This window comes from Pasteurella sp. P03HT, from assembly GCF_054052285.1.
This window is the reverse complement of the sequence record NZ_JBSIUM010000001.1, coordinates 57,672-288,357: the sequence shown is the minus strand read 5'-3', so window position 1 is coordinate 288,357 and position 230,686 is coordinate 57,672. Positions and strand designations below refer to the sequence as shown.

The following is a 230,686-nucleotide window of genomic DNA, read 5'->3' as shown; positions in this document are numbered from 1 at the left end:
TTGTTCTAATAAGTCAGGATATTGGTGAGAAAAACCGTAAAATTCAGAATAAAATGCCGTATTATTAACACGAAATGCCCCAGATAGATCAAACACGTTGCAACCCTGTTGTAAAAAAATCGGTGCAAGCGTATGGCTGACCTCATGTGCCGTGGCTAAAAATACCAGCTCTACTTGTTGAGCAAGAGGGACTAAATTATCTGGTAAGGGCTGCAAGGGTAAATCCACGACTTGTTTAAGTTGAGGATAAAGGGCAGAAATAGGACGATGGGCATCTTGGCTTTGACTAGACACATATAATCCTGTTAAATCAAACTTGGGGTGCATGGTTAAAATACGTGCTAACTCCGCCCCAGTATAACCACTTGCACCAATGATAATGGCTTTTTGCATATTGTATTGTACCTGATCGTGTAATTGAGTATGATTTAATGATTAATTATGCTATTATTGTGCATAAATATTTAAAAGGCAATCTTTATTTCTCTTGAATAGGCTTATCTCATGAAAAAAATGCCCTCTTTTTTACAGATGTATCAACAATTGATTGCATCCCCTTCCATTAGTAGCGTTGATCCAAACTTTGATCAATCTAATCGTACTCTTATTGAATTATTAGCAAGTTGGCTGACGACTTTGGGTTTTCGTACTGAGATCATTGCGATTGAGGATAGTCGAGATAAGTTTAATCTCTTGGCAACTTATGGTGAAGGAGAGGGGGGGCTGTTACTCGCTGGGCACACTGACACGGTTCCGTTCGATGAAGGACGTTGGACATTTGACCCATTTAAATTGACTGAGCAAGCGGGCAAGCTTTATGGTTTAGGTAGCGCAGATATGAAAGGATTTTTTGCCTTTGTGATTGAGGCAATCAGTCAGTTAGAGTTATCGGAATTAAAGAAACCATTGCGTATTTTAGCGACAGCGGATGAAGAAACCACAATGTTGGGTGCTAGAACGTTTATTCAACATGCACATATTCGCCCAGACTGTGCCATCATTGGTGAACCGACATCTTTAAAACCGATCCGAGCACACAAAGGACATATTGGTGAAGCTTTACGTATCATAGGAAAAAGTGGTCATTCTAGCGATCCAAGTAAAGGAATTAATGCGATTGAATTGATGCATGAAGCAACAGGATATTTAATGCAAATGCGTAATGAATTACGAGAAAAATATCATCATACAGCATTTGAAATTCCGTATCCTACAATGAACCTCGGTGCGATTTCTGGCGGGGATGCCGTGAACAGAATTTGTGCTTGTTGTGAATTGCATTTTGATATTCGTCCTTTGCCTAATTTACGTTTGCAAGATTTAAATGAGATGTTGCAAGAAAAATTAACGCCGATGTTTGAGAAATGGGGGGATCGTATTTCATTACAGGCATTACATGAGCCAATACCAGGTTATGAATGTGAACACTCCGCACAAGTGGTGCAAGTGGTGGAAAAATTACTGGGTGAAAAATGTGATGTTGTGAATTATTGTACCGAGGCGCCATTTATTCAACAGCTTTGCCCAACGTTAGTTTTAGGGCCTGGATCCATTGAACAGGCTCATCAGCCAGATGAGTTTTTAGCGACGGAGTTTATTGAGCCAACTCAGGTGCTATTGCGTAAAATGATTTGGCATTTTTGTGCTTAAAAGAAAAAGTGCGGTCTTTTGGAGGCTATTTTTAGCAAAGAGACTGCACTTTCTCGCGTATTTACTTCAATAAGTCTTCATTTTTGGCGTGGATCCATTTCCCACGTTTTTTATCAATATATTGGAAGTATTCGTTTGTGAACGTTCCTTGGGAACAGGTCAGTTTATCTAGTCGCGAATTGACATCTTTGTTTTCTAAGGCTTTAATTAACGTTTTTGGACCCGTTAAGCTAAAGACGCCACCGCTTATACGTTCTTGTTCAATATTATCAATAATAATCTCTAATGTTTCTTTGAGGAACGCATTGCCTTTTTTGCTGGCTAAAAAGAAGTTGGTATATTGTCCACGGCGTGCAATGACAACTTCGTCATCTTCTTCATCAATAATACTGTCTAAACACCAAACGAGATGCCCATCAATATCCATATAAACGCCACCTTCATTATATAACGTGAAGATGCGCCAAAAATCTGCTTGTGCCGCACCATCCGTTAATTTGCTATAAGCATTGAATGTGCGCTCATCCGCATTGGCTTTAATATATTCTGCGCGCTCTTCTGTACTGACATAGCGATAGTCATAGCTCCTAGATAGCAAGCGATTGAATAAGTAGTTACAATAAATCGGTAGGGTAACGTTATTGCTGTAATTCGTTTGCCAAATGACACGGTTAATTTTTGTTTTTTTAGGTGATTGGCAACGAGCGGGATCAAATTTAGGGATCGTAAAGCGCTTTTTCGGTAAGACAAAATGGAAAGGGTAGCTTAACGTTTTCACAATATTGCCAAGTAAACGGGTCAAACCATTAGCGGCTAAAATAAGATTTTTATATTTAACAGGTTTATACATTGGGAAATTGCCATGTTGAATGAAGTCATGGCGTTACTTTATCATTTTATACAAAAAAGAACAAAATGCTTATTAAGTATCATCCATTTTATTTATAAACAAGGGATAAACTAGTATCAGAAAGTGAAAAATGAAGTGGTGGGCGATACCGGTCTCGAACCAGTGACCCCCTCCTTGTAAGGGAGGTGCTCTCCCAACTGAGCTAATCGCCCTTCAAACTTTCATATTGACGACAGGAAAAATAGATTTGTGCGAGAATGATATTTTTCCGCTTTTTATTTTGTCGACAATTGAAATTAATGAAGATTATTTTAAGTCTAAGTGGTGGGCGATACCGGTCTCGAACCAGTGACCCCCTCCTTGTAAGGGAGGTGCTCTCCCAACTGAGCTAATCGCCCACTTGAGACTTAAAATCTTGGGTCATATAACGATGTAGTGCACTTAAAAGTGGTGGGCGATACCGGTCTCGAACCAGTGACCCCCTCCTTGTAAGGGAGGTGCTCTCCCAACTGAGCTAATCGCCCTCGTTATATGTACAACATTGGACTCACATTCTCAATGGTATTGAAAAGTGGTGGGCGATACCGGTCTCGAACCAGTGACCCCCTCCTTGTAAGGGAGGTGCTCTCCCAACTGAGCTAATCGCCCAAATGTTGTGAGGTGGCATTATAATTATTAGTTCTATTCAGTCAACAAGTTTTTGCAAAAAAATAATCAATTGTTTTAAAAGTAGGCATAAAATCACATTTTTTATTCGGAATTATTTAAACTCATAGTACAATATCGCACAAATTTTTCTTGATAAAATGAAAGTCAGATAAAGGTTATAACATGAAATTAGAAGCATTATTTAATTTAGATCCCAATGTAAAAGTGCGTACTCGTTTTGCGCCAAGTCCAACAGGCTATTTACATGTGGGAGGGGCAAGAACGGCATTGTATTCTTGGTTATATGCCAAACATCACAAAGGCGAATTTGTATTACGTATTGAAGATACTGACTTAGAGCGTTCAACGCCAGAAGCGACAGCGGCTATTTTAGAAGGAATGGAGTGGTTAAATTTAGGTTGGGAGCACGGACCATATTTCCAAACCAAACGTTTCGATCGTTATAACCAAGTCATTGATCAAATGATCGAACAGGGGTTAGCTTACCGTTGTTATTGTTCAAAAGAACGGTTAGAAGATTTACGCCATACGCAAGAACAAAATAAACAAAAACCACGTTATGACCGTCACTGCTTACATGATCATCATAATACACCAGACCAACCACACGTCGTGCGTTTCAAAAATCCAACAGAGGGCTCGGTCGTCTTTGAAGATGCAGTGCGTGGTCGTATTGAAATCAGTAATAGCGAATTAGATGATTTAATTATTCGTCGTACTGATGGTTCACCGACTTATAACTTCTGTGTAGTAGTAGATGACTGGGATATGGGCATTACACACGTTGTGCGTGGTGAAGACCATATCAATAATACTCCTCGTCAAATTAATATTTTGAAAGCATTAGGTGCGCCGATTCCAACTTATGCGCACGTTTCCATGATTTTAGGTGATGATGGTCAAAAATTATCAAAACGTCATGGTGCAGTAAGCGTCATGCAATATCGTGATGATGGTTATTTACCAGAAGCGTTACTAAACTATTTGGTACGTTTAGGTTGGGGACACGGTGACCAAGAAATTTTCTCTATTGAAGAAATGATTAACTTATTTGAGCTTGAAAGCGTAAGTAAATCAGCAAGTGCGTTCAATACAGAAAAATTACTTTGGTTAAACCACCATTATATGCGTGAATTGCCAGCAGAATATGTGGCGAAGCATTTAACATGGCATTATCAACATCAAGGTATTGATACTTCAAATGGTCCAGCATTAGAAGACATCGTGAAAATGTTGGCAGAACGTTGCAAAACGTTAAAAGAAATGGCAGCTGCAAGCCGTTATTTCTTTGAAGAGTTCGATAGCTTTGACGAAGCAGCAGTGAAAAAACATTTCAAAGCGGCAGCCGTTGAACCTCTTGAAAAAGTGAAAGAAAAATTGACCGCACTTGAGAGCTGGGATCTACACAGCACGCATCAAGCGATTGAAGAAACTGCTGCAGAGTTAGCACTCGGTATGGGGAAAGTGGGGATGCCATTGCGTGTTGCAGTGACAGGTTCAGGTCAATCTCCGTCAATGGATGTCACATTGGTCGGTATCGGCAGAGAACGCACACTTGCACGTATTCAAAAAGCGATTGATTTTATTAACAATCAAACTGCTTAATATTTAAGCTGGCATCGCAATATCATGAATTTGATATTGACAGCTTGCGTGGCGGAATTTATTATTACCGCCACGACATTTCTAAATATGGGGTTATAGCTCAGTTGGGAGAGCGCTTGAATGGCATTCAAGAGGTCGTCGGTTCGATCCCGATTAACTCCACCATCTTTTAGGCCCTAAGTGGCATTCTGTGTGTAGTCTTTGTTATCTCTGAAAATAAATTACCATTCACTTAGAAAAGCCTGTATAATAAGCAAGTTTTATTTTCTGTATTAGCGTGCGGCTATCAAAAGTAATTTTCCTTTTGGGGACAAGGCGTGTAAAAGAAAAAAGATTATTTTTGCTAGTCGCAATTTGGAAAATAAAACAACGTTTTAATTCTTATGTTAATGAATTATTTAGGATTTATTAACGCGGTTCATTTAAAAGGAAAACATTGTGAATCCAATTGTAAAACAATTTAAATACGGTCAACATACTGTCACGTTAGAAACAGGTGCTATTGCACGTCAAGCAACAGCTGCCGTTATGGCGAGTATGGATGACACGACAGTTTTTGTCACCGTTGTTGCAAAAAAAGATGTGAAAGAAGGTCAAGACTTCTTCCCATTAACCGTTAACTATCAAGAGCGTACTTACGCAGCGGGTCGTATCCCAGGTGGTTTCTTCAAACGTGAAGGTCGTCCATCTGAAGGTGAGACTTTAATCGCACGTTTAATCGACCGTCCAATTCGTCCACTTTTCCCAGAAGGTTTCTATAACGAAATCCAAATCGTTGCAACAGTAGTTTCTGTTAACCCACAAATCTGCCCTGACTTAGTGGCTATGATTGGTGCATCTGCTGCACTTTCATTATCAGGCGTGCCATTTAATGGTCCAATCGGTGCTGCACGTGTCGGTTTCATTGATAACCAATTCGTACTTAACCCAACAATGAACGAGCAAAAACAAAGCCGTTTAGATTTAGTAGTTGCAGGTACAGATAAAGCAGTATTAATGGTTGAATCTGAAGCTGACGTGTTAACTGAAGAACAAATGTTAGCCGCAGTGGTATTTGGTCACGAACAACAACAAGTTGTGATTGAAGCAATCAAAGAGTTTACAGCTGAAGCGGGCAAACCACGTTGGGATTGGGTTGCTCCAGAGCCAAATACTGTATTAATTGAAAAAGTGAAAGCCATCGCGGAAGCGCGTTTAGGCGAAGCATATCGCATTACTGAAAAACAATCTCGCTACGAGCAAATTGATGCAATCAAAGCCGATGTGATCGCACAAATCACTGCTGAAGTGGCAGAAGGCGAAGAAGTTAGCGAAGGTAAAATTATTGATATTTTCACCGCACTTGAAAGCCAAATCGTGCGTGGTCGTATCTTAAATGGCGAACCTCGTATTGATGGTCGTACAGTGGATACCGTACGTGCATTAGATATTTGCACAGGCGTATTACCACGTACTCACGGTTCTGCAATTTTCACTCGTGGTGAAACACAAGCATTAGCAGTCGCAACGTTAGGGACTGAGCGTGATGCACAAATTATTGATGAATTAACAGGCGAGCGTTCAGATCACTTCTTATTCCACTACAACTTCCCTCCATATTCTGTAGGTGAAACAGGGATGATCGGTTCACCAAAACGTCGTGAAATCGGTCACGGTCGTTTAGCAAAACGTGGTGTGGCAGCGGTAATGCCAACATTGGCTGAGTTCCCATACGTTGTACGTGTTGTATCTGAAATCACTGAATCAAACGGTTCATCTTCTATGGCATCAGTTTGTGGTGCATCATTAGCATTAATGGATGCGGGTGTACCAATTAAAGCAGCCGTTGCAGGTATTGCAATGGGCTTAGTGAAAGAAGATGAAAAATTCGTAGTACTTTCAGACATCTTAGGTGATGAAGACCACTTAGGTGATATGGACTTTAAAGTCGCAGGTACACGTCAGGGTGTGACCGCACTTCAAATGGACATCAAAATTGAAGGTATCACTGCAGAAATTATGCAAATTGCCTTGAATCAGGCGAAAAGCGCGCGTTTACACATTTTAGGTGTAATGGAACAAGCCATTCCTGCACCACGTGCGGATATTTCTGACTTTGCTCCACGTATTTACACAATGAAGATCGATCCGAAGAAAATCAAAGATGTGATCGGTAAAGGTGGTGCAACAATTCGTGCATTAACGGAAGAAACTGGCACTTCAATCGATATCGATGATGACGGTACAGTGAAAATTGCCGCAGTAGACGGTAATTCAGCGAAAGACGTCATGGCACGTATTGAAGATATTACTGCTGAAGTTGAAGCAGGATTAGTGTATAAAGGCAAAGTGACTCGTTTAGCGGATTTTGGTGCATTTGTTTCCATTGTTGGTAACAAGGAAGGGCTTGTTCACATTTCTCAAATTGCAGAAGAACGCGTTGAAAAAGTGAGTGATTACCTTGCCGTTGGTCAAGAAGTTACTGTGAAAGTCGTTGAAATTGACCGTCAAGGGCGTATTCGTTTAACAATGAAAGACATTGCGCCGAAGCAAGAAGCACAAGCCGATGTGCTTGAAGACGTGTCAACAGAAGAACACGTATAACAATAGATAAAATTGCAGCTCTTATTTTGAGAGCTGTAATTTTGTTTTAGCAAGTACAATTTGTACTTTAAGGCTTTCGAGATGAAGCAACTTCATAAGTTGTCAAATTTCATACTGTTTATTCCCTTTTGGATACTGTTCTTGGCGGCTTGTACTAGCCCTCAAGATGTTTTTATTTCAAAGGAAAAAATCTTATTAGCAGAGCAGGGGCCAAATAGTCACATCGAGCATGAAATTATGGTTGCTCGAATTAGCCAATTGTTACTTGTCAAAGGTTTGAAAAAAGAGGAACGGGCGATTTTACATTTTGAACGTGGCGTACTGTATGACAGTTTAGGCATGTGGGCATTAGCACGTTATGATTTTGATCAAGCACTTGCGTTGTATCCGAAACTGGTTGCAGCGTTGAATTATTTAGGATTGTACTTTTTATTAGAGCAAGAATATAGCGCATCGTTGGATGTTTTTAATGCTCTATTTGAATTAGATCCTAATTACGAATATGCATTTCTCAATAGAGGGCTAAACTTTCATTACGTTGCACGTTATGAATTAGCGCAGCGGGATTTTCTTCAATTTTATCAGGCAGATAAATCAGATCCTTACCGCACTTTATGGTTATATTTAAATGAATTAAAGCTGAATCCACAGGAAGCGAAACAACGTCTTGCTGAGCGTGCTCAGGGGCTTTCTGATGAATATTGGGGAACATATCTTGTCCAATACTATTTGGGACATGTGTCAGTTAACACATTATTTGCAAAAGCAGAACAGTTTGCTGGAGCAAATAAGGCAAAATATGCTGAAATTTTAACTGAAACCTATTTTTATTTAGCAAAACTACAACTCAATTCAGAGCAGATTAATGAAGCGGAAACGCTATTTAAATTGGCTACTGCAAACCAAGTATATAACTTCGTTGAGTATCGTTTTGCGATGTTTGAACTCTTGAAATTGAAGCAACGTTCAAACCAATAATGACATAAGCATGTCATGGGCTGTTGTAAAACGTGAAAACGAACAACATTTATTACACTACTTCACAGTAGAGTGAAGTTTCTTTTTTATATTCGAGTATTTTAATGACTGAAGCGAAAATGACTTTCAAAGATTTAGGCTTGCCTGAATTCCTTCTTAATGCGGTATCTGATTTAGGTTTTGAAACCCCTTCTCCTATCCAACAAACTTGTATTCCTTATCTTTTAGATGGCAATGATGTGCTCGGGATGGCACAAACAGGGAGCGGTAAAACTGCAGCGTTCTCTTTGCCTTTATTAGCACAATTAGATATGGATAAGAAATATCCTCAAATGTTAGTCATGGCGCCAACGCGTGAGCTTGCGATTCAAGTGGCTGATGCTTGTGAGCAATTTTGCCAATATGCGAAGAATGTGAGTATTGTGACACTTTATGGTGGACAACGTTATGACATTCAATTACGCGCATTACGTCAAGGCGCACAAGTTGTTGTGGGTACGCCTGGACGTATTTTAGACCATATCCGTCGTGGCACATTAGATTTATCCAATTTACGTTTTATGGTGTTAGATGAAGCTGACGAAATGTTACGTATGGGCTTTATTGATGATGTTGAAACGGTGATGGCGGAATTACCCGAAGCGCATCAAACCGCACTTTTCTCTGCAACAATGCCAGAGCCAATTCGTCGTATCACAAAACGTTTTATGAAAGATCCAAAAGAGATCAAAATTAAATCAACACAAACAACGAATCCAGATATCACACAAAGCTGTTGGTATGTGCACGGTTTCCGTAAAAATGACGCCTTATTACGTTTCTTAGAAGTAGAAAACTTTGATGCGGCAATTATTTTTACTCGTACTAAAACAGGTACACTTGATGTCACAGAATTGCTTGAAAAACACGGTTTCCGTGCTGCAGCATTAAACGGTGATATGACACAGCAATTACGTGAGCAAACATTAGATCGTTTAAGAAATGGTAGCTTGGATATCCTTGTTGCAACAGATGTTGCCGCACGTGGTTTAGACGTAGAGCGTATCAGTCTGGTTGTGAACTATGATATTCCATTAGATGCAGAGTCTTATGTTCACCGTATCGGTCGTACAGGTCGTGCCGGTCGTACAGGTCGTGCATTATTATTCGTTGAGCCAAGAGAACGTCGTTTATTACGTAACATTGAGCATTTAACTAAGAAGCCAATTACTGAAGTTGAAGTGCCAAATCATGAAGTGCTACAAGCCTGTCGTCGTGAGAAATTTAAAGCAAAAATTACGGTACAACTTGAGCATCACGATTTAGAACGTTATCGTAGCTTGTTAGAAGATATGTTTACCGCAGATCAAGATCAAGAAGATATTGCAGCTGCGATGTTGATGCTTTTACAAGGCAAACAAAAATTAATTCTTCCACCAGATCCTGTTATCGACCGCAAAGCTTCACGTGGTGAACGTGGCGAGCGCGGTGATCGTCGTGAGCGTGGTAGTCGTGAAAACCCTCGTTCAGCAGAACGTCGTGGCTATGGCAATCCACAACCAATGGATTTATACCGTATTGAAGTAGGTCGTTTAGATGGCGTGGAAGTGCGTCATATCGTGGGTGCAATTGCGAACGAAGGTGATATCAACAGTCGTTATATTGGTCACATCAAACTTTATGATGATCACTCAACGATTGAGTTGCCACAAGGTATGCCAAAAGAATTATTACATGTCTTTGGTAAAACACGTGTAATGAATAAACCAATGCAAATGTCATTTGTGAGCGCTGTAAATGGTGGTGGAAATCGCGATCGTGATGACTTCGGTGGTGACCGTCGTGGCGGCAAACGTAAAGGTCGTGGGGATGAGCCGCGCTTTAGCCGTGAAGATCGTAAATTCAAAGAAAAAGGTGGTCGTTCATTTAATGAACGTCCTCGTAGAGAGCGCCGAGAACGCAGTAAATAATAAAAATATATGACGATAATCGTCTTGAGCGCGGAGAATCCCGCGCTCAATTTTTTGCTAGACGAGAAAGTATAGACCGAATCGCTTATTGTTTTTCAATCACCACTTTTATGTCTGCAGGAGCAGCATAATAAGGGGCGGAAGTAATGAATAAATTGATCCCTAATTTAGCATAGTCTGCCACATTGTTTTTATTTACTCCGCCTGCAACCGATAAGGTGGTTGCTTTGCGCGATAGTTTGAGTAAATGCAGTGCTCGTTGTACTTCTTCTGGTGAAAATTTGTCTAGTTGGATGATGTCGGGTTCTGCACTGAGCATCTGTTCAAACTGGACCAAGTTATCTGCTTCGAGTGTGATTTTATTTTCAGGTGCTTCACGTCTTAGGGTCGTTACGATAGATTGCCAATCCTCAGGTTTATCTAATAAACGACGGTGATTAGTAAAAACTAACAATGTTTCACTCAGCCCTTGTCGATGGATGTGCCCCCCTGCTGCGAGTACTGCATTCGTGGCTAATTTTCTGGTGCTAGGAATACTTTTGCGTGTACAGGCAACGACGGCATTAGGATTTATCGCTTTCGCATTGTTTATCATTTCTGCTGTATATTGTGCTACGCCACAAGACCATTCTAATACTAACTGTACGACTTTCCAGGCTTGGTGCAACTTGTCTGCACTCGCTTCCGCACGAATCAATACAGCTCCTGCCTCAACATATTGCCCTTCCTGGACATTGAGAATGGGCACGATATCAAGTTTTTTCAATAATTTTTCGGCAACTGAAATACCCGCTACAATTCCTGCATTTTTACGTTTAAATTGAATGGTTGCAGGGATCTTTTCAAGTCCTAAAGCGTGGGTAGTCAGATCGCCACGATAGATATCTTCGAGTAAGAAATCATCTAGTTCGTTGTCTGAAAAATAGATCATAGTGGTGTTCCTCGTAGTTTAGACAAGTTGTCCTTGATGTAACTGGATTTGACGATGTGCTAAATAGGCAGCTTCTTTGGGTTCATGTGTCACGAATAATGTTGTCATTTCATATTCTTGAATTAACTGTTTGAGCATGCTCCAAATATGTATTCTGGTTTCCCAATCCAGTGATGAAAAGGGCTCATCCAACAACAGTAAATGTGGTGGATGGATCAATGCTCGTGCTAATGCTGCACGTTGTTGTTCACCCCCTGAAAGTTGGTGGGGATAGCGGTCAATTAAATGTGCTATTTTTAATTTATGTAACAGCGCCAGTTGTTCGGTACGGCATGTCGTTGGGCTGGCGAGTGATAAATTTCCTGCAATTGTTTGATGGGGAAATAAATAGAGGCGTTGGTTTAAATAACGGCAATTTCGTTGCCAAGGCGGTACAGTTTGCATAGAGTGCTGTGCGAGTGTTATGTCACCTTGATAATCAATATAACCTGCGATGGCATTCAATAGTGTTGTTTTTCCGCTGCCAGATTGTCCAACAATCGCCACACACTCGCCTTTGCTAATCTGTAAATTCACCTGATTTAAGATGCCTGCACAGAGATGAGAAATGCTCAACATATTAAATATTCCGATTGAGTGTTCGCAATACAAATAACAAACAGGCAGAGATACACAATAACCATAGTGATGCTCCAACAGCAATTTCGAAGTCACCACTAGCAATATTCAGATAGACTGCCATCGGTAAGGTTTCCGTTTTAAAGCGCGTTGCCCCCGCTAGCATTAACGTCGCGCCAAATTCCCCAATTGCCCTTGACCAAGCCAGAATTGCACCGCAAAGAAGCGGTTTCCAGCACATAGGTAATTCAATTTTGAGTAGTGTCTTGAAAGGAGAAAGCCCGAGGTTGTACGCTGCTAGTCGATAACCAGGGTCTAACGCTGCAAAAGTACCACGTGCGTTACGTAACATAATTGAGCTAGCAATATAGGTTTGCGCAATGATGATCCCTATGGGACTAAAAATCCATTGACTTATAAAAGGAACAAGTTGGTTCATGATACCTTGTGAGTTAAACAACAATAATAAACTTAACCCAGTAACCAGAGGTGGTAGAACCATCGGTAAGTCAAGTATTGTATCAATCCATTTTTGAAAAGGTAACCGCACTTGGCTCATGATCCATGCTGCAGGAATGGCAATACATAGTGCGAGAAATAATGATAGTAATGAAGTGCCTAATGACATCATGAGCGCAAAATGTAATTCGGGATCCGTAAGCACGATCCCGAAAAAATGGCTGTCTAACTGGGCAATTAAAGACAGCACTGAGCCGACCACGACAAATAATAGGAGTGTCAATGGAAATAGTGCGAGCTTTACGCTTGTACTTTTACTTAGCAGGTAAGAAGCCTTCATCGACAAAATATTTTATACCTTGTTCTGATTTAAAAAGATTAAGTAACTGTTTCGCTTCAGTCGGGTGTTTTGTTGTTGCAAGTAGAGCAATTGTGACTTTTTCTTCTGGTGTGCCAGCTGGATTAGGCAATAAATCGACTTTATCACGTACTTTCCAAGCACCAGAGCGCCCCACGATCGCGGCATCGACATCGCCGTTTAATAAGTACAACATGAGTTGTTTGACTGTGGCGGCTTTGACGACAACTTTGTCATTTAATTGTTGTTGATAGCCTGATAATTCGATCATTTTTTCTGCCCCTTTACCGAGAGCCATTGCTTTGCTATCACCAATTCCTAAACGTAAATGACTTTCTGCCAATGCTTTAAACGAATCAATGCCAGCACTTTTATCTTTACGGATAGCCATAACAGGAATATGTAATACTAATGGTGCTGACATTTTTACATCGCCTGTTTTCTCCAATTTCTCAACGTAATCACTCGAGCCTGGTAAATATAAATCCCCAGTTTTAACAGTATGATAACGCGCAAGTAATTGTCCTGACCCCCCATATTCAACGGTAACTTTGTTGCCTGTTTCTTGTTCGAATTGGTTAATAATTTTTTCTACGGGCTCTTTGAGACCCGCACCAGCATAAAGATGTAACTCTGCAGCTTGTGCAGACGTTGCTGCTAGTATTAATGTAGAAAGTGCGAGTAATTTTTTCATTGTAATCTCCTTGGTAGAATAGAGCATTACTATATCACATCATTATATACTTTTTAATATATCGAAATTGATTGAAGACAAATTACAATGTATTCATTTTAAATAAAAAAAGGATTGAGCCGAAACTCAATCCTTTTTATTTGTTTGGGAAGGGTTACATCATACCGCCCATTCCACCCATACCGCCCATGCCTGCGCCTAGGTCAGCTTTGTCGTCTTTTGGTAAGTCGGTCACCATACATTCTGTGGTGATCATTAAACCTGCAACAGAGGCTGCGAATTGTAATGCGCTACGAGTTACTTTAGTTGGATCTAAGATACCCATTTCGATCATATCGCCGTATTGTTCTGTACCAGCGTTATAACCGAAGTTACCTTCACCATTTTTCACCGCACTTGCTACTACTGACGCTTCTTCACCTGCGTTAGTTACGATTTGACGTAATGGCGCTTCCATTGCACGTAATGCAAGTTTGATACCTACGTTTTGTTCTTCGTTATCACCTTGAAGACCTGCAACTTTGCTTGCTGCACGAATTAATGCAACGCCACCGCCCGCAACGACACCTTCTTCAACTGCTGCACGAGTTGCGTGTAATGCGTCTTCTACGCGTGCTTTTTTCTCTTTCATTTCAACTTCAGTTGCGGCACCCACTTTAATTACAGCCACGCCGCCTGCTAATTTAGCAACACGTTCTTGTAATTTTTCTTTGTCGTAGTCAGAAGTGGATTCTTCGATTTGTTGACGAATTTGCGCAACACGACCTTGGATTTGAACTTCATCACCGATACCATCGATAATCGTGGTGTTGTCTTTGTTGATGACAACACGTTTTGCTTGACCAAGATCTTCCAAAGTTGCTTTTTCTAATTCCATACCGATTTCTTCAGAAATCACAGTACCCGCAGTTAAGATTGCGATATCTTGTAACATGGCTTTACGACGGTCACCGAAGCCAGGTGCTTTCACTGCTGCCACTTTCACGATACCACGCATTGTGTTCACCACTAACGTTGCAAGTGCTTCGCCTTCAACATCTTCTGCGATGATTAATAATGGTTTGCCAGCTTTTGCAACGCCCTCTAACACTGGTAATAATTCACGAATGTTAGACACTTTTTTATCGACTAATAAGATAAATGGGTTGTCTAATTCAACAGTTGCAGTTTCTGGTTTGTTAATGAAGTATGGCGATAAGTAACCACGATCGAATTGCATACCTTCAACAACAGCTAACTCATCTTCTAAACCCGTACCGTCTTCAACAGTGATAACACCTTCTTTACCCACTTTATCCATTGCTTGAGCAATGATTTGACCCACGATGTGATCTGAGTTCGCAGAAATAGTACCGACTTGTTCGATTTCTTTTGACGTTTCGCAAGGTTTAGACAGAGCTTTTAATTCAGTCACAACGGCTGCAACGGCTTTGTCAATACCACGTTTTAAATCCATTGGGTTCATACCCGCAGCAACGGCTTTTAAGCCTTCGTTTACGATAGCTTGCGCTAATACCGTCGCCGTTGTTGTACCATCACCCGCTGCATCATTTGCTTTTGACGCCACTTCTTTCACCATTTGTGCGCCCATATTTTCGAATTTATCTTCTAATTCGATTTCACGTGCTACTGACACACCGTCTTTAGTGATGGTTGGTGCGCCAAATGATTTATCTAAAACAACGTTACGACCTTTAGGACCTAAAGTCACTTTTACTGCATCTGCAAGAATATTCACACCCGCTAACATTTTTACGCGAGCGTCATTACCAAATTTAACGTCTTTTGCTGCCATTTTTTATCTTCCTTCTCTTATTCTACAATCGCTAAAATGTCGTTTTCAGAAATAATTAATACTTCTTCGCCATCAATTTTCTCAGCTTTCACACCGTAGCCGTCATTGAAAATCACAGTATCGCCTACTTTTACATCTAATGGTTGAACTGTGCCATTTTCTAAAATACGACCTTTACCTACCGCTAATACCTTAGCGCGAGTTGATTTTGTTGCTGCTGAACCAGTTAAAACGATACCGCCAGCTGATCTTGTTTCAACTTCTTCACGTTTGATGATCACGCGGTCGTGTAATGGACGAATATTCATTGAATTACTCCTTCATAAAAAATGTGTTATTAAAATTAAACGTTTCCCTAATATGTGGGAGTTTTTTTTTGTTTCAAGGGCAAAAGTAAAATTATTTTATTCTTTTATCATCATCCACTTGTTTTTCGTATTCTGCTTCAAAGACCTCTCCTTCCGTGTGAAAAGTGCGGTCTGTTTTGGAAAAGAATCGTGCACGGAAAAATTGAATTTTGTCCACAATCAGCTTTTCAATCCACAGACTTGTGATAGGGGCTAATAGTAACAGTCCAAGGAGATCAGTTAAAAAACCTGGGATAAAGAAGAGGACGCCTGCCACAATCCAAATGCCTGATTTTAACAATGAGCGTGCAGGAATTTCACCACGTGAAAGCTGTTTTTGTACATTTAATAAAGTATACCAGCCTCGTGCTCGAATCATCAGCAAACCCAAGACAGAGGATAAAATCAGCAAGGCAATTAGCCCGAAGATACCGATTGCGGAGCCTATCCAAACGAGGAGCGATAGCTCAATATAAATAAAGAGAAATGCAATCAGCATAAAGAGTAGAAAAGGCATGAATACGCTCCTTATTACGTAGAGTGAGAAATCTTTGGGTTATAGATGGTACCCATTTTGTTAAATTTCAAGCGTACTGTCTGAGAAAGTTTAACACAATAAAGCTCACAGAAACGCTGTGAGCTTTAATGTTGTAATGAAAGGAATTATTTTGCTGGGTAGAACATCGGTGCATTTGGACCGACAGGGAAGCCTAATACAAATACCCAAATAAAGAATAATGCCGACCAAGCGACTAAGAACGCGACGGAGTAAGGTAACATCATGGACACTAAAGTGCCAACACCCGCATCTTTTTTATATTTCAATACCGTCGCCATAATTAAGCCAAAATAGCTCATCATTGGGGTAATAATGTTAGTCACAGAGTCACCGATACGGTAAGCGGCTTGGATAATTTCAGGTGAGTAACCTGTTAACATCAACATTGGCACGAAAATTGGTGCTGTCACTGCCCATTGTGCTGAAGCTGAACCAATCATTAAGTTAATGAATGCACAAATGATGATAAAGCCCATGAACAGTACGCCACCATGTAGTCCGACTTCATTTAAGAAGTTTGCGCCTTTCACGGCAATATATTGACCAATATTGGTCCAGTTGAAGAATGCGACGAATTGCGAAGCAAAGAAGATAATAACAAGATATAAACCTAATGTGCTCATTGCTTCAGCCATCGCGTTTACCACATCTTTTTCACTGCGAATACTTTTTGTAACAATACCATACACGGCACCAGGAATCGCGAATAAGATAAAGATAAATGCCACGATAGATTTTAAGAAAGGTGAACCTGTGACCAAGCCGGTTTTCGGATCACGTAGAATACCGTCGGCTGGCACAATTGTCCAAGCCAGTAACGCACACATAATCAAAAAGACGAAGCCTGCGTATTTTAAGCCTTTGCGTTCTAATGGCGTCACTTCATTGGAATGTTGTAAATCGAGCTCTTCTTGTGAAAGATGGCTGTTATAAGGGCCTAATTGTGGCTCGACAATTTTCTCTGTGATGAAATAACCAATGAAAGCGATGACGAAAGTACTGGCTGACATAAAGAACCAGTTTGCTTCTGGTCCAACGGTATAAGTCGGGTCAATAATTTGTGCGGCTTGTTGTGTGATACCCGCTAAAAGTGGATCGATAGTACCTAATAGTAAGTTAGCCGAATACCCACCAGAAACCCCTGCAAATGCGGCGGCTAATCCAGCTAATGGATGACGACCTAATGAGTGGAAGATAATAGCAGCTAATGGAATTAAGACCACATAACCTAATTCAGAGGCGGTATTGGACAGAATCCCAGCAAATACAATCGTGAATGTCGTTAATTTACGTGGTGATTTTGTCACTAATAAACGCATTACGGCTGAGAGTAAACCTGCTTTTTCAGCGATCCCAACCCCGAGTAATGCAACCAATACGGTACCTAGTGGGGCGAAGTTAGTGAAGTTTTTAACTAAATTAGTTAGGATTTTACTTAAACCTTCAGCATCGAGTAGGCTGACAACATAAATCATGCCATCTGCGGCACGACCTTTTGTTCCTTCTGGGCGAGGGTCGGGAACGGCCAAGCCAAAATATTCACCTAATGCAGAAGTGATTAATAACAAAACGATAAAAATCATAAAAAGTGTAACTGGGTGTGGAAGCATGTTACCCAGCCACTCAACGGTATGAAGAAATTTACTGCCTTTCTTTTGTTGTGTTGTATTCATATTTAGTCCTTCTATTTTACTCATGATACAAGGGCTATGATGAGTTTGCCCTGCGGCAATCTATCATGGAGTGTATAGGATTCAAACAAAAATTTTAACAAAGTGTTAACAAGATCAAATTATTTTGTTTTGATTTCTGTTATTCTTGTCAAATTTATAGGGAAAATACGATATTTATTACACATTTGAGATTAGAAAAAGTAATCTGAAAGATAAAAATATGTCGTGGGGATACATCGTTAAAATGTGATTGCGATCAAATTCTTAGCATATTCCTTTCCCTATAATATGTGAGTAACTTGTTCAGCACTCGAAATGGAGGATTAAAATGACAGCAACAAGAAAAGAAGTGGATTTACTTGGTGAACGTGATGTCCCTGCAGAAGCATATTGGGGAATTCATACCTTAAGAGCGGTAGAAAATTTTAATATTTCAAATGCGGTGATTTCAGATATTCCTGAATTTGTTCGTGGAATGGTCATGGTTAAAAAAGCGACTGCATTAGCGAATGGTGAACTCGGTGCGATCCCAGACAACATTGCGAAAGCCATTGTTGCCGCTTGTGATGAAATTTTAACAACGGGTAAATGTTTAGATCAATTTCCGTCAGACGTCTATCAAGGTGGTGCAGGCACGTCTGTGAATATGAATACAAATGAAGTGGTTGCTAATCTTGCATTAGAGATTTTGGGACATAAAAAAGGAGAATATCAATACCTTGATCCAATGGATCATGTCAACGCGAGCCAATCAACCAATGATGCTTATCCAACAGGATTCCGTATTGCTGTGTATAACAGCATCATGAAATTGATTGCTAAAGTATTATATTTACAACAAGGGTTTGAAAACAAAGCAAAAGAGTTTTCCAACATCTTAAAAATGGGACGGACGCAATTACAAGATGCGGTTCCAATGACTGTGGGTCAAGAATTCAAGGCGTTCTCTGTATTATTAGATGAGGAAGTACGCAATTTGACACGTACTGCAGAATTGTTATTAGAAGTGAACTTAGGTGCGACGGCAATTGGCACAGGATTAAATACCCCACAAGGTTATGCACCATTAGCAGTGAAATACTTGTCCGAAGTCACAGGATTACCTTGTTCTTTAGCGGAAAACTTAATTGAAGCAACATCCGACTGTGGCGCTTATGTCATGGTACACGGGGCATTAAAACGTACTGCGGTGAAATTATCGAAAGTATGTAACGACTTGCGTTTATTATCTTCGGGACCTCGAGCTGGATTGAATGAAATTAATTTACCTGAACTACAAGCAGGCTCCTCTATTATGCCAGCAAAAGTGAACCCTGTTATACCAGAGGTGGTAAACCAAGTCTGTTTCAAAGTGATTGGTAATGATACAACAGTGACTTTTGCCGCAGAAGCAGGACAATTACAATTAAACGTAATGGAACCTGTGATTGGACAGGCAATGTTTGAGTCTATTGATATCTTAACAAATGCTTGTGTGAACTTACGTGATAAATGTATCGACGGTATCACTGTGAATAAAGAAATCTGTGAAAACTATGTCTTTAACTCAATTGGTATCGTGACGTATTTGAATCCATTTATTGGTCACCACAATGGCGATTTAGTGGGTAAAATCTGTGCAAAAACGGGTCGCGGTGTCAAAGAAGTTGTGTTAGAGAAAGGGTTACTGACAGAAGAACAACTTGATGACATTTTATCAGTTGAAAACCTAATGAACCCGACCTACAAAGCGAAGTTGAATAAATAATTCAACGGGTTTTGGAGTTAACCGCACTATTGTGAAGATGATGGTGCGGTTTTTTATGATATAGAAAAAATAGCGCATTGAATGCGCTATTTTTGTACTTTTTATACTTATTGTAATAAGGAAATATCAGCAACTTGTAAGAATAAATTACGTAGATTGTTTAGGATTGCTAGACGGTTTTGACGTAATTTTTGATCTTCGGCGTTCACCATGACATTATCGAAGAACGTATCCACAGGCTCACGTAATGCAGCTAAGCGGTCTAATGCTGCTTGATATTCCCCGTTAGCAAATAATGGTGCTAATTCAGCTTGTAATGCGATCACTTGTTCTGCTAACACTTTCTCTGCTGCTTCAACACATACTGCAACATCAATAGTTGCCGGTAGTTCACCTTCTACTTTCGCTAAAATATTGCTTACACGTTTATTTGCAGCTGCTAATGCTTCTGCGGCATCTAAAGTACGGAAGTGAGAAACCGCACGCACACGCGCATCAAAATCAGCAGGGCGAGTAGGGCGACGTGCAAGTACTGCTTGAATCACATCAACAGCAATGCCTTCATCTTGATACCATGCGCGGAAACGACCAAGCATAAAGTCCACAACTTCTTCTACGACGTTTGCATTTGTGAGTCTGTCTCCGAAAAGTGCGGCTGATTTTTTCACAATTTCTTCAAGATCAAGTGGTAAGTTTTTCTCAACGATAATACGTAACACCCCTAATGCCGCACGACGTAAAGCAAATGGGTCAGCGCTACCTTTTGGCTGTTGACCAATACCGAAAATCCCCGTCAATGTGTCAAATTTATCTGCTAAGGCAACTGCACTTGCTACTGGTGATTTTGGTAATTCATCGCCTGCGAAACGTGGCATATATTGCTCGTTTAATGCAACCGCGACTTCTTCATCTTCACCATCGTGACGCGCATAGTGCATACCCATTACACCTTGCGTATCAGTAAACTCAAATACCATATTGGTCATTAAGTCACATTTAGAGAGCAATCCCGCACGTTTTGCTTTTGCTTCGTCTGCACCGATTTGTTTCGCAATTTCGCCAGCAAGTTGCTCAATGCGAGCGGTTTTATCACGTAATGTACCAAGTTGTTGTTGGAATAATACGGTTTCTAAACGTGGCAATTGATCTTCTAAACGTTGTTTTAAGTCGGTTTTGAAGAAGAATTCGGCATCGGTTAAACGTGGGCGAACCACTTTTTCATTTCCTTCGATAATCTTGCTTGGATCTTCTGGATTGATGTTCGACACGAAAATAAAGTGCGGTAATAATTTTCCGTCTTTGTCATAAATTGGGAAATATTTTTGGTCGCCTTTCATGGTGTAAACCAACGCTTCCGCAGGTACAGCAAGGAAACGTTCTTCAAATTTCGCCGCCAAGACATTTGGATATTCCACAAGTGAAGTCACTTCATCAAGTAAGTCTTCTTCAATATCAGCCACGCCACCAAGTGCGGTCGCTTTTTCTTGTGATTTCGCTAAAATTAATGCTTTACGCTCATTGAAATCAGCCACAACTGAGCCTTTTTCTTTTAATAGCGCAGGGTATTGATCCGCGTGTGAAATTTGGAATTCACGCTCACCAAGGAAACGGTGACCACGAATCGTTGTACCACTTGCAACACCTAAAATTTCGCCTTCGATTAATTCATCACCAAGTAACATCGTTACAGTGTGAACAGGACGAATAAATTGAACTGTTTTGTCCGCCCAACGCATTGGTTTTGGAATAGGTAATTTCGCCAACGCATTTGCAACGATATCTTTGAGTAAGTTTTTGGTGGGTTGACCCTCGATAGTAGCACGATGAACTAACCATTCGCCTTTATCAGTCGCGATACGTTCAGCTTGTTCAACGCTGATCCCACAACCACGCGCCCAACCTTCTGCAGCCTTAGTCGGCTTGCCTTCCGCATCAAACGCCGCAGACACCGCTGGACCACGTTTTTCAATTTCTTTGCTTGGTTGTGCAGTCGCTAAAGCTAACACTTTCACAGCTAAACGACGTGGCGCCGCAAACCATTCTACTTTGTCAAAGGTTAAACCCGCTTGGTTTAACTCCAATTCTACGTTCTCTGCAAATGCAGTTGCTAATTTCTTGAGCGCCTTCGGTGGCAGCTCTTCAGTGCCGATCTCGGCGAGGAAGTTTTGTGTTGTCATTGTTTTCTCTTATTGATTTTTAAAATCTAAGCTGTAGATTTAATTTAAAGTAAAGTTCTCTATTTTCTGCAATCAATGAACCATATCTGTGGCGAGTTGTAGAAGGTGTATCAAAGCGAATATTTTCATACAGATAATTTTCTAAACTTTCCAAATCAGTTATATGATAAGCAAGTTGCGAACCATCGTTTTTTACTACGATTGTGCCATTCGCAAGATATTGTCCATTCCATTTTGTGCCTGCAAAAAATCCCAGTAAAATCGCTACTAGTAGTTTTTTGACTTTAATTCTTAAGCCGTCTAAATCTGTGATAAACAAGGTTGGGCTTCGTTTAAAAATAGAATTTAAGTTTTCATCAAGAGTATTTGTTCTATTTTTGTGAAATTCAAGCAACATCTCTGCTACTAGTCTAGGCATAATGCTGTCAACTAAATCAAGATTATAACCCATAGTTGTTTGTTCAACTCGTTCAAATTCTAAATAACCACCTTTTTGATATATAGTAGATATACGGTCTTTTAGTTTAGTTCTGGTATCAATAGCATTGATTTCATCTAATAAATCACTAGATAAATTCTTTACTTTATAAATAAAATTAGTATTTCCAGAAGCATTTAGTAGAGTTGGGGAGTTACCTAAATAAGATTTAATACCAAATCCGTGCTCTTTATATTGCTCAGTTTCATTCTCTATATCTAATACAATATCCGCTTTTTGATTAGAGGTTCCCCCCTTAATGAGAGTAACTCCTAACTGACTACTAATAATATGAAATTCAGGAATATCAAAGGTTTTATGTCCATTTCTTATATATTCTGCAAGCGTATTTAATACAGTTTGATTTAAGAATGAAGATGTTTTTATTCGATGCACTTCACCAGTTTTTTTATTTTCTACTTTAACAACATCATTTTCTGACAAATAACAGTCCTGCTGAATATTAAGAGTTGTTACTTTATTTATTTTGAAGAAATCTTGTTTTGAATTAAGATCTTTATCCGCTAAATGTATTCTTTGATCTGTTAATAACTTTAAGAAAGTATAAAGTTCCGTCCATTCACCTTTATTTTTAGTTTGTTTCATTTCATCTTCTCTGTTGATATGATCCAAAAAGTTCATATACTCAATCATTCTTTCTCCACAAGCTCTTACTGCATCGACTGCGACACTATTACCTAGCTGTTTCATTGCCTGTGATTTGGGTACTGGAAATTCGAAACTATCAGGGAAGCCTTGCATTTTTCTAGCCTGTTCTGGCATTATTTGGCGAATTTTCCCATCAACTAAATATTGATCCCAATTTCTTCTATCACCAATTTTAGATCCTCGACCACCTACTCTTAATGTATACCCAATATCTCGATCACACTTTCCCCCCCAGACATCAGACATTGTGAATTTTAATGGTATAGGTTGAGGAAAAGAAAAACTACTCAATAATTGTTCATTTCTGAAACCAATCATAAAAACTCTAGGTCTTAGTTGGGGTAAACCAAAATCAGAAGCTTTGATAATCTGAAAATAAAAACTATAACCCAATTCATTTCTTAAAATATCTTGAATAATTTTAAAGGTTTTTCCATTATCATGATTAATAATTCCCCGCACATTTTCCAGAAAAAATGCTTTGGGTTGTTTTGCTTCTAAAATCTCAACGATATTGAAAAACAAATTTCCTCTTTCAGAACGATGGGTATCTTCGAAGCCTCTCTTATATCCCGCTTGACTAAATGGTTGACAAGGAAATCCAGCACATAATACATCAAAATCAGGTAGTTCAGATGGAGTTATTTTTCGGATATCATCATTAAATAAATCATTACTGAATAATTCAGGATTTATTTTTTTAAAATTATGTTCATAAGTAAGACGAGCATAAGCATCAATTTCTGATGCGAAAACACATTTTCCTCCTAAACTTTCCATAGCTATATGAAAACCACCTATACCTGCGAATAAATCTATAAATGTAAAACCTTTCATTTTTTTAATCTAATTTGCTATTTCGTCTAAGTTAATTTAACTTTGCTTCTATATTTCAGATATTGCTCGTTTTTCTACAAATATTTTTGCTTTACCCTCATTCGTTAAGAGCACAACACTATATCAGGCCAGCTATAACTAATTTTCCCAAGCGTGGCAGATGATATCGCTATCTCGGCAATTCCCTGTTTTACATTCACGTAAGCGGTCACGTAAATATTCGGTACGTTCTTTATTCACTTCGTAATTGCAATCTACATTAATTGTGCCATCTTGCTCACAAGCTGAATTACGGTACTTCAACCAATCACGTTGAGTATACACTAGCGACTTCGCAGTATTCGGTTTCAGCTGTTTTTTTAGCTCTTTGTAGACATCATTTAATTCTTTATCTGATTCTATAAATAACTTAGATGCACAGTAGGTGCGGTCATAAGATGTCATAAAATGACTACAAGCATCACTTGCCATGGTTCCCATTGGGATTAAGCATATTGTAGAGAATAAAAAATGACGTAGTTTCATATTATGTTCCTCTTTGTTAATGTGGCTGAGTCGTTTTTAATTCAGGATATTTTTCGTTCATCTTTACTGCCCATTGTACTAAGTGCGGTACGATGTCGTGAAGATTGAGACCGAGTTTTTCTCTACGCACGGCATACCAATCAATTAAACAAACCGCAGAAATGGTACCAAGATTTAACTCATCGCCGAATTGAGCAAGATAGCGTTCTAATTCTTTGAAACTGCGAATATTACGTTCGATTAATTGTTGGTGGCGAGTTATCCACCATTCATTTTCAGGACGATGCATACGTTCGACAAGAATGGGGATTGAGTTTTCCATAATGCCATCCGTTAAGGCATGAAGTTGTAATACGCACCAACGTCGGCTGTCGCGAGGCAATAAATGACGTTCTGGTTGATTTTGGGCACCGAGATGATCGAGGTATTCACAAATCACATGACTGTTATATAGCCATTCACCGTTATCCATTTGTAACGCAGGGATACGACCCAGTGGATTATCTTGGTTATGCGGTGAGTTGGGATCAAAAGACGATTGAATGGTTTGTAATTCAACTTGATCCTCGAGCTGATGATGTTTAATTACAGTCATCACTTTGCGTACATAAGGACTGGTGTTGGAATGCCAGAGTTTCATGTTGTTGCTCCTAATGTTTAGCCGAAAATGTCCTTGAGTTGATCACGTTCTAATATCACCTGCTCATCTGCTAATAACAATGCAGGGATACCTATATCACCATTGGCTTTCGCAGATTCAAATGCAGAGTGGTGATCACGTAATCGTAAGAAGTGTTTGAAATTCACCATAGACGACATAATTTCCACTGCTTCATATTCCACATTTAAACGTTCTAACTCTGCGACAAACGGCGTTGTATCTGGGCAGAGTTCTGCGAAAAAGAGTACAGGTTTTATCATGATTTTTTACAACCTGGAAAACCTAACGCTTCTCGGCTTGCGTAGTAAGCTTCAGCAACACCTTTGGTTAAGGCACGAATGCGTAAGATGTAGCGTTGGCGTTCTGTTACCGAGATGGCTTTGCGTGCATCTAATAAGTTAAAGCTGTGCGCGGCTTTTAAAATGCGTTCGTATGCAGGCAATGGTAACGGTTTTTCTAACGCTAATAATTCACCAGCTTCTTTTTCGTATTGGTCGAAGCAGTAGAATAAGAAATCCGTATTCGCGTATTCAAAGTTGTAGGTAGATTGTTCTACTTCGTTTTGGTGGAACACGTCGCCGTAAGTGGTTTTGCCAAGTGGACCGTCAGACCAAACAAGATCGTACACGCTGTCTACGCCTTGAATGTACATTGCTAAACGTTCTAAACCGTATGTGATTTCGCCTGTCACTGGTTTACATTCTAAGCCACCGACTTGTTGGAAATAGGTAAATTGGGTCACTTCCATACCGTTTAACCACACTTCCCAGCCTAAGCCCCACGCGCCTAACGTTGGGTTTTCCCAGTTATCTTCCACAAAACGAATGTCGTTTTGGGTTGGGTCGAAACCGAGCATTTTTAAGCTGTCTAAATACAATTCTTGAATGTTATCTGGTGAGGGTTTGATGACCACTTGGAATTGATAGTAGTGTTGTAAACGGTTTGGGTTTTCACCGTAACGACCGTCAGTTGGGCGGCGTGATGGTTGCACATAAGCAAATGCCATTGGTTCAGGGCCTAACGCACGAAGTGCGGTCATTGGGTGTGAAGTCCCCGCACCAACTTCCATGTCGAATGGTTGGACGATGGTTGCTCCTTGTTTTGCCCAATAATCTTGTAGGGCAAGAATCATACCTTGGAAAGTTTTTACATTGAATGTTGTCATAATATTTTCTTTATCAAAATGAGATTAAAAATAGTTCGAAAAATACGCTTTATTATAGGGGAAAGTGAGGAGCGGATAAAGAGTATTCTCTGGATTACGCGAGGTTTGCGTGCACATGGAGAAAAAAGCGTTCACATGTGCTCAGCTCGAGTAAGATTTTTTATCATTTTTTGTGCTGAGGGTATGTGGATTCTGTTCTTTTAATGTACACTGCATAGTGTATTGTTTTGTATTAAAGGAAGGTCAGATGAATTATAAATGGTTACTTGCATTAAAGAAGCCGAGTAATAAATTGTGGGTTACTGCGGCAACATGGGCGTTAGTGACAGCGATTTTTGTGTTCTCATTACGGCTTGGCGCACGAACAATTGAAGTTGGTTCGTTACCGAATATTGAGCAGGAAACCGTGGAGAGTTTACTGGATGTGATTGCTTCCAGTATGTTAGCGGTTACCACCTTTTCTTTATCTATCATGGTTTCAGCTTTTGCCTCTGCATCAAGTGGTGCTACACCACGCGCGACGGATTTGGTGATGGCTGACAGCACCACACGTACTGCGATTACCAGTTTTATTTGTGCTTTTATTTACGCGATTATTGCTAAAACCGCGTTAGGAATGGCGTTTTATGAGCAAAATGGTCGTTTTATACTGTTTATTAGTACGATTGCGGTACTCTTGTATCTGATCATTACCTTAATCCGCTGGGTTTATACCCTGTCGCAATTAGGTCGATTAGGCAATACGTTGGAAAAAATTGAACAAGTCACAGAAAAATCCTTGCGGCAGTATCGTCTTTCACCCATGATGAATGCGTCGTCAACCCATCAATTAAGCGCACAAGCAAAACAAGTGGAAGCGTTATCAAGTGGGTATTTAACACATATTGATATGCAACGTTTGCAGCAAATTGCAGAAGCTGCAAACGGTTACATTCATATTCATGTTCGCCCAGGTGAATTAGTTTCGCCAGACACAGTATTATGTAGTATTGATGTACAGGAGGACATGGAAATTGAGGCGTTGCGCCAGTGTTTTATTTTGGCAAAAAGTCGTACGTTTGAACAAGATCCAAGTTGGGGCTTTGTGGTATTGAGTGAGGCGGCTCAACGGGCGTTATCGCCTGCGGTGAATGATCCTGGTACTGCGATGAATATTATGGCGATGATGATGGGGTTGTTGGTGAAAAAAGAAATGAAAAAAGAATCTGTACCACAAGTGCAATATGATCGTTTATCGATAATTGCATTGGATTGTAATGAATGGATTCGTGATGCATTTTCACCTATTTCTCGTGATGGGGCCGCGATTCTAGAAGTGAATTTAGTGATGCAAAAAGTGTTAGCCAGTATTTGGCGCAATGCAGAAGAAAAAGCGGTGTCGCAGGCTGCCTTTACAATGGCAACACAAGCACTTGAACGAGCGTCGAATGCGTTGACATTACCTGCGGATATTGCAAGGTTAAGGCAAAAACATCAGGACCTATTCAAGTCAGTGAGCAAATCATCGCTGAGTTGAATCGGGATAAAGAATTTATGACGGAGTACAAAAAGTTCCGTTATAATGACCGCACTTTTTAACTCAATTAAATCAATTTAAAGGAAGTTACGATGCAAAATCCAAAAGATGATGTACTTTATGCACCCATTGAATGGCAAGATTGTAGCGAAGGCTATACTGACATTCTATATCATAAATCGATAGATGGAATCGCGAAAATTACCATCAACCGCCCAGAAGTACGTAATGCCTTTCGCCCTCAAACAGTAAAAGAGATGATTCAAGCGTTTTCAGATGCACGTTTTGATGAAAATGTGGGGGTGATTGTATTAACGGGTCAAGGCGAAAAAGCCTTCTGTTCAGGTGGCGATCAGAAAGTGCGTGGCGACTACGGCGGATATAAAGACGAGAGCGGCGTTCATCATTTAAATGTATTGGATTTTCAGCGTGATATTCGTACTTGTCCAAAACCTGTTGTTGCAATGGTAGCAGGCTATGCTATTGGTGGGGGACATGTCCTGCATATGATTTGTGATTTAACAATTGCGGCAGAAAATGCGATTTTTGGTCAAACAGGACCAAAAGTAGGCTCTTTTGATGGTGGCTGGGGTGCAAGCTATATGGCACGCATCGTTGGGCAGAAAAAAGCACGTGAAATTTGGTTCTTATGTCGTCAATATGATGCCAAAGAAGCATTAGAAATGGGGTTAGTGAATACGGTTGTACCTTATGCTGATTTAGAAAAAGAAACTGTACGTTGGTGTCGCGAAATGTTACGTAATAGCCCGATTGCACTACGTTGTTTAAAAGCTGCACTAAATGCGGACTGTGACGGACAAGCTGGTTTACAAGAGCTGGCAGGTAATGCCACAATGTTGTTTTATATGACCGAAGAAGGTCAAGAAGGACGTAACGCATTTAATGAAAAGCGTGCGCCAGATTTTAGTAAATTTAAACGTAATCCATAAACGTGATAGTGAACTAATCTTGAATCAGTTCATCATGCGTTTTACTACATAAGGAATGATGTCTATGTTTTCTTGGAAAAAAGTGTGTTTTTATAGCTTAATGATGGTTTTAACTGTGGTCACCGTCTTCACAGTTGGGATGTTTTTTTTAAGTAATGATGCCAAAGATAGATGCCTCGATTATGGTGGTCACTATAACGATGTGACGCAAACTTGTGAAAAATAAGAATGATTAGAACATTTCAGTTATATAAATATACGATTCCCGTTGATAGCCAACTGATTTTACGTCATCGTTTTTTAAAAAAACGTGAGGGATTGCTGGTTCAAGTGTGTTGTGATGATGCTCAAGGATGGGGCGAAATTGCCCCTTTGCCTGAGTTTAGTGAAGAAACGTTAGAACAGGCGCTTGAACAAACAGTTGCGTGGCTAAAAGCATGGACAGTGGCAACAGGTAAATTACCGTTGGAGCAACTTTATCCCTCTGTTGCATTTGGTTTAAGTTGTGCATTGGCAGAAATGAAAGGGCAGTTGAACCAAGAAGGCAATTATCAAGTCGCTCCTCTTTGCTATGGGGATCCAGACGAACTGTACGAACCATTAAATCACATGCAAGGCGAAAAAGTCGCCAAAATTAAAGTGGGCATGTATGAAGCGAATCGTGATGGATTGATTGCAGATATGCTACTTGAAGCCATTCCAGATTTGCACTTACGCTTAGATGCGAACCGTAGCTGGACACCCGCAAAAGCCCAGATGTTTGCCAAATATGTTAAGCCAGAACACCGTACTCGTATTCAGTTTTTAGAAGAACCTTGCAAAACACCAGCAGAAAGCTTGCAGTTTGCCGAAGAAACTGGGATTGCTATTGCATGGGATGAAACGGTGCGTGACCCCGATTTTTGTGTTGAAAAACAACCGCACTTGGCGGCGATTGTGATTAAACCTACTTTGGTGGGGTCATTGCAACGTTGTGTCCAACTCATTGAACAGGCACACCAGTGTGGGTTAAAAGCAGTGATCAGTTCTTCAATCGAAAGTAGTTTTGGATTAACCCAGTTAGCGCGTATTGCTCAACAATATACACCTGATACGGTACCTGGTTTAGATACGCTAGATTTGATGGACTATCAAGTAGTGAGAACCTGGCCAGGCTCGTCATTGCCTGTTGTCAAGTTAGATTCTCCATTAGTTGAAAAAGTCAACATTGACTGATAAGACCACAAAACTGCTGTTATTTCAGAAAAAATAGTTATAATTTTTACTCGAATTAGGAACACATTATGCCGCATACATCACGTATTTTGCTGTTAAATGGACCAAACTTAAATATGCTAGGGGCAAGAGAACCAAAGCATTATGGTAAGTTGTCTTTGTCTGCAATTGAGCAACGTTTACAACAGCAGGCTGCAGAATACCAACTACAGTTAGAATGTTTTCAAGCGAATAGTGAAGAAAAACTGATTGATAAGATTCACCAAAGCTTTCAGCAAGTGGATTTTATTGTGATTAATCCTGCAGCCTTCACGCATACTAGCGTGGCATTACGTGATGCGTTATTAGCGGTGTCAATTCCTTTTGTTGAGGTGCACTTGTCTAATGTTCATAAGCGAGAACCTTTTCGTCATCATTCTTATTTTAGTGATGTGGCTGAAGGAGTGATTTGTGGCTTAGGCGCACAAGGATATGAGTTTGCCTTACAGTTTGCGCGAGATTTTTTGCGAGAGTGCACAACAGATTAAAGAAAATGGCATAAAATTGTAGAATTTTATCGCAAACTTGCTGATTTTCAGGTAATCTCTCGCACGAGATGTAGAATTAACCAATTTGTACTCCACTATCCGAATACTGTGATAGAAAGTGCGGTCAAAAAATAATAATTTAGGACATGATTATGGACATTCGTAAAATTAAAAAGCTTATCGAATTAGTAGAAGAATCAGGCATTATGGAACTGGAAATCTCTGAAGGGGAAGAGTCAGTTCGTATTAATCGCGGTTCGGTTGCTCCTGCAGCTGTGCAATATAGCATGCCTGTTCAAGCACCAGCACCAGCACCTGTTGCAGCCGCTCCAGTCGCAGCACCCGCAGCGGCGCCAGCTGCAAGCGCAGAAGAAATGCCAGGTCATGCAATTCGTTCACCAATGGTAGGTACTTTCTACCGTAGCCCAAGTCCAGAAGCGAAGCCATTCATTGAAGTTGGACAGACAGTAAAAGTAGGTGATGCGCTTTGTATCGTTGAAGCGATGAAAATGATGAACCGTATTGAAGCTGATAAAGCAGGTGTCGTGAAAGCGATTTTAATCAATGATGGTGAACCAGTTGAATTTGATCAAAAACTTATCATTATTGAATAATAAAAGACGACTCTAAATAAGCGATGCCACATCGCTTATTTTTCATATTAATTTATTCTTAAATAGTCGCGAACTATTTAACTCACAAGTGGAATTTTCTTATGTTAGAGAAAGTTGTTATTGCCAACCGTGGTGAAATTGCATTACGTATTTTACGCGCTTGCAAAGAACTAGGCATTAAAACCGTTGCAGTGCATTCCACGGCAGACCGAGAACTCAAACACGTTTTACTCGCTGATGAAACCGTTTGCATTGGTCCAGCGCCCTCAACGAAAAGTTATCTCAATATTCCCGCGATTATTGCGGCTGCGGAAGTTACAGGCGCTGATGCAATTCACCCAGGATATGGCTTCTTGTCTGAAAATGCTGATTTTGCTGAACAAGTAGAGCGTTCAGGCTTTACTTTTATTGGCCCAACTGCAGAAGTGATTCGCTTAATGGGTGATAAAGTGTCTGCAATCAACGCCATGAAAAAATCGGGTGTACCTTGTGTACCTGGTTCTAATGGCCCTGTTGGCACAGATATGGCGAAAAATAAAGAAATCGCAAAACGCATTGGTTACCCTGTTATCATCAAAGCTTCAGGTGGCGGCGGTGGTCGTGGGATGCGTGTAGTGCGTGAAGAAAGCGCATTAGAAGAATCGATTGCGATGACCAAAGCAGAAGCAAAAGCGGCATTTAATAATGATATGGTGTATATGGAAAAATATTTAGAAAATCCACGCCATATTGAAATTCAAGTGCTTGCGGATACGCATGGTAATGCGATTTATCTTGCAGAACGCGATTGCTCAATGCAACGTCGCCATCAAAAAGTGGTTGAAGAGGCGCCTGCTCCAGGAATTTCGGAAGAGGTACGTCGTGATATTGGCTCGCGTTGTGCAAAAGCCTGTGTTGAAATTGGCTATCGCGGTGCAGGTACATTCGAGTTTTTATATGAAAATGGCGAGTTCTATTTCATTGAAATGAACACACGTATTCAAGTTGAGCATCCAGTGACAGAAATGATCACTGGGGTGGATTTGGTGAAAGAGCAATTACGTATTGCAGCAGGTTTCCCTCTCTCCATTAAACAAGAAGATGTAAAAGTACGTGGTCATGCAATGGAATGTCGGATCAATGCGGAAGATCCTAAAACATTCTTACCTTCGCCAGGTAAAGTCGAACATTTACATTCACCAGGTGGTTTAGGAGTACGCTGGGATTCACATGTCTATGGTGGCTATACAGTTCCTCCGCATTATGATTCGATGATCGCAAAATTGATTACGTATGGAGATAATCGTGATGTTGCTATTCGCCGTATGCAAAATGCATTAGGTGAAACCATTATTAGCGGGATCAAAACGAATATTCCGTTACATGAATTAATTTTAGCCGATGAAAATTTCCAAAAAGGTGGGACAAACATTCACTACCTTGAGAAAAAACTAGGTATGCGTGATTAATAATCATGCTTGTGTCAAACAAAAAGTGGAGCAATCCACTTTTTTTATATGGAAGATGTTATGAGCAAACAGTCTCGTTATAAGCAGTCCGCGAAGGAAGCTCGTTGGGCATTAGGCTTAACAATTTTATATGTTATTGGTTGGTGCTTATGTGCGTATTTACCAAAAGGTACGACAGGTCCTATTGGTTTTCCTCTTTGGTTTGAGCTCGCCTGCATTTATTTACCTGTCTTATTTATCGTCTTAGCTTACTGGGTGATCAAGATCGTTTACCAAGATATTAGCTTAGAAGATGATAACCAAGAGGAGAACATACAATGAATTTAGGTATTGTTCTCCCTCTAGTGATTTATTTAACTTTTGTGTTTGGTGCGGCAGTTTATGCTTATGTGAAACGTCAAAAAGGCGATTTCTTAACTGAATATTATGTAGGCAGCCGCTCAATGACTGGTTTTGTCTTAGCGATGACAACGGCGGCAACCTATGCCAGTGCCAGTTCATTTATTGGTGGACCAGGTGCTGCGTATAAATTCGGTTTAGGTTGGGTATTGTTGGCGATGATTCAAGTGCCTGCCGTTTGGCTTGCATTAGGCGCATTAGGTAAAAAATTCGCCTTACTTTCTCGTGAAAGTAAAGCATTAACAATCAATGACCTGTTATTACATCGCTATAAAAATAAATATTTGGTTTGGGTGGCGAGTATTGCATTGTTAATTGCTTTTTTTGCTGCGATGACTGTACAGTTCATTGGTGGTGCGCGCTTATTAGAGAGTACAATCGGCATTGATTATCGCTCAGCATTATTGATTTTTGCTTTAACGGTAGGGATTTATACTTTTATTGGTGGTTTCCGAGCTGTTGTTTTAACTGATGCGATTCAAGGTACAGTGATGATTTTAGGAACGTTCATTCTACTCGGCGGAGTCATTTATGCCGCTGGGGGTGTGGAAAGTGCGGTACAAAAATTAACAGAAATTAATCCTGACTTAGTTAGCCCTTATGGACCGAATGAAATGTTAGACTTTCAATTCATGGCATCATTCTGGATCCTGGTTTGTTTTGGCGTCGTTGGATTACCTCATACGGCAGTACGCTGTATGGCATTTAAAGATAGCAAAGCATTACATAATGGTATGCTAATTGGTACCGTGGTATTGAGTATTGTCATGCTAGGGATGCATTTATCGGGGGCATTAGGGCGTGTTATTTTACCTGATTTAACCATTCCTGATCAGGTGATCCCAAGTTTAATGTTACAAGTGCTGCCTCCTATTGTCGCGGGGATTTTTTTAGCGGCTCCAATGTCTGCGATTATGTCAACAATTGATGCACAACTAATTCAGTCGTCCTCTATTTTTGTCAAAGACTTATATTTATCCGCTAAACCTGAAATGGCAAATAATCAGCGTAAAATTAGTTGGTTCTCATCTATGATTACCTTGATGTTAACTGCCCTTTTAATTCTTGCAGCCTTAAATCCTCCTGATATGATCATTTGGCTAAATTTATTTGCATTTGGTGGGCTTGAAGCCGCATTTTTATGGGTCATAATCCTCGGATTATATTGGGATAAAGCCAATGCTTATGGTGCAATCAGCTCGATGGTCGTGGGATTAGGGAGTTATATTTTATTGACTTCTTTATCAATTAAACTTTTTAGTTTCCATGCGATTGTGCCATCATTAGTCTTTGGTCTTGTGGCATTTTTAATTGGTAATAAATTAGGTGAGAAACGCGCGCAAGCATAACAGATTTTTCATCTAGCGGTATGGATAATTTAGTGCGTTTAACAAACATTGTACCGTACACTTTATATCATTGAGCACAGATGTTATTTACATAATATGTCAGTAACCGAAGTGTAACATCACCCCGAATAAGTTTCTTTGGAAGCGTTTTTATAAGAATGGGTTAACTCCTTATGAAAAGCCTTTTCGCTTAAGTGACTTACTCGGGGGATTATTTTTTATATCAAAAGGAAAACAAGATGGCTTGGATTCAAATCAGAATTAACAGTACTAATACACAAGCAGAGCGCATGAGTGATTATTTAGAAGAAATAGGCGCTGTATCTGTGACATTCATGGATAGTCAAGATACACCTATTTTTGAACCTTTACCGGGAGAAACGCGTTTATGGGGAAATACTGATGTCATGGCGTTGTTTGATGCTGAAACGGATATGCAGCAGATTGTGGATTTATTAAAAACCGAGAAATATTTAGACAATACTACGGCATATAAAATTGAACAGATTGAAGACAAAGATTGGGAACGTGCGTGGATGGATAATTTTCATCCTATGCAATTTGGTAAACGTTTATGGATTTGTCCAAGTTGGCGTGAGGTACCTGACCAAAATGCAGTCAATGTAATGCTTGATCCAGGTTTAGCTTTTGGCACAGGGACTCATCCGACCACTGCACTGTGTTTAGAGTGGTTGGATAGCCTCGATCTTAAAGATAAAACCGTGATTGATTTTGGTTGTGGCTCGGGCATTTTGGCGATTGCCGCGTTGAAATTAGGAGCGAAAAGTGCGGTCGGGATTGATATTGATCCCCAAGCAATTTTAGCCAGTCGTAACAATGCGGAACAAAATGGGGTTGCGGATAAACTCCAGTTATTTTTGTCAGAAGAGAAACCCAAAGATTTAAAAGCCGATGTAGTTGTCGCCAATATTCTCGCGGGTCCGCTGAAAGAATTGTATCCGATTATTCATCAACTGGTTAACCCAAATGGCGTGTTAGGTCTTTCTGGTATTTTAGCTACGCAAGCTCAATCAGTTTGTGACACTTATGCTCAAAAGTTCGATTTACTGCCAGTCGAAGAGCGTGAAGAGTGGTGTCGAATTACTGGGCAAATTAAAGAATAATTGCATTTTAGGGCATAAAAATTGACCTGAATAATAAATTATCAAGTTTTATTGAAATTTTGAGCAAAGAAACACGATTATTCTTAATAAAAATCAAAAAATATAAAAAAAATGCGTTTTGTCTAAAAAATATGCTTTGCAAATTGGTCAAAAGTGCGTATTATAGCGACCCTTGTCGATTAGGGTGGATGCCAAACCGATATATTGGGATTTAATTTGAGAGGTAGTTAAATGCGAATAGGTTCTTATCAACTTAAAAATCGCATTCTTTTAGCCCCAATGGCAGGTATTACCGATCAACCATTTCGGCGAATCTGTGCAAATTATGGCGCAGGTTTGACATTTTCCGAAATGATGTCAACAAATCCGCGAGTTTGGCATACAGAAAAATCGAAACTGCGATTGGCTCATCACCATGAGGCAGGGATAAATGCTGTGCAAATAGCTGGGTGTGATCCTGAAGAAATGGCGAAAGCCGCTCAAGTCAACGTCAACTATGGGGCAGAAATTATTGATATCAATATGGGCTGCCCAGCCAAAAAAGTAAATCGTAAAATGGCAGGCTCTGCGCTTTTACAATATCCCGATTTGGTTAAGCGTATTCTTGATGCGGTTGTCAATGCTGTTAATGTACCAGTGACCTTAAAAATTCGTACTGGTTGGGATCAAGAACATCGAAATTGTGTAGAAATCGCAAAGATTGCAGAGCAGTGTGGTATTCAAGCGTTAACCATTCATGGACGCACAAGGACTTGTATGTTTGAAGGTGAGGCAGAATACGACCATATCAAAGCGGTGAAACAACAAATTTCTATTCCTGTCATAGCAAATGGCGATATTACTTCTGCCGAAAAAGCAAAGTATGTGCTTAGCTATACCAACGCAGATGCAATAATGATCGGACGTGGTTCATTAGGCAATCCGTGGCTTTTCCAAGTGATGGAAAGCTTAATTGAAAAAGACTCGATTGTTTTAGAGCCAAGTTTAAACGAGAAATGTAATGTGATTTTACAGCATATCCAAGACTTGCATCATTTTTATGGCGCAGAAAAAGGATGTCGTATTGCACGTAAACACGTTGCTTGGTATTTAAAGGGACTTCAAGCTAATCCCGTTTTTAGACAGGCTTTTAACGCAATTACTGATCCCAAAGAACAATTGATTGCTTTAGAAGGTTTTTTTAATTTGATTCTGATGGATGAAGAGAACAATGTTAGAACAACAACGTAATCCGGCTGATGCATTAACCGTATCAGTATTAAATTCACAATCTCAAGTCACAAATAAACCATTGCGTGATTCAGTGAAACAAGCATTGAGAAACTATTTGTCACAATTAGATGGTCAAGATGTTAACGAACTGTATGAATTAGTACTGGCGGAAGTTGAACACCCTATGTTAGATATGGTTATGCAATATACGCGTGGCAATCAAACTCGTGCAGCAACAATGCTCGGTATTAACCGTGGTACTTTACGTAAGAAACTCAAAAAATACGGGATGGGTTAATTGACCATGAAATTGAACATGGTTTTTTAGTTAGATGAGGCGAACAGAAGTTCGCCTTTTTCTTTTCCTTAATTCGAGCAACGATCTTCCTTTTCTTATTTCACCTTACTTAAAATTACGTACACATGCGATGGAAATTTTTCCACGTAAATATCTACGCAAACGTTTTCGTTTCGTATAGATTTCCTTTATAATAGCCGCAAATTTTTTTACTTATTTAACTCAACAGGGCTAATCCTTATGTTACAAATTTTTCGTGGTTCTCCAGCACTTTCTGAATTTCGCTTAAACCAACTCGCAACGGCTTTTCAAAAGTCAGCGTTACCAGTTAAATCCTGTTATGCAGAATACTTACATTTTGCTAAGTTAACAGAAGCATTAACGGAAGAAGAAAACGCTAAATTAGATCAGTTGTTACATTATGGTCCAACCCTTGCAGAACATGAACCTGTTGGTGAATGTTTTATCGTGATTCCACGTGTTGGCACGATTTCTTCTTGGTCATCAAAAGCGACTGATATTGCACATAATTGTGGTTTAAATAAAGTAGAACGTTTGGAACGTGGATTAGCCTTTTATTTTGAATTTGACCGCACTTTATCGAGTGAGGAACAACAAAAATTGGTTTCACACATTCACGACAGAATGTTAGAAGGCATTATTCGCAACGCAGAAGATGCGAAAGTGTTATTTGACCAACAAGAACCAAAACCATTTACGACAGTCGATGTTTTAACTGGCGGTCGCAAAGCATTAGAAACGGCGAACGTTGAATTAGGGCTTGCGCTTGCAGAAGATGAAATTGATTATTTAGTTGAAAATTTCACCGCACTTGGTCGCAACCCAAATGACATCGAACTTTATATGTTCGCACAAGCAAACTCGGAACACTGCCGTCACAAAATTTTTAACGCAGATTGGATTATCGACGGCGAGAAACAAGAAAAATCCTTGTTTAAAATGATCAAAAATACGTTTGAGAAAACTCCTGATTATGTGTTGTCAGCTTATAAAGACAACGCCGCAGTAATGGAAGGCTCAAAAGTCGGTCGCTTCTTCCCAGATCAAGACGGTCAATACCGTTATCACAATGAAGATGCGCACATCTTAATGAAAGTCGAAACTCACAACCACCCAACTGCAATCTCTCCATTCCCAGGTGCAGCAACAGGTTCAGGTGGTGAAATCCGCGATGAAGGTGCAACGGGTCGTGGTGCAAAACCAAAAGCAGGTTTAGTCGGCTTCTCTGTATCAAACTTAGTGATTCCAGGTTTTGAACAACCTTGGGAAAATCCAGTATCTAAACCAAGCCGTATTGCTTCCGCATTAGATATTATGATTGAAGGTCCTTTAGGTGGTGCGGCATTTAACAACGAATTTGGTCGCCCTGCGTTATTAGGTTACTTCCGTACTTATGAAGAAAAAGTAAACAGCTTTGCTGGTGAAGAAGTGCGTGGTTACCACAAACCCATTATGCTAGCGGGTGGTATTGGTAATATCCGTGCTGAACACGTTCAAAAAGGTGAAATCCCAGTCGGTGCAAAATTAATCGTATTGGGTGGCCCTGCGATGAATATCGGCTTAGGTGGCGGTGCGGCATCTTCAATGGCATCAGGTAAATCAAAAGAAGATTTAGATTTTGCTTCTGTGCAACGTGATAACCCAGAAATGGAGCGCCGTTGCCAAGAGGTGATTGACCGTTGCTGGCAGCTAGGTGATGAAAACCCAATTTTATTTATTCACGACGTGGGTGCGGGTGGTTTATCAAACGCAATGCCAGAGCTTGTACACGATGGTGGTCGTGGCGGTAAATTTGAGCTACGCAACATTTTAAGTGATGAACGTGGAATGAGTCCGCTTGAAATTTGGTGTAATGAATCGCAAGAACGTTATGTATTAGCCGTAGCACCAGAAAAATTAGCATTATTTACCGCACTTTGTGAGCGTGAACGTGCGCCATTTGCGGTCATCGGTGAAGCAACAGAACAAGAACATCTCACTTTACACGATGAGCATTTCGACAATAACCCAATTGATTTACCAATGAATGTGTTATTGGGTAAAACACCGAAAATGACACGTAATGTTGAATCAAAAACGGTTGAAGGTAGCGCAGTTGATCAATCTGAGATTGATTTAAAAGAGGCGTTCCATCGTGTATTACGTTTGCCTGTTGTCGCAGAAAAAACCTTCTTAATTACTATCGGCGACCGTTCAGTAACAGGTATGGTGGCACGTGATCAAATGGTTGGTCCTTGGCAAATCCCTGTGGCAGACTGCGCAGTTACCACTGCAAGTTTAGACAGCTATCACGGTGAAGCAATGTCAATGGGCGAACGTGCGCCAGTGGCTTTATTAGATTTCGCCGCTTCAGCACGTTTAGCAGTGGCAGAATCGATCACCAATATTGCAGCAACAAACATCGGCGATCTAAAACGTATTAAATTATCAGCAAACTGGATGTCCGCAGCAGGTCACGCAGGTGAAGATGCAGGCTTATACGAAGCAGTAAAAGCGGTGGGCGAAGAATTGTGTCCGCAACTTGGTTTAACTATTCCAGTGGGCAAAGACTCCATGTCAATGAAAACCACTTGGAACGAAAACGGCGAACAAAAAACGGTTACTGCACCATTATCTTTAGTCATCAGTGCCTTTGCGCGTGTTGAAGATGTCCGTAAAACAGTCACACCACAATTACGCACAGACAAAGGTCATAGCCGCTTATTATTAATCGACTTAGGTGAAGGCAAAAATCGCTTAGGTGCGACCGCACTTGCGCAAGTTTATAAACAACTTGGTGACAAACCAGCAGACGTGGTTAACGTTGAAAACTTGAAAAACTTCTTCAATGCAATGCAAGCACTTGTGTCAGAGCAAAAATTATTGGCTTACCACGACCGCTCAGACGGTGGTTTAATCTCAACCCTTGCGGAAATGGCGTTTGCGGGTAACTGCGGTTTATCTATTCATATCAGTGCACTGGGGGATAACGATCTTGAGGTGTTATTCAACGAAGAATTAGGTGCGGTCATTCAAGTACGCGAAAGCGATTTAAGCTATGTTCGTGATGTGCTATCGCAACATGGTTTAATTCATTTAACCAAAGAATTAGGTGAAGTGACCACTGAAGACTGTATTGAAATCTCCCGTGGCACGAAATTATTATTCAGCGAAAAACGCTCTGAATTACGTGGTATTTGGGCAGAATTAACGCATCAAATGCAACGTTTACGTGATAACCCAGAATGTGCAGATCAAGAATTTGAAGCGAAGAAAGATCCTGAAAACAAAGGTTTCTCAGCGCATTTAACTTACGATATTAATGAAGATATTGCAGCACCTTACATTGCAACTGGCAAGAAACCACGCATTGCGATTTTACGTGAGCAAGGTGTAAACAGCCACTATGAAATGGCAGCTGCGTTTGACCGCTCAGGCTTTGATGCTATCGACGTGCATATGAGCGATTTACATAATGCTCGTTACAACTTAAAAGACTTCAATGCATTAGTGGCTTGTGGTGGTTTCTCTTATGGTGACGTACTTGGCGCGGGTGGCGGTTGGGCGAAATCAATCCTATTTAACCCAATGTTACGCGACCAATTCAGTGAATTTTTTGCTAACCCAAATACTTTAGCATTAGGGGTATGTAACGGTTGTCAAATGCTCTCTAACCTAGCAAAAATCATTCCAGGTACAGAAGCGTGGCCACGTTTTGTACGTAACAAATCTGAGCGTTTTGAAGCTCGCGCGGCACTTGTACGTATCAATGACACTCACTCTGTTTGGTTCCAAGGTATGGCAGGCTCACATATGCCAATCGCTGTTTCACATGGCGAAGGTCGCGTTGAATTTAAGCGCGATCAACAGTTACAGATGTTAAAAGAGCAAAACTTAATCGTTGCACAATACATCGACAACAACCTCAACCCAACGGAAATCTACCCAGCTAACCCGAACGGCTCAGTAGAGGGTATTACAGCACTTTCAAACCAAGATGGACGTGTCGCAATTATGATGCCACATCCAGAACGTGTATTCCGCACAGTATCTAACTCTTGGCACCCAGAAGACTGGAGCGAAGATGGGGCGTGGATGCGATTGTTTAGGAATGCTAGGGTGAGTTTTAAGTAATCATCATTTTATATAAAGACAAACATATTAATATGTTTGTCTTTATAATATTTTCACTATGAAAAATATTGCATTTATGAAAACAGAATTAGAACTTCAAAATAATAATTTCACAAAAGAGGGGATTATTAGATATAAGAACACGATTAAGGACTATTCCCAAACTCTTTTTGAAACATCAATTGCATTAGGGAAAAGAGAGAATCCCGATACTCTAGAAGTTACACAAACACATGTAAGAGATGCTGCAATTAGTTTACAGAAAAAGCCTAGAGCTAATAGTCTAATGTCTATTTTAGGGCAATCACTAGAATATATTTGTGCAATATCTGCTGGTTTAGGTAGTGGCAAATTAGATCATTCTTGGGGAATTCTTCTATTTGGTGGAAGCCTTGCTTTGGGAGTCATACTCTTTGTAGTTCGTCAGGTTAATGAGGGAAAGTCATGAAAGTTATTTATACAGAGACAGCTAATATTGAACTAGATAAGTTTTACAAAAAACAAAAAGAATTAATAGAAAAAAATATTATTGAGGAAAAATCTATTTTTGGTGATGAAATCATAGAGGTTACATCATCTGATATAAAAAAAGCATCAGAAGGTATAATATATATTAATAAAAGAAATAATAAGATAAGAATTCTTGAGCAATTATCTAAAATATATTTAATAATAGGAGCGTTAATTACGTTGCTAGGTGGTTTTTATCCTTATTTTGATTTTTTTATTAAGAGTGAACCTCAAAAAGTTGCTGTTGTTGTGGGGCTTTCTATGACTTTATTCTCTATTATAATAAGTATTTTTCTTTTTGATAAAAGAAAGTTAGAAATGGATAGAATGAAAAAGTATGAGAATGATATGGTATTAAAAGAATATTTTGAACAAATAAAAAAATATAATGATGAACAAATAAAAAAATATAATAATGAGCTGGAAAATATGTATATTTTAAAATTAAATGACTTGGAATATAAAAACAATTTGCATAAAACAAAGAATCCTAATGTCCCTTAATTAGAGATGATGCTCATGTTCTTAGTAGTGCTATTCAGAGATACGAATTATGCTTGTTTATTTTAGAGTAGTTTCAGTTTTATGTCTTTCATTACATATTCTCATAATAGAGCTTGTATTCTCTAGAACGATGTTTAATAAAATTAAAGTATTTTTCATAGATAGAAGGTGCTTTTTCATAAAAAAACAATAAGCTATTCTGAACTTATGACTAAGTTACTGATAGTCAAAATACAATTTTAATAACATTCTGAGCTACTTATTCAAATGGATTTTTAACTATAAAACTACGACCTCTTTCAAAAAGATTCCTAATTCTCTAAATTCGATATAAAATGACCGCAGATGGTGTACGTTTCGCGGTCATTTGTACTTTTTGATAACCATACAAGCAATAAAACGTACCTATAAGGCGTGCAGCACTCGTGCGTATCAGTGATCCCAACTCTGTTTGATTCAAAGGAATGGCTGGCTTACATATGCCAATCGCAGTTGGACGTGTAGCTATTATAATGCCACCCCCATAACGTGTATTCCGCACCATATTTAATGCTTAGCTCCAGAAACCTGAAATGTGTCTGGGGCTTGGCTGTATGTTTTTTGGAATACGCGCATTTATTAACTTTTTAAATTTATATATCTATTTATGAGAAAAATTTCGTATTTATCGTTGTGTGTGATTTCAGGACTTTATAGCCAAATATCAGTTGCACAAAATAGTTTAGCTGATGCAGACAATCATATTGAACTTGAAGCTATTCATGTTGATGTGCAGGTGGAGAGCAAACAAAGTGCACCGTTTGCTGGGCGTTTAATGGTGGGTGAAAAACAATTTCATCCTATAGTTTTAAATTGCGTGTGTAAGGTATTTTGCGACATATTTGTTTTTTGAATATTTAAGAAATAAAAAAATAGCCAAACAGGATGTTTGGCTATTTTCTTTTAAAAACATGAAATTGAATTATTTTTGTTCATATTTTTGTTTTAAGCGCGTTTTCTCTTTTTCCATTTCTTGTTGGTTTTTTTCAAATTCGCTGAATGTCGCCTCTGCCTTTGATAATTCTTGCGTTGCTTTAGCTGGGTCAAGAGACAATTTCATGATAAGTGGAAGCGTTTCAAATGTACCTTGATACGCTTTTTTCACGAGTGCAGCATAGTTTAGCATTTCAGGATCTTTTAAGTTAAGGGCATCTAATTTTTGTAGTTCTTTATTCATTACTTCTTGGAATGGCGCAAATAATGTATCGACATCTTCTGGTGTCGCGGTGATATTGCCACTTTGTATTGCTGCCATTTTTTCTTCGATAGGTTTGAAGTGTTTACCGATTTCTTGTTCAGACTCGCTGTTCCATTTTTCGAATTTTTCATAATCATGGCGGAACTGCTCTTGTGGACTGAGTTGAGCTGCTGCTTGCTTCGCGGTGGTATTTGGAGTTGAATTTGTTTTGCTTGCATTATCACAAGCGACAAGACTTAAAGCGAACATCGTAGCTAAACTGAATTGAGTGATTATTTTCATGTTGTCTCCTTAATTGAAATGCGGAATGTTGTATAATTTACAGACTTTCTGTTCATTATAGAATATCGAATTTCGTTTTAATAGCGAATTGTTGTTCGAACTTTGTCGTGTAATTTTGCTATTGTACTTTTTGTGCTTATCTATGGAACGCTTACTCTCGCGTTATTGGCGGGTGGGAGTGGTCGATGATTTTCATTTATTAGGAGATGCCCTATGAAATTTTTTCAATATTTCAAATTTTTTGCATTAGCTTGTTTTGCAATCAGTATTGGTTTAGACACTTACGCACAAGCTCTTGCAGACAATCCTTCATCTCAGCAAGTAGTCCCTTTGACGAAGAAACAAATTGAAGCAATTGAGAAAAAAATGATTGGCAATCATAAATTGTCTTTGCAATGGGTAAGTTGGGAAAAGTTTGGTTTAGCCGAAATTTATGAAGGTCCCGCGGGCTTAATGATAGAAGGGGAGCAGTATGTTAATGACAATTACGTGATATTGAAAGGATTGATAGAGGTGATTGATGAGCGAGCATTTAAGTTTTCAGGGATGATTATTACGCGAGTGGATCACATTCATCATGGTAATGAGTGTGAGCGAGTGGGGGAATTTGAGTTTAGAGCCACAGGGAAACGTAAATATTGGCGTTTACAGCAAATGGCTAACCCTTGTGATCAGGCAACAGATTATGTTGATGTTTTCTTTTAAAGGCAGAATGTGCGGTCATATGAGGTCATATTGAATTCCGTTTGACCGCCGGGTGTTTTGATTTGCTATTTTGCACCTTGATTAAATAATGCTACTATTGCTCAACGTTTAATAGATGATTTACGTTTACTCGAACAATGGATTGGTTATTTTTTGTCTTTTTAAGCATTCCGATTATTGCCACGCTTTTACCGTTCTTACCGTTTAATCATTGGACGGTACGGATCTTTGATTTTCCACGTTTGCAGATTGCAGGTCTGAATTTATTTTGTTTCGTGCTGGGTTGGGTCGTGCAGCCTGAGCCGATGTGGTTGTGGATTGTGTTGCAGTGTTTCAACTTGCTCTGTATGGGTTATCAGATTTGGGAGATTCTTGCCTATACACGTTTGTCACGCCCACAAGTCTTGCAATATCATGGTGAAAAAGATGAACGCAGTATCGCATTGCTTACGACCAATGTACTCACACCCAATCGTCAAGTGGATAAATTATTGCAATTGATCGAGAATTGGCAACCAGATGTGGTGCTGACATTAGAAACGGATTTGTGGTGGGAAGAAAAGTTAGCCTCACTAGAAGAAAGCTATGCTTATACAGTCAAAATTCCACTCGATAATTTGTATGGAATGCATTTGTATAGCCGTTTGCCGCTACGAAACACTGAGGTTCGCCATTGGGTACAAGAAGATATTCCATCCATTTATACCGAAGCTTGCCTGCCTTCAGGGGATTGGATTCATTTATATTGTTTACACCCTATGCCACCGACACCAACGGAAAGTGCTACGTCGACACATCGTGATGCAGAACTTTTATTAGTAGGACAAGAAATCAGCGAAAATAACCAATCAGTATTAGTATTCGGGGATATGAATGATGTGGCGTGGTCATCGACCTCACGTTTATTCCAAAAAACGAGCGGGTTACTGGATCCTCGTGTTGGACGTGGTTTATATAGCACCTTCCACGCAAAATATCCTTTTTTACGTTGGCCTTTAGATCATATTTATCATAGTAATGATTTTATGATGCGTGATATTCGTGTGTTATCTGATATTGGTTCAGACCATTTCCCTGTTTATGGCTGTTTCCAATTCCACCCTTGTGTTGAAGTGGCACAGCCTGAACCCGAAGTGGATGAAGCCGATCACGAATTAGCTCAAGAAAAAATTGATCAGGCAGAGCCAGGGAAGAAAGTCGTTAGAGAACAATATTAAGTTTAGAATTGTATTTTCTATCGTTAATCAAGTCAGTGATAGCAAGTATCTAAATAAAATGGCACAGATAAATCTCTGTGCCATTTTTGTATTTCTAATCAAGGATTAGCAAGCTTGTTTACCAAATTCGTCTTTACGTAAAATTTGGCGAACGCTTTCATCAAATTGTGCTAATACGTTATCTGCGTCTTGTGGATCTTTACCTTTCGCATCTAAGTAGAATTTGATTTTTGGTTCTGTACCTGATGGACGAGCGATTAAACGGCTGCCGTTTTCCAGTACGAAAACTAAAATATCACTTTGGCGATCAGTTTTGGTGTGGTCTAAGAATTGAGCCACTTTGAAGCCACCGATTTCGCTTGGCGGGTTGTTACGAAGTGCGGTCATTAATTTACCGATTTCAGATAAATCATCCACACGAATTGAGATTTGTCCACTCACATAAGCACCGAATTCTTTTGTAAATTCATCCGCATAATCGGCTAATGTTTTGCCTTGTTTTTTCAAGTTGCGTACTAAATCTAAGAATACAATTGTTGCAGAGATACCGTCTTTATCGCGTACTTTATCTGGGTCAACGAGGTAGCCTAATGCTTCTTCAAAACCGAATAATAAGCCATTGACTTTACCGATGTATTTAAAGCCAGTTAAGGTTTCTTCTGATTGGAACCCGTATTTTTTCGCAATTTCAGCTAAGGCTGGCGATGAAACTAAAGAACAGGCGAGAATACCTTTTTGACCTTGTGCATGATATTGTTTTGCAAGGTACCAACCTAAGAAACACCCCACTACGTTGCCATGTAATGCTTTCCAGTTTCCTTCCGCATCAGGTACAGCCACAGCCAAACGGTCAGCATCTGGGTCGTTAGCAATGATAAATTCCGCATTTTTTTCTTTTGCCACTTTAATCGCGAGATCTAACGCCCCTTTTTCTTCTGGATTCGGGAAGTTCACCGTTGGGAATGTGCCATCTGGCCATACTTGTTCAGCCACTACGCTTGGTTGTGGTAAGCCTGCTTTCGCTAAAGTTTTGCTTAACACTTCATAGCCTACACCGTGCATTGCGGTATAAACGTAGTTAATGTCTGTTTGTGGTTCTTTTGCAAGTGATGCTGTTTTTGCGATGTATGCGTCAACCACTTCATCATTTAACACAATGAAATCTTGGCTGCGTGGTAAATCGTTGATTGAACCTGCGGCAACTTTATCAATTAATTTCGCGATATCTTGGTCTGCTGGTGAAACAATTTGACCGCCACCATTTGCTTTACCTAAGTAAACTTTATAACCGTTATCTTCTGGTGGGTTGTGGCTTGCGGTCACCATTACGCCAGCGGTGGTGTCAAAATATTTGATGGCGTATGCAAGAACTGGGGTTGGTAATTTGCGTGGTAATAAATAGGCTTTGATACCTGCTCCCGCCATAATTTCTGCCGTATCACGCGCAAAGACATCTGAATTTTTACGGCCATCATAACCAATTACGATAGATGGTTGTTTGTCGTAGCCTTTTAAATACTCGGCTAACCCACCTGCTGCTTGAGCAACTAACACGCGGTTCATCCCCATAGAACCTGCTTGCAAACGACCGCGTAAACCCGCTGTACCAAACTGTAAACGACCATCGAAACGGCTTGTTAATTCTGCTTTTGCTTTTTCATCTCCAGATTGAGCCGCTGAAATTAATTGCTCTAATTCTGCGCGGGTTTCTGCGTCAGGATCTTGTGCTAGCCAATTTTGAGCAAGGGTAAAAATTGTCATAAATTCTCCTTAATTTTTATTAAAAATTATGTGATATAGATTATGGTTAGACTAGCTGAAAAAGAGAAGAATTAAAATGACTAAACTCAAATTATTTGAGCTTAGTCACTTTGTAATCGATTGCGTTTTGATTTTAATGAAAACCAGATGGTCAGGACTAAGCAGGCAGTTAAGCTTACTTAACGCTTAGAGTAGTAGGGCGGTTCCCCATTTGATAATATCGAAGAAAAATTTGTTTTGACCAGTAGCGACACCTTCGGTATTGGTTTTTTCTTTGTTTGGCTTATCTTCCGCCATCCCACTTTTATATTGCCCTTTCACGACAGCTAAATCGTCTTTGGCTTGTTGTCTAAGAAGGAGACATTTTTCTTCATCTAACGGTGTCGTTTCAGATTGCTTAAATTTTTTATATTGGTATGTCGCATATCCCATCGATTTTTCATCGGCTTGGATCATTTTGACATAAGATTCACCAATGATGTCTTCTAATGGGTAAAAGAAGACATATTGGGAATGAATATAGGCATCTTCTTTAGCAAAATGCTCACGTTGAATACGAGTGAGGTGAGGGTAAATACATTGTTCGACTTGTAAACTAGCACGCACCCATTTCTGCGCATCCTCATCCGATAATTCATAGTCTAAATTCGCAAATTCAGCAGGAAAGGGTTCAGGTTTGGTTGAAAGACAACCTGCCATGAGACTGATTGCAAGGAATAATAAAATGTTTTTTAGCATATAGATAGTTTGAAGATAAGTACAAAAATTGGGCGCGATTTTAGCAGTAATCGTTTGGTTTAGAAAGTTTTTCTTATTAAGCACCAGGGATTTTTAAGTGTTTTTTAAAGGCTTTGCTAAAAAGCAAAGCCTAGTTGGAAATTAGCCAAGTTTAAGGTGCTGTTGATGATGTGCAATTAATGTAGAACGGTGCCCAATACTGATGATGGTTGTGTGAGGCAAGGCGTGTTTCAATAAACGATACATCGCGTCTTCTAACCCTTCATCCATACTTGCTGTTGCTTCATCTAAGAAGACCACAATAGGTTTACATAATAACACACGAGCAAATGATAAGCGCTGTTGTTCACCAAGTGACAGTACGCGTGTCCATTCATCGCGTTGTTCTAATTTATCAGCTAAATGACCTAATTGAACTTGTTGTAAAATGCTCATTGCATGCTCTCGATCAACATTGTCTGGTGCAACATCGGGATAATACAGTGCATCAATCAAGCGACCTTGTGGTAAATAAGGTTTTTGTGATAAGAACAACGTATTATGTTGTGGGCAGTGAATTGTGCCGTTTGCATAAGACCATAATCCAGCAATGGTTCTTAATAATGTAGTTTTACCTACACCCGATTCCCCTTGAATTAATAATGACGTTCCCATAGGTAATTCAAGATTGAGATCCTGAATCAATGTTTTACCATTTGGGGTATGCACATTGAGGTGTTCAAAACGAATCACATTTTCGCTGTCTTGAATCTTTAAATCTGATGGTTGATTGACCTGTTGAATGGCAGTATGGAATCCCGTCAAACGATCGAGAACGGCACGGTAGGCAGCAAAATCATCGTATGAATTACGGAAAAAAGACAATGCGGATTGTACACGTCCGAAGGCGCTTGAGGTTTGCATTAAATCGCCGAGTGTAATTTGGTTACTAAAATAGCGGGTGACTTGGATAACCAGTGGAAAAACAACAGAAATTTGCGTGACAATTAAGTTAAAACCTGACAGTTTTAACGTACGATGGACAACTTTCCAAACATTGTCAATGACTTGATCAAATTGTGAGGTTAATTGGCGTTTTTCCATTTTCTCGCCGCGATAGAACGCGATACTTTCAGCGTATTCTTTTAAACGGATGAGCGAATAACGGTAGTTCGCATTTAAACGTTCGTTCGCAAAATTCAGTTGAATCAGCGGGCGTCCAATTTTAAAGGCAAAAATACTGGTGACTAATACATAAATAAAGACCAGAAAGACCATCGCATGTGGCACTTCGATACTGCCAATATTCATGGTGCCAGATAAGTTCCACAAGATGATCGTGAACGCGACAATGGAGACAATCGACGAAATCAAGCCTGTTGCAAAATCTAACGTATTAGAAACGAACGCATTAATATCTTGTTGAATACGTTGATCGGGGTTATCCAGTTGATTTTCAAGATATTGAGTTTTGTAATAGGCTTGGTTCTCCGTCCATTTATTCAACATTCTGTTATTGAACCAAAGACGCCAATGAATTAAAAAGCGTTTGCTCAGATAGTAGCTTAGGAGCGCATTACCAATACTTGATGTCGCAATGACAGCAAACACGACCATTTGCTGCCAAAACACACTTTCGTTCATATCCTGTAAAGACTTATACAGTGCGTTGTACCAATTAGACACTAAGATATCGATGCGTACGGATAATAAATCAAAAAAAACGATAATAATAAAATAAAGTAATGGGCGAATACTATTACGTGGATTGAAATAAGCTTCTGCGAGAAGCCAAAGTTGGTGTCCCCATCGAGTTGTTTTTGACACGATATAGACAGCTAAAGGAAATAAAATCGCGGTTAAAGACAGACTTTTCAATAACCAAAAAAATGAGTCTAACAGTTCTTGCGACCAATTCATAATGATTCCAAATATAAATGTATTGTTAAAAAAATGGTGTTGTATTCTTAAAAATTTTCGTTAGTTAAGCAAGAAAAATGTGATTAAGATTAAATTTTCATTATTTCTTTAAGTTTTTAAAAACGGAGCTTGATATAATTATTTATAGTTATTTTTGTTAAATTTAAAATTGATGTAGAGGTAAATTATGAGTGACATTGCGATCACTATTAGCCTCCTTGCACTTGTTGCTGTCATTGGGTTGTGGATAGGACATTGGAAGATTAGAGGCGTGGGGTTAGGTATTGGTGGCGTTCTATTCGGCGGTATTATTGTTGCCCATTTTATAAAGCAATATACCGATCTAGAATTAGATCAGCATACCTTACATTTTATTCAAGAATTTGGATTAATCTTATTTGTTTATACCATTGGTATTCAAGTTGGACCGGGTTTTTTTGCGTCTTTGCGTGAATCAGGATTGAAATTAAATGGCTTTGCAGCACTGATTGTGTTGTTGGGTTCTTTATCAGTTGTGATGATTTATTTGTTAGCGGATGTGCCGTTAGATATTATTCTCGGGATTTATTCGGGAGCCGTCACAAACACGCCTTCTCTCGGGGCAGGGCAACAGATTTTAACTGAGCTTCACTATACACAGACTTCCTCTACCATGGGGATGGCGTACGCGATGGCGTATCCTTTTGGGATTTGTGGTATTTTGCTTTCTATGTGGTTAATTCGTTTATTCTTTCGTGTCAAAGTGGATGATGAAGCGAAGAACTTCTTAAAAGAAAGTGGACAAGATAAAGAAACCCTGAGCTCGATGAATATTAAAGTCACAAATCCAAATTTAGATGGTTTGCGTTTAATTGATATTCCAGGTTTTGATGAAAAGAAAGATGTCGTGTGTACTCGTTTAAAACGAGAACAAAGTATTAGTGTCCCGCAGGCTAACACGATTATAAAACAAGGTGATTTATTGCATTTAGTGGGGGAATTACCGCTGTTACGCAAAATTAAATTAGTGTTAGGTGAGGAAGTCGATGTGCCTTTATCTAGCTTTGCGGGGGATTTACGCTCAGAACGGATTGTGGTCACTAATGAGAAAGTATTAGGAAAACGTATCCGTTCGTTAGGCATTCACCAAAAATATGGGGTCGTGATCGCTCGTTTAAACCGTGCAGGTGTGGAGTTGGTTCCTTCGGCAAATACGACATTACAATTTGGTGACGTGTTACATGTGGTGGGGCGGAGTGAAGTGCTAGACCAAGCGGTCTCAGTCATCGGTAATGCTCAGCAAAAATTACAACAAGTACAAATGCTCCCCGTATTTATTGGGATTGGGCTTGGTGTGTTGTTAGGTTCGATCCCCTTCCATATTCCAGGGTTCCCTGTGGCACTAAAATTAGGCTTAGCGGGCGGACCATTGGTTGTTGCGTTGATTTTAGCGCGTATCGGGAGTATCGGAAAACTGTACTGGTTTATGCCACCAAGTGCTAACTTAGCATTACGTGAAATTGGTATCGTGTTGTTCTTGTCTGTCGTTGGATTAAAATCGGGTGGAAATTTTGTCGACACGCTAGTCAATGGTAGTGGGTTGGAATGGATGGCATACGGGATTATTATTACTTTTGTGCCACTAATGATTACCGCGGTCATTGCACGTTTATATGCTAATATGAATTATTTAACCCTCTGTGGATTATTAGCAGGTTCGATGACCGATCCCCCTGCATTAGCCTTTGCCAATGCCATTAAAGAAGAGAGTGGTGCTTCGGCGTTATCTTATGCCACAGTCTACCCGATGGTGATGTTTTTAAGGATTATTTCTCCGCAGATTCTCGCTATCTTGATTACGACATTGATGTAAATGGATCAGAAAAAAAGACGGTATCTTAGGATACCGTCTTTTTTCTATTGCAATTAGCGAGTAGAGAGTTGGAAAATCATCGCTTCTGCTTGGCAACTGAAGTCAAATTGTGCTCTTAAGCGTGCCCCTTGGTCAGTAAGCGTGATTTCACTTTTGATTTGGCAAGGATCGCTTTCCGCCGCTTTGGCTTTTTGCGTTAAATAGGCGAGCGCTTCTTGAGCAAGCGCTTCAGTGGCGTAAAGTTGTTCAAAATCAACGTGGCAGTCTGAACCGTCGATAATGGTTCCTACATCTACACAACAGCAGGCTTTTGCTTCTTCAGGATGACATTTTAATTTACTCATTATTTTTATCCTCTTTAAATGGAATTGACATTGGCAAACATTTTATCACTGTTCCAATTCTTCGTAAAATTTAACCGCACTTTATTGATGGCTATTATGTGTCTTGTATTTTACTGGTCTGAACTCTTATAAAAATATGGAAATAAATTTGCACCACTTCTTAGAGTTCTTTAGAATCCAAACCCTTATTAACATAATTTGAACAATAAAAAGGGCTGAAAATGGCAAAAACGAGCAAATTTACTCAAACTCTTCTCTCTTCAATTCTTATGGTTGCGGCAGGGAGTGCATCTGCAGCGGCGTTCCAATTAGCAGAAGTGTCGACTTCTGGTTTAGGTCGTGCATATGCTGGTGAAGCAGCGATCGCAGACAATGCGTCAGTTGTAGCAACTAACCCAGCTTTAATGAGCTTGTTAAAACAAGCTGAAATGTCTGTGGGAGCCATTTATGTTGATCCTAATATTGATTTAGAATCAAAATTACCAGGTTTTTCCTATAAAAATATTGCACCAAATGCCTTAGTGCCAACACTTTATGCGGTTTACCCAATTAATGATAAGTTTGCTGTAGGTGGCGGAGTTAACGTGAACTACGGTTTAGCAACAGAATTTAATGATAGTTATGATGGTGGGTTTTTAGGTGGTAAAACAGATCTTACTGCAATTAATTTTAACTTAAGCGGATCTTATCGTATTACTGATAAATTAAGCTTTGGTTTAGGTTTAAATGCCGTTCATGCTAAAGCAAAACTTGAACGTTATTTAGGTAGCTTAATAAAACATACTCGATTTTCTAAATTAACAGCATTAGGTATGAAGCCATCTAGTATCCTTCATAAATTAGAAGGCGATAAATGGGGCTTCGGTTGGAATGCGGGCTTAGTTTATGAGTTTAATGAGCGTAACCGCGTGGGTGTCGCTTATCATTCACAAGTGGATATCGACTTTAAAGGCGATTATTCTAATGATTTCCCAGTGGAAATTGCTCCAGTATTAGAGAGCTCAAATATTACCCCAACTAGTAGTAAGAATATCCCAGGTACCTTACATTTACCATTGCCAGCATATTGGGAAATCTCTGGTTATCATAAGATGACAGATCGCTTTGCGATTCATTATAGTTACAAATATACACAATGGAGCAAATTTAAAGAATTACGCGCGAAAGGTGTAGATGGAAAAACGTTATTCAGTAAAGAAGAAGAGTTTAGAGATGCATCACGTATTGCATTCGGTGCGAGCTATGATGTCAATGACGCTTTAACGCTTCGTGCTGGTATTGCACATGATGAAAGTGCGGCACAAGATCACCATACGATCTCTATCCCTGATACGAATCGTACATGGTACAGTGTCGGAGCAACTTACCGCTTCACGCCAAATCTTTCTGTTGATGCAGGTTTTGCGCACTTAAAAGGTAAGAAAAATACCTTTACAGAAGAAAAAGTTCCTTTTACCAGTAAAGCAAAAGCGAATATTTATGGTTTAAACGTAAACTATCGTTTCTAATTCGGGAAAAATTACGGATAATAAAGCGTACTTCGGTACGCTTTTTCTTTTAAGGGAACATGATGTCAGCTATTTATTATTGCTATTTTCATTCGCCTGTAGGGCGTCTGTTACTGCTTTGTCAGAATGAAAAATTAACTAATCTTGATTTTGAAGTCGAGTCAATTCCGCCGAATCCCCACTGGATTCTTGATGAAAATAGACCGCTCTTTATGCAAGTCAAGCAAGCATTAGCGGATTATTTTGCGGGTAAAAAAGACACATTTGTGGGGATTCCTCTGGCGCCACAAGGTACTGCATTCCAACAACGTATTTGGCAAGCCTTACAAGGTATTCCTTACGGGCAAACCTCGACATATAGTGAGCTTGCACAGTTAATTGATCACCCTAACGCTGTACGTGCTGTTGGGGGAGCGGTAGGGCGAAACCCGATTAGCATTATTATTCCTTGTCATCGTGTTTTAGGAAAAGATCGTACGTTAACGGGATTCGGTGGGGGATTGCCTACGAAACGTCATTTATTGCAGCTAGAAAATGTGGCGTATGTGGATAAAGGGATCGAGTTTGTTAAGCCAAAACTTCTGAAAAAATATCGTTCACAGTGATGACACCAAAAACAGAACAAGAGTTGCTTGATCGAGCACAATCAATTGCTGGCCTAACGTTTGGTGAATTAGCGATGACGTTATCAATTCCTGTTCCTCCCAATTTAAAACGTGATAAGGGCTGGGTGGGGATGTTAATTGAAAGTGCATTAGGCGCAACGGCGGGGAGTAAAGCAGAACGCGACTTTGCACATTTGGGAATCGAGCTGAAAACGATCCCGATTAATGCAAGCGGAATGCCGTTAGAAACCACGTTTGTCAGTCTAGCACCGCTGACTCAAAATATGGGAGTGGCTTGGCAAGACTCACATGTTAAACATAAATTGAGTAAAGTGTTATGGATGCCTGTTGAAGGTGAACGACATATTCCGTTAGCAGAGCGTCATATTGGACAGCCGATTTTATGGCAACCATCCCCTAAACAAGAGCAATGCTTACAGCGTGATTGGGAAGAGTTAATGGACTATATTACGTTAGGAAAACTTGACCAAATTAATGCAACATTAGGTGAGGTCTTGCAGTTACGTCCTAAAGGTGCGAACAGTAAAGCGTTAACCAGAGGGGTGGGTAAACAAGGAGAGCATATTTCAACTTTACCGCTTGGATTTTATTTACGCAAAGAATTTACTCAGGCTATTTTGCAACAGTTTTTGGATGGGCATGATTAATTTCTTGGCATTTTTTAAACAACACTATATTATTCATACGATTTTTTAACAGTTAAGGAAACCATATTATGTTTGAATGGCTAGCGAGTCCAGAAGCTTGGGTAGCACTTTTTACATTAGCCGCACTTGAGATTGTGTTGGGGATTGATAACATCATTTTTATCAGTATTTTAGTGGGGCGTTTACCTGAACATCAACGTCAATCAGGACGTTTAATTGGTTTAGGTTTAGCAATGGGGATGCGTATTGCGCTGTTGTTGTCACTTTCTTGGGTGATGTCTTTAACTGCACCGCTCTTTACTGTCTTGGGAGAGGAAATCTCGGGACGCGATTTGATTTTATTAATCGGGGGGTTATTCTTAGTGGCGAAGAGTACGCACGAAATTCACCATGCAATGACGCCAGAAGAAGCGAGTGAAGCTGATAAACCAAAAGCGGCAAGCTTTATTGGAATTTTGGCACAAATTGCGGTTTTGGATATCGTATTCTCTTTAGACTCCGTGATTACTGCAGTGGGTATGGTGGATCAAATTGGTGTTATGATTGTTGCGATTGTTCTTGCTGTAGGGGTAATGATGTTTGCAGCAAAACCAATTGGCGATTTTGTTGAAACACATCCAACCTTAAAAGTGTTAGCCTTATCGTTCTTAATCCTGATCGGTGTGGCGTTAATTGCAGAAAGTTTAGATTTCCATATTCCGAAAGGTTACATCTACTTCGCAATGGGCTTCTCTGTGGTCGTTGAGATGATCAACATTAAGATTCGTAAAAAATTCCTTAAAAAACCTGCGGCATAATGTTATGGCTTGGTTGGTATAGCATAGAAAAAGGCGGAAATCATATTCCGCCTTTTGTTTTTCTGCTGATTAGTGAGCTTCGTCCCAGTTTTTACCCACGCCGACATCCACAATTAGCGGTACAACAAGCTGAGCTGCTTGTTCCATTGTTTGTTTAATCAACTTACTAAATGCTTCCACTTTTTCTGACCGCACTTCAAATACCAATTCATCATGTACTTGCATAATCATTTGAATATCAGGATTACCACTAATTTGTGTATCTAAAGCAATCATTGCACGTTTAATAATATCTGCGGCAGTGCCTTGCATTGGCGCGTTGATGGCGACACGTTCAGCTGCTTTGCGACGGATTGCATTCGATGAGCTGATATCGGGCAAATATAAACGGCGATCAAATAGTGTTGCCACATAGCCTTGTGCTTTTGCGGTTTCACGAATATCAGTCATAAAGGCTTGCACACCTGGATAACGTTGGAAATACAAATCCATATATTTTTGTGCATCATTACGCGGAATCCCTAATTGACGAGATAAACCGAACGCACTCATGCCGTAAATTAAGCCGAAGTTAATCGCTTTTGCGCTACGACGCTGTTCACTAGTCACTTGTTCTAATGGCAAACCAAAAATTTCTGCCGCAGTTGAACGGTGAATATCTTTGCCCTCGCTAAAGGCTTTGATTAGTCCCTGGTCTTTTGACAAGTGCGCCATAATACGTAATTCAATTTGTGAATAGTCGGCTGCAACGATCTTGAATCCGTTACGCGCGATAAACGCTTGGCGAATACGGCGTCCTTCTTCATTACGAATAGGAATATTCTGTAAGTTTGGATCACTTGAGGATAACCGCCCCGTTGCTGTCACTGCTTGATGATAGGAAGTATGCACTCGACCTGTGTACTGATTAATCATTTGCGGTAATTTATCAGTATAGGTTGATTTTAATTTGCTTAAACCACGGTGTTCGACTAACAGTTTGGGTAATTCGTGATCATAAGCAAGTTCTTCCAACACTTCTTCATTAGTGGATGGCGCCCCCTTCGGTGTTTTTTTCAATACAGGTAACCCGAGCTTATCAAACAAAATTTCTTGTAGCTGTTTTGTTGATGCTAAATTAAATGTTTGTCCAGCAAGTTCACAGGCTTGTTGTTCAAGTGCGGTTAATCTTGTGGCAATTTCATTGGATTGTGTAAATAGTGCATCGCTATCAATCAGCACACCATTGCGTTCCATTCGTGAAAGTACAGACACCAATGGTAATTCCATTGTGCGATATAACTCAACTAATGCGGGCTGTTCTGACACTTTCGCCCACAGCACTTGCTGCAATTTCATTGTGATGTCTGCATCTTCTGCAGCATATTCAGCTGCGTGTTCAAGGGGGATTTGGTTAAAGGTGAGTTGCCCTTTGCCTTTGCCAGCAATATCTTCAAAGCGAATTGTTTGGTGTCCTAAATAGCGTTTTGCTAAGTCATCCATATTATGACGACCTGTGCTGTCTAGTACGTAAGAAAGTAACATGGTGTCATAAGCGACGCCTTGAACATGAATGGCGTTACGCGCAAAAATACTTAAATCGTATTTAATATTTTGACCCACTTTTTCAATTGCTGGATTTTCTAAAATCGGTTTTAAGCGTAAAAGTGCGGTATCAAAATCCATTTGTTGTGGTGCGCCAAGGTAATTGTGGCGTAATGGTAAATAAGCGGCTTCGCCATTTTCTAGAGCAAAGGAAATACCGACTAAATTCGCACTCATATAATCTAAATTATCAGTTTCCGTATCAACGGCGATAAGTTTTGCTTGAGCGAGTTTATCCAACCATTTTTCAAAATCAGCAACAGATAAAATACATTCATATTTGCTGCGATCAATCTCAATTTTGACCGTACTTTCAGGCTCTGTTGCGGGTGGCGTGGCTTGATAATTATTGATTTTGACAGGTTGTTCAGAGCCATTAGTCACCGAATTTGTGCCGTTATTCATTACCTCCGTTAACCAACGTTTAAATTCATAACGACCAAAATATTCTATTAATTCATCATTATTAGCGGTGCCAAAGGTCAGTTGTTCTGGCGTGATTTCCAATTCAACATCCGTTTTAATGGTCGCTAGCGCATAGGAAAGATCTGCCATTTCTTTGGCATCAAGTAATTTATCACCTAATTTTTTCGCTCCACGAATTGGTAGCTCGGCGACTTTGTCTAAATTGGCATAGATTTCTGCCATACTGCCGATGCCTTGTAACAGCCCCAACGCGGTTTTTTCACCTACACCAGGTACGCCAGGAATGTTATCCGAGCTATCGCCCATTAACGCGAGGTAGTCGATAATTAATTCAGGCGGTAAGCCGTATTTTTCGATGACGCCTTCACGATCTAATAGCGTGTTATTCATGGTGTTGATCAGCATAATGTTGTCATCAACAAGCTGTGCCATATCTTTATCGCCAGTACTGATCAGCACTTTTTTACCTGCTTTTGAGGCTTGCACCGCTAAAGTACCGATAACATCATCGGCTTCCACACCTTCAACCACTAATAATGGAATCCCTAACGCACGAATGATGTTGTGTAGCGGTAAAATTTGACTACGTAATTCATCAGGCATGGGCGGGCGATGTGATTTGTATTGTTCAAACATTTCATCACGGAAGGTTTTACCTTTGGCATCAAACACCACGGCAATATGGCTCGGTTGCACTTGTGAAATTAAACTTTTCAGCATATTTAATACACCATACATCGCCCCAGTTGGTTCATTGAGCGAGTTAGTTAAGGGTGGAAAAGCGTGAAAAGCACGGTATAAGTAAGAGGAACCATCAACAAGAACAAGAGGATTTTCTGCAATTTTTGCCATAAGATATCCGTTTGAGTAAGTGAAACTTTATGGGGCATTATAACTTAAAAATACAGTGAACGTGCGCGGAAAAATACAGAAGTTTGGCTAATATGTGTTTCATTGAGTATGTTGATGAATGTCATAATAATCACATAAAAGAAAAATTATGTGATCTTAGTCACATTCAACGTGGCGCTAGCTATAAGTTTGCTTGCTAATTTGTTACATTAGCTCCACCCAGCATATTAATTGGGCATTCAAGGAGAAGAAAATGAAAAAATTTAAGTTATCAGTCGTAGCACTTAGCTCATTAGTATTATTAGCAGCTTGTTCAAATCAACAAGCTGTAGAGCAAGCAAATCAAGCAAAATTACAGCAACAAGCGGCATTAGGCCTAGTTTGGACACAACAATCTGGCGAATACGCTGCGTTAGCTCACCAAGCGTTTAACTCTGCAAAAGTAGCGTTTGATCATGCAAAAGCAAAAAAAGGTAAGAAAAAAGCAGTAGTGGTCGATTTAGATGAAACTATGATCGATAACAGTGCTTATGCTGGTTGGCAAGTACAAAACGGTCAAGGTTTCTCACCAAAAACTTGGACAAAATGGGTTGACGCAAGACAATCAGCGGCAATTCCAGGTGCGGTTGAGTTCTCTAACTATGTCAATGCAAACGGCGGTACCATGTTCTTCGTTTCAAACCGTCGTGATGACGTTGAAAAAGCGGGCACAGTGGATGACATGAAACGCCTTGGATTTACTGGTGTAAATGACAAAACATTATTATTGAAAAAAGACAAATCCAACAAATCGATTCGCTTTAAACAAGTTGAAGATATGGGTTATGACATCGTGTTATTCGTGGGTGATAACTTAAACGATTTCGGTGATGAAACTTATAAAAAATCAAATGAAGAACGTCGTTCATTTGTGATGAAAAATAGCAAAGCCTTTGGTAAAAAATTCATCGTATTACCAAACAATAACTACGGTGACTGGGAAGGTGGTTTAGATAAAAACTACTTCAAAGGTAATGCACAAAGCAAATTAGATATTCGTGCTAAAGCAATTCATGCTTGGGATGGAAAATAATTCCATTCTTCATTAAACAAAAGTGCGGTTAGTCATTTAACCGCATTTTTATTTTCTACTATTTTAGTATCGCATTTTTGACCTATTACTTATATCATTAGCCCATCTTTTTTATGGGTGAACGATGTATAAGTACTTTCTTGTATTTACCGCACTTTTGAGCACAACGGGTTGTGGAACGGTCGTTAAACTGATTGATCCAACAGAGCCTTATGTTTCTTACGCGGGAATCAAATATGATCTGGAAATGGCACAAGTCTGGGGGCTGCCTGTTTTAGATTTGCCAATGTCATTTTTATTGGATACCGCATTATTACCTTACGCATGGTCACAACAAACAGAATAAAAAATATTACGTTATGAAATTAAACCCACAACAACAAAAAGCCGTTGAATATGTTACTGGTCCTTGTTTAGTGTTAGCAGGAGCAGGATCGGGTAAAACTCGCGTTATTATTAATAAAATTGCACATTTAGTCGCACATTGTGGTTATTCGCCTCGGCATATTGCTGCCGTAACCTTTACTAACAAAGCTGCACGAGAAATGAAAGAACGCGTTGCGCACTCCATTGGCAAACAAACCAGTCGAGGTTTAATCGTATCCACGTTTCATACATTGGGGTTTAACATTATTAAACAAGAATACGCGCATCTTGGTTTTAAAGAGAGAATGACGTTGTTTGATGAACAGGATCAACTTGCGTTATTAAAAGCATTAACGGCAGATGTATTGTCTGAAGACAAAGACGTATTACGAGAATTGATATCGACGATTTCTAATTGGAAAAATGATTTGATTGCTCCACAACATGCGAAGGCCTTAGCAAATGATCAAAAAAGCCAGACGTTTGCGGAATGTTATGCGCGATATAGCAAACAACTTCGAGCGTACAATGCGTTAGATTTTGATGACTTAATCATGTTGCCTACTTTGTTGTTTAAGCAGAATGAAGAAGTGCGGTTAAAATGGCAGCAGAAAATTCGTTACTTATTAGTCGATGAATATCAAGATACGAATACCAGCCAATATGAACTCATTAAATTATTAGTGGGAGAGCGAGCGTGTTTTACCGTAGTTGGCGATGATGATCAGTCTATTTATTCATGGCGTGGTGCACGTCCACAAAATATGATGCGTCTCAAATTGGATTATCCTGATCTCACTGTGATTAAACTTGAACAAAACTATCGTTCGACCCAGCGTATCTTACATTGTGCCAACATTCTGATTGCGAATAATGAACACGTTTTTGACAAGCAGCTTTTTTCTGCATTGGATTTAGGTGAAAAATTGCAAATTATTGAAGCAAAAAACGAGGACGAAGAAGCCGAACGTGTGGTTAGTGAATTAATTGCCCATCGTTTTATGCGTAAAACCAAGTACAAAGACTATGCGATTTTGTACCGTGGTAATCATCAGGCTCGCGTGTTAGAAAAAGTCCTCGTACAAAATCGCATTCCATATAAGATTTCAGGTGGCACTTCATTTTTCTCCAGAACTGAAATCAAAGACATGATGGCGTATTTGCGTTTATTAGTAAACCAAGATGATGATGCTGCATTTTTGCGCATTATCAATACACCTAAACGAGAAATTGGTCCCGTCACGTTAGAAAAATTGGGCACATTAGCCCAAGAGAAGCATATAAGCTTGTTTGAGGCGGTGTTTGATTTCGAATTGATTCATCGGATGTCCCCCAAAGCATACAATGCGTTGCAGCATTTTGCGCAGTGGATCGTCCAATTAAGCGATGAGGTATTACGTTCTGAACCAGAGCGTGCGATTCGTACGATGCTAGCGCAATTACAGTATGAAGAATATTTGTATGAGTCTGCCCCTAGCCCTAAAGTTGCTGAGATGCAAAGTAAAAATGTAGCGACTTTGTTTGATTGGGTGGCAGAGATGTTGAAAGGCAATGATGTTGATCCACCAATGAGCTTAAATCACGTTGTGGCACAGCTAACGTTGCGCGATATGCTGGAGCGAGGAGAAGACGATGATGAGAGTGATCAAGTTCAATTGATGACATTACATGCGTCAAAAGGTCTCGAGTTTCCGCATGTGTTTTTGATTGGTATGGAAGAAGGCATTTTACCGCATCAAACCAGTATTGATGAAGAAAATGTAGAGGAAGAACGCCGTTTAGCATATGTCGGAATTACCCGAGCGCAACAAAGTTTAATTTTTTCATTATGCAAAGAGCGACGTCAGTTTGGTGAAATATTGAGCCCAGAGCCAAGTCGATTTTTAGCAGAATTACCGAGAGATGATGTGCAGTGGGAACGTGATAAGCCACCAATGACGAAAGCGCAACAACAAGAGCATACTGCCAACCAATTGGCAAATTTACGTGCAATTTTACGTGGGAAATAGTTTTTTTGTTGTAATTTGATGAAATTGTAGAGAAATCAGTCAACTGAATAATTTTTTGTAAAAAATGATTTGACTTATTTTCAGAAAAACGTATTATACCGCCCACAAACCGATTGCGGTGAGATGGCCGAGAGGCTGAAGGCGCTCCCCTGCTAAGGGAGTATGGGGTCAAAAACTCCATCGAGGGTTCGAATCCCTCTCTCACCGCCATTTACTCTGGTTTGCTAGCCACTTTATTTAATATGTTATTTTATAAAGTGGCAGTGAACACGTGCTGCACCCGTAGCTCAGCTGGATAGAGTACTCGGCTACGAACCGAGCGGTCAGAGGTTCGAATCCTCTCGGGTGCGCCATTTTAATTTCATGTAAATGGTTAGAATGGTAAAAGCAAGTAAATAAATTGGCCTTGATTATACGACTATACGCACCCGTAGCTCAGCTGGATAGAGTACTCGGCTACGAACCGAGCGGTCAGAGGTTCGAATCCTCTCGGGTGCGCCATTTAATCTTTCCTTTGTTAGTTTTTCATAAAAACATTCAAGTATTTAATGAGATTTTTCTATTTTTATAGAAAATCTTCTTATCTATTTCTATCTTAAGACGCTGTCGTTCTATTTAAATTTTGATGTGTTAATTGATAGCTTGATAGTGGGCAGAATGCGCTTTATCTAAGATATCAGGTTGATCAAGTAATAATGAGTAATAGTTCGCTAAAAAGTAACTTTGTTCATTTTCTGGAATAGGGAAAGGAATCAATTTCAAGATGTCTTCATGGATCGCTAACACAGTGGGAAAACAGGCTGCACTTTGAATTTTCGCTTGAAAATCTTTGTGTAAAGGCGAGGCACAATGCTGCCGTTTGATTCTACCCAATGAGTTAGCTAAGTGCACAAGTAAGGTTGTAGCCTGCGCTCTATTCACATCAACATGCCAATATTGCACTAAATAATGTTGAGCATGATAGACAATGTCGACGATTTCCTCATCAATTAACTTACGCACTTGTAATCTTTTTAAGTGGGATTGAATATTCATACCGCCCTCATTGTGAACTATTGGTCAGTCTAGCCCAATTTGATGTAATTAAACAGTGCAGAGATCACAAATTTATAGCACAATAATATTTATTTTTTGTTCTGTCAGATAGTGAAGAAAGTATGTTAGATACTCAACTTTTTAATACGTACAATGGATTAATTTTTGATATGGATGGCACTTTAATTGATACGATGCCTTGTCACGCGCAAGCATGGTTGATGGTAGGTGAGCATTATGGCTATGCATTACAACCAGAGGTGATGTATCAAATGGCTGGGGCGCCTTTGCGCACGATTGCTCAAGCTATGATGGAAAAAGCGGAGATGCCGTTAAGTTTATTACCTGATGTGATGCACCTAAAACGCCAATTTGGCAAGGCGCTGTTGTTAAAACAAGCTTCGTTATTGCCAGCAGCCAAAGTAGCCAAGCATTTTTATCAACATAAACCTATGGCATTAGGTACGGGCTCACATCGTGAAATGACCCATTTACTATTAGAAAAATTTGCTATGACTGATTACTTTGATGCGATTGTGACATCCGAGGATGTGACTAAACATAAGCCAGAGCCCGATACCTTTTTACGCTGTGCTGAGTTAATTCACGTTAACCCTCAAACCTGTTTGGTATTTGAAGACGCAGATTTAGGTGTACAAGCTGGATTAGCGGCAGGAATGGATGTATTTGATGTTAGGACGAATACGTTAATTAAGGGATGATTGATTTTTTTACAGGAGAGTTTTGGCAGCAACACAGTTTATGGTTGATGTTTGCCAGTGCATTGTTAAGTGCAACCGTCTTACCAGGTAACTCAGAAATCATTTTTGTTGCTTTATTGACACCGCTCGTATTTGGTCAGAGTAGTATTTGGTCGTATGAGGTTATCGTGTTAGTGGCAGTTGCAGTCAGTGGAAATAGCCTAGGAAGTTTGACTACGTATTGGCTTGGTCGCATGTTGCCTAACGTGCAGTATAAAACGCAACAGCATCCTTATTTTCAATGGGCTCATCGACAGTTTCAAGGTTATGGAATATGGAGTTTATTACTCAGTTGGTTGCCAGTCGTAGGAGATCTATTTTGTGTATTGGCAGGTTGGTTCAGTGTGAATATGTGGCGTGCTTTTTTCTTAATGATTTTGGGTAAGCTAATGCGTTATGTTTTTTTACTCTACTTCACCGTGAATTTCTTAGCAATTTCCGTAAAATAACGGTGTTTACAGATAAAAAAACACCACTCTAAAAGAGTGGTGAAATAACCTAAGGAACCAATTTTATTAAAAACAACTGCAAGTTGCTGTTTCTTGAGACAAACGTGTTAACGTAAAGTTCAAAAAAATTTCATTAAAATTGTAATAACGTAATAATTTGAGGAAATCATTATGCCATTACTGGATAGTTTTAAAGTCGATCATACTCGAATGCAGGCGCCAGCTGTTCGTGTAGCAAAAATCATGCGTACACCGAAAGGGGATGAAATTCGAGTGTTTGATTTACGTTTTTGTGTGCCGAACAAAGAAATATTGTCACCGAAAGGCATTCACACACTAGAGCATTTATTTGCTGGATTTATGCGTGATCATTTAAATAGTGATGCGGTTGAAATTATTGATATTTCGCCTATGGGCTGTCGTACAGGCTTTTATATGTCGTTAATTGGGGCGCCAGATGAGCAACAGGTTGCAGAGGCTTGGTTAGCTTCTATGAAAGATGTCTTACAGGTTAAAGAACAACAGCAAATTCCCGAATTAAATGAATATCAGTGTGGTACTTACACTGAACATTCACTCTCAGATGCACATCGTATTGCTCAAAATGTGATAGCTCGTGGTATTGGCGTCAATCACAATGACGAATTATTACTTGATGAAAAACAACTACAGGTTTAATCTGATTTGAATATAATCTATCCAGAAGGAAATCTACATGACAAAAATTGGTACTGCACTTACCGCGAAAGCGACGAAAGTAATGATGTTGGGATCGGGAGAGCTCGGCAAAGAAGTCGTAATTGAACTTCAGCGTTTAGGCGTTGAGGTCATTGCGGTTGACCGTTATGACAATGCGCCTGCTCAACAAGTTGCACATCGTGCTTATACGATTTCAATGCTTGATGGTGCTGCGTTAAAGGCTTTAGTTGAAAAAGAAAAACCTGATTATATCGTGCCAGAAGTGGAAGCAATTGCGACGGCGACTTTAGTGGAATTAGAACAAGCTGGGTTTCATGTTATTCCCACTGCAAAGGCGACACAATTGACGATGAATCGCGAGGGCATTCGTCGTTTGGCAGCAGAAGAGCTTGGTTTGCCGACATCAAACTATCAATTTGTAGATAATTTTGATGATTTTAAATCTGCCGTGGAAAAAATTGGGCTCCCTTGCGTTGTTAAACCGATTATGTCTTCATCTGGTCATGGGCAAAGTATTTTGAAGTCTGCCAACGAAATGCAAAAAGCTTGGGATTATGCTCAACAAGGGGGGCGTGCAGGTGGTGGACGTGTCATTGTAGAAGGCTTTGTGAAGTTTGATTATGAGATTACATTGTTAACTGTACGCCACATTCATGGCACATCATTCTTAGCACCAATTGGACATATTCAAATCGATGGAGATTATCGTGAATCATGGCAGCCACAAGCTATGTCAGAGGTAGCGTTGCAAAAAGCGCAGGCTATTGCTGAGAAAATTACGACGGCATTAGGCGGTCGAGGTATTTTTGGTGTAGAGATGTTTGTATGTGGCGATGACGTGATTTTCAATGAAGTCTCACCGCGTCCACATGACACTGGGATGGTGACATTAATTTCTCAAGAGTTATCTGAATTTGCGCTGCATGCACGTGCAATTTTAGGGTTACCGATTCCAGATATTCATTTAATTAGCCCATCTGCGTCAAAGGCGATTGTAGTGGAAGGCAAATCGAATCAAGTAGAATTTGGTAATTTAGTTGAAGTGCTTGCCGAACCGAATACGAACTTGCGTTTGTTTGGAAAAGGTGAGGTGAATGGTCATCGTCGTATGGGCGTTATCCTAGCAAGAGATCACTCTGTTGAAGAGGCGTTGGAAAAAGCGCGTCGTGCTTATGCAAAATTAGATATTACACTTTAATCAAAAAGTGTCAGAAAAAAAGACCGCACTTGTCATGCAGTGCGGTCTTTTTTATTCTATTTATTGAGTTAGATAGTCTAATACGACTTGATGATGCGTTGAGGTTTTAAATTGCGTAAACACCTGTTCCACTTTACCTTGCTCATCAATTAAAAAACTGATGCGATGAATCCCATCGTATGTTTTGCCTAAGAATTTTTTCTTCCCCCACACACCAAATTGTTCTGCAACCTGATGATCTTGATCGGCTAACAAAAAGAAGTTTAAGGATTTTTTCTCTGTAAATTTCGCTAATTTTTCTGGTGAGTCGGGACTAATTCCTAAAATTACGACCCCTCGTTTTTCCAATTCTGTTTTCGTGTCTCTTAATCCGCAGGCTTGTGTGTTGCATCCTGGAGTAAGTGCTTTGGGATAAAAATAAATCAGGACTTTTTTCCCTGCGAATTGATTGAGGGATACTGGGTCATTGTATTGATTTAATAACGTAAATTGCGGTGCTAAAGCACCAATCTGTAGGATTTCCATTAAAATCTCCCTTTAAGTAATAAGTTTAGATAAAAAATTAAAAAAATGACTTGCAAATTCAAGCTATTTTAGCGATCTTAAACTGAAATTTACAAGCAAACTCAACAATCAATCACGTCAAAAATGATAACAATTTAAACATAATAAATATGCTCAGGAGGCGTTATGTCAGCAAATAATTATCTCTTTTCTGGTAGCATCGTTGCTATCGTCACTCCCATGGATAGCTCAGGCGAAATTGATTTTGTTTCGCTCAAAAAACTGGTTGAATATCACATCGCGGCAGGTACAGATGCGATTGTGTCAGTGGGAACAACAGGGGAAGCCGCCACATTAAGTATTGATGAAAATGTCAAAACTATTTTAAAAACCGTTGAATTTGCCGATGGGCGTATTCCTGTTATCGCAGGCGCAGGGGCAAATGCGACCAGTGAAGCCATTGTGATGACAAAGCTGTTACATGATAGTGGTGTGGCGGGCTGTTTGTCTGTTGTGCCATATTATAACAAGCCGACACAAGAAGGGATGTATCAGCATTTCAAAGCAATCGCGGAATGCACTGATTTACCACAAATTTTATATAATGTGCCAGGACGTACAGGCAGTGACATGTTGCCTGAAACAGTAGGGCGTTTAGCTCAAATTAAAAATATTGTCGGTATAAAAGAAGCAACGGGTGATTTAACACGTGTGAAAAAAATTAAGCAACTTGCGGGTGACGATTTTATTTTCTTGAGTGGTGACGATGCGACGGGATTAGCCTCTATGAAATTGGGGGGACAAGGCATCATTTCTGTGACAAATAATGTAGCCGCAGCAGACATGGCGAAAATGTGTCATTTAGCATTAAAAGGACAATTTGATGAAGCGGAACGTATTAATGAGCGCTTGATGGCACTGCATAAAAATTTATTTCTTGAATCCAACCCAATCCCAGTTAAATGGGCGGCCTATCGTTTAGGGTTAATTGAAACATCAACCTTACGTTTACCTTTGACAACACTCAGTGAAACGTTGCAACCGAAAGTGGAAGATGCATTAAACATAGCGGGACTCTTATAAGTAGTGAGTTAGCATTAGGGTCTGTATTCCAATACACAGACCCTAAACTTTTAAGTAATTTCATTGTCAAAATGTGGTAATTTTTAATAAAACTTAGCATAAAGGAAAAATGTTATGAAAAAGTGGTTATTCTCTTTTGCCCTGATTACAACGCTTGCGGCTTGTTCCGCGAGTAATGAAAGTAAGCAGCAAGCAAATGATACCTATCAAAAGTCAGATGAGGCATTACCTGCCTTTTTACCCTTAGCCAGTGGGGGGGTGAATCTGCCAAAGCAAGACGCCACTTATCAATTACCACAACTATCTCGCCAAAAAGCACAACATGTGGATATTCGCCCACCTCAAAATCCATTAGCGATTATCCAAAATTCGATTGCTCAATTTGATGGTGAGCGTGCCTTGATCGCTTATCCCGCGGACAAACAGCAGGTTTACAGTGTGACACAGATTCAGCGTTTATTAAAAGAGCAGGGTGTCACATATCAATTAGATGGGAACAAAATTATTACCGACTGGACTTCAACAGGGAGAGCTGATGATCTGGGCAAGACACAGATTCGCTATGAAATTGAGCAAGTCAGCTCAGGGGGGTATAGTGCGTTATTAGTTTCTGCTTTACAGATGAAGCGTGATGATGTCGTTTTTACTCCAAACATTGCAGATAAAAAACGTTATAGCTCTGATCGTTTGAATCAGTTGGTTGGTGAATTAAACACTGCTTATGTGAAACAGCTTCAAGATCTCAATAATGCGGGGTTTGCTCCTATTCAAGCCGTGATAGGAACGGATAGTAATAGACGAGATGCATTAGTGTTAAATGCCCCGTTTAATCATGCTTGGACAAAACTGGGTCAAGTTTTACCACAACTTGATTTTACGATTAAAGATGAAATGGTCGGGCGTGGGGCACGTGAATTAAAATACAGTCCTGCAGGCGCAAGAAGTTGGTGGTGGCCATTTGGTTCAGCAAATACAACAACGGGTCTCGAAAGAGGAACTTACTTCATGCAATTAAGTGCGGTGGGTAAGCAAAGTACGGTTGTGATCACAGATGAAGACGGGAAAGCACTGACAAGTTCTTCTGCACAGGCGGTGTACCAAGCATTGCAGAACCTTTTAGCGAGATAATCGCTGCATGAGTACGCTCAGTTTGCGTAATGAATGGTTTGTTCGTTTCAGTTATATTGCCTTAATGGGATTAGGATTTCCCATTATGCGCTATATGAGTATTCATTTTGAAACATTAAATAATAACGCTGTTCGCTTTTTATCAGGTGGCAGCGTTTTTCTTTTGATCTGTCTGTGGCGCTTTAGAGGCGAATTTAAACGGGTTTTGCTTGATTACAGAACACTGTTGAAATTATTGTTTCTTGCTTGTTTTATGACGGCAAACATGTATTTCTTTATTAATGGGATGAAATATACTTCAGCCATTTCTGGAAGCATTTTCGGTGTGCTGGCTATGCCGTTATCGGTCTTGATGGCTGCTCTCTTTTATGCAGATGAACGACAAAAAATTATGACTATTCGATTTTTGATCGGTAGTGTGATGTTAATAATTGGTTCCTTTGTGTTTGTTTTTTATGGTCAACAGAGCGCTTCTGACACAGATTTTGTGTTAGGAGCTTTTTTCCTAACGATCGCTATTTTTATCCAGTCTATTCAGAATCTTGTGGTTAAGCATGTGGCTTGCCAATTAAATGTGATTATTATCAGCACATTTACAGCGTTCTTATCTGGGTTAATCTATTTAATGTGGGCATGGCACAGTACGGTGATTTTCACATTAGCCGATGTGAGTATAAGTGCAATTATTGGGTTAGGACTTGCGGGTGTTTATGGCATGATGACGGGGATGTTGATGGCATTTTTTATTGTCAAAACACAAGGCATCATTACGTTTAATGTGATTCAACTGTTGGTACCAATTTCGACTGCACTGGTTGGTTATATGACATTAGGTGAAGGGATAACGTTGTCGCAAAGTATTGGGGCATTATTCGTGATGTTAGGTTGTGTGTGTTGTTTAAAAAAGCAAAATGCAGTAAGGAATGGATGACATGATGCGTCTAAGTTTAGTTTATGAGGTCGCGTAAAAATAAGGTAATGAGAGATTTCTTGTTGCATTTTGTTGATTAATTTTAATAATGTAGAACATCTTGTTCTTTGAACTACAAGGAAAGCGAATGAAAATTCAACACATGATTAAAGAAAACCAATTAGGTTTACTATTTCAGCAAGGCTCATTTGGGTTAGAAAAAGAGAGTCAGCGTGTTTACGCAGATGGTTCAGTTGTGACCACTGCTCACCCTCAGGTATTTGGTAATCGTTCCTATCATCCCTACATTCAAACAGATTTTGCAGAAAGCCAGTTAGAGTTAATTACTCCACCTAATAAAACATTAGAAGATACGTATCGATGGTTATCGGCTATTCATGAAGTGGTTCAACGTTCTCTGGCTGAGAATGAATATATTTTTCCGCTGAGTATGCCAGCGGGTTTACCAGATGAAGAAGCGATCAAGGTCGCTCAACTGGATAACCCAACAGATGTGGCGTATCGTGAATATTTAGTAAAAGTGTATGGTAAAAATAAACAAATGGTGAGTGGCATTCACTATAATTTTCAGTTGTCACCAGAATTAATTCAAACGCTTTTTACTTTGCAAGAGACCTATAAAAGTGCGGTTGATTTTCAGAATGATTTATATCTGAAAATGGCGAAAAACTTTTTACGTTACCAATGGGTGTTATTATATTTACTTGCTGCGACACCGACGGTTGATTCAAATTATTTTAAAAATGGCTCACCATTGAAAGCGGGACAATATGTTCGTAGCTTGCGTTCTAGTCAATATGGTTATGTGAATGATCCTGAAATCAAAGTATCATTTGATACATTACAACAATATGTTGAAACATTAGAGCATTGGGTGGATAGCGGCAAGCTGATTGCAGAGAAGGAGTTTTATTCTAACGTACGTTTGCGTGGTGCGAAGAAAGCACGTGAATTGCTACAAAACGGGATTCAATATCTGGAGTTTCGCTTATTCGATTTAAACCCATTTGAACCATATGGTATCAATCTAGCAGATGCAAAATTTATTCATCTTTTTGCGTTATTGATGATTTGGCTCGATGAAACTGCGGATCAGGATGCCATTGAATTAGGGAAAGCACGTTTAGCTGAAGTGGCGTTTGAGCATCCACTAGATCAAACTGCGTATGCGGTAGAAGGTGAATTGCTCTTATTGGAAATGCAAAAGATGTTAGAGCAAATTGGTGCTGATTCTGCACTCATTGAGATTGTGCAGGATAAATTAAGCCAGTTTGCAGAACCAAGCAAAACTATCGGCGGGCGTCTTGTACAGGCGATTGAGCAAACGGGTGGCTATCAACAGTTGGGCGCAACCTTGGCACAACAATACAAATCACAAGCTTTTGAACGATTCTATGCGTTGTCTGCATTTGACAATATGGAGCTTTCTACTCAAGTGTTATTATTTGATTTGATTCAAAAAGGGATTCAAACTGAAATTTTAGATGAGAATGATCAATTCTTGTGTTTACGCCACGGTGATCACATTGAGTATGTCAAAAATGGCAATATGACTTCACACGACAAGTATATTTCGCCCTTAATTATGGAAAACAAAGTGGTGACAAAGAAAGTGTTACAGAAAGCTGGCTTTAACGTCCCACAAAGTGTGGAGTTCACTTCTGTTGAAAAAGCGGTCGCAAGTTATGCATTGTTTGAAAATAGAGCGGTAGTGATTAAACCCAAATCAACAAATTACGGGTTAGGTATCACAATTTTTCAACAGGGTGTACAAAATCGTGATGACTTCGCACAAGCGGTTGAGATTGCTTTCCGAGAAGACCGTGAGATCATGGTGGAAGATTATTTAGTCGGTACCGAATATCGTTTTTTTGTATTAGGGGAGAAAACTCTTGCGGTGTTACTACGTGTTCCAGCCAACGTGATCGGTGATGGGCAGCATACGGTTGCTGAATTAGTGGCAATGAAAAATGCGCATCCTTTACGTGGTGATGGCAGTCGTACTCCGTTGAAGAAAATTGCGCTAGGAGACATTGAACAATTACAATTGAAAGAGCAAGGTTTGACGATCGATGCGATTCCCGCTAAAGATCAGCGGGTACAATTGCGTGCAAATTCGAATATCAGCACCGGAGGCGACTCCATTGATATGACAGATGAAATGCACGAAAGTTACAAACGATTGGCAGTAGGCATTACTCAAGCCATGGGAGCGGCAGTGTGCGGTGTGGATTTAATCATTCCTGATTTAACGCAACCAGCTGAACCGCATTTAACCTCTTGGGGCGTGATTGAAGCAAACTTTAATCCAATGATGATGATGCATATTTTCCCTTATGCTGGAAAATCGCGTCGGTTAACTCAAGATGTAATCAACATGTTGTTTCCCGAAATTTAAATCTAGTTGACTAAAAAAGCAGGCTCATCACCTGCTTTTTTATTGTCTGTGAGTTTAATGAGCAGTGTTAAATTTGGTACTTACTTTTATCACCAATATCAAAATGTAATGGCATTTGCCATTTTTTGACTGCAAGTAGCAAGAATAACACGGAGGTGATGAGTGACATAATTTGTATTGCGAGACTTTGATTGAGCTGGATTGCACACCAAAAAAGCGCTACAAAAAGCGGTTGTGCGTTGAGTAAAAAGATACGGAAACAGAAGTACTCTTTGTAACATAGTCCGCCCAAAGTAATTAACGCCGCTCCTAATCCTAAATGTTCAAATCCTGTTATGTAGCACAGCAAACCTACCCAGGTGGCCATTTGTAAAATCAAGCGAAAGGATTTCATGTAAATATGTAAGCTTGAGGCACAAAGTGTTGCTGCTACTAAGATGCCTATATGAGCAAGATTAGGATAATAGGGATACAATAATGTCATGCAACCTGCTAACACAAAACCAGAGCGATATAGGATCACCGTGAGGTAGTCCCAAAAATCCATTGGAGAGTGAATATGTGGATCGGCCATATGTTATTCCTTACCAGTTAAAAATTGCAGTTGTCCAAGTTGGTTTATTTCAAGAATCGAGGCAGTTTCTCCCCAATCGCCTAATACAATGCGAGTAAAGTGCGGTGGGATGTGATGAATATTTTGTCGATGGGTATGTCCATGAATCATTTTTTTTACTTCAAATTGTGTAAACGTCTGTCGTACAAATTCTGGGTTAACATCCATGATTTCTTGAGATTTACTTTTTTTATCTGTTTGGCTTTTCGCCCGAATTTTCTCAGCAATACGTAAACGCAACTTGAGCGGTAAACATAAAAATAGCCATTGGCGCCATTTTTGATGCACTTTTTGGCGATAACGCTGATATGCCACATCGTCAATGCAGAGCGTATCACCATGACACAGCAAGATCTTTTCATCATATAACGTGATAAGCTGATATGTGGGTAGTAATGTCAGATGGCAATCTTGCGCAAATTTTGCCCCAATTAGAAAGTCACGGTTACCATGTTGAAAGTAAACCTTTACGCCTTGTGCTGAGAGATGTGTCAGTTCTCCTTTCACTTTCTCAATCAGCGGGGACGTTTCATCATCGCCAATCCAGAAATCAAACAGATCGCCTAGAATATAAAGCGACTCAGCTTGAGGAGCTTGTTTGTGCATAAAATCGCAGAAAAGTTGTGTTAAGTGCGGTCTCTTTTCGCTGAGATGGAGATCTGCAATAAAATAGGTTTTCTTCATAGGCTTTTGATTGTGATTTTTTGTGTAGAGTAGCACATTTTTTATGTCGATTTGTACACATATTCTGGCAATTTCGCTATACTGAGCCAAATTTTTAAAGGAATAGACTTATGCTAAAATTACTCCGCACGATATTGGTTGTTTTTTGTTGTATTTTGATTTGTGTATTGGGTTCAATTTACTCTTTTATCCGTTTTAAAAATCCAAGTAACGTTGGTATTATGGCTCGCTGGTTTGGGCGTTTGCATCCGCTTTTTGGTTTAAAAGTAGAACGCCGTTTCGCCGAGAATGCAGAGAAAATAGGGCGTTGTATTTATATTGGTAATCACCAAAATAATTATGATATGGTCACGATTTCATCTATGGTCATGCCGCGAACTGTTAGTGTGGGCAAAAAGAGCTTGATTTGGATTCCTTTTTTTGGTCTTCTCTATTGGGTTACGGGAAATATTTTAATTGATCGTGAGAATCGAACAAAAGCACATGGTACGATGAATGAAGTTGCACGTCGTATTCATGATGATAATTTATCCGTATGGATGTTCCCTGAAGGTACGCGTAGCCGTGGACGTGGTTTATTACCGTTTAAAACAGGCGCATTTTATGCCGCGATTGCCGCAGGCGTTCCGATTGTGCCTGTTGTGTGTTCGACGACTCATAATAAAGTCGATTTAAATCGTTGGAATAATGGTAAAGTTATTTGTGAGATGTTAGCGCCAATTGATGTGTCAGGTTACGATAAAGAACATGTGCGCGAATTAGCAATACGTTGTCATGACATAATGGAAAAACGAATTGCAGAACTTGATGCAGAAATCGCACAACAGAGCTAAGCAATGATGCCAACTTTTTCTCGCCGCCAATTTTTTAAAACCAGTTTTATTGCAACCGCACTTTCTACGTTGCCTCCTCCGTTATTGGCGGCAACCCGTCAACCTTTGCGTATTCCGCCTTTGATGGAAACCCGACGTGGTCGCCCTATTTTTTTGACGATGCAGCCTACGGATTATCAACTTGATGCTGGCAAAACAGTTGAAGTGTGGGGGTTCAACGGGCAATACTTAGGTCCTACGATTAAAATTCGTAAAGGGGACTTTGCGAAAGTCAACTATCGCAATAATTTGTCGCAAGGTGTCGCATTACACATTCAAGGTTTGCAAGCCTCTGGCGAATTGTTGGGGGGAATAGGGCGTGTTTTACAACCGAAAGAAACTTGGTCACCCATTATTCCTATATCACAGCCAGCGGCAACATGCTGGTATCATGCGGTTACTTTAGCCAATTCTGCTTATCAAACTTATCGTGGTTTAGTGGGACTGTGGATCATTGAAGATGAGACAAGTCGACATCCACAATTACCACAAAAATACGGTGTTAATGACATTCCTCTTATTTTGCAAGATATACGTTTAAATAGCAGTGGTTTACAGCTTTTTCAGCAAAATGAAGCGACATTGCTCGGGAATCGTTTACTCGTGAATGGACAAGAGGCCCCTTATTTAACGGTTCCTCGTGGGTGGGTTCGTTTACGATTAGTCAATGCTTCTCTTTCACGAGCATATGAATTACGCTGTGATGATCAACGTGATATGCATGTTATCGCGCAAGATCAGGGATTTTTGCCCCGACCTAAAATCGTAAAATCTGTTTTACTGGCACCAAGTGAACGTCTTGAACTGTTAATCGATCTGAATGAAGGGGAAAGTGTCAGTGTGATAGCAGGAGAAAAACGCAATTTTCTCCATCAATTCACGACACTGTTCGCGGGAGAAAATGAATTAATTGATAACACTGTTTTAACCTTGCATCCTGAAGGATTAGCATCGGTGTTTTCAAAACAGGCAGATTTACAATTTAAGACAGATGCGGCAGAAAGTTTATCTCATCACGTTGCTCAAACACGTCATTTCCATTTTGATGTCAATACGGGGATGGTGAATGATAAACATTTTGATCCAAGACGCGTGACAAATGCTAAACTGGGTACGACAGAACGTTGGATTTTGACCTCATCAAGCCCGATGGGATTTCGTATTCAAGGAGCAAAGTTTGTCATAGAAAGCATTAATGACCAGCCTTTAGCAGAGCATGAGATGGCGTGGAAAGACAGTCTGTGGCTGACTGGTAAAGTACAAATCTTAATGAGATTTGACAATATGTCCTCCAATAATCATCCTTTTATCTTTGGGTCGTCCAATTTGATGTTGGCGGATAAAGGTTGTATTAGATTATTAGTTGTCCAGTAAAGAAAATCAAAAGCTCAAATTATCTGATTTGAGCTTTTGATTTTCAGAAACGATTACGGCGCTTTTTTCAAAAATAAGCGGAGTACGACCATCGCATACATCATAGCGGGTAATGCGAACATGACAGCATAAAATAATATAGCTAAACTTTGTTCCCATAGTGCAAAAGTGGGCATCTGTTCTGTAGGTTCTTGCCAAATAAGCAAAGATAAAACGATGAGTGAGTAAAAGAAACTGATCACTCCAGAGAAAAATGCAATTTGCACAAGATTACGTTGATGATATTGATAGCGCACACACACGAGTGAGAATAAGAAAGCTGGGAGAGTGGCTAACAGGAAAACATAGCCAACACTTTCTAAGTTAAATGCATGAAAAAACGGTAAAACGAGTGAAAAAAGGCACTGGGTTAAGAGTGGAAAGATGATGAGTGTTTTTTTGTTTTCCATAATTGTTGTTCTCATTTTATGAGGATTGTGGCGTCGGCATGAGAGAATGTCGCCACACCACAAAATTGATTAACGTTTTGCTTTTTTGATAAATTTCATCAAACGTTTACGTTTACGTAATTGATTTGGTGTCAATTTGTTACGTTTGCCTGCAAATGGGTTGTTTCCTTCTTGGAAAAGTAAACGAATTGGTGAACCAATGATTTTCAAACTACGACGATAATAATTCGATAAATAACGCTTATATGAATCTGGTAATTTATCCATTTGATTGCCGTGCACCACAATAATTGGTGGGTTATAACCACCTGGGTGAGCGTATTTTAATTTAATACGACGACCACTCATCATTGGCGGTTGGTGCTCATCTGTTGCCATTTGTAAAATACGGGTCAACATTGAAGTGGTCATTTTTTGTGTTGCACAGGCATAAGCTTCTTTGATTGAGTCAAATAAATTACCCACGCCACTGCCGTGTAGGGCAGAAATAAAATGCACACGCGCAAAATCAATGAAATCTAAACGGCGATCCAGTTCTGATTTCACTTGATCTTTGATATCTTGATTGAGACCGTCCCATTTGTTTACGACAATCACTAACGAACGACCAGCATTTAAAATAAAGCCGAGTAAAGAAAGATCTTGATCTGAAACCCCTTCGCGCGCATCAATGGTTAATAACACGACATTCGCATCTTGAATTGCTTGTAAGGTTTTGATTACAGAGAATTTTTCTACTGCTAAATGCACTTTACCACGCTTACGTACACCTGCGGTGTCAATAATCGTATACTGCTGTCCATCACGTTCCATTGGAATGTAGATACTGTCACGCGTTGTACCGGGTAAGTCATAGACCACAACACGATCTTCACCTAGAATACGGTTAGTTAAAGTTGATTTCCCTACATTTGGACGGCCAACAATCGCAATTTTAATATTTTGATCTTGTTCTTCTTCCGCTTCTTCTGCAAGGGCATCATCTAAAAGTGCGGTGTCTTCTTCATTAGAAAAGTCAAAATCGTGATCCCATTCGTCTTGGCCGTCATCTTGCGAAACGTCTGAATTGTCGACCGCACTTTGGTCACCTGACTCTGCATTCATTTGCTCTGCAATTGGTGCAAGTACTTGTTCCATTAAGGCTGAAACACCACGCCCTTGCGATGCAGCAATTTGTTCTACTTCCCCTAAACCAAGTTGATAAAATTCTGCGCAATGAGAATCGGCATCGATACCATCTGTTTTGTTGGCAACGACAACCGTAATTTTATTTTGGCGTTGGCGTAAATAGTTTGCGATGCCGATATCTGCTGAGGTTAACCCCGCACGTGCATCGACTAAAAATAACACGACATCAGCTTCTTCAATGGCTAGTAACGATTGTTCTGCCATTTTTTCTTCTACGCCTTCTTCTGTACCGTCAATTCCCCCCGTATCGATCACGATGAAATCATACCCTGCAATGTTCGCTTGACCATATTTACGGTCACGCGTTAAGCCAGGAAAGTCGGCAACCAACGCATCACGTGTACGCGTTAAACGATTAAATAGGGTTGATTTCCCAACATTTGGGCGACCAACAAGGGCAACTACAGGCGTTGTCATAAAAACCTCTTCATTTACATTTCTGGCTATGGATTCATAGCACAGTCAAAATTGTGCCATTATAGCGGATTTTATGCGAGATGAGAAATGTACAGATGGTGGGAGAGGGAGAGACATAGAAGCACAACAAGTCGACGTCAGTCGTTTACATATTCAAAAAGTGCGATCTCTTGATCGCACTCTTGTTTAGGAACGTGTTTTAAGCAGTTGCTTTACGTGTAAAACCAATATAGATACAGAACACAAAACCAGCTAATAAAGCATAAGGGGTGTAAGGTGAAATGCCTGCACCTGATGCCGCCAGAGTCCAGTTGTGTGCGGCAGCTGCGCCAAACAACATACCCACAATAAAGTAAGTCGCATCGTTGTTCCCTTCGCCAACTTGAACTAACTGCTTACCTGGGCATCCTCCACCTAACGCAAAACATAATCCACATAATGCCATACCTAAGAAGTTCCATAAGTATTGATTGTGGGCAATCGGTTGTTTTTCAAAGCCTAAATGAAATTGACCAAGTAAAGCATTTGTCACCATCGCAAATAACACTAAGGCAATGATACCATTCAATAAGCTGTTATCACGGAACAGGATAAAATTACGGAATGCGCCGATTGAACAGAAACGTGACCGTTGCATGAGAATACCAATGAACGCGCCTGCACCAAGTGATAACCAAAGGTTAGCATGTTGTGCTCCTGGTCCTTTTTCAGAGAAGAAAATAGGTAACCCTTCACCAAAGCTAAATCGGGTGATCAGAAAGAGGAAAAGAATGAGCGTGACACCGAAAGCGATAAACGTTGTGTATTTATTTTGTTCAACGGCTTTACCTAAAGAAAAGTCGCGTTTAGCAAAAAAGATACCACCTAATACCCCAGCAAATAAGCCCACAATCCCCGCAATGCTAGTTAAATCACCACCGCCTAGACGTAAGTAAGCTCGCCAAGGGCAACCTAAAAAAGTTAATGCACCTAGCATAGCAAAGAAACCCAAAATCATTCGAATAAATGGGCTTGAGCCTCCCCGAGGACGAAACTCTTTGCTGAACAGTGCGCTGATTAAGGCACCAAAAATCAATCCAATCAGTTCAGGACGGATGTATTGTAGTGGAGCGGCTTGATGTAGCCCAATTGCACCAGCCGTGTCTCGTAAGAAACAAGCTGCGCAAAAGCCCATATTGCCAGGATTGCCATTGTAGGTTAGAAGTGGAGCAACGATACCAAGTGCAGCACCTGCAACCACAGGCCAAGTGAATATTTTCATAATTAGACCCTTGTGATATCTGATGTTAAGTTAAATTGTCTGTTTTTTATAAAAAAACGAGATGGATTTTATACTAATCAAGTTTTTTTGACATATTTAAATTGAAGAATTGAGAAGGAGATCAAATAATTTAACGAAATGAGGTATTACTTGAAAAACGAGATAGATAAAAATAGATACCGACAAAACTAAAAAGCCATCTTTTGTAAGATGGCTTTTTAATGATAAAACTTGGCGGAACGGACGGGACTCGAACCCGCGACCCCCTGCGTGACAGGCAGGTATTCTAACCAGCTGAACTACCGCTCCGTAGTAGAATAAAATTGGCGGAATGGACGGGACTCGAACCCGCGACCCCCTGCGTGACAGGCAGGTATTCTAACCAGCTGAACTACCACTCCGCACAGGTGACGCGTATATTAATGATGAACAGCGTTTTCGTCAACTTTTTTTTTCATCTTTACCGTTACTTGATTAATCAGTGAGCGATATGCTTAGTGTGTATTTTGCTCTTCTTGCCGTTTTTGCCACAAGCAATTTCCTTTACTTTTCTTGTGCAACAATTGAAGGTAATCTAGATGTGCTTGCAATTCAGCTTCATTCGGCTGGAGGCGTTTTAAATCTTGTGAAAACGTGACCGCGTGTTGTATCTGTTCTTGTACCGCCGCAACAACGACTTCTGGCTCACTTTCATCAAATAAGCTTGTTTGCCCCCCCGTCATTGTTAAGTAAACATCTGCCAGAATTTCCGCATCCAGTAATGCGCCGTGGAGCGTACGTTTACTGTTATCAATCCCTAAACGATCACAAAGTGCATCTAAGCTATTCCGCTTTCCAGGATACATTTGACGTGCTATTTGCAAAGTATCGGTTACAACACATATCTCATCTGTTTTAATCGTTAAGTTGAGTTTTCTAAATTCATAATCCATGAATCCCACATCGAAGGGAGCATTATGGATCAACAATTCAGCACCTTTGATATAGTCAATAAACTGTTGTGCCACATCATGAAACATGGGTTTATCTGCCAACATTTCATCAGTGATGCCGTGAACTTTAATCGCATCAGGATCGACAGGACGATCGGGTTTAATATAAATGTGGAAATTGTTACCCGTGAGGCGACGATTGATCATTTCTACTGCACCAATTTCAATGATGCAATGACCTTCGTAATGTGCTCCAAATTGATTCATACCCGTCGTTTCGGTATCCAGCACAATTTGGCGAGTAGGTTGGACAGAGGGTGTCATTTTCTTTCTATCTCTTTCAGTTAATTTCGGTTATGATCCTGACTTAATGTTAAATTGTAACAAAGATTATGAGAAAACAAATTGAAATTTTTACGGATGGTTCTTGTTTAGGCAATCCTGGCGCGGGGGGGATCGGAGTACTTTTGCGCTATAGACAACATGAGAAACAAATTTCAAAAGGCTATTTTTTAACAACTAATAACCGTATGGAATTGCGTGCAGTGATTGAAGCCTTAAACGCTCTGAAAGAGCCTTGCTCAGTGACATTGCATAGCGACAGCCAATATATGAAAAATGGCATCACCAAGTGGATTTTCAATTGGAAAAAGAATAATTGGAAAGCTAGCACAGGCAAGCCAGTTAAAAATCAAGATTTATGGATAGCACTTGATCAAGCGATCCAACGTCATAACATCAATTGGCAATGGGTCAAAGGCCATTCTGGTCATGTTGAAAACGAAATCTGCGATACACTTGCCAAAGCTGGGGCAGAAAACCCAACGTTGGATGATGTTGACTACCAGCCTGACTAAAACTTTTTCAAAATAGACCGCACTTTTGGGTAGTGCGTCCATTTTTGTCTTATTCTACTCTATAGAGTCAATGTATGTTGTAGTTATGCAGAAAAATTTTATTTTTATTCAATATATTACAATGTAAGAATGGCTAACTTGAGTAAATTAAATGTATTAAGTATTTATTATTGTGGTAAATCAATTATGTTATTTGGGTCAAACCATTTATTTAGTGTTTCAATTGCCATTTCTTCCAGTTCTTGAGTAAATAAAATTGCTAATCTTTTTTTTGCTCTTGAGCAAGATACATAGAATAGATTTCTATTTCTTTCAAAATTTTCTTCTTTCCCATTGGGGATCCCTGTTTCTACCCATTTCAGCATTTCACCAAAATTGTATTGATTCCAACCTCTACCTATGACAATAAGAACATTTTCAAATTCAGCACCTTTTACACCGTGTTGAGTTTGAAATGGTGAATTTTCATCTAGAGCTTTTTTAAGAGCAATGATTTCTGAATACGAAATGTCATGCAAAGCTTTAGATTCTTTTAATTGAGATGATAAATTCTGTTCTTCTGTATTGTTTGATTTTGATAATTCTTTTTCTATCTTGAGTATAGACTCAGGTAATTTAATCTTAGAGTCTTCTTTTTGTAATAATTGGATGATTTCTTTAATTTTTCCTTTCTCTCTTAATTCAATCAATTCAGACATTTTTGACTTCCATAATAATTTATCTGAATGGTTATTTAATAGAGGAATTCTTTGTTCTAAAATATTAAACATTAGCCCATATTTTTTATTAATAAATGCTTCTACAATAGGCTCGAGTTGGTCAATGAAGAATGCAATGTATTTATTTTCTTTTTTTACAAAAGATTCATTATGTTTGAATGCATTGGCGATACCTGAATATCCTTGTGCATTAGCCAACAATTTATGTGTTAACATTAAAATCTTTGTTTTATTTAGAGAAAAATCCCATCCTTGATCCTTTAAATATTCTTTGACTTTATTTATAGCCTTATGTGCATCTTCTTTTTCTAAATCCCCTTTCCAGTGTGATGATGTTCGTCTAGTTACTTTCCAGCTATTAGTATGAAATATATGAATATTGCTATCAGGTAACTCATCTTTTGCATATTGAGGCAATTCTTTTCTTATTTTATTTAGTGCAGATACAATGAGTTTATTTGAACGAAAGTTCGCATTTTTATTTATTTCTTTGATTTTAGAATGTTCAATTAGTCCGCATCCATCACCATAGATTTTTTGCCAATGATCACCAAAAAAGCCAAATAATGGAGACTCAGCTCGATCTAGAAAAAGTGTTTTAATAGCATCAATCCATTTTTTATCAGTATCTTGATATTCATCAATTAAGATTATTGGGAATTTTTCAATAAGTATTTGACGAAATTTATGTTCTCCCAATAATTTTATGGTTAGATCAATAATATCATCATGGTGTAGTGATAATTTTCCATCTTTTATTGAACGATACCCTAATTCATAGACTATTTGTTTACCTTGAATATCCCCTGACTCTTTCTCTAATTTATCTTTCCAATTCTGTAATTGAGGAATTTGCTCTCTTAAGGCTTTTTGGAATTGGCTAATTAAACTCCAGCAGAAAGCGTGGTTTGTTTCACAAAAAACAATTGGATTTCTATCTGTTCTTGCAATAATATTATCTTTAGCTACATTTGTGTATGTAATACAAGCGATTTTCTTGCCTTGTTTTAAATATAACTCTTTATTTTCTTTTATAAGCTCTTCTAATACTTTTATTAGAGAATAAGTTTTTCCAGCACCAGCACCAGCTTCCAAGCGAAAATGTTGTTTATTCTTGATACATTCAAATAGACTAGTTAATGCTTCTTGACTAGCCACTTCAGCTGATGTTTTTTTCATATATCATTCTCCTTCGCTAACCAAACTAAGCCATCCTTAATATATTTTGGGGTATTCCAAGTAGTTTGATTTATGGCATATTTAATTGCAAAATCGGATTTTTTATTTATTCCTTTGGCTTGAGTATAAGCTTCTGTTTCAATTTTATTCTTCTTTGTCTCTTTAAGATTAAAGAGAACCAAATTAGCAAGTATGAAAGCATCCTCAAATGAACGTCCACAAGCTGAATTTTCCTTTTCTGGACATTGATAAGCTATACAAATTTTTCCTTTAACTTTATCTAAATCTGTTTTTTGTGAAATAACAGAAAGATCTTTTTCATCATTAAACCAAGATTTAATGCATGCATTACTAGTCGAAACACCGTTATGTACCTCACATGCTTGCCCTTTGGCAGATTTATCAACAGAATCTAAATCTGTAATAATCAATGTTTTTAGTTCTAAGAATTTTAATAATGGTATAAAGTTATGGGCGTAAGCTCCACCTACCTCTAATAAAGTAAGATACTTGTTTTTTAGTTTTGTCTTGTTATCTAGATCTAATTTTTCAATCATTATTGGCAACATCAAACGTTCTGTCATACCTTCGATTAAAATGGCTTTATCTGCAAAAAATAAGTCAGATTTTGTTAATGTCATATATTTATGAATAAAATCTTTGTTTTCTTGAGTATCTGAGAAATCTTTTCGAAGATCTTTGACTTTGGTTTTCCGATTTTCATCATCTTGTAAAAAATAGCGTATATGTTCAAAGCAAGCAGCATGAGATATATGTGATGAATGTGTTGAAATAATGCATTGAGGAGACCAATCTACTTGATTCTCAGCTAGTTTTTTTATTGCTTCAGAAATTTGTTTAATAAATATTTCTTGCATTTGAGGATGTAAGTGTGCTTCTGGTTCTTCAATAAAAATGAGATGGATCTGTGTGCTATTTTGTGGGATTGAAAATTCTTTATAAAACTTAGCCAATTGAAATAATATGACCAGTAGATTTCTAGTTCCTAGTCCATTGTAAGACTCGGGTAAGTTAATTTCGTCACCTGGATAATAAACATGTGTAAAATTAGATAAAATTTTTTCAACATCTAAAATGACTTCTGTTTTAAATGTTTGAGTTCCTAATCCGGGATAACCAAATAATTCTAATGGGGGAAGGAGATTTGTTAACTTATCCGTAAAGTCGTTCTGAATATTATTTTGTATGCTATATACAGCATCTTCTAGATCTTTGATTATAGACTTATCTTGGTCACTCCTTGATACAGATGTGGATTTAAAGAAGTCTTCAAGAAGTTTACCTAAAGGTCTAGGTTCTTTTATAGTTATGTCTTCTAAACCTCTTTGTGCATGAATAAAATCAACTTTTATGAGTTTTTTTACTTCATTTAATGATAATTCTCTTTGGTTTTTATCATCGTTGGGATCTTGAGCCCATACTTTAGTGGTGAAGAACTTTGATATCCTATTTTTTAATTCTTGTCTAAAAATATTTTTTTCTTTTAAATCAATATCTTTTGAAAAGAACTCTTCTAATTTTCCATCTTGTAATTCGTACCGGATAACAATAATTGTTTTTAAACAATCTTCATTTAAATCAATTACAAAAGGGGATAAGACACCAAAATTTTTGAGTTCTCTGTCATATTCAATTATTAAGCTCAGCTCTATTGCTGGTAGTCGGGTTCTTGCGTTTGTTTCTATATCCTGATGACAAGCATTTTCACAAGATAATTGTTGTTGAAATAATGCTAAAAATTGTTGATAACATCCGACTGAAAAATCCTCCAATCTAAATGATGGTTGTTTTTCTCCTAGAAAGCGTTTTATTATCTCAGTTAAAGATGTTTTCCCACTATTATTTCTTCCTACAATGACAGTAGTTTGTTCTTCAAGATTAAGTTCAATGTCAGATAGTAATCTAAAATTTTTAATTTTTGCAGATAAAACTTTCATAGATCCTCTATATTATTGGTTACTTAGTTTTCTAAGAGTTTCTGACTTATTAGAAGAATCCCTTGGGTTAATTATTTTGTATATATTATATCCATTGATGTTTTTGAGCTAGTATTTCTAGTTATTCTATATGTTATTAGCTTGGATGGTGTATAGTAACCTACATTAGTAATGTAAAAGTCATGTTGGATATCGTAATTGTTGAATATATTGAATTTTTTCAGTATGAAAGCTAGATGCTAGATGCTAGATGCTAGATGTTTGAGTGAACTTTATTTAGATGAGTTTATTCTATTGATACCCCTACCTTTAATTTACTAAATTTTTATGTATAATTTAGTAAATTTTTTTGGTGTCAAATAAGGGGAAATCACAATGCAGTCAGAACTCATTAAACTTACACTGAGAACATTATCTTGTTCACAAAAAGAACTTGCCCAAAAACTTTCAGTATCTCCTACTCAAATTACAAAATGGAAAAAGGGCGAGCATATGTCTTTTGACATGGAAGATAAAATTAGAACTTTACTAGATATAGGGGATTTAGAGCCAAATATAGTGTTAGCTTTTGGTTCCACTGAAAATGCGACTCAATGGAAAAAAATTATTGAATATATTGCTGAATTAGCAAGTGAAAATGCTGAGTCGGGATTCTGTATAAGCCCTCTCTCTGATGAGACAGATTTGATAATTTCTCAGCTGTTAAGGAGTTTAACACAGATTGATTATTCCATCCCTACAACATTGCCAGCCTCCCTGAAAAAGTATTTGAATGAAAAAGATATGTGGTCAGATGAATTTATTGATGATGTACACTCAAATGAATTTTGTTCAATGGTTTATCAAATCTTTATATCATTTGCGGGGGTTTATAGTTTCTACATCGCCTATATTGATGAATTAGTGGATGTTTATGTTGAGGATACCGAATGGTTTAACGTTATGCTAGAAATCGAAAATGGATTGCTAGATTTAGCAATTACGAAAGCTGATACTCCATTAAGTTCATTATTGAAATTTAGAGAGTTTAAGCTCTCTATAGAAAGAGATTACCAAAAATGGCTTAAGCTTATTAAGCTGAAAGCATTTAAAGCAAATGTCCCATTACGAGCTGAATTAATGCATTTAGTTGATGAGTCTTATATTGCTTTAGAAATGGAGGCTGAAGCAGAAAGTTTAGGATTTAATGATAATAAATTACACCCAGATATTTATATGAATGAGTTATTAGTGGGAATGCGTTTAATTCATCAAGTTCTTCCAGTCATAATGGAAAAGCTAGGAGTTGATAACTTTGAGGTGGATACTAAGAATTTAAGGCAATTTTAAAAAACTTAAGAATTGAATGCATAATCTATCTAAGCTCATTGATATTTTTACCTAAAACAAACTCTGCTGCCCGATTAAAAACTCGGGCTTTGCTTTTACCTCAAATCCATATTCCGCCAAATACGCTTTTAAACGCTCAATATTGTAGAACGAATGGCTTTTCGTTGTATTTTGAAAATAGAGATACAGGCGATCAAATTCGTTTCTATGTTGATTGAGCCGTTTTGCCAAATTCTGCAATTCCACATCGTTGTAACGGTAATCGTGGCGCTCTTGTGCTGATTGGGCTTGCCACCAATTAGGATTGCGTCCGTGTAAGCGTAAATAAGCAGTACGTTGATTGGCATAAAATTGAAAAGCAGGCAAACCGATATTTTGCGGATAATCCACATTGCACCAAATCAGATTGCCTTTACCACCAAAATAGTCCAACACAGATTGGCAATGCCAGCTCGGATGGCGAAATTCAATAGCCAAAATATGATCTTTAAACCACGAAACTAGCTCAGCAAGGTAATAACGATTGGCGTGAGTGCGCTCAAAACTTGTCGGAAATTGAACAAATAAATTTGCCAAACAATGCTGATCTTTTAAAGGCTGCAACGTAGCTAAAAAAGTTTCTGCATTTTCTCTCGTTGCAATACGTTTATGGCTAAAATCCTGATGCAATTTCACCGAAAACTGTAATCGCCCTTGCGCCTTTTCCACCATCCCTTGCAACGCCTTTACCCCTATCGGTGCGTGAAACGTGCTATTGATTTCAATCGCATCATAATGCTGACTATAAATCGTCAAAAATTCAGTTTTGTCCGCACCAAAGGGATAAAGCGTACCGATTAAATCCGTATCGCTATAACCACCAGTGCCTATGTAAATATGGGGATTGTGCATTTGGTTTTGTTACAAAGTGAGAAATGGAATAAGTTTAGGGCGAAATCAGAAAAAGGCAAGAGGTTAGATTATTGATAAGATTTGCTAAATTTTATCGGGAAGTGAGCGCTTGTTTTTATTCCTTAAATTGACATCGACAAATAGTCTCGTCTAAACTTGCTTTAAAATTCAAGTTGTTAATATCTCTTTTGGAGTAATATATGAACACTATATTAAATAGCCTAGAACAATACTTTGAGCAGGCTTGTGATCAACATCCACAACTGCAATATCTCCGTTCACAATGGGGGTTTGATAAAGAGTTAATTAGTAAAGCTCTTCAAAATGTAGGTCATATTTTCCCACATTATAGTCGTCATGATGTATCACATTCAAAGCAGATTATTATCAATATTGAACGATTATTAGGAGATAAAATTCAATATTTAACAGCCACAGATATGTGGTTGATACTTGAAGCAGCATATTCACATGATATAGGAATGGTTATTACTCAAAAACAAATTGAAGATATGAATTCTCCTGCATTCAATGATTTTGTTCAGAAATTAGCGTTAGATGAAAAGAATGAATTATCTTCTTTTGCAAAAAAATGGATAAAAGATGAAGCAGTTCTACCACAAAAAGCAAAAGCACATGACTTTTTCCAGCAATATATTCAGCTATTAGCAGAATGGTATCGTCGTAAACACCCTATAAATTCAGCAAATATTGTTAGAAACCCGTGGGAAGAAATAGGATTAGACTCTTCAAGAAATGAACTTATTCCAAAACGTTTGTTTAATATTTTAGCTAAAATTTGTAAAGCTCACGGAGATAGTTTTGTGCAAATGCTAAAAGAGCTTCCTAAGGCAGAAGCAGGGTTAGGAACGGAAGATTGCCATCCATTATATGTTGCATGTCTACTTAGAATGGGGGATCTACTTGATATTGATGATAACCGATTCTGCCCTGTTATGATAGCGATGTGTAGCCATAATTTACCTTCATTAAGCCAAGCGCATCGGGATAAACATCTTTCAGTTCAACACTTTCGCCTAGATTCAGAACGCATTGAAGTTGAATGTGCTTGTCCAACTCCAGAATCTTATGAAGCTGCGTTTGATTGGTTCAAATGGTTAAAAATAGAATACCACAATCAAACTCAACATTGGGATCAAATAGTACCGAGTAAACAGCTTGGCAGGCTTCCAACCTTAATGAGTCCTAAAGTAACTATTCAGCACCCATATATCATTATTGAAGAAGGAAAAAAACCATCTTTTCAGCTTAATAAAGAAAGCATACTAAATTTAGTCAGAGGTTCTGGTTTATATAGTTCTCGTTTTGACAGTATCCGAGAAATATTACAAAATGCGGTTGATTCAACTCTTCACCGTATTTGGATTGAAAATAAAAATATATATGATTTTTCTAATCTTTCACCAATTGATGAAAATTATCTTAAACTCATAGAGAAATATAAAATTCAAGTTAATTTTGAACCCAAAAAACTTAATGATGATATATGGGTTTTAACCGTTAAAGATAAAGGTATAGGTGTTAGTCTTAATGATTTAAGATTTATGTTAGATATTGGTAGTACAAAATATAATAGTGAGAAACAAAAAAGATTAAATGAAATGCCAATGTGGTTTAGACCATCTGGTGCTTTTGGTATTGGACTACAAAGTGCATTTTTATTAGCTGATGAATTTCATATTACAAGTACATCTATGATTGATAGAAGATGTTTTGAAATACACTTTCATAAATATCAAGGCATTAGCATTAAGGAGATAGAGTATTCTGAGTTTAATTCTTTTGGGTGTGAGTTCAAGATAGATATTAAAGTAGAAAAACTTCCTAAAAGCTATAGCTATTCTCATCAGAATGAAATGTATGCAGAGATTAGTAGTAGGCTCAATAAATATGATATTACCAATTCTGAGTTTAGATTGGATTTCGTTGAGACTATGTCTATTCTAGGCCAAATAATAGAATTTAGTCGTAATTCTCCTGTTAAAATAGAGCTGCTTACTTATAAGAATGAGGTTTTAAATAAAAATATAGATTCTTCCTATTGGGATGAAAAGGAAAATATTATGTTATTTAATATTTCATTCGGAGACTTCTATGTGCCTCGTGTAGATACATTTTTTAGAGGACAGAAATTTTCAGATTTTTCAATATCTGTTCCGTGTGTGTATTGTGGAGTGGATATTTATTCCGAGACTGCGGATAATTTTCTTAGTTATAATAGAGAGAAAATTTTATCCACTAGTCGCTCTAGTGCAGTTAAGAAAATTCATAAAGTTATTAAAAACTATATTATGAGAAATTTTGATAAAATTCCAGATGATAAAAAACCTTTTGCAGCTCTCAGTTATTATTGTATCTCTGATGAAATGGAAATTCCAGAATCAAGCATCATTAATAAGATCAATGATGTTGATATTCAAGATTCATATAATCTAGAAGAACTGATAAATAAAATTAAGCAGAATCCGTGTGAGGAAAATATTGTTTTTATAGATGGAGATTATCATAATGAATTTCTTGAAGAGCAGACCATAAGAAATTATACAAGGAGAAATTTATTACACTTTCTGCTTTTGAGTATTACAAAATCAAATATTTTTTATTCTATTGATAAAGAAAAAATCGAGAAGGATTATGGATCTAATGTTGAATATGTTGATAAATTTACATATAGTTTTGATGAAAATGATCTTCTCCCTGTGTCAGAAAAATATTTGGTAGAAATTATTAAAGAAAAGAAAAAATCTAACAGACTTGGATGTAGATTGTTTTTTCCGGCCTGGGGAAAATATAGGGCATTATCTATAAACTCTGAAGGTTTTCATTATGGTGATATATTTAGATATATTTCATATAAAGATGATTTTTTGATCTTACCTATTGATTTTAAAAATGATATTACTGATGAAAAATTCTTTGATAGCTCTGAGAATCTCATAAATTGGATATATGACAACAAAAAACAAGATTACCTTAGTAAAGAAGACATTAATATCCTAATTAAGGATCTAATTGAAGAATTGAAGAAAATATTAGATTCATATATAAATGAAACTGAGTAGTCAAATAAAAGATAAGGCGGGTTAAAACCCGCCATTACATTAGGTTTTTTCAGTCTGAGGTTTCATATCCTACTTCATCGCCACACTCAACCATTTGCGCATTGTCACTTCATCCCAACCTTTGCCTTTGGCGTAGTCTAACGCTTGGTCTTGGTCACGCAGACTAGTATCATAGATGAAATTGTAAACTTTACTATCCCTCATCAACCGCACAAATAGAAATATTCCACTTACGAGCAATTTCTCGAATACATTCATATCCTTCAAAAGAGAAAATCATAAACAAGCAACTGTCATTGCCGTTCCAATAGTTACAAAGAGTGTAATTTTGTTGAGCAAGTGCTTGTTGAACGTAAGGGTAGAGTGCATCATTATAGGTTTCTTCAGGGCATTCGAGTTTGATTTTATTGGTCAACATACTATTGACAGCATCTTCCAATTCTTCCGCATCAAATTTCCAATCGGTCAATTTAGAAAGGGCTTGTTGTTCGAGAATATCCGCCAAACTTAGGCTCGGATAGAGTTGACTGTCCACAACAAACGCATTTTCATCCCAGTCGAAATATTCATCATAATGTGCGTGCTCAGGATCTGCTGGCAAAATCCCTTTTTCTTGCCAATATAAATACCCATCAGCCCATTCACCTTGTGCTTCAAAAAGGGCTGCAATGTCGTCTATATATTGTTCGATAAACTCATCATCTACGAGTGATAAGCGTAAAAGTTCGGAAAGATCTTGTTTTAATTCGGTGTTCATTTTTAGATACTTTTATCAATTTTTTTATTAATGTGAGGCTTATTTTCTATTTACTTAGCATAATCCCTCGCCCCAAAAATCGCCGTCCCAATTCTCACCATTGTTGAGCCACATTTAATCGCACTTGGCATATCATCAGTCATTCCCATTGAAAGCGTATCAATTTGTGCTTCTGGTAATGTTTGTTTGAGTTGTTCAAATAACGTGTTCATTTGAGTGAAGGCTTGTTCTTGTTTGGCAAGATCGTCTGTTGGGGCTGGGATCGCCATTAAGCCGCGGAGGCATAAGTGCGGTAGGTTTTGAATGTGTTTTGCAAGGTCTAGCATTTCTTCTGGTTGAATGCCCGATTTGCTTTCTTCGTCGCTGATGTTAATTTGGATTAACACATTCAAGGGCTTTTTGTAGTGTGGACGTTGTTCGTTTAAGCGGTCGGCAATTTTTTTGCGGTCGATAGTTTGCATCCAGTCAAAGTTTTCAGCCACTAATTTTGTTTTATTGGATTGTAGTGGGCCGATGAAATGCCACTCGAGTGTGATGTTTTGTTTCTCGAAGTATTGAATTTTTTCCACGCCTTCTTGCACATAATTTTCGCCGAAAGCCGTTTGTCCAGCTTGATAGGCTTGATAGATAGCTTCGACAGGTTTTGTTTTCGAAACGGCTAATAATTTGACCGCACTTTCAGGGCGGTTTATTTGGACAGCACATTGGCTGATTTGAGTTCGAATTTGGGTCAAGTTTTGTTGAATTGTCATGGAAAACTGTCCTGCTAAGTCATCGTTTGCAATATGTTTTTCTGTAAAAAATATCCGCTATATTACAAGAACTTGAGGGATTTTAAAAATTTACTGTTTTTTTTCATTTTCTGTTTGACAACCTCAGTAAATTTCGGTATTTCTTACGCATTCTTTTTTATTTTTAACCAATATGATGAATAAACGCACTACTGTAACGATGATTATGATGACTACCACCATTATTACGATTAATGGTGCGGGTTAGTGCGTAGAAAATAGATCACATTACACCAAACCCGTACTCAGTAAAAAGTGCGGGTTTTTTTATGAAATTTTTACCATATTTTTAAAATTCACAACATCGAGGAGAGTTTATTATGCGTGTATTAAAGTTCGGGGGAACGTCGTTAGCGAATCCAGCGCGTTTTTCGCAGGCGGCACAACTTATCGAAAAAGCCCATTTTGAAGAACAAGCCGCCGGCGTGTTATCTGCTCCAGCCAAAATTACGAATCATCTTGTCGCCCTTTCTGAAAAAGCCAGTTTAAATCAACCCACCGATTCTCATTTCAATGAAGCGTTAGATATTTTCTATAACATTATTCATGGTTTATATGAAGAAAATAATCATTTTGATCTTGAAGGGACAAAAGCATTAATTGAGGCAGAATTTGCACAAATCAAAGAGGTTTTAGAACAAATTCGCCAACAAGGTTCTGTGTCAGATGCTGTGAAAGCGACGATTGATTGTCGTGGCGAAAAATTATCAATTGCGATGATGAAAGCGTGGTTTGAAGCGCGTGGTTATGATGTAACGGTGATAAACCCCGTCGAAAAACTTTTAGCGCATGGCGGTTATTTAGAGTCTTCCGTTGATCTTGATGCCTCAGAAAAACGTGTCGATGCAAAATCAATCCCTACTAAAAATGTAGTATTAATGGCAGGCTTTACAGCAGGGAATGAGAAAGGGGAATTGGTTTTACTGGGACGTAATGGGTCGGATTATTCTGCGGCATGTTTAGCGGCTTGCTTGGGGGCGAGCGCATGTGAGATCTGGACTGATGTAGATGGCGTGTTTACTTGTGATCCACGTTTAGTACCTGATGCACGTTTATTACCAAGCCTTTCTTATCGTGAAGCGATGGAGCTCTCTTATTTCGGCGCAAAAGTGATTCATCCACGTACAATTGGTCCTTTGGTGCAAAAAAATATTCCTTGTTTAATTAAAAATACAGGCAACCCTTCTGCGCCAGGCTCGATTATCGATGGCAATGTGACATCGGAGCAACTGCAAGTCAAAGGTATTACGAATTTGGATAATGTTGCGATGTTCAACGTGTCAGGTCCTGGTATGCAAGGTATGGTTGGTATGGCTTCGCGTGTTTTCTCTGCGATGTCAAATGCGGGAGTCTCTGTCATTTTAATTACGCAATCCTCATCAGAATACAGTATCAGTTTTTGTGTGCCAGCCAAATCGGTTGAGGTGGCAAAACTGACGTTAGAAAAAGAATTTGAACAAGAATTAAGAGTAAATGCGCTGGAGCCAATTGAGGTGATTCGCGATTTATCGATTATTTCAGTGGTAGGTGATGGCATGAAGCAAGCGAAAGGCATCGCAGCGCGTTTCTTCTCAGCACTTGCTCAAGCCAATATTAGTATTGTGGCTATCGCACAAGGGTCTTCTGAGCGTTCTATTTCTGCGGTAGTTTCGTTAAATAAAGCGATCGAAGCGGTGAAAGCGACGCATCAAGCATTATTTAATAATAAAAAGGTTGTTGACGTTTTTTTGGTCGGCGTGGGTGGTGTCGGAGGTCAGCTGATTGAGCAAATTAAAAGTCAGAAAGCTTATTTAGCCAAAAAAGACATTGAAATTCGTGTTTGTGCGATTGCTAATTCCAATAAAATGTTGTTGAAAGCAGATGGTTTATGTTTAGAAAATTGGCAAACGGATTTAGAAAATGCGACTCAGCCGTCTGATTTTGATGTGTTATTGTCATTTATTAAATTACATCATGTTGTGAATCCTGTTTTTGTGGATTGTACGTCGGCAGAATCTGTGTCAGGTTTGTATGTGAGAGCGCTGTCGGAGGGATTTCATGTAGTGACGCCAAATAAAAAAGCGAATACACGAGAGATGGCGTATTACAATGCATTACGTGAGCAAGCGCGTAATAACCAACGCAAATTCCTGTATGACACTAACGTAGGGGCAGGTTTACCAGTGATTGAAAACTTGCAGAATTTGTTAGCTGCAGGCGATGAAGTCGTTAAATTTAACGGGATCTTATCTGGCTCGCTTTCTTTTATTTTTGGTGAGTTAGAAAATGGTCTTTCTTTATCCGAAGCGACCGCACTTGCGCGTGAAAAAGGCTTTACTGAGCCTGACCCTCGTGATGATTTATCAGGACAAGATGTGGCACGGAAATTATTGATTTTGGCGCGTGAAACAGGATTACAACTTGAACTGGCTGATGTTGAGGTAGAAAGTGTTTTACCTGCTGGCTTTGCAGAAGGGAAATCTACCGCAGAATTTATGGCAATGTTGCCAGAATTAGATGCACAATTTGCACAACGTGTTGCTCAAGCAAAAGCGAAAGGCTGTGTGTTACGTTATGTTGGACAAATTGAAAACGGAAAATGTCAGGTATCGATTCGAGAAGTTGAAGAAGAGGATCCGCTGTATAAAGTGAAAAATGGTGAAAATGCGTTAGCGTTCTATACGCGTTATTATCAACCCGCACCATTGCTTTTACGTGGATACGGTGCGGGTAATGCAGTAACTGCAGCAGGTATTTTTGCCGACATTTTAAGAACATTACAAAACTAATCGGTTATTAATCAAATGGAAAATAAGATGCTTAGAATTTATGCACCAGCATCCAGTGCAAATTTAAGTGTGGGCTTTGATACATTGGGGGCGGCAGTGTCCCCAATTGATGGCTCATTGCTAGGTGATGTGGTGCAAATTGAATCTATTCCAAGTGGATTCGAGCTAGAAAGTGCGGGTTATTTTGTGCGTAAATTGCCAAAAGAACCACAAAAAAACATTGTTTATCAGGCATATGTTTTATTTAGCGAGCGTTTAAAATTACGTGGTACGCAAGTGCGTCCATTGCGTTTAACCTTAGAAAAAAATATGCCGATTGGTTCTGGTTTAGGATCCAGTGCGTGTTCTATCGTGGCGGCGTTAGTAGCGTTAAATCAATTCCATCAAGAACCATTTTCTAAAATGGAATTGTTAGAGATGATGGGCGAGTTAGAAGGGCGTATTTCGGGGTCAATTCACTATGATAACGTAGCGCCTTGCTATTTAGGTGGCGTGCAATTAATGGTGCAATCACTGGGCAATATTTGTCAAACACTACCATTTTTTGATGAATGGTATTGGGTGTTGGCTTACCCTGGGATTGAAGTGTCAACGGCAGAAGCGCGCGCTATTTTACCGAAAAGCTATACTCGTCAAGATGTGATTGCACAAGCGCGCCATTTAGGGAGCTTTGTTCACGCCTGCCATACTAAACAAGCACAACTTTCTGCCTTAATGATGAAAGACGTAATTGCTGAACCTTATCGTGAAGCGTTATTACCAAATTTTGCCGACGTGAAACAAGCAACTCGTGATTTAGGCGCGTTAGCAACGGGGATTTCAGGCTCAGGCCCGACGATTTTTGCCATTGCACCAGATTTAGCCACTGCAATGAAATTATCAACCTATTTAGAACATCATTACTTGCAAAACAATGAAGGCTTTGTGCATATTTGTAAAGTGGACAACCAAGGTGCGAGAGCGCTCGATTAATTGAAAAACGGAAAACAATATGAATTTATACAACATCAAACACCCTGAAGAACAAGTGAATTTTGCACAAGCTGTCCGTCAAGGTTTGGGTAAGAACCAAGGCTTATTTTTCCCTGAAAACATACCGCACTTTGATGACATTGACAGCTTACTTGCATTGCCATTAGTTGAGCGTAGCCAAAAAATTCTTGGTGCATTAATTGGAGATGAAATTGCGGAAAGTCAATTAGCACAAATGGTGAAAAATGCGTTTACGTTCCCCGCGCCAGTGGTAAAAGTAGAAGAGGGGGTTTATGCACTTGAGTTATTTCACGGTCCAACGTTAGCTTTTAAAGACTTTGGTGGGCGCTTTATGGCGCAAGCGTTAGCGACTGTGCGTGGTGACGGTAAAATCACGATCCTAACTGCAACTTCTGGTGACACAGGTGCAGCAGTTGCACACGCATTTTATGGCTTAGAAAATATCGACGTGGTGATTTTATACCCACAAGGAAAAATCAGCCCACTACAAGAAAAATTATTCTGTACATTAGGCGGCAATATTCGCACTGTGGCAATTAAAGGGGATTTTGATGATTGCCAAGCTTTAGTAAAACAAGCATTTGATGATGCAGAATTACGTCAAGCGATTGGGTTAAACTCGGCAAACTCAATTAATATCAGCCGTTTGTTAGCGCAAGTTTGTTATTACTTTGAAGCAGTAGCACAATTGCCGAAAGACGCTCGTGACAATGTAGTAGTGTCTGTACCAAGTGGTAACTTTGGTAACTTAACAGCCGGTTTAATTGCTAAATCACTGGGTTTACCAATTAAGCGTTTTGTGGCTTCAACCAACGTGAATGATACGGTTCCTCGCTATTTACGCAGTGGAAATTGGCAACCAAATGACACTGTTGCGACCTTATCTAATGCAATGGACGTAAGCCGTCCAAATAACTGGCCACGTGTTGAAGAATTATTTAAGCGTAACGGTTGGGCATTGTCAGACTTACATTCAGATGCCGTCAATGACAGTGAAACGGAAGAAACTTTAAAACAAATGCACGAAAAAGGGTATTTATGTGAGCCACATGGTGCGGTTGCTTATCGTGTATTAAAACAAGATCTTCAAGCGGGCGAAACAGGTTTATTCCTTTGCACTGCACACCCTGCGAAATTTAAAGAAAGTGTAGAACGCATTTTGGATCTTGAATTAGACCTGCCAGAAGCGTTAGCAAAACACGCTGTATTGCCATTACTTTCTGATGTGATGGAAAATGATTTTACTCAATTAAGACGCTATTTGCTTGGATAATAGGCTCACCTCTCCTGTAGTATGTGACAGGAGAGGTCATTTTTCTCTTCAGAGATAGTAATGGGCGGTGTAATATTGCAAAATGACAGCCTGTTTTATTACAAACGCGCTAGAGATTGTTACATGACCACATTCATTGCCTACGGTAATATTCATCAACCCTATCCTTTAGACACCATCCCGCCAGAATTATTGACGGAAAAATTACGTCAGCCTATTAAAAGCCTGAACACGCGTGTGAAGATTCGCCATCGTTGTCGTTGGGTCGCACATTTTTTATTGTGGCAACTCCTCAAAATGTCAGAAAAACCTACCGCACTTTTGAAACATATTGATTACAGTGAAAGTGGGCGCCCGCAGTTGCCGGTGGAAGAGATTGACTTTAACATTAGTCATTCGGGGGATTGGGTGGCAGTGATTTTGAATGTGAATGCAGAAGGACGAAGTGCTGTTGGGATTGATATTGAGTGTCCGAACAAACCGCGTGATTTTTCGGCGTTATTAGCTCATTTTGCTCCCAAAGCTGAACAAGCTTGGTTTTTACAGCAAGCTTCTCCTCAGGATGCTTTTTATTTGACCTGGTGTTTGCGTGAGGCTGTGTTGAAATCACAAGGGATAGGAATCGTGAAATTAGCCGAAGTGAAGCACGATCCCATTTTACGTCAGATTCACTCAACGTATTGCCCTGCAGGTCAATTAGTGTTTACGCAGGCACTCCCTTTTTATTTGGCTTTTTTTGTTAACAGCGAAACGCCAATCAGCTATCAATGTATGGTGTGGCATGAACAAGGGTTTAAGCCTGTGTCATTACACCAAACCGTGCACTATGTGGTTAACCCATGCTAACAATAATGATGACGGTTAGTAAAACATGCATATTGGCAAGGTGATGTAGATGATTTTCTCTTACGCACTTTAAATCATAAAAAATATCCCCATTTAGTAGTGGGTTTCGTTAGACTTCACAACATATTTTGTTTAGACTGTTAAAATTTGTTTAAGCAAGTAACAATTTTTTGACAAATGGAGAACGTAATGTCATTGAACGGTTCAGATCAAGATCCTTGGGGTAAGCCAGGACAAAAAAAGCCTGAAAATCATCGTCCTGATCACAACGAGGGAGAACAGCCGAGTTGGAATGATCATTCGCATGGTAGAAAAGGCAATCAAGAGCAATCTCCTCCTGATATTGAAGAGATGTTTAATAATCTGTTGAAAAAATTAGGGGGGAATGGAAATAAACGCGGTCGTTCAAATTCAGGCGGTTCGTTTAATTTCGGTAAATTATTACCAATCGCAGCGGTGATTGGCGCGATTGTGTGGGGAGTCAGTGGTTTCTACACAGTGAAAGAGGCTGAGCGCGGCGTAGTTATGCGTTTTGGTGAGTTGCACTCAATTGTACAACCAGGTTTAAACTGGAAACCGACTTTTATTGATCGTGTGATTCCAGTTAACGTGGAACAAGTGAAAGAGTTGAGAACGCAAGGTTCGATGTTAACCCAAGATGAGAACATGGTAAAAGTAGAAATGACAGTACAATACCGCGTTCATGATCCAGCAAAATATTTATTTAGTGTAACCAATGCGGATGACAGTTTGAATCAGGCGACTGACAGCGCATTACGTTATGTCATTGGTCATATGTCGATGGATGATATTCTGACGACAGGGCGTTCAGTGGTACGTGAAAATACGTGGAAAACCTTAAATAATATCATTGAACCTTACAATATGGGCCTTGAAGTAGTTGATGTAAACTTCCAATCAGCTCGTCCGCCAGAAGAAGTGAAAGATGCATTTGATGATGCTATTAAAGCACAAGAAGATGAACAACGTTATATTCGTGAAGCTGAAGCTTATGCACGTGAACGTGAACCAATTGCGCGTGGTGATGCACAACGTATTTTAGAAGAAGCAACGGCGTATAAAGATCGTGTCGTATTAGATGCCAAAGGGGAAGTAGAGCGTTTTGAGCGTTTATTACCAGAATTTAAAGCCGCACCAGAGCTATTACGTGAGCGTTTGTATATTCAAACAATGGAAAAAGTAATGGCGTCTACCCCTAAAGTAATGTTAGATGCAAATAGTGGCAATAACCTAACGGTTTTACCACTTGAACAAATTTTAAAAGGACAAGCGAGCAAAACTCATGCTGCACAAAATCCTGTAGAGGAGTCGCGTCCAGTTCCTGTTATTCGTGTTGAAACACCGTCGGCGCCATCGACTTCATTACCTTCAACAAGACAAGAGACAGTTCGTCAAGGGAGATTTAATTAATGCGTAAGTTTTTAACCCCAGCGATTCTTGTTATTGCTGCTGTTTTATATTCGAGTGTGGTCATTGTATCAGAAGGAACGCGTGGCATTATGTTGCGTTTTAGCAAAGTCCACCGTGACGCTGATAACAAAGTGGTCGTGTATAATCCAGGCTTACATTTCAAGATTCCTTTTATCGACTCTATCAAAATTTTAGATGCTCGTATTCGTACACTCGATGGTCAAGCTGATCGTTTTGTGACGGTTGAGAAAAAAGACTTACTTGTGGATTCTTATGTGAAGTGGCGTATTAGTGATTTCGGGCGTTTTTATACTGCAACAGGGGGCGGTGATTATGCTCAAGCTTCTAACTTGTTGCGCCGTAAAGTGAATGACCGTTTACGTTCAGAAATTGGTTCACGTACGATTAAAGACATTGTTTCTGGTACACGTGGTGAATTAATGGATGGGGCACGTAAAGCTTTAAATACGGGCGCGGATAGTACCGCTGAACTGGGAATTGAAGTGGTTGATGTACGAGTAAAACAAATCAATTTACCAGATGAAGTATCCTCATCAATTTATCAGCGTATGCGTGCTGAGCGAGATGCTGTTGCACGTGAACACCGTTCACAAGGTCGTGAGAAAGCCGCATTTATTCAAGCGGATGTGGATCGTAAAGTCACGTTAATTTTAGCGAATGCAAACCGTGCCGCGCAAGAGTTACGAGGCTCTGGTGATGCGACCGCAGCTAAAGTGTTTTCTGACGCTTTTTCGCAAGAACCACAATTTTATAGTTTCTTGAGAAGTTTAAAGGCTTACGAAAGCAGCTTTGCAAATTCAGAAAATATGATGATTTTAAAACCAGATAGTGAGTTCTTCCGCTTTATGCAGGCTCCTACGAAGTAATCGGGTCATAAATAAAAAAGCGTGAGAAAAATACTCACGCTTTTTTATTGTCATGATGACGCATCTAACATTATGGTTTTTAAATATTGAAAGATGTCTCGATAAGCCTTAGGTGGTTTATTTTGTTCTTTTTCTTTTTGTGCGGCACGGATTAAATTGCGTAAATGCTGGCGATCCGCGTCAGGATGTTCGGCTAAAAATTGAGTTAATACCTCATTATCAGCAATTAATGTATCACGTAGCATTTCCAGTTTGTGTAACATAGCTTGCTGCTGGTTATGTTTATTTTCTAGCTTTTCTAGGGCATCTTGAATAGGTTCTGCCTCTATATTACGTAATAACTTTCCAATGTATTGTAATTGGCGACGCTTCGCTTCTTTTTGTAATCGTTGTGCGAGCTCAATTGCTTCAAGTAATTTCTCATCAAGTGGGATTTTGTCTAACTTGGCTTTATTGAGGTTGACCAGTTTTTCCCCGAGTTTTTTTAATGCTTCGGCATCGCGTTTGATTTCACTTTTACTTACCCAAATAATTTCTTCTTGCTCTTCTGCATCCCAATTGGTGTTATCCCAATCAATGCTATTTTTGCCACGCTTTGCCATTTTCTTTCCTTTAATCTTACAAAATTCAGCGAACATTTTAGCATGAAATTTTAAAATAGGATAAAATGCCCCAAATTTGTTTGAAGGAAGTAAGATGAAAAATACTGAACAATCCACCGCACTTTTAATGCAGCAAGAACAAGCGTTACGTGATGCGGTCAGTTATGCGGTTGACGTGGCACAAAAAGCAGGTGCAACAGCGGAAGTGGCGGTCACCAAAGTGAGTGGCTTATCCGTTTCTACACGTTTACAAGAAGTTGAGAATGTTGAATTTAATAATGATGGTGCTTTGGGCATTTCTGTGTATTTAGGTCAGCAAAAGGGGAATGCGTCTACTTCTGACTTAAGTCATGGGGCAATTAAGAATGCTGTCGAGGCGGCATTAGCGATTGCAAAGTATACGTCAGCCGATGATTGTGCGGGGCTAGCAGAACGTGAATTAATGGCGTTTGATGCCCCTGATTTAGATTTGTATCATGCTGCCGAGATGGATGTGGATCGTGCATTAACACTGGCACTTGCAGCAGAGCAAGCCGCATTGTCATATGATAAACGTATTGTAAATAGCGAAGGAGCTGCGTTTAATTCACATACTGGTGTACGTGTCTATGGTAACAGCTATGGTATGCTACAAAGCTACTTATCTAGCCGTTATTCACTCTCTTGTTCTGTGATAGGTGGGATAGATGAACAGTTAGAACGTGATTATGAATATACTATTTCACGTAATCTGAACCAGCTCGAAAGCGCCACATGGGTGGGGGAAAATTGTGCAAAGAAAACATTATCACGTTTGCAACCACGTAAATTAGCTACACAACATGTTCCCGTAATTTTTGCCAATGATGTAGCGACGGGATTAATTAGTCATTTAACTGCGGCAATTAGTGGTGGCAGTTTATACCGCAAAGCAAGTTTTTTACTTGATCACTTAGGTAAACGCGTATTACCCGAATGGTTTCAGATTAGTGAACGCCCACACTTAATCGGTCAACTTGCTTCTTCTCCTTTCGATAGCGAAGGGGTGCGTACACAAAACCGAGAGATCATTGAACAAGGTATTTTGCAAACTTACCTTTTAACTAGTTATAGCGGTAAAAAATTGGGGATGCAAAGTACAGGGCATGCAGGCGGCATCCATAACTGGTTCGTCAAGCCCAATATGACAGGTGGATTACCTGCATTGCTACGAGAAATGGGGACAGGCCTATTGGTCACCGATTTAATGGGGCAAGGCGTAAATTTAGTGACGGGGGATTATTCACGTGGCGCAGCAGGATTTTGGGTAGAAAACGGTGAAATCCAATATCCTGTAGCAGAAATTACAATTGCCGGTCAGTTAAAAGAGATGTTACGTCATATCGTGGCGGTGTCTGATGACATTGAGCATCGTTCGAATATTCAGACGGGAGCAATTTTACTCGATACATTAAAAGTATCAGGAAATTAATTTTTGAAAATGATAATAATTCTTATTGACAAGAGAAAATAATTTGCTAAGATACACACATCTGTTAGAGATTCAATTGAAAATGATAGAGTAGATCATTTTCAGTCAGGGTCATACTCCAAACAGGTAGAGTAGAAAGTAAATTCGTTAGGGTATTTATAGGCTGAAGGTTTAAACTTCAGCCTTTTTTTTGTAGAATGAGCTTTTATCATCCCTCCTAAATACAAGGTAAACAAAATGAAAAAACATCATGTTGGTATTTTAATCTCGGAAGAAAAAGTTCGTGCTCGCATTCAAGAACTCGGTCGTGAAATTACGCAGTATTACCAACAAAAAGCAGTAGAAAAAGTGATTGTGGTTGGACTGTTACGTGGTTCATTTATGTTTATGGCGGATCTTGTCCGTGAGATTAACTTGCCTGTTGAAATTGAATTTATGACAACATCAAGTTATGGCAGTGGTATGACGACAAATCATGATGTAAAAATTAGCAAAGATCTCGATGGCGATATTAAAGATGAGCATGTCTTAATTGTTGAAGACATCATTGATACAGGGTATACACTGCAAAAAGTCCGCGAGATCTTAAAATTACGCGATCCAGCGTCATTAACCATTTGTACATTGCTAGATAAACCCTCTCGCCGTGAAGTCGATGTGCCAGTTGAGTGGGTTGGCTTTACTATCCCTGACGAATTTGTGGTAGGTTACGGTATTGATTATGCGCAACGTTATCGTAATTTAGGTTACATCGGTCATGTTGTGCTAGAAGAATAAGGTCGTTTTTAGCGTTAAAAGGAGAAGTTATGTATTTTGATCAAATTAAAGCAGAACTGAATGAAGCGGCAGACGTGTTAAATACATTCATAAAGGATGAAAATAACATCAAGCTAATTCAGCAAGCCGCGCTATTAATTTCGGATAGCTTTAAGCAAGGTGGAAAAGTGTTATCTTGTGGTAATGGGGGGTCACACTGTGATGCCATGCACTTTGCTGAAGAATTGACAGGGCGTTATCGTGAAAATCGCCCTGGCTATCCTGCGATTGCCATTTCAGATGTCAGTCATTTAAGTTGTGTGAGTAATGATTTTGGCTATGAATATGTGTTCTCACGTTATGTTGAGGCTGTGGGACAAAAAGGCGATGTTTTGTTTGGTTTGTCAACGTCAGGTAACTCTAAAAATATCCTTAATGCGATTCAAGCTGCTAAAGAGAAAGGCATGAAGGTTATTGCGATGACGGGTAAAGATGGTGGAAAAATGGCAGGGTTAGCCGATGTGGAAATTCGTGTGCCACATTTTGGTTATGCTGATCGTATCCAAGAGATTCACATTAAAGTGATTCATATTTTAATGATGCTAATTGAATTTGAGATGGCAAAAGTACAATAATCGCGAATTTGAACATAAGTAAAGTGCGGTTGATTTCTTTGCTTTTTTAGATGAAACAATCCTCTTTCATGTTATGAGAGAGGATTTTTTATTTGTAACATTTTTTATACAAAATTTGTTTGCATAATTATGCAATAAATATTAATATTATTGCAGTTTTAAATTGTAGAGATTTTTTGAACAATGGCAATTAGTGTTAAAAATTTAAACTTTTTTTATGGTACTTCACAAGCGCTGTTTGATATTAGCTTACATGCAGAGGAAGGGGATACTGTTGTTTTGTTAGGACCAAGTGGGGCGGGCAAAAGCACTTTGATTCGCACGTTGAACTTATTGGAAGTTCCAACATCGGGTGAGTTAGTGATTGCAAATAATCGTTTTGATCTTTCTGCAACTACTGCAAATCCAAAACAAATTTGCCGATTACGTCAAGATGTGGGTATGGTTTTTCAACAGTATAATTTATGGCCTCATTTAACGGTGATGGAAAATTTAATTGAAGCCCCTAAAAAAGTATTGAAATTAGATGATGAAACCGCTCGCGCACACGCCTTGGAATTATTAAAACGCTTACGTTTAGAGCAATTTGCTACGCGTTTTCCATTACATCTGTCTGGAGGACAGCAACAACGTGTCGCGATTGCTAGAGCGCTGATGATGAAACCACAAGTTTTATTATTTGATGAACCCACTGCTGCGTTGGATCCTGAAATTACTGCACAGGTAGTTGATATTATTAAAGAATTACAACAAACGGGTATTACTCAAGTGATTGTCACTCATGAGGTCGCTGTTGCAAAAAAAGTGGCAACCAAAGTCGTGTATATGGAACAAGGACATATTATCGAAATGGGCGATGCGAGCTGTTTTGAATCGCCAAAAACAGAGCAATTTAAACAATATTTATCACACTAAAATAAGGACACAACATGAAAAAATTACTTTTAACCGCACTTTTAGCAAGTACTGCCTTTGCCGCCAATGCGAAAGATATTACATTCGCGATGGAGCCGAGTTATCCTCCTTTTGAATTAACAAATGAGAAAGGGGAAATCATCGGTTTTGATGTGGATATTGCGAAGGCAATTTGTCAAGAAATTCAAGCAACATGTCATTTCAAAGGACAAGCATTTGACAGTTTGATTACGGGGTTACGTTCTAAACATTTTGATGCAGCCATTTCCGCTATTGATATTACAGAAGCTCGTGCAAAACAAGTGAGTTTTAGCGACCCTTATTACGATAGTTCAGCTAGCTTTATTGCCGTAAAAGGCAAAGCAGACTTAGCAAATGCGAAAAAAGTTGGCGTGCAAAATGGTACTACTTTCCAACAATATGTTGTGGCGGAAGCAAAACAATATCAGCCTGTGCCTTATGCAAGCTTGCAAAGCGCAATTCTTGATTTGAAAAATGGTCGAATTGATGTGATTTTTGGTGATACCGCGGTACTCGTTGATATGTTACAGAAAGAAGAGAGTCTAGGTTTCGTTGGCGATAAAGTGACAAATAAAAAGTATTTTGGTAATGGACTTGGTATTGCGGTTAATAAAGCCAGCAAAGCATTATTAGATGATTTGAATAAAGGGTTAGCGGCAATCAAAACCAGTGGTGAATACCAAAAAATTTATGATAAATGGATGACAAAATAATCGATTATGTTTTTTGATTATCTTTCTTTGATGTACACCGCAACCCTAATGACCTTAGGGTTAGCGGTTTGTTCGTTGATTGTTGGTTTAATTTTATCAATTTTATTTGTTGTATTAGAAACAAGTAAATGGTCATGTGTACGTAAACCAACTTCTGTTCTTGTTACACTCTTACGTGGTTTACCCGAAATTCTTGTCGTTTTGCTCATTTATTTTGGCTCGACAGAAGTTGTAGAAATGATTACGGGTGAATTCATTCAATTTAGTGCATTTAGTTGTGGTGTTTTCGCACTTTCTATTATTTTTGCGGCTTATGCTTCTCAGTCGTTACGTGGTGCAATTCAAGCGATCCCACTTGGACAATGGGAATCTGGGGCGGCGTTAGGATTAAGTCGAAGTTATACTTTTATCCACATTATCATGCCGCAAGTTTGGCGTCATGCATTGCCAGGATTAAGTAATCAATGGTTAGTGTTATTGAAAGATACCGCTCTAGTGTCTTTAATTGGAGTAGAAGATTTAATGCGTCAAGCAGAATTAGTTAATACAGTGACACATCAGCCTTTTACTTGGTATGGCATAGCCGCACTATTATATCTTGCGATTACTTTAGTGAGCCAAGTTATTATTCGTAAATTGGAATGGCGTTTTACTCGCTTTGAAAGAGGAGTGAAATGATGTTTCAAGATTATTTTATGGTGATTGCACAAGGGATTCCAACGAGCTTATTACTCACTGTCGTCTCACTGAGTGTCGCCTTTATTTTAGCAATTGCTTTTACATTTGGTCTAGCCATGGGCAATAAGCTGGTCAAATGTGGTATTAATGTGTATTTGACGTTATTTACGGGGACGCCTTTATTAGTGCAGTTTTTCCTTATTTATGCTGGACCAGGACAATTCCAATGGATCGTAGAGAGTTCACTTTGGCCGCTCTTATCAGATGCGTGGTTTTGTGCGATGTTGACACTTGCATTAAACAGTGGTGCGTATTCTACACAATTGTTTTATGGCGCAGTGAAAGCGATTAGTAAAGGACAGTGGGAGAGTTGTGCGGCTCTAGGTTTTACTCGCTTAGAAACATTAAAGATTTTGATTCCTTATGCGTTAAAACGTGCATTGCCCTCTTATAGCAATGAAATTATTTTGGTCTTTAAAGGCACCGCATTAGCTTCGACCATTACCCTTATGGATATCATGGGCTATGCGAGACAGCTATATGGTACCGAGTACGATGCGCTGACGATTTACAGTATTGCGGGTGGGATTTATTTAGTGATCACAGGAATTGCTACTTTGCTATTACGCAGATTAGAAACAAAAGTCTTGTCATTTGAACGTCTAGAAGTTGATAAATCTTAGCAATATGAGCAAAGTGCGGTTAAAAAAAGCGAATTTTAATAAAATTCGCTTTTTTTGTTAATTGACAATCCAGCTAGCGATACCAATCACTAAGGCAAAAATAACAAACCAGACTAAATGTAATTTAGCGCTTTGTTTATTTATTGCTTGATTATGTAAACGCCGTTCTTCTAGTTTTTGTCGATAGATGGCTAAATCTTCTTCTTTAAAGGAGAAGCCACAATTTGGACATGTTATGGCGCTTTCACTGACTTTACGTCGACATTCTGGACAACGATGTAATGCCATTTTTCCTCTCTTATTTAACTTATGATTGCTTGACGGAGATAAATGTGTATAAAAGAGCAGTCATTTTTTCACAAATTTTAAACAAAATCGACCCTGTTATTTGAGTATATTGATGATGTCAGAAGAGAAAAGTGTGGTTAAAGCGTGATAGTTATCACAAAGTTGTAAATATCTTGTGATGTAGATTTATTCTATAGTTTACTTGGTTGTAACAACTGAAATAAAATACGCAGGGCTTTTTATAAGAAAAGTTGTTTAAATATTAATCTACTTAAGATAGGTAATTTATTATGTTATGGTTCTTCTTTTGCGTTGCAATATTAGTGATCGGCTATTTTGTATACGGTAAAATTATCGAAAAGATCTTCGTGATCAACCCGAAAAAAGCAACGCCAGCTTACACAATGAATGATGGTGTTGACTATATGCCTATGTCAACTAAAAAGATTTGGTTGATTCAGCTATTAAATATTGCAGGTACAGGTCCAATTTTTGGTCCTATCCTTGGGGCATTATATGGACCTGTTGCGATGTTATGGATCGTAGTAGGTTGTATTTTTGCTGGTGCAGTACACGATTATTTCTGTGGTATGTTAAGTGTACGTAACGGTGGTGCATCAATGCCAACGTTAGCGGGTCGTTATTTAGGTGCGCCTGTTAAAGCATTCATCAACATGCTAGCCGTTGTGCTATTGCTTTTAGTTGGTGTGGTATTCGTTGCGAGCCCTGCAAAACTATTAAGTACGATTACAATGGATAGCTTCGGTGTCGTTGAAAGCACTGGTGCTGCAGCAACTGTCTTTGGTTATGATGCTGCTACTGTATTAGTGATCTGGACTACTATTATTTTCGTTTACTATATCGTCGCAACGTTACTACCAATTGATAAAATCATTGGTCGTATCTATCCATTATTTGGTGCGTTATTACTCTTCATGACTTTCGGTATGATGTATGGCTTAGTTAGCAGCCACTTAAATACTGCTGAGCCAATTGAGTTTTTCCGTACTGTTGGTGGATTAGATTTTGAGAAATTCTTCCAAAACTTACAACCAAAAGGTGATTTACCAATTTGGCCATTACTATTCTTAACTATTTCTTGTGGTGCATTATCAGGTTTCCATGCGACACAATCTCCATTAATGGCGCGTTGTGCACAAAATGAAAAAGAAGGTCGTTTCATTTTCTACGGTGCAATGATTGCAGAAGGTGTGATTGCATTAGTTTGGTGTGCAGTTGGATTAAGTTTCTACCAAGATCCAAATGAATTACAAGCAGCTATCGCAGCAGGTTCTCCATCAAAAGTGGTTTATGATTCTTCAATCTACTTCTTAGGTGCAGTAGGTGGGGTATTTGCTATTCTTGGTGTAGTTGTTCTTCCAATTACATCTGGAGATACTGCCTTCCGTGCTGCGCGTTTAATCATCGCTGAGTTCTTTAAATTCGAACAAAAAACATTAGCTAAACGTCTTGTGATTGCTGTGCCATTATTCGTATTAGGCTTTATCGTTTCGAAAATTGACTTCAGCGTATTATGGCGTTATTTCAGCTGGGCGAACCAAACCACTGCAATGGTGATGTTATGGACTGCAGCAGCTTACTTATTCCGCTATGGTAAATTCCACTGGGTATGTACCTTACCAGCGATGTTTATCAGTGCAGTATGTTTCACCTACTTAGCGTACAACAAAATCGGTTTCAACTTAGATTACCAACTTTCTGTGTATATTGGTTTAGGTTTAACCGTATTCTGTAGCGTATTGTTCTTTACTTTATTGAAACCAATTGCAAAAGGTGATCCTGATTCGTTGGTGGATGATTTAGTTAAACAATAATTCATAGATTGCTATTTTCTATTACACCCTATCAAGTGCACTTGGTAGGGTGTTTTTTTGCTTTTTCTCATGTCCAACATGATGTGATTTTCCCCTTTTCTTTCATCGTCAAAAATATACAAAACTTTACTTCTGAAACCATGAAATTGCTTGCAAGTTAATCAAAGTAATACTACACTTAAGAAAAGTGGTAATAAGTGGAGTTTTGTGGTAAAAGTGGGCAAAAAATTCCTAAATTTCATCTTGTAACAATCACAAAGGGAAACAACCATGTTTCGTGGCGCATCAGCAGTTAATTTAGATTCGAAAGGTCGTATTGCGATCCCGACTCGTTATCGTGCTGAAATTCTTGAACAAAGCGCAGGTCAAATGGTGTGTACTGTCGATATTCGTCAGCCTTGTTTGTTACTTTATCCATTAAAAGAATGGGAATTAATTGAACAAAAACTTTTAGCCTTATCAAATTTCGAGCCAACGCAACGTAGCTTACAGCGTGTGATGCTAGGTTATGCCACTGAATGTGAGCTAGATAGTGCAGGACGTATTTTAATCAGTGGGCCATTGCGCCAACATGCTAAATTAGAAAAAAGCCTGATGTTAGTTGGGCAATTAAATAAGTTCGAAATTTGGAGCGATGCAGAATGGCAAGCCCAGATTGAACGTGATATGGCACTCGGTGCAAGTGGTCAATTTGCACTATCTGAAGAATTAAAAATGCTGTCATTATAAAGAAAGGTTTACTTTCTCACAACAGAACAGCAGCACTAGCAAAGGATAAGCGGTGCAGTCGCACCGCCTTATCTTACTCTTAATATTTTATTTCCTTTATTTTGTACCATTGGTAATTGCTATGAATATACAGAATACTTTTTCGTCGCCTGATCATATCACCGTTTTATTACATGAAGCGGTTGAAGGCTTGGCATTGAAAGAAAAAGGGATTTATATTGATGGTACTTTCGGGCGAGGTGGGCATTCTCGTTTGATCCTTTCTCAATTGACCGATAATGGTCGTCTTATCGCGATTGATCGCGATCCGCGTGCGATTGCTGAAGCAAATAAAATTCAAGATCCCCGTTTCCATATTGAACACAACAGTTTCTCTGCGATTCCTGAAATTTGTGAAAAGCTAGGTTTGACGGGTAAAATTGACGGTATTTTATTAGATCTAGGAGTCTCTTCTCCTCAGTTAGATGAAGCTGAGCGTGGTTTTAGTTTTATGAAAGATGGTCCGTTAGATATGCGTATGGATACGACTCAAGGTCTTTCTGCAAGCGAATGGCTACAACAGGTTTCCGAACAAGATTTAACGTGGGTGTTAAAAACATTCGGTGAAGAACGCTTTGCAAAACGTATTGCCACTGCTATTGTGAATTATAATCAAGCCGCACGCCAAAATGGTACTGAGCCACTGACTCGAACACACCAACTTGCAGAATTAGTCGCAAGTGCAATCCCTTTTAAAGATAAACATAAACACCCTGCTACTCGTACTTTCCAAGCAATTCGTATTTTCATTAACTCAGAATTAGAGGAATTGGAAAGTGTGTTGCAGTCCGCATTAACAGTTTTAGCTGAAAAAGGACGTTTATCTATTATTAGTTTTCACTCATTAGAAGATCGCATGGTGAAACATTTTATGCGTAAGCAAAGCAAAGGAGAAAGCCTTCCTAAAGGTTTGCCATTACGCGAGGACCAAATTCAAAAAACACAAACATTAAAAACGATTGGTAAAGCGATTATGCCAAGTGAACAAGAGCAAGCGTTGAATCCTCGCTCAAGAAGTGCGGTATTACGTGTTGCGGAGAAAATCTAATGTTAGATAGCAATGAGCGTTATCCATTACATCATATTATTGTAGAAGATCTTTTTCATGCGAATAAAACGATTATGGCGTTGTTATTATCTATTGTGATTACTGCATTAGCAACGATTTGGATGACACATCAAACCCGTATTCTTGTAGCAGAAAAAGGGCAATTAGTGATTGAACATCAAGCGCTTGAAAATGAATATTTGAATTTGAAACTAGAAGAAGCAACGCAAAGTGATAATACTCGTATCGAAGCAATTGCCCATCAATTTGGTATGAAACGCGTTCAGCCTGAACAAGAAGTCTTGATCCTAGAGTGACCTTTGGGGATGACAAAATGGTGAAATTTAATACGACAAAGAAAATTAAACGAGCAAAACCCATTACTGTTGCTAAAAATGACGCGATTAAACTGAATAAACCGAAAGTGGTGTATGAAAACAGTTTTTTAAAATGGCGTTATTTTGTTTCGCTCGCCGTCATTATGAGTTGTTTAGTCGTATTAATTGGTAAAGCGGCAAATGTGCAAATCATTAATTCTGACTCGCTAATGGATGAGGCGGATAAACGTTCTTTGCGTACACAAGAAATCCAATCAGTACGAGGTTCTATTTTAGATCGTCATGGTCAGTTACTTTCTGTCAGTGTACCGATGTATTCTATCGTGGCAGATCCTAAAGATATTTTTGAGAAAAATTCCCTTGTTGATAAAGCGCGTTGGAAAGCCTTAGCAGATGCAGTAGGCATGTCATATAACGAGATGATGAAGCGCATTGAAAAAAATCCGCAGTCTCGTTTTGTCTATATTTCACGCCAAGTTTCTCCTACTGTTGCAGACTATGTGAAAGCACTGAAATTACAAGGTATTGTGCTAAAAAATGAAGCACGCCGTTTTTATCCTCGTGTAGAAGAAGTTGCGCATTTGATTGGGTATACCAATATTGATGGTGAGGGAATTGAGGGAATTGAAAAGAGTTTTAATTCCCTACTCATTGGTAAATCAGGCTCACGGACTTATCGTAAAGACAAGTTTGGTAATATTGTTGAAAACATTGCAGATGTTAAAAAATATGACGCACAAGATGTGACGTTAAGTATTGATGAAAAACTGCAATCCATGGTATATCGCGAAATTAAAAAAGCCGTAGCCGAAAATAAAGCAGAATCAGGGACTGCCGTGCTTGTGGATGTTCGCACTGGTGAGGTGTTAGCAATGGCGAATGCCCCGTCTTATAATCCGAATAATCGTGTGGGAGTGAAGGCAGATTTAATGCGTAACCGTGCTATTACGGATACTTTTGAGCCTGGTTCAACAGTGAAACCCTTTGTTGTCCTTGCTGCATTACAACGTGGGGCGGTTAAACGCAATGAAGTGATTAATACAGGACCATTAGTGTTAAATGGACATGAAGTGCGCGATGTGGCACCACGTGATCAGCTCACGTTAGATGGTATTTTAGAGCATTCAAGTAACCGTGGGGTGAGCCGTTTGGCTTTACGTATGCCTCCGAGCGCATTGATGGAAACCTATATGAATGCTGGGCTGGGTAAACCAACGGATTTAGGTTTAATTGGCGAACAGTCTGGTCTCTTGAATGCGAATCGTAAACGTTGGTCTGATATTGAGCGAGCTAACGTTGCTTATGGCTATGGGATTAATGCAACACCACTACAAATTGCACGTGCCTACGTGACGTTAGGCAGTTTTGGGATTTATCGACCGCTATCAATCACAAAAGTGGATCCACCTGTGATCGGTGAACGAGTTTATCCTGAAAAAATTACGCGTGAAGTCGTGAATATGATGGAGAAAGTGGCGATTAAGAATAAAAAAGCGATGGTTGAGGGTTATCGTGTCGGTATTAAAACAGGGACAGCGAAAAAATTAGAAAATGGTCGTTATGTGGATAAATATATTGCTTATACTGCGGGTGTAGCACCCATTTCTGATCCGCGTTATGCCTTAATTGTCCTGATTAATGATCCTAAAGCTGGGCAATATTATGGTGGTGCGATTTCTGCGCCTGTGTTTTCGACTATTATGGGGTATGCCTTGAGAACAAACAATATTCCGCCTGACGCAGTATCGCAAGATAAAATAGCAAAACGGGTTGTCCGTTTGAATAATGATAATGGAACAAAAACAAACTAAGAAGAAATTATGCGAAAATTAACCGCACTTTTGGGGCAAGTTGAACTTGCCCCAAACATTGAACTGACCGAAATGATTTTAGACAGTCGAGCTGTACAGCAAGGCTGTCTTTTTGTTGCATTAAAAGGTCACCATGTTGATGGTCGTCAATACATTGCACAAGCCATTGAAAAAGGGGCAAGTGCGGTGTTAGCAGAGGCAGATTCTGACGCTCAACATTTACATGTGGCGTGGAAACATGACGTACCCGTGATTTCATTTTATCAACTTAGCCGACATTTATCGCAATTGGCGGATGTGTTCTATGGACAGCCTTCGCAAAAATTAACGTTGATTGGAGTGACAGGAACTAACGGTAAAACCACGGTTTCGCAGTTGTTAGCGCAGTGGAGTACGTTGTTAGGTCATAAGAGTGCGGTGATGGGAACGATCGGTAATGGATTAGTTGGTCAAGTTAAAGAGGCAACAAATACAACAGGCTCTGCTATTGAAATCCAAGCGGGATTAGCGGATTTTGTAGCCAAAGGAGCGGATTTTGCTGCCATTGAAGTGTCATCGCATGGCTTGGTGCAGCACCGTGTGGACGCGCTGCATTTTGCAGTAGCGATTTTTACTAATTTGAGTCGTGATCACCTCGATTACCATCATACGATGGAAAATTATGCTTTAGCGAAAAAACGTTTATTTGTAGATTTAACATCTCAGCATCAAGTTATTAATGCAGATGATGAGATTGGGCGTGCATGGTTAGCTGAATTACCTCATGCTGTTGCCGTCAGTTCATGTGCTGAGTTTTGTCCTGCCCAAGCGCAGCAGAAGTGGTTAAAAGCAACACAAATTACCTTTACAAATAAAGGCGCAACGATTGAATTTGAGTCAAGTTGGGGAAATGGACAATTACAAAGTCAGTTAATCGGGGCCTTTAATGTCAGCAATTTGCTTTTAGTCTTCGCGACACTTCTTTCTCTCGGATATGACATAGCACAGTTAATGAAAACGGCAGCACAGTTGACTGGAGTATGTGGGCGAATGGAAATGTTAATGGCAGAGAAACAGCCGACAGCGATTGTGGATTATGCGCATACCCCTGATGCATTAGAAAAAGCGTTACAGGCTGCTCGCTTACATTGCCAGGGTAAACTTTGGTGTGTGTTTGGATGTGGTGGCGATCGCGATCGCGGGAAACGCCCACTTATGGCAGCGATTGCTCAGCAATTTGCAGATCACGTCATCGTGACGGATGATAATCCACGCACCGAATCGGCTACACAAATTGTCGCAGATATTTTGACAGGATTTGAGAAACCAACAACGGTAAATGTGATTCATGATCGTGCAGCGGCAATCCATTTTGCGCTGCAGCAAGCTGCCATTGAAGATGTGATTTTGATTGCAGGTAAAGGACATGAAGATTACCAGATTATTGGCACACAAAAGCAACATTTTTCAGATCAAGAAACGGTTCAAACTTATTTTGAAATGAGTCATCAACATGCTTAAATTAACGACAAAACAATTAGCGACAATTTTATCTGCACAATTAGTGGGCTCAGAAACAGTCACTGTTGAGACTATCAATACGGATACTCGTCAATCAGTAGCGAAGAGTCTCTTTTTTGCTTTAAAAGGCGAGCATTTTGATGCGCATGATTATTTAGCACAGGCCGTGGAACAAGGCGCCGTTGCATTAGTTGTTCAACAAGTGAATCCCTTGATTGTAGTACCACAATTAGTGGTGAAAGATACTCGTCTTGCACTCGGTCTTCTCGCAAAATGGGTCAAAAACCATGTGGCGCCTTTAACTGTGGCAATGACAGGATCATCGGGTAAAACAACCGTGAAGGAAATGACGGCAAGTATCTTACAAAGTGCGGTAGGAAGAGAGCATGTTTTATTTACTCAGGGCAATTTTAATAATGACATTGGGGTACCTTTGACGTTATTACGTTTAACTGAACAACATCAATTTGCCGTGATTGAGCTGGGCGCTAATCATCAGGGGGAAATCGCTTATACTACCAGTTTGGTTCAGCCGAATGTGGCGCTTGTGAATAACGTGGCTGCGGCGCATTTAGAGGGGTTTGGTAGTATAGAGGGGGTGGCAAAAGCAAAAGGGGAAATTTTCCGCGGACTGCGTTCAGATGGTATTGCTATCATTAATAAAGAGCATAATTATTACCCAAAATTCTGGGCGACAGAAATTGGTACGCGTCAAGTTCAGTATTTTGGTTATCAAACACCTGATGCAGATTTTTATGCAGATAACGTGCAGTTTACCGAGACGGGTTCAACCTTTGATTTACATACTCCAGCGGGTCAAGTTCGCATTAATTTATCTTATTTAGGCGAGCACAATATTAAAAATGCGTTGGCGGCAACGGCATTAGCTATGAATGTTGGAGCAAGTTTATCTCAAGTTAAACTCGGGCTGGAAGTGCGTTCACAAGTGAAAGGACGGTTATTTCCTATTCAACCTTGTGACAATCTCTTATTGTTAGATGATACCTATAATGCGAATGTCGACTCTTTGCAATCTGCAATTAACGTGCTAAAAAAATATTCAGCTTTTCGCATTTTAGTAGTTGGCGACATGGCAGAATTAGGCGAAAATACACAGTTTTGTCATCAACAGGTAGCAGACTGGGCTGAATCGGCTCGATTGGATGCTGTGTTTTCTTTTGGCGTGGAAAGTGCGGTCATTTCTAGTGCCTGTTTAGGACAACATTTCACAGATAAAACAAGACTTTGTGCTGAGTTGACAACATTGATTCAAGAAAAATTAGAACAGAATCAGCCTGTTGTCTTGTTAGCAAAAGGGTCTCGTCGTATGAAGATGGAAGACGTCATTAATACATTGAAGGAAAATTTTGTATGTTAGTTTGGCTGGGTGAGTTTTTACAACAATATTACAGCGGGTTTAACGTTGTTTCTTATATTACAGTACGTGCAATTTTGGCATTATTAACGGCATTGTTATTGTCATTGTGGATTGGACCGAAAGTCATTCGTCGCCTGCAAGTACTTAAGTTTGGTCAAGAAGTCCGTAATGATGGACCTGAGAGCCATTTTAGTAAACGTGGTACACCAACGATGGGGGGGATTATGATCCTCTTTGCGATTGGAGTAAGCACACTTTTATGGGCAAATTTAGCAAACCCTTACATTTGGTTTAGTTTATTCGTGCTGTTTGGTTATGGCGCCGTTGGGTTTGTTGATGATTATCGTAAAATTACACGTAAAAATACCGATGGCTTAGTGGCACGTTGGAAATACTTTTGGCTGTCTGTCATTGCGTTAGTCGCTGTGTTCGGAATGTATGCTTTAGGTAAAGACACCGATGCAACACGTTTAGTGGTACCTTTTTTCAAAGAGGTGATGCCACAGTTAGGGATATTTTATATTGTATTAGCATATTTTGTGATCGTTGGTACCAGTAATGCCGTCAATTTAACCGATGGGTTAGATGGGCTAGCCATCATGCCAACGGTGCTCGTTGCGGGGGCATTCGCGTTAATTGCTTGGGCAACAGGTAATATTAACTTCGCGGAATATCTGCATATTCCTTATATTAAATTTAGTGCAGAGTTAGTTGTGTTCTGTACCGCGATTGTCGGAGCAGGTTTAGGGTTTCTTTGGTTTAACACTTATCCTGCTCAAGTGTTTATGGGCGATGTGGGATCATTAGCGCTGGGTGGCGCATTAGGGGTGGTTGCAGTATTAGTACGCCAAGAGTTTTTATTAGTGATTATGGGCGGAGTATTTGTCGTAGAAACGCTCTCCGTTATTTTGCAAGTCGGTTCTTATAAACTACGTAAACAACGTATTTTCCGCATGGCACCAATTCACCATCACTTCGAATTAAAAGGCTGGCCAGAGCCACGGGTAATTGTGCGTTTTTGGATCATTTCTTTAATGTTGGTATTGATTGGATTAGTAACGCTAAAACTGCGTTAACGAGAGAAAGGATAAAAGAGAAATCATGCAAACTTGCTATCAAAATAAAAAAATCTGTGTGATTGGATTAGGAAAAACAGGATTATCCTGTGTTGATTTTTTATTAGCTAAACAAGCAGATGTCTGTGTTATTGATACTCGACCACATCCTGCGGGCGCTGACCAATTACCTGCACATGTGCCACTCCATACAGGAAGTTTGAATCAGCAATGGTTGCTTGACGCAGAGATGATTGTGATTAGTCCTGGACTTGCCGTGAAAACACCTGAAATTCAAACCGCACTGAATGCAGGCGTGGAAGTGATTGGCGACATTGAGTTATTTTGTCGAGAAGCTACTAAACCGATTATTGCGATTACTGGTTCTAACGGGAAAAGCACCGTGACAACACTGGTAAGTGAAATGGCTAAAGCCGCTGGATTAAATGTCGGAATGGGGGGCAATATTGGAATTCCCGCCCTGTCTTTGTTGACGCAATCTTACGATCTTTATGTGCTTGAATTATCTAGCTTCCAATTGGAAACCACATACAGTTTACAAGCCATTGCGGCGACGGTATTGAATGTGACAGAAGATCACATGAATCGTTATGTGGATCTAGAAGACTACCGTCAAGCCAAACTGAAAATTTATCAAGGCGCAACAACCGCGGTCATTAACGCAGAAGATCCTCTCACTCGTGCGGATAACTTAAAAAGTGCGGTCAGTTTTGGTGAGAAAAATGCAGATTATTGGTTAAAAACAGAAGAAGGCAAGGCGTATTTAATGGCAAATACAGACTGTATTTTAGCCTGCGATGAAATGAAATTAGTCGGACGTCATAATTACATGAATGCCCTTGCGGCCATCGCGTTAGCACAAGCTGCTGGAATTGGCTTAGTGGGGATTCGTGATGCTTTACGTCATTTTTCTGGCTTAGACCACCGTTTTCAATTAGCGCATATTGCCCATGGTGTACGTTGGGTCAATGATTCAAAAGCCACCAATGTGGGCAGTACTGTGGCGGCCTTAACAGGATTACATGTAGCAGGCACCTTACATTTATTACTCGGCGGTGATGGTAAAGGGGCTGATTTTTCAGAATTAGCCTCACTAATTAATCAGCCGAATATTTATTGTTATTGTTTTGGACAAGATGGCAAGCAATTGGCAGCACTTTCAGCGCAAAGTCAGCTTTTTGAGACCATGGCACAAGCGATCGAATCTTTGCGTCCAAGATTAAAAGCAGGGGATATGGTGTTACTGTCTCCTGCCTGTGCAAGTCTCGATCAGTTCCCGAGTTTTGAAAAACGAGGCGAAGAATTTACGCGTTTAGCACAATTAAGTTAGGTAAGCTCTCTATGCCATTATTTGAAAAAGTAAGACAGCAATATGATCGTTGGACGCGTATTACACCGACCAATTTGTTGTACGATCGTGCGTTACTTTGGTTATTTATTGTATTACTCTTAATTGGGCTGTTAGCGGTGTCATCGGCATCGATTCCTGTTGGTACACGTTTATTTAAAGATCCTTTTCATTTTGCTAAACGCGATGCAATTTATGTTTTCCTTTCTTGCCTGACTTGTTATTTATGCGTACAGGTGCCTATTGAAAAATGGGAAAAATGGCATGTGCGTTTGTTTGCATTTGCGTTGTTTTTACTGTTAATTGTATTAATTCCAGGCATCGGTTTATCAGTCAATGGCGCAAGACGTTGGATTCCAATGGGATTATTCAATTTCCAACCTGCTGAGTTTGCGAAACTGGCATTAACCTGTTTTCTTGCCAGTTATTTTACTCGTAAATATGATGAAGTACGCAGTCGCAAGTTAAGTGCATTTAAGCCTTTTGCTTTAATGGGCTTGATGGGGGGATTCCTGCTGGTGCAACCTGACTTGGGAAGTACCGTTGTGCTCTTTGTCATTACATTCGGTTTGCTTTTCATTGTTGGCGCAAATTTCTGGCAATTTGTTGGCTTAATTGCATTGGGAGGCTTACTGTTTGTTTGGCTCGTTTTGTCTTCCGCATATCGTTTAAAACGTTTTACGGGTTTTTTAGACCCTTTCAAAGATCCTTATGGGACTGGCTTCCAATTATCTAATTCTCTCATGGCATTTGGACGTGGTGAATGGGTAGGGGAAGGATTAGGGAATTCTATCCAAAAATTAGAATATTTACCTGAAGCACATACTGACTTCGTAATGGCAGTAGTGGGAGAAGAGTTCGGTTTCTTTGGTATTGTCGTCATTGTGATTTTACTGGGTCTGCTGATTTTAAGAGCAATGAAAATTGGACGTGAATCATTATTATTAGAACAGCGATTCAGGGGATTTTTGGCGTTTGGAATTAGCTTTTGGATTTTTTTCCAAGGGTTTGTCAACTTAGGTATGTCATTAGGGCTCTTACCAACAAAAGGATTAACGTTTCCTTTAATCAGTTATGGTGGCTCCAGCTTAATTATTATGTCAATGACAATCGGCTTATTATTGCGCATTGATCATGAAAATCGCTTAATGCAAATTGGGCAAGCACGCCTGCGAGACGATTAAAAGATTTGAACACCTCACCGCACTTTATGGCATAAAGTTAGCCAATTGAAAAAGTAAAAGGAAACAACGTGACAGAGCAGAATAAAAGATTATTAGTGATGGCAGGGGGAACTGGTGGACATGTTTTCCCCGCGATTGCAGTGGCGCAATGCTTACAGCAGCAGGATTGGGAAATTTGTTGGCTTGGGACCCAAGATCGTATGGAAGCCCAACTGGTACCTAAACATGGTATTCCGATTAAATTTATTCAAATATCAGGCTTACGTGGTAAAGGCATAAAAGCGTTACTTTGCGCGCCTTTTACTATTTTTAGAGCGGTTTTGCAAGCACGTAAAATTATTCAAGACTATCAACCACATGCGGTATTAGGGATGGGGGGCTATGTTTCAGGTCCTGGTGGGTTAGCCGCAAAATTATGCGGGGTCCCTGTCATTTTACATGAGCAAAATGCGGTAGCTGGTTTGACAAATAGTTGGTTAGCAAAAATTGCACAACGTGTATTACAGGCTTTCCCAACGGCATTTCCTGAGGCAGAAGTGGTGGGGAATCCAGTACGACAAGATTTATTTTTAACACCTAGCCCAGAACAACGTTTTGCACAACGAGAAGGAAAATTACGCGTCTTAGTTGTGGGAGGAAGCCAGGGGGCCCGTGTATTAAATCATACGTTACCTGATGTTGTTGCACACTTGCAGGATAAATTAGAGGTTCGCCACCAAGTTGGGAAAGGCGCTGTGGCAGATGTGAAGGCTCGCTATGCACATCATGCTTCCGTCGTAGTGACAGAATTTATTGATGATATGGCAGAAGCGTATGCTTGGGCAGATATTGTGATCTGTCGTTCTGGTGCGTTGACGGTTTGTGAATTGGCTGCGGTTGGCACACCTGCAATTTTTGTGCCTTTCCAACATAAAGACCAGCAGCAGTATCTCAATGCCAAATATTTAGCGGATGTCGGCGCAGCAGAAATTATTCAGCAACAGGATCTGACTGCTGAAAAGCTGATAGCCTTATTAAACCAACTCGATCGCGAAAAATTACTGACTATGGCGATGAAAGCCAAAGCAATGGCGACGCCATTAGCAGCACAACGTGTAGCAGACGTAATCATTGAAGAAGCAAATTAAAAGAAAGCAGGACAGAAAAATGATGACATCAAAATGTGGAAAAGAATTTCAACAGCGCGTCAGAGATATGATTCCAGAAATGCGGCGTGTACGCCAAATTCATTTTGTTGGTATCGGTGGTGCCGGAATGGGCGGGATTGCCGAAGTATTGCTGAATGAAGGTTATGTGGTAACAGGTTCAGATATTATGGAAAGTGCGGTGACTCATCGCTTAATTTCATTTGGTGCCCAAATTCACTTCACTCATGCAGCTGAAAATATTGAGGGCGCAAGTGTAGTTGTCGTGTCGAGTGCCATCAAACCTGACAATGTGGAAGTGTTAGCGGCAAAAGAAAAACGTATTCCCGTGATTCAACGTGCCCAAATGCTCGCTGAAATTATGCGTTTTCGTCATGGTATTGCCATTGCAGGCACACATGGCAAAACGACTACCACTGCAATGGTGTCTATGATTTATGCTCAAGCAGGGCTTGATCCTACGTTTGTTAATGGGGGATTAGTGAAATCAGCTGGGACCAATGCACATTTAGGTTGTAGCCGCTATTTAATTGCAGAAGCCGATGAAAGTGATGCCTCTTTTTTACATTTACAACCGATGGTTTCGGTTGTCACCAATGTTGAACCTGATCACATGGAAACCTATCATGGTTCCTTTGAAGAAATGAAGCAAACTTATGTGAATTTCCTACATAATTTGCCGTTTTATGGTTTAGCTGTGTTATGCGCTGATGATGCGGTATTGACCGAGTTGATGTCTAAAGTCGGGCGTCAGGTCATCACTTATGGCTTTGATCCAAAAGCGGATTATCGTATTGAGGATTACCAACAAACTGGTTTTCAAGGGCACTATACCGTTATCACGCCAGCAGGTGAACGCCTTGATGTTTTACTCAATGTGCCAGGAAGACATAATGCGTTAAATGCTACGGCAGCACTCGTTGTTGCCAAAGAGGAAGGCATTTCTAATGAGGCGATTTTAGCAGCACTCGCTGATTTCCAAGGTGCAGGACGTCGTTTTGACCAACTGGGGCAATTTATTCGTCCAAATGGTAAGGTGATGCTTGTTGACGATTATGGTCATCATCCAACAGAAGTCGGTGTGACGATTCAAGCGGCGCGACAAGGTTGGGAAAATAAACGTATTGTAATGATTTTCCAACCACATCGTTATTCTCGAACACGGGATCTTTTTGATGATTTTGTGCAGATCTTATCTCAAGTGGACGTGTTAATTATGCTCGATGTGTATGCGGCAGGAGAAACACCAATTGCAGGGGCAGATAGCCGAGCATTGTGTCGCTCAATTCGTAATTTAGGGAAAGTCGACCCAATTTTTGTGGCTGATCCAAATCAATTAGGTGAGATTCTCGATCAAGTATTGCAAGATGGTGATTTAATTTTGGCACAAGGCGCGGGCAATGTGAGTAAAGTGGCTCGCCAATTAGCAGAACGTTGGACAACAGAATAATGGATAATAAGATGAAAAAAGCATTGAAAGAACAAAAAATTGCGGTGTTATTGGGAGGAACCTCGGCAGAGCGTGAGGTGTCATTAAATTCAGGTCAAGCGGTATTAAATGCGCTATTAAGCCAGGGATTCGATGCGCATCCGATTGATCCCAAATATTTCCCAGTCGCGAGTTTGAAAGAACATGGCTTTGAACGTGTTTTTAATATTTTGCATGGACGAGGTGGCGAAGATGGCACGATGCAAGGGCTATTAGAGCAAATCGGAATGCCTTATACGGGGTGTGGTGTCATGGCTTCGGCGCTCACAATGGATAAGATGCGGACTAAAATGCTGTGGAAAGCGTTTGGTTTACCCGTCGCAGAGATGGAAATTGTGACAAAAGCGAATGTTGAAGAACTTAATCCCACCGCTGTTGTCGAAAAATTAGGCTTGCCATTGATGGTCAAACCTTCATTAGAAGGTTCTAGCGTCGGCTTAACGAAAGTAAAAACCGTTGATGAACTCAAAAGTGCGGTAGATTTTGCACTAAAATATGATGAAACCGTGTTAATTGAAGAATGGCTATCGGGAGATGAATTAACAGTTCCTGTATTAGATAACGAAGTTTTGCCATCTATTCGTATTGTACCAGAAGGCGAGTTTTATGATTATGAAGCAAAATATCTTTCAGATAATACACAGTATTTTTGTCCATCAGGCTTAACGCCAGCACGTGAAGAAGAACTTAAACAATTAGTAAAGCGTGCTTATGATGTAGTGGGTTGCCGTGGCTGGAGTCGAATTGATGTGATGCAAGATGATAAAGGTGAATTTCGTCTAGTTGAAGTGAATACTAACCCAGGGATGACAAGCCACAGTTTATTTCCTAAGTCTGCTGCAACAGTCGGCTATTCTTTCGAGCAGTTAGTTGTCAAAATTTTGGAGTTAAGTGCTGAATGAGAGGCCTAAAACGTAAAACAACACAAGGCATAAAAAAAGCAAGTGACTCACGAAACCTTTTTATTAAGAATGTTAAATTGGCGAGTGCGTTATGTTTTTTTGCCGTGTTTTTTTATGCTTATGCTAACTGGCAAACTTTAATGGAAAAGCTAGATGATAAACCGATCAGTGCATTTATTCTAACGGGCACACCAACATTTACTACTTATGACGATATTCGTGATGTTGTCGTAAAAATGGGGGATTTAAAAGGTTTTTTCGGGCAAGATATTGATCTGGTTCGTGAACAAATTGAAACCATGCCTTGGATTAAAGGCGCAGTCGTTCGTAAAATTTGGCCAGATAAACTCAGTATTGCTCTTGCAGAATATACGCCAATAGCAATTTGGAATGAGGGTGAATTTTTATCTCGTGATGGTGTGATTTTCCAACTACCTTTTGACAAGTTAAAAGATAAAAACTTACCTCATTTATCTGGGCCTGATTATCAAAGTGAGAAAGTGCTTGAGGCTTGGACATTAGTCGAGGCAAATTTAAAAGAAAAAGGGCTGGTACTGAAAGCGGTCGCAATCGATGATCGTGGTGCATGGCAAATTGTACTTGATAATGATCTTGTATTAAAATTAGGCAGAGGTGAGTGGAAAGCAAAACTTGACCGTTTTGTAACAATTTATCCACAAATAGAAATCCCAGAAAATAAGAAATTATCTTATGTTGATTTGAGGTATCGTGTTGGGGCAGCAGTGGGGTTTGCCGATGCTGACACACATTAATTAGATGATATGAAGTGATAAAAATGGCAAAAATTGTGGAATCGAAAATTATTGTTGGATTGGAAGTCGGTACCTCTAAAGTCGTGGCTTTAGTTGGCGAACTTTTACCTGATGGTGTCGTCAATATTCTTGGTGTGGGAAGTTGCCCAGCTAAAGGGATTGATAAAGGAAATATTACAGACTTAAATGCCGTGGTCACTTCTGTTCAACGTGCGATTGAACTCGCAGAATCCGTTGCAGATTGTGAAATTATTAGTGTGACATTAGCGATTACAGGACAGCACATTCAAAGCTGGAATGACAGTGGTGCCGCGCCGATCGCAGATGGTGAAGTGACACAAGAGGATATTGATGCCGCCTTACATACGGCTAGCTCAATCAAAATGCCAGAGGGATTAGCTGTTTTACATCGTTTGCCACAAGAATATGCGGTTGACCAACAAAAAAATATTAAAAATCCGCTTGGTTTCCAAGGTGGGCGTTTAACCTCCAATGTTCACTTAATTGCCTGTCATCAAGATTGGCTAAATAATTTACGTCAGGCTGTCGAACGGTGTAAGTTAAAAATTGATAAAGTGATTTTCTCTGGTATTGCGACGAGTCATTCTGTTTTAACCGAAGATGAGAAGGATTTAGGTGTTTGTTTAATTGACTTCGGTGCGGGTACGATGGAGGTCATGGTTTATACCAATGGGTCGTTGCGTTTTAGTAAAGTGATTCCTTATGCGGGTAATCGTGTCACAGATGACATTGCTTATGATTTAACGACATCACGTGTTGAAGCTGAGAACATTAAAGTGAAATACGGAAGTGCTGTCAGTCCGCCAAGACAAAATCCAGAGGAACAATTTGATGTAATGAGTATTGATGGCAGCGTGATTGAGCGCTGTTCTAAAGCCCGTTTGTCGATGGTGACGGCTGGACGTTATAAAGAAATTCTAGGATTAGTGAAAGAAGAGTTGCTTCAGCTTAAATATGATATGGAAAGTAAGCAAATGAAATTTGAGTTGATCGCAGGGATTGTGATCACTGGTGGGGGAGCACAAATTAAAGATTTGAAAGAGTGTGCCACAGATGTATTTGGTCTACATGTCCGTATTGGCAACCCATTGAATATTGCTGGCGTCACCCATTTAGTTGAGAAAAAACCTCAATATTCAACGGTGCTTGGTTTACTGCAATATGAATACTGTAGCAATGATGAAAGCCCAATTAACGATGCATATAGCAATGAAAGTGGATTTCTTGGTTCTTTATGGTCAGGAATGAAAAAATTTGCAAAGAAAGTGGGTTCAGAATTTTGAGAATTCCGATTTTTCATCTACAATAAGAAATATTTAAGTTTTAATAATGTGCTTGCAGAGAATTAGCATTGACGGAGAATAAATATGTTTGAACCAGTAGATTACGATCTTGGTGAAATGGACGGCGCTCTCATCAAAGTAGTGGGTGTCGGCGGCGGTGGCGGTAACGCCGTGAACCATATGGTCGCCAGTATGGTTAAAAATGATCTTGGTGGCACACTATTAGACGAAGCTGTCATGAACTCAGATGAGCATGGTAAAATTATTTTTTACGCGGTGAATACTGATGCTCAAGCATTACGTAAAAGCCAAGTTCAACAGACGGTACAAATCGGTGGTTCAACAACGAAAGGTTTAGGTGCAGGTGCTAATCCAAATGTCGGACGTAAAGCGGCTGAAGATGACCAAGAAGCGATTCGAGCAATGCTTGAAGGGGCAGATATGGTTTTCATCGCAGCTGGTATGGGCGGTGGTACAGGAACTGGTGCTGCTCCAATTGTCGCGCAAATTGCAAAAGAATTGGGTATTCTAACCGTTGCAGTCGTCACTAAACCATTCTCATTTGAAGGCAAAAAACGTATGTTGTTTGCTGAAATGGGTATTAAAGAACTGTCAAAACACGTCGATTCTCTGATTATTATTCCAAATGAGCAATTAGCGAAAGCATTACCGAAAAATGCAACGTTGCTCCAAGCTTTCTCTGCAGCTAATGATGTATTACGCAATTCTGTAACGGGTATTTCAGACATGATTACCTCGCCAGGTTTAATTAACGTTGACTTTGCGGACGTACGTACTGTGATGTCTGAAATGGGTCAAGCCATGATTGGTTTCGGTTCTTGCAAAGGCTCAGCGGGTGAAGGACGTGCAGAAGAAGCAACTCGTATTGCGGTGAAAAGTGATTTATTAGAGCGTGTCGATCTTTCTGGTGCAAAAGGGGTGTTAGTCAATATCACATCAGGGATGGATCTTGGTTTAGATGAATTTAATGTTGTGGGTCAGACTGTGGCTGAATTTGCCTCAGAAGAAGCTACAGTTGTTATTGGTACTACATTAGTTCCTGAGATGGTTGATGAAATCCGTGTAACGATTGTCGCAACGGGGATCGGTGATATTGAACCGCCAGAAGTTGCACATATGCATCGTCAGCAACAGCCAATTCAACATACTGTGGGTGAATCCAGACCCTTACAACCCGCAAACTTAAGTAGTAATCAAACTGCGACGCAAAGTTATGGTACTCAACCGAGCCATATCCCGCCACGTCCAACTGATTTAACGAAGACAAGTATTTTGGATACGCCAATTACAGCTCGTCCAACGAATAACTTGCAAAAAGATGAAAATTTGTTTAATGTACAAAATTTCATCCGTAATACAGATAAATAATTTGAAATTAACCTTGTTGTCAATACAATAAGTTAAGAGAAAAATATGATTAAACAAAGAACATTAAAACAGAGCATTAAAGTCACAGGTGTTGGGTTACACAGTGGGAATAAAGTTACCTTAACGTTACGTCCTGCGATGCCAAACACGGGAGTGATTTATTGTCGTACCGACTTGAATCCACCTGTTACGTTTCCTGCAAATGCTAGCGCAGTACGTGATACGATGCTTTGTACTTGTTTAGTAAATGAAGAAGGTGTGCGTATTTCGACGGTAGAACACTTAAACGCGGCATTAGCAGGTTTGGGGATTGATAACGTCATTATTGAAGTCGATGCGCCAGAGATTCCGATCATGGATGGAAGTGCGAGTCCATTTATCTATCTTTTGCTTGATGCTGGTATTGAAGAACAACAAGCCGCGAAGAAATTTATTCGCATTAAACAAAAAGTCCGTGTAGAAGACGGAGATAAATGGGCAGAATTTACCCCATATAATGGCTTCCGTTTAGACTTTACTATTGATTTTGAACATCCTGCGATTGGTAAAGATGTGCGTAATTATGTGATGGATTTTTCTGCGCAAGCATTCGTACAACAAATTAGCCGTGCAAGAACGTTTGGTTTTATGAAAGATATTGAATATCTTCAATCACAGGGGCTTGCATTAGGTGGAAGTTTAGATAATGCGATTGTATTAGATGACTACCGTATTCTTAATGAAGATGGTTTACGTTTTAAAGACGAATTAGTTCGTCACAAAATGTTAGATGCAATTGGTGATTTATACATGGCGGGTTATAATATTATTGGTGATTTTAAAGCCTATAAATCAGGACATGGTTTGAATAATAAATTATTAAGAGCTGTGTTAGCAAATCAGGATGCGTGGGAGTTTGTTACATTTGAAGATAAACAAACGGTACCACAAGGATATGTTGCACCAACGCAAGTGTTGATTTAATTCACATACCGTGATGAAAAGCTATACTTTGTAATGAAGTATAGCTTTTTTGTTTTATAAGAATATCGTTCACTGGATCATCACGCTCTTTAACGGAGATGAACGATTAAAACAAAATTAAATTTTACGTCCCTATCCACTCATTATTTTTTAATTCAAAGAGAGTAATTATGTTTAACTTTTCATTTCAGTTACCGACAATCGCCTTATTTGGTCAGGGGCAGATATCGTCTATTTCTGAACATATTCCCGCAAACTCACGTATTTTAGTGACAACGGGAGGTGGCAGTGTAAAAAGAAACGGAGTGTTTGCACAGGTTGAGCGAGCATTAGAGGGATACTATTGGGTTGAATTTAGTGGGATTGAACCTAACCCAACTTATGAAACGTTAATGAAGGCTGTTGCATTAGTGAAACAAGAAAAATTAGATTTTATTTTGGCAGTGGGTGGAGGTTCTGTATTAGATGGCAGTAAATTTATTGCAAGTGCGGTTCATTTTAATGGCGAACCTTGGGATATGTTAGCGAAACATGCCCCAGTTGAACGTGTTTTACCAATTGGCACGATTATGACTTTATCTGCTACAGGGTCAGAAATGAATGCTTATGCAGTCATTAGCCATCAACAACGCGCAGAAAAACTGGCATTTTCATCACCATTAATACGCCCTGTTTTTGCGGTTTTGGATCCAACTACAACATATTCACTTCCAGCCAAACAGACTGCTAACGGCGTTGTTGATGCATTTGTACATACTTTCGAACAATATATGACTTATCCCGTCAATGCGAAGATCCAAGATCGCTTTGCTGAGGGCGTGTTTCATACATTAATTGAAGAAGGACCGAAAGTGCTTGAGAACCCAATGGACTATGATGCAAGAGCGAATATTATGTGGGCTGCAACCATGGCGCTAAATGATCTTTTGGGGGTAGGCGTACCACAAGATTGGGCTTCTCATGCCATTGGACACGAAATGACGGCAATCTATGGGCTAGATCATGCTCAAACGTTGGCGTTAGTTGTGCCTGCGCTCATGAAGCATCAAAAAGCACAAAAACGTGAAAAACTTGTTCAATTTGCTCAGCGTATTTGGGGATATGATGGACAGGATCAAGAAGAGGCGGTGCAAGTGGCTATCGAACGAACTCGCGAGTTTTTTGAACAGATGGGAGTAAAAACACGTTTTCGTGATTACGCTATTGATGATAGCCAATTTTCTGTTATTTTAGACAGATTAGCGGTGCACCAATGTTATAACTTGGGAGAGCATCAAAACTTAGATCGCCAGGCTGTTAAAGAAATTTTATATAGTGCGTTGTAATCTGTATTCTGTGCGGTCAAATTTTACTAATTGTTGATTTGAGATAGGAAAGAAATATGTCGTTTGATTTAAGTGAAATTCGTCAACAAATTACACAAGTTGATCGTAACCTTCTGAAATTATTATCTGAACGTCATCGTTTAGCCTTTGATGTGGCACGTAGTAAAGAGATGACACAAAAACCTTTACGTGATTTAGAACGCGAGCAGCAGTTGTTACAAGAGTTGATCCAATTTGCTGAAACACAAAATTACCAACTTGAGCCACAATATATTACTCAGATTTTTCAACGTATTATTGAAGATTCAGTTGCAACACAGCAAGTGTATTTGCAAAAAAAATTAAATACACAACGTGAGCAAAACATTCACATTGCTTTTTTAGGTAAACGAGGTTCTTATTCTCATCTGGCTGCACGCAATTATGCGACGCGTTATCAGGAAAAATTAGTTGAGCTCAGTTGCCGTTCATTTGATGAAATTTTTGAGAAAGTGAGTCAAGGCGAAGCAGATTATGGTGTGCTTCCACTTGAGAACACCACATCTGGTGCTATTAATGACGTTTATGATTTGTTGCAGCATACGGATTTAGTTTTAGTCGGGGAGTTAGCTTATCCTATTCGTCATTGTGTATTAGTCAATGGTCAAGAAGAACTGAGCAAAATTGATACACTATATAGCCATCCACAAGTGATTCAACAATGTAGTCAATTTATTAAAGGCTTAGATCGTGTTCATATTGAATATTGTGAAAGTAGTTCACATGCTATGCAACTCGTTGCCAGTTTAAATAAGCCGAATATTGCTGCGTTAGGGAATGCAGACGGTGGTCAATTATATGGATTGACCGTGTTGAAGACCGATATTGCTAACCAATCGAACAATATTACGCGTTTTATTGTTGTAGCGAAAAATCCGTTGAATGTTTCACCACAAATTCATACCAAAACTTTATTGTTAATGAGTACAGCTCAAAAAGCTGGGGCATTAGTCGATGCGTTATTCGTATTTAAAAAATATCAAATTAACATGACAAAATTAGAGTCTCGTCCAATTTATGGCAAACCGTGGGAAGAAATGTTTTATTTAGAAATTGAAGCAAACATTCATCATCCAGAAACACAACAAGCATTAAATGAACTTACGCAATATAGTACTTATTTGAAAGTATTAGGTTGCTATCCAAGCGAAATTATTAAGCCTGTTGAGTTGGAACAGTAAGCGCATGCTATAGTGCAAAACGGGAAAATTTTTTCATGTGGATGGAAACAAGGCTGAGAGAATAAGTCAATCTTTTACCGTATCGTTTAATAAAAGTGCGGTCAATTTTAAACAAGTTTTTAAAACTGTAAAAATTGACCGCACTTTTTTATTGGATAAGATGCCACATTTTATTCTATGTGGCTCTTTATTTGCGTTGAAACGAGGTGAAGTTTCACTATTAGAAGCGGTAAAGCACCCCTAGATTGATGGCATCATTTTCTTTTTTGCCTTGTTGAGTGGATAAATGATAGCTCAGTTGTAAATTAAACCCATCGATTAACTCGTAAGATGCTCCCAACCCAAACCACGTGCGATGTTTGCTGTGTTCCGCCCCTTTGATATGTATTGGATTATCGAACCCTGTAAATTTGGCATCAAAACCAAATTGATGGTGCCGTGGTGTGTAAGCGTGCGTGATGTTAGCGCTGAGCGTGAGCTGATCTAAGTCAACATCTGATCGGAGTCCTAACATCAGGGTATTGATATCATAAGTCTTATTTTGAGCATTGATACCAAACGCAACCTTTTCTTTAAATTCACCACGATTGATGTGGTTGAATGAATGGGCGATAAAAGGATTAATCTTGATGTTATCTAGATTGAGTCGCGTGCCTATTTCATTATAGAAATTATAAAGTTGGCTATTAAATTTAGCCTGTGTTTGCTCCTCAAAAATCACCCGAGCAACACGGCTGTTAGCATGATTGATTCCTGCAATCGTAGCAAGATAAGCTTGATCCATTTGATAAGATCCGTAGACGAACGCTCCCATATTTTTTATCTTGCTTTCACCCGCATCGCGATTAAATTCCGCATTTGCGTGACTTTGCGTAAAGGCAATACCGAGAGAAAGCACATCTGATAGCGGTGTATCAATACCTATTTGTGAGCCAGTCGTTTTGATGTTTGCACTCGCATAACCCTGTTGGTTAATTTTGCTATTGGCATACATACCCTCTACCCAAAAGCCATTTGCTGAGCCATGCGTGACGGACATAATACGTTGGCTGAGTACTTGGTTGGTGACTAAATTCTGATTGATCATTGCACTTTGCGTTGAGGCGTAAATTTCGCCTGATAGAGAGTCAATAATCGTGGATAAGCGTTCAGGTTTCGCACGGAATAAACTCGCTGCTTTGGGTGCATATTGATGATATGTTGTGCTATTAGCTAAGCTATCTAGCACTGGATCCAGATTGCGGGCAGTCTGTAGGGCACTTTTCGGGGTATGTTTAATACTTTTTAGTACATATTGTGTTGAATTTCTTTTGTATGTTACGTTGATTTCTTTATTATCTTTGAGCGAAAAGCGTGAAATATCAATGTATTGATTGATGTTATCTGATTTCGCGTAAGTGATATGTTGATGATTGGTAATGTTATGCGCCGTAATCAGTGTTCGATTTTTTTCTTGTTGAGTCGGAATACCATTGACACTTAAGTCTTTCACGTCAGCCACAATTTTACTCGTATTGCCCATATCCATCGTGCCTGTGACATCAAGTGTGGATTTATCGATATCGATGACGATTCTTGAATTTGCTTCTCCTTTATAGTCCCCATGAATGGTTAAACCTGCACCATATACATTGAGGGAACCGCTGTTTTTGACTGTATAGCTTGAAGACGTATTCGATTGATTTTCACTTTCTCCCAATGTGACATTGGAGGCTGAGTTGTGATATTTTTGTGTATCAAATTCCGTTAAAAGTGTGCCATTGGGTTTGATGATAACTGGGGACGTTAGTGAGTGCCCAATGGCTAGCACACCACCATCAACAATGGTTTTACCTTGGTATGCATTTTTACCCGTTAAGTATAATGTCCCACTCCCTTGTTTTAAGATACCAGCGTCGCCTTTGATATCGTTACTCCAAGTAAGTTTTTCTTTATCAGTATAATTTCTAAAATCAAAATTGACGACTAATAGATCTTTAGCTTTATCTTTTCCAGATACATTTTGATCTTTTTGGAAGTCATCATTATCTAAGAGTTTGGCATCTTTGTTCGTAAGGAGTCTCTTGTCAAAGAGAGCAGGACCTTTTAAGGCGCGTCTTTCGTTTAATAATCCCCAGCCGAATTTGTATTCAGGCTCGCTTGTTGGGATGCCACATTCTTTAATTCCTGAATGTTCACAACCATTATCTTGACCTTGAAGGAATGTACCTGGTTTATCAGCGGTAGATAAGAGGCTGACCACGACTAAGTGATGATCCATCCAGGGAAATTTTGTCCAGACATTGGCAGCAGCAGCTGTTACTCTTGGTGTGGCGAAAGATGTTCCTATTGTTGGAATATTATTATAAAAATTATCCTTGTCTTTTAATGAAAGCCAATATGTTCCTTGTGTTGCAATTCCCCAACTTTTTGCTTGTTCTCCTATATAGTTGGATGCACTTTTTGTATATTTTTTCCGTTCTGTTGTTCCATATACTCCATTGCCATATTCTACTTCTGCAACACTTATCCAGCCGTTTCTTACATTATCATCTACTGTCGGATAGAGTGCTTGAGGCGTACCATGATCTTGGTTTTCATTTCCCGCAGCCCAGACAAAAATACTATCATTTTTTGCATATTGAACAGTATTTTTCTGATTTATTCTCGCTTGAGACTCATGTGCTGCATTCCCACCATATGAATTATTAAAAATTCTGACGCCTTGGGCATAGGCTTTATCGTAGTCTTCTGCTTTAGCTAAAAATTTATGGTTTGCGTCATGATATGTATTATAGGCATAAATAGTGGCTGTTTTATTATAGCGATTAATTACTCCGACTACTCTTGTTCCATGGGAATCTATGATTTCGTCTAAATGAGGAAATTGTTTTTCTGTTTTTAGTCTTTGATGACCATTTTTATCTTTAAATGTATCGCTGAGATAATAAGAGCTATCGATGACTCCAATATCTTTCACAACATGTTCATCGTCAATATAGGTCATACTAGAATTTAATGAGACTGAGTCGGATGAATTGATATTATGAGTGAGATGATTATCCACTGTAGAATGAGTTAGGCTGTTTGCAGTGTTGTCTGATTGAGAGCTATTGTTTCTTGTCACACCAGGATTATAAGCAGTTGGTGTACTGCTTTCACCGCCACTGCCACCTCCACAAGAGGTAAGAATAAGAGAGAGTGTGGGAATAATGATTTTCTGATATGTGGGTTTCATAATATATAACCTAATGAAATTACTACAAATATTTCAAATAATTCTAGTTTAGTTGACGGTGATCATCAATTTCTAAAAGGGAATGGTTAACTGTTTGCCTAAAATTCCGACCTTTTACGATAATTTATCAAGCAATAGACCAACATATAGTGGTTTTGGAGATGATCTTGATTACGTGTTTTTCTAAGATAGAAACAGAAATCAGTTGATATGCTAAATTAGTGTATGAATTGTTTATCGGGTACTGATGGATTCCCGTAAGATTAATTCGGGTTCAAGTAGAAATGTGCGGTAACTATTGGTTGGATTTTTAATGCGTTGTAACAGTGTTTCAACGGCAAGTTTGCCCAGCTCTGCTTTAGGTTGGTTGATGGTGCTGAGTGGGGGGGACATATATTGCGCAAGGGTGATATTGTCATAACCAATAATGGAGATATCTTGTGGGATCGATAATCCGTGTCGCCAAATTGTTTGATAGGCGCCAAAAGCGATACTATCACTACAAGCAAAGACAGCGGTTGGACGAGGATGAAGCTGGAGCACTTTTTCCATGCCTCGCATTCCCCCCTCAAAATCAAAATGGCTTTCAATAATATATGCGGGTTGGATTGGTAGGTTGGCTTCAGCTAATGCACGCTGATAACCGTTAAGCCGATTGTGAGCGAGTGATTTTTTTAGGTTGCCTGTAATAATTGCAATATGGCGATGTCCTTTTTCAATTAAGGCTTTTGTTGCAAGATAACCGCCATATTCTGAGTTTTCGAAGATTTTGTCGGCTTTTTCCTCCGTCGGCCACCAGTCCATGATCACAAAGGGTAAATTGAGATTGAGATCTTTCCCAATTTGAATACGTGAGTCAGAACACATTAACAATAGCCCATCTACTTGCTTTTGAATCAAGGTGTGTAAGTTATTGAGTAAGCGATCAGTATCCCCTTCGGTGTTGGAGAGAATTAAATTGTAGTGATGTTGGTGGCAATATTGTTCAACGCCACTTACGACTTCCGTAAAAAAAGGGTTATTGGTTGCGGTGACTAATAAACCAATGGTTTTTGTTTCTTTGACTTTGAGGCTACGAGCAAGCGCAGAAGGGGTATAGTTTAATTCTTTGACTACCGCCATCACTTTATCGCGAATTTCATCGCTAACAAAACGTGAGTTATTGATAACATGAGATACCGTTGACGTGGATACGTTGGCGATCCTTGCAATGTCTTTCATTGTAGCCATAACATCTTTCCTATTTTTATGCTGACGAATCCATTATGCCAAATTTTTCCTCGCGAGTGTTGTTTTTTACGTCCATTAAAATTGGCGTAGTATTAGCAACTTAGGCGAGGAAATGTGTGTTAGTGTTCTGATAAAAATTTCAGCGTCTCTTCTCTTGTTGGAATAGAGGGCTGTGCGCCTTGTCTGGTGACACTAATTGCCGCCGCTGCGTGTGCAAAGCGAATGGCTTGTGCCAGCGGTTTATCTTCTAAAAGTGCGGTCATCAGTGCGCCATTAAAGGTGTCACCTGCTGCAGTCGTGTCTTTTGCTTGCACACGGAAGCCTGCAATGATTTCACCAGATTGTCCTTTTTGACTGGCATAGACACCTTTAGCGCCTAGTGTAATTAAGACTGTCTTAATCCCTTTTTGATGAAATACCGCGGCGGCTTTGGCAGCACTGTCTTCATCCGTAACTTTTACACCCGTTAATATTTCTGTTTCGGTTTCATTTGGGGTGATCATGTCTAATAATGATAGGAGTTCATCTGGTAGTGCTCTTGCAGGTGCAGGGTTTAAGACCACGTGCGTATTTGCCGCTTTTGCATATTTTGCTGCAGAGATCACCGCATCAAGTGGCGTTTCTAATTGCATGAGGAGCCAGTCTGCTTGGGTAATTTTGCTTGTAAACTGTTCCACAATATTGGGGGTGAGGCAAGCGTTAGCGCCAGCAGAAATCACGATACTGTTTTCGCCACTATCTGCAACTTGAATCATAGCAATACCCGTCATTTCATTTTGAATCGTGATAACTGCCTCGGTATTGATGCCATCTTGTGTAAAAGCATGCTTCATGGCTTGTCCGATGGTATCGTCTCCAATGCAGGCGATAAAATCAATGTTTGCGCCTAAACGTGCAGCAGCAACAGCTTGGTTAGCCCCTTTGCCACCATAAGCAATATGATAGTGATGACCTGTCAAGGTTTCACCTGGTTGAGCAAAGTGCGGTACAGAAATAACATGATCCGCATTGATACTCCCAAGAACCGTTAATTTTTTCATTTTCTTTCCACTTTTCTGTCAATACATCGCGTTGAAATACAGGCAGACCAAATGGTCTGCCCGACATATGATAATGAACAAAAACGTTTATTGACTGATCACTTTTAGATCAACTGGGATTTTGGCGTCCACTTTTTCGCCTTTGAGCAATTTATCTGCTGTGATGACGCCGAGCGCACCAATTAAGTCAGGTTGTTGTGCGATTGTTGCTGCCATTTTACCAGTTTGTACAGCTTTTACACCGTCTTCGGTACCATCAAATCCAACGACTAACACGTGTTTATTTGCAGCTTTGATCGCACGTAGTGCGCCAAGTGCCATTTCATCATTTTGAGCAAAGACGGCTTTTACATCGCCTTTACTGGCTAATAAATTTTCCATCACGTTTAAGCCTTTTGTGCGGTCAAAATCAGCAGGTTGGCTCGCGAGTACATCGAATTTGTGTGCATCAATTGCTTGTTTAAACCCTTCACCACGTTCGCGTGCGGCAGAGGTACCTGCAATGCCTTCCAATTGGATGACTTTTGCACCTGCACCCAGTTTTTCAGCAATAAAATCGCCTGCCATTTTACCACCTGCGACGTTATCTGAAGCAATATGGCTGACTACATTCCCTGCAACTGCACCACGGTCTAGGGTGATCACGGGGATATTATTGCGGTTTGCCATTTTGACAGCGTTAACAACAGCTTCAGAATCCGTTGGGTTAATCAATAAGACTTTTACTCCGCGTACAGTTAAATCTTCTACGTTAGCCAATTCTTTTGCTGGGTCATTTTGTGAATCCAGTACGACTAATTTATAACCTAACTCATCGGCTTTTTTCTGTGCACCATCTTTTAAAGTCACAAAGAATGGGTTATCTAGGGTGGATACCGCCAATGCAATGGTTTCTTTTGCTAGAGCAGTACCGCTCACGGCTAAACTAAGGATTAAAGCGGATGCTAATGTCGTGAAAGTGTGACGTTTTTTCATAATAAATGCTCCTTTAGAGACTGAGTGGGTTAAACTTTTTTCGTGCCTAAATAGTTATCTGCAAGTACGGCCACTAAAATAACAAGGGCTTTGGCAATCATCTGATAGTAAGATGAAATATCTAATAGATTTAATGCGTTGTTTAAAAAGCCAATAATTAGGGCGCCAATTAAGGTTCCCATGACACGTCCTTTCCCGCCCATTAAACTGGTTCCACCAACGACTACTGCCGCAATAGCATCAAGTTCATAAGACACGCCTGCAGTAGGTTGAGCTGACGAAAGACGAGAAGTGACAATTAAGCCTGCGAGGGCAGATAAGAAACCACTCACAGCAAACACAAAGATTTTAATTTTATTGACGTTAATTCCAGAAAGTTGAGTCGCAGATTCATTACCACCTAATGCGTAGATATAGCGACCGATACGGGTGTGCTTTAAGACATACCAAGAGGACGCAAATACACAGACCATAATCCAAATCGGAACAGGAATACCAAACACATAGCCTGTCCCTAAGAATGCAAAGGCATCGGCTCCTTCTGAAAAGCCTGTGCTAATTGGTCGACCATCGGTATAAACCATCGTGACACCGCGTAATAAGGTCATGGTGACCAGGGTTGCGATGAAGGCTTGTACTTTGCCTTTTGCTACAATTACGCCGCTGATTCCACCGAGTAGAGTGCCGAGCAAGAGTGTTAGCGGAATAACCAATAAAATGGGTAATTCTGCGCCTACCATCGACGCTGCAATCGCCCCAGTGAGTGCGAGAACCGAACCAACAGAAAGGTCGATCCCTGCGATTAAAATGACAAAGGTCATCCCTACAGCAATAATCGCATTGACAGAAGTTTGACGTAAAATATTGAGGATATTATCAACACTGAAAAAATCAGGATTGATCATCGACACGATCGTGATCAGCACCAATAAGGCGATGACTGAACGTTGTTCAATTAAAAATGTACCAAGTTGAAAAGGCTTTGCTTGTGTTGTCATAATAAATCCTCACGTTTTAGACCGCACTTTTACCAATTGCAGCCGCTAATAATTTTTCTTGAGTGGCTTCACCACGTTGAAATTCGGCACGAATACGCCCTTCGTGCATCACGAGAATACGATCACTCATGCCCAGTACCTCTGGCATTTCTGATGAAACCATGATGATACTCAATCCTTCTTTCTTAAATTCATTGATCAGTTGGTAAATTTCTTTTTTGGCACCCACATCGACACCTCGGGTTGGCTCGTCTAGGATGAGTATTTTGGGACGTGTCATGAGTCCTTTTGCAATGGCGACTTTTTGTTGATTCCCCCCCGATAGCAGACCAATTGGCTGTTCTTGACTTGGCGTTTTAATATTGAACATAGTAATAAAATCACCAACAGCAAGTTTTTCAGCGCGATGATCAATTTGAATGCCTTTAGAAAAATAATCGAGAGCGGTTAAGGACATATTTTCTTTTACTGACATGCCTAAAATGAGTCCATCACCTTTGCGATCTTCAGAAATATAGACGATGCCGTGGTTTAATCCCTCTTGTGGACAAGTAGGATTGATGTCTTGTTGATTTAAGCGGATCGTGCCTTGTGTATGAGGTAATGCTCCATAGAGTACTTTCATTAATTCTGTCCGCCCAGCTCCCATTAAGCCTGAAATCCCGAGTATTTCGCCCCGATGCAAAGTGAAACTGATATCTTTTACGCCACTTCCAGTGAGCCCGTCTACTTCAAGTAAGACTTCGCCACGTTCTTGTGCCAAATGAGGATATTGTTCTTCTAAGCGACGTCCCACCATCATCTCGATTAAACGATCTTCATCCAAATCAGCAACACGGCTTTCCCCGATAAATTGCCCATCGCGTAGTACCGTCACATCATCACAAATCTCAAAAATTTCTTTGATTCGATGGGAAATATATACAATGCCACGTTGCTCAGCTTTGAGTTCTCGAATGACTTTAAACAGCGCTTCCGTTTCAGTATCCGTGAGGGCATCAGTGGGTTCATCCATGATAATCACTTGAGATTCAAAACTGAGCGCTTTTGCAATTTCAACCATTTGTTGTTCACCAATCGACAGCTCCCCACAACGTTGATGGCTGCTATGCGAAACACCTAATCGTTGAAGTAACTTTTCTGCTTCTTGGTGCATTTTTTTCCAATCAATGCTGCCCCAAGGAGTCACAAATTCTCGTCCTAAGAAAATATTTTCAGCAATGGTTAAGTTGCTGACTAAATTCAATTCTTGGTGAATGATACTGATACCCGCCTCTTGTGATGCTTTAGGACCACTAAAAGCGACTTGTTGACCTAAGTACTCAATAGTGCCTGTATCTTTGCTGTAAATCCCCGTGAGGACTTTCATCAACGTGGATTTCCCTGCACCGTTTTCCCCCATGAGTGCCATCGCACGTCCAGCATAGACTGATAAGCAGGCATTGCTTAAGGCTTTTACCCCAGGGAAAGACTTATCGACACCATTGATTTTAAGTAAGGTTTTTTGTTGCATATCGACACCCTTTAGAATGGTACGCCAGAATATAAAATGATGTTGGCATAAGGGGAGCATTCTCCACTTCGCACAATGGCTTTGCTGGAATGTGTCTGTATTTTGAACTGTTCATGGCTAACATATTGCACATCGATTTGGTTCCCTTGTTGTTGTTCAAGTTGTGCCAAACGGTTTAAAAGTGCGGTCAATATGGTCGGATTTTTTTCTTTGATCTCTTCTGCAATGAGTGCGCGCTCAACAAACATTTCTGCTACGACAGCATCAACGGTTTGTAGGAAGCTTGGTATACCCGCACTTAATGCGAGATCAAGGCGTTCAACATCAGTTGGGATGGGTAAGCCTGCATCACAAATTGTGAGGCTATCGGTATGTCCCAAGGTTGCAATTACGTGAGATAAGGGAGCATTAAGCAGGCGCGTTTTTTTCATGGCATACCTCTTACAGTCTTCATTATTTTTAATCGAAACGTTTCGATGATGTGATATTAGTGTAAAAGTAAATAAAAAAAGTGCAAAAGACTTTTATTCGATCTGTGAACTGGATCAAATAATTCAGTGAATTTATTTGCAAAAGATTATTTTTTAGTATAAAAAAGTGATCAAATGTTAAATTTTTATTAAATTTTTGACATTATTTTATCTATTTTTTAATGAGTATCTAACAATCATATGGCAATCGTGCCTAATGAAACGAGGAGAGTAAAATGAAAAAAATTATCTTAATGGGTGTGGGCTGTATCGCATTGGTATCTGCTTCTTCAACAATGGCAATAGAACCCTTTAAATCGAAATATTACTTATATAATAATAGTACTATCCCTGATGATCATAACAAACGACAATTAGAAGGTAACTTATCAAAAGTAGCTATAGATTCAATGAACAAAAAAGATGTCTTTATAATTAGCCCACTGAATAATGGCGCGACGATATTGGATTTAATTGATCATGTCAACGATTTGAGTGGCCATACGCAATACAATATTAACCAAATTAATCGTAAATATAGCAATATGATGGCATCACAAATGGCGGTAGGGAATTTATTCCAACCTTATTCTGTGAAGAAATTTAACCTCACAGCTGCCGTCGGACAATACCGTTCCAGCTCAAGTATCGCGGTCGGTACGGGTTACCGCTTTAATGAAAACGTTGCCGCACGAGCGAGTGCGAGTTTCGTCAAAGGTGGGCGCACAGGATTCGGTGCGGGGATTAACCTTGAATACTAATGTGATTTTGAATGACATTATGACAAAAACGCTGAGTGTGATCAGCGTTTTTTTATGGATAGATGTTTTGAGTAGAAGGTATTGCGATTAAGCTTTTTTCAAAAACTCAGATTTTAGTGAAAAACTTTGCCCATCAATTTTGCAGTCTACATCATGATCCGCATCAACTAAACGAATATTTTTAGCTTTTGTGCCTTTTTTTAACACAATAGACGAGCCTTTTACTTTAAGATCTTTAATTAAGATAACTGAATCCCCGTCTTGTAAAATATTACCATTGCTGTCTTTTACGACGTTTTCTTCACTTTCAACCTTATCTTGTTCGGACCACTCATAACTGCAATCGGGGCAGATAAAATTCACGGAATCATGATAAACATATTCACTTTGACACTTCGGGCAATTTGGCATGGTTTCCATTCTTTTTCCTCTTTAATCATATGAGGCGCAAGTATAGCAGAAAAAGCGTTGCGTGATCAAAAAGATAGCCAAACACCTCTGACTTGTTTTATGTTGATTTTCCTGTAAAATCCAGCCAACTTTTTATTTCATTAAGGATCATTACATGAAAAAAATGACTTTGGCGTTTGGTTTGACCACATTGTTTTTTTCTAGTCATCTTTTTGCCCATCATCTCCAACTTAATCATAATTTGCCAGCTATCCAAGTGGCTATAGAGGGTGAATTAGTTTTGCAAGGTGAGCAAATTACTTACCAACCATGGCACAGTTCAAGTTTAGTGGGTAAGGTTCGTATTTTACATCATTTTGCAGGGCGCAGTAGTGTCAAGGAAAAGAATGAACCCTTAATGAAAGCCATTAAAGCCGCGCAATTTAGTGCAGAGAAATACCAAACTACAACGATTATTAATGCGGATGATGCTGTATTTGGAACGGGTGGATTCGTTAAAAGTAGTGCAGAAAAGGGCAAAAAAAGCAATGCACGTAGTCAAGTTGTACTTGATCAACAAAGTGCGGTTAAAAATGCGTGGAATTTGAAAGAAAAAGAAAGTTTAATTGTAGTGTTAGATAAAAGCGGCAAGGTTAAATTTGTTCATGAAGGAGCACTATCAACACAGCAAATTCAAGAAGTGATAAAATTAGTAGGTGAATTGAGTAAATAATGAAATAGTGTTGCGCTTCATTATTAAAAATAGATAAATTCCTTTTATAAGCTAATTCCTTTTATTTTTTCTATTGAGCTCAGGTTCACTTATTAATCACTAGGCGGGTCATTTACCCGCCTTTCTTATTGCGTTAAGACAGATGGATTATTTTATTCGATAAACCTGTTCAAAAGGAACCCGATACCGTTCTCCCCAGATACCTCTACCTGCTTTACGTACCCCACAACAGACGATCATATTGATCTCTGCGCCAGAGGGTAACTGCAGGATCTTTTTGACGCGAGCACTGTCGAATCCTTCCAAAGGACAGGTATCATAACCTTGTTCTGCCATCGCTAACATAAAAGTTTGAGCAACTAATGCACAGCTTTTATGAGTGACAACGCGCATATCTGATTCAGACATCTCAGTATAAATAGGACGCCATAGGCTAATAGTTTTGGCGAGTAGCTTTCTAATAAGACCGAATAAACCGAAACAACGTCGATAGGCAAAAGGCATTAATTTCGCATAATAATCCGTTTTGCCTTTTATTCGGTTAGCGTGGCGCTCAGGTGGGCTATTACGTTTAATATTATCAATTTCAAACGCTAAAATGGCTTGAGCACGTTGTTGATATAAATCTTGACGAGTGACAAATACGACCATTTGTTGTGCTGTTGTCGCAGCTTGTTGGCTTAAACAGGCTTCTGCCAATTTATCGAGTAGTGTTTTATCTATAATATGATAAAACTCATACAATTGCATATTGGAACTGGTCGGGGCGAGTGTAGCAAGTTGTAAACATTGTTTGACATTTTCGCTGTCAAGGGGATGCTCAGGATCAAAGTAACGTACAGCACGACGTCGTTGTAGCAGGTCAGATAACGCCATTATATTCTTCCTTATAAACGAGGTGGATTGCGTCATTTTAGTGCAAATCATTCGTTCAGACTATAAAAAGTTTTGGGACATCTTGCCTCGTGAGGTTGAGATCAATAACGAGATGAAAATTGATGATTTAGCAATGTAGCGTTGATTCACTCGGGTATTGAAATAGAGGTGATTGGGGGACTTTGATAAATATGGTAGAGGGCAACGTGTGTTAAAACGAAGCACACGTTGCTCACGTATTTATGAATAAAAATGAGTGAGATTATTGTAAAGGGCAAAGACAAAAGCGATTGCCATCATACCTAAGAAAATTTTTTCACCCGTTTTTAAGTGTAGGCCTTGACCTTGGTGTTGATATCGTGAATATAAGTAAATTGCAATGCCAGGCATATAGAGTAAAACCGATAATAATAAGTAATCTAAGCCTGCCGCATAAATGATCCACACCCCATAGAGTGATGCCATCAAGCCTGTTAATTTAATATACCAAGCACTTTGACGCTGAATTGCAAGTTTGAGTAAATACGCGCCAATTAAGAAGTAAGGTACCAAAATCATCGAAGTCGAAATAAGGAGCAACGCGTTATAGCTTTTTCCTGTCATTAAGACTAAAACTAAGCACAATTGCACCACAATATTCGTAAACCAAAGTGAATTGATCGGCGTATCGTTCTCATTGACTTTATTTAATATTTTTGGAAAAGCCCCATGTTTTGCGCCACGATAGGGGACCTCCGCAGAATACATCGTCCAACTGATATATGATGCGAGAACAGAAACAATTAAACAGGCAGTAATAATAACTTTACCACTGCTGCCAATCATGGCTTCTAATAAACCCGCCATAGATGGATTAGGCATGCTTGCAATCGTTTCACGTGGTAAAATACCGAGGGATAAAACAGTAATGGCGACGTATAGGACTAATGCGATGACAATTCCCAGTACGGTTGCTAAGCCAACATCACTGCGTTTTTTCGCGTGAGCAGAGAGAACAGCAGCGCCTTCTACTCCGACGAACACCCATAGAGTAATGAGCATCGTATTTTTAACTTGCTCCGAAATGGAGTGATTTAACTCGAGTGCTTTCAAATCAGATTGGAAGGTTTGTGGTGAAAAGTACCAAGCCGCTAAGACGATGAATAAGACTAAAGGGAATGCTTTCACAAATGTCGCGAGTAAGTTGAGAAATGCGGCTTCTTTGACGCCTCGAGTAATGAGCCAATGGACTAACCAGACTACGAGGGAGGCGCCTAAAAAGGCAAAAGGTGTATTTCCTTGTCCGAATAAGATATGATTTTCATGGTCCGTGAATAAACCAATTCCTTCAAATGCCACAACTAAATAGCCAACACTGCCAATCGTTGCACATAGCCAATATCCCCAAGCAGACAAAAAACCGACTAAATCACCAAAACCTTCTCTGGCATAAGTATAAATTCCACCATCTAGATCGGGTTTTAAGCGCGAGATATAGAAAAAAGATAACCCAAGAAAAATGATCCCAATACCTGTGATCATCCAGCCAATGATTAAGGCTTCTGCCCCTGCGACTTCTGCCATATTTTGAGGCAAGCTAAAAATCCCCGAACCAATCATTGAGCTGAGCACTAATGCGGTAAGGGAGACTAATCCAATTTTTTTACTCGACATCTACTGTCTTCTCTTATTGTTATTATGAATGAGAATGAAAAAAGCACCGCACAATTGTTTTTAGTGCGGTGCTTTTTTAACGGATTTTAGACATTGAAACGGAAATGCATGACATCGCCATCTTGTACAATATAGTCTTTGCCCTCTAAGCGCCATTTACCCGCATCTTTGGCACCCGCTTCGCCTTTGTACTGAATAAAGTCGTCATAAGAAATGACTTCAGCACGAATAAACCCTTTCTCAAAATCGGTATGGATTACAGCGGCTGCTTTTGGTGCTGTTGCGCCAACGGGAATTGTCCAAGCACGAACTTCTTTTACGCCCGCAGTAAAGTAAGTTTGTAAGTTAAGTAACTTATAGCCAGCACGAATTACGCGATTTAATCCAGGTTCTTCGATACCTAAATCCTGTAAAAAGTCGATTTTTTCTTCGTCATCTAATTCTGCAATTTCAGATTCGATTGCGGCACAAACAGGCACAACAACAGCCCCTTCTTTTTCTGCAATATCACGTACGCGATCCAAATAAGGATTGTTTTCAAAGCCATCTTCATTCACGTTAGCAATATACATTGTTGGCTTTAACGTTAAGAAATTGTAGCCTTTGATTGCTTGTAACTCATCTTTATCTAATCCAATTGAGCGAATCATACCCGCGTTTTCAAGGACGGGTAAGATTTTTTCCATGACCGCAAGCTCAAATTTTGCGTCTTTATCGCCACCTTTTGCACGTTTTTGTAAACGTTGAATTGCACGCTCACAGCTATCTAAATCCGCCAACGCGAGCTCTGTGTTAATGGTATCAATATCTTCAGCAGGATCGATTTTACCCGCTACGTGTACGATATCGTCATTTTCGAAACAACGCACTACATGACCAATGGCATCGGTTTCGCGAATGTTAGCTAAGAATTTATTTCCGAGACCTTCCCCTTTACTTGCACCAGCAACTAACCCCGCGATATCTACAAATTCCATAGTGGTCGGTAAAACACGTTCTGGGTTGACAATAGCAGCAAGAGCATCAAGGCGAGGATCTGGCATTGGTACTACCCCTGTATTCGGTTCAATCGTACAAAAAGGGTAGTTTGCTGCTTCAATGCCTGCTTTAGTTAATGCATTAAAAAGAGTGGATTTACCTACGTTAGGTAACCCGACAATGCCACATTTGAATCCCATGATCTTTCCTTCATTATTTGGTTATCTTTAAAAAATTATGCTTTAAAACTATTTAAGCGGTTTGTTGCTTTTGTGATGCCTTCTTTTATTAAGATTTCAACACAGTCAGTGGCTTCCTCTAAGACGCGCTCAATACGTTGCCAATCTGTTGGGGAAGGTTTGCCTAATACATAAGCTGAAACGGCATTTTTGTCACCGGGATGACCTATTCCAATTCGTAAACGATAGAAGTTTTTGTTATTTGCCAATTGTGCGATTGTATCACGTAGACCATTGTGTCCACCGTGTCCCCCGCCTTGTTTAATTTTTGCTACGCCAGGCGGTAAATCGAGTTCATCATGAATAACTAAGATTTCTTCAGGTTTGATACGGTAGAAATTGGCTAATGCGCTGATGGCTTTTCCACTTAAATTCATAAACGTAGTTGGAACGAGAAAGCGGATTTCCTGTCCATTAATGAGGGCGCGCGCGGTTTTACCGAAATATTTGTTTTCTGGGACTAGCGTCAGATTAAAACGACGCGCGAGACGATCAATCAGCCACTCGCCTGCATTGTGGCGTGTATCCGCATATTTATCCCCTGGATTACCGAGCCCTACAATTAATTTGATTTCAGACATTCACTTTCTTCCACACGTTAAAAAAGAGTGGCGTATTGTAGCGGAAAACGGTGGTTTACTCAACGTCATGATCTGTTCCGTTAACCAAGGAATTGCTTGCGTTAAAGGAAAATCTTGCGTGTCACTGGCATAGGTATTTTCTGGATGAGCACTAATAATTTTTAAATGGGGGACTTGGCTTGGAATAAGCGGTTCCCATGTACTGAGATTCGGTTGACTATTGGCAAAAAAACTTAATAATGGTTTTTTGAAGGCGCAAGCGAGATGCAACGATCCACCGTCAACAGCGATAACCAGCTCTGCACTTTCTACGAGTGCTAAATATTCGTCTAACGTGGTTTGTGGCGAAAGTCTAATATTGAGTTCTGGGCATAGGGCGCTGAGTTTCGCACAATATTCTGCCGCAGTCGGTGTATAACCGATAAGGCATTGAACTTGTTGGGCAAGCGCCCCTGTTAAACTTGCATTCAGTAAGTTAGCCAGTTCTGTTTCAGGAATTTGGCGTTTGCTGCCTTGTGGACAAAGTAATAAACGAAATTGATTTTTTTGCCAATAAGCCGATATTTTTTCTCGATTTTCTTCAGTGGTATGTAACTCACTCTCGGGTTCTGGTAATTGAAAATGTTCGCTAAAGAGCGAGTGCATTAAATAATGACTGAGTCGCGCATTTTCTTGTTGTGGGCAATGCACATCGTAACTTTTTATTGTGTCAAAGTTATAATATTTTTTATTGTATTTGCGGAAAATTACGATCCATTTAGGCATCAAAATACGATCCATGAATAAAGAGGCCGAGTTAAAGTTATTTTCAAAATCTAACAGCAAATCCCATTTTTTTGCGTGCTTCATGTAGCTGAAAATATTACGTTCTACATATTCATCGACTAATCCCGACGCTTGATAAATAGCTTTATTCGCCCCTTGTACAACGACACCAATTTTTGCTTGAGGGAATAACGCTTTGAGTTGTTTCAAGTGAGCGGTGTGGACAGTTGCATCGCCAATGGCAAAACCGAGTGGGCGAAGCAGAATTCGGTGGATTTGTTGAAATTGAATTGGGGAAGGGTGCGTTTGTCGATTTTGTAAAAGTGAAAGGAAGAGTTTCTTAATATTCATTGTTGTTATCCCAATTCTTTGCTTATTTAGACTGCACTTTTCCGTTATAATACACAAAAATGTTTTGAAAAATAAGTAGTCATACTATGCCAGTCATTAATCAAAGTGCATTAGTTCCGTATAGTGCGGCACAAATGTATCAATTAGTCAATAATTATGAGCAGTATTCTGAGTTTGTACCAGGATGTGTAGAAGGACGAACGTTAACTCAGCAGGCAAATGTGGTGACTGCAGAGTTAGTGATTGCCAAAGCGGGAATTCGTCAGCGATTTACTACCCAGAATACCATGCTAGAAAATCGTGCGATTCGTATGCAGTTAGTGGAAGGTCCCTTTCAATTTTTGCAAGGGGAATGGACGTTTGAAGCACTAGATGAGCGTTGTTGTAAAATTGCCTTAACATTGGAGTTTGAATTTTCAAATCCGATTATTGCGATGGCATTTGGACAGATTTTTACACATTTAACGACACGTATGATCGCAGCCTTTAAACAACGTGCAAAAGAGGTGTATGGTGGCTCAAATTCATATTGAAATTGTTTATGCTTATCCAGAACGTTATTATCTCAAGAAGCTTAGTGTAGACGAAGGGACAATGATTCAGACGGCGATTTTACAATCAGGCATTTTGCAACAATTCACGGAAATTGATTTACGAGAAAATAAAGTCGGTATTTTTAGTCGCCCTGCAAAACTCACTGATTTGTTAAAAGACGGAGATCGAATTGAAATTTATCGCCCGTTGCTCGCCGATCCGAAAGAAATTCGTCGTAAACGTGCAGAACAGCAGGCAGCTCAAGCGAAAGAAAAACAAAAATAGGATACAACATATGGCATTTTGTTTACCCGAAGACATTACACCAGAGATCTTTTTACGTGATTATTGGCAAAAAAAGCCGCTTTTAATTCGTGCTGGCTTACCGCAAATTGTCGGGATGTTTGAACCAGAAGAGATTATTGCATTGGCTCAACAAGAAGGCGTGACTGCGCGTCTTGTTAAACAATTTTCAGCAGACAAGTGGCAATTAACGCGTAGTCCGTTGAGTGAAGCGGATTTTGCTGCGCTACCACCACATTGGTCCGTATTAGTGCAAAATTTAGAGCAATGGTCGACGGAGTTAGGGGAATTATGGAACGCATTTGGTTTTATTCCACAATGGCAACGAGATGACATTATGGTGTCTTATGCCCCTAAGGGCGGCTCCGTTGGCAAACATTATGATGAATACGACGTATTTTTAGTGCAGGGGTATGGTCACCGTCGTTGGCAGTTAGGGAAATGGTGTGATCCAAGTACATCATTTAAAGCCAATCAACCTATTCGTATTTTTGACGATATGGGCGAATTGATTTTTGACGAAGTTTTGTCCCCTGGCGATATCCTTTATGTGCCTTCTCGTTTATCTCATTACGGGGTCGCTGAAGATGACTGCTTAACGTTCTCATTTGGTTTGCGGTATCCGAACGTCGCGGATTTGTTTGAGAATATCAATAAAGGCATATGCCAAGCATTACCCGAGATTGATGTGACCGAGCTCCATCTTCCGCTGCGCTTGAGTCCTAGTGAACAAGAAACGGGTAAACTTGATCCCGCTATGATTCAAAGGATGAAACAACAATTTTTAACCACTTTAGCGGACTCTGCGCAATTTGACCGTTTATTTCTACATGCTGTTGCGACGACAGTGAGTACGAGACGTTATGATTTATTTGCTACTGAAGAATATTGTGATCTAGATGAAGTGCGGGCTATTTTGGAAGAACATGGCACGCTTGTACAGGATAACAATTGTAAATTGCTCTATCTTGAAAACCCATTACGCCTTTATGCAAATGGTGAATGGTTAGATGAACTCAATCCAGTAGAGGCTAGGGTATTACAACGCCTCGCCGACGGCAAACGCGTCGATTTTGCTTTTTTGAACGAGGTATGCGCACAAGAAGCAAATCCCGATATGGCGTTAGATTTATTGCTTGATTCGTTGTGTAACTGGCTTGATGATGGTTGGGTATTACTTGAAGAATAAGGGCTTCCGTTTGTGTTTTTCCTCCACGGTGCGTGTTTAAATAAAGGTTTCGCTTATGTCTGAGCAAATTTATTCTGTTTCGCAACTGAATCAATCTGTTCGCTTGATGTTAGAAAATCAGCTAGGGCAAGTCTGGTTAACGGGAGAAATTTCCAATTTTAGCCAGCCTGTATCAGGACACTGGTATTTAACGTTAAAAGATGAGCAAGCACAGGTACGCGCTGCTATGTTTCGTATGAAAAATATGCGAGTTGCTTTTCGTCCACAAAATGGCATGCAAGTCCTCGTTCGTGCAAGTGTCAGTTTGTATGAACCACGTGGTGATTATCAAATTATTATTGAGAGTATGCATCCTGCGGGTGAGGGCTTATTACAACAGCAGTTCGATGCGTTGAAAATGAAACTGGCGGCGGAAGGATTATTTGCACAGCATTTGAAGAAAACGCTCCCCTCTTTTAGTAAAGCGGTAGGGATTGTCACTTCGAAAACAGGCGCCGCGTTACAAGATATGTTGCAAATATTAGCGCGTCGCGATCCAACGTTAAAAGTGGTGATTTATCCTACGGCAGTACAAGGTAAAGAAGCAACTGCAGAAATTGTGCAAATGGTTGAGTTAGCTAATCGTCGTCAGGAAGTGGATGTTTTAATTGTAGGACGGGGTGGGGGATCGTTAGAAGATTTGTGGTGTTTTAATGAAGAAGAGGTTGCCCGTGCTATTTTTAATTCCACGCTTCCTGTGATCAGTGCTGTGGGACATGAAACGGATGTGACAATCGCTGATTTTGTAGCAGATTTACGTGCTCCCACGCCTTCTGCAGCCGCGGAATTAGTGAGCCGTAACCAACAGGAATTATTGCAACAATTATATTACTTTGCACAGCGTCTAGAAATGGCACTTGACCGTGTGTTTGCTGAAAAAACACAGCAGCTACAGCGTCTGCGTCTACGTTTACAACATCAACATCCTCATACTCAATTACGTATCCAACAGCAACATATGCAACAATTGTCTCATCGTTTGCAGTTAAGTATGCAGGCTCAACTCAATAAAAATCGTTATAAACTGACCGCACTGAATGAACAATTACAGAAAACATCCTTACCGCTACGGATACAGAAACTCCAGCATTATGTCTATCAATTAGATATGAGATTGAACGGAGCATGGCGTCAACTTTTCACTCAAAAACAACATCAACTTGTACGGGCTTGTGGTCTGTTAGACGGACTCAGTCCACTTAAAGTATTGGCCAGAGGATACGCTATTGTCGAAAATCAACGGGGGCAAGCTGTGACAAATACAGCACAGGTTAGCGTAGGAGAGCGGTTAAAAACGCGTTTAATGCAAGGGGAGTTGGTCAGCGAAATTATCGCAATACATAAAAAGTAAAAAGGAACGAATCGTTCCTTTTTGGGCTCATTTTTCAGTTTTTTTGTGTTTAGCAAGTGATTTGTGTTGAATTTGGACATTTTTACCTTTCGCTTTGAAATATTGCCCAAGTTGTTCTGTGATATAGACTGAACGATGCTTCCCACCAGTACAGCCAATGGCAATTGTCAGATAACTGCGGTTATTTTGTTCTAACATCGGGAGCCAGGTTTCAATATAATGACGTGTTAAATAAATAAAGTTATTCACTTCATTATGTTTATTTAAAAACTCTGCAACGGGTTCATCTAAGCCAGTTAAAGGGCGTAACTCTGGATTCCAATGCGGATTAGGCAAAAAACGCACATCAAACACATAGTCTGCATCTAATGGCAGACCATATTTGAAACCAAAAGATTGGAAAATTATTTTTAAGGTTTTATCAGACTTACCGCACAAGAAATCACGTAAACGTTCAGCTAATTCATGTGTCGACAGGCGAGTGGTATCAATGATTAGATTCGCGTGTTGAATAAGTGGATCTAGGTATTTCTGTTCTTCATCAATGGCGGCTTCTAATGATAAATCTTGTACAGAGAGAGGATGTAAGCGACGTGAGTCACTATAACGACGGATCAGCGTGCCACGATCGGTTTCTAAAAAAATGATTTTGACCTGATGAAGTGCTTGTACTTTAGTGAGTAATTGTTCAAGTGTTTCTGAGGAATGCGGCAGGTTACGAATATCTAAGCTAATCGCAACAGAGCGGTGGTTGGCAGATAAAATATCAGCTAATTTAGGCAATAGATCGAGTGGCAAATTGTCTACACAATAATAGCCGATATCTTCTAATGCTCGTAGCGCAACGGATTTCCCTGCGCCAGAACGTCCACTCACAATGATAATTTCCATAGTATTACCTGTTGCTAGTTTGTTAAACGGATTCATGGTTCTCGTCGATGATATTTTTTTCATCTAGAGAAGTTAACGGCGTTTCGTGTTCTTGTTGTTGATCAAAATTCTCAAAAATATGCCAAATTTCTTTCGCACTTTGTGCAGCACGAAGTTGTTTACAAAGGGTTTTATCTGAAATATTGTCAGCGAGCTCAGGTAAAACACTCATGTATTGTTCGCACATTTTTTCTGGTACCAGTAGTGCGAGAACTAAATCAACGTCGCGATGATCTGCTGACTCGTAATCTACGGGCGAGTCAAGGTGAATAAAGACCGCAAGTGGCGCATTACCTTCAGGGATACGTGCTTTAGGCATCGCGATGCCATTTCCTAAGCCAGAGTTGCCTATTTTTTCTCGACTGAGTAAACAGTCAAAACACAGTTGTTCTGCATTTTCTAGTTGAATTTGCTCAGCAATGACTTGTGTAATCATTTCAAACAAACGTTTTTTGCTCGAACAAATCAACCCTTGACGAATATATTCTGGTCTGAGTAATTCAGTAAATTTGATCATAACTAAAGCTTAAATTCTTCGCCTAAATACACACGTTTCACTTGTTCATTATTAAGGATTTCTTCAGGCGTACCAGTTGCAATCATTTTCCCCGCACTCACAATATAAGCGCGTTCACAGACATCCAATGTTTCTCGCACATTGTGATCCGTGATGAGTACGCCTAATCCCCGATCACGCAGATCCATGATGATTTTCTTAATATCAATCACCGAAATGGGATCAACACCCGCAAAGGGTTCATCAAGTAAAATAAATTTTGGGTTAGCGGCTAATGCACGCGCAATCTCAACTCGGCGGCGTTCGCCTCCAGAAAGCGATTGCCCTAAATTATGGCGAATATGACCAATATTAAATTCGTCAATCAGTTCATCTGCTCTTGCACGGCGTTGTTCAGCCGTCAAATCTTGACGAATTTCCAATACTGCCATCAAGTTGTCGTAGACGCTTAAACGACGAAAGATAGAGGCTTCTTGTGGAAGGTAGCCAATACCACGTTGAGCACGATTGTGCATAGGAAGTAAACTGATATCTTCTTCATCGATGCGGATTTTACCTTGATCATGATTGACTAAACCGACCACCATATAAAAAGTCGTCGTTTTACCTGCACCATTTGGACCTAATAAACCAACAATTTCATTTGAATGTACTGTTAAACTCACATCTGAAACAACTTGACGATTTTTATAGCTTTTAGCTAAGTTTTCAGCATAAAGAATGGACATACTCAACCTTATTTTTTATTTTTATCATTCAATTGCGCTGGAATAAGTACAGTGCGGACTCGCGATTGACCTGTACTATTGGCGTTTAATTCTTGTTTACTGACATCATAAGTAATGATGTCGCTATTGATTTTACTGTCTAATTGTTTCAATTCTGCATCACCCGTCAAGGTTAAGAACTCATGTGTAAGATCGTAATGCACGTTATTGGCTTTTCCTTCAACAGGTTTACCATCATCCAATTTTTGATAAAAAGTCACTGGTTTACCAAAGGCTTCAATGGTCTCTTTTTTACCTGAGTTTTCGGCGGGGCGTTTGATAATGACTTTAGCCGCACGAATTAAAATTGAACCTTGTGTAATCACAACGTTATCAGTGAATGTCACAATACTATTATCCATATCTAATGACTGATTTTCAGAGACGATATTAATCGGTTGTTGTGAATCGCTTTTCAGTGCAAAAGCAGGCAATGTCACTGTAAATAATGTGGCTAAAAGAAGAATGTGATTACTTTTTGATTTCATAGTACGTATTTACCTGCTCTTTTAAAGTGGCCACTTGTTGTTGCAAGTTACCTGTTAATTTTAAACCTGTTGAGTGAAAGTTTTGTCCATAAATCTTCACCGTAGTATCGGATGTAATATCTTGTGTTGATAAATTGATAACAGCACGTTCAGTTTCAACACGTTGTAAACGAGAAAGGGTAAAAAGACTTTCTGCCAACACATTTCCTTCTAAGTACAGCATATTATCTTTTGTTAGCACAGCTTTATCTGCTCGTAATTTCCAGCTTTCTTTATCTTTATTGATATTTTGCTCTGAACTGTCGATGTCAAATAAATACACTTCGGGCTGATCAAAATGTGTTTCACCAAAGGTAGTAAAGTGAGCAACAGTGTCAGAAGTAGCAAGATATTGTTTTTTCCCTGTTGGTGAAAAGACGGTCGTTTGCATGTGTTGTCCTGTGTATTCTGGGCTGTCGGGTTTCTTAATTAGCCCATCAAGATTTTGTTCACTTTGGTTGAGTGAATAAAACCAAGCAAGCAAAATAAATGCAATAACAGATAAAACAATATTCCAACGAATATTCATAAGGCGTATTTTCAAGTAACTAGGGTTAATCATTAACCTATAATCATAGCATAATTTTGATAAAACAAAGCAAAGTGCGGTGGGTTTTCAGAAAATTTTTGCGATAGGAAACTTTTTGTAAGATAACGGGTCAAAAGACAATTCATTCTATATTGATGAAAATTTGACATTCAAGGGGAATTCATAGAATATCCCTTGTTAATTTTGATGTATTCCAATTTAGCACAAGCGATTTTATGAATAATCCCTTAATTGAAGTGAAAAATCTCACATTTAAACGAGGCGAACGTACCATCTACGATAACCTGAATTTGCAATTTGCAAAAGGAAAAATTACCGCAATTATGGGACCATCAGGTATCGGTAAAACAACGTTATTAAAGTTGATTGGTGGGCAGTTGCAGCCAGAAAAAGGTGAAATTTGGTTTGAAGGACAAGATATTTGTCAATTATCTCATGCTGAGCTGTATCAAGTGCGGCAGAAAATGGGCATGTTGTTTCAATCTGGGGCATTATTTACTGATATTTCCACATTTGATAATGTGGCGTTTCCGATTCGTGAACATACCCGTCTACCAGAACAATTAATTCGTAAAATAGTTTTAATGAAACTTGAGGCCGTTGGTTTACGTGGTGCGGCAGACTTAATGCCATCTGAATTATCTGGTGGGATGGCAAGGCGCGCGGCATTAGCACGTGCAATTGCGCTGGATCCTGAATTAATCATGTTTGACGAACCTTTTGCAGGACAAGATCCTATTAGTATGGGGGTGATTTTAAGTTTGATTAAACGCTTAAATGAAGCTTTACAACTCACTTCTATTGTTGTATCTCATGATGTACAAGAAGTCTTAAGTATTGCAGATTATGCCTATATTATTGCGGATAAGCGCGTGATTGCGGAAGGCACATCTGAACAATTATTACAGAGCTACGATCCACAAGTGCGTCAATTTCTTGATGGAGAAGCAGATGGTCCCGTACGTTTTCATTTTCCTGCTTCTGATTACGTAGAGGCATTATTCGCATGATACATTTTATTTCAAATCTTGGTCAACAGGCGATAAGTTCATGTCGTGCCATGGGACGTGCTGGCTTTATGTTATTTGGTGCGCTAGTTGGACAGCCACAACTGAGAAAGCATTTCCCATTATTAATCAAACAACTGCATGTTTTGGGTGTGCAATCGTTGTTAATCATTATGCTGTCAGGCTTATTTATTGGCATGGTTCTTGGTTTACAGGGTTATGTTGTTCTGGTTGATTTTTCGGCAGAAACAAGTTTAGGGCAATTAGTTGCACTGTCGTTGTTACGTGAGTTAGGTCCTGTGGTCACAGCGCTATTATTCGCAGGGCGTGCAGGTTCAGCATTAACGGCTGAAATTGGTTTGATGAAAGCGACAGAACAGCTGTCGAGTTTAGAAATGATGGCGGTCGATCCATTACGTCGTGTGATTGCACCTCGTTTTTGGGCGGGGGTGATTGCCATGCCCATTTTAGCGGTCATTTTTACGGCTATTGGCATTTGGGGAGGCTCGCTTGTTGGCGTGGATTGGAAAGGCGTGGACGCAGGAAGTTTTTGGTCTGTGATGCAAAATGCGGTGACTTGGGAAAAAGATTTGCTTAACGGCTTTATTAAAAGCCTTTGTTTTGCTATTGCTGTAGTGTGGATTGCGTTATTTAACGGTTATGACTGTATCCCTACATCAGAAGGGATCAGTAAAGCAACAACAAGAACAGTAGTTCATGCATCTTTAGTTGTCCTGGGTCTTGATTTTGTTTTAACTGCATTAATGTTTGGTGCGAGTTAATTGAAATTTGATTTGATTATTTTGAACGTAAAGGAAATGTTATGCGACAAACGCTGAAATATGAATTTTGGGTTGGCTTGTTCCTGTTATTAGGAATGAGTGCACTGGTTTTTTTAGGGCTCAAAGTTGCAAATATAGAAGGGTTTAGTGAAGCGAAATCTTATAAAATTCATGCTACATTTGACAATATTGGGGGATTGAAAGTCCGTTCGCCATTAAAAGTGGGCGGAGTCGTTATTGGTCGAGTCACAGACATTACATTGGATGAAAAAAGTTATTCACCAGTTGTGACGATTGCCATTGATGAACGTTATAATGAGATCCCAGAAACCAGTGCTTTATCGATTAAAACATCGGGTCTACTGGGCGAACAATACATCGCATTAAGTGTCGGGTTTGATGATGGTGAAGTTGCTATGTGGAAAGAAGGTGACCTTGTCGTCGATACGAAATCTGCCTTAGTCCTTGAGGATTTAGTCGGACAATTCTTGTATGGTGATCGTAACAAGAATGAAAATAGTGCAGAATCAGAAAAGGCACAATAAATTAGTCTTTGTGAATTCATTAGGAAAGTGAAAGTAGGAGAAAACAATGTGGACAACAATGAAACGTCTTATTCGTAAAATTATGATTATTTCAACCGCACTTTTTTCAGTGCAGGCTTGGGCAGCAGAGACTCCCTATGAGTTAACGGTAGAAGTCTCGGATAAATTATTTAAAAGCATTACCAGTAATCAAAGCAATATTAAGCAAGATCCAAATTATTTAAGAACGATTGTGCGTAATGAGTTAATGCCTTATGTCCATGTAAAATACGCAGGCTCAAAAGTTTTGGGTAAAAACTTTAAATCGACCACGCCAGAACAAAGAGAAAAGTTTTTTACCGCATTTGAGCAATATATTGAACAAACGTATGCTCAGGTTTTGACCTTGTATAGTGATCAAAAGCTACAAATTGAAAAACCTAAAGCGGAATCCGCGGATAAAACAGCAAGTATCCGTGTCAAAGTGATTCAGAGCGGTAATCAAGCCCCTGTCAACTTGACATTTTACTGGTATAAAAATAGCAAATCGGGTAAGTGGCAAGTGTTTGATATGAGTGCTGAGGGCGTCAGCATGGTGGAAACCAAAGAAAAAGAATGGTCTCCAACTATCGTAAAAAGTGGCTTAGATGCGTTGACTGAGCAAGTAGAAAAAGCGGCAAAAGCCCCTGTGACGTTAAGTAAATAAGCACATGCAAACGGAAAAAAGTTTAACTTGGGTAATCACACAAAATGATGATAAAATAGTAATCCAATTAATTGGAGAGCTATCTCGTGACACGTTGCTTCCTTTATGGGAGCAACGTGCTTCTTTTTTGTCTGTAGAAAAAATCAGTCAGTATAACGTAGAGTGGGATTTATCCCAGATTAAGCGAATTGATTCGGCTGGGTTTGCGTTATTATGTGATGTTTTGCAATTTTGTCACACGACAGTACAACGGGAATATCGCATTGTGTTAAAAAATGCGCCAAGCCAATTATTTACATTGGCGGATTTATTTGGGCTATCTCATTGGATAGCAACATTTGTTCAATCCAACGGAAAGAGTTAATGGAAACGCAAGAAATAGAACGAATTTTAAAAGCAGCACTCAACTTAGATGAAGTGTATGTTCAAGGTGAAAATGCGCATTATGGTGTGATTGCAGTAAGTGATGAATTTGCTGGGCTATCAAGAGTCAAACAACAACAATTAATCTACGCGCCATTAATGGAACATATTTCAAGTAATGCCATTCATGCATTAACAATTAAAACGTATACTGTTGAAAAATGGAAGCGTGAACGCTTACTTAATCAACCTCGTTAAGACTTAGCTAGGATAATTCTTATGCAAAAATTTCGTGTTTATGGTCAATCTTGCCTGAAAGGTACTGTCAATATTTCGGGGGCAAAAAATGCCGCTTTACCTATTTTATTTGCTGCGATTTTGGCTGAAAAACCCGTAAAACTGACCAATGTTCCTGAATTAAAAGATATCGAAACAACGCTTAAAATTTTACGTAAATTAGGGGTTGTAGCAGAGCGTGATGAAACGGGGGCGGTACATTTGGATGCGTCGAAAATTGATCATTTTGTTGCACCTTATGAATTAGTGAAAACGATGCGTGCATCTATCTGGGCATTAGCACCATTAGTCGCGCGTTTTAATCAAGGACAAGTCTCTCTGCCAGGCGGGTGCTCAATTGGCGCGCGTCCTGTCGATTTACACATTAGTGGCTTAGAGCGCCTTGGGGCACGAATTGCGTTAGAAGACGGTTATGTAAAAGCCTATGTGGATCACCGCTTAATTGGTACCCGTATTGTTGTCGAGAAAGTGAGTGTTGGTGCGACGTTATCGATTATGATGGCTGCAACGTTAGCGAAAGGAACGACAACCATCGAGAATGCTGCTCGTGAACCTGAAATTACGGATACGGCGCTTTTCTTAAATAAATTAGGCGCAAAAATTTCAGGTGCAGGAAGTGATACGATTACTATTGAAGGGGTTGAACATCTAGGCGGATGCGAACATAGCATTGTACCAGATCGTATTGAGACTGGAACGTTCTTAGTGGCTGCAGCAGTTTCTGGGGGACGCATTCAATGTAAAAATACCAAAGCCGATACGCTTGATGCCGTTATCGATAAATTACGTGAAGCGGGTGCACAAGTGGATGTAACAGAAAATAGCATCACTTTAGATATGTTGGGTAATCGTCCACGTGCGGTGAATATTCGTACTGCACCTTATCCAGGATTCCCAACGGATATGCAAGCGCAATTTACTTTGTTGAATATGGTGGCGTGTGGCACGAGTATTATCACGGAAACTATTTTTGAAAATCGTTTTATGCATATTCCTGAACTGATTCGTATGGGGGGAAAAGCAGAAATCGAGGGCAATACGGCGGTGTGTCACGGTGTTGATCATTTAAGTGGTGCCGAAGTGATGGCGACAGATTTACGTGCATCGATCAGTTTAGTATTAGCGGGGTGTATTGCAACAGGTGAGACGATTGTTGATCGTATTTATCACATTGATCGTGGCTATGAGCGTATTGAAGAAAAATTACGTGGTTTAGGGGCGAGAATCGAGCGATTTTCTAGTGATAACGAAGAAAGTTAATCTAACATGATAAAAAAAGGGAAACAGATGTTTCCCTCTTGTTTTTTCAGTATGTATTAATCATTAATAATACCAATGATACTGCGAGTTTCTTCTTTCACTTCAGTTAACTTCACTGAAATGATATCGCCGAGTTGGTACCTTTTTTCTCCTTTAATATACAGGGCGATTTCATCCGTATTGACCTGCATTTCTTCTTTATTGTCATGTAGAGTTGATGCGGGAATAAAGACAGAGGCGCCATTTTCGAGGAGCTGAACACGTAAGCCGCCACGCATCACATCTTGAATTTCAGCCATAAAGATTACGTTTTCTGTCACTTTGTTTGCTAAATAACGGCAATATAGCCAATCAGCGATATCTCGCTCAACTAAGCGATTTTGACGACGAGCTTCTTGTAAACGCACTAAGACGGCTTCTTGTGGTTTTTCGCAAGGTTGATCCGTTAATGTGGCTTTAATTAAGCGGTGGTTAACCATATCAGAATATTTACGGATAGGTGAAGTCCAAGTAGCATAGCCAGCTAGACCCAATCCAAAATGTGCGGCCAATTCCGATTTAAATTCAGCGAAAGTGAGAAAACGGCGTAAACGAAATTCAAGGTAGTCACTATTTAGCGGTTCAATATCATGACGCATTTGGCGATAACCTTCCAAAGTAGACAGCTTATCAATGGCATAGCGTTCACGAAGCGCAGGTAAGGTCTCCTCTGTAGCTAATTGCGCAAGTAAGAACTGATGTGCAGCTTCTAAAAACTTCTTATCAAAACCTGAATGAGTATTAAAAATACCGCATTGTGCTTTTTCATTTAAATAGTCTGCTGCACAGATATTTGCGATGATCATCGCTTCTTCTACAATCTGATTTGCACTACGACGATATTCTGTCTGGATTGCTTGCACTTTACCATTTTCAGCCAAAATGAAAGCGTAGTCTGGCTTTTCTTTAAATAATAAAGAATGTTGTTTACGCCACTCAATACGAGCTTGCGTAAATTGATGTAACCAATCAATTTGTTGTTTTTCTTGTTCACTTTCTGGCTGCCAAGCATCAGCTTTATTTTCTAAATAGTCAGAAATACGGTCATAAACTAATTTGGCTTTTGATTGTACATAAGCAGAGACAAAACGTGGTTTCGCACTAATGTTGCCCGTTAAATCTGTTTCAATATAGCAAACCAATGCAGGACGAACCTCACCTTTCATTAATGAGCAAAGTTCATCAGACAGTTCTGGTGGTAGCATTGGGATATTGAAACCTGGCAAATAGTTGGTGAAACAACGTTGTTTTGCTTCTTTTTCAATTTGTGAATCTAACGCGATGTAAGCTGTTGGATCAGCAATTGCGACTACTAAACGCCAGCCTGTTTGTTGTTCCTTTTGTTGAATTGGTTCGATGTATAACGCATCGTCCATATCTTTTGTGGTTTCAGAGTCGATAGTGACGAAATGAAGTGCGGTCAAATCTTCACGAGTTTGCTGATCTTGCATTTCATAATGTTCTAGTCCTTTTACAGGATAGCGAGATTGTTCATGACGGGCTAACGTGACCCACCAAGGTGCAAGTTCATCATCCGCTTTGCAAATAAATTGTTGGATTTGAGCAAAGAAAAAACGATCGTCGCGTAATGGGTGGGTTTTTAAGGTGGCTACCACCCAATCACCCTCTTGTAATGTTTCTTTTACTGATTTGCTTTGGTTGGCACCCATCGGTTGATTAATTTGTGGATGATCAACAAGCACTTGTAATTTATTGTCTTTATTAAAACGCACACGCGCAATAAAGCGTGTCAGCATTGGTTCAATTAATTCATCTGGCTCAGCTTGTTCTTTGTCACCAATGACTTCAATTAAGGCTTTGATTTTATCTCCATGCATGACTTTCTTCATCGCTGCTGGAGGAATAAAGTAGCTTTTTTTATCGCATTCGAGGAAGCCAAATGCTTTATCAGAACTTTTTACGGTTCCTTCAACTTGTTGTTTACTGTCTCTGATTTGTTGTTTTAATTGAGAAAGGAGGGGGTTATTTTGGAACATTAAAAACTATCCGTGAAAACGTCAAAAAAGCGGACGAGATCGTCCGCTTAAAATACATCATAAAACTTATTCAAGTTCGCCCATCGCAACAATACTGAAGCCTGCATCGACGTGTAGTACTTCACCAGTCACACCAGCTGCTAAGTCTGAACATAGGAAAGCAGCAGAGTTACCGACATCTTCAATGGTGACAGTACGGCGTAATGGTGCAGTTTGTTCGAAGTTAGCAAGCATTTTCTTGAAGTTTTTGATACCTGATGCGGCTAACGTGCGGATTGGACCAGCAGAAATCGCATTTACACGAATACCGTCTTTACCTAAAGACGCTGCCATAAAGCGAGTATTGGCTTCTAATGATGCTTTTGCTAAACCCATGACGTTGTAGTTAGGGATTGCACGCTCAGCACCTAAGTAAGAAAGGGTCAATAACGCAGAGTTTGGATTTAACATACCGCGCGCGGCTTTTGCCATTGCTACAAAGCTGTATGAGCTGACATCGTGAGCGATACGGAAACCTTCACGATTTACTGCGTCTACATAGTCACCATCTAATTGATCACCTGGCGCGAATGCGATTGAGTGAACAAAACCATCAAATTTATCCCAGTGTTTTGCTAATTCAGTAAAGCATTGTTCAATACTTTCATCGGTACCTACATCACAAGGAATCACGATATCTGAACCTAATTCTTTCGCAAATTCTTCTACTCGGCTTTTTAATTTGTCGTTTTGATAAGTAAAGGCTAATTCTGCACCTTCGCGTTTCATTGCTTGTGCAATACCGTAAGCGATTGAACGATTGCTTGCTACACCTGCGATTAAAATACGTTTATTTGTTAAGAAACCCATAATCAATACCTTTTCGTATGTTAAAAATTGTTGCTAGTATAAGGGAAAATGTGACTAAATACAAAGCGGACCTTATTTAAGCAGGATTATCAATATCTTTAAATTCAACATCAAGACCATATTCTCGGCTTAACCATTCACCTAATGCTTTTATGCCATAACGTTCTGTGGCGTGGTGACCCGCAGCAAAGAAATGAATCCCTTGTTCACGTGCAGAATGAATGGTTTGCTCAGACACTTCGCCCGTAATAAAGGCATCTACGCCTTGATTTGCGGCTAAATCAATATACCCCTGTCCTCCACCAGTACATATGCCTACAGTACGGATTAAGTGCGGTGCATTTTCGCTACAAACTAATGGTTTGCGGTTGAGAACGTGTTCAATGCGTGCAGCCAATGCGTCGCTGGTTAATGGGGTTTTTAATGTACCATAGACGGGAATGCTGACGGAACCTGACTCTAATGGCTGTAAATTTTCAATGTCTAATAACTGTGCAAGGCGTGCGTTATTGCCTAGCTCGGCATGCACATCTAAAGGTAAATGATAGCCGTATAAATTGATGTCATTGACTAATAGGGTTTTAATGCGTTTTCCTTTCATGCCACGAATACAAGGATTTTCACTTTTCCAAAAATAACCGTGATGCACTAAAAGCGCATCAGCATGTTGGCTTACTGCATAGTCAATTAATGCTTGGCTCGCTGTCACACCTGTGATGATTTTTTTGATTTCAGCTTTGCCTTCTACTTGCAAACCATTTGGGGCGTAATCTGAAATGCTGGTTGCGTTGAGTTTTTGATTTAAAATGTGTTCAAGTTCAAGATGATTCATAGTCTGTATTTAAGTAGTGTTTGATGAGATATACAGGCAATGGTAAAGGATTTGTGTAGGAATAAGAAGAAAAAAATGGCTAATGTGAAAATCTTTTTCAAGACTATGGGGGAGGGTTCACATTAGCCGAGTTTTTACTACTTCAGTTAAAAACAGCTTCATTATATATTTTATTATATAATGATCAAGTGAAATATGTGTAAAAATGAAAAAAAGGTGAAGATATCACCTTTATTCAATACCAATTAATTTGTGGGTTTGTAGACTGAGTTGCCATTTTGGTTTATTAACTCGTTGATTTAATTGACCAAGTTGCGTGATCGTTTCCAGTAAATTCATTCTGCCGTCGATTTCACAAGGGGACAGATAGTAATGATCTGCGTGTATCTGTTGCTCAATTTGCTCACAAAAGCTGAACACATCTTGATCTGCTACAATACGAACCTCGTGAGCAAAGGGAATACATTTTTGCTGGTATTTATGTTGATACAAGCGTTTTGGGCTGGTCGCAATATAATCAATTTGACTCGGGATCGTTTTTAACCCATTGGTTTCAATCGCTAAAAAATAACCTTCTGCTTTGAGGGCATCTAGCAAATATTCTATCTTTGGCACAATGGTCGGTTCACCACCAGTGATAATAATATTCTTAGCTGAAAACGACTGCACTTTTTGTAGAATTTGGCTGAACGACCACGTAGTGTATTGATTGTAATGGGTATCGCACCAAGGACAAGCCAAGTTGCATTTACCAAAACGCACAAAAATGCTCGGCATACCCGTGTTAAACCCTTCGCCTTGCAGGCTTTCGAAAATTTCAACAATGTTATATTCAGGTTCAAAAATTTCTCGAATTTGCACCGCACTTATTCCTCATATTCACAAAATGAGGTTGGCGTTTCCCATAAACGAATTGCAGATACGGGCAAATGCTCTTCGTATTTCAAACAGTTGAAAATAAAGCGTGCCATTTCTTCTGCGGTAGTACGAGTTGAGAGAGAGAAGGTTTTTGAGTCCAAAGATTGTAATAAATTCGCCACTTTGGATTCTTTTTCACTTGTACAATCGTAAATAAACGCGTGATCCATGGGATCTAAAATGCGTTTTTTCACAATCGCTTTTAAATCAGAAAAGTCGATGACCATTCCTTTCTTCGGACCAGATTGATGTAACTCACCACAAAGTTCAACTTGTAACTTGTAAGTGTGACCGTGTAAGTTTTTGCACTTACCATCGTGCCCATCCAGCATATGTGCCATATCAAAACGAAATTCTTTTGCAATTTTAAACATCATTAGACCACTCTTTTTGTTGCTAAATATTCTGTTAAACCATTTTCACGTAATACACAGCTTGGGCATTCGCCACAACCTTGCTCAACGCCCATATAGCAGGTGTGCGTGTGTTGGCGAATATAATCCAATGCGCCAAGCTCATCAGCGAATTGCCAAGTTTGTGCTTTGGTGAGATACATCAATGGTGTTTTGATATTGAAGGAATAATCCATTGCCAGATTTAAAGTCACATTCATTGATTTAATAAACACATCGCGACAATCAGGATAACCGCTGAAATCCGTTTCGCATACGCCTGTAATAATGTCAGTGATCCCCTGACCTTTGGCATAAATGGCAGCGTAGAGTAGGAATAGCGCATTGCGACCATCAACAAAGGTATTTGGCGTGCTGCCTTGTTGTTCAATCGTTGCGTTTTCGTCCATTAGCGCATTTTGCGTAATGGCTTTGATAACGGAAGTATCAATTAAGGTTTGTTTAACCCCAAGATCTTTTGCAATCCATTGGGCTTTTTCCAGTTCAATGGCATGGCGTTGACCATATTGAAAGGTAACCGCTTCAACATTCTCAACGCCATATTCTTGAATGGCTTGAATCAGACAGGTGGTGGAATCTTGTCCACCCGAAAAAATAACAACCGCTTTGCGATTGCCGTTTGGGTTTGTGATATTCATTGTGTTTTCCTAGTTTTGTTTCGAACAAGGATTTGTAACATCCATTGTTCAAGTGGGAGGTTTACGAACCACTTAAAAATAAAAAAGCGGGATTGCCACTGCACTGAGCAGTTACAATGCCCACTAACGACAACGTGCGGTTATTTATTTGCTAAAATTTCCGCGAGTTCTAAATCCTGTTTCACATCAATATCGACTGAGCGGTAAGTTGGCATTAAGTAGAATTTGAGTGGAGGAATAAAGAAATATTTTTCTTTGAGTAGCTGTGCAATGTCGTTAATGTAAATGGCACCATTCGCACGATACATTTTTGGCAAGGTTTGACGAGCTGCTTCAAAGTCTGCAATTTCACGAACAGGTAACACTTCGTGATCTTTTCCTAGAGAAAACGCTTTGTATGGATGATGCTCACATTCACAGGCAGACACTACAGAATTGACGTGACCATTCACAAACATATCCATCGCATTTTTGATATCTAAATGATCACGCAAAGGGCTAGTTGGTTGTAGTAATGTACAAGTGCCTTCAGTGATATTCAGCGTTTCAAGTGCATGTAAAATGGCATCAATTGTTCTTGAGTTATCTTGAGCCAATTCCGCTGGGCGTTTAATCGCCGTTGCGCCATATTTTTCTGCTTCTCGCAAAATGCTATCGCCATCTGAGGTCACAATAATTTGATCAAATACGTCTGCTTGTTTAGCGGCTAAAATCGCACGCCCAATCAGAGAATGTCCTCCGACAGATTGAAGATTTTTATCAGGAATTCCTTTTGAGCCAGCGCGAGCTGGAATAATAGCGATATTTTTCATAAGCGTTTCCTATTGAAAAAAGGGCTGATTAGCCCTTTTAGTTGATTATATTATTTTTGTTTCATCGCAGGGAAGAGGATGACATCGCGAATTGATGCTGCATTTGCAAATAACATGGCTAAGCGGTCAATTCCTAAACCTTCCCCCGCCGTTGGTGGTAAACCGTGTTCAAGTGCGGTAACAAAATCTTCATCTTTGAACATCGCTTCATCATCGCCCGCTTCTTTCGCTGCGACTTGTGCATCAAAACGTTCATTTTGGTCTTCTGCGTCGTTCAATTCAGAGAAACCGTTACCAATTTCACGACCACCGATAAATAATTCGAAACGATCGGTCACTTCTGGGTTTTCATCATTACGACGTGCTAATGGTGAAATTTCAGCAGGGTGTGCCATTAAGAACGTTGGCTGAATTAAGTGATGTTCAGCCACTTCTTCAAAAATCACGTTCACAAGGCTGCCTAAGCCCCAAGATTTTTGTACTTCGATACCTAATTTTTTCGCTACTGCAACGGCACGATCAAAGTCGTATAAATCTTCTTTCACGATACCTTTGTCAGCACCGTATTTTAAGATTGCATCGTGCATTGTGATACGCTCAAATGGTTTACCGAAGTCAAACTCATATTCACCGTAAGGCACGATTGTTGTACCTAAAATATCAATAGCCAGTTTACGTAATAATTCTTCCGTGTTATCCATTAAGTCGTGGTAGTCGGCATAGGCTTGGTAGTATTCAAGCATGGTGAACTCTGGGTTGTGACGAACAGAGACGCCTTCGTTACGGAAGTTACGGTTTAATTCAAATACACGCTCAAAACCACCGACGACTAAACGTTTTAAGTAAAGCTCTGGTGCGATACGTAAGTACATATCCACATCCAATGCGTTGTGGTGAGTGATAAATGGACGTGCAGAAGCCCCACCTGGAATCACTTGCAACATTGGGGTTTCCACTTCCATAAAGCCTTTAGAAATAAAGTAATCACGAATACCAGCAATCACTTTTGAACGAATAATGAAAGTGCGGCGTGATTCTTCATTCGAAATTAAATCTAAATAGCGTTGACGGTAACGCGTTTCTTGGTCGCTTAAACCGTGGAATTTATCTGGTAATGGACGAAGTGCTTTGGTTAATAATTCCACTTCAGTACAACGTACGGTTAATTCGTTCGTTTTGGTTTTAAATAACGTCCCTTTCACACCAACGATATCACCTAAATCCCAAGTCCCCACATCTTCTGCGTAAACGCCTTCTGGTAAGTTATCACGCGCAACGTAAAGTTGGATTCGACCAGACATATCTTGTAATGTGATAAACGTCGCTTTACCCATTGCACGACGCGTCATAATACGACCTGCGACTTTCACTTCAACTTCTTGTGCTTTTAATGTTTCGCCTTCAATTGCATCGTATTGTGTATGTAAATCTGCAGCTAATGCATCACGACGGAAAGTGTTTGGAAATGGGTTACCTTTTGCACGTAATGCTGCTAATTTTTCACGACGAACTAACATTTCGCCATTAAGATCAAGTTCTTGAGTTTGTTCTGACATGTTTATTACCTAGTTTATTTTTAAGATTTTGTGGGATAACGAATATTATCCGGATTTTTATAATCCTGCTTTTAAGCTGGCTTCGATAAAGCGATCTAAATCACCATCTAACACTGCTTGTGTATTACGATTTTCAACACCTGTACGTAAATCTTTAATACGAGAATCATCTAATACATATGAACGAATTTGGCTGCCCCAGCCGATATCGGATTTACTGTCTTCCAGCGCCTGTTTGTCGGCATTTTTCTTTTGCAATTCCATTTCATATAACTTCGCTTTCAACTGTTTCATACATTGATCTTTGTTTTTGTGTTGAGAGCGATCATTCTGACATTGAACTACGATACCGCTTGGCATATGGGTAATACGCACCGCACTTTCTGTTTTATTGACGTGCTGACCACCCGCACCCGATGCACGATAGACGTCAATACGTAAATCAGCTGGGTTGATTTCAATATCAATATCATCATCAATTTCTGGATAAACGAAAGCCGCACTGAACGAGGTGTGGCGACGGTTGTTTGAGTCAAATGGACTTTTACGCACTAAACGATGGATACCTGTTTCAGTACGCAACCAACCAAATGCATATTCGCCAGAGACTTTAATTGTTGCCGATTTAATGCCCGCGACATCACCGTCAGAGACTTCCATTAATTCAGTTTTAAAGCCTTTGCTTTCCGCCCAACGCAAGTACATACGGAGTAACATTTCGGTCCAGTCTTGCGCTTCGGTCCCTCCTGAGCCCGCTTGTAGATCCACATAGCAGTCTGCCGCATCGTGTTGTCCACTAAACATACGGCGGAATTCTAATTTAGCTAGCTTTTCTTCTAATTCGTCCAGTTCGCTAACGGCTTCGTTAAAGGTCTCTTCGTCTTCTGCCTCAATTGCGAGTTCAAGCAAGCCTTCGACATCTTCTAAGCCTTGATCGAGTGCTTTGATCGTATCGACAACGGCTTCTAAGGTAACACGTTCTTTACCTAATGCTTGTGCTTTTTCTGGCTCATTCCAGACATCAGGTTGTTCTAATTCCGCATTGACTTCTTCTAAGCGTTCTACTTTAGTATCGAAGTCAAAGATACCCCCTGAGCACCTGAGCGCGTTCGGCGAGATCAGAAATTTTATTTTTAATTGGATTAATTTCAAACATACTGCAATTTTTAGGTTTTTTTATCGTGAAAATTAAACAGAAATTATACGTCATTTTGGGGCATTATGGTAGGCAATTTTTAGACTCTTTGCTTGCACAAATATGGAATCTCTTTATAATCTTGCTGTTTATCTTTTCTGGTTCTCGACATTATTAATAGGAATAAAAATGAAAAAATTGTTGACCGCACTTTTGGCTTTCACATTGTCGGCTCAAGTCTTTGCATCAAATGATGCGATTTTGAAGCGCTTTAGTCATCTGGGAGTAAAAGAAGTGGATATTAAACCTTCTCCTGTAAAAGGACTTAAAACGGTCATTACTGAACAAGGTATTTTTTATATCACGGATGATGCAAATTATGTGCTAGATGGCAAATTATATGAGCTCAGTGAAAAAGGGTTAACTGATGTTTCTGCAAACATTTTATTAGAAAAACTGAGCAAATTTGAGAAAGAAATGATTGTCTATCCTGCTAAAGCAGAAAAACATGTGGTTACTGTATTTATGGATACCAGTTGCCATTACTGTAAAGTCTTACATGAGCAGATTAAAGGCTACAATGAGTTAGGGATTACCGTACGTTACTTGGCGTTTCCTCGTGGCGGCATGCACTCACAAGTGGCGCGTCAAATGGAAGCCATTTTTACTGCAGAAGACCCACAATTTGCGTTAAACGAAGCAGAAAAAGGGCGTTTCCCTGCAACACTCAAAGCGCCTGATATTGTGAAAAAACATTATCAGCTAGGTGTGCAATTTGGTGTAAATGGGACCCCAACGATTGTGACATCAACTGGCGAAGTGATTGGGGGATATCTAGAGCCTAAAGCGTTACTTGCTGAATTAACACGTTAATTGCCTCACGATGCCCTATGATAAGGACGCTCTTTCGCGTCCTTATCACGTTCTCTTCATCATTTTGTAGGATTGTTTTGTGAATAAGTTAATTCAACGTCGCGTTGTACCACAAGGTGAAGCAATTTGCTCCGATCCACTTTTGGACCGCCTTTATCGTGCGCGTCATATCCAAAATTCTCAGCAATTAGACCGCACATTGACCTCATTATTGCATCCACAGTTACTCCAAGGGATCGAAAAGGCAGTCGCATTATTAGTTGATGCTTACCAACTGCAACAGAAAATTGTTATTGTCGGAGATTTTGATGCTGATGGTGCGACCAGTACCGCCTTGACAGTGCTTGCGCTTCGCCAACTGGGGTTCAGCAATATCGCTTTTTTAGTACCAAATCGCTTTGAACAAGGTTACGGCTTGAGTGTCGCTGTAGCAGAGCAGGCTTTAGCACAACAAGTCGATTTATTAATCACAGTTGATAATGGCGTTTCTTCCGTTGAAGGCGTCGCATTTTTACAACAACATGGGGTAAAAGTGTTAATCACGGATCATCACTTACCACCAGCGATTTTGCCGCAAGCTGATGCGATCGTGAATCCAAATTTAGCGAGTTGTGCCTTTCCTTCAAAATCACTTGCTGGTGTCGGTGTTGCGTTTTATGTGATGTTAGCGCTGCGGACCAAATTACGAGAGTTAGGGGTTTTTGATCAAAAAACGCAACCCAACTTTAGCGAACTGTTGGATTTAGTCGCGTTAGGAACGATTGCTGATGTGGTACCGTTAGATCAAAATAATCGTATTCTTGCTTATCAAGGATTAGCGCGTATCCGAGCACAACGTTGTCGTTGTGGAATTCGTGCATTAGCGGAAGTCGCTAACCGAGACATCAGTCAATTTGCTGCATCAGATTTAGGGTTTTCAATTGCGCCTCGTTTGAATGCGGCTGGACGCTTAGACAATATGTCAGTTGGCGTTGAGCTGTTATTAGCAGAAGATATGGCTACTGCTCGGGCATTGGCGCATGAACTCGATAGTCTGAATCAAACTCGAAAAGAGATTGAACAAGGCATGAAACTTGAAGCGCTGGAAATTTGTCGTCATTTGACCGCACTTCAACAGCGCTTGCCGCAGGGGATCGTGTTATACCAAGCGGATTGGCATCAAGGGGTACTTGGTATTTTAGCCTCTAGAATTAAAGATCAGTTTCATCGTCCTGTAGTGGCTTTTACTCGTGAACAAGCAGGGATGTTGAAAGGATCGGCTCGTTCTGTTGAGGGCTTACATTTGCGTGATGTCTTGGAACGTATTTATAGTCAGTGTCCTGAGATTATTTTAAAATTCGGTGGACATGCTATGGCAGCAGGATTAACGATTCGTGAAGAATATTTTGATGCATTTCAAATGGAATTCAATCGGGTCGTCACAGAATGGCTGGGGGATGAAGCATTACAAGATATCATTTGGACAGACGGTGAATTAGCCACACCGCAGCTTACGCTCGACATAGCGGAAACCCTAAAACAAGCAGGACCTTGGGGACAGGCTTTTCCAGAACCGCTGTTTGATGGTGAATTTAAGATTTTACAGCAGCGTATAGTCGGAGAAAAACATTTAAAAATGTTAGTGGAACCTCAACAAGGCGGACCATTACTAGATGCCATTGCCTTTAATGTTGATACTCGTTATTATCCTGACTTGTCTATGCGATCAGCAAAATTTGCATACAAATTAGATATAAATGAGTTCAGAGGTCAACGCAATGTCCAATTACTCGTCGACTATATTGTACCAGTGAGTCATGAATAAAAATGTGGCGTATTTGTTTTTTTGTCGTATTAATCCATTTTACTCAGATAACATTCGCAAATCAGACTGCGCCAGTGAACCATGCCCCCCATGTAGAACAACAAGGATTTATTGAAGGGCGAGATTATTTTGCTTATCAAGAACCCATTTATCGTGCCACTTCTCATGAACCCATCTTAATTCAATTCTTTTTTGATTATGACTGCCGTGTTTGCTCGTCGGCTTTAGATATTTTAGAACTGTATTCTCAGATTAACTTTGATAAAGTCACATTAGTGGAGCATCCTATTGCGACAGATAAAGCGCATTATTCCGCCTCGGTTTTTTATGCGCTCAAGATGATAAATGCCGAAGAGTTATCTGCGTTGCTTCTCTTTGAAACAGCAGAGAAACAACGTTTTTTACAGCTCTCTCGTTTTAATACGTTGCGAACATGGTTAGAGGCTCAAGGAGTCAATACAGATGATTTTACGAAGGCGTTTTACTCGGCAAATGTAGCAAATCATGTTGAAGTAGCAGAAAAACGGACCGAAGAATACGGCGTATTTACTTATCCTTATGTGGTGATTGACGGTCGCTATGTGTTGACAGCAAGCACGTTATATAATGATGATTACAGCTTTGCTGTGTTAGATTTTTTAGTGCATAAATTAATAAAGGAAAAACAACAATAATGAAAATTGGTATTGTCGGTGCGATGGCACAAGAGGTGGAAATTTTAGCCAATTTAATGGAAAACAAAGTGGTGACACAAGTGGCAAGCTGCACTATCTATGAAGGGACTATTCAAGGTAAATCGGTGGCGTTATTGCAATCTGGTATCGGCAAAGTTGCTGCAGCGGTTGGCACCACTGTTTTATTACAACAGGCTAAACCTGATGTGGTGATCAATACAGGATCCGCTGGTGGCGTGGCACAAGGCTTGAAAGTGGGCGATATTGTGATTTCCAGTGAGACAATTTATCACGATGCTGACGTGACTGCATTTGGTTATGCAAAAGGTCAACTCCCCGCTTGCCCACCAGCGTTCATTTCTGACGAGAAATTATCAGACTTAGCGGAGCAAATTGCACAAGCGCAAGGTCATAATGTAAAACGTGGTTTAATTTGTTCAGGTGATAGCTTTATTCATGGTGGCGATGCGTTAGCAAAAATTAAAGCCGATTTCCCCACAGTAATGGCGGTCGAAATGGAAGCCACTGCGATTGCACAAGTTTGTCACGTGTTTAATGTACCGTTTGTTGTCGTGCGTGCGATTTCTGATGCTGGCGACGGCGAAGCAAGTATGTCATTTGAAGAGTTTTTACCACTTGCTGCAAAACAGTCTTCGCAAATGGTATTAGGCATGTTAGATAAGCTGTAATCAGCTATTCTATTTAAACAAAAAGTGCGGTCGAAATGTTGAAAATTTTTACCGCACTTTTTTATTTAGTAAGCCACCGTTTTTAATCGAAGACAGTGGCTTGATCTTTATTTGAGATTAAGCGTTTTTCGCTTGGTTAATTAAGAATTGCACTAGCAATGGCACTGGACGACCTGTTGCACCTTTATTTGCACCTTGTAACCACGCTGTTCCTGCGATATCTAAGTGTGCCCAACGGTATTTGTCTGTAAAGTTAGACAAGAATGCGCCTGCAGTGATTGCACCGCCCCAACGGCCACCGATGTTCGCAAGATCAGCAAAGTTAGATTTTAATTGCTCTTGATATTCTTCACCTAGTGGTAAACGCCACGCTTTGTCTGTGGTTTCTGCTGCAGCTTGTTCTAAAGCTTTTGCGAGCTCATCATCTGTTGAAATTAAACCGCTGTTGTGTGCGCCTAATGCCACTACACAAGCCCCTGTTAACGTCGCTACATCGATCACTAATTCAGGATCAAAACGCTCAACATAAGTTAAGGTATCACATAATACTAAACGCCCTTCTGCGTCAGTATTTAGTACTTCAACAGTTAAGCCTTTCATTGTGGTGAGAATATCACCTGGGCGATAAGCGTTGCCGTCCGGTAAGTTTTCACAACCTGCTAATACACCGATCACGTTTAATGGCAGTTTCAATTCAGCAATCGCATTCATTACGCCGTAAACAGACGCTGCACCGCCCATATCGTATTTCATTTCGTCCATTGCTTCCGCGGGTTTTAATGAAATACCACCCGCATCAAAGGTTAATCCTTTACCCACTAACACGATTGGTTTTGCGTTTGGATTTGGGTGATTGCGGTATTCAATCAGTGAAAGTTGCGCTTCATTCACAGAACCTTGTGAAACCGCTAAATACGCATTCATTTTTAATTCAGTTAATTCTTTTTCACCCAACACGGTGGTTTTGATTAAATCAGAGCGAGTTGCTAAGCTTTTTGCTTGTTCTGCTAAATACACTGGATTGCAAATATTTGGTGGGCAGTTTGCGACATCTTTAGCAAATTTTACGCCTAAAGCCACCGCACTTGCGTGTTCAATCGCTTGTTGTGCTGCTTCGCCTTCTACGCTAAAGACAAATTGAGTCAATGCAACGTCTTGTTCTTTTTTCTTGCTTTTGAATTGCTCAAATTGGTAGAAACTTGCTTCGATAGTTTCAACGCTGAAGCGGATATTCCAATAAAGGTCACGATTTTTGATTTCGATGTCAGAAAGGTAGCTGATAACTTCTTGTGCTTTGGTGGATTTTACGGCTTTAATTGTCTCTTGAATGATTTGTTTGAATTGTTTTTCGTTGATTTCGCCTTTTTTACCTGCGCCTACCACAAATACACGTTCTGCGTAGTAATTGGGTAAATGACGCAACACTAACACTTCGCCTACTTTACCCGTAATTTCGCCTGATTGGATTAAATTTGTTAAATAACCTTGCGAAATTTCATCGATTTTTTTTGCAGGAGAAGAAAACTCACCATTCTCATATAGACCAATAATAATGTTGCTTTTTATATCTAAAAGTGCGGTCGATTTTGCATAATATTTCATGTTATCCTCACAAAGATTTTTACTGTTTTCGGTTGAAAAATAAGTTATTATACGCGCAATAAAGTAGCCAAATTAGACCATTCTATACAAATTGCAAGAAAAATATAGGCAATAATGTGATTTTAACCCGATATTTAACTAAAGAAGTGTTTAAGAGCCAGATTGCAATCTTATTCATTCTACTCCTGATTTTCTTTTGTCAACAGCTTGTTCGTGTTTTAGGTTCCGCAGCCAGTGGTAAGGTACCTGCTGACTTAGTGATGTCTTTGCTTGGATTAGGTATGCCAACGATGGCACAGTTGATGCTGCCATTGTGCTTATTTATTGCTATTTTGCTCACTTTTGGTCGTTTATATGCAGAAAGTGAGATTACTGTGATGCGTGCTTGCGGGGTAGGACAACGTATTTTAGTGCGTGTTGTGCTGATTTTATCCTTTCTGACCGCCTCGTTAGCTGCATATAATGTATTTTGGCTTACTCCTTGGGCGATTCAGAAGCAAGGTGAAATTCTTGAGGATGCGAAAGCTAATCCAACCATGGGAGCATTAGCATCGGGACAATTTATCAGTACCAATAATAATGAATTTGTATTATTTATCGATAAGATTGAAAACAATACGATTCATGATGTTTATGTTTTTCAAACTCGGGAAAAAGGTAATTTAAAACCTTCTGTATTAGTTGCGGAGCAAGGGGAATTGAAGGCCTTACCGAATGGCGATCAAATTCTCAAATTAGAAAATAGTCAGCGTGTTGAAGGGAGTAGTGCTTTTCCTGATTTTAGGATTACACATTTTGATGAGTATCAGGCATATTTAGGTTATCAAAATACGAATCATGATCAACGCGATGCTGAAGAATTAACGCTATCCGCATTACTTAATGCAAATACACCAGCGGCAAAAGCAGAGTTAAATTGGCGTTTGAGTTTGATCCTTGCCGTGCCATTAATGGCATTATTAGCGGTGCCTTTGAGTCGTGTTAATCCTCGACAAGGGCGTTTTGCTAAGGTCCTCCCTGCTTTATTATTATATTTAATTTATTTCTTGTTACAGAGTTCTTTAAAATCCGCTTGGGCAGCAGGCAAATTAGATGGAAGTTTACTCATGCCACTAGTGAACGTGCTCTTCTTCTTGCTTGGACTTTTCCTCAATAGCTGGAGTAGCGCATCGATGTATAAACTCCGTTATTGGTTTTCTAAAACAATTGCCACAAAAGGATAATCAAAGAGGATGAATACGTTAGACCGTTATCTTGGTAAAAGCATTTTAGGGGCAATTTTCGCGACATTAATTATGTTAGTTGGATTGTCTGGCATCATTAAATTTGTTGAGCAATTTCGTAGTGTTGGAAAGGGCACTTACGATATTTGGCAAGCGATTTTTTATACCGTCTTAACGATTCCAAAAGACATTGAAACGTTTTTTCCAATGGCGGCACTTCTAGGCGCATTAATTGCGTTGGGGAATCTGGCAAGTCGTAGTGAATTGGTGGTGATGCAAGCATCGGGCTTTTCTCGTTTGAAAATCGGCTTTGCAGTGATGAAAACTGCGTTGCCATTAGTCATATTAACGATGTTGATCGGTGAATGGGGGATTCCTCAAACAGAACAATTTGCTCGGGATATGCGTTCAAAAGCCATTTCAGGTGGCTCATTACTTTCAGTTAAAAACGGTATTTGGGCAAAAGATGGAAATGATTTTATTTATATTAAACGGATTACTGATGACATTGAGTTAAATGACATCTATGTTTATAGCTTTGGAGAGCATCGCCAATTGCAGCGTGTTAAGCATGCTAATTCAGCAGCATATAAAGAAGGAAAATGGATATTTACTCAGCTTAATGAATCAGAAATTTATGAGGATGAAATTAAAACAATTAACCGTTTAAATGCAGAATGGAAAACCAGCTTAACCCCAGATAAATTGGGGATTGCTTCTTTAAGACCAACATCACTTTCGATTTCTGGGTTATATCATTACATTGCTTTTTTGAAAGAAACAGGACAAGAGTCGAAAAAATTTGAGCTGACTTACTGGCGTAAATTGTTCCAACCACTTTCTGTTGGTGTCATGATGATGTTAGCGCTTTCGTTTATTTTTGGACCATTACGCAGTGTGACTGCGGGTGCCAGAATTGTGACGGGGATTTGTTTTGGATTCTTATTCTATGTCGTCAATGAGATTTTTGGACCGCTGAGTTTGGTTTACAATGTCACGCCACTTGCTGGCGCGTTAATGCCAAGTATTTTGTTTTTATTAATTACATGGTGGTTATTAAGTCGGAAACGAACCTAAATCCATTTCTATCCATAACAAAAAACGTACGGAGTACCGTGCGTTTTTTTGTTATGTTTCAATGTGTTTATCTTCATGTCTTTTCATAAAATTCTTGTACTTGTTTCATTTCAAGAACAGCTCAACTCTTGAGGTTACGATAAGATAGGCAAAAGGGATACTCAGAAAACAGATGAGATGAAGTAGAGAATGTGCACTCGTGAAGCAAAAGAAAAGGCGGATAATCTTCCGCCTTTTTATTTAGATTGAGACTATAAGCTGAATACCGCAAAGAACACTAATACAGTATAAAGTACAGACAAACCATAGAAAATGACACCGCTTGCTGGAATATGAATTTTGAAATCATGCATGCCGTGGTGAATACGGTGCATTGCTCCCCACATCGGGAAGATCAATAAGACCAGTAAGAGTAATTTCCCAAGACCTGAGTGTAAAAAAGTAATCAGTTCAATTGTGTTTTCAGCATTGATTAAACCAAATGGTAGCAAGAAGCCAAGAATCAATACGAGTACAGGATAGAACATGGCGCTTACCGTTGTACCTGCACCGAATAATAACCATACAACAGGTTCATTAGAACGTTTTGGTGTATCTTTCATCTTTTTCCTCACTTATACATACATAAACACTAAAATGATGAGACTGACTAATCCTGTTACTGCCCATAATGCGCTAGTGATCAGTTTTGGATTGATACGCTCATTTTTAACAATGATATTTAATACTTTTGGCGTCATCACATAATAAGTGACGGTATTTAATAACATTGCACCAAGTGTGATAATGTTCAGAATGATAACAATTGGATTTTTTAAGAAAGAAATAAAGTCACCAAAGGTTTCTAAATTTCCTAAACTAATTACACCATAAAGTAATACTAAACAGAACCAAAGTGTTGGAATCGCCGTGGCTTCACGCGCAATATAAAGTTTGTAAAAATCTAACTTTTTCCACCAAGTTGGTTTAATTTCACGCACATATTTTTTGCGTTTACTGGTTGTTGCAGTCATTTTACACTCCTTACTTTTGCGGTTTAAGCATTGCAATTACAAAGTCTTTTGCACTTTCGACTTTACCTTGGTTTACCGCTGAAGCTGGATCAACATGTTTTGGACAAACTTCTGAACAATATCCAACGAAAGTACAGCTCCATACACCGTTTTTACCATTGATAATTTTCATACGTTCTTCTTTACCGTGATCGCGATTATCAAGGTTATAACGATGAGCAAGAGTTAACGCAGCAGGTCCCACAAATTCAGGATTTAAGCCGAATTGTGGGCAGGCTGCATAACAGAGACCGCAGTTGATACACATTGAGAAAGTACGGTATTTTTCTAATTGTGCAGGTGTTTGTTTAGTACGGCTTTTTGCTAGCTCTGAAGATGGATGAGGTTTACCATCAAGTGCTGGCGCTTGGTTACCGATAATGTAAGGTTTGATTGCCTCTAAACTTTCAATGAAGTGGCTTAAGTCAACAACTAAGTCACGTTCAATCGGGAAGTTTGCAAGTGGCTCAATACGCATATGACCACTGTAATCACGTAAGAAAGTTTTACACGCCAGTTTTGGTTTGCTGTTTACCATCATACCGCAAGAACCACAGATCGCCATGCGGCAAGACCAACGGTAAGACAATTCTGGCTCAAGTTTGTCTTTAATGTAACCTAACGCATCAAGCAAGGAAGTTTGATTATCGTAAGGTACTTGATAAGTGCGTAAGTATGGTTCTTTGTCCTGTTCTGGATTATAACGCAATACTTCAATGTTCATGATCGCTTGATTAACCATTTGCGTTCTCCTTATTTGCTTCAGTTGCTTTTGCGGCTTCTTGTGCTTCAGCTTCTGCACCGTATACGCGTTTTGCTGGTTGTGATTTAGTAATTTTCACATCGCTATAGTCAATACGAGGTGCATCATCGCCGTTGTAGAATGCAAGGGTATGTTTCAAGTAGTTCACGTCATCACGCTCAGTATAGTCTAAACGTTGGTGTGCACCACGTGATTCTTTACGTGCAATGGCTGAGTTTGCAATGGATTGCGCAACATCTAAGATGTAGCCTAACTCAACAGTATATAATACGTTGGTATTAAAGACACTTGAGCGGTCTGCAATACGGATACGTTTATAACGTTCTTTCAGTTCAGCAATTTTATCAACGGCTTTTTGCATACTTTCTTGAGTACGGTAGATACCGCAGCCCTCTTCCATTGCATCACCCATTTCATCGCGGATTTCAGACCAAGACTCTGTTCCTTCTTGGTGATATAAATCTTCTAAGCGTTGAACAATATCACGTGCTTGTGCATCAATGGCAGTTTGATTCACTACCGGTGCCTCCACTGCACGTTGTGCAGCATATTCCCCAGCAACGCGACCTAATACGACAAGTTCAGCGAGTGAGTTAGAACCTAAGCGGTTGGCACCATGTAAGCCTGAAGACGCACATTCACCCACAGCGAATAAACCTTTAATACGAGTTTCGCTGTTAAAGTCGACTTCAATACCACCCATGGTATAGTGAACAACTGGACGGACTGGAATTGGTGCTTTAGCTGGGTCAACGCCTTCATACGCTTGTGCTAATTCACAAATGAATGGAAGACGTTCATGTAAGTATTTTTCACCTAAGTGACGTAAGTCTAAGTGAACAACATCGACACCTTTCGCAGTTTTTAAGGTATTTCCTTTTTGCAATTCTTGCCAGAATGCTTGAGATACTTTGTCGCGTGGACCCAGTTCCATATATTTATTTTCTGGTTTACCGATTGGGGTTTCTGGTCCTAAACCATAATCTTGTAAGTAACGGTAACCGTCTTTATTGACTAAGATACCACCTTCACCACGACAACCTTCCGTCATTAAGATCCCCGTATTTGGTAAGCCTGTTGGGTGATATTGAACAAATTCCATATCACGAAGTGGGACGCCGTGACGATAAGCCATTGATAGTCCATCACCAGTTACGATACCGCCATTGGTGTTGAAACGGAACGCACGACAGCCACCCCCCGTTGCAATTACAACAGCATTGGCATTGATTTGAACTAATGTGCCTTCCATCATATTCATGGCAACCATACCACGCGCATGACCATCATCAACGAGAATATCTAAGACAAAGTGTTCATCAAAACGCACGATTTGCGGATATTGGATGGATGTTTGAAATAAGGTATGAAGTAAGTGGAAACCTGTTTTGTCAGCCGCAAACCATGTCCGTTCAATTTTCATTCCACCAAAACGACGTACGTTAACGTCGCCATCTGTTTTACGGCTCCAAGGACAGCCCCAGCGTTCTAATTGTGTCATTTCAACTGGAGAATGTTGCACAAAGTATTCCACTACATCTTGTTCACATAACCAGTCACCACCCGCTACGGTGTCGTGAAAATGTTTATCGTAAGAATCTTCTTCTTTGATTACTGCTGCTGCGCCACCTTCTGCTGCCACGGTATGACTACGCATAGGGTAAACTTTTGAAACTAATGCAATTTTTAAGTTAGGGTTTGCTTCCGCTGCTGCAATAGCCGCACGTAAACCGCCGCCGCCAGCACCAACAATTGCAATATCGACATTAACAGTTTGCACGATATTCCTCCAATCAAGAAAGTAAAAAATAAAAATAAACCAAAATTGGTTAATTTAGGGTCATTCCATTTTGCCATTATTTTCAAAGATTAATAATCTTTTTTTACAATAAAAACTCAGTTTCGTGATCTACCTCAAAAAAGTTAAAAATGGTTTATTTTATAAGCTTTGTTGATGATCTGAATTTCACTAAAAGACCTGGTTTTTCGATGTGATTCGACTATCAATATTTTTAAAAAGTGACCGTATGTTGAAGGTGGTGGAAAGAAAATTTGTGAGAGGAATTTTTGGCGTCCTCTTGTGGAGATAATTTGAAATAACCCATTGAGCTCGCTAGAATAGCACATTACATTTTGATAATGGACAAGATTATGTTTGAACAAGAATTATGGCAGCCTTCAGCCTCTATTGAGAATTTACTTGCACGTGCCAAAATTATCGCCGAGATTCGTCGTTTTTTTACGGACCGTGGTCTATTGGAAGTGCAAACGCCTGTGTTAAGCGAGTTTGGTGTCACAGATGTACATTTATCCACATTTAGTACAGAATTTGTTGCTCCTTTTGCTCAACAATCTAAAACATTATGGCTCTCAACCAGCCCTGAATATCATATGAAGCGTTTGTTGGCGGCAGGAAGTGGACCGATTTTTCAGCTTTGTCAGGTGTTTAGAAATGAAGAGGCAGGGCAGCGTCATAATCCAGAGTTTACAATGTTAGAGTGGTATCGACCGCACTTTGATATGTATCGTTTGATTAATGAAGTGGATGATTTGTTACAGCAAATTTTAGAGTGTAAACCGACTGAAAATTTAAGCTATCAATTTGTTTTTCAAGAATATGTTGGGTTAGATCCACTTTCAGCAGAAAGATCGGAGTTGATTGCCAAAGCCAAAGAATATCATTTGCTGAATGCAGAGCAAGAAGATCGGGATACGTTATTACAATTTTTGTTTAGTACAGTCGTTGAGCCAAATATTGGTAAAGATAATCCTGTAGCGGTGTACCATTTCCCTGCAACACAAGCAGCATTAGCCCAAATTAGTTCAGAGGATCATCGGGTCGCCGAACGATTTGAATTTTATTATAAAGGGTTAGAGTTAGCGAATGGTTTTCATGAGTTAACTGATTCCAATGAGCAATTACACCGTTTTGAGCAAGATAATGTACAACGCCAGAAACTCGGTTTACCACTGCGTGAAATTGATAAACGCTTGTTAGCCGCATTAAAATCGGGGGTGCCAAATTGTTCTGGTGTGGCACTGGGCGTTGATCGGTTATTAATGATTGCACTCGGTGCAAGTAGTATCAAAGAGGTGATCGCATTTGGCATTGAAAATGCGTGATGGTTATGTTTAATCAAATAGGCAACAATTATCTGTTGCCTGTTTTTATTTAAATAAAAATAATCAACGGACTAGTTTTATTTCGCCATTTTCACTTCTTTGACCCATTTGTCTGTAAGGCGTTTTCCTTCGGCACTTTTACCAAAACGCTCAAAGTCATAATCAATTAATTTCAACTGAGTTAAATTAACTGATTGTGGGGCGGCTTCTGCATATTTATTGGTTGGCAATTGATACACTTTTGTTTCGCGCCAGACTAACTCTTGTGCTTCTTTGCCAAGTGCCCAATCGGCAAATAATTTCGCGTTAGCGAGATTGCGAGCATTTTTGATAATACTCATTCCTCCTAAAGAATAGCCGTCACCTTCACAAGGCATGATGGTTTCAACGGGGGCGCCTTTTTCTTTTTCTGTGGCATAGCTGTGTACAAAACCAACCGCAACAGCAGATTCACCACGTGAGAGGTTAGTTGTAACAAGGGCACTTTTAACGTATTCTGATATATTGGCATTGAGTCGTTTTAGATAATCAAAAGCCTTGTCTTCTCCCCATAATTCAATTAGTGTAGCAATCGCAGTATAGGTGGTCCCTGAAATTTGGGGATCGGGCATTTGTACATAACCTTGTAGACGTGGATCAAGGAGATCAGACCAACATTTAGGTGCTTCTTTGATACCTAATTGGGTAAGTTTTTCCGTATTCACACCAAAACCAAGGGCTAATAAGTAAATAATCGAAGTCAATTCCCCTCGTTTTTCTGTCAGTGTTTTAAATTGAGGAATGATGTCGGCTTGGTGTGGTGGACGGTAGGCTTCAAGTAAGCCTAAATCACCCGCTTGGAAGTGATGCTCAATCGTGCCTCCGTACCAAATATCAGCTTGAGGATTGTTCTTTTCTGCAATCAGTTTAGCCAATGTAGCACCTGTGCTATTGCGAATGAATTTGGTCTCGACCTGATATTGCTGACTAAATGTCTGTACCATTTTTTCACAAGTCGTATGTTGTACACTGCAATATACAGTTAATTTACCTTCTGCGAGTGAATTGGGCGAGAAAAGTAAGGGAAGCGCTAAACCAAGTGCGCTCAATTTGAATGAAATTTTCATTTACAGCATTCCTTTTTGAATTTTATTTAACATCAATAATAACGATTTCAGATTGAGAGCCTAAACGCATTGTAATCCCCCAGAAACCATAACCTGACGTGACAAAAAAGTGTCCATTGCCGATTTTCTTATAGCCATAATCCAAAGGATAGAGTAGGGCAGTAATCAGATTGGCTGGAAAAATTTGCCCCCTGTGAGCATGACCAGATACCTGAATATCAATGGGTAGCGTGGCATGTATTTCTATTTCAGTGGGGCGGTGATCGAGTAAAATAACTGGCAGTGTCGTATCGATTTCTTGGAGTAGCTGCGCTGTGCTCGGACGTGTTTTGTGTAAGTCATCATTACGCTCAACTAAAACAAAAGCATTATCGATGACTTTCGTTTGATCGAAGAGGACTGTTATACCCGCTTGTTCTAACTCATGTTTAATTGCCTGTTGATGACCAAAAAAATCATGATTCCCTAAGGTTGCATAAACGCCTAGAGGTGCCTGTAGTTTCGCTAAATGAGGGCGCATATTTTCTGCTACATACGCTTCCGTATTATCGTCCATAATGTCGCCAGGCATTAGGATAAGATCAACATGATGTTGTTCTAAGATGGTCGCAAGTTGGTCCAGCTGGCGATTGCCAAATAATAGCCCCAAATGTAAGTCACTGACTAAGCCAATACGTATTGGTTTAATGGGTTTATCAAGAGTGATGTGATAGTGTATCACCGTTGGTGTATACGCGTTGTAAACACTGAACCCAAGTAGAACGCTTAATGCCAATGGGTAGATACATCGTAAAAGACGATGGAGCTTGGCTGCGGGAACATAAGGTTTCAAAACCAGATAGCAGAGAAAACAGCCGATACTAACAAAAGCAGAAAACAATAAAAAAGCTAACAGGAAAGCGCTTAAACGAAACATCGGGAAGAGACGGAAAATCGTCAATAACACAATACTATTAGCTAGCAAATAAGTTGAGATGAATAAAATTTTGCGGGCTTTATTCGTGAGTTTTGGGGCAAAAAGCCAGTTTAATGTACGGTTAAAGAGGAATAGAAAGAGTTGGAGTACGAGTATCGCAACAAAAAACGTAATATAGTGGCGTAATTCCAAGAGTGTAACCTATAACCTGAATATGTATTAAGTGAAAAACAAAAAAGAGGGAAACCTGCGTTCCCCCTTTTTGTTCAACGGATGTTTTAGCAAAAATCTGGTGAATTATACCGCACTTTGAAAGATAACGTGATCTGCTTTTTGCGTATAACGGCTGATCTTATCAAAATTCATGTAACGATAGGTATCATCTTTATCTTGCTGTAAATCTGCGGCAAATGATAAATATTCTTCTGGTGTTGGCAATTTACCTAAAATCGCCGAAACGGCAGCTAATTCCGCAGAGGCAAGATAAACATTCGCCCCTTGACCTAAACGGTTCGGGAAGTTACGCGTTGAAGTCGAGACAACCGTTGCTTTATCTGCAACACGCGCTTGGTTACCCATACATAATGAACATCCAGGGACTTCAATTCTCGCACCACTTTTACCGTAAATGCTGTAATAACCTTCTTCGCTTAATAAGGCTGCATCCATTTTGGTTGGTGGTGCAATCCATAAGCGAGTTGGAATCATACCTTTGAATTTAGCGAGTAATTTACCTGCAGCGCGGAAGTGACCAATGTTTGTCATACAAGAACCGATAAATACTTCATCAATTTTATCGCCTTGTACTTCTGATAATAAACGAGCATCATCAGGGTCATTTGGCGCACATAAGATCGGTTCTTTAATTTCAGCTAAATCAATTTCGATGACGGCAGCATATTCAGCATCTTTGTCCGCTTCCATTAATTCTGGATTTGCAAGCCATTGTTCCATACCTTTGATACGACGTTCAAGGGTGCGAGCATCGCCATAACCTTCTGCGATCATATATTTCAATAACACAATATTAGATTGTAAATATTCAATGATCGGTTCTTTGGCGAGTTTAATTGTACAAGCTGCTGCAGAGCGTTCAGCTGAGGCATCAGAAAGCTCAAAGGCTTGTTCCACTTTTAAGTTTTCTAACCCTTCAATTTCTAAAATGCGACCAGAGAAAATGTTTTTCTTCCCTTTTTTCTCCACCGTGAGCAAGCCTTGTTTGATCGCATAGTATGGAATGGCATGAACTAAGTCACGTAAGGTGATACCAGGTTGCATTTCGCCTTTGAAACGCACTAATACTGACTCAGGCATATCCAATGGCATGACACCTGTTGCTGCCGCAAATGCCACTAAACCAGAACCAGCAGGGAATGAAATACCAATTGGGAAACGAGTATGAGAGTCACCGCCAGTTCCCACTGTATCTGGTAATAACATACGGTTTAACCAAGAGTGGATCACACCGTCGCCAGGGCGTAATGAAACACCGCCACGATTCATAATAAAATCAGGCAGAGTATGGTGCGTTACGACGTCTACGGGTTTTGGATACGCTGCGGTATGACAGAAAGATTGCATAACCAGATCGGCTGAGAAACCTAAACACGCCAAATCTTTTAATTCATCACGTGTCATTGGACCGGTGGTATCTTGTGAGCCGACAGAAGTCATACGTGGTTCACAATATTGACCTGGACGAATACCATCAACACCACAAGCACGACCTACCATTTTTTGTGCAAGAGTAAAGCCTTTTGTGCTGTTTGACGTGCTTTGTGGTTTGGCAAAAATATCGGTTTCAGGTAAGCCCAGTTCACAACGTGCTTTATGTGTTAGACCTCGACCAATAATTAATGGAATACGTCCACCTGCACGTACTTCATCTAATAATACATTGGTTTTTAAGGTAAATTCGGCTAAAACTTCATCTGAGTTATGTCGACAAATTTTTTGTTCGTATGGATAAATATCAATGACATCGCCCATATTGAGTTGGCTTACGTCGACTTCAATCGGTAATGATCCTGCATCTTCCATGGTATTAAAGAAAATGGGTGCAATTTTACCCCCTAATACGACACCGCCTGCACGTTTATTGGGAATATAAGGAATATCCTCACCCATAAACCACAGCACTGAGTTAGTGGCGGATTTACGTGAAGAGCCTGTACCGACGACATCTCCAACATAAGCCAGAGGGAATCCTTTTTCTTTGAGTTTTTCAAGTTGTTTGATTGGACCAACATTGCCCGCATCATCAGGTTCAATACCATCGCGTGCATTTTTTAACATGGCTAGCGCGTGTAATGGAATATCTGGACGTGACCAGGCATCTTGTGCGGGTGATAAGTCATCTGTATTGGTTTCCCCGGTTACTTTGAAAACCGTTACCGTGATTTTTTCATCTAATTTAGGACGAGATAAGTACCATTCCGCTTCAGCCCAAGATTGTAACACTTGCTGTGCATATGGATTACCTTGTTTGGCTTTTTCTGCAACATCATGAAAGTTATCGAACATGAGGAGTGTAAAAGATAATGCTTTAGCTGCAATCGGGGCAAGTTCTTCATCGTCTAAGGCGTGAAGTAAAGGTTCAATGTTGTAACCCCCTTGCATTGTCCCCAGTAATTTGACTGCTTTTTTAGGGCAAATGAGTGGAGAGGTAATTTCTCTTTTAGCAACAGCAGCAAGGAAAGCCGCTTTGACATAGGCAGCCTCATCTACGCCAGCAGGGATACGATTTTCAAATAAGTCGAGTAAATAGTCTTTTTTATCTGCAGGCGGGTTTTTGAGTAGTTCAATGAGTTGCGCAGTTTGTTCTGCATCTAAGGGTTTCGGCACAATGCCTAATGCCGCACGTTCATCAATATGTTGTTGATAAGATTGTAGAAAGTTAGACATAGGTTACCTCTTCGGGTTTGCTTGTATCTGTTAGGAAAACCGCATTAGAGTAGGTGCGGTAAGATTTCGTTACGAAAATGTTAAAACATAATAATACTTAAAAATCATCCTCTCAACAGAAAAAAGTTGAATTTTCAGTCTAGATCACGTTTCTTTATTCCCAATAGGGTAATTTTTAGTTAAAATGCCAGCCAATTTTTTTAATTAACAAATGGAAGAAATTATGTTTGGAAAAGGTGGCTTAGGCAACTTAATGAAACAAGCGCAACAGATGCAAGATCGTATGCAAAAAATGCAAGAAGAAATTGCGCAGTTAGAAGTAACAGGCGAGTCTGGTGCAGGGTTAGTGAAAATTACTATTAATGGTGCACATAATTGCCGCCGTATTGAAATTGATCCTTCTTTAATGGAGGATGATAAAGAAATGTTAGAAGATTTAATCGCGGCAGCATTTAATGACGCTGTTCGTCGTGCGGAAGAACTACAAAAAGAAAAAATGGCGTCAGTGACTGCTGGTATGTCGTTACCACCAGGATTTAAAATGCCATTTTAAAATGTGATTTTTTTACTGGTGTAAAAAAGTAACTAAAAACAAGATTTGACCGCACTTGTGAAAAGTGCGGTCTGTTTTTATAAGATTTCTTAAGAGAATAAACTAATGCAAACAAGTCCATTACTTGAACATCTTATTGAAAACTTACGCTGTCTTCCTGGCGTGGGACCAAAATCAGCGCAACGAATGGCTTATCATCTTTTACAGCGTAATCGAAATGGCGGTATGGATTTGGCTCGTGCATTAACAGAAGCAATGTCAAAAATTGGGCATTGTTCTCAGTGTCGAACCTTCACAGAAGAAGAGGTGTGTACGATCTGCAATAACCCCCGCCGTCAACACTCAGGTTTGCTTTGTGTCGTGGAGCAGCCCTCTGATATTCAAGCCATTGAACAAACTGGTCAATTTTCAGGACGTTATTTTGTGTTGATGGGACATTTATCCCCTCTCGATGGCATTGGACCGAAAGAAATTGGTTTGCATATTTTACAAAAACGTCTGCAGGAAGAAAGTTTTCATGAGGTGATTTTAGCCACTAATCCTACAGTTGAAGGCGATGCTACGGCGAATTACATTGCCGAATTGTGTTTGCAACAGAATATCAAAGTAACACGTATTGCTCACGGGATTCCTGTTGGTGGTGAGTTAGAAATGGTCGATGGTACTACATTAACACACTCTTTTTTAGGTCGTCGTCAACTTGGATAATTCATTCTAATGCGCCTTTTTATTGCGGAAAAACCAAGCCTAGCAAGAGCAATTGCCGATGTGTTACCTAAACCGCATCAGCGTGGTGAAGGTTTTATTAAGTGTGGCAACGAAGATTATGTCACTTGGTGTGTCGGTCATTTGTTAGAACAAGCCGAGCCCGATGCATACGATCCGCGTTTTAAACAATGGCGTTTAGAACATTTACCGATCATTCCTGAAAAATGGCAGCTCATTCCACGTAAAGACGTTCAAAAACAGCTTAACGTAGTGGAAACGCTGATTCATCAAGCCGATATTTTGATTAACGCAGGCGACCCCGATCGTGAAGGGCAACTTTTAGTGGATGAAGTGTTTAGCCACGCCCAATTAAGTGTAGATAAACTCAATCAAATTCAACGTTGTTTGATTAGCGATCTCAATCCGAATGCAGTACAAAAAGCGGTTAATAAATTACAACCAAATCGTAATTTTATCCCCCTGGCAACTTCCGCTCTTGCACGTGCGCGTGCTGACTGGCTTTACGGCATTAATATGACCCGAGCTTACACCATTCGTGGTCGTCAAGCAGGTTACAATGGGGTGCTTTCTGTTGGTCGTGTACAAACGCCTGTGTTGGGATTGATTGTGCGACGTGATCTAGAAATTGAGCATTTCCAACCGAAAGATTTCTATGAAGTGTTAGCGCACGTTCAGCCAGAAACACCTGAAAAAATGACCGCACTTTCAGAGGCGGAAAAAGCGCAAATCCCCGTGTTTAAAGCCTTGTGGCAACCGAGTAAAGCTTGTGAGGACTACCAAGATGAGGATGGTCGAGTGTTGTCGTTAGGCTTAGCTGAAAATGTGGCGAAACGTATTCACTCGCAACCTGCGGAAGTGACGGAATACGTGGATAAACGGGAAAAAGAAACTGCACCGTTGCCTTATTCCTTATCAGCTTTACAGATTGATGCAGCGAAACGTTACGGACTATCTGCACAAGATGTATTAGATATTTGCCAGCGTTTGTATGAAACGCATCGACTGATCACTTATCCTCGTTCGGATTGTCGTTATCTGCCAGAAGAACATTTTGCCGAGCGTTTTAATGTACTGAATGCCATTTCGGTGCATATTAGCGATTATCAACCGCTCCCTGACATTGTGAATCCAGAGCAGAAAAATCGCTGTTGGAATGATAAAAAAGTGGAAGCGCACCACGCCATTATTCCTACTGCAAAAAATAAACCCGTTAATTTAACTAAACAAGAGTGGCAAATTTATCACTTAATCGCTCGCCAATATTTAATGCAGTTTTGTCCAGATGCAGAATATCGTAAAAGTAAAATCACTCTCAATATTGCGGGCGGAACTTTTATTGCGCAAGCTCGAAATCTACAAACAGCAGGTTGGAAACAACTTTGGGGTAAAGAAGACGAAGAAGAGCAGCAAGAGCCATTATTACCCGTAGTCAAAAAGGGGCAGATCTTGTTTTGTAAACAAGGTGAGATCGTAAGCAAAAAAACACAGCCACCGAAGCCGTTTACTGATGCAACATTGTTATCGGCAATGACAGGCATTGCACGCTTTGTACAAGATAAAGAATTGAAAAAAATTCTACGTGAAACCGATGGATTAGGCACTGAAGCTACACGAGCGGGGATTATTGAATTGCTGTTTAAACGGGGCTTTTTATATAAAAAAGGGCGTAATATCCACAGTACAGAAGCAGGGCGGATTTTAATTCAAGCTTTGCCAGATGTGGCGACACAGCCAGATATGACAGCCCATTGGGAGTCACAATTAACGAGCATTAGCCAAAAAGAAATGAGCTACCAACAGTTTATGTTTCGTTTAACCAGTTCGCTGCCAGAGTTATTACGTTACGTCAATTTTGCTGCATTAAAGCAATTTAGTCAGTTGGCACAATCTTCTGAATCTGTGAAAAAACAAAAGACGATTGCCAAGCAGCAAAAAACAACTCGCCAGTAAACAAAGTTGGGGTTGTTAAAAAAGAATGATACAAAATAAACATCGCTGAAAGCCAGTTTTACATTCTACGAACAGATTCACTGGAAATTTAGAAATGAGGTGGTAGGCATTAAATCGCTGCTTCAGCATGAGGTAATAAATGTGAAATAGAATCGTCTTGAATAAAATACAATCAAACGAAGTCAGTTTTAATCAAAACACTTGCAAAATCTATTGATGTTCGTTAATATCCGCACGTTATTTTGAATGCTAATTTGCAAATGTCGAGAAAAATATAATGTATCAAGCACTATTAATTAGTTATTTATTAATTTCACTTGCAGTGATTGTCCTGATCTTACTTCAACAAGGTAAAGGTGCAGATGCAGGTGCGTCTTTTGGTGGCGGCGCGTCAGGTACAATTTTTGGTTCGGCAGGTTCTGGTAATTTTTTATCTAAAATGACCGCGCTTTTAGCAACGGCTTTTTTTGTGATTAGTATTGTTATTGGTAATATTAATTCGCACCGTAATAATGTCACAAAAGGTCAATTCGATGATTTATCTTCAACAGCTGAACAAATTCAACAACAGCAAAAAGTAGATGTACCAGCTGTTGAGACAAAAAATAGCGATATTCCTCAGTAATTTAAATATCTAAATCTGCTCTGGTGGTGGAATTGGTAGACACGCTATCTTGAGGGGGTAGTGTCCATAGGACGTGCGAGTTCAAGTCTCGCCCAGAGCACCAAATTAATAGATGAGAAGGCTAGACCATGAAGGGTTCTAGCCTTTTTTATTGGTTTGAATGCGTCTCAATAAATCAGTTTGTGAGATGACGATAATTTGATAAAATTTAATGAGTTTAATCAAAGTGGAAATAAATATTAAGTATGCAAAGTATTTCATCGGAAGAACTTGGGGCAATCCGAACGCAAATGTTAAGGTTTGCTGAATTGCAAATAAAAGATCCTGTTCTAGCAGAAGATATCGTACAAGAAGCATTCGTCAGTGCGTTAAAAAATATAGACAGTTTTAAGCGTCAAGCGGCGCTAAAAACGTGGATTTTTGCTATATTAAAAAATAAAATCATTGATTATTTACGTGTGAATAATCGTTTTATTGTGGAAAGTGATCTGGCAACAGGCGATGATGAGAACAGTTTTTTTGAGCGTAATGGTCATTGGAAGAAAGACTATTCCACATCACGTTTGCAAGAAGATGAAAATACGGTGTATTCAAAACAATTTTGGGCATTATTTGAAGTGTGCTTAACCCGCCTGCCTGCTTTACAGGCAAAGGTATTTATGATGCGCGAGTATTTAGAATTTACCGCAGATGATATTTGCACATCGGAACAAATTACAGTATCTAATTTACATGTCTTACTTTATCGTGCACGTTTGCAATTGCAGCATTGTTTGACTATGAAAATGGGGGAGAGATAAATGAAATATTGTTTTAAAGTAACGAAATTAATTTCAGAATCTCATGAGCGTAAGCTCTCATTTGTCGAAAGTGTGACAGTTCGTTTACATCGTTTAGTTTGCCCACAATGTGATAATTTTGGTAAAAATTGTCAAAGTTTGAGTGAAATGATGCGGAATTTTGCAGATCAGTCGGATAAACAAGAAAAATAAGGTAAGGTTAAGTGATATTCTATACAGAAAAAGTGCGGTAGGACATTTTCAATGTGTTACCGCACTTGTTGTTTTAAATCCTTTTAATGTCAGCTTAAGCTGAATTTACCCCTCCATTGGATAAATGACTTCTGCATTGACCCAATTTACCCAAGCTTGCTCTAGTAAGGGCTGTAATGCTGTATTATCTGTAATGAGTGTATTTAATTCAGTGAGTAAATTTTCTAAGGAGGTTGGTTGTTCACTTAAGTAAGTCAGTAACCAAAAATCGAGTTCAGTAAGGCGTTGTTGATTGACTGAAAAATCGCTATCTCTCCATACGATGATTTGCGTTGGCGTTGGCTCAAAACGAGTAAAGTGGCTTGATAAAAAATCTATGTCGTAACATTTCAGAAAAGCAGTTTTTGATAACTGCATTACCGTGTTTCTATCCCACTCAAATGTTTCAGGGACTTTTTCTGTAGCCACTTCGGCAAGCAATTGTGTATTTTCAAAATCCATTAATGCCAATACATTTGCATTAAAGTACCTCCCTGTTTGGCAGAAAGTGAGAAATTCTCCCGCAATGTCCTGAAAATAGGGAGAATGTGCTTTGCCTTCTTGTATAAATGTTTCTTTGACTTGTTGCCATGTTTTCGCATCAATATGCCGAGGAGCCTCAACGAAACAGCGATCAATAAAACTAAATGTGTTGTTACGGACCAATCGTGCATAAATAGCTAAACGATTGGGTGCGTAATCATTTAGGGGGGCTGCATTTCCTAGGCGAACTGCTTGTGCTAGCGCCTGCTGCGCTTCAATAAGACTGGTTTTAGGCTGCATAGCGATTGTCCTGTAACGGTTTGGCATATTTTTGTTGAAGTTTAGCAATATGCTCAACTTCAGCATAGAGTTCAGCAAATGGAGGAAAGTTAAAATCACGTTCAAGCAATGTTGGAGGAATATGCGGTAAACGTTGATAAGCATATTCAAGTAAATCCCAAACATTTCCTTTTACCGCTTCACCATGTGTATCGATGAGTAAATCAGGCAAATGGCGGTATTCCCCTTTTATTTTATTAAATGATTCTCCTGTTTCTTGAATCGGTTGAGCAGCAGCATGCTCTTCATCATGACCTGCGATATGAATGTAATTTACTCGGTTTATGTCGACATTATCTAGAAAAACATAAGGATCAAGCAATCCATGATTGACGCCATTCACATAAATATTATTGACGTCTAAGTGAATACCACAATCTGCTTCTTGTGCGATAGCATTTAAAAATTCGACTTCATTCATGGTACTGGTTGGGGAATGTAAGTAATAAGACGTATTTTCCAATGAAATACGGCACCCTAAAAAATCTTGTACTTGTTGGATACGTTGAGCAACATGCTTCACAGCTTCCTCTGTGAATGGCATAGGTAATAAGTCATACAGATGCCCTTCACATTCACAATAGCTTAAATGTTCAGAAAAAAAGACGGAATGATATTGTGTCATGAGGGTTCTGATGCTAGTTAATAACTCGCGATCTAACGGTGCTTGACCGCCTAAAGAGAGGGATAGTCCGTGCACGGCGAGAGGAAAACGTTCTGCCGCTTGATCAAATTTATAGCGTGCAGCGCCTCCCATTTTTATCCAGTTTTCTGGAGCAACCTCCATGAATTGAATGGCATTATCTGTTGGAAGTAATAAAAAATCATCGGCTAAATCGCGGCGATAACCTAATCCTGCACCTTTTAACATAGTATATTGACTCCATTAATTTGAAAAAGGGCTGGTGTAGTATATTACACCAGCAAGTTGAGGTTATTTAGAACCACATTTACCTTCACCACATTTACCTTCGCCAGCTTTTGCTTTTTTGGTATCGTGTGCACCGCATTTACCTTCGCCACATTTGCCTTCGCCAGCTTTTGCTTTTTTAGTGTCATGTGCACCGCATTTACCTTCACCGCATTTGCCCTCTGCCGCTTTTGCTTTTTTGGTATCGTGCGCACCGCATTTACCTTCGCCACATTTGCCTTCACCCGCTTTAGTTTTGACGCATTTACCTTCTACACATTGTTCAGCTTTATCTGCCATTTTAGTTTCTGCGCTGACTGGTGCAGATACTGCCATTGTTAATGCGCCTGCTAATGCTGCTAAAGTTGCTAATTTTTTCATGTTTAATCTCCTATAAAAATGTTGAGTGGGGGGTTAATTAAAGAAATTTCAACCAACAGTGAGTTGAAAATTTTTTTCGTAATTGAGCATCTAAAGAGAATTTCCCTGCTCCTTGCGTAAATAATGGTAACAGTGTGACCAAATAAATGAGTGCCATTTTGTAACCATTGTTACATACGTTATAACCTGCATCTGCATGGACGGTGTACCATGCCACAGCAGTTAAAATTGCTAGACTTAATGCGCTAAAGCGAGTTAATAGTCCAAGGACTAAAAAAATCGGTAGAACTAACTCTGCGCTCATGGCTAATAACCAACTTAATTCTGCTGGGAGTAAATTAAAGGGGAAAGGAAAGCTTGCTTGTACTTCCATGAACCAATTCTCTCCATTTAACTTTTCTAAACCTGCATCAAAAAACTCTTTAGCAAGAAATAAGCGTAAGCCTAATAGCCCAATCCCTGTACTAACAGATTGTAAATAGTCGCTATTTTTTTCCATGTTGTCCTCATAAGTCCGTTTACATTGAATTAGTCGAATTAAAAATGGTTTTCTTACAGCTTTTTTTAGTTACCCATTTCATTTCCTTATTCATAGGAGTTAGTCGGAGGTCTGGTTTTTTTTCTTACATATTTTTTTCAAAAAATCGTCATTTTTATATGAAATGTGCTAGAAAAGTGATGTGTTACTTTTTTATTGAGCGTTTAAAGGGTGGGGAAAAGAAGTATTTATTAAGTATTTCTTCAGTTTTATTGGTTATCCTTTGGTTAGGATTTATACTGATTGTTTGTGTCACAATGAAAAAATGGGTTGAAAAGAGCGGTGTAAAAGATGCGAATTTTATTGATAGAAGATGATAGCTTGATTGGTAATGGTTTACAGACAGGTTTATCTAAGTCTGGTTTTACAGTGGATTGGTTTCGAGACGGGAAAATGGGGCTCGAGGCGATTAAATCAGCACCTTATGATGCGGTCGTGTTAGATTTAACTTTACCTAAAATGGATGGGCTAGCTATTTTAGAAACCTGGCGTAGAGAAAAACAAGATGTTCCCGTTCTAATTCTTACTGCGCGCGATACTCTGGATGAGCGTGTTACTGGTTTGCAACGAGGAGCGGACGATTATTTATGTAAACCCTTCGCATTAGCTGAGGTGGTGGCACGTTTGCAAGCGTTGATTCGGCGTCGTCATGGTCAAACGAATCCCGTTATTAAGCATAGTTTAGTGACATTTGATCCAAATCAGCGGAAAGTTTTTTTAGATCAAAACGAAGTGTCTTTGACGACAAGAGAATATAAATTACTTGAGCTCTTTATGCTGAATAAAGAGCGTGTATTACCTCGAACGTTAATTGAGGAAAAACTTTATACTTGGGATGATGAGGTGAGCAGTAACGCGCTTGAAGTGCATATTTATAATTTACGCCAGAAATTAGGCAAACACTTTATTCGTACTGTACATGGTGTGGGATATGCGTTAGGGAAAAATGATGAAACGACCTAATTTTTTCAGTGCGATACGTCGTCCAAATAAAAGTCTCCGTTTTCGTCTGACTTGGATCTTATCTTTGACTGCATTGATGATCTGGATTATCTCTACGCTAGTTGCTTGGGTACAGGTTCGTCAGGAAGTGAATGAAGTGTTTGATGCTCAACAAATCTTATTTGCGCAACGTTTGGCTTCTTCAGATTTACGTAATATGTTGGTAGGACCTGAGTATGCCAAACACAAACGAGAGCGTTTTAAACGCAATGGATTTGACGATGATGCACTCGGTTTTGCCATTTTTACTCGAGAAGGGCGCATTGTATTAAGTGATGGACATAATGGGGATAATTTTATTTTTACTCAGCAAAAAGGATTCTCTATTAGTCATATCACGGGTGAGGATGATCAGTGGCGTATTTTTTGGTTACCAGTGAATAATGGGCGTCTCGTGATTGCGGTTGGGCAAGAGCTAGATTATCGCAATGATTTGATCAATAAAATGGTATTTGGGCAAATGTGGATTTGGTTTGCGAGCTTGCCTTTTTTATTAGCCATTATTGTCTGGGTTGTGACACGAGAATTACAAAGTATCAGGCGAGTGAGCGAGCAATTGAAGCAACGTCGTCCAGATAATCATACGTTGATTGAAACTGCACAATTGCCGCAGGAAATTTTACCTTTAGTGCAGAATCTCAATCAATTTTTTGACCGCACTGCAAGCATGCTATTGCGTGAACGTCGTTTTACGTCTGATGCTGCACATGAACTGAGAAGTCCTTTGGCAGCATTGCGTATTCAGAGTGAAGTAGCCCAATTGGCTGGTGATGATGACAAGATGCGTCAAGAAGCATTGCATAATTTGACATTAGGTATTGATCGTGCGACGCAATTGATTGAACAATTATTAACATTGTCTCGTTTAGATAATTTGAATCAGTTAGAGACTGTCGAAGAGATCGACTGGGACGCGATTGTCACCTCACTGATTGGAGAGCGTTATTTTGTGGCTCAACAGAAACAAATTGAATTACATTTTGAGCGAGTAGGTCTGCCAACTGGTATGCAAGGACAGTCATTGCTTTTATCGTTAATGGTACGTAACATCATTGATAATGCTATTAAATATTGTCCAAATGGCAGTACCGTGATGATTCGTTTATATCCAGACAAGTTAGTGATTGAAGATGATGGAGAAGGCGTAAATGCGTCAGATTTAGCTAAATTAGGTCAACGTTTTTATCGACCAGCAGGGCAAAATGAAAAAGGAAGTGGTTTGGGGCTCTCAATTGTGTATCGCATTGCTGCATTACACCACTATCAAGTTCACTTGGAAAATAAGAGTATGCCAAGCGGAAAGATAGCCGGTTTTAAAGTAGTAGTCACGTTTGCGAGTTAAGGGTTGTTTTCTATTCATTTCTCGTTATACTTAAGTCTGTTTTATTGAACAGATTGAAATTAAGGAGCAAACATGAAAATTAGTGCTAGAAACCAATTAAAAGGTAAAGTTGTCGCTTTAGAAAAAGGTGCGGTGAACGCTGTTGTGAGTATCGATATTGGTGCTGGTAACGTGATTACTTCAACGATTTCTCTCGCTTCAGCAGAAGAGTTAAAACTAGCGGTAGGTAAAGAAGCGTATGCGATTATCAAAGCGACCTCAGTGATGGTTGGTGTAGAATAAGCACGTCTCGTTTCAAAAGAAAAGCCTTGTATAATACAAGGCTTTTTTTATGATTAATCTTATCTGATTTGTGCATTTTTCATAATGCGATCTTTGGTAACTTTCCATTCGCGTTCTTTGATATCTTCGCGTTTATCATGTTGTTTTTTACCTTTAGCTAAACCAATCTTGATTTTTGCCCAAGCGCCTTTCCAATAAAGTGAGAGAGCGACGATGGTATAACCATCTCGATTCGCTTTGCCAAATAAAGAGGCTAACTCTTTTTGGTTTAATAATAGCTTACGAGTGCGTGTTGGATCACACACAATGTGAGTTGAGGCAAGGCTAAGTGGTTGAATTGTGGCACCGAATAAATAGGCTTCTCCATTTTTAAAAATGATGTAGCTATCGCTAATATTTGCCTTACCTGCACGCATCGATTTGACTTCCCAGCCCTGCAATGACAGTCCCGCTTCAATTTCATCTTCAATAAAGTAGTCGTGTCTTGCTCGTTTATTTAGAGCAATGGTATTGGACGCGACTTTAGTTTTTTTCTTTGTCATGATTATCCATTTTGTTCAAGATTAGTTGATAAATTCTACCTAAACTTTGTTGAGATAGCAAAAGCAGAGAGATTGAGATAATATAACTTCGCATAAAGACAAACCACTTTTGCCTGCGTAGTGTGAGGATTCGAGGTTATATGATGACCTGTTAAATACAACAGGGCGAGAATTTGGCAGGTAGTGTGTGGTGGCGTATTCGCATGAAAAAGGAATAAAAATGAAATATAAAGATTTGCGTGATTTTTTAGATTTATTAGAACAGCGAGGAGAGCTGAAACGGATTACACAAGAAGTGGATCCTTATTTAGAAATGACCGAAATTGCGGACCGCACATTGCGTGCAGGGGGCCCTGCATTATTATTTGAAAATCCAAAAGGCTTTGATATTCCCGTCTTATGTAATTTATTTGGGACACCAAAACGTGTTGCAATGGGAATGGGGCAAGAAGAGGTTTCTTCTTTACGTGATGTTGGTAAATTACTGGCTTTTTTGAAAGAGCCAGAGCCACCAAAAGGGTTCAAAGATTTTCTTTCAAGTATTCCTCAATTTAAGCAAGTCTTAAATATGCCGACTAAGGTATTGGGAAAAGCAGATTGTCAGCAAATTGTGCTCAAAGGTGAAGAGGTTGACTTATATCAATTGCCAATTATGCAATGCTGGAAAGATGATGTGGCACCTTTAGTGACATGGGGATTAACGATTACGAAAGGACCTTTGAAAAAACGTCAAAATTTAGGCATTTATCGTCAGCAACTAATTGCGAAAAATAAGTTGATTATGCGTTGGCTTTCACATCGTGGTGGGGCATTAGATTTTCAAGAATGGAAAGAAACGCATCCAGGTGAGCCTTTTCCCGTGTCTGTTGCATTAGGCGCCGATCCAGCTACGATTTTAGGCGCAGTGACCCCCGTACCAGATACGTTATCAGAATATGCTTTTGCAGGCCTATTACGTGGAACAAAAACTGCAGTGGTCAAATCCGTGAGTAACGATTTGGAAGTGCCTGCTAGCGCAGAAATTGTGTTGGAAGGATATATTGATCCAAATGAGACCGCACTTGAAGGCCCTTATGGCGACCATACTGGCTATTATAATGAACAGGAATATTTTCCTGTCTTTACTGTAACGCATATCACAATGCGTAAAGATCCGATTTATCATTCAACTTACACGGGGCGCCCACCAGATGAACCCGCGGTACTGGGCGAAGCGTTAAATGAAGTCTTTATTCCCATTTTACAAAAACAATTCCCAGAAATTGTGGACTTTTATTTACCACCAGAGGGGTGTTCGTATCGTTTAGCTGTGGTCACGATTAAGAAACAATATGCGGGACATGCGAAACGAGTCATGATGGGGGTCTGGTCTTTCTTGCGTCAATTTATGTACACCAAGTTTGTGATTGTGTGTGATGATGATGTGAATGCGCGTGATTGGAAAGATGTGATTTGGGCAATCACGACACGTTGTGATCCTGCACGTGATTTAACCTTAGTGGAAAATACGCCGATCGATTACTTGGATTTTGCCTCACCAGTGGCGGGATTAGGTTCAAAGATGGGGATTGATGCCACAAATAAATGGGCAGGCGAAACTCAACGTGAATGGGGCGTGCCAATTAAGAAAGATCCCGATGTCGTGAAGCGAGTGGACGAAATGTGGCACAGTTTAGGGATTTTTGATGAAGACCGTACTACTGCATAAATAACATTCTGAACCAGAGATAAAAAAGCCTGTCAGACAACATGATGACAGGCTTAATTTTTACTGTTTATTCTAACTCACCGCAGAAGCGATAACCTTCGCCATGAATGGTGGTGATAATTTCGGGTGTATTTGGGTGATCTTCAAAATGTTTGCGAATACGACGAATAGTTACATCGACAGTACGATCTTGTGGTTTTAATTCTCGTCCAGTCATTTTTTTCAATAATTCTTCGCGTGTTTGAATTTTCCCTGGGTTCTCACAGAAATGTAACATTGCACGAAATTCGCTGCGTGGGAGTTTGTACTCTTCGCCTTCTGGATTGATCAACGTACGACTATTGAGATCTAAAGTCCAACCATTGAAACGATAGTGCTCTACAGTTTGTGCGGCATCTTTGGTATTTTCTTGCATAGTGCGTTGTAGTAGATTGCGTGCACGAATGGTTAATTCTCTTGGATTAAATGGTTTGGTAATATAGTCATCTGCACCAATTTCGAGACCGAGAATTTTGTCGACTTCATTATCACGTCCCGTTAAGAACATTAAGGCGGTATTGGTGGTTTCACGTAATTCGCGTGCAAGCATCAATCCATTTTTGCCTGGTAAGTTAATGTCCATGATGACCAGATTAATGACTTTATTAGACAGAATACGGTGCATCTGTGCACCATCTGCCGCCTCAAATACTTCATAACCCTCAGCTTCAAAAATACTTTTTAATGTATTTCTGGTGATTGCTTCGTCTTCAACAATTAAAATTTGTGGCGTTCCCATTTGTATTTCCTATTACAATTTTTTTAAGTTAATCATTTTGTTACTAAGATTAGCGCAAAATTAACGTGCTCATTGTATAGTTGCAACATAATTGTAACAATAGAAAAAGTGAATTTTGTTAAATTAGATTGTTATTTCATGACCTAGATCATAAAAAAATCCCTCAATAACCAGAGGATATTGAGGGTGTAAGTCGAGCGATTTGCTCGTTTAAACTACATACAAAATGAACTAATAGAAGGCAATTCGGCGTTTAAATACGGATTTAATATGTTATTAGTTAATACACTGATGTTAAAAACATAACTGAGAGCAGAATCCTACAATACTTTTAAGTTTGACGCAAAACTTATTTTTATAAATAAAATAAGTTGCTTATTTCTTGTGTAATTTTAACGGCATGTTTTCGATTTGGGGCAAAAACAGCCTTGTGCTAGAATGCACATTATTTTTCATTTTAGTTTATGACGTATTTTATGAGAAAAATCGTATCTTTTTTGTTGCTTTTCCTGAGCACGTTAGCCGCACAAGCGGGTGTGTTTGATAAACGCCCTGTGTTTTTAAATGCGGATCAAGCATTTATTTTTTCTAGTACACAACAAGCGGAGACCGTGCAATTGCATTGGTTAATTGCGGAGAATTATTATTTATATCAGCGCACTTTCGAGATAAAAGCAAATAATCTAGACATTGGCGAATGGCATTTCCCAATTGCTGAAACCTATCAAGATGATTTTTTTGGTGAAGTGAAAATTTACCGGAATGAAGTTTCTTTACAGATACCTGTATCAAACATCGCACCAGATGCGACACTTGAAGTGAGTTATCAAGGTTGTACGATTGGCTTTTGTTATCCTCCAGAAACAAAGATTCTTCCAGTTAAGTCTGTTGTGACACCAGTAGCAGAGAGAATAGTGCAAGCCCATACGGGTTCTTTGCGGGTAGCAGAACAGGATCGTTTAGCTGAAAGCCTATTTCAAAGTAAATATGCTGTATTTTGGTTCTTTTTATTGGGCTTGGGTTTAGCTTTTACGCCTTGCGTATTGCCAATGTTGCCATTGCTTTCTGCTATTGTTATCGGTGGGCAGACCAGACCAAACACGTTACGCGCATTAACGTTGAGCTTCGTTTATGTGCAAGGCATGGCACTGACTTACACTTTGCTCGGCTTGATTGTTGCGGCAATTGGCTTGCCTTTCCAAGTGGCATTGCAAAGCCCTTATGTTTTACTCACGTTGTCAGTGATTTTTGTCCTTTTAGCCTTATCAATGTTTGGTTTATTTACCTTACAGCTACCAACAAGCTTACAAACCAAATTAACCCAATATAGCCAACAACAAAAGCGCGGTGCATTTGGTGGCGTTTTTGTAATGGGAATGATTGCAGGTTTAGTCGCTTCCCCTTGTACTTCCGCGCCACTTTCAGGGGCATTGCTTTATGTGGCACAAAGCGGGGATTTATTTACGGGTGCAATTACGTTGTACCTGCTTGCGTTAGGAATGGGCACGCCATTAATCCTCATCACCGTATTTGGTAATAAAATTTTACCAAAATCAGGCAACTGGATGATTCAAGTGAAAAATGCCTTTGGGTTTGTATTATTGGCATTACCTGTGTTTTTAGTTTCACGAGTTTTCCCTGACATTGAAGGGCATTTATGGTTTATCTTAGCCATTGGTTTTACTTTGTGGCTGTTATTCCAGTTACGCAATGATAAGTGGGTTTGGTTTGTTGTGTTTATCGGTTTGGTTCTTGCGAAACTTTTCTCTGCGCCTTTACATCAATGGTTTTTAGGTGAAAGCGCGGTACAAAAATCACAAATTTCACAGCACATACAATTCAAGCAAGTGAAAACGTATGACGAGTTGCAACAAGCCTTGCAATCGAACCCCAAATCCATGGCAATGTTAGATTTATATGCAGATTGGTGTGTGGCTTGTAAAGAGTTTGAAAAATACACTTTTACCGATGAGCAAGTACAAAAAGCATTTGAAGATATTTTGCTGTTGCAAGTTGATATGACAAAAAACAGCGATGCAAATCGTGAATTGATGCAAAAACTACAAGTGATAGGGCTCCCGACAATTATCTTCTTTGAAAAACAAGGTCACGAAATTGAAGGTTCAAGAGTCACTGGTTTTATGCAAGCGCCAATTTTTACGGATTGGTTGAAACAAATTAAACCTACACACTGATTTGACTTATCGCGAATAAACGATGCGATCTTCGCTTTAACAAGAAATCGTACCAAAACCGCTTATTTGATTTATTGGGAAATAAGCGGTTTTTTATTGAAAATTTTCACACAAACGCAAACGTTTGCGTTATAATGCGTGCTTCTATTTTATGACTTCTTTTAAACTCTCTATTTTAAGGATTTTTTAATGCAACCTAATCGTCCTATTCGTCAAGCATTATTAAGCGTTTCTGATAAAGCAGGCATCGTTGAATTTGCTCAAGGCCTCGTTCAACGTGGTGTGAAATTACTTTCAACTGGTGGAACAGCAAAATTACTCGCTGATAGCGGTTTACCTGTCACAGAAGTTTCTGATTATACAGGTTTCCCTGAAATGATGGATGGGCGGGTCAAAACTTTACATCCAAAAGTGCATGGCGGTATTTTAGGTCGTCGTGGCACAGATGATGAAGTGATGAACCAACACGGTATCGAAGGGATCGATATGGTTGTGGTGAATTTATATCCTTTTGCTGCAACAGTGGCGAAACCAAACTGCACCTTAGAAGATGCTGTTGAAAACATTGATATCGGCGGTCCAACAATGGTACGTTCTGCCGCGAAAAACCATAAAGATGTGGCGATTGTGGTAAATAATAACGATTTTAATGCCATTCTTGCTGAAATGGATCAAAACCAAAACAGTTTAACCTTAGAAACCCGTTTTGATCTTGCAATTAAAGCGTTTGAGCATACCGCTCAATACGACTCAATGATCGCAAACTATTTCGGTCAATTAGTCAAACCTTATTTTGTGGCTGAGGAAGAAGACGCAGAAGCGAAGTGCGGTCAATTCCCACGTACTTTAAACTTAAACTTCATTCGTAAGCAAACCATGCGTTATGGTGAAAATGGTCATCAAAAAGCCGCATTTTATGTAGAAAAAGAAGTGAAAGAAGCTTCCGTTTCAACCGCAAAACAATTACAAGGTAAAGCCCTTTCTTATAACAATATCGCAGACACTGACGCTGCACTTGAATGTGTGAAAAGTTTCGATGAGCCCGCTTGTGTGATCGTGAAGCATGCAAACCCTTGTGGTGTGGCGTTAGGTGCAGATATTTTAGAAGCCTATAATCGTGCTTATCAAACAGATCCAACATCTGCTTTCGGTGGCATTATCGCATTCAACCGTGAGTTAGACGCAACAACAGCACAAACCATTATTGATCGCCAATTCGTTGAAGTGATCATCGCACCAACTGTTGCAGCAGATGCAAAAGAATTATTAAAAGCGAAGAAAAACGTGCGTGTGCTTGAATGTGGTGAATGGGCGAAAGCAGAACAACGTTTAGATTTCAAACGTGTTAACGGTGGCTTGTTAGTGCAAGAAAGCGATTTAGGGATGGTTGATTTAGCCGACTTAAAAGTAGTAAGTAAACGTCAACCAACAGAACAAGAATTAAAAGATTTATTATTCTGCTGGAAAGTCGCGAAATTCGTGAAATCCAATGCGATTGTGTACGCAAAAGATAACCAAACTATCGGTATTGGTGCAGGTCAAATGAGCCGCGTATATTCAGCGAAAATTGCAGGTATCAAAGCACAGGATGAAGGTTTAGAAGTGGCAGGTTGCGTCATGGCATCCGATGCGTTCTTCCCATTCCGTGATGGTATCGATGCGGCGGCGAAAGTGGGTATTCAATGTGTAATCCACCCAGGCGGTTCAATGCGTGATCAAGAAGTGATTGATGCTGCAGATGAGCATAATATGGTGATGGTGTTGACGGGAATGCGTCATTTTAGACATTAAGATTTTATGTTTTATAAAAATCAAAATGTTTCATTTTAAATAAGCGTATCAATTTCAAATAATACAGGAAAATCATTATGAACATTCTCATCATCGGAAATGGCGGTCGTGAACACGCATTGGCTTGGAAGGTGGCGCAATCTCCGTTAGCAGATAAAGTCTTTGTTGCACCAGGCAATGCTGGCACGGCATTAGAAGATAAAGTGGAAAACGTCGCAATTTCTGCGACCGATGTCGAAAAATTAGTGGCGTTTGCACAAGAAAATCAAATCGGTTTAACCATTGTTGGACCTGAAGCACCATTAGTGATTGGTGTTGTCGATGCATTCCGCGCTGCAGGTTTGAAAATTTTCGGACCAACGAAAGCTGCTGCGCAATTAGAAGGTTCAAAAGCCTTTACTAAAGATTTCTTAGCTCGTCATAAAATCCCAACGGCAGAATATCAAAACTTTACTGAAGTTGAGCCAGCACTTGCGTATTTACGTGAAAAAGGTGCACCAATCGTAGTGAAAGCAGACGGTTTAGCAGCAGGCAAAGGCGTAATTGTGGCGATGACGTTGGAAGAAGCAGAAGCAGCAGTGAAAGATATGCTTTCAGGCAATGCTTTTGGTGAAGCGGGTAGCCGTGTTGTTATTGAAGAGTTTTTAGACGGTGAAGAAGCGAGTTTCATCGTGATGGTGGACGGTAAAAACGTTGAACCCATGGCAACCAGTCAAGACCATAAACGTGTTGGAGAAAATGATACAGGGTTAAATACCGGTGGTATGGGCGCATATTCGCCAGCACCAGTGGTAACTGCTGAAATTCACGATCGCATTATGCAAGAAGTGATTTATCCAACAGTAAATGGCATGGCGGCAGAAGGCAATGTGTATACAGGTTTCCTTTACGCTGGCTTGATGATTATGCCAAATGGTCAACCAAAAGTGATCGAGTTTAACTGTCGTTTCGGTGATCCTGAAACTCAACCAATTATGTTGCGTTTAGAGTCAGATTTAGTTGAGCTTTGCCTTGCCGCTTGTGAAGGCAAATTAGATGAGAAAAAATCACAATGGTGTGAGAAAGCGTCACTTGGGATTGTCCTTGCGGCAGAAGGTTACCCAGGTGATTACCGTAAAGGTGACGAGATTACAGGCATTGAAAGTGCGGTCGAAAATCAAAAAGTTTTCTTAGCAGGTGTGGAAAATAAAGACGGTAAATTAGTGACCAATGGCGGACGTGTGGTTTGTGTGACTGCTTTAGGCGATAGCGTTTATGATGCACAACAACAAGCATTAGCGTTAGCAGAAAAAGTGAAATGGACTGGCCGTTTCTATCGTCGTGATATTGGTTATCGTGCGGTTGCAAGAGAACAACAATAAAGTGCGGTGTATTTTTCATGAGAAAATGAAAAATTAACAACCAGATTTTAATTAAAAAATCCTGTGGAAACAGGTACACTAAACGAATTCACAATCATCTTTACTTAAAGAGGAAATCATAATGTTAAAAAGAAGTATGAACATCGCTGATTACGATCCGGTTTTATGGCAAGCAATTCAAGACGAAAATCGTCGTCAAGAAGAACATATCGAATTAATCGCATCTGAAAACTATGCAAGCCCACGTGTAATGGAAGCGCAAGGTTCACAATTTACTAATAAATATGCAGAGGGATATCCAGGCAAACGTTATTACGGTGGTTGTGAGTATGCGGATATCGTTGAGCAATTAGCGATTGATCGTGCGAAAGCATTATTTAATGCAGACTACGTGAACGTTCAACCTCATTCTGGTTCACAAGCAAATGCTGCTGTTTACGGTGCATTATTACAACCGAATGAAACAATTTTAGGTATGAGCCTTGCTCATGGTGGTCACTTAACTCATGGCGCATCAGTCAGCTTCTCTGGAAAAATCTATAACGCAGTTCAATACGGTATTACTGCTGATGGTTTAATCGATTATGAAGATGTTCGCCAAAAAGCACTAGCGTGCAAACCAAAAGTGATTGTGGCGGGGTTCTCAGCGTATTCTCAAGTGATCGATTGGGCAAAAATGCGTGAAATCGCTGATGAAGTTGGCGCTTATCTTTTTGTCGATATGGCGCACGTTGCGGGGCTTATTGCGGCAGGGGTTTACCCAAGTCCATTACCGCATGCTCATGTTGTAACAACGACGACGCACAAAACATTAGGTGGTCCACGTGGTGGTTTAATTCTTTCTGCTGCGAAAGATGAAGAACTGTATAAAAAATTACAAAGTTCTGTCTTCCCTGCGAACCAAGGTGGTCCATTAGTTCACGTGATTGCAGCGAAAGCCGTTTGCTTCAAAGAAGCACTTGAGCCTGAATACAAAGTTTATCAACAACAAGTTGTTAAGAACGCAAAAGCGATGGTAGAAGTCTTCAAACAACGTGGTTACAACGTGGTATCAAACGGCACTGAAAACCACTTGTTCTTAGTAGATTTAGTGAGCCATGGTTTAACTGGTAAAGCGGCTGATGCAGCATTAGGTAGCGCCAACATTACTGTAAACAAAAATGCAGTACCAAATGATCCACAAAAACCATTTGTGACATCAGGTATCCGTGTCGGTACACCATCAATCACACGTCGTGGTTTTAAAGAAGCTGAATCTGCAGAACTCGCAGGCTGGATGTGCGATGTGTTAGATGCAATGGGTAAAGACAACGAAGCGCAAGTGATTGCAGATACTAAAGAAAAAGTATTAGCAATTTGTAAACGTCTTCCTGTTTATGCTTAATTATTTGTTAGTGATATTCACTTACTTAGCGGTGGCAAATGCCACCGCTTATTTTTTGATGTATAAAGATAAACAGTATGCTATTCAAGGTCAATGGCGTATTGCACAAGGCTGGCTATTATTGTGTTGCTTTGTAGGAGGATTTATTGGAACGCACTTAGCCATGCAGCACTTCCGACATAAAACGACACTGCTTGTATTTAAAAGTGCGGTCATGTTTAGTGGAATAATATGGATTGTTTTGTTACCTATACTGTTTTTCTGGTTGTTTATGCGCTCTTTTAGGGCGTGAGAGAGTACAACGTACAAAAAAGGTGAGCTTGTTTGCTCACCTTTTACTTATTTTGGGTACGATGTTAATTATGGAATATCATCTAGATCGTCATTGTCTACTTTCGGAGGCAGCATATGTTCACGTTTTAAGCCTAAATCATAGGCCAATGCGATTGCAACGAAAATAGAAGAGTAGGTACCAAAGCCAATACCAATCAATAGTGCGACTGAGAAGCTATGGATACTCGGGCCACCAAAAATTAATAAAGAGATGACCACAATAACTGTTGTGACAGAGGTCATTAATGTTCTTGATAACGTTTGTGAAAGGGAAATATTGATAATATCGATAACATCTGTTCGTCTGATTTTACGCATATTTTCTCTGACGCGGTCAAATACAACAATACTATCGTTTAATGAGTAACCCACAACAGTTAAGATCGCCGCAACAAACGTCAGGTTCACTTCGATTTGGAATAAAGAGAAAAAACCGAGTGTGACAAATACGTCATGTGCTAAAGACGCTACCGCACCCACAGCTAAACGCCATTCGAAACGCATACCAATGTACACTAATAACATTAATAACGTAGCAAGTGTGGCGTAGATGGCTGATTGTGTTAATTCTTCACCGACGTTAGGTCCAACGAATTCAATGCTATGTACTGTGACGTTTTTATCAACTGATGAAGCAAGCATATCTTTAATATGATTACCAATGTTTGCATCACTTATTGCAGCAGGTAAACGGATAATGATATCTTTCACGCTACCAGAGTTTTGTACTACAGCACCTTGAATACCATTTTGCTCAAGAGTAGAGCGCACCTTATCCAATTCAGCAGGCTGTGAAAAACTCATATCAATAACTGTACCGCCCGTAAAGTCAAGTCCCCAGTTAAACCCTTTTGTCACAATGAAAAAGAGAGATACAGCAATCACAAATACCGAAACAAAGTATCCCCATTTACGCGTATCCATAAAGCGAATTAAGCGATAGGGTAACTTGATATTTCCGACTTCAGTCGGTTCTTTTTTATCTGTAAATAAACTCACAATGTCCTCGCTAAATCGACAATTTGTTGAGACGTTTGCCGCCGTATAAAGCATTCACAATCGCGCGAGTACCCACGATAGCAGTAAACATAGAAATACCTACCCCAAGCGCAAGGGTGATCGCAAAGCCTTTAACTGGCCCCGCACCAACTGCATAAAGAATCACAGAGGTTAAAATGGTGGTTAAGTTTGCATCAAAAATACTGGTGAATGCGCCTGAATAGCCCTCATGGATGGCTTGTTGAATCGGTCTACCATTACGAATTTCTTCTTTAATACGCTCGAAAATTAGTACGTTAGCATCAATAGACATCCCGACGGATAAAACGATCCCCGCAATTCCTGGCATTGAAAGTGTTGCACCAGGAAGCAGAGACATCAAACCTACAACGAGTACAATATTCGCCACTAATGCAACGTTTGCAATTAAGCCGAATTTTCGATAGTACAATGCCATAAAGATGATGACTGCAATCAGTCCCCAGAGACTTGCTTCTAAGCCTTGGCGTACATTTTCAGCACCAAGTGATGGACCGATTGTGCGTTCCTCAACGATTTGAATTGGGGCAATTAATGCGCCTGAACGCAGAAGTACTGCGAGATTCAAGGCTTCAGCAGGGCTATCAATACCTGTAATTTGGAATTGGCTACCGAAACGACCTTGAATGGTGGCTACGTTAATCACTTCTTCATGTTTTTCTAAGATCGCTTTACCGTTTTCATCTTTTTTACCACTGTCTTTATATTCTACATATAACGTTGCCATGGGTTTTTTGAGATTTAAACGTGTTGCTTGCGACATGATTTCACCGCCTTCACTGTCTAGCGTGACGCTAACTTGTGGACGAGAAGTCTGCTGATCTACACCTGAATTTGCATTTGTGATGTGTTCGCCACCCAATACGGCGCGTTTGTAAAGCACCACTGGACGACCGTGACGATCTAATTTGACTTCAGAGTCATTTGGGACAAAGCCACGTGTTGCTGAGTCGAGGTTGACATTTTCGTTGACTAAACGGAATTCTAATGTCGCGGTTGCCCCCAAGATTTCTTTTGCACGCGCAGTATCTTGTACCCCAGGTAGTTCAACAACAATCCGTTCAGCTCCTTGACGTTGAATCACGGCTTCAGAAACACCTAATTCAGAGACACGTTTACGTAAAATTGTTAAGTTTTGTTCAATGGCACTTTCGCGCGATTCATTTAATGCCGCTTCAGACAATTCAAGGGAAAAGGTATTATCCGCTATTGTTTTGAACACTAAATTAGGGTGTTGCTTACGTAAAAAACGTTCTACTTCTTCCAATTGCTCGGGTTTTAAGAGCGTCACCAAGGTACTGAAGTTATCTCCTGCTTTAATCGCAGTATATTGATATTTTTCTTTGCGCAATTGAGTACGGAGCGTATCTTGTAACTGTTCTTGGCGTTTTGTTAACGCCGAATTCATATCGACTTCCATTAAGAAACGTACACCACCGCGTAAATCAAGTCCCCATTTCATTGGGTAGGCGCCAACTGATGTGAGCCATTTTGGTGTAGCGGGGGCGAGGTTGAGCGCCACGGAGTAATGATTACCGAGTTTTTCCGATAATTTATCTTTGGCGAGAAGTTGAGTATCTGTATTATTAAAACGAGCAAGAATAGAGCCGTTTTCTAAGATAATGGATTTTGTTTCTAGATTGTTTTGATTTAATAAAGTTTGTACTTCACTAAATAGTTCAGTATTGGCTTCTTGTCCCCGTGTTCCTGAAATTTGAACGGCAGGGTCTTCGCCATAAAGATTTGGAAGAGAATATAAAACACCAATGGCGATCACGAGGATCACCATTAGGTTCTTCCAAAGAGGGTAACGATTTAACATAGTTGTCCCTTTAGGAATGAAAAAATTAAGATTTTAATGAGCCTTTTGGTAACACTGCAACAACGTAGTTACGGTTGATCGTTACTTCAGTTGAGTCATTTAATGCAATGATAATGCTATCGCTATCTGGAGAGACTTTGGTGATACGGCCAATTAAACCGCCTGCGATTAATACTTCAGTACCTTTCGCTAACTCAGACATTAATTTTTTATGTTCTTTATTACGTTTTGCTTGTGGACGATAAATCATGAAATAGAAAATCAATCCGAACAATACGAAAATAAACAACATTGAGATTGGACTACCTTGTTGAGCTTCCATTTGTTATTTCCCTTCTTGAAAGTAAAATTAAAACATAAATTTGACGAAAAAATCGCTTGCTAAAAATACCATAAAATCAGGTGAAGTGAAAGGAATTGGCATTATTTTTGCGGAGCAAGTTGATAAGATATTTCACCGAGTTGTTGAAGATGAAGCAAGTGATCATCATCATCCTGTACAAAATACCCTGATTTTGGCTTCGTAGGATGAACCTGCAAAGAGAGGGAAGAGAGTCGTTTTAGTTATGAAAAGTAGAATGGGGCAAATGAAAGAATGAGATGTAACACCTCAGCTATTTTAGTCGCCCCATAATTGTTATTTCAGCATAATGGTTAGCAGAACCTGGTGCGTATTTCGATGTGTGATCCTGCCAACAATCTGTTTTATAGAAAACATTAAGCCTTCTTCTCGCTTAATTGCAATGGGGGGACTGGCTTACCAATTCTTGCATAAAACTCGTTCACAAAATCATCGAAGCGATCTTGCTCAATCGCTTGGCGAATTTCAGCCATTAAGCGTTGATAGTAACGTAAGTTATGAATAGTATTTAATCTTGCACCTAAAATCTCGTTACATTTATCTAAGTGATATAAGTATGCTTTGGTGTAGTTTTTGCAAGTGTAGCAATCACATTCAGGATCGAGTGGAGTTGTGTCATCGCGGTATTTCGCATTACGAATTTTCACAATGCCGTTCGTCACAAATAAATGGCCGTTACGTGCGTTACGAGTTGGCATGACGCAGTCGAACATATCGATACCGCGGCGAACACCTTCGACTAAATCTTCAGGTTTACCTACACCCATTAAATAGCGTGGTTTGTCCGCTGGAATTTGTGGGCAAACATACTCTAGAATACGATGCATATCTTCTTTGGGTTCACCGACGGCTAAACCGCCCACGGCATAACCGTCAAAACCGATCTTCACTAAGCCTTCTACGGAAATTTTACGTAACTCTTCGTAAACCCCGCCTTGAATAATCCCGAATAAGGCATTTTTATTGCCTAATTCATCAAAGCGGTCACGACTGCGTTTTGCCCAACGTAATGACATTTCCATGGATTGTTTGGCGTAGTCAAAGGTGGCTGGATAAGGGGTACATTCATCGAAAATCATCACGACGTCAGAACCTAAATCGTATTGAATTTCCATTGATTTTTCGGGTGATAAGAAAATGCGTTCACCATTAATTGGGTTTTGGAATTTTACGCCTTCTTCCGTAATTTTGCGTAATTTGCCTAAGCTGAATACTTGGAAGCCACCAGAGTCAGTTAAAATCGGACGATGCCATTGCATAAAATCGTGCAAATCACCGTGTTTACGCATCACTTCTTGACCTGGGCGAAGCCATAAATGGAAGGTGTTACCTAATAATATTTCTGCACCTGTTGCACGTACTTCTTCTGGGGTCATCCCTTTTACTGTGCCATAAGTACCTACAGGCATAAAAGCAGGCGTTTCCACAGTAAATGTGCCTTGTGGGCGTTCAAAAATAAGGCGACCACGTCTTGCGTTGCCGTCGGTTTTATCAAGTTCGTATTTCATTTAATTTCCTTTCAACGAATAAACAGTTCGAAGCGTTTTTGAATAAAAAAGCCTGTATTCAACAGGCTTTTAAGAGACTTATTTTGACTATTAGTTTTTTATTGTATGGGTTCAACTCACATAAGTCAAATTGTGTGCTTAAGCAACAACCATGATTTCAGTTGCTACAATGACGACAATTAAACCTACGATCATTGGAACGGAAATACGTTTCACGACTTCAAACGGTGAAATTTTTGCCATACCTGACACGGCGACGACCACGCCAGATACTGGTGATAAACTACGACCAATATTTGAAGCTTGTAACATTGGGATGGTTAAATAAGCAGGGTTAATGCCCATTTGTGTTGCAAGCTTAGGAATCAGTTCAACAAACGCATAAAACGGCGCATTACCAGAACCAGTTGTAATCGCAGCAAGTGCGGTGATTAATGCCAACGCGAGCATCATCAGGAAGCCACCTGTACTAACGGATTGTACAGAATCGATGAGAGAGTGGATAAATCCGATCGTACTTAATCCTTGTGCAAATACTCCAGCGGCAACGAGAAGTACAACAACACCTGAGAACGCATCAGCCATACCTTGATACGCCATGTGTAAATTTTCATACATTTTTTTTGCACTGAAGGTTCTTAAGAAGTCGATTAACGCCACTAAAACCAAACAAATGACAATAATAGTGATGATATGGAGTTCTGGTGCAATGTTGCCATCAAACACTAAGACACCAATAATTGGAGTAAAAGGGAGGATCGCGTAGAAACGTGGTGCGTCGGTTTTAATTTCACCCACTTCTAACATTTCTGCTACATGACCCTCTTTACGATCTAAATAACGTTGCCAGAAATAATGTGCAATCGCAATAGAGACGATCGCCATGATGGAAATAGGCAATGTCAAATTAAACGCAAAATCCAATAATGGCATTTTTGAAACTTCAGCTGCTAATACAACGTCACCTGACGTTGGAGAAAGGATAATCGCAGCAGGTGAAGCACAAATTGAGGCTGCCGCACCACGTGAAATTCCCACATTGACCATAACAGGAAATAACGTTGCCATTAATAGTACACCGAGTCCTGTTGCAGATGGTACTGCTAAAGACATTAAACAAGCAAGGAAATAGGCGACGATCATTAATAAATAAGGTGATTTAATATATTTGAGGGGTTGTGAAGCCAGTTTTACCACCATGTCATTAGCACCTAAGTGTGTCATATAAGCAGCAAAGCCACATAACACCATAATTAACATACCGAGGTTACCACCGCGGTTCATCAATAAGTATTTGACATACTCGAAAATATCCAAGTAGACACTGCCCGTTGATTTGACACTGCTTGGTAAGATAGGTTTGTCTAATAACACACTACATAAAAGTAATAACAAACCTACCGTCATGAGTACGCCTGTTGCCGAGTAGCCCTTAACAATATAGTACCCTACAAGGATGACGGCAATGATGCCGATAATTAGATCCATAAGTTAATCTCCATTTAATAAATTTAAGGAATAGATCCTATCAATTGTGTAATTTTTTCCGCAATCTGTACTGGATTGCAGGAAAGTGTGGTGTTTGTAACAGACTGCAATGGTGCGACATCACCAATACAAACAGAATAGTGTGCATGTTGTAATAACATGAGATCATTTAAGTCATTACCAAAGGCAATGTATTTTTGATCACCAATTATCGCGTTTAATGTGTGATATTTGTTAATATTTTGAGCCGTGATATCCAGATGAAAGCCTTGGTGCTTTTCGTGGTAGCTCACCAAGTTGAGCGGGCGAGTCTCAAGATGTTGTTTGAGTGTTCGATATTGTACTTCAGACAAGTTAAGCAAAAGACTTTTGATTGGCGTGTGAAACGCTAAGAGCGGCTTATTTTCTGCCAATTTTGCGGGATCAATTTGTTGCTCAATCGGATGCGGTTGTCGAATTCGTTTGCTGTAATGCCAGACGTCATCGACTAAATAATCGAGATCGAAAGTATCAATCCAGTGTTGTAGATAGATAAAATCTGTGTTTGATATAGGGGTTCGGGCTTCAATCTGTTGGTTGATTTGTGTGATAGCACCATTTCCACCAATTAAGATCGCTTGTTTTAGTTGATCGTTTAACAGGGGGAGCAAGTCTCGAATTGGACGAGCAGAAGCAAAAATCAGCTGATGGCTAGATGCCATTAATTGTTCCAGTGCCTGTTCAATTTCCATTGGGATCTGTTTCCCATCGAAGCAAATTGTCCCATCTATATCAAACACAAAAATCATCAATCAAGCCCTGTTACATGGTGATTTTTGGTAATAAACATCGCATCGCCATAGCTAAAGAAGCGATAACGATTGGCAACCGCTTGTTGATAAGCTGCCATGGTGTGTTTATAACCTGCAAACGCAGAAACTAGCATAATTAGCGTACTTTCTGGTAAGTGAAAGTTAGTAATTAAACCGTCTATAATACGAAATGGTTTACCTGGGTAAATAAAAATCGACGTATCTGAGAAATAGGGCGTGATTAGTTGCGCACTGCCATTTTCTTCTGCTGCTAATGCCGCACTTTCTACGGAGCGCACGGAAGTTGTTCCAACCGCAATCACACGTTTGCCAGCTTGTTTTGTTGCAATGATCGCATCACAGACGGCTTGAGGGACTTCAACATATTCAGCGTGCATTTTATGGTCTTCAATATGTTCTACACGCACTGGTTGGAAGGTCCCCGCGCCAACATGTAAGGTAACGAAAGCAAAGTTTACCCCTTTTGCTTTTAATTTTGCCAAAAGGTCATCGTCAAAATGCAGGCCCGCTGTTGGTGCAGCAACTGCCCCTGGGACTTTGTTATAGACAGTTTGATAACGCTCTTTATCTGCATCTTCATCAGGACGGTCAATGTAAGGTGGCAATGGCATATGCCCTATTTGCTGTAATACGTCTAAAAGTGCGCCTTGTTTTTCAGCGATTTCTACTTCGAATAAGGTGTCATGGCGTGCAACCATAATCATCTTTATTCCCTGATTTTCGCCTAATTTATCTTCACCCAAAAAGAGAGTTGTGTTTTCTTTTGGTGCTTTTGATGAACGAATATGAGCGAGAAAACGTGTTTCGGTTAAAATGCGTTCGACTAATACTTCTACTTTCCCTCCACTTGCTTTACGGCCAAACATCCGTGCGGGGATAACGCGGGTATTGTTAAAAATCAGTAAGTCTCCTGCGTCAATCAGTGTCAGAATGTCGGCAAAAGTGCGGTGTGAAATGTCACCATTTTCACCATTGAGTTGTAAAAGGCGGCTTGATGTCCGATCGGTTTTAGGATAACGAGCAATGAGCTCATCAGGTAAGTCAAAATTAAAATCTGCAACGCGCATAAAAAATCTAGTATTGAATGTTATCTAAAAAGTGTGGGCGTAAGTCTATTGTGAATTCAGACATTGCACAAGGAAAAATCAAAGGTTTTACGATCAGAATCAATTTCGTAAGATTCGAGATAAAAAAAGCCCTTTCAAAATGAAAGGGCAAAATATATTTGGAGTCATACTTTTTAGGGTATGGGTTGCATTATACACATAAAAATAACAAATGCAACATTTTTTTAACAAAAAAGTACTAGATGTGTTATGCAGGAGAGTTGTTTATCAATCAACTAAGCTGCATGAGGTTGACGTGTATTCGTGTTGACTAAATTACGCATTAATAATGCATAATCTAATTGTACATCTTCAGGCACGTCTAAGAACACGAAATGACCATCCCCTAATCCTGCTTCCACTTCTTCATTTTTGCGATTAAGCATATGTTGGATTTTGAACACGATATTGCCTTTCGGTGTCATCATTTCCACTTCATCACCAAGCAAGAATTTATTTTTTACAGCCACTTCAGCCATACCCTGCTCATTACGTTTACCGGTAAACTCACCAACAAATTGTTGGCGTTCAGAGATTGAATAGCCATAGTCATAATTTTGATATTCATCGTGTGTATGGCGGCGTAAGAAACCTTCCGTGTAACCACGATGCGCTAAGGATTCCAAGGTATTCATTAAACTTTCATCAAATGGTTTACCCGCAACGGCATCATCAATGGCTTTACGATACACTTGTGCCGTTCTTGCACAGTAATAGAACGATTTTGTACGACCTTCGATTTTTAATGAATGCACACCAAGTGCGGTCAATTTTTCCACGTGTTGAACAGCACGCAGATCTTTTGAGTTCATAATGTAAGTGCCGTGTTCGTCTTCAAACGCAGACATTTGTTCTTCTGGGCGTTGACTTTCTGCAAGTAAGAATACTTTGCTGGTGGTATCGCCTTCACCGAGTGTTGGTGCCACATTTTTTACTGGAATTTCTTCTCCCACATTCACGATATTGCCGATTTCATCTTCTTTCGCTTCGGTCACGCTATATTCCCAACGGCACGCATTGGTACAAGTTCCTTGGTTTGGATCGCGTTTGTTAATGTAGCCTGATAATAAGCAGCGACCAGAATATGCCATGCACAATGCACCGTGTACAAACACTTCAATTTCCATATCGGGCACTTGTTGGCGAATTTCTGCGATTTCATCTAATGAAAGTTCACGCGATAAAATCACACGAGTTAAGCCCATTTGTTTCCAGAATTTTACTGATGCCCAGTTTACAGCATTCGCTTGTACTGAAAGGTGGATCGCAACGTGCGGGAAATGTTCACGCACTAACATAATTAAGCCAGGATCCGACATAATTAATGCATCTGGTCCCATTTCAATCACGGGTTCTAAATCGCGAATAAAGGTTTTTAATTTTGAGTTGTGCGGTGCGATATTCACCACTACATAGAATTTTTTGCCTAACGCGTGTGCTTCATCAATACCGATTTTTAAATTAGCATGATTAAATTCATTGTTACGCACACGTAAGCTATAACGAGGTTGACCTGCATAAACGGCGTCAGCACCATAAGCAAAGGCATAACGCATATTTTTTAATGAGCCAGCAGGTGACAATAGCTCGGGAGTAAAAGTTGTCATAAGTTTTCCGTTAGTCTGATTACAAGTCAGGTATTCACTGTTGTGAATAATTAAAGGGCAATATTGTAGGGGGATTTTAGGGTTTGTAAAGCAGAAAGCGTGAATGAGAAGAAAAAGCACGATCTAGATGAATACATGGTTGAACAGGATCGTGCTTTTGGATGTATGCTGTGCTTAAGGGGTCTCTTGCTCAACAGTTGCAGGTTGGGACGTTTCTGTTGCAGCAGGCACAGACGAATCGTCTAATTGGGGTGGAGAGACAAGTTTTTTTATGACGTCCTCAAGCGGTTGACCATTAATTGTTTGCACATGATTTTGTTGAATAAGATGGAATGTATAGTGTTCTCCCTCATCAGCAAAATAAGGTGCTAATTGAGCATTGGGTTTGATGATATCGTAAAGTGTTTGCCATGCCGCCCTTTTTTCTGGTGTAAGTTGGGCAAGATGGCTTTCATTATGAGCGAGCCCTTTGGCAAATGTTACTTTAACATCTATATCTGATGGGATCCAATAAGGAAGTCCTGTCATGATAGATGGCATCATGATTTCGCTGTTTTTGGGTGTGAGTCCCAGCGTAAGTGCAATATTGACAGGATAGGCTTGTGTATGAGGAACGGTGTCTACATCCATTTTAAATTGTGCGTTGTCAATAGTGGGTTTCGTCTCTTGAATAAAACTGTTTTGCCATTTTTTATAGCTTTTTTCAGAAAGATAAAATGGGCATACATGGTAATAGGTATTGTCATAACACAGGTCTAATGGCGAGGGATTCGCACGAGTAGTTAGTCTTAATGGTATTTGATATTCCACATCATTGAATTGCATGCCCAGTGTATTAAGCATCATATTTTTAATTGCTAACGAAGACGTTGAACCATATTTCATGTCTTGCCAACCGTCAAAATGTGTAAAGTTTAACTGGTTTAAGGAAATATCCGTGGCGAACAACGGTGTTTTATAAGTTAATGTCTCAATCGTTAATGTCGATTCACGTTGCTCTTCAAAATTTGTGGCAAGTTGTTTTACTACTTCAATAAATTCGAGATCATCTTTTGCTGGGAAAGTGGATGGTGTGACGGTTTTTTTCCAACGCCCAAAATAGTAAGGCAATGCCTTTAACCGTGCATTTAAGTTAAATTGATTTAATTTTTGACTTGCTAAAAGCCCTTGTATATTTAATTTTTCATTTTCTGAACCAGTTTGAGTCAGTTGTTTTATTTTGAGGGTAGCGGTGGTATTGGCATGAGTTCTCTCTTGATTATCTGAATCCAATGTGAAGGCAGCATCCTGCACAGTAATGAATTGGTGACTATTGGCATGGAGTGGTACACTCAATGCGTTGACAGTTAATTTTGCTTCGACCTTGTCATTGTTAAAAAGCAGTTGACTCAATAAATGGATGGCATCTGGTAAAGTTTTATTTTGTTCAATAAAGTTTTCCCACTCATGATAGATCGTTAAGCTGTTTGGGATACGTTGTTGTGTACTGGTCAGGGTAACGTCGTTTAGCTCGATTTGATCTTTTTCTGAGGTCTTATTTTTATTTGAAATTGTTGCGTTTTGCACATTAACAAACGTCTCAAGATCATAATGTTGTTCCATTAACGATTTGTTAAAACGATAGTTAGCGTTGTCAATTTTTATGTTGGTATTTTCACCATTTAATAAATAGATATCCGCGCGTTTAATCATTAAATCGAGTTCAGCCAAATCGTAATGATGTTCACCTGTTGGAATGAACACGTATTGACCCGTAATGCCCTCTAATTTCGTTTTGGCGTCGTAGTTAAACGCGGAAAGTTGGCTTTGAATCTCCATCGCTTTGGTTTTGGCAGCATAGTTAATACTCACTTGTAAATCTTGTGGTTTATTTGCTAGATCCCTAAATTGCGTCACAATATCGGATTGCAGATAGTCACCAACAACAGAAAATTTACTATTAATGCTGTTTTTATCAATTGTAATATTTAATTTTTTATTTAATTCGCGGATAAGCGCAGGAGGCACATGAGATTCGGCGAGAATAGTAAAAGGAAGCGCGGTTAAATTTGTTGAAATAATATCTGTTTTTTGCTGTTGGTCATTTTCAAGACTGAAAATCAGTTCGCGGTGAAAAAAATTTTTGTTTTTTTCAACAACATGCAGTGTTAATTGATCTTTTACATGATAGGGAAAGCTGTTTAAGACACGATCAATTTTATGATTAGTATAGTATTGTGCCGCGCTCCCTAAAATAAGCGTAATTGTTGATAACGTTAGCGCAATTTTCGCTTTTCTATTCATTTTTCACTGTGTCCTTACTCTAAAGTATTTTGTATGGCGAAAGTATAGCGAATTCATATACTCAGTACAAATAAAGCCACCTGTTTAATGATAAATCAAATTTGTTGTTTATTGTTTGAATTTGCTATGAGGGAGTGGCGCTCAGGGAAAATATCGCGGCTACTTACATTACGCAATGAGCGATGTCAGCCCGTTGTGAAACACAAATGTTAAGAAAATGGGTGAGAGTGGGGAAGATCTACATTAAATTTTTTATGAATGTGGAAAATAGAGAAAAATACTGTATTAAGCGTTATGGATAGAAAAAATAAGTAAGTATCTCGTTATATTTAGTGAAAAATAACGTTTTTAATCTAAAAATATAGTGATTTTTTTATGCTAGCTTTAATAAATAGTGAATATTTTTTACATTTTATTTACATCAGGGATTGCTATTTTGGTTAAAACTTGCCATATTCATAGACGTTTATGTAAACAAAAAGTACATCTTTTGTGCTAGACCAACAACATCTTGGAGTGAAAAATGAAAAAATTAACAAAACTCTCTCTTATCGCATTAGCGATGACATCGACCACTGTGTTTGCAGCAGGTCCGAAATTTTGTGTATTGCTCGGAAGCCTCACCTTCTTATCTCAGTCCTGTTTTGGGCACTGATGGCGCAACACTTGATGCATCGGGTCAGGCAATGTTTAATGGCTTAACTACTTTTGAACGTGGCACGACAAATGTGATTCCAGCCTTGGCAGAAAAATGGGATGTCTCTGAAGACGGCAAAACCTATGTATTCCATTTACGTAAAGGGGTGAAATTCCATAGCAATAAAGAATTTAAACCAAAACGTGATTTTAATGCGGATGACGTCGTTTTCTCTTTTAACCGCCAATTAGATCCAAATCACCCTTATCACAAAGTGTCAGGTGGAACTTATGAATACTTTATTGGTATGGATATGCAAAATATTATCGATAAAGTAGAGAAAGTGGATGACTACACCGTTAAAATCAGTTTAAAAGTACCAAATGCCCCTTTCTTAGCTAACTTAGCCATGGATTTTGCATCGATTTATTCTGCAGAATATGCCGATGCGATGGCAAAAGCCAAAACACCTGAAAAATTAGATAGCGCACCGATTGGTACAGGTCCATTTGAATTTGTGTCTTATCAAAAAGATTCCGCAGTTCGTTATAAAGCCTTTGAACATTACTGGCAAGGTAAAGCGAAAATTGATCGTTTAGTGTTCTCAATTACGCCTGATGCGTCAGTACGTTATGCAAAATTACAGAAAGGCGAATGCCATGCCGCACCATATCCAAACCCTGCGGATATCGCAAAATTGAAAGCGGATCCAAATGTCGAATTATTGACAAAACCAGGGTTGAATATCGGTTATTTAAACTTTAACGTAAAAAAAGCCCCATTTGATAATGTGAAAGTGCGTCAGGCACTCAACTATGCGGTAAATAAAGAAGCAATTATTGAATCTGTTTATCAAGGCGCTGGTCAAGTCGCGAAAAACCCAATTCCACCAACAATGTGGTCTTATAATGATGATGTAAAAGATTACGAGTACAACCCAGAAAAAGCTAAAGCACTCTTAAAAGAAGCTGGCTTTGAGAAAGGTTTTGAAACAGATTTATGGGCAATGCCAGTTTCTCGTCCATATAACCCAAATGCACGTCGTATGGCGGAGTTAGTTCAAGCTGACTGGGAAAAAGTGGGCGTGAAAACCAAAATCGTGAGTTACGAGTGGGGTGAGTACTTAAAACGTATGCGTGCAGGTGATCACCAAACTGGTATGATGGGATGGACTGGGGATAATGGTGACCCAGATAACTTCTTAAATACCTTGTTAAGCTGTGCCGCTGTGGAATCGGGTTCTAACTATGCGAAATTCTGTCATAAAGAATTTAATGATTTAGTGACTAAAGCCGCTCAAGTGACCGATCCTGCTGAGCGTACAGCGATTTATAAACAAGCACAAGCGGTCTTTAAAGAGCAAGCTCCATGGATTACGATTGCCCACTCAACGACTTATTTCCCTGTACGTAAAGAAGTGACAGGCTATGTTATCGACCCATTTGGTTTACATAACTTCTATTTGGTTGATTTAACGAAATAAGTTTTCAACAAAAGTGCGGTCAAATTTTTCTGAATTTGGCAACAAAAAGGATAGCATGAGCAGGTTAGGCTTGTGCTATCCTAATTTGGTTTTTAGTGATTCTACTTTTATTTGACCGTGTATGATTTTCCTCTTGATATAAGAGGACAAGGGATTCAAAACTATAAATATAGAGAGTCTTCGATGTTTCAATTTATTTTAAAACGTCTTTTAATGGTTATTCCGACGTTTATTGCAATAACCTTAATTACTTTCGCTTTAGTGCATATGATACCCGGCGACCCGATTGAGATTCGGATGGGGGAACGTGGATTAACGCCTGAAGTACATGCTGAAATGATGCAAAAACTGGGTTTAGATAGACCTTTACCTGAACAGTATCTGACTTACGTGAAAGGGGTACTACAAGGTGATCTTGGCACATCATTTCGTAATAACGAACCTGTCTTGAAAGAATTCTTTACCTTATTCCCAGCCACTATTGAATTGGCTTTTTTTGCTTTATTGTGGTCGCTAATTTTAGGCATTTTCTTGGGCGTGATTGCGGCGGTAAAAAAAGAGTCGTGGATATCGCATACCGTGACGTCTTTGTCTTTAACAGGTTATTCGATGCCAATTTTCTGGTGGGGATTAATCTTAATTCTCTATGTTTCAACACCATTAAGTTTACCTGCATCAGGGCGTTTGCCTGCAGAGTATTGGATTGAAGCTGACACTGGTTTCATGTTAATTGATACGTGGAATTCAGATGAGCCTGGTGCATTTTTAGCAGCAATCAAATCGTTAATTTTACCTTCTATTGTGCTTGGTACCATTCCATTAGCGGTGATTACCCGTATGACCCGTTCTTCTATGTTAGAAGTACTTGGGGAAGATTACATTCGCACAGCAAAAGCAAAAGGATTAAACACGACGCGTATCGTCGTTGTTCATGCATTACGTAATGCCTTAATTCCAGTGGTAACTGTTGTGGGGTTGATCGTTGGACAATTATTGTCTGGGGCAGTGTTGACGGAAAATATTTTTTCTTGGCCAGGGATTGGTAAGTGGATTATTGATGCGATTAACTCTCGAGACTATCCTGTCTTACAAGGCTCAGTATTAATTATTGCCACGCTGATTATTTTAGTGAATTTAACTGTTGATTTAATTTATGGTGTCGTGAATCCACGTATTCGCCATACTTAATATTGCTTTCATTGGAGTGAAAAATGTCAAGTGTAACAACCGTCAGTTCACCTGCACCAAAAACACCTTTACAAGAATTTTGGTTTTATTTTAAACAAAATCATGGTGCGGTAATTGGGCTGACATTTATTGCGATTGTATTTGTTGTGTGTCTTTTTGCTGGAGTGATTGCTCCTTTTGATCCAATCGCCCAAGACCGCAGTGCGTTATTACTGCCTCCCGTCTGGGCTGAGGGTGGAAATAGCACGTATTTATTAGGAACGGATGATATTGGACGTGATATCTTATCTAGAATCATTTATGGCGCACGTTTATCCGTATTTATTGGTTTAACGATTGTTCTACTTTCTTGCTTTTTTGGGGTCATTTTAGGGCTCTTAGCGGGTTATTACGGTGGCATGATTGATACTATGATCATGCGATTAGTTGATATTATGTTGGCAATTCCAAGCCTGTTATTAACTATCGGTGTAGTCACTATTCTAGGTCCTTCTTTAACCAATGCGGCAATTGCAATCGCTGTGGTTTCTATTCCGAGTTACGTCCGCTTAACGCGAGCCTCTGTGCTGAGTGAAAAAAATCGTGATTATGTTGTTGCCTCACGAGTGGCGGGTGCAGGGGTTTTCCGTTTAATGTTTATTGTGATTTTGCCGAACTGCTTGGCGCCATTAATTGTGCAAATGACAATGGGGATTTCTAATGCCATTCTTGAGTTGGCAGCGTTAGGCTTCCTTGGCATTGGAGCACAGCCGCCGACACCTGAACTTGGAACGATGTTGGCAGAGTCTCGTGGCTTTATGCAAACAGCGCATTGGCTTGTCACGATTCCTGGTTTAGCGATTCTTTCCCTCGTACTCGCGTTTAACTTAATGGGCGATGGTTTACGAGATGCACTCGATCCAAAATTAAAACAATAAGGGGGAAAGCATGGCATTATTAAATGTAGAAAATTTATCTGTTCATTTTGGTGACGAGAATGCACCATTTAAAGCCGTAGATCGTGTAAGTTATACGGTCAATGAAGGCGAAGTACTTGGTATCGTGGGCGAATCTGGTTCAGGAAAATCAGTGAGTTCATTAGCGATTATGGGGCTTATTGACTATCCTGGACGTGTTTATGCAGAATCATTAGCATTTAATCAAAGTGATTTGCTGGCGTTAACGGCAAAACAAAAACAAAAAATTGTTGGTGCTGATGTGTCGATGATTTTCCAAGATGCAATGACCAGTTTGAACCCAAGTTATACTGTGGGGTATCAAATTATGGAAGCATTAAAAGTGCATCAAGGTGGTTCAAGAGCGTGGCGCCGTGAGCGAGCGATTGAATTATTGACCTTAGTTGGAATCCCTGATCCGACTTCTCGTTTGGATGTGTATCCACATCAGCTCTCTGGTGGGATGAGTCAGCGCGTGATGATTGCCATGGCGATTGCTTGCAACCCTAAATTGTTGATTGCAGATGAGCCAACAACAGCATTAGATGTGACGATTCAAGCACAAATTATTGATTTATTACTTGAATTGCAGCGCAAAGAAAACATGGCGCTTATTTTGATTACCCATGATTTAGCTTTAGTGGCAGAAGCCGCACATCGTATTATTGTAATGTATGCGGGACAAGTCGTTGAAGAAGGGAAAGCAGAAGCGATCTTTAAATCACCATTACATCCTTATACTCAAGCCTTACTGCAAGCATTACCTGAATTTGCAGAAGGAAAGTCGCGTTTACAGTCGTTACCAGGCGTCGTACCAGGCAAATATGACCGCCCTTCTGGTTGTCTACTGAACCCACGTTGTCCTTATGCAACTGAGTTATGTCGTCAACAAGAACCCGAAATACGTATTGTTAATGGTCATCGTGTGAAATGTCATACCCCACTCAATGCACAGGGGATTCCAAGCAGACAAGATGTTGCCGTGTGATAACAAGAATAAAGAGAACAATATGCAAGAAAATCAAGCAAATGCGCCACTTTTAGACGCGATTAATTTGAAAAAATACTATCCAGTTAAAAAAGGGTTATTTAGCCAGCCAAAATTAGTCAAAGCAGTTGATGGGGTATCTTTTACCTTAGAACGTGGAAAAACATTGGCTATTGTGGGAGAGTCAGGTTGTGGTAAATCAACATTAGGTCGTATGTTAACCATGATTGAAACTCCAACACGTGGTGAGTTGTTTTACAAAGGGCAAAACTTCTTAGTCCATGATTCTGCAACACAGAAATTGCGTCGCAAAAAAATCCAGATTGTGTTTCAAAATCCTTATGCGTCACTGAATCCTCGAAAAAAAATTGGTGCAATTTTAGAGGAACCACTGATTATTAATACGGACTTATCTGCACAAGAACGTAAACAGCAAGTGTTAGAGATGATGGCAAAGGTTGGCTTAAAGCCCGAGTTTTATGATCGTTATCCTCATATGTTCTCTGGTGGGCAACGTCAACGTATTGCGATTGCGCGTGGGCTAATGTTGCGCCCTGACATTGTGGTCGCAGATGAGCCTGTGTCGGCATTGGATGTTTCCGTTCGAGCACAAGTGTTGAACTTGATGATGGATTTACAAGAAGAAATGGGATTATCTTATGTGTTTATTTCCCATGATCTTTCTGTTGTAGAACATATTGCGGATGAAGTGATGGTAATGTATTTAGGACGTTGTGTTGAGCAAGGAGAGACAAAAACAATCTTTAATAATCCTCGTCATCCTTATACGCAAGCATTATTATCTGCAACACCAAGGCTGAATGCAGAGCATCGTCGAGAGCGCATCAAATTGACGGGTGAATTACCAAGTCCATTGAATCCGCCTAAAGGTTGTGCTTTCCATGCGCGTTGTCGTTTTGCTACAGGACAATGTAAAGTGGAAAAACCTGCGTTGAAAACTTATGAAGACGGAACTAAAATTGCTTGCTTTATGGTGGATTAATTTTCCTGAATCACACAAAAGGCGAACGTGATGTTCGCCTTTTTTATCTGTGAAATGCGTTGAAAACTGACCGCACTTTAAGACTGTTCTTTTTTAAAGAGTGAAAGAAGAAACAGCAAACTCGCTGCAATAACAACGGAAGGTCCCGCTGCAGTGTCATAAAATGCGGACAGGCATAATCCTCCACTAATGGCGATCATACTGACAAAAATAGCAATGATAACCATACTTTCTGGGGTTTTCGCAAAGCGGCGTGCTGTGGCGGAGGGGATAATGAGGAGCGATGTAATAATTAACGCACCAACAAATTTCATGCTTAATGCGATAGTTAACGCGGTGAGAAGCATTAAAATAAAACGCATTTTTTTGACATTGATCCCCTCGACCTGTGCCAACTCAGGACTGACGGTTGTAGAAAGTAACGGCTGCCAGAAATAAAGTAATGTACATAGCACAATAATGACACCTATGCCAATTATAATAAGATCATCGTAATGTAATGCTAATAAATCTCCAAACAAATAGGCCATCAAATCAACACGTACATTTTGTAATAATCCAACAGTGACCACCCCTAAAGACAAGCAACTGTGCGCAATGATACCGAGTAGTGTATCGATGGAGAATTGCGTTTTCCCTTCTAACCAAACCATTGCGATCGCTAAAATCAGGGTAAGTATGACGATGGATAAATATGGATTGATATCAAGGAAAATGCCCAGAGCTACGCCTAGTAGGGCAGAATGGGCAAGCGTATCACCAAAATAGGCCATTTTCCGCCATACAACGAAAGCGCCTAAAGGGGCGGTAATGCAAGAAAGAAGTAGGCCAGTGAGCCAAGCTGGAAAAAGAATATCAAACATGATTTATCTCATTATTTCAGGTGGGTACATTGCTGTGAAGCAAAGTCTGTTGTACAACACACATCACCATGCATATCGTGTTTATGGTTGTGCTTATGGGTGTAAAGCGCCACATTTTTTGCAAATTGATCGCCAAAAAAGTGAATAAATGTTGGATCATTTGAGACAATTTCTGGGGTGCCTGCACAACAAATATGCTGGTTGATACAAATGACTTGGTGGGTATCTGCCATCACAATATTTAGGTCATGGGATACCATTAGAATGGCGCAATTGAGTTTTTGTTGAGTCTGGTGAATCAATTGATAAAGTTCGACTTGACCATGAATATCAACGCCTTGAGTGGGCTCATCTAACACTAATAAATTTGGTTTGTTTAAAATAGCGCGGGCAAGTAAAACACGCTGCATTTCACCACCAGAGAGTTTTTGCATAGTATTTTGAGTTAAATGGCTGATAGATAATAACGTCAATGTCTCTTGTATTTCCTGTTTTTTAAGCCCTTTTTTCAGGGACAAGAAACGTTCAACTGTAATCGGTAGACTATGATCTAAATGGATCTTTTGCGGGACATAGCCAATACGAACCTGTTTACTGTAATGCACTTCACCAGACGTTGGGGGTAATAATTTCAGTAATACTTTTAGTAAAGTCGATTTTCCGCCGCCGTTAGGTCCAACAATCGTAATAATTGAATTAGGATAAATCGTTAAGTTAATATTTTGTAATGCCTTTTTCTGTTCAAAAATGACATGAATATTTTTTAGTTCAATTAGAGGTAATTTGATAGAATGAATTTGCATTATTTGCTAGACTTGACCGCTTAAAATTTTAGTAAAAATAGCTTATTTTTCTTGGTTTAACAAGTTTGCTGTATGAAAATAAGTGAAGCCTAGCCAAATTCCGTGTTTATGGGCTTTTTTTTAGATTTGTTCGAATTTTTTAGCATTTATTTGGTCATAATAAAACGAAGAGAGAATAATAGAAATAAAGGAATAGCGAGTGCGACATGTTAAGTTAGCAAGAGACAGACGAAGAAAAAAATTACAAATAAAAGTCATGCTTTTTGTTGCGGTCATTTTATTTGTTATATTCGGTGTTTGGTTAAAGAATCAAGAACAAACGACACCGACAGAACCCTCATCTGTTTCGATATCGCACTCTCAAGATTCTGTATTATCCTCGCAATCTGATACAGATTCCTCTACCGTTTTGGCTGAAACACACTCAGCTCAGGCGCCCTTAGCATCTGATTCTCAACCATTACCCTCAGGCACCAAAACGCATTTTGAATCCACAGAATCAAGAGTGTCTCAATCTGCCGCTCGCACCGATGAAGGGATTTCTGCCTCAAACCATTCTCGTTCTTCCTTTGATAAACAGATTGAATCATCTTCTATTGAATCATCCCTTATCCGAGAGCCACAAGATACAGTACAGGCACAAGATAAAACAAAATTAGAAGTCAATGCCTTGGATGCGACATCTTTTTATGATGATTTAGACGTTAAAGATGATGAAGTGGATGAAATCAAGTCTGATGTGATGGATGAGTTAGCTGAATTTCCAGAGTCCGCCCGTAATGTACTGAATGATTTATTTGATGTTATCGATCAAGCGATGAGAATCAAAAATCAATTTAGCCATATTGTTGTCAAAGGCGATACGTTAAAAGATATTCTTGAGTTGTCTGGGCTAGAAGCACAAGTCAGTGAGGGATTAATTCAAGATTATGCTGAATTGAAGAAGCTAAAGCCTGGTCAACAGTTTTACTGGATACTAGATAATCAAGGTGAATTAGAGTATTTGAATTGGCTTGTTTCTGAGCGAGAAGAGCGTATTTATGAGAGAACAGAAGACGGTAAATTTAAGCGTGATATTCTCAAAAAACAAAGTGTTTGGAAACAGGAAGTATTAAAAGATCAAATTGATGGTTCATTCAATACTACGCTGAGAACTTTGGGTTTAGAAGCAAGACAAATTAATCAATTAGTGAATGCATTACAATGGCAAATCAATTTAAAACGCCTTAGAAAAGGGGATAAATTTGCGCTGTTGGTCACTCGTGAATATATTGATAATAAACTGACAGGACAGGGCAATGTGGATGGTATCCATATTATCTCTGGTGGTAAAAGTTATTATGCTATTCAAGCAAATAATGGGCGCTATTATAATCGCCAAGGAGAAACATTAGGTAAAGGATTTGCTCGTTACCCATTACAACGCCAAGCACGTGTTTCATCACATTTTAATCCTTATCGACGTCATCCTGTAACTGGGCGAATTGCACCACATAAAGGGGTTGATTTTGCGATGCCGATTGGTACACCGATTATTGCTCCAGCGGAAGGCGTTGTCGAAAAAGTGGCTTATCAAGCCAATGGGGCAGGTCGGTATATTGTGATTCGTCATGGTCGAGAATACCAAACAGTGTATATGCACTTAAGTCGTCCGCTGGTAAGAGCGGGGCAGAGTGTAAAACGTGGCGAACGTATTGCACTATCTGGAAATACAGGACGTTCAACAGGGCCACATTTACATTATGAATTCCATATTAATGGACGGGCAGTGAACCCGCTTACTGTGAAATTACCAGGTACTAGTAGTGGAATGGGAACAGCTGAACGTAAGACTTTCTTGATACGTGCTAAAGAAGTTGAGCGCAAGTTGAAATTATAACATAAGAGTAAGTAACAAAGTGCGGTAAAAAAGAAAGAGGTTTAACCGCACTTGGACGAAGTGATAAAAAAGTGAGTATTACACTCACTTTTTTCTTTTTATCATTAGCTAAACATCGCTGAAATAGATTCTTCATTACTGATACGGCGAATTGCTTCAGCAAGCATGCCAGATAATGTTAAAACACGTACTTTATTTAAGGCTTTAATTTCAGGTGAAAGTGGGATTGTGTCAGTTACTACGACTTCATCTAATGAATCGCTCGCAAGATTTTTAGCCGCTGAACCAGAGAATACAGCGTGCGTTGCATAAGCAAAGACGCGTTTTGCACCACGTTCTTTTAATGCCTCTGCAGCTTTGCAAAGTGTACCACCTGTATCGATCATATCATCAACTAAAATACAATCACGACCTGCCACATCACCAATGATATGCATCACTTGAGCCACATTCGCACGAGGACGGCGTTTGTCAATGATCGCCATGTCAGTATCATTCAATAATTTGGCAATTGCACGAGCACGAACTACCCCGCCAATATCAGGTGATACAACAATTGGGTTTTCCATATCTGTTTTCTTCAACATGTCATGGACTAGCACAGGTGAACCAAATACGTTGTCAACAGGCACATCAAAGAAACCCTGAATTTGTTCGGCGTGTAAGTCACAGGTAAGAACACGGTCAACCCCTACGCTTGATAAGAAATCAGCAACAACTTTTGCAGTGATCGGAACACGAGCGGAGCGAACACGACGATCTTGACGAGCATAACCAAAATAAGGAATGACCGCTGTAATACGACCTGCCGATGCTCTGCGTAGAGCATCAACCATGACAATCAACTCCATTAGGTTATCATTTGTTGGTGCACAAGTAGATTGAATAATGAACACATCACTACCACGTACGTTTTCATTGATTTGAACTTGGATTTCTCCATCGCTAAAGCGACCGACTGTCGCATCGCCAAGCGAGAGATATAACCGTTCAGAAATTCGTTTTGCTAGTTCTGGTGTAGCATTACCAGTAAAGAGTTTTATGTCAGGCATTGTTAATTGAACCTCGAGGTTTAGATTGTAAAGAAATAAATAGTTGAGTTAATTCGTTATTACATTGAACTACTTTATTTGAGCAAGCATTTCATGCAAAGGTGAAATATTTAATCCTTGCGCAACAAAGCCAAAATACTGGTTTGGCATCGCTTGAAAGGCTATTTTAGCACTTTCTTCATCATTAAATTCAGCAAATACACAGGCACCGGTTCCTGTTAATCTAGACGGGGCATATTGTAACAACCTGTGGAGTATTTCTTCAACCTCTGGATAATGATTTATGACAACTTTTTCGCAATCGTTTTCATATTTTTGTGCCAATAATTGTTCTAGAGGCTTTTTCGGGGTATTGCGAGTCAAGTTTGGATCAGAAAACACTTTAGCCGTTGAGATAGAAACATCGGGTTTTAATACCACATACCATTTTTCAGGAGGAGCACAATAAGTAATTTTTTCGCCAACTCCTTCTGCAAAAGCAGCATGCCCATGGACAAAAATAGGGACATCCGCACCTAATGAAAGACCAATTTGTGCCAGTTGTGCCGTATTTAGTTGCGTATTCCAAAGGTAATTGAGGGCAACAAGTGCAGTTGCTGCATTTGATGAGCCGCCTCCGATCCCAGCTCCCATCGGCAGGATTTTATCAAGATGTAAGTTCGCGCCCAGTGAGCAGTCTGTTTTTTGTTGTAATAACTTGGCTGCACGGTAAACTAAATTCTCTTCTACTGCTAAGTTAGGAAGATCAGGTGTCAACTGAATTTCGCCATCTTCGCGGACTTCAATGCTTAACCAATCACCAAAATCAACAAACTGGAAGAGTGTTTGTAATTCATGATAACCATCTGGACGTCTGCTATTAATATAAAGAAATAAATTCAGTTTAGCAGGACAAGGAAAACGCAGTGGATGTGCTTGCTGTGTTAAACGTGTGCTGGAAAATTGATAATATTGCATTAATAGGTCCAATTATCGATACGGATTTTTAAAGTTTGACCTTCTGTCTTTAGCAAAATTTCTTTAGGTAAAGGCAGGTTTTGTTGATGGTAACTCAAATAATCGGCTGTCCAAGTGTTATGTTTGAGTGAATAATCAAAACTGGCGAGTAAATGGTTGGTCGCGACTTTATAATGGGTGTTTTCATCAGGTTGCCCTTTCATCCAGCGAGCAAACTGTGCCAGAGGGAAGTTCACTCCAATCATTTCTTTTAATAAATACTCCGCCTCTTCTGCCGCACGCTGATTCCCTTTATTATCATAAATTCGCATGACATTATTACGCATCTCGATAGTAAATGTCGTACGACTTACCGTTGATGACAGTACTAAACGGTAGTTTCCCTCATTTTGATATTGCCAATTGAAACGCGTTGAAAAACGCTCTTGAGTACTGATATAGCCGAGTTGACCTTGGTTACGGTATTGCTGGATTGTTTTGATTTTAGCAAGGTGTTGAAGCCAAGTAGGATCCGTGTTACTGATGTATTGCACATCAGTTGGGCGTGCTATATCGAGCGTACAAGCGGTGAGCAAGAGGCTAACGATAGCGATTGGAAGAAAGCAGTATTGTTTTTTCATAGTAGAAGAGAGTAACAAAATTGCGCTCATTTTACGAGCTTAATTGAGATTAGTAAAGTGTGCGAGTATTTCAGCACGCTTCTGTTTTATTGCTTGTGTACGGCGTCGATTGAGTTCGTCACGGATACCTTGTTTTTCAAACCCTTCTGCGAGCACGTCTTTGACATCAACATGTAATGCAGCCTGATACAGTTGCCATAAAAAATCGCGTTGTGGATAGGCAATATGTTCAAATCCCGTTCTTCCTCGGCTGTCTGCGACACAAACGAGTAGAAGTTCCTCAAAACGTTGTGGTTTACGCCAAACATCAAGAGTATTAAACAATTTCATAATTGTTTCAGGACGTAATTCAAGGGCTTTATGTACATGTGAATGATATTCACAACAACGTTCGGCGAACTCTTGAATAGGGGTTGGTAATTTTAGACGTCGACATAAATCGCGAGTCGGTTTGAGTCCTTTTTGTTCGTGTCCATAATGATGTGGCAAGATTTCTTTGGGAGTTAATGCTTTACCAAGGTCATGACAAATGGCTGCAAAACGTACCGCACTTTTCGCATAATGTGTCTGTTCAGTGAGAAGTACAGTTTGTTGTAGCACTAACATCGTGTGAACAAAAGAATCAATTTCGGGGTGATATGTCGCTGGATTCGGTACCCCAGATAAAGCCGCCAATTCAGGAAATAAAACCTGTAAAGCTCCAATATGATGAAGTGTTTCAAAATAGATTTCAGGATTTTTTTCTAATAAGGCTTTTTCTGTTTCTATCCAAACGCGTTCTGGTGTTAACTGTGCCAGTTCACCTTGTTCGGTAAGCTGTTGCATCAGGGTAAGTGTTTCGGGAGCAATATGAAATCCGAGAGCGTGATAGCGGGCGGCGAATCGTGCCACTCGTAAGACGCGTAGAGGATCTTCTGCAAATGCAGGAGAAATATGACGCAGAATGCGATGTTTCAAATCTGAAATGCCGCCATAGAAGTCATATATTTTGCCTGTTTCATCTTGAGCAAGTGCATTAATTGTTAAATCACGGCGGATTAAATCTTGTTCCAAGGAGATTGTGGGGGAGAAGTCACAGATAAAGCCAGTATACCCTGAGCCTGATTTCCGCTCTGTTCTGGCGAGAGCATATTCTTCTTTTGTTTGGGGATGAAGAAAAACAGGAAAGTCTTTACCTACTTGTTGATAGCCTTTAGCACGTAATGATTCTGGTGTTGCTCCAACCACAACCCAGTCGCGATCTTTGACTGGAAGATGAAGGAGCTGATCACGCACAGCTCCTCCGACTAAATAAATTTGGATGTTATCAGATTGCATAAGAATGTGTTTTATGCCCAACCATTATTACGACGGCGTTTCGGTAAAATAAGAGGAATGATTAAGCCAATGAGTAAACCAACACCTAACACTGAGCCCCCATAAATAAACCATTGAATTGCAATTTCACGTTTCCCTGCATCAAGCATAGCCTCAAGGTCGCGATTTTTATTTTTCGTCATTTCTAATTCACGTTTTAATTGTGAATTTTGTTCTAATAATTGACTACTTTGTTGTTCCGCTTGATTTGCCCTACGCTGTATTTCGCTCGTGCGTTGTTGCCAATCACTATCT

212 protein-coding genes, 11 tRNA genes and 1 pseudogene (2 of these 224 only partly in view) are annotated in these 230,686 nt (G+C 39.6%); 122 read left to right on the top strand and 102 right to left on the bottom strand.

Annotated features, from left to right (window positions below; translation table 11 throughout):
• A protein-coding gene (gene argC, locus ACWIT3_RS01360) for an N-acetyl-gamma-glutamyl-phosphate reductase (protein WP_457161044.1) crosses the window boundary here: on the bottom strand, positions 1–393 show its 5' portion. The gene continues 615 nt to the left of window position 1, outside the view; only the first 393 of its 1,008 coding nucleotides appear in the window; its start codon is at positions 391–393; the stop codon falls past the left edge of the window.
• A 111-nt stretch (positions 394–504) separates the two neighbouring features.
• Here argC and argE point away from each other — a divergent pair, with 111 nt between their 5' ends.
• Complete coding sequence (gene argE, locus ACWIT3_RS01355) at positions 505–1,650, top strand: acetylornithine deacetylase (RefSeq protein ID WP_457161043.1); 1,146 nt, start codon at positions 505–507, stop codon at positions 1,648–1,650.
• A 61-nt stretch (positions 1,651–1,711) separates the two neighbouring features.
• Here the strand turns inward: argE and ACWIT3_RS01350 are convergent, their stop codons facing one another.
• The 5 genes from ACWIT3_RS01350 to ACWIT3_RS01330 form a co-directional block, all read right to left on the bottom strand.
• Positions 1,712–2,500, bottom strand: coding sequence for a glycosyltransferase family 32 protein (locus ACWIT3_RS01350; RefSeq protein ID WP_457161042.1), 789 nt, complete (start codon positions 2,498–2,500; stop codon positions 1,712–1,714).
• Positions 2,501–2,636: 136 nt separating this feature from the next.
• Positions 2,637–2,712, bottom strand: a tRNA-Val gene (locus ACWIT3_RS01345).
• A gap of 110 nt (positions 2,713–2,822) precedes the next feature.
• Positions 2,823–2,898: transfer RNA gene (locus tag ACWIT3_RS01340), tRNA-Val, on the bottom strand.
• Positions 2,899–2,948: 50 nt separating this feature from the next.
• Positions 2,949–3,024, bottom strand: a tRNA-Val gene (locus ACWIT3_RS01335).
• 48 nt (positions 3,025–3,072) lie between these two features.
• Positions 3,073–3,148, bottom strand: a tRNA-Val gene (locus ACWIT3_RS01330).
• Between the two features lie 183 nt (positions 3,149–3,331).
• Here ACWIT3_RS01330 and gltX point away from each other — a divergent pair.
• From gltX to ACWIT3_RS01305, 5 genes are all read left to right on the top strand, one after another.
• A complete protein-coding gene (gene gltX, locus ACWIT3_RS01325; protein ID WP_457161041.1) occupies positions 3,332–4,774 on the top strand; it encodes a glutamate--tRNA ligase in 1,443 nt (480 codons plus the stop codon).
• 89 nt (positions 4,775–4,863) lie between these two features.
• Positions 4,864–4,939: transfer RNA gene (locus ACWIT3_RS01320), tRNA-Ala, on the top strand.
• Positions 4,940–5,212: 273 nt separating this feature from the next.
• Entirely contained in the window at positions 5,213–7,357 is a 2,145-nt protein-coding gene (gene pnp / locus ACWIT3_RS01315; RefSeq protein ID WP_457161040.1) for a polyribonucleotide nucleotidyltransferase, read from the top strand.
• Between the two features lie 81 nt (positions 7,358–7,438).
• Positions 7,439–8,335 (top strand): lipoprotein NlpI, encoded by an 897-nt coding sequence (gene nlpI, locus ACWIT3_RS01310; protein WP_457161039.1) that lies wholly within the window; start codon positions 7,439–7,441, stop codon positions 8,333–8,335.
• A 104-nt stretch (positions 8,336–8,439) separates the two neighbouring features.
• Complete coding sequence (locus tag ACWIT3_RS01305; RefSeq protein WP_457161038.1) at positions 8,440–10,284, top strand: DEAD/DEAH box helicase; 1,845 nt, start codon at positions 8,440–8,442, stop codon at positions 10,282–10,284.
• A gap of 85 nt (positions 10,285–10,369) precedes the next feature.
• Here ACWIT3_RS01305 and modD read toward each other — a convergent pair whose 3' ends face one another.
• The 8 genes from modD to ACWIT3_RS01265 form a co-directional block, all read right to left on the bottom strand.
• Complete coding sequence (gene modD / locus ACWIT3_RS01300; RefSeq protein WP_457161037.1) at positions 10,370–11,215, bottom strand: ModD protein; 846 nt, start codon at positions 11,213–11,215, stop codon at positions 10,370–10,372.
• Between the two features lie 18 nt (positions 11,216–11,233).
• Positions 11,234–11,833: an ATP-binding cassette domain-containing protein gene (locus ACWIT3_RS01295; protein WP_457161036.1), complete on the bottom strand. Its 600-nt coding sequence runs from the start codon at positions 11,831–11,833 to the stop codon at positions 11,234–11,236.
• Position 11,834: 1 nt separating this feature from the next.
• On the bottom strand, positions 11,835–12,632 hold the full coding sequence (locus ACWIT3_RS01290) for an ABC transporter permease (RefSeq protein ID WP_457161191.1): 798 nt from the start codon (positions 12,630–12,632) through the stop codon (positions 11,835–11,837).
• Complete coding sequence (modA, locus tag ACWIT3_RS01285; protein WP_457161035.1) at positions 12,607–13,344, bottom strand: molybdate ABC transporter substrate-binding protein; 738 nt, start codon at positions 13,342–13,344, stop codon at positions 12,607–12,609. The genes ACWIT3_RS01290 and modA overlap by 26 nt, the downstream gene beginning before the upstream one ends.
• A 154-nt stretch (positions 13,345–13,498) precedes the next feature.
• Positions 13,499–15,139 (bottom strand): chaperonin GroEL, encoded by a 1,641-nt coding sequence (gene groL / locus ACWIT3_RS01280; protein ID WP_457161034.1) that lies wholly within the window; start codon positions 15,137–15,139, stop codon positions 13,499–13,501.
• 17 nt (positions 15,140–15,156) lie between these two features.
• Complete coding sequence (locus ACWIT3_RS01275) at positions 15,157–15,447, bottom strand: co-chaperone GroES (protein WP_005717461.1); 291 nt, start codon at positions 15,445–15,447, stop codon at positions 15,157–15,159.
• Positions 15,448–15,538: 91 nt separating this feature from the next.
• Positions 15,539–16,003 carry an FxsA family protein gene (locus tag ACWIT3_RS01270; RefSeq protein ID WP_457161033.1) on the bottom strand — a complete coding sequence of 155 codons (465 nt, stop codon included), beginning with the start codon at positions 16,001–16,003 and terminating at the stop codon, positions 15,539–15,541.
• Positions 16,004–16,149: 146 nt separating this feature from the next.
• Entirely contained in the window at positions 16,150–17,718 is a 1,569-nt protein-coding gene (locus ACWIT3_RS01265; protein ID WP_457161032.1) for an AbgT family transporter, read from the bottom strand.
• A gap of 328 nt (positions 17,719–18,046) precedes the next feature.
• Between ACWIT3_RS01265 and aspA the strand changes: the two genes are divergently transcribed.
• A complete protein-coding gene (gene aspA, locus ACWIT3_RS01260) occupies positions 18,047–19,465 on the top strand; it encodes an aspartate ammonia-lyase (protein WP_457161031.1) in 1,419 nt (472 codons plus the stop codon).
• Positions 19,466–19,572: 107 nt separating this feature from the next.
• On the opposite strand, the gene glyS is transcribed toward aspA, so the two are convergent.
• The 6 genes from glyS to glyQ all read right to left on the bottom strand — a co-directional run bounded on the left by glyS (position 19,573) and on the right by glyQ (position 25,977).
• Complete coding sequence (gene glyS / locus ACWIT3_RS01255; protein ID WP_457161030.1) at positions 19,573–21,642, bottom strand: glycine--tRNA ligase subunit beta; 2,070 nt, start codon at positions 21,640–21,642, stop codon at positions 19,573–19,575.
• Positions 21,643–21,661: 19 nt separating this feature from the next.
• Positions 21,662–23,626, bottom strand: coding sequence for an HpaII family restriction endonuclease (locus tag ACWIT3_RS01250; RefSeq protein ID WP_457161029.1), 1,965 nt, complete (start codon positions 23,624–23,626; stop codon positions 21,662–21,664).
• Between the two features lie 138 nt (positions 23,627–23,764).
• Positions 23,765–24,151: a lysozyme inhibitor LprI family protein gene (locus tag ACWIT3_RS01245; protein WP_457161028.1), complete on the bottom strand. Its 387-nt coding sequence runs from the start codon at positions 24,149–24,151 to the stop codon at positions 23,765–23,767.
• A 16-nt stretch (positions 24,152–24,167) separates the two neighbouring features.
• Positions 24,168–24,791: a glutathione S-transferase N-terminal domain-containing protein gene (locus ACWIT3_RS01240; protein WP_457161027.1), complete on the bottom strand. Its 624-nt coding sequence runs from the start codon at positions 24,789–24,791 to the stop codon at positions 24,168–24,170.
• A 17-nt stretch (positions 24,792–24,808) separates the two neighbouring features.
• Positions 24,809–25,072: a hypothetical protein gene (locus ACWIT3_RS01235; RefSeq protein ID WP_457161026.1), complete on the bottom strand. Its 264-nt coding sequence runs from the start codon at positions 25,070–25,072 to the stop codon at positions 24,809–24,811.
• Complete coding sequence (glyQ, locus tag ACWIT3_RS01230; protein WP_457161025.1) at positions 25,069–25,977, bottom strand: glycine--tRNA ligase subunit alpha; 909 nt, start codon at positions 25,975–25,977, stop codon at positions 25,069–25,071. Before glyQ ends, ACWIT3_RS01235 begins: the two co-directional genes overlap by 4 nt.
• A 247-nt stretch (positions 25,978–26,224) precedes the next feature.
• On the opposite strand from glyQ, the gene ACWIT3_RS01225 reads away from it, so the two are divergent.
• The 15 genes from ACWIT3_RS01225 (at position 26,225) to ACWIT3_RS01155 (ending at position 41,777) form a co-directional block, all read left to right on the top strand.
• The gene (locus ACWIT3_RS01225) at positions 26,225–27,493 is read left to right on the top strand and encodes a DUF2254 domain-containing protein (protein ID WP_457161024.1); all 1,269 of its coding nucleotides are present in this window, start codon (positions 26,225–26,227) and stop codon (positions 27,491–27,493) included.
• A gap of 92 nt (positions 27,494–27,585) precedes the next feature.
• A complete protein-coding gene (menB, locus tag ACWIT3_RS01220; protein WP_457161023.1) occupies positions 27,586–28,443 on the top strand; it encodes a 1,4-dihydroxy-2-naphthoyl-CoA synthase in 858 nt (285 codons plus the stop codon).
• Between the two features lie 64 nt (positions 28,444–28,507).
• Positions 28,508–28,669, top strand: coding sequence for a hypothetical protein (locus ACWIT3_RS01215; RefSeq protein WP_457161022.1), 162 nt, complete (start codon positions 28,508–28,510; stop codon positions 28,667–28,669).
• A 2-nt stretch (positions 28,670–28,671) separates the two neighbouring features.
• On the top strand, positions 28,672–29,658 hold the full coding sequence (gene menC / locus ACWIT3_RS01210; RefSeq protein WP_457161021.1) for an o-succinylbenzoate synthase: 987 nt from the start codon (positions 28,672–28,674) through the stop codon (positions 29,656–29,658).
• Between the two features lie 68 nt (positions 29,659–29,726).
• Entirely contained in the window at positions 29,727–30,185 is a 459-nt protein-coding gene (gene aroQ, locus ACWIT3_RS01205; protein ID WP_457161020.1) for a type II 3-dehydroquinate dehydratase, read from the top strand.
• 152 nt (positions 30,186–30,337) lie between these two features.
• Positions 30,338–30,799: an acetyl-CoA carboxylase biotin carboxyl carrier protein gene (gene accB / locus ACWIT3_RS01200; protein WP_457161019.1), complete on the top strand. Its 462-nt coding sequence runs from the start codon at positions 30,338–30,340 to the stop codon at positions 30,797–30,799.
• Between the two features lie 101 nt (positions 30,800–30,900).
• Positions 30,901–32,247 (top strand): acetyl-CoA carboxylase biotin carboxylase subunit, encoded by a 1,347-nt coding sequence (gene accC, locus ACWIT3_RS01195; protein ID WP_457161018.1) that lies wholly within the window; start codon positions 30,901–30,903, stop codon positions 32,245–32,247.
• 60 nt (positions 32,248–32,307) lie between these two features.
• Positions 32,308–32,568 carry a YhdT family protein gene (locus ACWIT3_RS01190; protein WP_457161017.1) on the top strand — a complete coding sequence of 87 codons (261 nt, stop codon included), beginning with the start codon at positions 32,308–32,310 and terminating at the stop codon, positions 32,566–32,568.
• Positions 32,565–33,995: a sodium/pantothenate symporter gene (gene panF / locus ACWIT3_RS01185; protein ID WP_457161016.1), complete on the top strand. Its 1,431-nt coding sequence runs from the start codon at positions 32,565–32,567 to the stop codon at positions 33,993–33,995. The genes ACWIT3_RS01190 and panF overlap by 4 nt, the downstream gene beginning before the upstream one ends.
• A 239-nt stretch (positions 33,996–34,234) precedes the next feature.
• Positions 34,235–35,119 carry a 50S ribosomal protein L11 methyltransferase gene (gene prmA, locus ACWIT3_RS01180; protein WP_457161015.1) on the top strand — a complete coding sequence of 295 codons (885 nt, stop codon included), beginning with the start codon at positions 34,235–34,237 and terminating at the stop codon, positions 35,117–35,119.
• Between the two features lie 231 nt (positions 35,120–35,350).
• A complete protein-coding gene (gene dusB, locus ACWIT3_RS01175) occupies positions 35,351–36,349 on the top strand; it encodes a tRNA dihydrouridine synthase DusB (protein WP_046339497.1) in 999 nt (332 codons plus the stop codon).
• A complete protein-coding gene (gene fis, locus ACWIT3_RS01170; protein ID WP_005723276.1) occupies positions 36,330–36,629 on the top strand; it encodes a DNA-binding transcriptional regulator Fis in 300 nt (99 codons plus the stop codon). The genes dusB and fis overlap by 20 nt, the downstream gene beginning before the upstream one ends.
• 240 nt (positions 36,630–36,869) lie before the next feature.
• Positions 36,870–40,763 carry a phosphoribosylformylglycinamidine synthase gene (gene purL, locus ACWIT3_RS01165; protein ID WP_457161014.1) on the top strand — a complete coding sequence of 1,298 codons (3,894 nt, stop codon included), beginning with the start codon at positions 36,870–36,872 and terminating at the stop codon, positions 40,761–40,763.
• Positions 40,764–40,821: 58 nt separating this feature from the next.
• Complete coding sequence (locus ACWIT3_RS01160; RefSeq protein WP_457161013.1) at positions 40,822–41,211, top strand: hypothetical protein; 390 nt, start codon at positions 40,822–40,824, stop codon at positions 41,209–41,211.
• Positions 41,208–41,777 (top strand): hypothetical protein, encoded by a 570-nt coding sequence (locus ACWIT3_RS01155; protein ID WP_457161012.1) that lies wholly within the window; start codon positions 41,208–41,210, stop codon positions 41,775–41,777. The genes ACWIT3_RS01160 and ACWIT3_RS01155 overlap by 4 nt, the downstream gene beginning before the upstream one ends.
• Before the next feature lie 319 nt (positions 41,778–42,096).
• Here ACWIT3_RS01155 and ACWIT3_RS01150 read toward each other — a convergent pair whose 3' ends face one another.
• Positions 42,097–42,321, bottom strand: a complete 225-nt coding sequence (locus tag ACWIT3_RS01150) for a hypothetical protein (protein WP_457161011.1) — start codon at positions 42,319–42,321, stop codon at positions 42,097–42,099.
• Between the two features lie 417 nt (positions 42,322–42,738).
• On the bottom strand, positions 42,739–43,296 hold the full coding sequence (locus tag ACWIT3_RS01145) for a hypothetical protein (RefSeq protein WP_457161010.1): 558 nt from the start codon (positions 43,294–43,296) through the stop codon (positions 42,739–42,741).
• A gap of 213 nt (positions 43,297–43,509) precedes the next feature.
• Here ACWIT3_RS01145 and ACWIT3_RS01140 point away from each other — a divergent pair, with 213 nt between their 5' ends.
• A complete protein-coding gene (locus tag ACWIT3_RS01140; RefSeq protein ID WP_457161009.1) occupies positions 43,510–44,001 on the top strand; it encodes a hypothetical protein in 492 nt (163 codons plus the stop codon).
• A gap of 137 nt (positions 44,002–44,138) precedes the next feature.
• Positions 44,139–45,218, top strand: a complete 1,080-nt coding sequence (locus ACWIT3_RS01135; RefSeq protein ID WP_457161008.1) for an endonuclease/exonuclease/phosphatase family protein — start codon at positions 44,139–44,141, stop codon at positions 45,216–45,218.
• A 105-nt stretch (positions 45,219–45,323) separates the two neighbouring features.
• Here ACWIT3_RS01135 and ACWIT3_RS01130 read toward each other — a convergent pair whose 3' ends face one another.
• From ACWIT3_RS01130 to ACWIT3_RS01120, 3 genes are all read right to left on the bottom strand, one after another.
• Complete coding sequence (locus ACWIT3_RS01130; protein WP_457161007.1) at positions 45,324–46,979, bottom strand: phospho-sugar mutase; 1,656 nt, start codon at positions 46,977–46,979, stop codon at positions 45,324–45,326.
• A gap of 186 nt (positions 46,980–47,165) precedes the next feature.
• The gene (locus ACWIT3_RS01125; RefSeq protein ID WP_457161006.1) at positions 47,166–47,717 is read right to left on the bottom strand and encodes a DUF5358 domain-containing protein; all 552 of its coding nucleotides are present in this window, start codon (positions 47,715–47,717) and stop codon (positions 47,166–47,168) included.
• Positions 47,718–47,858: 141 nt separating this feature from the next.
• Positions 47,859–49,616 (bottom strand): ABC transporter ATP-binding protein/permease, encoded by a 1,758-nt coding sequence (locus ACWIT3_RS01120; protein ID WP_457161005.1) that lies wholly within the window; start codon positions 49,614–49,616, stop codon positions 47,859–47,861.
• A 187-nt stretch (positions 49,617–49,803) separates the two neighbouring features.
• Here ACWIT3_RS01120 and ACWIT3_RS01115 point away from each other — a divergent pair, with 187 nt between their 5' ends.
• Positions 49,804–51,468 carry a putative transporter gene (locus tag ACWIT3_RS01115; protein WP_457161004.1) on the top strand — a complete coding sequence of 555 codons (1,665 nt, stop codon included), beginning with the start codon at positions 49,804–49,806 and terminating at the stop codon, positions 51,466–51,468.
• 53 nt (positions 51,469–51,521) lie between these two features.
• Here the strand turns inward: ACWIT3_RS01115 and ACWIT3_RS01110 are convergent, their stop codons facing one another.
• Positions 51,522–51,812 carry a YfcZ/YiiS family protein gene (locus ACWIT3_RS01110; protein WP_457161003.1) on the bottom strand — a complete coding sequence of 97 codons (291 nt, stop codon included), beginning with the start codon at positions 51,810–51,812 and terminating at the stop codon, positions 51,522–51,524.
• Positions 51,813–52,033: 221 nt separating this feature from the next.
• Here ACWIT3_RS01110 and ACWIT3_RS01105 point away from each other — a divergent pair, with 221 nt between their 5' ends.
• From ACWIT3_RS01105 to ACWIT3_RS01090, 4 genes are all read left to right on the top strand, one after another.
• Positions 52,034–53,320: an outer membrane protein transport protein gene (locus ACWIT3_RS01105; RefSeq protein WP_457161002.1), complete on the top strand. Its 1,287-nt coding sequence runs from the start codon at positions 52,034–52,036 to the stop codon at positions 53,318–53,320.
• Between the two features lie 62 nt (positions 53,321–53,382).
• Positions 53,383–53,925, top strand: a complete 543-nt coding sequence (locus ACWIT3_RS01100) for a methylated-DNA--[protein]-cysteine S-methyltransferase (RefSeq protein ID WP_457161190.1) — start codon at positions 53,383–53,385, stop codon at positions 53,923–53,925.
• Positions 53,925–54,593, top strand: a complete 669-nt coding sequence (gene mutH, locus ACWIT3_RS01095; RefSeq protein ID WP_457161001.1) for a DNA mismatch repair endonuclease MutH — start codon at positions 53,925–53,927, stop codon at positions 54,591–54,593. The genes ACWIT3_RS01100 and mutH overlap by 1 nt, the downstream gene beginning before the upstream one ends.
• Positions 54,594–54,661: 68 nt before the next feature.
• Positions 54,662–55,390 carry a TerC family protein gene (locus ACWIT3_RS01090; protein ID WP_457161000.1) on the top strand — a complete coding sequence of 243 codons (729 nt, stop codon included), beginning with the start codon at positions 54,662–54,664 and terminating at the stop codon, positions 55,388–55,390.
• A gap of 69 nt (positions 55,391–55,459) precedes the next feature.
• Here the strand turns inward: ACWIT3_RS01090 and polA are convergent, their stop codons facing one another.
• A complete protein-coding gene (gene polA / locus ACWIT3_RS01085) occupies positions 55,460–58,252 on the bottom strand; it encodes a DNA polymerase I (RefSeq protein WP_457160999.1) in 2,793 nt (930 codons plus the stop codon).
• Positions 58,253–58,505: 253 nt separating this feature from the next.
• Between polA and ACWIT3_RS01080 the strand changes: the two genes are divergently transcribed.
• From ACWIT3_RS01080 to ACWIT3_RS01055, 6 genes are all read left to right on the top strand, one after another.
• Complete coding sequence (locus ACWIT3_RS01080; protein WP_046339483.1) at positions 58,506–59,324, top strand: 5'-nucleotidase, lipoprotein e(P4) family; 819 nt, start codon at positions 58,506–58,508, stop codon at positions 59,322–59,324.
• 124 nt (positions 59,325–59,448) lie between these two features.
• Positions 59,449–59,670, top strand: coding sequence for a YceK/YidQ family lipoprotein (locus ACWIT3_RS01075; RefSeq protein ID WP_457160998.1), 222 nt, complete (start codon positions 59,449–59,451; stop codon positions 59,668–59,670).
• Positions 59,671–59,683: 13 nt separating this feature from the next.
• Positions 59,684–61,699, top strand: coding sequence for a DNA helicase Rep (rep, locus tag ACWIT3_RS01070; RefSeq protein WP_457160997.1), 2,016 nt, complete (start codon positions 59,684–59,686; stop codon positions 61,697–61,699).
• Between the two features lie 117 nt (positions 61,700–61,816).
• Positions 61,817–61,909, top strand: a tRNA-Ser gene (locus tag ACWIT3_RS01065).
• A gap of 66 nt (positions 61,910–61,975) precedes the next feature.
• Positions 61,976–62,052, top strand: a tRNA-Arg gene (locus tag ACWIT3_RS01060).
• A 71-nt stretch (positions 62,053–62,123) separates the two neighbouring features.
• Positions 62,124–62,200, top strand: a tRNA-Arg gene (locus tag ACWIT3_RS01055).
• 129 nt (positions 62,201–62,329) lie between these two features.
• Here the strand turns inward: ACWIT3_RS01055 and ACWIT3_RS01050 are convergent.
• Complete coding sequence (locus ACWIT3_RS01050; RefSeq protein WP_457160996.1) at positions 62,330–62,734, bottom strand: hypothetical protein; 405 nt, start codon at positions 62,732–62,734, stop codon at positions 62,330–62,332.
• Between the two features lie 122 nt (positions 62,735–62,856).
• Here ACWIT3_RS01050 and ACWIT3_RS01045 point away from each other — a divergent pair, with 122 nt between their 5' ends.
• From ACWIT3_RS01045 to purT, 4 genes are all read left to right on the top strand, one after another.
• Positions 62,857–63,456: a beta-phosphoglucomutase family hydrolase gene (locus tag ACWIT3_RS01045; RefSeq protein WP_457160995.1), complete on the top strand. Its 600-nt coding sequence runs from the start codon at positions 62,857–62,859 to the stop codon at positions 63,454–63,456.
• Positions 63,453–63,944 (top strand): YqaA family protein, encoded by a 492-nt coding sequence (locus tag ACWIT3_RS01040; protein ID WP_457160994.1) that lies wholly within the window; start codon positions 63,453–63,455, stop codon positions 63,942–63,944. The genes ACWIT3_RS01045 and ACWIT3_RS01040 overlap by 4 nt, the downstream gene beginning before the upstream one ends.
• 171 nt (positions 63,945–64,115) lie before the next feature.
• Positions 64,116–64,622: an S-ribosylhomocysteine lyase gene (luxS, locus tag ACWIT3_RS01035; RefSeq protein WP_457160993.1), complete on the top strand. Its 507-nt coding sequence runs from the start codon at positions 64,116–64,118 to the stop codon at positions 64,620–64,622.
• 37 nt (positions 64,623–64,659) lie between these two features.
• Complete coding sequence (purT, locus tag ACWIT3_RS01030; RefSeq protein WP_457160992.1) at positions 64,660–65,841, top strand: formate-dependent phosphoribosylglycinamide formyltransferase; 1,182 nt, start codon at positions 64,660–64,662, stop codon at positions 65,839–65,841.
• 60 nt (positions 65,842–65,901) lie between these two features.
• Here purT and bcp read toward each other — a convergent pair whose 3' ends face one another.
• On the bottom strand, positions 65,902–66,366 hold the full coding sequence (gene bcp / locus ACWIT3_RS01025; protein WP_457160991.1) for a thioredoxin-dependent thiol peroxidase: 465 nt from the start codon (positions 66,364–66,366) through the stop codon (positions 65,902–65,904).
• Positions 66,367–66,531: 165 nt separating this feature from the next.
• Between bcp and dapA the strand changes: the two genes are divergently transcribed.
• The 4 genes from dapA to gshAB all read left to right on the top strand — a co-directional run bounded on the left by dapA (position 66,532) and on the right by gshAB (position 71,885).
• A complete protein-coding gene (dapA, locus tag ACWIT3_RS01020; protein WP_457160990.1) occupies positions 66,532–67,428 on the top strand; it encodes a 4-hydroxy-tetrahydrodipicolinate synthase in 897 nt (298 codons plus the stop codon).
• A 114-nt stretch (positions 67,429–67,542) separates the two neighbouring features.
• Positions 67,543–68,556, top strand: coding sequence for an outer membrane protein assembly factor BamC (bamC, locus tag ACWIT3_RS01015; RefSeq protein ID WP_457160989.1), 1,014 nt, complete (start codon positions 67,543–67,545; stop codon positions 68,554–68,556).
• 7 nt (positions 68,557–68,563) lie between these two features.
• Positions 68,564–69,487, top strand: coding sequence for a DMT family transporter (locus tag ACWIT3_RS01010; protein WP_457160988.1), 924 nt, complete (start codon positions 68,564–68,566; stop codon positions 69,485–69,487).
• Positions 69,488–69,614: 127 nt separating this feature from the next.
• The gene (gshAB, locus tag ACWIT3_RS01005) at positions 69,615–71,885 is read left to right on the top strand and encodes a bifunctional glutamate--cysteine ligase GshA/glutathione synthetase GshB (RefSeq protein ID WP_457160987.1); all 2,271 of its coding nucleotides are present in this window, start codon (positions 69,615–69,617) and stop codon (positions 71,883–71,885) included.
• Positions 71,886–71,952: 67 nt separating this feature from the next.
• Here gshAB and ACWIT3_RS01000 read toward each other — a convergent pair whose 3' ends face one another.
• Entirely contained in the window at positions 71,953–72,459 is a 507-nt protein-coding gene (locus ACWIT3_RS01000; RefSeq protein WP_457160986.1) for a DUF2301 domain-containing membrane protein, read from the bottom strand.
• Positions 72,460–72,462: 3 nt separating this feature from the next.
• On the bottom strand, positions 72,463–73,182 hold the full coding sequence (gene lpxH, locus ACWIT3_RS00995; protein ID WP_457160985.1) for a UDP-2,3-diacylglucosamine diphosphatase: 720 nt from the start codon (positions 73,180–73,182) through the stop codon (positions 72,463–72,465).
• 110 nt (positions 73,183–73,292) lie between these two features.
• Between lpxH and ACWIT3_RS00990 the strand changes: the two genes are divergently transcribed.
• Both ACWIT3_RS00990 and ACWIT3_RS00985 read left to right on the top strand, forming a co-directional pair.
• Positions 73,293–74,015: a 1-acylglycerol-3-phosphate O-acyltransferase gene (locus ACWIT3_RS00990; RefSeq protein WP_457160984.1), complete on the top strand. Its 723-nt coding sequence runs from the start codon at positions 73,293–73,295 to the stop codon at positions 74,013–74,015.
• 6 nt (positions 74,016–74,021) lie between these two features.
• Positions 74,022–75,428, top strand: a complete 1,407-nt coding sequence (locus tag ACWIT3_RS00985; RefSeq protein ID WP_457161189.1) for a multicopper oxidase domain-containing protein — start codon at positions 74,022–74,024, stop codon at positions 75,426–75,428.
• 53 nt (positions 75,429–75,481) lie between these two features.
• Here ACWIT3_RS00985 and ACWIT3_RS00980 read toward each other — a convergent pair whose 3' ends face one another.
• The 6 genes from ACWIT3_RS00980 to dnaQ all read right to left on the bottom strand — a co-directional run bounded on the left by ACWIT3_RS00980 (position 75,482) and on the right by dnaQ (position 79,999).
• On the bottom strand, positions 75,482–75,877 hold the full coding sequence (locus ACWIT3_RS00980; RefSeq protein ID WP_046339466.1) for a hypothetical protein: 396 nt from the start codon (positions 75,875–75,877) through the stop codon (positions 75,482–75,484).
• A 69-nt stretch (positions 75,878–75,946) separates the two neighbouring features.
• A complete protein-coding gene (gene der / locus ACWIT3_RS00975; protein ID WP_457160983.1) occupies positions 75,947–77,482 on the bottom strand; it encodes a ribosome biogenesis GTPase Der in 1,536 nt (511 codons plus the stop codon).
• Between the two features lie 199 nt (positions 77,483–77,681).
• Positions 77,682–78,743, bottom strand: a complete 1,062-nt coding sequence (gene yedE / locus ACWIT3_RS00970; RefSeq protein WP_457160982.1) for a YedE family putative selenium transporter — start codon at positions 78,741–78,743, stop codon at positions 77,682–77,684.
• 232 nt (positions 78,744–78,975) lie between these two features.
• Positions 78,976–79,052, bottom strand: a tRNA-Asp gene (locus tag ACWIT3_RS00965).
• Positions 79,053–79,067: 15 nt separating this feature from the next.
• Positions 79,068–79,144: transfer RNA gene (locus ACWIT3_RS00960), tRNA-Asp, on the bottom strand.
• A 93-nt stretch (positions 79,145–79,237) separates the two neighbouring features.
• Positions 79,238–79,999: a DNA polymerase III subunit epsilon gene (gene dnaQ / locus ACWIT3_RS00955; RefSeq protein ID WP_457160981.1), complete on the bottom strand. Its 762-nt coding sequence runs from the start codon at positions 79,997–79,999 to the stop codon at positions 79,238–79,240.
• A 68-nt stretch (positions 80,000–80,067) separates the two neighbouring features.
• Here dnaQ and rnhA point away from each other — a divergent pair, with 68 nt between their 5' ends.
• Positions 80,068–80,532, top strand: a complete 465-nt coding sequence (gene rnhA, locus ACWIT3_RS00950) for a ribonuclease HI (protein WP_457160980.1) — start codon at positions 80,068–80,070, stop codon at positions 80,530–80,532.
• Positions 80,533–80,699: 167 nt separating this feature from the next.
• On the opposite strand, the gene ACWIT3_RS00945 is transcribed toward rnhA, so the two are convergent.
• Entirely contained in the window at positions 80,700–82,430 is a 1,731-nt protein-coding gene (locus tag ACWIT3_RS00945; protein WP_457160979.1) for a UvrD-helicase domain-containing protein, read from the bottom strand.
• Entirely contained in the window at positions 82,427–84,388 is a 1,962-nt protein-coding gene (locus tag ACWIT3_RS00940; protein WP_457160978.1) for an ATP-dependent nuclease, read from the bottom strand. Before ACWIT3_RS00940 ends, ACWIT3_RS00945 begins: the two co-directional genes overlap by 4 nt.
• A 375-nt stretch (positions 84,389–84,763) precedes the next feature.
• On the opposite strand from ACWIT3_RS00940, the gene ACWIT3_RS00935 reads away from it, so the two are divergent.
• Positions 84,764–85,717, top strand: coding sequence for a helix-turn-helix domain-containing protein (locus ACWIT3_RS00935; protein ID WP_457160977.1), 954 nt, complete (start codon positions 84,764–84,766; stop codon positions 85,715–85,717).
• 51 nt (positions 85,718–85,768) lie between these two features.
• On the opposite strand, the gene ACWIT3_RS00930 is transcribed toward ACWIT3_RS00935, so the two are convergent.
• Positions 85,769–86,608, bottom strand: a complete 840-nt coding sequence (locus ACWIT3_RS00930; protein WP_457160976.1) for a DUF72 domain-containing protein — start codon at positions 86,606–86,608, stop codon at positions 85,769–85,771.
• Positions 86,609–86,808: 200 nt separating this feature from the next.
• On the opposite strand from ACWIT3_RS00930, the gene ACWIT3_RS00925 reads away from it, so the two are divergent.
• Positions 86,809–89,691 (top strand): HD domain-containing protein, encoded by a 2,883-nt coding sequence (locus ACWIT3_RS00925; protein WP_457160975.1) that lies wholly within the window; start codon positions 86,809–86,811, stop codon positions 89,689–89,691.
• Between the two features lie 69 nt (positions 89,692–89,760).
• On the opposite strand, the gene ACWIT3_RS00920 is transcribed toward ACWIT3_RS00925, so the two are convergent.
• From ACWIT3_RS00920 to ACWIT3_RS00910, 3 genes are read right to left on the bottom strand one after another with little or no spacing between them, the layout of a single operon-like run.
• The gene (locus ACWIT3_RS00920) at positions 89,761–89,895 is read right to left on the bottom strand and encodes a hypothetical protein (protein ID WP_457161196.1); all 135 of its coding nucleotides are present in this window, start codon (positions 89,893–89,895) and stop codon (positions 89,761–89,763) included.
• Entirely contained in the window at positions 89,885–90,448 is a 564-nt protein-coding gene (locus ACWIT3_RS00915) for a DUF6630 family protein (protein WP_457160974.1), read from the bottom strand. The genes ACWIT3_RS00920 and ACWIT3_RS00915 overlap by 11 nt, the downstream gene beginning before the upstream one ends.
• Before the next feature lie 50 nt (positions 90,449–90,498).
• Positions 90,499–91,200, bottom strand: a complete 702-nt coding sequence (locus tag ACWIT3_RS00910) for a YggS family pyridoxal phosphate-dependent enzyme (protein ID WP_457160973.1) — start codon at positions 91,198–91,200, stop codon at positions 90,499–90,501.
• Positions 91,201–91,559: 359 nt separating this feature from the next.
• On the opposite strand from ACWIT3_RS00910, the gene thrA reads away from it, so the two are divergent.
• The 6 genes from thrA to hflC all read left to right on the top strand — a co-directional run bounded on the left by thrA (position 91,560) and on the right by hflC (position 99,437).
• Positions 91,560–94,007, top strand: a complete 2,448-nt coding sequence (gene thrA / locus ACWIT3_RS00905; protein WP_457160972.1) for a bifunctional aspartate kinase/homoserine dehydrogenase I — start codon at positions 91,560–91,562, stop codon at positions 94,005–94,007.
• A gap of 27 nt (positions 94,008–94,034) precedes the next feature.
• Positions 94,035–94,979: a homoserine kinase gene (gene thrB, locus ACWIT3_RS00900; RefSeq protein WP_457160971.1), complete on the top strand. Its 945-nt coding sequence runs from the start codon at positions 94,035–94,037 to the stop codon at positions 94,977–94,979.
• Between the two features lie 19 nt (positions 94,980–94,998).
• The gene (gene thrC, locus ACWIT3_RS00895; protein ID WP_457160970.1) at positions 94,999–96,273 is read left to right on the top strand and encodes a threonine synthase; all 1,275 of its coding nucleotides are present in this window, start codon (positions 94,999–95,001) and stop codon (positions 96,271–96,273) included.
• 123 nt (positions 96,274–96,396) lie between these two features.
• Complete coding sequence (locus ACWIT3_RS00890; RefSeq protein ID WP_457160969.1) at positions 96,397–97,119, top strand: 4'-phosphopantetheinyl transferase family protein; 723 nt, start codon at positions 96,397–96,399, stop codon at positions 97,117–97,119.
• A gap of 189 nt (positions 97,120–97,308) precedes the next feature.
• On the top strand, positions 97,309–98,550 hold the full coding sequence (gene hflK, locus ACWIT3_RS00885) for an FtsH protease activity modulator HflK (protein ID WP_457160968.1): 1,242 nt from the start codon (positions 97,309–97,311) through the stop codon (positions 98,548–98,550).
• Positions 98,550–99,437 (top strand): protease modulator HflC, encoded by an 888-nt coding sequence (gene hflC, locus ACWIT3_RS00880; protein WP_046339453.1) that lies wholly within the window; start codon positions 98,550–98,552, stop codon positions 99,435–99,437. Before hflK ends, hflC begins: the two co-directional genes overlap by 1 nt.
• Before the next feature lie 50 nt (positions 99,438–99,487).
• On the opposite strand, the gene yjgA is transcribed toward hflC, so the two are convergent.
• On the bottom strand, positions 99,488–100,039 hold the full coding sequence (gene yjgA, locus ACWIT3_RS00875) for a ribosome biogenesis factor YjgA (RefSeq protein ID WP_457160967.1): 552 nt from the start codon (positions 100,037–100,039) through the stop codon (positions 99,488–99,490).
• A 94-nt stretch (positions 100,040–100,133) separates the two neighbouring features.
• On the opposite strand from yjgA, the gene pmbA reads away from it, so the two are divergent.
• The 7 genes from pmbA (at position 100,134) to artM (ending at position 105,890) form a co-directional block, all read left to right on the top strand.
• A complete protein-coding gene (gene pmbA / locus ACWIT3_RS00870; RefSeq protein ID WP_457160966.1) occupies positions 100,134–101,489 on the top strand; it encodes a metalloprotease PmbA in 1,356 nt (451 codons plus the stop codon).
• A gap of 237 nt (positions 101,490–101,726) precedes the next feature.
• Positions 101,727–102,266, top strand: a complete 540-nt coding sequence (hpt, locus tag ACWIT3_RS00865; RefSeq protein ID WP_457160965.1) for a hypoxanthine phosphoribosyltransferase — start codon at positions 101,727–101,729, stop codon at positions 102,264–102,266.
• Positions 102,267–102,295: 29 nt separating this feature from the next.
• Positions 102,296–102,880, top strand: a complete 585-nt coding sequence (gene lpcA, locus ACWIT3_RS00860; protein WP_457160964.1) for a D-sedoheptulose 7-phosphate isomerase — start codon at positions 102,296–102,298, stop codon at positions 102,878–102,880.
• A 183-nt stretch (positions 102,881–103,063) separates the two neighbouring features.
• Positions 103,064–103,795 carry an arginine ABC transporter ATP-binding protein ArtP gene (artP, locus tag ACWIT3_RS00855; protein WP_457160963.1) on the top strand — a complete coding sequence of 244 codons (732 nt, stop codon included), beginning with the start codon at positions 103,064–103,066 and terminating at the stop codon, positions 103,793–103,795.
• A gap of 14 nt (positions 103,796–103,809) precedes the next feature.
• Positions 103,810–104,529, top strand: coding sequence for a lysine/arginine/ornithine ABC transporter substrate-binding protein (locus ACWIT3_RS00850; RefSeq protein ID WP_457160962.1), 720 nt, complete (start codon positions 103,810–103,812; stop codon positions 104,527–104,529).
• A gap of 6 nt (positions 104,530–104,535) precedes the next feature.
• Positions 104,536–105,207: an arginine ABC transporter permease ArtQ gene (gene artQ / locus ACWIT3_RS00845; protein WP_457160961.1), complete on the top strand. Its 672-nt coding sequence runs from the start codon at positions 104,536–104,538 to the stop codon at positions 105,205–105,207.
• Positions 105,207–105,890, top strand: coding sequence for an arginine ABC transporter permease ArtM (gene artM / locus ACWIT3_RS00840; RefSeq protein ID WP_457161188.1), 684 nt, complete (start codon positions 105,207–105,209; stop codon positions 105,888–105,890). Before artQ ends, artM begins: the two co-directional genes overlap by 1 nt.
• A 57-nt stretch (positions 105,891–105,947) precedes the next feature.
• Here the strand turns inward: artM and ACWIT3_RS00835 are convergent, their stop codons facing one another.
• Positions 105,948–106,178, bottom strand: coding sequence for a zinc ribbon domain-containing protein (locus ACWIT3_RS00835; RefSeq protein WP_457160960.1), 231 nt, complete (start codon positions 106,176–106,178; stop codon positions 105,948–105,950).
• Positions 106,179–106,468: 290 nt separating this feature from the next.
• Between ACWIT3_RS00835 and ACWIT3_RS00830 the strand changes: the two genes are divergently transcribed.
• The 19 genes from ACWIT3_RS00830 (at position 106,469) to ACWIT3_RS00740 (ending at position 128,974) form a co-directional block, all read left to right on the top strand.
• Entirely contained in the window at positions 106,469–108,013 is a 1,545-nt protein-coding gene (locus ACWIT3_RS00830) for a carbon starvation CstA family protein (RefSeq protein ID WP_457160959.1), read from the top strand.
• Positions 108,014–108,283: 270 nt separating this feature from the next.
• Entirely contained in the window at positions 108,284–108,742 is a 459-nt protein-coding gene (gene mraZ, locus ACWIT3_RS00825) for a division/cell wall cluster transcriptional repressor MraZ (RefSeq protein WP_457160958.1), read from the top strand.
• 121 nt (positions 108,743–108,863) lie between these two features.
• On the top strand, positions 108,864–109,829 hold the full coding sequence (gene rsmH / locus ACWIT3_RS00820) for a 16S rRNA (cytosine(1402)-N(4))-methyltransferase RsmH (RefSeq protein ID WP_457160957.1): 966 nt from the start codon (positions 108,864–108,866) through the stop codon (positions 109,827–109,829).
• Positions 109,829–110,146: a cell division protein FtsL gene (gene ftsL, locus ACWIT3_RS00815; RefSeq protein ID WP_046339440.1), complete on the top strand. Its 318-nt coding sequence runs from the start codon at positions 109,829–109,831 to the stop codon at positions 110,144–110,146. Before rsmH ends, ftsL begins: the two co-directional genes overlap by 1 nt.
• A gap of 17 nt (positions 110,147–110,163) precedes the next feature.
• A complete protein-coding gene (ftsI, locus tag ACWIT3_RS00810; protein ID WP_457160956.1) occupies positions 110,164–111,978 on the top strand; it encodes a peptidoglycan glycosyltransferase FtsI in 1,815 nt (604 codons plus the stop codon).
• 9 nt (positions 111,979–111,987) lie between these two features.
• On the top strand, positions 111,988–113,478 hold the full coding sequence (gene murE / locus ACWIT3_RS00805) for a UDP-N-acetylmuramoyl-L-alanyl-D-glutamate--2,6-diaminopimelate ligase (protein ID WP_457160955.1): 1,491 nt from the start codon (positions 111,988–111,990) through the stop codon (positions 113,476–113,478).
• On the top strand, positions 113,471–114,856 hold the full coding sequence (gene murF, locus ACWIT3_RS00800; protein WP_457160954.1) for a UDP-N-acetylmuramoyl-tripeptide--D-alanyl-D-alanine ligase: 1,386 nt from the start codon (positions 113,471–113,473) through the stop codon (positions 114,854–114,856). Before murE ends, murF begins: the two co-directional genes overlap by 8 nt.
• Positions 114,850–115,932 carry a phospho-N-acetylmuramoyl-pentapeptide-transferase gene (gene mraY, locus ACWIT3_RS00795; RefSeq protein ID WP_457160953.1) on the top strand — a complete coding sequence of 361 codons (1,083 nt, stop codon included), beginning with the start codon at positions 114,850–114,852 and terminating at the stop codon, positions 115,930–115,932. Before murF ends, mraY begins: the two co-directional genes overlap by 7 nt.
• Positions 115,933–115,957: 25 nt before the next feature.
• Positions 115,958–117,262, top strand: coding sequence for a UDP-N-acetylmuramoyl-L-alanine--D-glutamate ligase (gene murD, locus ACWIT3_RS00790; protein ID WP_457160952.1), 1,305 nt, complete (start codon positions 115,958–115,960; stop codon positions 117,260–117,262).
• 11 nt (positions 117,263–117,273) lie between these two features.
• Positions 117,274–118,464: a putative lipid II flippase FtsW gene (gene ftsW, locus ACWIT3_RS00785; RefSeq protein ID WP_457160951.1), complete on the top strand. Its 1,191-nt coding sequence runs from the start codon at positions 117,274–117,276 to the stop codon at positions 118,462–118,464.
• Between the two features lie 68 nt (positions 118,465–118,532).
• The gene (gene murG / locus ACWIT3_RS00780; protein ID WP_457160950.1) at positions 118,533–119,591 is read left to right on the top strand and encodes an undecaprenyldiphospho-muramoylpentapeptide beta-N-acetylglucosaminyltransferase; all 1,059 of its coding nucleotides are present in this window, start codon (positions 118,533–118,535) and stop codon (positions 119,589–119,591) included.
• 19 nt (positions 119,592–119,610) lie between these two features.
• Positions 119,611–121,059, top strand: coding sequence for a UDP-N-acetylmuramate--L-alanine ligase (gene murC / locus ACWIT3_RS00775; RefSeq protein ID WP_457160949.1), 1,449 nt, complete (start codon positions 119,611–119,613; stop codon positions 121,057–121,059).
• A gap of 11 nt (positions 121,060–121,070) precedes the next feature.
• Positions 121,071–122,000 carry a D-alanine--D-alanine ligase gene (locus ACWIT3_RS00770; RefSeq protein ID WP_046339432.1) on the top strand — a complete coding sequence of 310 codons (930 nt, stop codon included), beginning with the start codon at positions 121,071–121,073 and terminating at the stop codon, positions 121,998–122,000.
• Positions 121,997–122,773, top strand: a complete 777-nt coding sequence (locus ACWIT3_RS00765) for a cell division protein FtsQ/DivIB (protein WP_457160948.1) — start codon at positions 121,997–121,999, stop codon at positions 122,771–122,773. The genes ACWIT3_RS00770 and ACWIT3_RS00765 overlap by 4 nt, the downstream gene beginning before the upstream one ends.
• 23 nt (positions 122,774–122,796) lie before the next feature.
• Positions 122,797–124,077 (top strand): cell division protein FtsA, encoded by a 1,281-nt coding sequence (ftsA, locus tag ACWIT3_RS00760; protein WP_457160947.1) that lies wholly within the window; start codon positions 122,797–122,799, stop codon positions 124,075–124,077.
• 84 nt (positions 124,078–124,161) lie between these two features.
• Entirely contained in the window at positions 124,162–125,466 is a 1,305-nt protein-coding gene (gene ftsZ, locus ACWIT3_RS00755) for a cell division protein FtsZ (RefSeq protein ID WP_457160946.1), read from the top strand.
• A gap of 45 nt (positions 125,467–125,511) precedes the next feature.
• Complete coding sequence (gene lpxC / locus ACWIT3_RS00750; RefSeq protein WP_457160945.1) at positions 125,512–126,429, top strand: UDP-3-O-acyl-N-acetylglucosamine deacetylase; 918 nt, start codon at positions 125,512–125,514, stop codon at positions 126,427–126,429.
• Between the two features lie 170 nt (positions 126,430–126,599).
• The gene (locus tag ACWIT3_RS00745) at positions 126,600–127,754 is read left to right on the top strand and encodes an iron-containing alcohol dehydrogenase (protein ID WP_457160944.1); all 1,155 of its coding nucleotides are present in this window, start codon (positions 126,600–126,602) and stop codon (positions 127,752–127,754) included.
• Positions 127,755–127,810: 56 nt separating this feature from the next.
• Positions 127,811–128,974, top strand: a complete 1,164-nt coding sequence (locus ACWIT3_RS00740; RefSeq protein WP_457160943.1) for a chorismate mutase — start codon at positions 127,811–127,813, stop codon at positions 128,972–128,974.
• 220 nt (positions 128,975–129,194) lie between these two features.
• On the opposite strand, the gene ACWIT3_RS00735 is transcribed toward ACWIT3_RS00740, so the two are convergent.
• From ACWIT3_RS00735 to rbsD, 7 genes are all read right to left on the bottom strand, one after another.
• Complete coding sequence (locus ACWIT3_RS00735; RefSeq protein WP_457160942.1) at positions 129,195–132,191, bottom strand: autotransporter domain-containing protein; 2,997 nt, start codon at positions 132,189–132,191, stop codon at positions 129,195–129,197.
• A 234-nt stretch (positions 132,192–132,425) separates the two neighbouring features.
• A complete protein-coding gene (locus tag ACWIT3_RS00730; protein WP_457160941.1) occupies positions 132,426–133,421 on the bottom strand; it encodes a substrate-binding domain-containing protein in 996 nt (331 codons plus the stop codon).
• Between the two features lie 119 nt (positions 133,422–133,540).
• Positions 133,541–134,461 (bottom strand): ribokinase, encoded by a 921-nt coding sequence (rbsK, locus tag ACWIT3_RS00725; RefSeq protein ID WP_457160940.1) that lies wholly within the window; start codon positions 134,459–134,461, stop codon positions 133,541–133,543.
• 87 nt (positions 134,462–134,548) lie between these two features.
• The gene (gene rbsB, locus ACWIT3_RS00720; protein WP_457160939.1) at positions 134,549–135,436 is read right to left on the bottom strand and encodes a ribose ABC transporter substrate-binding protein RbsB; all 888 of its coding nucleotides are present in this window, start codon (positions 135,434–135,436) and stop codon (positions 134,549–134,551) included.
• 29 nt (positions 135,437–135,465) lie between these two features.
• Positions 135,466–136,434, bottom strand: coding sequence for a ribose ABC transporter permease (rbsC, locus tag ACWIT3_RS00715; RefSeq protein WP_457160938.1), 969 nt, complete (start codon positions 136,432–136,434; stop codon positions 135,466–135,468).
• Between the two features lie 16 nt (positions 136,435–136,450).
• The gene (gene rbsA, locus ACWIT3_RS00710) at positions 136,451–137,947 is read right to left on the bottom strand and encodes a ribose ABC transporter ATP-binding protein RbsA (protein WP_457160937.1); all 1,497 of its coding nucleotides are present in this window, start codon (positions 137,945–137,947) and stop codon (positions 136,451–136,453) included.
• 11 nt (positions 137,948–137,958) lie between these two features.
• Complete coding sequence (rbsD, locus tag ACWIT3_RS00705; protein WP_457160936.1) at positions 137,959–138,378, bottom strand: D-ribose pyranase; 420 nt, start codon at positions 138,376–138,378, stop codon at positions 137,959–137,961.
• Positions 138,379–138,653: 275 nt separating this feature from the next.
• On the opposite strand from rbsD, the gene ACWIT3_RS00700 reads away from it, so the two are divergent.
• Positions 138,654–139,178 carry a YadA C-terminal domain-containing protein gene (locus ACWIT3_RS00700; protein ID WP_457160935.1) on the top strand — a complete coding sequence of 175 codons (525 nt, stop codon included), beginning with the start codon at positions 138,654–138,656 and terminating at the stop codon, positions 139,176–139,178.
• A gap of 87 nt (positions 139,179–139,265) precedes the next feature.
• On the opposite strand, the gene ACWIT3_RS00695 is transcribed toward ACWIT3_RS00700, so the two are convergent.
• Positions 139,266–139,598, bottom strand: a complete 333-nt coding sequence (locus ACWIT3_RS00695) for a zinc ribbon domain-containing protein YjdM (protein WP_457160934.1) — start codon at positions 139,596–139,598, stop codon at positions 139,266–139,268.
• 145 nt (positions 139,599–139,743) lie between these two features.
• On the opposite strand from ACWIT3_RS00695, the gene ACWIT3_RS00690 reads away from it, so the two are divergent.
• Complete coding sequence (locus tag ACWIT3_RS00690) at positions 139,744–140,301, top strand: YtfJ family protein (RefSeq protein ID WP_457160933.1); 558 nt, start codon at positions 139,744–139,746, stop codon at positions 140,299–140,301.
• A 147-nt stretch (positions 140,302–140,448) separates the two neighbouring features.
• Here ACWIT3_RS00690 and ACWIT3_RS00685 read toward each other — a convergent pair whose 3' ends face one another.
• The 5 genes from ACWIT3_RS00685 to ACWIT3_RS00665 all read right to left on the bottom strand — a co-directional run bounded on the left by ACWIT3_RS00685 (position 140,449) and on the right by ACWIT3_RS00665 (position 145,744).
• Positions 140,449–141,177, bottom strand: a complete 729-nt coding sequence (locus ACWIT3_RS00685; RefSeq protein ID WP_457160932.1) for a nitroreductase family protein — start codon at positions 141,175–141,177, stop codon at positions 140,449–140,451.
• 240 nt (positions 141,178–141,417) lie between these two features.
• Positions 141,418–142,830 carry a basic amino acid/polyamine antiporter gene (locus ACWIT3_RS00680; RefSeq protein WP_457160931.1) on the bottom strand — a complete coding sequence of 471 codons (1,413 nt, stop codon included), beginning with the start codon at positions 142,828–142,830 and terminating at the stop codon, positions 141,418–141,420.
• 86 nt (positions 142,831–142,916) lie between these two features.
• Positions 142,917–144,008: a redox-regulated ATPase YchF gene (gene ychF / locus ACWIT3_RS00675; protein ID WP_457160930.1), complete on the bottom strand. Its 1,092-nt coding sequence runs from the start codon at positions 144,006–144,008 to the stop codon at positions 142,917–142,919.
• Between the two features lie 35 nt (positions 144,009–144,043).
• Positions 144,044–144,628, bottom strand: a complete 585-nt coding sequence (gene pth / locus ACWIT3_RS00670; protein WP_457160929.1) for an aminoacyl-tRNA hydrolase — start codon at positions 144,626–144,628, stop codon at positions 144,044–144,046.
• Entirely contained in the window at positions 144,629–145,744 is a 1,116-nt protein-coding gene (locus tag ACWIT3_RS00665; protein WP_457160928.1) for a glycosyltransferase family 9 protein, read from the bottom strand.
• 86 nt (positions 145,745–145,830) lie between these two features.
• On the opposite strand from ACWIT3_RS00665, the gene ACWIT3_RS00660 reads away from it, so the two are divergent.
• Genes ACWIT3_RS00660 through xseA form a run of 4 tightly spaced genes read left to right on the top strand, consistent with a single transcriptional unit; the run spans position 145,831 to position 149,160 of the window.
• Positions 145,831–146,277, top strand: coding sequence for a type II toxin-antitoxin system RatA family toxin (locus ACWIT3_RS00660; RefSeq protein ID WP_457160927.1), 447 nt, complete (start codon positions 145,831–145,833; stop codon positions 146,275–146,277).
• Positions 146,255–146,563: an RnfH family protein gene (locus ACWIT3_RS00655; RefSeq protein WP_046339411.1), complete on the top strand. Its 309-nt coding sequence runs from the start codon at positions 146,255–146,257 to the stop codon at positions 146,561–146,563. Before ACWIT3_RS00660 ends, ACWIT3_RS00655 begins: the two co-directional genes overlap by 23 nt.
• A gap of 10 nt (positions 146,564–146,573) precedes the next feature.
• Positions 146,574–147,770: a ribosomal protein uL16 3-hydroxylase gene (locus tag ACWIT3_RS00650; protein WP_457160926.1), complete on the top strand. Its 1,197-nt coding sequence runs from the start codon at positions 146,574–146,576 to the stop codon at positions 147,768–147,770.
• A gap of 55 nt (positions 147,771–147,825) precedes the next feature.
• The gene (xseA, locus tag ACWIT3_RS00645; RefSeq protein ID WP_457160925.1) at positions 147,826–149,160 is read left to right on the top strand and encodes an exodeoxyribonuclease VII large subunit; all 1,335 of its coding nucleotides are present in this window, start codon (positions 147,826–147,828) and stop codon (positions 149,158–149,160) included.
• A 27-nt stretch (positions 149,161–149,187) separates the two neighbouring features.
• On the opposite strand, the gene rapZ is transcribed toward xseA, so the two are convergent.
• The 5 genes from rapZ to lptC are packed head-to-tail and all read right to left on the bottom strand — an operon-like array spanning position 149,188 to position 152,430.
• Entirely contained in the window at positions 149,188–150,051 is an 864-nt protein-coding gene (rapZ, locus tag ACWIT3_RS00640) for an RNase adapter RapZ (RefSeq protein ID WP_046339408.1), read from the bottom strand.
• Between the two features lie 22 nt (positions 150,052–150,073).
• Entirely contained in the window at positions 150,074–150,607 is a 534-nt protein-coding gene (gene ptsN / locus ACWIT3_RS00635) for a PTS IIA-like nitrogen regulatory protein PtsN (RefSeq protein WP_457160924.1), read from the bottom strand.
• 2 nt (positions 150,608–150,609) lie between these two features.
• Entirely contained in the window at positions 150,610–151,335 is a 726-nt protein-coding gene (lptB, locus tag ACWIT3_RS00630) for an LPS export ABC transporter ATP-binding protein (protein ID WP_457160923.1), read from the bottom strand.
• Between the two features lie 8 nt (positions 151,336–151,343).
• Positions 151,344–151,862, bottom strand: coding sequence for a lipopolysaccharide transport periplasmic protein LptA (gene lptA / locus ACWIT3_RS00625; protein WP_457160922.1), 519 nt, complete (start codon positions 151,860–151,862; stop codon positions 151,344–151,346).
• Positions 151,846–152,430, bottom strand: a complete 585-nt coding sequence (lptC, locus tag ACWIT3_RS00620; RefSeq protein ID WP_457160921.1) for an LPS export ABC transporter periplasmic protein LptC — start codon at positions 152,428–152,430, stop codon at positions 151,846–151,848. Before lptC ends, lptA begins: the two co-directional genes overlap by 17 nt.
• A gap of 236 nt (positions 152,431–152,666) precedes the next feature.
• Here lptC and mlaF point away from each other — a divergent pair, with 236 nt between their 5' ends.
• From mlaF to murA, 7 genes are read left to right on the top strand one after another with little or no spacing between them, the layout of a single operon-like run.
• Positions 152,667–153,461, top strand: a complete 795-nt coding sequence (gene mlaF / locus ACWIT3_RS00615) for a phospholipid ABC transporter ATP-binding protein MlaF (protein ID WP_457160920.1) — start codon at positions 152,667–152,669, stop codon at positions 153,459–153,461.
• A complete protein-coding gene (gene mlaE / locus ACWIT3_RS00610; RefSeq protein WP_457160919.1) occupies positions 153,458–154,240 on the top strand; it encodes a lipid asymmetry maintenance ABC transporter permease subunit MlaE in 783 nt (260 codons plus the stop codon). The genes mlaF and mlaE overlap by 4 nt, the downstream gene beginning before the upstream one ends.
• Before the next feature lie 41 nt (positions 154,241–154,281).
• On the top strand, positions 154,282–154,785 hold the full coding sequence (mlaD, locus tag ACWIT3_RS00605; protein WP_457160918.1) for an outer membrane lipid asymmetry maintenance protein MlaD: 504 nt from the start codon (positions 154,282–154,284) through the stop codon (positions 154,783–154,785).
• 46 nt (positions 154,786–154,831) lie between these two features.
• The gene (mlaC, locus tag ACWIT3_RS00600; RefSeq protein ID WP_457160917.1) at positions 154,832–155,470 is read left to right on the top strand and encodes a phospholipid-binding protein MlaC; all 639 of its coding nucleotides are present in this window, start codon (positions 154,832–154,834) and stop codon (positions 155,468–155,470) included.
• Positions 155,471–155,474: 4 nt separating this feature from the next.
• A complete protein-coding gene (locus ACWIT3_RS00595) occupies positions 155,475–155,834 on the top strand; it encodes an STAS domain-containing protein (RefSeq protein WP_457160916.1) in 360 nt (119 codons plus the stop codon).
• On the top strand, positions 155,834–156,091 hold the full coding sequence (locus ACWIT3_RS00590) for a BolA family protein (RefSeq protein ID WP_046339398.1): 258 nt from the start codon (positions 155,834–155,836) through the stop codon (positions 156,089–156,091). The genes ACWIT3_RS00595 and ACWIT3_RS00590 overlap by 1 nt, the downstream gene beginning before the upstream one ends.
• A 21-nt stretch (positions 156,092–156,112) precedes the next feature.
• Positions 156,113–157,390, top strand: coding sequence for a UDP-N-acetylglucosamine 1-carboxyvinyltransferase (murA, locus tag ACWIT3_RS00585; protein WP_457160915.1), 1,278 nt, complete (start codon positions 156,113–156,115; stop codon positions 157,388–157,390).
• Between the two features lie 56 nt (positions 157,391–157,446).
• Here the strand turns inward: murA and rnb are convergent, their stop codons facing one another.
• The 9 genes from rnb to prfB all read right to left on the bottom strand — a co-directional run bounded on the left by rnb (position 157,447) and on the right by prfB (position 166,600).
• Entirely contained in the window at positions 157,447–159,426 is a 1,980-nt protein-coding gene (rnb, locus tag ACWIT3_RS00580; RefSeq protein WP_457160914.1) for an exoribonuclease II, read from the bottom strand.
• Positions 159,427–159,492: 66 nt separating this feature from the next.
• Entirely contained in the window at positions 159,493–160,275 is a 783-nt protein-coding gene (gene fabI, locus ACWIT3_RS00575; protein ID WP_457160913.1) for an enoyl-ACP reductase FabI, read from the bottom strand.
• A gap of 76 nt (positions 160,276–160,351) precedes the next feature.
• The gene (locus tag ACWIT3_RS00570) at positions 160,352–161,107 is read right to left on the bottom strand and encodes a Nif3-like dinuclear metal center hexameric protein (RefSeq protein WP_457160912.1); all 756 of its coding nucleotides are present in this window, start codon (positions 161,105–161,107) and stop codon (positions 160,352–160,354) included.
• 231 nt (positions 161,108–161,338) lie between these two features.
• Complete coding sequence (locus ACWIT3_RS00565) at positions 161,339–161,968, bottom strand: 7-carboxy-7-deazaguanine synthase QueE (RefSeq protein WP_457160911.1); 630 nt, start codon at positions 161,966–161,968, stop codon at positions 161,339–161,341.
• A gap of 5 nt (positions 161,969–161,973) precedes the next feature.
• Positions 161,974–162,399: a 6-carboxytetrahydropterin synthase QueD gene (queD, locus tag ACWIT3_RS00560; RefSeq protein ID WP_457161187.1), complete on the bottom strand. Its 426-nt coding sequence runs from the start codon at positions 162,397–162,399 to the stop codon at positions 161,974–161,976.
• Between the two features lie 2 nt (positions 162,400–162,401).
• Entirely contained in the window at positions 162,402–163,076 is a 675-nt protein-coding gene (gene queC, locus ACWIT3_RS00555) for a 7-cyano-7-deazaguanine synthase QueC (protein ID WP_457160910.1), read from the bottom strand.
• A gap of 140 nt (positions 163,077–163,216) precedes the next feature.
• On the bottom strand, positions 163,217–163,888 hold the full coding sequence (locus ACWIT3_RS00550; protein WP_457160909.1) for an acylneuraminate cytidylyltransferase family protein: 672 nt from the start codon (positions 163,886–163,888) through the stop codon (positions 163,217–163,219).
• Positions 163,889–163,938: 50 nt separating this feature from the next.
• On the bottom strand, positions 163,939–165,444 hold the full coding sequence (lysS, locus tag ACWIT3_RS00545) for a lysine--tRNA ligase (RefSeq protein WP_457160908.1): 1,506 nt from the start codon (positions 165,442–165,444) through the stop codon (positions 163,939–163,941).
• A 57-nt stretch (positions 165,445–165,501) separates the two neighbouring features.
• Positions 165,502–166,600, bottom strand: a protein-coding gene (prfB, locus tag ACWIT3_RS00540) for a peptide chain release factor 2 (protein WP_457160907.1) whose coding sequence is annotated in 2 segments (ribosomal slippage) — positions 165,502–166,524 and positions 166,526–166,600 — 1,098 coding nt in all. Because the reading frame shifts where the segments join, the coding sequence is not laid out codon by codon here.
• A 168-nt stretch (positions 166,601–166,768) separates the two neighbouring features.
• Here prfB and dsbC point away from each other — a divergent pair.
• From dsbC to mtnN, 4 genes are all read left to right on the top strand, one after another.
• Positions 166,769–167,452 (top strand): bifunctional protein-disulfide isomerase/oxidoreductase DsbC, encoded by a 684-nt coding sequence (gene dsbC / locus ACWIT3_RS00535; RefSeq protein ID WP_457160906.1) that lies wholly within the window; start codon positions 166,769–166,771, stop codon positions 167,450–167,452.
• A 79-nt stretch (positions 167,453–167,531) separates the two neighbouring features.
• The gene (gene recJ, locus ACWIT3_RS00530; RefSeq protein WP_457160905.1) at positions 167,532–169,256 is read left to right on the top strand and encodes a single-stranded-DNA-specific exonuclease RecJ; all 1,725 of its coding nucleotides are present in this window, start codon (positions 167,532–167,534) and stop codon (positions 169,254–169,256) included.
• A 2-nt stretch (positions 169,257–169,258) separates the two neighbouring features.
• On the top strand, positions 169,259–169,930 hold the full coding sequence (locus tag ACWIT3_RS00525) for a thiol:disulfide interchange protein DsbA/DsbL (RefSeq protein WP_457160904.1): 672 nt from the start codon (positions 169,259–169,261) through the stop codon (positions 169,928–169,930).
• A complete protein-coding gene (mtnN, locus tag ACWIT3_RS00520; RefSeq protein WP_457160903.1) occupies positions 169,930–170,619 on the top strand; it encodes a 5'-methylthioadenosine/S-adenosylhomocysteine nucleosidase in 690 nt (229 codons plus the stop codon). The genes ACWIT3_RS00525 and mtnN overlap by 1 nt, the downstream gene beginning before the upstream one ends.
• A gap of 117 nt (positions 170,620–170,736) precedes the next feature.
• On the opposite strand, the gene ACWIT3_RS00515 is transcribed toward mtnN, so the two are convergent.
• On the bottom strand, positions 170,737–172,221 hold the full coding sequence (locus tag ACWIT3_RS00515; RefSeq protein WP_457160902.1) for a leucyl aminopeptidase: 1,485 nt from the start codon (positions 172,219–172,221) through the stop codon (positions 170,737–170,739).
• A gap of 116 nt (positions 172,222–172,337) precedes the next feature.
• On the opposite strand from ACWIT3_RS00515, the gene lptF reads away from it, so the two are divergent.
• Together lptF and lptG are read left to right on the top strand one after the other, a co-directional pair.
• The gene (lptF, locus tag ACWIT3_RS00510; protein WP_457160901.1) at positions 172,338–173,444 is read left to right on the top strand and encodes an LPS export ABC transporter permease LptF; all 1,107 of its coding nucleotides are present in this window, start codon (positions 172,338–172,340) and stop codon (positions 173,442–173,444) included.
• A 9-nt stretch (positions 173,445–173,453) separates the two neighbouring features.
• Complete coding sequence (gene lptG, locus ACWIT3_RS00505; RefSeq protein ID WP_457160900.1) at positions 173,454–174,521, top strand: LPS export ABC transporter permease LptG; 1,068 nt, start codon at positions 173,454–173,456, stop codon at positions 174,519–174,521.
• A 251-nt stretch (positions 174,522–174,772) separates the two neighbouring features.
• On the opposite strand, the gene frdD is transcribed toward lptG, so the two are convergent.
• The 4 genes from frdD to frdA are packed head-to-tail and all read right to left on the bottom strand — an operon-like array spanning position 174,773 to position 178,116.
• Positions 174,773–175,123 (bottom strand): fumarate reductase subunit FrdD, encoded by a 351-nt coding sequence (frdD, locus tag ACWIT3_RS00500; protein ID WP_457160899.1) that lies wholly within the window; start codon positions 175,121–175,123, stop codon positions 174,773–174,775.
• A gap of 12 nt (positions 175,124–175,135) precedes the next feature.
• Positions 175,136–175,534: a fumarate reductase subunit FrdC gene (frdC, locus tag ACWIT3_RS00495; RefSeq protein ID WP_457160898.1), complete on the bottom strand. Its 399-nt coding sequence runs from the start codon at positions 175,532–175,534 to the stop codon at positions 175,136–175,138.
• Positions 175,535–175,544: 10 nt separating this feature from the next.
• The gene (locus ACWIT3_RS00490) at positions 175,545–176,315 is read right to left on the bottom strand and encodes a succinate dehydrogenase/fumarate reductase iron-sulfur subunit (protein WP_457160897.1); all 771 of its coding nucleotides are present in this window, start codon (positions 176,313–176,315) and stop codon (positions 175,545–175,547) included.
• A complete protein-coding gene (gene frdA, locus ACWIT3_RS00485) occupies positions 176,308–178,116 on the bottom strand; it encodes a fumarate reductase (quinol) flavoprotein subunit (protein WP_457160896.1) in 1,809 nt (602 codons plus the stop codon). Before frdA ends, ACWIT3_RS00490 begins: the two co-directional genes overlap by 8 nt.
• Positions 178,117–178,487: 371 nt before the next feature.
• Here frdA and epmA point away from each other — a divergent pair, with 371 nt between their 5' ends.
• Positions 178,488–179,459 (top strand): elongation factor P--(R)-beta-lysine ligase, encoded by a 972-nt coding sequence (gene epmA / locus ACWIT3_RS00480; RefSeq protein WP_457160895.1) that lies wholly within the window; start codon positions 178,488–178,490, stop codon positions 179,457–179,459.
• A gap of 77 nt (positions 179,460–179,536) precedes the next feature.
• On the opposite strand, the gene ACWIT3_RS00475 is transcribed toward epmA, so the two are convergent.
• The 3 genes from ACWIT3_RS00475 to acnB form a co-directional block, all read right to left on the bottom strand.
• Positions 179,537–180,565 carry an ABC transporter substrate-binding protein gene (locus ACWIT3_RS00475; RefSeq protein ID WP_457160894.1) on the bottom strand — a complete coding sequence of 343 codons (1,029 nt, stop codon included), beginning with the start codon at positions 180,563–180,565 and terminating at the stop codon, positions 179,537–179,539.
• A 22-nt stretch (positions 180,566–180,587) separates the two neighbouring features.
• The gene (locus ACWIT3_RS00470) at positions 180,588–181,673 is read right to left on the bottom strand and encodes a metallophosphoesterase (protein WP_457160893.1); all 1,086 of its coding nucleotides are present in this window, start codon (positions 181,671–181,673) and stop codon (positions 180,588–180,590) included.
• Positions 181,674–181,778: 105 nt separating this feature from the next.
• Positions 181,779–184,385, bottom strand: coding sequence for a bifunctional aconitate hydratase 2/2-methylisocitrate dehydratase (gene acnB, locus ACWIT3_RS00465; RefSeq protein ID WP_457160892.1), 2,607 nt, complete (start codon positions 184,383–184,385; stop codon positions 181,779–181,781).
• A gap of 223 nt (positions 184,386–184,608) precedes the next feature.
• Here acnB and ACWIT3_RS00460 point away from each other — a divergent pair, with 223 nt between their 5' ends.
• The 7 genes from ACWIT3_RS00460 to ACWIT3_RS00430 all read left to right on the top strand — a co-directional run bounded on the left by ACWIT3_RS00460 (position 184,609) and on the right by ACWIT3_RS00430 (position 189,234).
• Positions 184,609–184,938: a YbaB/EbfC family nucleoid-associated protein gene (locus tag ACWIT3_RS00460; protein WP_035685032.1), complete on the top strand. Its 330-nt coding sequence runs from the start codon at positions 184,609–184,611 to the stop codon at positions 184,936–184,938.
• A gap of 105 nt (positions 184,939–185,043) precedes the next feature.
• Positions 185,044–185,646: a recombination mediator RecR gene (gene recR, locus ACWIT3_RS00455; protein WP_457160891.1), complete on the top strand. Its 603-nt coding sequence runs from the start codon at positions 185,044–185,046 to the stop codon at positions 185,644–185,646.
• Between the two features lie 9 nt (positions 185,647–185,655).
• Positions 185,656–187,617 (top strand): DNA topoisomerase III, encoded by a 1,962-nt coding sequence (locus ACWIT3_RS00450; protein ID WP_457160890.1) that lies wholly within the window; start codon positions 185,656–185,658, stop codon positions 187,615–187,617.
• Positions 187,618–187,894: 277 nt separating this feature from the next.
• Positions 187,895–188,242, top strand: coding sequence for a preprotein translocase subunit SecG (secG, locus tag ACWIT3_RS00445; protein WP_046339370.1), 348 nt, complete (start codon positions 187,895–187,897; stop codon positions 188,240–188,242).
• A 17-nt stretch (positions 188,243–188,259) separates the two neighbouring features.
• Positions 188,260–188,345: transfer RNA gene (locus ACWIT3_RS00440), tRNA-Leu, on the top strand.
• Positions 188,346–188,487: 142 nt separating this feature from the next.
• On the top strand, positions 188,488–189,042 hold the full coding sequence (locus ACWIT3_RS00435) for a sigma-70 family RNA polymerase sigma factor (protein WP_457160889.1): 555 nt from the start codon (positions 188,488–188,490) through the stop codon (positions 189,040–189,042).
• Positions 189,043–189,234, top strand: coding sequence for an anti-sigma factor family protein (locus ACWIT3_RS00430; RefSeq protein WP_046339368.1), 192 nt, complete (start codon positions 189,043–189,045; stop codon positions 189,232–189,234).
• Positions 189,235–189,339: 105 nt separating this feature from the next.
• Here the strand turns inward: ACWIT3_RS00430 and ACWIT3_RS00425 are convergent, their stop codons facing one another.
• The 4 genes from ACWIT3_RS00425 to ACWIT3_RS00410 all read right to left on the bottom strand — a co-directional run bounded on the left by ACWIT3_RS00425 (position 189,340) and on the right by ACWIT3_RS00410 (position 191,885).
• Positions 189,340–190,056: an HvfC family RiPP maturation protein gene (locus tag ACWIT3_RS00425; protein WP_457160888.1), complete on the bottom strand. Its 717-nt coding sequence runs from the start codon at positions 190,054–190,056 to the stop codon at positions 189,340–189,342.
• Positions 190,046–190,966 carry an HvfB family MNIO-type RiPP peptide maturase gene (locus tag ACWIT3_RS00420; RefSeq protein WP_457160887.1) on the bottom strand — a complete coding sequence of 307 codons (921 nt, stop codon included), beginning with the start codon at positions 190,964–190,966 and terminating at the stop codon, positions 190,046–190,048. Before ACWIT3_RS00420 ends, ACWIT3_RS00425 begins: the two co-directional genes overlap by 11 nt.
• Positions 190,967–191,029: 63 nt before the next feature.
• Complete coding sequence (hvfA, locus tag ACWIT3_RS00415; RefSeq protein ID WP_457160886.1) at positions 191,030–191,386, bottom strand: oxazolone/thioamide-modified RiPP metallophore HvfA; 357 nt, start codon at positions 191,384–191,386, stop codon at positions 191,030–191,032.
• A 37-nt stretch (positions 191,387–191,423) separates the two neighbouring features.
• Positions 191,424–191,885, bottom strand: a complete 462-nt coding sequence (locus tag ACWIT3_RS00410; RefSeq protein WP_457160885.1) for an HvfX family Cu-binding RiPP maturation protein — start codon at positions 191,883–191,885, stop codon at positions 191,424–191,426.
• A gap of 330 nt (positions 191,886–192,215) precedes the next feature.
• On the opposite strand from ACWIT3_RS00410, the gene ACWIT3_RS00405 reads away from it, so the two are divergent.
• From ACWIT3_RS00405 to ACWIT3_RS00395, 3 genes are all read left to right on the top strand, one after another.
• Complete coding sequence (locus tag ACWIT3_RS00405; RefSeq protein ID WP_457160884.1) at positions 192,216–192,887, top strand: response regulator; 672 nt, start codon at positions 192,216–192,218, stop codon at positions 192,885–192,887.
• Positions 192,871–194,268 carry a quorum sensing histidine kinase QseC gene (gene qseC / locus ACWIT3_RS00400; protein WP_457160883.1) on the top strand — a complete coding sequence of 466 codons (1,398 nt, stop codon included), beginning with the start codon at positions 192,871–192,873 and terminating at the stop codon, positions 194,266–194,268. Before ACWIT3_RS00405 ends, qseC begins: the two co-directional genes overlap by 17 nt.
• A 72-nt stretch (positions 194,269–194,340) precedes the next feature.
• Positions 194,341–194,550 (top strand): TOBE domain-containing protein, encoded by a 210-nt coding sequence (locus ACWIT3_RS00395; RefSeq protein ID WP_046339361.1) that lies wholly within the window; start codon positions 194,341–194,343, stop codon positions 194,548–194,550.
• A 59-nt stretch (positions 194,551–194,609) separates the two neighbouring features.
• Here the strand turns inward: ACWIT3_RS00395 and smpB are convergent, their stop codons facing one another.
• Positions 194,610–195,092, bottom strand: coding sequence for an SsrA-binding protein SmpB (smpB, locus tag ACWIT3_RS00390; protein ID WP_046339360.1), 483 nt, complete (start codon positions 195,090–195,092; stop codon positions 194,610–194,612).
• 220 nt (positions 195,093–195,312) lie between these two features.
• Between smpB and ubiD the strand changes: the two genes are divergently transcribed.
• Positions 195,313–196,800 (top strand): 4-hydroxy-3-polyprenylbenzoate decarboxylase, encoded by a 1,488-nt coding sequence (gene ubiD / locus ACWIT3_RS00385; protein WP_457160882.1) that lies wholly within the window; start codon positions 195,313–195,315, stop codon positions 196,798–196,800.
• 67 nt (positions 196,801–196,867) lie between these two features.
• On the opposite strand, the gene arcA is transcribed toward ubiD, so the two are convergent.
• Complete coding sequence (gene arcA, locus ACWIT3_RS00380; protein ID WP_457160881.1) at positions 196,868–197,578, bottom strand: two-component system response regulator ArcA; 711 nt, start codon at positions 197,576–197,578, stop codon at positions 196,868–196,870.
• A gap of 476 nt (positions 197,579–198,054) precedes the next feature.
• Here arcA and ACWIT3_RS00375 point away from each other — a divergent pair, with 476 nt between their 5' ends.
• From ACWIT3_RS00375 to ACWIT3_RS00355, 5 genes are all read left to right on the top strand, one after another.
• The gene (locus ACWIT3_RS00375; RefSeq protein ID WP_457160880.1) at positions 198,055–199,773 is read left to right on the top strand and encodes a protein-disulfide reductase DsbD; all 1,719 of its coding nucleotides are present in this window, start codon (positions 198,055–198,057) and stop codon (positions 199,771–199,773) included.
• Positions 199,774–199,962: 189 nt separating this feature from the next.
• The gene (gene purH, locus ACWIT3_RS00370; RefSeq protein WP_457160879.1) at positions 199,963–201,564 is read left to right on the top strand and encodes a bifunctional phosphoribosylaminoimidazolecarboxamide formyltransferase/IMP cyclohydrolase; all 1,602 of its coding nucleotides are present in this window, start codon (positions 199,963–199,965) and stop codon (positions 201,562–201,564) included.
• 77 nt (positions 201,565–201,641) lie between these two features.
• Positions 201,642–202,925: a phosphoribosylamine--glycine ligase gene (purD, locus tag ACWIT3_RS00365; RefSeq protein ID WP_457160878.1), complete on the top strand. Its 1,284-nt coding sequence runs from the start codon at positions 201,642–201,644 to the stop codon at positions 202,923–202,925.
• A gap of 121 nt (positions 202,926–203,046) precedes the next feature.
• Positions 203,047–204,309 (top strand): serine hydroxymethyltransferase, encoded by a 1,263-nt coding sequence (gene glyA, locus ACWIT3_RS00360; protein WP_457160877.1) that lies wholly within the window; start codon positions 203,047–203,049, stop codon positions 204,307–204,309.
• Positions 204,302–204,601: a DUF1294 domain-containing protein gene (locus tag ACWIT3_RS00355; RefSeq protein WP_457160876.1), complete on the top strand. Its 300-nt coding sequence runs from the start codon at positions 204,302–204,304 to the stop codon at positions 204,599–204,601. The genes glyA and ACWIT3_RS00355 overlap by 8 nt, the downstream gene beginning before the upstream one ends.
• Positions 204,602–204,669: 68 nt before the next feature.
• Here the strand turns inward: ACWIT3_RS00355 and secF are convergent, their stop codons facing one another.
• The 9 genes from secF to ACWIT3_RS00310 form a co-directional block, all read right to left on the bottom strand.
• Positions 204,670–205,641, bottom strand: a complete 972-nt coding sequence (gene secF / locus ACWIT3_RS00350) for a protein translocase subunit SecF (protein WP_457160875.1) — start codon at positions 205,639–205,641, stop codon at positions 204,670–204,672.
• A gap of 10 nt (positions 205,642–205,651) precedes the next feature.
• Complete coding sequence (secD, locus tag ACWIT3_RS00345; RefSeq protein WP_457160874.1) at positions 205,652–207,502, bottom strand: protein translocase subunit SecD; 1,851 nt, start codon at positions 207,500–207,502, stop codon at positions 205,652–205,654.
• Positions 207,503–207,527: 25 nt separating this feature from the next.
• Positions 207,528–207,824: a preprotein translocase subunit YajC gene (gene yajC / locus ACWIT3_RS00340; protein ID WP_046339350.1), complete on the bottom strand. Its 297-nt coding sequence runs from the start codon at positions 207,822–207,824 to the stop codon at positions 207,528–207,530.
• 395 nt (positions 207,825–208,219) lie between these two features.
• Positions 208,220–209,371, bottom strand: coding sequence for a tRNA guanosine(34) transglycosylase Tgt (gene tgt / locus ACWIT3_RS00335; RefSeq protein ID WP_457160873.1), 1,152 nt, complete (start codon positions 209,369–209,371; stop codon positions 208,220–208,222).
• A 138-nt stretch (positions 209,372–209,509) separates the two neighbouring features.
• The gene (gene dcuC / locus ACWIT3_RS00330; protein WP_457160872.1) at positions 209,510–210,859 is read right to left on the bottom strand and encodes an anaerobic C4-dicarboxylate transporter DcuC; all 1,350 of its coding nucleotides are present in this window, start codon (positions 210,857–210,859) and stop codon (positions 209,510–209,512) included.
• A 23-nt stretch (positions 210,860–210,882) separates the two neighbouring features.
• The gene (locus ACWIT3_RS00325; RefSeq protein ID WP_457160871.1) at positions 210,883–211,647 is read right to left on the bottom strand and encodes an HAD-IIB family hydrolase; all 765 of its coding nucleotides are present in this window, start codon (positions 211,645–211,647) and stop codon (positions 210,883–210,885) included.
• The gene (gene queA, locus ACWIT3_RS00320) at positions 211,647–212,738 is read right to left on the bottom strand and encodes a tRNA preQ1(34) S-adenosylmethionine ribosyltransferase-isomerase QueA (RefSeq protein WP_457160870.1); all 1,092 of its coding nucleotides are present in this window, start codon (positions 212,736–212,738) and stop codon (positions 211,647–211,649) included. The genes ACWIT3_RS00325 and queA overlap by 1 nt, the downstream gene beginning before the upstream one ends.
• 275 nt (positions 212,739–213,013) lie before the next feature.
• Positions 213,014–214,384, bottom strand: coding sequence for a prephenate-dependent tRNA uridine(34) hydroxylase TrhP (gene trhP, locus ACWIT3_RS00315; RefSeq protein ID WP_457160869.1), 1,371 nt, complete (start codon positions 214,382–214,384; stop codon positions 213,014–213,016).
• Positions 214,385–214,558: 174 nt separating this feature from the next.
• Positions 214,559–216,667 carry a hypothetical protein gene (locus ACWIT3_RS00310; RefSeq protein WP_457160868.1) on the bottom strand — a complete coding sequence of 703 codons (2,109 nt, stop codon included), beginning with the start codon at positions 216,665–216,667 and terminating at the stop codon, positions 214,559–214,561.
• A gap of 523 nt (positions 216,668–217,190) precedes the next feature.
• Here ACWIT3_RS00310 and ACWIT3_RS00305 point away from each other — a divergent pair.
• The 5 genes and pseudogenes from ACWIT3_RS00305 (at position 217,191) to ACWIT3_RS00285 (ending at position 222,901) form a co-directional block, all read left to right on the top strand.
• Positions 217,191–218,787, top strand: a pseudogene (locus tag ACWIT3_RS00305) (ABC transporter substrate-binding protein).
• A 183-nt stretch (positions 218,788–218,970) separates the two neighbouring features.
• Complete coding sequence (locus ACWIT3_RS00300; protein ID WP_457160867.1) at positions 218,971–219,975, top strand: ABC transporter permease subunit; 1,005 nt, start codon at positions 218,971–218,973, stop codon at positions 219,973–219,975.
• Positions 219,976–219,998: 23 nt separating this feature from the next.
• Positions 219,999–220,892, top strand: a complete 894-nt coding sequence (locus ACWIT3_RS00295; RefSeq protein WP_457160866.1) for an ABC transporter permease subunit — start codon at positions 219,999–220,001, stop codon at positions 220,890–220,892.
• 10 nt (positions 220,893–220,902) lie between these two features.
• Entirely contained in the window at positions 220,903–221,898 is a 996-nt protein-coding gene (dppD, locus tag ACWIT3_RS00290; protein WP_457160865.1) for a dipeptide ABC transporter ATP-binding protein, read from the top strand.
• 22 nt (positions 221,899–221,920) lie between these two features.
• Positions 221,921–222,901 (top strand): peptide ABC transporter ATP-binding protein, encoded by a 981-nt coding sequence (locus tag ACWIT3_RS00285; RefSeq protein WP_457160864.1) that lies wholly within the window; start codon positions 221,921–221,923, stop codon positions 222,899–222,901.
• A gap of 77 nt (positions 222,902–222,978) precedes the next feature.
• Here ACWIT3_RS00285 and znuB read toward each other — a convergent pair whose 3' ends face one another.
• Both znuB and znuC read right to left on the bottom strand, forming a co-directional pair.
• Positions 222,979–223,764, bottom strand: coding sequence for a zinc ABC transporter permease subunit ZnuB (gene znuB, locus ACWIT3_RS00280; protein ID WP_457160863.1), 786 nt, complete (start codon positions 223,762–223,764; stop codon positions 222,979–222,981).
• Between the two features lie 11 nt (positions 223,765–223,775).
• Positions 223,776–224,567 carry a zinc ABC transporter ATP-binding protein ZnuC gene (znuC, locus tag ACWIT3_RS00275; RefSeq protein WP_457160862.1) on the bottom strand — a complete coding sequence of 264 codons (792 nt, stop codon included), beginning with the start codon at positions 224,565–224,567 and terminating at the stop codon, positions 223,776–223,778.
• Between the two features lie 199 nt (positions 224,568–224,766).
• On the opposite strand from znuC, the gene mepM reads away from it, so the two are divergent.
• Positions 224,767–226,446, top strand: a complete 1,680-nt coding sequence (gene mepM, locus ACWIT3_RS00270; RefSeq protein WP_457160861.1) for a murein DD-endopeptidase MepM — start codon at positions 224,767–224,769, stop codon at positions 226,444–226,446.
• A 104-nt stretch (positions 226,447–226,550) separates the two neighbouring features.
• On the opposite strand, the gene ACWIT3_RS00265 is transcribed toward mepM, so the two are convergent.
• The 5 genes from ACWIT3_RS00265 to ACWIT3_RS00245 all read right to left on the bottom strand — a co-directional run.
• Entirely contained in the window at positions 226,551–227,498 is a 948-nt protein-coding gene (locus ACWIT3_RS00265) for a ribose-phosphate pyrophosphokinase (protein ID WP_457160860.1), read from the bottom strand.
• Between the two features lie 69 nt (positions 227,499–227,567).
• Positions 227,568–228,455 (bottom strand): 4-(cytidine 5'-diphospho)-2-C-methyl-D-erythritol kinase, encoded by an 888-nt coding sequence (gene ispE / locus ACWIT3_RS00260; protein WP_457160859.1) that lies wholly within the window; start codon positions 228,453–228,455, stop codon positions 227,568–227,570.
• Complete coding sequence (gene lolB / locus ACWIT3_RS00255; protein ID WP_457161186.1) at positions 228,455–229,075, bottom strand: lipoprotein insertase outer membrane protein LolB; 621 nt, start codon at positions 229,073–229,075, stop codon at positions 228,455–228,457. Before lolB ends, ispE begins: the two co-directional genes overlap by 1 nt.
• Positions 229,076–229,114: 39 nt before the next feature.
• A complete protein-coding gene (locus ACWIT3_RS00250) occupies positions 229,115–230,392 on the bottom strand; it encodes a multifunctional CCA addition/repair protein (protein WP_457160858.1) in 1,278 nt (425 codons plus the stop codon).
• A gap of 11 nt (positions 230,393–230,403) precedes the next feature.
• Positions 230,404–230,686: the final stretch of a TIGR04211 family SH3 domain-containing protein gene (locus ACWIT3_RS00245; RefSeq protein ID WP_457160857.1), read on the bottom strand. 329 nt of this gene lie beyond the right edge of the window; 283 of the gene's 612 nt are visible here — the last part of the coding sequence; its start codon lies off the right edge, out of view; its stop codon occupies positions 230,404–230,406.

What these genes read in the sequence shown, in the direction of transcription:
- argE (WP_457161043.1), top strand. Translation starts at nt 505, where the DNA reads ATGAAAAAAATGCCCTCTTTTTTACAGATGTATCAACAATTGATTGCA.
- ACWIT3_RS01350 (WP_457161042.1), bottom strand. Translation starts at nt 2,500, where the DNA reads ATGTATAAACCTGTTAAATATAAAAATCTTATTTTAGCCGCTAATGGT.
- gltX (WP_457161041.1), top strand. Translation starts at nt 3,332, where the DNA reads ATGAAATTAGAAGCATTATTTAATTTAGATCCCAATGTAAAAGTGCGT.
- nlpI (WP_457161039.1), top strand. Translation starts at nt 7,439, where the DNA reads ATGAAGCAACTTCATAAGTTGTCAAATTTCATACTGTTTATTCCCTTT.
- ACWIT3_RS01305 (WP_457161038.1), top strand. Translation starts at nt 8,440, where the DNA reads ATGACTGAAGCGAAAATGACTTTCAAAGATTTAGGCTTGCCTGAATTC.
- modD (WP_457161037.1), bottom strand. Translation starts at nt 11,215, where the DNA reads ATGATCTATTTTTCAGACAACGAACTAGATGATTTCTTACTCGAAGAT.
- ACWIT3_RS01295 (WP_457161036.1), bottom strand. Translation starts at nt 11,833, where the DNA reads ATGTTGAGCATTTCTCATCTCTGTGCAGGCATCTTAAATCAGGTGAAT.
- ACWIT3_RS01290 (WP_457161191.1), bottom strand. Translation starts at nt 12,632, where the DNA reads ATGAAGGCTTCTTACCTGCTAAGTAAAAGTACAAGCGTAAAGCTCGCA.
- modA (WP_457161035.1), bottom strand. Translation starts at nt 13,344, where the DNA reads ATGAAAAAATTACTCGCACTTTCTACATTAATACTAGCAGCAACGTCT.
- groL (WP_457161034.1), bottom strand. Translation starts at nt 15,139, where the DNA reads ATGGCAGCAAAAGACGTTAAATTTGGTAATGACGCTCGCGTAAAAATG.
- ACWIT3_RS01275 (WP_005717461.1), bottom strand. Translation starts at nt 15,447, where the DNA reads ATGAATATTCGTCCATTACACGACCGCGTGATCATCAAACGTGAAGAA.
- ACWIT3_RS01270 (WP_457161033.1), bottom strand. Translation starts at nt 16,003, where the DNA reads ATGCCTTTTCTACTCTTTATGCTGATTGCATTTCTCTTTATTTATATT.
- ACWIT3_RS01265 (WP_457161032.1), bottom strand. Translation starts at nt 17,718, where the DNA reads ATGAATACAACACAACAAAAGAAAGGCAGTAAATTTCTTCATACCGTT.
- aspA (WP_457161031.1), top strand. Translation starts at nt 18,047, where the DNA reads ATGACAGCAACAAGAAAAGAAGTGGATTTACTTGGTGAACGTGATGTC.
- glyS (WP_457161030.1), bottom strand. Translation starts at nt 21,642, where the DNA reads ATGACAACACAAAACTTCCTCGCCGAGATCGGCACTGAAGAGCTGCCA.
- ACWIT3_RS01250 (WP_457161029.1), bottom strand. Translation starts at nt 23,626, where the DNA reads ATGAAAGGTTTTACATTTATAGATTTATTCGCAGGTATAGGTGGTTTT.
- ACWIT3_RS01245 (WP_457161028.1), bottom strand. Translation starts at nt 24,151, where the DNA reads ATGAAACTACGTCATTTTTTATTCTCTACAATATGCTTAATCCCAATG.
- ACWIT3_RS01240 (WP_457161027.1), bottom strand. Translation starts at nt 24,791, where the DNA reads ATGAAACTCTGGCATTCCAACACCAGTCCTTATGTACGCAAAGTGATG.
- ACWIT3_RS01235 (WP_457161026.1), bottom strand. Translation starts at nt 25,072, where the DNA reads ATGATAAAACCTGTACTCTTTTTCGCAGAACTCTGCCCAGATACAACG.
- glyQ (WP_457161025.1), bottom strand. Translation starts at nt 25,977, where the DNA reads ATGACAACATTCAATGTAAAAACTTTCCAAGGTATGATTCTTGCCCTA.
- ACWIT3_RS01225 (WP_457161024.1), top strand. Translation starts at nt 26,225, where the DNA reads ATGAATTATAAATGGTTACTTGCATTAAAGAAGCCGAGTAATAAATTG.
- menB (WP_457161023.1), top strand. Translation starts at nt 27,586, where the DNA reads ATGCAAAATCCAAAAGATGATGTACTTTATGCACCCATTGAATGGCAA.
- ACWIT3_RS01215 (WP_457161022.1), top strand. Translation starts at nt 28,508, where the DNA reads ATGTTTTCTTGGAAAAAAGTGTGTTTTTATAGCTTAATGATGGTTTTA.
- menC (WP_457161021.1), top strand. Translation starts at nt 28,672, where the DNA reads ATGATTAGAACATTTCAGTTATATAAATATACGATTCCCGTTGATAGC.
- aroQ (WP_457161020.1), top strand. Translation starts at nt 29,727, where the DNA reads ATGCCGCATACATCACGTATTTTGCTGTTAAATGGACCAAACTTAAAT.
- accB (WP_457161019.1), top strand. Translation starts at nt 30,338, where the DNA reads ATGGACATTCGTAAAATTAAAAAGCTTATCGAATTAGTAGAAGAATCA.
- accC (WP_457161018.1), top strand. Translation starts at nt 30,901, where the DNA reads ATGTTAGAGAAAGTTGTTATTGCCAACCGTGGTGAAATTGCATTACGT.
- ACWIT3_RS01190 (WP_457161017.1), top strand. Translation starts at nt 32,308, where the DNA reads ATGAGCAAACAGTCTCGTTATAAGCAGTCCGCGAAGGAAGCTCGTTGG.
- panF (WP_457161016.1), top strand. Translation starts at nt 32,565, where the DNA reads ATGAATTTAGGTATTGTTCTCCCTCTAGTGATTTATTTAACTTTTGTG.
- prmA (WP_457161015.1), top strand. Translation starts at nt 34,235, where the DNA reads ATGGCTTGGATTCAAATCAGAATTAACAGTACTAATACACAAGCAGAG.
- dusB (WP_046339497.1), top strand. Translation starts at nt 35,351, where the DNA reads ATGCGAATAGGTTCTTATCAACTTAAAAATCGCATTCTTTTAGCCCCA.
- fis (WP_005723276.1), top strand. Translation starts at nt 36,330, where the DNA reads ATGTTAGAACAACAACGTAATCCGGCTGATGCATTAACCGTATCAGTA.
- purL (WP_457161014.1), top strand. Translation starts at nt 36,870, where the DNA reads ATGTTACAAATTTTTCGTGGTTCTCCAGCACTTTCTGAATTTCGCTTA.
- ACWIT3_RS01160 (WP_457161013.1), top strand. Translation starts at nt 40,822, where the DNA reads ATGAAAAATATTGCATTTATGAAAACAGAATTAGAACTTCAAAATAAT.
- ACWIT3_RS01155 (WP_457161012.1), top strand. Translation starts at nt 41,208, where the DNA reads ATGAAAGTTATTTATACAGAGACAGCTAATATTGAACTAGATAAGTTT.
- ACWIT3_RS01150 (WP_457161011.1), bottom strand. Translation starts at nt 42,321, where the DNA reads ATGGTGCGGAATACACGTTATGGGGGTGGCATTATAATAGCTACACGT.
- ACWIT3_RS01145 (WP_457161010.1), bottom strand. Translation starts at nt 43,296, where the DNA reads ATGAAAATAATCACTCAATTCAGTTTAGCTACGATGTTCGCTTTAAGT.
- ACWIT3_RS01140 (WP_457161009.1), top strand. Translation starts at nt 43,510, where the DNA reads ATGAAATTTTTTCAATATTTCAAATTTTTTGCATTAGCTTGTTTTGCA.
- ACWIT3_RS01135 (WP_457161008.1), top strand. Translation starts at nt 44,139, where the DNA reads ATGGATTGGTTATTTTTTGTCTTTTTAAGCATTCCGATTATTGCCACG.
- ACWIT3_RS01130 (WP_457161007.1), bottom strand. Translation starts at nt 46,979, where the DNA reads ATGACAATTTTTACCCTTGCTCAAAATTGGCTAGCACAAGATCCTGAC.
- ACWIT3_RS01125 (WP_457161006.1), bottom strand. Translation starts at nt 47,717, where the DNA reads ATGCTAAAAAACATTTTATTATTCCTTGCAATCAGTCTCATGGCAGGT.
- ACWIT3_RS01120 (WP_457161005.1), bottom strand. Translation starts at nt 49,616, where the DNA reads ATGAATTGGTCGCAAGAACTGTTAGACTCATTTTTTTGGTTATTGAAA.
- ACWIT3_RS01115 (WP_457161004.1), top strand. Translation starts at nt 49,804, where the DNA reads ATGAGTGACATTGCGATCACTATTAGCCTCCTTGCACTTGTTGCTGTC.
- ACWIT3_RS01110 (WP_457161003.1), bottom strand. Translation starts at nt 51,812, where the DNA reads ATGAGTAAATTAAAATGTCATCCTGAAGAAGCAAAAGCCTGCTGTTGT.
- ACWIT3_RS01105 (WP_457161002.1), top strand. Translation starts at nt 52,034, where the DNA reads ATGGCAAAAACGAGCAAATTTACTCAAACTCTTCTCTCTTCAATTCTT.
- ACWIT3_RS01100 (WP_457161190.1), top strand. Translation starts at nt 53,383, where the DNA reads ATGTCAGCTATTTATTATTGCTATTTTCATTCGCCTGTAGGGCGTCTG.
- mutH (WP_457161001.1), top strand. Translation starts at nt 53,925, where the DNA reads ATGACACCAAAAACAGAACAAGAGTTGCTTGATCGAGCACAATCAATT.
- ACWIT3_RS01090 (WP_457161000.1), top strand. Translation starts at nt 54,662, where the DNA reads ATGTTTGAATGGCTAGCGAGTCCAGAAGCTTGGGTAGCACTTTTTACA.
- polA (WP_457160999.1), bottom strand. Translation starts at nt 58,252, where the DNA reads ATGGCAAAAATTGCAGAAAATCCTCTTGTTCTTGTTGATGGTTCCTCT.
- ACWIT3_RS01080 (WP_046339483.1), top strand. Translation starts at nt 58,506, where the DNA reads ATGAAAAAATTTAAGTTATCAGTCGTAGCACTTAGCTCATTAGTATTA.
- ACWIT3_RS01075 (WP_457160998.1), top strand. Translation starts at nt 59,449, where the DNA reads ATGTATAAGTACTTTCTTGTATTTACCGCACTTTTGAGCACAACGGGT.
- rep (WP_457160997.1), top strand. Translation starts at nt 59,684, where the DNA reads ATGAAATTAAACCCACAACAACAAAAAGCCGTTGAATATGTTACTGGT.
- ACWIT3_RS01050 (WP_457160996.1), bottom strand. Translation starts at nt 62,734, where the DNA reads ATGAATATTCAATCCCACTTAAAAAGATTACAAGTGCGTAAGTTAATT.
- ACWIT3_RS01045 (WP_457160995.1), top strand. Translation starts at nt 62,857, where the DNA reads ATGTTAGATACTCAACTTTTTAATACGTACAATGGATTAATTTTTGAT.
- ACWIT3_RS01040 (WP_457160994.1), top strand. Translation starts at nt 63,453, where the DNA reads ATGATTGATTTTTTTACAGGAGAGTTTTGGCAGCAACACAGTTTATGG.
- luxS (WP_457160993.1), top strand. Translation starts at nt 64,116, where the DNA reads ATGCCATTACTGGATAGTTTTAAAGTCGATCATACTCGAATGCAGGCG.
- purT (WP_457160992.1), top strand. Translation starts at nt 64,660, where the DNA reads ATGACAAAAATTGGTACTGCACTTACCGCGAAAGCGACGAAAGTAATG.
- bcp (WP_457160991.1), bottom strand. Translation starts at nt 66,366, where the DNA reads ATGGAAATCCTACAGATTGGTGCTTTAGCACCGCAATTTACGTTATTA.
- dapA (WP_457160990.1), top strand. Translation starts at nt 66,532, where the DNA reads ATGTCAGCAAATAATTATCTCTTTTCTGGTAGCATCGTTGCTATCGTC.
- bamC (WP_457160989.1), top strand. Translation starts at nt 67,543, where the DNA reads ATGAAAAAGTGGTTATTCTCTTTTGCCCTGATTACAACGCTTGCGGCT.
- ACWIT3_RS01010 (WP_457160988.1), top strand. Translation starts at nt 68,564, where the DNA reads ATGAGTACGCTCAGTTTGCGTAATGAATGGTTTGTTCGTTTCAGTTAT.
- gshAB (WP_457160987.1), top strand. Translation starts at nt 69,615, where the DNA reads ATGAAAATTCAACACATGATTAAAGAAAACCAATTAGGTTTACTATTT.
- ACWIT3_RS01000 (WP_457160986.1), bottom strand. Translation starts at nt 72,459, where the DNA reads ATGGCCGATCCACATATTCACTCTCCAATGGATTTTTGGGACTACCTC.
- lpxH (WP_457160985.1), bottom strand. Translation starts at nt 73,182, where the DNA reads ATGAAGAAAACCTATTTTATTGCAGATCTCCATCTCAGCGAAAAGAGA.
- ACWIT3_RS00990 (WP_457160984.1), top strand. Translation starts at nt 73,293, where the DNA reads ATGCTAAAATTACTCCGCACGATATTGGTTGTTTTTTGTTGTATTTTG.
- ACWIT3_RS00985 (WP_457161189.1), top strand. Translation starts at nt 74,022, where the DNA reads ATGCCAACTTTTTCTCGCCGCCAATTTTTTAAAACCAGTTTTATTGCA.
- ACWIT3_RS00980 (WP_046339466.1), bottom strand. Translation starts at nt 75,877, where the DNA reads ATGGAAAACAAAAAAACACTCATCATCTTTCCACTCTTAACCCAGTGC.
- der (WP_457160983.1), bottom strand. Translation starts at nt 77,482, where the DNA reads ATGACAACGCCTGTAGTTGCCCTTGTTGGTCGCCCAAATGTTGGGAAA.
- yedE (WP_457160982.1), bottom strand. Translation starts at nt 78,743, where the DNA reads ATGAAAATATTCACTTGGCCTGTGGTTGCAGGTGCTGCACTTGGTATC.
- dnaQ (WP_457160981.1), bottom strand. Translation starts at nt 79,999, where the DNA reads ATGACACCCTCTGTCCAACCTACTCGCCAAATTGTGCTGGATACCGAA.
- rnhA (WP_457160980.1), top strand. Translation starts at nt 80,068, where the DNA reads ATGAGAAAACAAATTGAAATTTTTACGGATGGTTCTTGTTTAGGCAAT.
- ACWIT3_RS00945 (WP_457160979.1), bottom strand. Translation starts at nt 82,430, where the DNA reads ATGAAAAAAACATCAGCTGAAGTGGCTAGTCAAGAAGCATTAACTAGT.
- ACWIT3_RS00940 (WP_457160978.1), bottom strand. Translation starts at nt 84,388, where the DNA reads ATGAAAGTTTTATCTGCAAAAATTAAAAATTTTAGATTACTATCTGAC.
- ACWIT3_RS00935 (WP_457160977.1), top strand. Translation starts at nt 84,764, where the DNA reads ATGCAGTCAGAACTCATTAAACTTACACTGAGAACATTATCTTGTTCA.
- ACWIT3_RS00930 (WP_457160976.1), bottom strand. Translation starts at nt 86,608, where the DNA reads ATGCACAATCCCCATATTTACATAGGCACTGGTGGTTATAGCGATACG.
- ACWIT3_RS00925 (WP_457160975.1), top strand. Translation starts at nt 86,809, where the DNA reads ATGAACACTATATTAAATAGCCTAGAACAATACTTTGAGCAGGCTTGT.
- ACWIT3_RS00920 (WP_457161196.1), bottom strand. Translation starts at nt 89,895, where the DNA reads ATGAGGGATAGTAAAGTTTACAATTTCATCTATGATACTAGTCTGCGT.
- ACWIT3_RS00915 (WP_457160974.1), bottom strand. Translation starts at nt 90,448, where the DNA reads ATGAACACCGAATTAAAACAAGATCTTTCCGAACTTTTACGCTTATCA.
- ACWIT3_RS00910 (WP_457160973.1), bottom strand. Translation starts at nt 91,200, where the DNA reads ATGACAATTCAACAAAACTTGACCCAAATTCGAACTCAAATCAGCCAA.
- thrA (WP_457160972.1), top strand. Translation starts at nt 91,560, where the DNA reads ATGCGTGTATTAAAGTTCGGGGGAACGTCGTTAGCGAATCCAGCGCGT.
- thrB (WP_457160971.1), top strand. Translation starts at nt 94,035, where the DNA reads ATGCTTAGAATTTATGCACCAGCATCCAGTGCAAATTTAAGTGTGGGC.
- thrC (WP_457160970.1), top strand. Translation starts at nt 94,999, where the DNA reads ATGAATTTATACAACATCAAACACCCTGAAGAACAAGTGAATTTTGCA.
- ACWIT3_RS00890 (WP_457160969.1), top strand. Translation starts at nt 96,397, where the DNA reads ATGACCACATTCATTGCCTACGGTAATATTCATCAACCCTATCCTTTA.
- hflK (WP_457160968.1), top strand. Translation starts at nt 97,309, where the DNA reads ATGTCATTGAACGGTTCAGATCAAGATCCTTGGGGTAAGCCAGGACAA.
- hflC (WP_046339453.1), top strand. Translation starts at nt 98,550, where the DNA reads ATGCGTAAGTTTTTAACCCCAGCGATTCTTGTTATTGCTGCTGTTTTA.
- yjgA (WP_457160967.1), bottom strand. Translation starts at nt 100,039, where the DNA reads ATGGCAAAGCGTGGCAAAAATAGCATTGATTGGGATAACACCAATTGG.
- pmbA (WP_457160966.1), top strand. Translation starts at nt 100,134, where the DNA reads ATGAAAAATACTGAACAATCCACCGCACTTTTAATGCAGCAAGAACAA.
- hpt (WP_457160965.1), top strand. Translation starts at nt 101,727, where the DNA reads ATGAAAAAACATCATGTTGGTATTTTAATCTCGGAAGAAAAAGTTCGT.
- lpcA (WP_457160964.1), top strand. Translation starts at nt 102,296, where the DNA reads ATGTATTTTGATCAAATTAAAGCAGAACTGAATGAAGCGGCAGACGTG.
- artP (WP_457160963.1), top strand. Translation starts at nt 103,064, where the DNA reads ATGGCAATTAGTGTTAAAAATTTAAACTTTTTTTATGGTACTTCACAA.
- ACWIT3_RS00850 (WP_457160962.1), top strand. Translation starts at nt 103,810, where the DNA reads ATGAAAAAATTACTTTTAACCGCACTTTTAGCAAGTACTGCCTTTGCC.
- artQ (WP_457160961.1), top strand. Translation starts at nt 104,536, where the DNA reads ATGTTTTTTGATTATCTTTCTTTGATGTACACCGCAACCCTAATGACC.
- artM (WP_457161188.1), top strand. Translation starts at nt 105,207, where the DNA reads ATGTTTCAAGATTATTTTATGGTGATTGCACAAGGGATTCCAACGAGC.
- ACWIT3_RS00835 (WP_457160960.1), bottom strand. Translation starts at nt 106,178, where the DNA reads ATGGCATTACATCGTTGTCCAGAATGTCGACGTAAAGTCAGTGAAAGC.
- ACWIT3_RS00830 (WP_457160959.1), top strand. Translation starts at nt 106,469, where the DNA reads ATGTTATGGTTCTTCTTTTGCGTTGCAATATTAGTGATCGGCTATTTT.
- mraZ (WP_457160958.1), top strand. Translation starts at nt 108,284, where the DNA reads ATGTTTCGTGGCGCATCAGCAGTTAATTTAGATTCGAAAGGTCGTATT.
- rsmH (WP_457160957.1), top strand. Translation starts at nt 108,864, where the DNA reads ATGAATATACAGAATACTTTTTCGTCGCCTGATCATATCACCGTTTTA.
- ftsL (WP_046339440.1), top strand. Translation starts at nt 109,829, where the DNA reads ATGTTAGATAGCAATGAGCGTTATCCATTACATCATATTATTGTAGAA.
- ftsI (WP_457160956.1), top strand. Translation starts at nt 110,164, where the DNA reads ATGGTGAAATTTAATACGACAAAGAAAATTAAACGAGCAAAACCCATT.
- murE (WP_457160955.1), top strand. Translation starts at nt 111,988, where the DNA reads ATGCGAAAATTAACCGCACTTTTGGGGCAAGTTGAACTTGCCCCAAAC.
- murF (WP_457160954.1), top strand. Translation starts at nt 113,471, where the DNA reads ATGCTTAAATTAACGACAAAACAATTAGCGACAATTTTATCTGCACAA.
- mraY (WP_457160953.1), top strand. Translation starts at nt 114,850, where the DNA reads ATGTTAGTTTGGCTGGGTGAGTTTTTACAACAATATTACAGCGGGTTT.
- murD (WP_457160952.1), top strand. Translation starts at nt 115,958, where the DNA reads ATGCAAACTTGCTATCAAAATAAAAAAATCTGTGTGATTGGATTAGGA.
- ftsW (WP_457160951.1), top strand. Translation starts at nt 117,274, where the DNA reads ATGCCATTATTTGAAAAAGTAAGACAGCAATATGATCGTTGGACGCGT.
- murC (WP_457160949.1), top strand. Translation starts at nt 119,611, where the DNA reads ATGATGACATCAAAATGTGGAAAAGAATTTCAACAGCGCGTCAGAGAT.
- ACWIT3_RS00770 (WP_046339432.1), top strand. Translation starts at nt 121,071, where the DNA reads ATGAAAAAAGCATTGAAAGAACAAAAAATTGCGGTGTTATTGGGAGGA.
- ACWIT3_RS00765 (WP_457160948.1), top strand. Translation starts at nt 121,997, where the DNA reads ATGAGAGGCCTAAAACGTAAAACAACACAAGGCATAAAAAAAGCAAGT.
- ftsA (WP_457160947.1), top strand. Translation starts at nt 122,797, where the DNA reads ATGGCAAAAATTGTGGAATCGAAAATTATTGTTGGATTGGAAGTCGGT.
- ftsZ (WP_457160946.1), top strand. Translation starts at nt 124,162, where the DNA reads ATGTTTGAACCAGTAGATTACGATCTTGGTGAAATGGACGGCGCTCTC.
- lpxC (WP_457160945.1), top strand. Translation starts at nt 125,512, where the DNA reads ATGATTAAACAAAGAACATTAAAACAGAGCATTAAAGTCACAGGTGTT.
- ACWIT3_RS00745 (WP_457160944.1), top strand. Translation starts at nt 126,600, where the DNA reads ATGTTTAACTTTTCATTTCAGTTACCGACAATCGCCTTATTTGGTCAG.
- ACWIT3_RS00740 (WP_457160943.1), top strand. Translation starts at nt 127,811, where the DNA reads ATGTCGTTTGATTTAAGTGAAATTCGTCAACAAATTACACAAGTTGAT.
- ACWIT3_RS00735 (WP_457160942.1), bottom strand. Translation starts at nt 132,191, where the DNA reads ATGAAACCCACATATCAGAAAATCATTATTCCCACACTCTCTCTTATT.
- ACWIT3_RS00730 (WP_457160941.1), bottom strand. Translation starts at nt 133,421, where the DNA reads ATGGCTACAATGAAAGACATTGCAAGGATCGCCAACGTATCCACGTCA.
- rbsK (WP_457160940.1), bottom strand. Translation starts at nt 134,461, where the DNA reads ATGAAAAAATTAACGGTTCTTGGGAGTATCAATGCGGATCATGTTATT.
- rbsB (WP_457160939.1), bottom strand. Translation starts at nt 135,436, where the DNA reads ATGAAAAAACGTCACACTTTCACGACATTAGCATCCGCTTTAATCCTT.
- rbsC (WP_457160938.1), bottom strand. Translation starts at nt 136,434, where the DNA reads ATGACAACACAAGCAAAGCCTTTTCAACTTGGTACATTTTTAATTGAA.
- rbsA (WP_457160937.1), bottom strand. Translation starts at nt 137,947, where the DNA reads ATGCAACAAAAAACCTTACTTAAAATCAATGGTGTCGATAAGTCTTTC.
- rbsD (WP_457160936.1), bottom strand. Translation starts at nt 138,378, where the DNA reads ATGAAAAAAACGCGCCTGCTTAATGCTCCCTTATCTCACGTAATTGCA.
- ACWIT3_RS00700 (WP_457160935.1), top strand. Translation starts at nt 138,654, where the DNA reads ATGAAAAAAATTATCTTAATGGGTGTGGGCTGTATCGCATTGGTATCT.
- ACWIT3_RS00695 (WP_457160934.1), bottom strand. Translation starts at nt 139,598, where the DNA reads ATGGAAACCATGCCAAATTGCCCGAAGTGTCAAAGTGAATATGTTTAT.
- ACWIT3_RS00690 (WP_457160933.1), top strand. Translation starts at nt 139,744, where the DNA reads ATGAAAAAAATGACTTTGGCGTTTGGTTTGACCACATTGTTTTTTTCT.
- ACWIT3_RS00685 (WP_457160932.1), bottom strand. Translation starts at nt 141,177, where the DNA reads ATGGCGTTATCTGACCTGCTACAACGACGTCGTGCTGTACGTTACTTT.
- ACWIT3_RS00680 (WP_457160931.1), bottom strand. Translation starts at nt 142,830, where the DNA reads ATGTCGAGTAAAAAAATTGGATTAGTCTCCCTTACCGCATTAGTGCTC.
- ychF (WP_457160930.1), bottom strand. Translation starts at nt 144,008, where the DNA reads ATGGGATTCAAATGTGGCATTGTCGGGTTACCTAACGTAGGTAAATCC.
- pth (WP_457160929.1), bottom strand. Translation starts at nt 144,628, where the DNA reads ATGTCTGAAATCAAATTAATTGTAGGGCTCGGTAATCCAGGGGATAAA.
- ACWIT3_RS00665 (WP_457160928.1), bottom strand. Translation starts at nt 145,744, where the DNA reads ATGAATATTAAGAAACTCTTCCTTTCACTTTTACAAAATCGACAAACG.
- ACWIT3_RS00660 (WP_457160927.1), top strand. Translation starts at nt 145,831, where the DNA reads ATGCCAGTCATTAATCAAAGTGCATTAGTTCCGTATAGTGCGGCACAA.
- ACWIT3_RS00655 (WP_046339411.1), top strand. Translation starts at nt 146,255, where the DNA reads ATGGTGGCTCAAATTCATATTGAAATTGTTTATGCTTATCCAGAACGT.
- ACWIT3_RS00650 (WP_457160926.1), top strand. Translation starts at nt 146,574, where the DNA reads ATGGCATTTTGTTTACCCGAAGACATTACACCAGAGATCTTTTTACGT.
- xseA (WP_457160925.1), top strand. Translation starts at nt 147,826, where the DNA reads ATGTCTGAGCAAATTTATTCTGTTTCGCAACTGAATCAATCTGTTCGC.
- rapZ (WP_046339408.1), bottom strand. Translation starts at nt 150,051, where the DNA reads ATGGAAATTATCATTGTGAGTGGACGTTCTGGCGCAGGGAAATCCGTT.
- ptsN (WP_457160924.1), bottom strand. Translation starts at nt 150,607, where the DNA reads ATGATCAAATTTACTGAATTACTCAGACCAGAATATATTCGTCAAGGG.
- lptB (WP_457160923.1), bottom strand. Translation starts at nt 151,335, where the DNA reads ATGTCCATTCTTTATGCTGAAAACTTAGCTAAAAGCTATAAAAATCGT.
- lptA (WP_457160922.1), bottom strand. Translation starts at nt 151,862, where the DNA reads ATGAAATCAAAAAGTAATCACATTCTTCTTTTAGCCACATTATTTACA.
- lptC (WP_457160921.1), bottom strand. Translation starts at nt 152,430, where the DNA reads ATGAATATTCGTTGGAATATTGTTTTATCTGTTATTGCATTTATTTTG.
- mlaF (WP_457160920.1), top strand. Translation starts at nt 152,667, where the DNA reads ATGAATAATCCCTTAATTGAAGTGAAAAATCTCACATTTAAACGAGGC.
- mlaE (WP_457160919.1), top strand. Translation starts at nt 153,458, where the DNA reads ATGATACATTTTATTTCAAATCTTGGTCAACAGGCGATAAGTTCATGT.
- mlaD (WP_457160918.1), top strand. Translation starts at nt 154,282, where the DNA reads ATGCGACAAACGCTGAAATATGAATTTTGGGTTGGCTTGTTCCTGTTA.
- mlaC (WP_457160917.1), top strand. Translation starts at nt 154,832, where the DNA reads ATGTGGACAACAATGAAACGTCTTATTCGTAAAATTATGATTATTTCA.
- ACWIT3_RS00595 (WP_457160916.1), top strand. Translation starts at nt 155,475, where the DNA reads ATGCAAACGGAAAAAAGTTTAACTTGGGTAATCACACAAAATGATGAT.
- ACWIT3_RS00590 (WP_046339398.1), top strand. Translation starts at nt 155,834, where the DNA reads ATGGAAACGCAAGAAATAGAACGAATTTTAAAAGCAGCACTCAACTTA.
- murA (WP_457160915.1), top strand. Translation starts at nt 156,113, where the DNA reads ATGCAAAAATTTCGTGTTTATGGTCAATCTTGCCTGAAAGGTACTGTC.
- rnb (WP_457160914.1), bottom strand. Translation starts at nt 159,426, where the DNA reads ATGTTCCAAAATAACCCCCTCCTTTCTCAATTAAAACAACAAATCAGA.
- fabI (WP_457160913.1), bottom strand. Translation starts at nt 160,275, where the DNA reads ATGGGTTTCTTAACAAATAAACGTATTTTAATCGCAGGTGTAGCAAGC.
- ACWIT3_RS00570 (WP_457160912.1), bottom strand. Translation starts at nt 161,107, where the DNA reads ATGAATCATCTTGAACTTGAACACATTTTAAATCAAAAACTCAACGCA.
- queD (WP_457161187.1), bottom strand. Translation starts at nt 162,399, where the DNA reads ATGTTTAAAATTGCAAAAGAATTTCGTTTTGATATGGCACATATGCTG.
- queC (WP_457160910.1), bottom strand. Translation starts at nt 163,076, where the DNA reads ATGAATATCACAAACCCAAACGGCAATCGCAAAGCGGTTGTTATTTTT.
- ACWIT3_RS00550 (WP_457160909.1), bottom strand. Translation starts at nt 163,888, where the DNA reads ATGAAAAATATCGCTATTATTCCAGCTCGCGCTGGCTCAAAAGGAATT.
- lysS (WP_457160908.1), bottom strand. Translation starts at nt 165,444, where the DNA reads ATGTCAGAACAAACTCAAGAACTTGATCTTAATGGCGAAATGTTAGTT.
- dsbC (WP_457160906.1), top strand. Translation starts at nt 166,769, where the DNA reads ATGAAAAAATTGTTGACCGCACTTTTGGCTTTCACATTGTCGGCTCAA.
- ACWIT3_RS00525 (WP_457160904.1), top strand. Translation starts at nt 169,259, where the DNA reads ATGTGGCGTATTTGTTTTTTTGTCGTATTAATCCATTTTACTCAGATA.
- mtnN (WP_457160903.1), top strand. Translation starts at nt 169,930, where the DNA reads ATGAAAATTGGTATTGTCGGTGCGATGGCACAAGAGGTGGAAATTTTA.
- ACWIT3_RS00515 (WP_457160902.1), bottom strand. Translation starts at nt 172,221, where the DNA reads ATGAAATATTATGCAAAATCGACCGCACTTTTAGATATAAAAAGCAAC.
- lptG (WP_457160900.1), top strand. Translation starts at nt 173,454, where the DNA reads ATGAATACGTTAGACCGTTATCTTGGTAAAAGCATTTTAGGGGCAATT.
- frdD (WP_457160899.1), bottom strand. Translation starts at nt 175,123, where the DNA reads ATGAAAGATACACCAAAACGTTCTAATGAACCTGTTGTATGGTTATTA.
- frdC (WP_457160898.1), bottom strand. Translation starts at nt 175,534, where the DNA reads ATGACTGCAACAACCAGTAAACGCAAAAAATATGTGCGTGAAATTAAA.
- ACWIT3_RS00490 (WP_457160897.1), bottom strand. Translation starts at nt 176,315, where the DNA reads ATGGTTAATCAAGCGATCATGAACATTGAAGTATTGCGTTATAATCCA.
- epmA (WP_457160895.1), top strand. Translation starts at nt 178,488, where the DNA reads ATGTTTGAACAAGAATTATGGCAGCCTTCAGCCTCTATTGAGAATTTA.
- ACWIT3_RS00475 (WP_457160894.1), bottom strand. Translation starts at nt 180,565, where the DNA reads ATGAAAATTTCATTCAAATTGAGCGCACTTGGTTTAGCGCTTCCCTTA.
- acnB (WP_457160892.1), bottom strand. Translation starts at nt 184,385, where the DNA reads ATGTCTAACTTTCTACAATCTTATCAACAACATATTGATGAACGTGCG.
- ACWIT3_RS00460 (WP_035685032.1), top strand. Translation starts at nt 184,609, where the DNA reads ATGTTTGGAAAAGGTGGCTTAGGCAACTTAATGAAACAAGCGCAACAG.
- recR (WP_457160891.1), top strand. Translation starts at nt 185,044, where the DNA reads ATGCAAACAAGTCCATTACTTGAACATCTTATTGAAAACTTACGCTGT.
- ACWIT3_RS00450 (WP_457160890.1), top strand. Translation starts at nt 185,656, where the DNA reads ATGCGCCTTTTTATTGCGGAAAAACCAAGCCTAGCAAGAGCAATTGCC.
- secG (WP_046339370.1), top strand. Translation starts at nt 187,895, where the DNA reads ATGTATCAAGCACTATTAATTAGTTATTTATTAATTTCACTTGCAGTG.
- ACWIT3_RS00435 (WP_457160889.1), top strand. Translation starts at nt 188,488, where the DNA reads ATGCAAAGTATTTCATCGGAAGAACTTGGGGCAATCCGAACGCAAATG.
- ACWIT3_RS00430 (WP_046339368.1), top strand. Translation starts at nt 189,043, where the DNA reads ATGAAATATTGTTTTAAAGTAACGAAATTAATTTCAGAATCTCATGAG.
- ACWIT3_RS00425 (WP_457160888.1), bottom strand. Translation starts at nt 190,056, where the DNA reads ATGCAGCCTAAAACCAGTCTTATTGAAGCGCAGCAGGCGCTAGCACAA.
- ACWIT3_RS00420 (WP_457160887.1), bottom strand. Translation starts at nt 190,966, where the DNA reads ATGTTAAAAGGTGCAGGATTAGGTTATCGCCGCGATTTAGCCGATGAT.
- hvfA (WP_457160886.1), bottom strand. Translation starts at nt 191,386, where the DNA reads ATGAAAAAATTAGCAACTTTAGCAGCATTAGCAGGCGCATTAACAATG.
- ACWIT3_RS00410 (WP_457160885.1), bottom strand. Translation starts at nt 191,885, where the DNA reads ATGGAAAAAAATAGCGACTATTTACAATCTGTTAGTACAGGGATTGGG.
- ACWIT3_RS00405 (WP_457160884.1), top strand. Translation starts at nt 192,216, where the DNA reads ATGCGAATTTTATTGATAGAAGATGATAGCTTGATTGGTAATGGTTTA.
- qseC (WP_457160883.1), top strand. Translation starts at nt 192,871, where the DNA reads ATGATGAAACGACCTAATTTTTTCAGTGCGATACGTCGTCCAAATAAA.
- ACWIT3_RS00395 (WP_046339361.1), top strand. Translation starts at nt 194,341, where the DNA reads ATGAAAATTAGTGCTAGAAACCAATTAAAAGGTAAAGTTGTCGCTTTA.
- smpB (WP_046339360.1), bottom strand. Translation starts at nt 195,092, where the DNA reads ATGACAAAGAAAAAAACTAAAGTCGCGTCCAATACCATTGCTCTAAAT.
- ubiD (WP_457160882.1), top strand. Translation starts at nt 195,313, where the DNA reads ATGAAATATAAAGATTTGCGTGATTTTTTAGATTTATTAGAACAGCGA.
- arcA (WP_457160881.1), bottom strand. Translation starts at nt 197,578, where the DNA reads ATGGGAACGCCACAAATTTTAATTGTTGAAGACGAAGCAATCACCAGA.
- ACWIT3_RS00375 (WP_457160880.1), top strand. Translation starts at nt 198,055, where the DNA reads ATGAGAAAAATCGTATCTTTTTTGTTGCTTTTCCTGAGCACGTTAGCC.
- purH (WP_457160879.1), top strand. Translation starts at nt 199,963, where the DNA reads ATGCAACCTAATCGTCCTATTCGTCAAGCATTATTAAGCGTTTCTGAT.
- purD (WP_457160878.1), top strand. Translation starts at nt 201,642, where the DNA reads ATGAACATTCTCATCATCGGAAATGGCGGTCGTGAACACGCATTGGCT.
- glyA (WP_457160877.1), top strand. Translation starts at nt 203,047, where the DNA reads ATGTTAAAAAGAAGTATGAACATCGCTGATTACGATCCGGTTTTATGG.
- ACWIT3_RS00355 (WP_457160876.1), top strand. Translation starts at nt 204,302, where the DNA reads ATGCTTAATTATTTGTTAGTGATATTCACTTACTTAGCGGTGGCAAAT.
- secD (WP_457160874.1), bottom strand. Translation starts at nt 207,502, where the DNA reads ATGTTAAATCGTTACCCTCTTTGGAAGAACCTAATGGTGATCCTCGTG.
- yajC (WP_046339350.1), bottom strand. Translation starts at nt 207,824, where the DNA reads ATGGAAGCTCAACAAGGTAGTCCAATCTCAATGTTGTTTATTTTCGTA.
- tgt (WP_457160873.1), bottom strand. Translation starts at nt 209,371, where the DNA reads ATGAAATACGAACTTGATAAAACCGACGGCAACGCAAGACGTGGTCGC.
- dcuC (WP_457160872.1), bottom strand. Translation starts at nt 210,859, where the DNA reads ATGGATCTAATTATCGGCATCATTGCCGTCATCCTTGTAGGGTACTAT.
- ACWIT3_RS00325 (WP_457160871.1), bottom strand. Translation starts at nt 211,647, where the DNA reads ATGATTTTTGTGTTTGATATAGATGGGACAATTTGCTTCGATGGGAAA.
- queA (WP_457160870.1), bottom strand. Translation starts at nt 212,738, where the DNA reads ATGCGCGTTGCAGATTTTAATTTTGACTTACCTGATGAGCTCATTGCT.
- trhP (WP_457160869.1), bottom strand. Translation starts at nt 214,384, where the DNA reads ATGACAACTTTTACTCCCGAGCTATTGTCACCTGCTGGCTCATTAAAA.
- ACWIT3_RS00310 (WP_457160868.1), bottom strand. Translation starts at nt 216,667, where the DNA reads ATGAATAGAAAAGCGAAAATTGCGCTAACGTTATCAACAATTACGCTT.
- ACWIT3_RS00300 (WP_457160867.1), top strand. Translation starts at nt 218,971, where the DNA reads ATGTTTCAATTTATTTTAAAACGTCTTTTAATGGTTATTCCGACGTTT.
- ACWIT3_RS00295 (WP_457160866.1), top strand. Translation starts at nt 219,999, where the DNA reads ATGTCAAGTGTAACAACCGTCAGTTCACCTGCACCAAAAACACCTTTA.
- dppD (WP_457160865.1), top strand. Translation starts at nt 220,903, where the DNA reads ATGGCATTATTAAATGTAGAAAATTTATCTGTTCATTTTGGTGACGAG.
- ACWIT3_RS00285 (WP_457160864.1), top strand. Translation starts at nt 221,921, where the DNA reads ATGCAAGAAAATCAAGCAAATGCGCCACTTTTAGACGCGATTAATTTG.
- znuB (WP_457160863.1), bottom strand. Translation starts at nt 223,764, where the DNA reads ATGTTTGATATTCTTTTTCCAGCTTGGCTCACTGGCCTACTTCTTTCT.
- znuC (WP_457160862.1), bottom strand. Translation starts at nt 224,567, where the DNA reads ATGCAAATTCATTCTATCAAATTACCTCTAATTGAACTAAAAAATATT.
- ACWIT3_RS00265 (WP_457160860.1), bottom strand. Translation starts at nt 227,498, where the DNA reads ATGCCTGACATAAAACTCTTTACTGGTAATGCTACACCAGAACTAGCA.
- ispE (WP_457160859.1), bottom strand. Translation starts at nt 228,455, where the DNA reads ATGCAATATTATCAATTTTCCAGCACACGTTTAACACAGCAAGCACAT.
- lolB (WP_457161186.1), bottom strand. Translation starts at nt 229,075, where the DNA reads ATGAAAAAACAATACTGCTTTCTTCCAATCGCTATCGTTAGCCTCTTG.
- ACWIT3_RS00250 (WP_457160858.1), bottom strand. Translation starts at nt 230,392, where the DNA reads ATGCAATCTGATAACATCCAAATTTATTTAGTCGGAGGAGCTGTGCGT.